Below are 230,686 nucleotides of genomic sequence, written 5' to 3'. Positions count from 1 at the left end.
GAACTAGACCGCGATTACATCACATCATTTCGGTTGCATCGAATCGATGTTGATATTGTTTCTGCAAGAACACTCAACAAAAATTTATCAGCTTTAAAAAACTTCCTGAACTATTGTCTGCGTAAGGAATATATACCTGAAAACTTCTTTTCTGACATTCGGGTTAAGTTCAAAAACCAAAGCTTACCGCGCCCGATCGCCGTGAATACGTTGAATGAGATACTTGATAACAAGACGCCATTAAATCCGAAATACAATAATCAAAAGTTAAGAGATCTAGCAGCTGCAGAAATTGCTTATTCTGGCGGTTTACGTATCTCTGAATTACATGCCATCAAACTAAGTGATATCAACCTCAGTGCTATGCAACTAAAGGTATTGGGTAAAGGAAATAATGAACGGATTGTTTTTTTAGGAAAAAAATCACTAGAGGCTATTTCTACTTGGCTTTTAGTTCGTAATCGTTGGATTTCAAAAGCTGGAGTAGAAGACTGCGGATATTTATTCATTGCACCATCTGGCAAACATATTGCGAAAAACCATTTAGGTGCATGCATTACAGCTCTGTTAAAGGCGCATGGTTCTGGAAATATTGGTAGTACTCATGCTTTGAGACATAGTTTTGCATCGCACTTGTATAACAAAACAAAAAATATTCGCGCCGTTCAGGAAATGCTAGGTCATAAATCACTATCTTCGACACAAGTATATATTCTTGTAGATCACGAAACGTTGATTAGTTCTTATAAAGATGCACATCCACGCGCTAGAGCGAACCAAGATTAATAATTTATTCGCTTCTTGTACTTCTAAAGATATATCGTAAACGATCGAAATAATTAACTTTTGATGGTGCCCGTAATGGCTAAGACTTTTGAACAAGTAAAAAAAGAATTTTTCAATACAAGGGTCATCACAAACAATCGACTACCTAAGCGTGATGAAAGCCACAAAATTGCTGTGAAACTTGGTTTAATAGACCAAAAACAATCAACATATGTGTGTTCGTATAATTAAGTTTGTATCAAATAATTAAGTTTAGATTTAATTATTTAAGTTTGGATATCAATGAAAAAATTGAAGAGTTTGATGTGGTTCCGTTAATTAGACCACTCAATCTAGTTTTATAAGTGATAAATCCGCTCTAAATATTTAAATTATGCTGCCATTACTTTTGGTAAATGTCGATCATAAAATTCATTTGGTGTTGCCTTATTCAAGCTTGAATGAGGACGTATCGTGTTATAAAAATCCAAATATTCAGCAATTGATTGTTTTGCTTGTTTAACCGTATCGTAAGCCTTCAAATAGACTTCCTCATGCTTCACACTGCGCCATAAACGCTCAATCATTACATTATCCATCCATCGTCCTTTCCCATCCATACTGATACGGATATTTCGCAATTTTAACTCATTCAAAAATGCCTCGCTTGTGAATTGACTGCCTTGGTCTGTATTAAACACCTCTGGACAACCATATTTCACAATTGCTTCTTGCAACGCATCTATGCAAAAGTCTGTTTCCATACTGATCGATACACGATGAGCCAGTACTTTACGACTATGCCAATCTATAATTGCACACAGATAGACAAAGCCTTTAGCCATAGGAATGTACGTGATATCTGTACACCAGACTTGATTAGAGTGATCGATGACCATGTTTTTCAACAGATATGGGAAAATACGGTGTGCAAGATTAGGCTTACTGGTATTGGGTTTTGGATACAAGGCATGTATTCCCATCAAGCGCATTAAACGTCGGACTTTACGCCGACCTATTTTATGTCCTTGACGCTGTAGCATATCTCGTATCATTCGACTGCCCATAAATGGGTAGTCGAGATGAATTTCATCGATTAGACGCATCAAACTCAAATCAGTTGATGAAATCTCTTTGGGCTTGTAATACAACGTACTGCGATTGATTTGAATCAATTGCGATTGTTGTCGTACCGAAAGTTGATGGGTCTTATCGATCATTTTTTGCCGCTCAGCTGCCCTATTTTTCTGAGCGCACCTTCTAAAAAATCAATTTGCAATGCCTGATGTCCTATCTTGGCATGTAGAGCTTTGAGGTCAATCTCAGGTTCTTGTTGTGCTGTTGGTCGTGAAAAAATATTGATTGATTGCTCAAGCAGTTGATTTTTCCAATCGATGATTTGGTTTTGATGTAAATCGAATTGAGTAGAAAGTTCAGCGAGTGTGTGGTCGCCTTTAATTGCTGCGAGAGCAACTTTAACTTTAAACTCTGCTGAATGATTACGACGTTTTCTTCGTGTCATGGTTGACTCCAAAAACAAGCATTTCCCATGCTTATTGGGGAGTAGATTATCACTTATAGGCGTGGTCTAAAATCCTAGAACCACATCAGTTGTAATTTCAGGACCAAAACTGAGCCGCGATTATAACACCAATTGGTATGCAAGCCGGGTAAATGGACGATTTGAAACATGTATGCAACGCGCAAAACATATAAAAATTTAGCCCTATTTGACTTTGATGGTACCTTATACCCAGGTGATAGCTTCACTGGTTTTATTTTTTATACGCGCAGTAAACGACATATTATTAAAAATGGCTTGAAAATATTACCTTGGATTCAAGCCTATTATTTAAAACTATATCCTGCTCGATCAATGCGACCAAAACTATTTTCAGCCATATTTAGTCAAACCACACTGAGTGAGTTAACACCGATTATTCCAGATTATGCCCAGTACCTCATTTCAAGACTAGATGAAAAAATGTACCAACAACTCTTAAAACACCAACAGCACGGTGACGATGTTGTGTTGGTATCAGCATCTATAGATCTTTACTTAGAAACTGTCTGTCAATTACTCAACATAGACCTGATTTGTAGTGAAACTGAGCGTATTGGACACACACTCACTGGAAAATATAACACTCCTGATTGTAGTGAAGCACAGAAATCTTTACGTATTCAAGAACGTTATTCTCTTGAAAAGTACCAATATATCTATGCTTATGGTAATAGCGAGGAAGACCGCGCCATGTTAGAGCTCGCTGATTTCCCCTATATGGTTGGCACTGATACACAGCTCCCTACAGTACAGTCCAAAATCAAAAGAGGTGCATGATCTATATCACACACCCCTTTCTTTCATCTCTAACTCATCAAATTCAATAATCACTTTTAGGATAAAGCTTTATTCATAGACAACGACTGATTTTTTATAAGTAAAAGCAAGATAACCATAATACCCATGATAATCACCAATACCTGAAAGACCGCTACCACCAAAAGGTAAATAAGGCGAAAATGCCTGTAGCATTACACCATTTACAATGACATCACCTGCAGGAATTTTAGATAAAACCTGACGTGCTTGATCTGTATTTTTACTAAAGACATAAGCAGCTAAAGGTTTTGGATGATTAAAATTAATCGCTTCTATTGCTAAATTGATATCACTAAAACTCAATACAGGTAAAATTGGCCCAAAGAGTTCTTGCTGCATTAAAGCATCATTCCAATCCACCTGATCCACTACCGTCGCTTGAAAATAACGTTGTTCAACATCATACGCCCCACCAAAAGCAACCTCACCACCTGTATGTTCTAGCATATCTGCAAGACGTTGAATTTGCTGACTACTAATGACCTTGCCATTAGAATCTACATCGGGAAAATCAGTTTTCAGTTTTGCTATTAATTTATCTAGTAAATCTTTCTTTATGCTCTCATGTACCATCAAATAATCTGGCGCTACACAAGTTTGACCACTATTCGCACATTTACCAAAAACCAATTGAGCAACAGTCTGATCTAAATCTGCATCAGGCATAACAATGAACGGACTTTTACCACCTAACTCTAAAATACAGGGTGTTAGGTTTTTAGCCGCCGCTTGCATGACGAGTTTTCCAACAGTTGTACTACCTGTAAAGAAAATTAAATCAAAATTGAGTGATAATAAAAATTCATTTTCTTCACGTGCCCCCTGCACAACGGCAACGTGTTCGGGAGCAAATGTGGCCGCAACAATCTCTGCAATTAAAATCGAAGTTGCTGGTGTATTTTCTGAGGGTTTAATAATCGCAGTATTTCCTGCGCAAATAGCTGCAACCAAAGGTGCAAAAGCCAAATTAACAGGATAGTTAAATGGACAAACGATATACGTAACACCATAAGCCTCATGTTCAACAAAACATTGAGCAGGCTCTAGCAACGCATAAGTCGGTACTTTCTCTGCTTGTACCCAGTGGTCGATATGATCTAAAGCAAAATCAACCTCTGTTACCACTTCACCAATTTCAGCCAAATCTACAAACGCCTTGCTTTTACCCAAATCCTGCGCTAAAGCAACATAGATTTGTTCCTTAAAAGACAAAACAGCATCTTTCAATTTGTGTAATTGTGCTTTCTTAAATGCCAAATCTTTTGTTGCACCACTCGCAAAAAAGGCTTTTTGCTGATTAAAAATAGACTGTATTGTTTTTTGATCTGTGAATTTCATTCTATCTACATCCTGTAAATTAAATATGATAATTTTTATCAACCACCAAAACTGGTTTAATGGTTTTGCCAGATAGTGAATCTGCTGAGGCCTGATTAATATCCTCAAAATCATATAACTGAATTAAACGATCAAAAGGGAACAGTCCATTTTTGTAATATTCAATCATTTTAGGAATACTCAGCTGAGGTACCGTTGCCCCCATTAATACACCAATCATTTTTTTGCTTGAGAGTGCTAAGTCTGTCAGGGTATTCAAAGTAATATTTTGATTAGTCACTGCAATTGGCGCAGCTACGCCACGAATTGCCAAAACATCCAGTGAAAGCTTCATTACCGACTCTACACCAGTGGTATCAACAGAATAGTTCACACCAACTTGATTGGTAATCTCTCGAATTTTCTCTAGCACATCTGTCGATTTACTATTAATAATATGTGTCGCACCAAGCTCTTTGGCCAAAGTTAAACGCGCATCATGTATATCCACTGCAATAATGGTTGTACAGCCACTAATTTTTGCAGCCATCATTGCAGCTAAGCCTACTGCACCTGTTCCAAAAATCACAATGCTCGAACCAGGTTTCACCGCTAATCCATTGACTACAGTTCCAACACCTGTCATTAACCCACAAGCTAAAGGTGCAACCAAACGCAGGTCAACATCTTTATCAACTTGAGTGATATTCGTTGCTTTTACATTGATGTGACTTGCAAATGAAGATTGATGAAAAAAGTTTCGTACAACTTCACCATTGTCACGGGTGAAAAATGGAGTGCCATCGGGATGAAGCTCTCCCCAATTTAGCGCAAGCCAATCTGTACAGGCAGCAGGAATTCCTTCTAGGCAATGATGACAATGACTACAATATGCATAAGCCAACACCACATGATCACCTTCTTGAACGTTGCTTACACCAGCACCAACTTTTTCTACAATACCAGCACCCTCATGCCCCAATACTCCAGGAAACTCATAAGCAGCATGTCCTAGACGCAAGGCATCATCTGAATGACAAATTCCTGTTGCCACAATTCGTACACGAACTTCATCGTCTTTTAACTCGGCAAGATTAAGGGTTTCAAAGGTATAAGGTTGATTTACACCATTTACTACAGCGGCTTTTACTTTCATTGTGCATATTCCATTTGCTTATATTTAAAAATTCGTAGTACACAACACACTGTAAACTCCAATGCTAAGCCATGGATTACATAAACATTGTGCTGTACTACAACTTCGATTTTAAACACAGCTAATTCACATCGGTTACCGAAAATAGGCAAACAATGTCAATATTCGGCAATAAAGCTGTCAATTCCTTTTAATGGTCGTTGAAGGTAACTCACCATATTTTTGTTTATATTGTTTAGCAAAGTCGCCTAAGTTTATATATCCGCATGCATAAGCAATATCCATTACATTACTTGCAGCATCCGCAGCCAATAATCTTGCTCGCACCTGCTCCAATCTAACTTTTCTCAACATTTGCCCAACAGTCATTTGTTGATGTCGTTTAAATGTTGATGAAAGTGTTCGAATACTCACACCTACAGCCTGTGCAATTTCTACAATGGTTGGACTATATTGGTAATTTGCATAGATATATTCTACTGCTCGCTTAATATGATGAGGTGCAACATCAATCGGCTGATTAAGGTCTATATTCTCTCGGCGTGCCCATGCATTAATAATATGTAGCCCCATCATTTGCTGTAAATGTTGACCTGCTTTTAGTGCCAAAGCCTGTTCAGGAATTTCTTTTAAACAATGATAAACATAGTGTAGTAAGGCCATCCAACTTGCTTGATCTCCATCAAAGCGGCTACGAGACTGCCATAGACTCAAAGGTGCATCATGCCCAAAATTGGCAATAGTAAGTTCCTGTAGAGCATGTTTTGGAATACTTAAATTAAGCTGGATATTATCTTCACTACATAAAAAAGCATAATCATCTGGATAACTCGAATCCATAATATAAGATTGGTTTAGACCTGTAATAATACTTCTCGTCTTATCAATCTTATGTCGTGCATGACCATGAATTGTCGTTAATAATAATACTCTCGAACAATTTTCAGAAAATTTTGATATTTCAACAGGTATGCCATAAGTAAATCGAGACAATATAAATTGACCAATATTAATACGTGACATATAGGCTGTAGGATCATAAATCTCACCTGTTGGCCTTACTTGAAATGGTAAATAAACTTGATCAGACCAATTTTGAATCAGCCCCCAATCTTGCTCAAAACTCATTTGTTTTTGGAAAAGACTATTTTCTACACCTTGATCTAAATAGTATTTAATCGACATCAAAAACACTCCATGTGATGTGGTTCCGTTAATTAGACCACTCAATCTAGTTTTATAAGTGATAAATCCGCTCTAAATATTTAAATTATGCTGCCATTACTTTTGGTAAATGTCGATCATAAAATTCATTTGGTGTTGCCTTATTCAAGCTTGAATGAGGACGTATCGTGTTATAAAAATCCAAATATTCAGCAATTGATTGTTTTGCTTGTTTAACCGTATCGTAAGCCTTCAAATAGACTTCCTCATGCTTCACACTGCGCCATAAACGCTCAATCATTACATTATCCATCCATCGTCCTTTCCCATCCATACTGATACGGATATTTCGCAATTTTAACTCATTCAAAAATGCCTCGCTTGTGAATTGACTGCCTTGGTCTGTATTAAACACCTCTGGACAACCATATTTCACAATTGCTTCTTGCAACGCATCTATGCAAAAGTCTGTTTCCATACTGATCGATACACGATGAGCCAGTACTTTACGACTATGCCAATCTATAATTGCACACAGATAGACAAAGCCTTTAGCCATAGGAATGTACGTGATATCTGTACACCAGACTTGATTAGAGTGATCGATGACCATGTTTTTCAACAGATATGGGAAAATACGGTGTGCAAGATTAGGCTTACTGGTATTGGGTTTTGGATACAAGGCATGTATTCCCATCAAGCGCATTAAACGTCGGACTTTACGCCGACCTATTTTATGTCCTTGACGCTGTAGCATATCTCGTATCATTCGACTGCCCATAAATGGGTAGTCGAGATGAATTTCATCGATTAGACGCATCAAACTCAAATCAGTTGATGAAATCTCTTTGGGCTTGTAATACAACGTACTGCGATTGATTTGAATCAATTGCGATTGTTGTCGTACCGAAAGTTGATGGGTCTTATCGATCATTTTTTGCCGCTCAGCTGCCCTATTTTTCTGAGCGCACCTTCTAAAAAATCAATTTGCAATGCCTGATGTCCTATCTTGGCATGTAGAGCTTTGAGGTCAATCTCAGGTTCTTGTTGTGCTGTTGGTCGTGAAAAAATATTGATTGATTGCTCAAGCAGTTGATTTTTCCAATCGATGATTTGGTTTTGATGTAAATCGAATTGAGTAGAAAGTTCAGCGAGTGTGTGGTCGCCTTTAATTGCTGCGAGAGCAACTTTAACTTTAAACTCTGCTGAATGATTACGACGTTTTCTTCGTGTCATGGTTGACTCCAAAAACAAGCATTTCCCATGCTTATTGGGGAGTAGATTATCACTTATAGGCGTGGTCTAAAATCCTAGAACCACATCAGTTTTCAGAGCTAAAAAACTATACTTCATTACATAAGGCATTAAGAATACTTGATGACGGCCACATGGCCCGTTGTGTTCGTATAATTAAGTTTGTATCAAATAATTAAGTTTAGATTTAATTATTTAAGTTTGGATATCAATGAAAAAATTGAAGAGTTTTCAGAGCTAAAAAACTATACTTCATTACATAAGGCATTAAGAATACTTGATGACGGCCACATGGCCCGTTTAGCAAAAAAATTAGAGGTTTCAGTCGATATGCTCAATGCGACATTGGCTGTGCTGAATAAAATATAAAAAACGGATTGAACCAACCCATGAATGCAAATGAGCTTTATGAAAAGTTACAGCAAATTGGTAAGCCACTGGTCCACGTAGAAAGCCTCGTATCTACAATGCAGTTGGAAATCCCTGTTGAAGAGATTGAAAAACACATTGAACTTTTCGGGGTTAATTTTTTACTGGTAGAAGTTGTTCGATATACCTTTGACGGTTTTCTATCTCCAGAGTACCAACACTATATAGACGAATTCATTGCAGAAAATGAACTGGATGAAGATGTCATTTTGAATATCAGAAATAAAACATCATCAGATATAGGCCTGGTTAATGTTGGCTTTAATCTAAATGGTTGCATCCTTGGCTTAACCCATACGGATGAATGGATGGAACATTTATTCCACTTGGTTAAGTTCATTACTGACAGTGAAAAACGCGAGAAAAGTAGGAACTTTTTGTCTGAACAAGACAAAATCAAGGAACAAAAAGTTTTAGAAAAACAAGCCAAAGAAAAAGAAAGGGAAGTGATGATTCAACAGGTAGAGGATCTCACCAATACCGATGATTTTAAATTATGCAAAACGAAGGGTGAAATATTGTTGTTTTGGGAAAAGAACATTCCTGACCTATACAAAACTCTATCCAGAACTTTTATGGAAACAATGTCTAAGAAATATATCTCTATATTGCGTGGCTCATGAAGTAATACGATATGAGGAAGAACAACGAGTAGTGCATAAATCAGTGTTCTTGAACAACGCAAACAACAATAAAAATTAGTACTCAGCATTCACCAAAGTTTTGTATTGAGAATATTTCGTCAAATTTACTGTGTCACGTACTTGGCCATATTGAATACTGCCTAGATCTGAGTAGGTAAGGTTTTTCTTTTGAGATACTGCAACCAATAATTCATAGTTATTTCTTTGATTGAGTTCAATTGCTGAAGCGATATTTTTGTCTTGGCTCACTTGAGAAATAATGCTTTGGATCTCCTTTCTATCTGAAGCAGATACATCCAATGTAGTTAAATAAAATCCGATCGATAGAAATATTGTGGCGGTTAAAGTGAATAGGGATGCACCAGTAAGATAAACGGCGCGTAGAGTTCTATACTTTGTATAAACCACAACTGAAGATATGCAGATTGCCAAACATAGCGCAAGAATAACGGCATGTTGGTCTAGATAATCTGAGAAAAGCATTGTAAAGCCTGAAGCACAAAAACATGTTATATCACTTAGCTACCAAGCCATTTGTAGTATTTGAGACTTATCGTATATATGAAATATAAATAGCAAACCTTTGGTATATACTGAATCGGTTTAAAGTGCTGAAACAATAGGCTTTAGAAATAAAATACTAGTCAAAATGTGAATAATCAGGGGGTACACATGGGGCAAGCTAAGCAAAGAGGTACAGCTCAAGAACGTGCTGAAAGTGCAATTCAAAGTACGATTGATGCAACCTTGGCAAAGATTAAGACCGTACTTGATGGATACTATCAAGACATGCCGAATAACTTCTCGCAAGCTGAAAATTACTTTACTGGATATGTCGCTGCATTTGATATTAAAGATGGGATGGAACTTGAAGGTAAAGAGTCTGAATGGGCTTATGATGGTTTACCTACGCCTACCGCTTTACTCAAACTCGTTGAAACTGAGTTAAACGAAGTGATACGTGAAGATAAAGAGTTTTTGGATGACTTTGATCCTGAAATGTATATTGAAGAACTAGGCGAAAACTTGATGTTCTTCCGCTATATAGGTGCTTCTAGTTTCGATACGCCAGATGATGTTTTGCATAATATTCAAACAGTGTCATTTTGGGCGCCACACTTGGTCATGATTAATGGCGTATGGCATAACACTTATGATGCTGGTGCGGTCAATGATGATGGTGAAACGGTCGGCATAAGATTCTAATTCTAGAGGGGTGCATATTGATTACTGCAGCATGCACCTTATTGGTTTAAACATTGCTGTATCGACTGAGCAATATTTTCAGATATTTTCCAGATTACTTTCTGATTAGATAAGCGATTTGCTTCTTCAGGATTGGCAATCACGCCGATCTCAATTAAAACCGCCGGCTTTTGTGATTTCTTCAGGACCACTAGATTGTCATATTGATATACGCCATTTGAGGTCAAAAGCTTTTTGTTTTCACCTGGTATATTCATGCCATGGTAAGTAGAAGGGCTTTCACCAATTGATTTTAGGTTCTGGCCAATGAGATTGGCGCATTTCAAACTTTTTCCGTATTCTGGATTTTTCTTTGATACAAAAATTGAAAAACCTTTGAGTTGATTCTTGTACTTGGTCAGCTCAGTAGGTATTGAGTCGTGGTGCACCGAAATAAAAAGATTAGCATTAGGGTATCTGGTCGCACGTTGAACCACTGAGACTTTATCTTCATTCACTGAAGATCTGAGCACTTGGACATGACGCGATTTAAGAAAGTATTCAATAGAATTGACCATGCTAAGGTTGTAAGTGTATTCAGGATAGCCGTTAGCTGCAGTAGATCCAGCTTGTTTTGGTGAATGGCCAACATCAAGTACTACTGAATTTTCAGCAAAGATAGATTGTGTAATGATTGACATTGCTAATATCGATATACATTTTAGCTTTAGCACAATTAAAACCCTTTAAGCTATTATTAGGGTTTTAAGTATATTTAATTTAAAGAAAATTAAAAGGTTTAAAAGGTTTTGTTAAAATGATTTTAAGATGGTTTTAAGATGGTTTTAAGATGGTTTTAAAGTACTTATCATGAGAGCTCTAAATACAATTTTGGATATAAAATTTATACATCTACTGTTCACTCAGTTTGTAGAACATCACCCACGACCATTGAGTGTTCACTTCCTGAAAGGCACCTATATAGATGAATTAGAGGGTTATAAGTCTAAATGGCTCGTTCGTTCTATTCAGCGTCTTATTAAAAATTGGGTCCAATTGGGGATGATAGAGGATCTAGGGCGTTCTACTTGTCGCTCATCTAAATATTATAGATTAAGTAAGTATGGTGAGCTGTTCCTTAAAATATATAGAACGAATGCTAATGTTAACTTTTATGACAATCCTAAGTTTAAGACATTAAAAAAAGATATTTCATATCGTTATTTTACCTTTACATATTTTGCAGTTTGCCAAAACAAATCCTTTAAATTGTCAGATCTGCAAAAACTTGGTGACTGCCTGAATTACCACATTCACGGACGTTCTTGGCAGCGTAATATTAATTTGTTCATTGAAGCTGGAATTATTTCATGTGAACGTCAATGTCCATCAGAAAGTTATAATTATCATGTAATCAAAGCATCCATCCATGCATTTGTGAAATCAGAACCCATTGAACGCATTGAGTTTGAAAAAAACTTGCTGAACTTAGGTATCGTGAACAATTATGAAAAATATATAGACTACAATAATTTGCTGTTTCACGTTTTGTTTAGCAAATGGATTAACAGTCCAGTTGACTTTGGATATTTTGTCGATCAAAACTTTTACGGTGCCAGCTAAGCTCACTCAAAACATCTACGGTGTAATACACCGTAAAAAGAATTGCACCTGGTACTTGCCACTAAAAAATGACAGTGAATGACATTTTGAGAGAAAAAAATTGTGGGGTAGTGCCTTTTCTACTCCTTTGAGAATTTTAATTATGACAATTCCGATACACCTAACAATAACTTCATATTTTTCTTTCTTGAACTAAGATTCAATAACTTAACTAATTTCTATTTCAATCATAAAATATGATATGTTGACCTTAAGAATAATTCATAAACTTTACTATGTTTGCTTTAAAAACAATTCATTTAGAAAAGAAAGTCTCAAACGAAAATCAAATTATTCTTTTATTTGATTTAGATTCATTCTGTCCATGTATGTACCCTATGCTGTACACCATGAAATTTCTTAGATTTCAAAGTATCTCTACGCAGCATGCAGATTTAATCGCAATAAAATTTTGGTATGAATTTTGGTTTGAAAAGTTTGCCACGTCCTTTTGTGAGTCGTTCTATTCGACATCCTATAATTTTGAGATCATTCAATGTGAAATTGATAATTTCATTGTTTACTTAGAAAATAATAAAAAACTTGAAAGTAATCTTATACGGCTAAGCAATTCAGAACATATTAATTACACAACAATTGGTCATAGAGTTAGATCCTTCTTAAAGTTTTACAACTTCTTGATTAATGAATACTTAAGCATGCAATCACAGCCACAACTTACGTTGAAGGAAATTCAAAAAATTAAAGAAAACTTGAATAAATATATGACAATAAAGAAAAAAATTATAAATAATTTTTCAAAAGCCAATAAGACAATTAAAAGTGAGATAAATCATAATTTTAAGAGCATGAATCAGGAAATGATTAAAGGATTGTATTCAGTCATTTCACCAAGTAACTCTAATAAATACAATGAATTAAATCCTTTTAGATCTAAAAATGTACAACTCAGAAACTTTCTGATCATACATCTCATGCTCAACTATGGTCTTAGAATTGGTGAGCTTATGCTACTAACAACCAACTCTATTAAAAAATCAATTCAGAATCATAGTTTTAGTTTAATTATTACAAATACAGATGATGAGTTCGATGATCGATCAAAAAAGCCAAAAATCAAAAATGAATATTCGTACCGAGTAATTAAACTGCAGGAACGAGACTACAGAATTCTTCAAATCTATATAAATGAAATCCGAAAAGAAATTCCTTCACATATCTTATTTACATCCTTAAAGCCTCCCTATTCTGCTTTAAGTTATGCCAGTGTTAAAAAGATATTTGATCAAGTAGATTCGTCATTAAAAGCATTATTACCTGAGTGTTTTGATACTTCAGCATATGATTCAATAGAACGTCTCACTCCGCACGTTTGTAGACATTCTTGGGCTTATATGATGTTAAGCTTTTCTTTTGAGAAGTATAAGAAAGAAAATGATAGTCACTCTGATCTCAGGCAAAGTGTAAATGATGCTCTGCTAGATGCACAGGATGATCTAAGAGCCTTAGGTGGTTGGTCACCTACAAGTAAAATGCCCATATATTATGGTAAACGCTTTATTGTAGAACGTGCTAATTTTATGAACTTGGCTCGGATAATTGATTCTAGTATTAAATTATGAATGATAAGAATATACCTCAACTTAGTCTAGATTTTGAAAAAAATGATGATAGTCCTAGTGACTTTATTATTTTCCATGATGCTGACCTTAGGCTCATAGAGTCTTTACACTTACCGGCAATCATCCGATTCTATAGAGCTGATAAATTTGATAGCAAGTTCGTTCAAACATCTAACGATGTTTGGAATTTTTCATATTCAGGGAAAAAACTTCACTTAAACTTCTCTAACTTCAGTACGTCAGAGAAAAAATTGGCTAAATTTTTTCTAGCTAATTACATTCAAATTAATACACCATCTGCACTTGAAGCTAAATTACAAGCTTACACTTTTGTAATAAAGTCGGGCTTTGTTGCACAAAGATTTGAAATGCAAAGCGCCCCTAATTGAGCCAAATTTAAGGCGTAACTTGGGTAAATGGTCGACCTAATTCAGTGAATTTATTGAGGACTGCCACACGTGTATGAATCTCATTGACTTGGCTTTGAAAGCTCCTTGCACTCAGTTTATCGCCCAATAATTTAATGCAATGCATCTTGGTTTCTACCAAACTTCGCCGATGATAGCCTGACCATTTTTTCCATAGTGTCCTGCCTAAACGTTTAACTGTTCGAAGTAATTCATTTCGTTCTAGCGAGCTACTCTTTGTATCTTTCCATGGTTTCGCATTTTTTCTAGGTGGAATCACCGCATGCGCTTGCCGATCTGCAATGACCTGACGGCATTGCTTGGTGTCATAAGCTCCATCGGTATAAACAGAGTCAATCCGCTCATCTTGTGGAATCTGATCAAGTAAATCACCAAGCACCTGTGAATCACTGACATTATTGGTTGTAAGCTGAACTGCTCGTATTTGCAGGGTTTTGGCATCTATACCAATATGTAGTTTACGCCATTGGCGACGATATTCAGGTCCATGTTTCTTGCGTTTCCATTCGCCCTCACCTAGAAACTTCATGCCTGTAGAGTCCATGAGTAGATGCAGCCCATCTCTACTTTTTTGGTAGCTGATTACAATATCAATATGCTTTTGTCTTCTACAAAGCGTGGTGTAATCTGGAGCTATCCAATTTAATCCGCAAAGTTTAATCAGACTTTGCACAAAGCCAGTAACCATACGTAAAGACAGACGAAATAAGGATTTAATCATTAAGCAGCATTGGATAGCTGCGTCGGAGTAGGTTTGATTTCGCCCTTGTTTGCCTTTTGATGGAGCATACCATTGCGTAGCAGGATCAAACCAAATGGCAATATTTCCGCGACTCATGAGTGCTCGGTTATATGCGGGCCAATTGGTTGTGCGGTAGATTTTGTGTGTAGGCTTCTTCATTTGAAAATTATATCGCTGAAAAAGCCTTTACAGATAGGTTTGTGCAACAAAGCCGTTGAAGGTTACATCGGTATAGGTTGATGGAGATCGACTTCCAGTTTCCTTAAAAATCTTATAAAAATTATCAACTTCATCAGTGCTTAAAGGGCGAATATTATCTTTGTTATTGTGAACAAATAATTTTCCGTCCTCACTAAACATAATAAATTTAGATTTTCTAGATTCAGTTTCTAAATTAACTGGTGTAGAAAAAAATTTAACGAGAGTTTCATATAGATTAATATTCATGTAACTTAACCCTTTGTTTTCATGTATATATTTTTTCGATAAGCTCTCAATACTCATAGAAATAGCTTCTCTGGCTAAAAATGATTTCGTTCTTTGACTCTTTTCAGCCAGTTGATCTAACTGTTTTTCTAATTCTACAGGTAATCGAAGCATCAACATTATAAACAACACAATCTAAATGTATATCAATTAGAGTATATCATTAAGATGGTGGTTTCAAATTTTTTGAACCGCTCTTTCTCTGATTTCAGGGGTATATTTTAATTTTGTCATCGGGATAGTCTCTCAGAATATTGACTCTCCGACAAACCCGGTACGGTTCATTTTATTCAATTGTTTGTGAATACTGTTCCGGATGATGTTAAGCCCTATCAATTAGTTTGAGGAATTTGAGCAACCTTTTATATTAATCTTTATGCAATTGACTTATACCTCTTAGCCCGTATGCTAATACATGCAAGGAACAGATAATAAATATCAGTTGTAGGAACACTCAAATGGCTCAAACGGTTCGTCTCAAGGATTGGGACAAGAGTTCACCAGGTATTTCCGAAATTTCATCGAGACTACGTTTCTCTTTTGAAACAGGACAGATTTGGTTAGATGAAGAACGCATGGTTTTAATGCATTCTTCAGCGTTGATGGCTTTAAGAAAAGAACTGATCAATACACTCGGTATCGAACGTACTCGAGGAGTCTTAACTCGAATTGGTTATACAGCTGGATTACGTGATGCAGAAATTGTAAAGGCCAGTTATCGGGATTTATCAGATCTAGAGCTTTTCCATAAAGGAACCTTATTACATGCATTAGAAGGCATGGTAAAAGTTGAATTAAAAGATATACAAATAGATATTCCAAATGGAAAATATTATATCGATGGTATTTGGAAAAACTCTCTTGACCATTATCTTCATAAAAAATTATTTGGTCCTAACCATTCTCCTGTAGCCTGGTGTGAACTAGGGTATGCAACTGGATATGTAAGCGGTATTATGAATCGCTTTATTCTACATAAGCAGATAGAAACTACACCTTTAGGCCCACATTTCATAGGCAAGCCACTTGAAGAATGGGATGATATAGCAGAAGACCTGAAATATTATCAATCAGACTCAATCGTAGAACAGCTTTTTATTTTACAAGATCAGGTCGAAGATTTAAGAAAATCATTGCCTCATCCTATTTTACCAGTCGATGTCATTGGAAATTCACCACGTTTTAAAGAAGCTTGGTCGCTAGCAAAAAAAGCATCTTCAAGTACTGTGACCGTACTTTTGTTAGGAGAAACAGGTGTAGGAAAAGATGTGTTTGCAAATGCCATTCATAACTCCAGCCCCCGGGCTAAACAACCCTTCGTGGCGGTAAATTGTGGTGCCCTACCCAATGACTTGATTGAATCTGAATTATTTGGCATTGAAAAAGGTGCTTATACGGGAGCACAAACGTCAAGAGAAGGGCGATTTGAACGCGCAGATGGTGGCACCTTGTTTTTAGATGAAGTAGGTGAGTTAAGCCTTAAAGCTCAAACCCGATTGCTTCGTGCACTACAGTCAGGTGACATTGATCGTCTAGGCAGTACCGAAACACGTAAAGTCAATGTCCGGGTTATTGCAGCCACCAATGTAGATTTAGCTGAAGCTGTCGCTCAAGGTACTTTCCGAAAAGACTTATATTACCGGTTGAATGTTTTCCCAGTATCCATTCCGCCATTAAAAGAGAGAAAGGAGGATATTTTAGCTTTGGCTGAGTGCTTTATTGATAAATTCTCTGCTCGAGAAGGCTTACGTATTAAAGGTTTAACAGATAAAGCTATACATGCACTCCAATCTCATGATTGGCCAGGGAATATTCGAGAATTAGAAAATGTCATTGAAAGAGGAATAATTCTAGCTTCGCAGGATAGCTTCATTGATGCCTCCATGCTATTCCCTCCTTCATATACAACTTTACTGGATGAGAATATAGCAGTATTGGATCTAGAGGGAAAAATCTCAGAAACGGTTAAACAACCAATGGAAGATTTTGTTACTGAGCTTCTAGATAAAAAAGTCCCTTTAGAAGAGTTAGAAAATCTAGTTGTGAAAGCCGCTATTGAGCGCTGTGAAGGAAATTTATGTGCGACAGCGCGTTTACTCGGCATTAGTCGAGCACAAATCGGTTATAAATATAAAAAAATATTCAGTGAAACCATACCGAAATAACCACCTTGCAAGTCACTCGCTCATGATAGAAGGGTTTCCCCCCGATGTACTCTTGGTATGGTTAGCTATTCAATAGCTTGCTGAATAAAAATTTGTCATTTCAGCAAGCGAAAGTTTAAGCCAAACCATTTTCAAACACGGTTTAAACTGACACTTTGTTTTCAATTGCACCGATGTTTTCAATTTCACACCTTACAATATCCCCCTCTTGCAAAAATATCTGAGGTTGCATCGCAACACCCACGCCTTCAGGTGTTCCTGTTGCAATTATATCGCTTGGTTCCAAAGTAAATGCTGTCGATAAGTAGATGAGTTGATTATGAATACTGTGAATCATTTCAGATGTATTATTCGATTGCCGAAGCTCTCCATTGACATAACAGCGTAACGCTAATGTTTGAGGATCTTTAATTTCATCTCGAGTCACAATCCATGGACCAATGGGACCATGGGTATCAAAAGATTTCCCCATCGTGAAAGTAGGTGTATGGAATTGCCAGTCTCGTGCAGAAACATCATTTACAACCAAGTAGCCAAAAATAGCATCATCAACATTTTCTATGGTGAGGTACTTTGATTTTTTCCCAATGACGACTCCTAGTTCGACCTCATAATCTAACTGTTGGGTCACCCCGGGATCAATCGTACCAAAGGGGTCATTGATGCAGCTTATCTGTTTATTAAACCACGTTTGATGGCTACTTTTGGCAACGCCTAAGCGATCTGCTTCATCCGCATGCTTTTTATAGTTCATCCCAATGGCTAAAAATTTACCAGGTCGAGGGATGGGCGCCAATAAAATCACTTCTGATAAAGCATAATGAGGAGAAGCTCCCTCACAATAGGCTTTAACCTTTTCCAAGGCATCTGCACCATGTTCAATGATGCTCTGTAAATCTTTATAGGGTAAGTCCGTTTGATTAAAATCAACAATCCCGTTATCGAGAACCAAGCCACATGAAATTTCATGACCAATTTTAAATCTAACTAACTTCATCTTTTTGACCCTTTTATTTTATTATATTTTCAGAATGCATCATTCCATTGATACTTTATTCTTCATGGCACTTTAATGATTCAAATGATCACCTCAAAGCTCGAGTGATAGAGACCCAAAGTCTTGAATCTCTATGTAAAATGTACCCACTTTAAATATGAGCTTATTGAGCTTGAAAATTGGCTTGTTGAGATTTCAGCATGTTCAGTGCTACATCAACAATCATGTCTTCTTGTCCACCGACCATTCTGCGTTTACCCAGCTCCACTAAAATATCGAAGGCGGAAAGCCCATATTTTTCTGCAGCGGTTTCAGTATGACGCAGGAAACTTGAATACACCCCTGCATAACCGAGTGCCAAGGTTTCACGATCCACACGTACCGGACGTTCCTGTAACGGGCGCACAATATCTTCAGCGGCATCAATCAAACGTTTAACATCACAGCCATGATTAAGTCCCATACGTTCAACTGCAGCAATGAACACTTCAAGCGGTGCATTACCTGCTCCTGCCCCCATCCCCGTCAAACTTGCATCAACACGGTTACAGCCATGCTCTAAAGCGACGATGCTATTTGCTACACCTAAACTTAAATTATGATGGGCATGCATACCGGTTTCAGTCTCGGGGTTGAGCACATCTTTCATGGCTTTAAAACGGTCTGCGATGTCATACATATTCATCGCGCCACCCGAATCCACCACATAGATGCACTGTGCACCGTAGCTTTCCATCAGCTTGCCCTGCTCGGCCAAACCTTGCGGTGTATTCATGTGACTCATCATCAGGAAGCCCACCGTATCCATACCGAGTGATCGAGCATATTCAATATGCTGTTTGGATACATCAGCTTCAGTACAGTGGGTGGCCACGCGTACCACACGTGCACCAGCATCATAAGCGGCTTTCAGGTCATGCACCGTACCAATACCGGGAAGCAGCAAAGTTGCGACTTTGGCATGTTTGACTTCGCTAGCAACTGCTTCAATCCACTCCAGATCGGTATGCGCACCAAAGCCATAGTTAAAGCTTGAGCCTTGCAAACCATCGCCATGGGCAACTTCAATACTGTCGACTCCAGCTTCATCCAGAGCACGGGCAATCTGACGCACCTGATCGAGTGAATATTGATGGCGAATGGCATGCATTCCATCACGCAAGGTCACATCTGACACATAGATTTTTCTTTCTTGATCAAACATTTCAATTCTCCTTACGCAATTTCTTCTTGTTGTGTATTGCTTAAATGGGTTTCGGCAAAGCGTTCTGCCGCAGCCAAAGCGGCACTGGTCATAATGTCCAGATTACCTGCATAGGCGGGTAGATAATGTGCAGCGCCTTCCACCTCAAGAAATACAGAGACTTTTAAGCCTGACAGTTTGCCTAGACCCGGAATATTCAGTGGTCGGTCTGCATTAAATTCTTCGAACTGGACTTCCTGTTTCAGACGATAGCCAGGTACATAAGCATGCACTGCATCCGCCATTTCTTTGACTGATTGGCGAATCGCGTCCTGATCGGCACCGGCTTCAGCCAGGCAATACACGGTGTCACGCATAATCAATGGCGGCTCGGCCGGATTCATGATAATGATGGCTTTGCCTTTTTCCGCCCCGCCGACTTCTTCAATGGCTTTCGAGGTGGTTTCGGTGAACTCATCAATATTGGCGCGTGTGCCCGGACCGGCAGACTTACTCGCAATCGATGCAATAATTTCTGCGTAATGCACTTTTGCCACTCTGGACACGGCACGTACCATGGGAATGGTCGCCTGACCACCACAAGTGACCATATTGATATTCGGGGCATCCAGATGCTCATCCAGATTCACCACCGGTACCACATAAGGACCAATGGCTGCAGGTGTCAGGTCAATGACTTGAATGCCATATTGCTGCAACACTTGATTGTGATGAGCATGTGCCCCTGCTGAAGTGGCATCAAACACGATTTTAATATCTTTAAATGAAGGCAGTTTTAACAAACCTTCAATACTTTCTGCAGTGGTCTCAAAACCAAAACGTGCAGCACGGGCCAAGCCATCTGAATTGGGATCTACACCCACCATCGCGCCCATTTCCAGAAATTTGGAATTACGCATGATTTTAATCATCAGGTCGGTACCGATATTGCCCGAGCCAATAATGGCACATTTAATTTTTGACATTGTTTTTGTTCCTTATTCTGTTGATGCGGAAAAAACTGCGGTGACGGGATCAAAACCGTCAATTTCCACCACAAACTCATCGCCTGCATGTACCCCCACCATGGGGCCAAGTGCGCCAGTTAAAATGATGTCACCCGCCAGTAATGGACGACCACGACGTACCATTTCATCTGCCAGCCAAACAGCTGCATTGAGGGGATTTTCCAAACAGGCTTTGCCTTGTCCTTCAGACACGATGTTGCCTTTATGGGTCATTTTCATCCGGCAATTGACCCAATCAATTTGATCTACCGAGACTTTTTGGTTACCCAAAACTAAAGCCGCACTCGATGCATTATCTGCCACCGTATCCAAAAGGGAGATTTTCCAGTTTTCAATTCGGCTATCCACCACCTCAATCGCAGCCACGGCATAATCTGTGGCAGCAATAATATTTTCTATCGAGTGCTGTTTTTGGTCTAAGTCATGTTTAAGTACTAAGGCAATTTCTGCTTCGACTTTGGGCTGAATGAAGCGTTGAAATGTAATACTCTCTCCATCCTGATAGCACATATCCTCAAACAACATGCCAAAATCAGGCGAGTCGACACCTAGTTGTTTCTGAACTGCGGCTGAGGTAAGACCAATTTTTCGGCCCACTAAACGACGACCCTGACTCACGGCTCTTTCGGTATTGAGATTTTGAATGGCGTAAGCTGTATCTACAGTCGACCCTCCCGGGAGTTGGTCGCGAATAGGCGCAATCGCTCGCTGGTTCTGTTCTGCTTGATAGAGCTGATCTGCCCATTTTGATAAACTGTGATCCATCGTTGTCAATCCTTATTTCCTTAAAATGACCAGACAAATTTAAGCCAGGTGGCATCACCTTTAGGGCGGTTCTCTACTTCAGTTTCTTTTAAGTACTTCGCTTCTAAAGCCCAGCCATCTTTTTGATAATGAATACCTGGCCCATAAGCGAGGGCTTGTCCACGGAAACCAATATCAATATCTTCAACTTGATCGGATTGGGTTTGTTTAAAAGCGTAGCCCTGCACAGCAAGGGTTAAATTCGGGTTGAGCTTATAGCCCACGCTATAGTCAGCAGCAAAATATTCACCCGAGTGATAGTTAGTGTCTTTATTTTCGGTGTTGAAGCTATATGACATTTTGGTTGAAATATCCCAACCTTGTGGCTGACTAAAGGTATAAGCAAGAATTGGTCTGAAGGTATAATAATTTTTGCCTAAATTGGCTAAATCATTTTGATCATAATCTCCGGTAGGAAAAATGGTTTCTACCGCAGCAACCCAATGATGATTGCCCTGATGCCAACCGAGCATCGGTGCAAAAATAAGATCACCTAATCCACTGTTATGATCGCGTTGCCCCGCCATTTTTAAACGCAAATCAACTAAAGGCTGGGCTGCATAAAAACCCAATTGCCCACCCAGTAACTGCTGTTCCGTCATCCAGACTAAACGTGGCACTACAGCCTTGGCATCAATATCAAAGTCTGGAATTAATGTATTACCATCAGAACCAACAAAGTTGGATGCCGTGTAATTTTGGTAATAGGTCAGTAAATATAAACCAGGTGGAGGAAGTGCACCTGCTAAAAGTCCTTCTGCACCTAAGGCAAAAGAGTCTGAACCGTTTTCAGTTGCATATATACTTGCGGAAAATACGCACGCAAGTGCCCCTGAAATTAAGCATAAGGTCTTAATTTTCATTTCAAATCCTTCTTAATATTTTTGCTAGCCTGTACGCAACCTTGCTACAGGCTTTTAGAATCCAGACTTATTCGTTGAAGAAATCTCTAAGTAATTTGGCAAAACGTGCACTATGTTCTATTTGTGCCCAGTGACCACTTTCTCCAAACACATGTAACTGAGCATGCTGGATGAGTTCAAATAATTTAGTCGATGTTTCTAAAGGAATCACCTTGTCTTCACGACCATGAATAATCAACGTGTCATGTGGCAATTGACGAATTTTTTCTTCTGGACTCACTAAAGCATCAACCCAACGCTGACGGGGTGCTGGGAACATCGCAGCAAAAGATTCCTGAAAACCAGGACGAATACTGGCTTGATAACGCAGTTCAGCCAGCTCATCATTGACCAGTTCTCTACTATAGGCAAAGGTATCCATCAACTTTCGCATATTTTCAAATGAAGGTTCATAACCCCAAACACTATCCAATCCAGGTGTGATCTCAAAAGGAACGCCCACACTCCCCATCAGAACCAGACGACGTACTCGTTCTGGATAAGCAATCGCAAAAGCTAATGAAATACTGCCACCAAAAGAGTTCCCTACCAGATCGGCCTGTTTTACATCCAGTGCATCAAATAAATCCTTGAGCTGTTGCACCCAATGTTCTTTGCTATACACCACACCTGCGGGACGCTCGGTATACCCAAAACCCAGCATATCTGGTGCAATTACACGACGGTCTTTTGCTAATTCCGGCATCACCAAACGCCAATTTGCCCATGCGGTAACACCTGGGCCTGACCCATGCACCATCACCACAGGAAAGCCTTCTCCTACATCATGATAATTGGTGAGGAAATTGCCGGTTTTAATTGAATTGACGATTTCTTGATTTACACTAATATTCATTTTTCATTCTCACATTTTGTATTATTTCTTTTGACAATCAGGTCATGACATTAAAGAAAGTTTCACTGAGTTTGCGTTCAGTAAAGAAAATCGCGCGCGGTAGTTCATCTGCAGTCCATGTTAAAGTCGGACGATCCGAATACCAGATATAGCCGCCACTAAACACTTCATTGCGATTACCAGATGGGTCAAAAAAGTACAATGTTTCTCCACGGGTAATACCATGTCGTGTTGGCCCAATTTCATGAGAAACATCATGATTGGCAATCGTGTCTGCAGCAGATAAAACTTGCGCCCAAGATTCCACAAAAAATGACATATGATGTAATTTTCCCTTATCTGGCGCAAAGATGAAGGCTACATCATGAGGTTTGTTACTACATGACATAAAAGCAGCCATCATGGTTTCGCCATCCAGCACTTGCTCGGCTAAGTCAAAACCTAAAATATCTTTAAATAGACGGTAACTTGCCTCGACTCCTTCACCCATTAACGCGCAATGATCGAAACGGCTCGGATGCACGCCTTTCAAATTCTTCGCTTGTACGCCTGGATTGGTAGTAGGCATGCCATTCCCATATAAATCTTTATGAGCATATAGTTCAAAAACATGACCAGTGGGTGCAGTAAAGCGTACACGCTCACCGGTGGCTAAGTTGGTTCCGGCGGCAATCCATTCAATACTAACCCCATAGTCTTCTAAGGCTTGAGCCAGACGTTTTAACTCGGATTCGCTAACGACTTTAAACGCCATACAATCCATACCAGGAGAGTCCGCTTCACGCAGTATTAGGCAATGATGGTCATGCTCATCCCAAGCTTTTAAATAGACTCGTCCCTGTTCATCTTGTCCAGTTTTAATCAAACCAATGACATTGACATAATGATTAATTGATTCATCTAGATCTAAAACTCTGAGCGCGACATGGCCCGGACGTGAAACTGGTTTATTATTCATCTCTACTTCATCCTTTAAGTTACATGCAATTTTTTTTTGCAGTTTTTTAATCCCAATACTTTTACTTCTAAATCACTTTCAGGGTACAAGCGGCAAGCTAAACCAATGCCTTGTGACTGCTCGCATTCACTCACATGTTCTCGGCTCATCTTCTTGCTATGATAATTACCACTTAAAACTTGAACTCGACATACGCCACAGCCACCGCCCCGACATCCAATTGGAATTCCTTTTCGTGCCAAGCGCTGCATGCCTTCAAGTAAGCTATTCCCACTATTGGTGTAAAACTGTTCATCACTATTTGTTAATCGAATCTGGTGCATAACCTCACCTCTCAAATATTTCTAAATAATGGGCTCCGTGTTGCCTGATTGGCTGCATCTGCTGCGCTTAAGAATTTTTCCATATGAATATCACGCTCATATAAGCGGCCACGCATTAATCCTCGAATAGCGGCTTCAATCATCGGAGGTGGTCCACATAAGTAGGCCTTGTGATTACGAAAATTATTGTCATAAATACGAATAGCGGCTTCATGTACAAACCCACGTTCGCCTTGCCAATCACTGGATTCACCTTCATCAGACAAGACTGGGAAATAACGAAATTGGGGATGTTTTTGCGCTAATTCTTCAAATAAGTTTTGATAGTACAATTCACTACGATTTCTTGCACCTTGGAACAAGGTAATTTGACGAGAATCGCCATTTTCAAGCAGCTCTAAAATCATAGATTTAGGGCTAGATAAACCTGATCCTCCGGCAATAAAAATCACTGGATTCGGATCAGAATGACGGGTATAGAAGCGTCCTAGAGGACCGCTGAATTTAAGTTTCTGGCCCACTTCCAGGTCATCATGTAACCAAGAAGTCCCTATTCCACCCGGCACTTTACGAATATTCAGTTCAATTAAGTGGGTTTCCGAAGGTGCACTTGCAATCGAAAAAGCACGTGGTTCAGGCAAGCCTGGAATATACAGATTGATATATTGCCCAGCTTGAAACTCTAAGCCCTCATCGACTTTCAAGAAAATGCCTTTAATTGTTGGTGTTAACTCAACAATTGAATCGACAGTCGCTTCGAAGTCACGTAGAGGAATAATTTTTGCGTCTGGATCCTCATCAATTTCTACTTCAATGGTCAGATCAGATTGAGGAATGGCACAGCAAGCTAATGCCTTACCTTCTGCACGCTCCATATCCATGAGTGCAAAAGGAGAAGCTTCACCCAAGTCCACTTCACCTTCGAGCACCTGAACTTTGCAAGTAGCACATAAACCATGACAACAGGCATGAGGTAACCAGATACCCGCACGAAGCGCAGCATCTAGAATATTTTGCCCTTCCTCAACATCGATCACTTGACCTAAAGGTTCAATTGTTACTTCATACGTCATCAGCGATCTCCTTACGAATTTAATAAAACTGGTGTGCGCAAAGAAATTAATGCTTTATGGCCTATTCCAGCACTTTCGAAAGTCGATTCCTCATTTAAATCAATACGATTTTGCTTAAAAATCCACTCAGCTTTACTCCAGTCAATCTCATTCCAATCTGCATGGCTAGCGAAAGAACTAGAACCCAAAACATCCTGAATAAAAGATTTAATCGTAATATTTTGATCAACCAAAAGTGCGATAGGTGAACAAAATCTCAGATGCTCCTGCCACTCTACAAATATGACTTTTTTTCCATTAAATTTGTCTGCGCTGTCACGAACTTCACCGCGGTAATTCTCATTCAAGGCTACGATAGGCATAATAAGCTCCTAAACGGTACTATTTCCTTTAGTACCGTTATTATTATAAAAATTTGAATTTACTAACTATTTAGATATAAAAGGTTATTTTAAGCCTTCCATGCCGTCCAATTTTTCGCATCCATGGAATCCTCATAACCACCAGTATCTGAGTCAGGATTAAAATGTGCCCACTTAACAACATCTTCAGGTGCAGGTCCGCCCCCTTCACCTTTCAATATTTTCTGAACAGGTATATTAGCTTGCACATATTTCTGGGGCTCATCATCAAAAATATCTTTACAGCCATCTGAACAAAATTGATAATTTTCACCTTCAAATTCAGATTCACGTAGTCGAAGTTTTGTTGGATTATCAATCTCAGTAAACATCATCGGTAACTGACAAGTCTGGCATAGACAAGGCAAACTAGTGTTATACCAACGCTTACCTTCTTTCTCTAATGCTCTCCATTCTTCAAATCGTGGTTTATAAATTTCATTAAAGCTTTCAGGATATTCTTTTTCTAACCACTCCATCTCTTCTAGTTTAGGTAACCACGTATGAAAACCAGCTGCCCAGCAATATTGATAAAGTGCTGCCCAAGTCTGATGGGTAATATGCTCTTTTTCTTTTACAGTATCTTCCCAGTATTTAGGCATACGAATACCATATCGCTCTAAATCGCTAAACAATGTTCCACCATTTTGTTCGAAGTAAATCTCCCAGCCTTCACGCCAAGACATAATTTTCTTCGGCAGCATGTAATCCATCATCGTACCAACCAAGGTCAGTAAGCGGTAACCGCGCCAGAACCATTTATCAATCCATTTTTGAACAATTGGGACATTATCTGGATCTTGTTCAAGAATAAACTTAATCGCCTCAAGACCCAGTGTCATATGACGTGCTTCATCCGACTGGGCAGAAAAACCAAAGGTTACTGTAGCCATATCACCGTTATAGGCTGCGCCAGACATAAATGGCATAAATAGCAAGTTAGTCAGCACATATTCAAATGAGAAGGAAATCGACACCAAGAACTCAAATGGTCCAGCAGACATTGCATCATTAGTAAATGATTTAGGAACAGCTAGATACCAAACTCTATCGTAATTTTGTGGCCATGAATGAAAACCATTAAAATATTTATTGTAATGGCTTAAAGTATGAACTTGAGTTTGACAATGACGTAATTCATCGATTGCTTGCATTTGACATGCAACTCGAGTACCGGCGCCTCTAAACTGACGTCCAAGCATGGCAAAACCACGGTGAGCACCATATTCAATTGGAGTAACTGCAGTTAAAAATAATTTAATTGCATTAATGTAGCGCCCATCAGATACATTTAAATGCCCATTATTTTGTGAAAACGCATCAATAATTGCATATAGTTTCTTTTCTTTTTCAGCTTGGTATTTCCAGTAAGAGTCCATAGTTAAGCGGAATGGATCTTCCCATTTATCCCAGTCATGAATTTTAATACCTTCAAACTGATCATAAGGATAAACTTTATCCATAGGTACATAGCTCGTATCCCATCCTAGATCTCGAGTCATTACCGCATATTTATCTTTCAAACTTAATTTTTTCTTTGCATCTGCATTAAACTTTATATTCATTTTTACTCTCCATGCGACCTTATCTATCAATAATCCATTGATTGAATTAATTATTGAAACCATCCGACTTTAAAATAATCTTCTGTCTCATCTATGCTTCCACCTAAACTAATTAAATTAATGTGAATTTCCTGAAGATCCCATTCCCTACCAATGATTTCTTCTACAGTTTCCTTTCTTATTTCTAGGCAACCCAAAGCATTGATTTTTACCAGTGCAGGCATATATTCAATCGATGCGTGGGGATTATCTTTTTCAATTGCCTCAACAATCGGGCGAGTATCGTCATTGGCTTGCAATGCAATAAAAACATGTTTTGACATATTAAATTGCTCCCTGATTTAAACCAATTTTGACCAAGCGCTGCTCAAAAAGCTCATCAAAAGTTTCGATTTCTAAACTTTCTAAATTCAATCCTTCAATCAAAGATTTCACGGAATCATGAGCTAATCCCTGCCATTTCTGAATCCAAGTCTTAAGCTGTTGCTGATTTTCTTCTGATTCATTAGCAATATTTTTTAAGACTGAATTTATCCACGGAGTTGTTTCATCAAACCAGTCAGACATAAATACCGTAATCATATCGAATGCTGTTGCACCATTCTCAAGCAGTTCATTTTCAATAAAATAGCGAACAAATGGATAGATATATCCATCAAAAACCAAATTTTGCGCAACAAATAATTCGGCCCAGTCTTCAAGGATGAACATCTCTTCTAAATTCTTACGTAGAGGTTGCCAGCAATCAGATACCAACCATTCTTGCTTAGCCAACTCGATTAAAGTTGTTTGATTATTATCGAGAAGTAAGCCTACACGCGTTAAGTACTGAGCCGTCCCAAGTCGATCCATTGTTGCGAACATGGTGGCATTGGTAAGCGTTGCTCCATAAGCATAACCAGTTATATAACTGTTGTTCATATTTGCTCCCCATTCGTAATGACGAAGTGGGAGTAGTAATTTCGTTACTTTGTTTAGAATTTCTTCAGAAATATTTCTTAATAAATCGTGTTTTTCAACAAGCGTAAAATTACTTTCTAAAATCTCTTGTTGTTTAGCTCGAGTTTGGGTATAAGCCCCATAATAAAATTGACGAGGATCTTTAAGCACGTACCAATCTTTCATTTGGATTACAGTACGGCCCTTATCGTAAAGATCAAATTCAGGCTGCCATAAAGGTTTGTAATGAAAATTAATTTCTTCCTGAATATCGTAGGTCGCTTCTTGATAACGTGAAGCTGGTTTATCACCAAATCTTTTTTCAATATAAGCATAAGTATTTCTTAAAGGCTTAACTGAAGATGTTTTAATATCAATTTGCATATAAATCTTCCTGATTTTTTAATAAAGACTAGAGTTTTTATTCTCTAATACCGGCCTGTCCAAATCGCCACTTCATGCGGTCATATTCAATCTTTGCAAAATCATCCGTACTTAGGTGCTGTACTTGATGGTGTGCGCAGAATTCTTCAAAAGCCTTGACTGGCATAATCATTTCTACAGCTAACTCTGGATCACCTATCGAAAATTCAAATTCGATATATTTGTCACGCTGAGTCCCTGTAACATGAATAAAGCAAGGAGGCTGTTCTACATTGAGTTGCTGCATACCAAAATCCTCATATTCTCCATAAGATTATTGCAACTTGCATGCCAATTTTATTTATTATTATTTTTCAAATATTTATGATTTTCTCTTTTTTATTTCATACAATGTTCTTTATCAAATTCTTAAGTCACAATGTATGACTTAAGAAAATTCTCAAGTGTTTTATATTTTCTCAGTTGTATAAGCACTTATAGATGATCAAAAAAAAAAGAAGCCAAAGCTTCTTTTTTTGATTTTCCAACTCGCATTGATAGCCCCTATAATTCAATCAACTGAACCGTACCGGGTTTGTCGGAGAGTTTTTTATTTAAGTTAGGCCACCTGACCTAACGGGTTAATCTTATCATAGTACATTGCTTCAAAATCAAAAGGTGATACATAACCTAGTGCACTATGTACACGCTCTTTATTGAACCAATCTACCCAATTTAGTGTCGCAAGTTGTACATCCGCTAAACCTTGCCAATCTGCTTTTAGATATTCAATCACCTCTGTTTTGTATAAGCCATTCACCGTTTCAGCCAAAGCATTATCGTATGAATCACCAGTCGTACCGACTGATGCTCGTAAATTTGCTGCTTCTAAACGATTGGTATAGCGAATGGAAAGATATTGCACACCTCTGTCGGAATGATGAATCACATTCTTTGGCATGCCTCGATCATGCAATGCTTGCTCCAATGCATCGAGCACCATATCTGTATTCATCCGTGTCGATACTTTCCATCCAACAATTGCTCGTGAGAACACATCAATAATAAATGCAGTATAAACCCAGCCTGAATTTGTTTGAATATACGTAAAGTCACTCACCCACAGTTGGTCAGGATGATCAGCAGTAAAATTACGTTTTACCAAGTCATCCGCTCGTTTTTGATCATCTCGGCTACGGGTGGTTTGTTTGTTCTTACCACGCCAAACACCTTTTATACCTAGCTTTTGCATTAATCGAGCAACAGTACAGCGCGCAATAATATAGCCTTCACGTTTCAGTTTTTGCCAGACTTTACGTACACCATACCGACCTGAACTTTCCTTCCAAATTCGTTTAATCTCCTCAGCATGATGCAAGTCATGTAAATCTCGCTTTGCTCGATGTTCTGGATTTTCACAGAGATCTAGAGTCCGGTAATAGGTTGAAGGTGCGATCGGTAAAATTCTACAAATCGCCTCGACTCCGTACAGCTCTTTATTATTATGGATAAAATCCACCATTATTTGTGTGGGCGGTCGAGCTCCGCCTGGGCGAAAAAAGCGGCTGCTTTACGTAGAATTTCATTGGCGCGTTGCAGTTCTTTATTTTCGCGTTCGAGTTGTTTGATACGTTCTTGGTCTGAAAGCTGCTGTACTTTAACTGGATTTTGTTTATCTAAATATTTTTGATACCAAACACGTAGTGTTTCAGGAGTACAACCCTTGCGCAGTATACTGCTCAGGGAGCAATAGCGGTGATCGCAGCCCAATTCGATGGATAATCTTTCTCGGATTCAATCAATAATTGAACCGCTCTTTCTCTGATTTCAGGGGTATATTTTACTTTTTTCATCGGGACATTCTCTCAGAAAGCTTGGTCTCCGACAAACCCGGTACGGTTCAAAAATCTTCCATTGATTTATTTATATCTGTTAAACCAGTCGCATTATGAAATGTAATATAAGTAGAAATTTCAGTATAAATGGTCATGATCTTTTCTAAATTTGAATATCTAAGCGTCTTCATTAATCAACCTTATTGATTATTAGTTTCTTCTTTTAAAGCTCTTTGTACTGTTGCTATCCCTACTTTAAACTTTTCTGCAACACCTCTAAATGTTGAATTTTCTTCAGCCATTGCTTTTCGTATTTCAACATAGTCAACCTTCCGCTTTCTTCCCTTATATAAGCCCTTCGCTTTGGCTTTTGCAATTCCTTCCTTTTGACGCTCACGGATCATGGAGCGTTCAAACTCTGCAAATGCAGCAAGCATCTGAAACGGCACTGTTGCAAATAGAGATTTGAGTCGATGAAGTTCCTTTTTAAAAGTGCTTAGAGACCGAAAACCCTGTTGATTAGACACACTTCACCTTGAGGCTGACCATAATAAAATGACGATGCTTGTCCTTTACGTAGTGCACGCATGACTTCAATACCTTTAATTGTGGCATAAGCCGTCTTCATAGATTTGAATCCTAATGTGGCCCTGATGATCCGCTTTAACTTACCATGATCACATTCAATGACATTATTTTTATACTTAATCTGCCTGTGCTCAATATCTACTGGACATTTTCCTTCTCGCTTTAACCGTGATAAAGCATGGCCATAGGTCGCTGCTTTATCTGTATTGATGACCCGTGGAATTTGCCATTTTTTCACCGTATTGAAGATCTTTCCTAAAAAACAATAGGCTGATTTACTGTTCCGTCTAGCGGAAAGGTAAAAGTCAATCGTATGACCACGTTGATCAACTGCACGATACAGGTAAGTCCATCGCCCCTTCACTTTGATATAAGTCTCATCCATATGCCATGAATGTAAATCTGTAGGATTACGCCAATACCAGCGTAAGCGTTTTTCCATTTCTGGAGCATAACGCTGAACCCAACGATAAATTGTGGTGTGGTCAACATTCACACCCCGTTCAGCGAGCATTTCTTGAAGTTCACGATAGCTGATGCCATATTTACAATACCAACGAACAGCCCAAAGAATGATTTCACCTTGAAAGTGCCGACCATGGAAGGGATTCATCTGCTGTATCTCGAAATAAATAAGATATTTAGCTTATCATGTCAGCCTATTTGCAACAGTGCCCGCGCAGGAAACGCAACCGTTCCAGTGTTTTGGCATCGAAAACGTTGTAGCCACCTTCGGTTCGCCAGGCGGGATGCAACAACCCGCGCATCAAGTAGTCGCGCACAACATGCACGCTTACGCCTGCATCTTCAGCAAGCTTCGAAATCGAGTAGGCATTCATGCCGTGTTTCGCTCGCTGTCTTCTAACAGCTTATGCGCGATCAGATGTCCGAGACCGAATGCATTCTCGACAGGCACGAGCTCTATCCCCGGGTGCGTCGAAGCCCATGCATTTGCAACAGAAGGCGATGCAAAAAAATGCACATGACAGCAAAAGGAACAGCGAATGTCGGGTGAAGCATCCGGCGTTAGCAGAGACACCATTGTTTCCGCCGGTTCAACCTGAAGCACTGCTTCTGGCGCAACTGTGAGCGTAATCGGCCTGCCGGTGGCAGCACAGCGCGACGTGACACGGGCTGTTTTGCCAATCAAAGCGGGAAACATCAAGGTGTCGAGCGCACACCAGGTGTATAAACGGCGGCCATCCACTTCAAAAACGTGAGGGGTTTCGCGTAGCGTCAGGCCCAGTCCAATGATATTGCCCTGCTCGTCATATTCGGTACCGGGCGCCGGCTCAAGTACAGTTGCAACCCTCTGCCCAGACCATCCGAGTGCGGTGCCGAGCGCTTCGCGTGACACAGGCCTTCCCATCACAAGCTGACGAAGCAGGGTGACGAAGAGGGTTGCGAACTCTTCTGGATGATTGCCAGATGAGAGGCTCTCGGCAATCTTTTTGGAATATATAGTCTTGTCCAATTTCCACCTCCAACATCCAAGCAGCGGTTACGCGGCATAAACCCACCCTTGGCGATTACATGCCGCGCTTTTCAAAGATCACGTCAGCGTGCGCTTTGCCGGCGTTTCCATTCCTGGACCAGCAATTGCGCTTGCTGCACCTGTTCGGGCTTCATTTGAGCCGCATAGTCGGCAATGACTTTTGCTGCCGTTGGTTCTCCTGACGCTGCTGCCAGACTCATCCACTTGTAGGCCTGAACCTGGTCGCGCGCGACCTCACCGAGCCCCTTCGCAAACAGTTGAGCCAGCCTGACTTGAGCCTGCGTGTGTCCCTGCTCGGCAGAGAGGCGGTACCACTTGAACGCCTGTGCATCGTCGGCAGGAGCCGCACGCCCTTTCTTATACATACCGTCGACTTCGCTTGCGTAGAGGCGCCCCAGGTTGAACTGCGCATCAGCTTCACCCTGCTCGGCCGCCCTGCGAAACCACTGGATCGATGCAGCATGGTCTTGTTTTACGCCCATACCGCATTTGTAGGCAAGACCCATGATGTTCTGCGCCATGGCATCGCCCGCCCTCGCTTTCTTTTCCCAGCCGTCGACGGTCTCCGGCGCCAATGTTTCGATCGCTGCTCCCAGCTTAGAAAAGTCGTAGGCCGCCAGCGCATTGTTTGACAAGCCAAACGCTGCAGTACCCGCCAACAGAATGGTTAAGCATGCACGGGTGCAACGTGCTGTTAGTCTAATATCGCAAAACATAAAAACTCCTCTGTCGCTCTTTTCGTGTCCTTGGTTTAGCCCGCACAGCACGATAGCTGTGTCACATCCTTCGAGAAAGTCTGTGCCACCAGTTTGAGACCTTCCACCATGGTGAGGTAGGTGAAAAGTTGGTTGGCAAGATCCTGGACGGTCATGCGAGCCCGGATGGCAATCGCGGCAGTCTGGATGATCTCGCCTGCTTCCGGTGTTACAGCCTGAACCCCAAGAATGCGTCCAGATTCAGCCTCAGCGACAAGCTTGATAAAGCCGCGCGTGTCGAAGTTGGCGAGTGCACGCGGCACATTGTCGAGCGTGAGAGTACGACTGTCGGTTTGCAGGCCGATGCGCTGGGCTTCTGCTTCACTGTAGCCAACCGTGGCAACTTGCGGATCAGTGAACACGACTGCCGGCATAGCGTCGAGATCGAGCGTTGCGTCGCCGCCTGTCATGTTGATACCGGCACGGGTGCCAGCGGCGGCTGCAACGTAGACGTACTGCGGTTGGTCGGTGCAATCGCCGGCTGCATAAATGTTCGGTGCGCTCGTTCGCATGCCTTTATCGATCACGATGCGATGTTGCGAGTCGAGCGCCACACCTGCTCGTTCAAGATCCAGGCTGGTGGTATTCGGTGCGCGGCCGGTAGCAACGAACAATTGATCCGCGCGCAACTCTCCCTGCGGGGTCGTGAGGATGAATTGGCGATCGGAATAGGTCACGGCACTTGCCTGTGTCTGTGTCAACACCGTGATGCCTTCCGCTCGGAAGGCAGCGGTCACGGCCTCGCCAATGGCAGGGTCCTCGCTCGCAAACAACGTGCGCCGCGCCAGGATCGTGACTTCGCTGCCCAGCCGTGCAAACGCCTGCGCCAGTTCCAGCGCTACTACTGAGGCACCGATTACTGCGAGCCGTTTCGGAATGGTCTCGCTAACCAGCGCTTCGGTGGAAGTCCAATAGGGGGTTTCTGCAAGACCAGGCAACGGCGGAATGGCTGCGCTCGCGCCGGTAGCAATGAGACAGCGGTCAAACGCCACTTCGTGCCAGTCCCCTTCTGCAGCTTCCACGATAAGCGTGTGGCCATCCTTGAAACGGGCGCTGCCTCGTACCAGATTGATTGACGGATTGCTTTCGAGGATGCTTTCATATTTGGCAATTCGCAGCTCGTCCACGCGCGCCTGTTGCTGGACAAGCAAACGGTCACGCGAGACAACAGGCGGCGTCGCAGTGAGCCCCACGTCAAAAGGACTTTCACGGCGCAGATGAGCGATATGGGCTGCCCGAATCATGATCTTGGAGGGAACGCAACCCACGTTGACGCAGGTGCCGCCGATAGTCCCGCGCTCGATCAGCGTGACCCGGGCACCGTTTTCCGCCGCTTTGAGCGCAGCCGCCACAGCGGCTCCGCCGCTACCGATAACCGCCACATGTAACTGACCGGCCAGCTCCTCCACCGCGCGGTCACCGCTCAGCCACTGGGCGGCTCTGCCAAGAAGTCCTGGCCGTTCAGCACTGCGCCTTTTGCTTTCCACTTCGTCTGCAGGCTTAGCACGATAACCAAGTGCCCCCACTGCCGTCACGAGTGCCGATACGTCAAGCCTATTGCCCGTGACCTGCGCCCTGTTCGCCGGATAATCGACAGACGCTCGTATCACGCCGGGAACCGCCAGCAGCGCGTCCTCAACGTGCTTTGTGCAACTTGGGCAAGTCATGCCCGCCACGCTCAGACCAACTTCGTTTAATTCTTGCATTTTGCTCTCTCTTTCATCCGTTATGCCCAAGCCGAGTCGTACAACGCCTCGGTAACTGGATCAGTTTTTCGCATCAGCGAACAGGCTCCGTACGTCATTTACAGGTTGTGCACGGAATGACTGACAGTAGAATCGCCAGAACAACATCTCTATCTGGCTCTGGCGACGCCGCCGTCATTTGATGCCTTATTTCTTCAGTTCAGAAGGGTAGCCCACGTCCGTCGTCGCCTTGTTCAATGCCTGGACGCTGGTTTTCGCATCGTCGAACGTCACAACAGCCAGCTTGGTTGCGTAGTCGACCTCGATCTTGCTAACGCCCTCTACCTTGCTCAGCGCCTTCTTCACGGTGATAGGGCAAGTCGCGCAGGACATTCCGGGAACGGACAACGTGACCGTCTGCGTGGCGGCCCAGGCAGGGACAGCGAAGGTAGCGGCAAGGGCAAGAGCGGTAAGCAGTTTTTTCATGATTTTTCCTCAATTAGTAGAACAGGGGCATTACATACGGGAACGTTAGTGCAACGACAACTAGCGCAGCCACAATCCAAAAGATGACTTTGTACGACGTCTTGGCTTGTGGGGCAGCGCATACATCGCCAGGCTCGCATGCTTGCGTAGTCCGGAAGATGCGGCGGTAGGCAAAGAACATTGCTATCAATGCCGCACCGAGAAAGATGGGGCGGTAAGGATCCAATGCCGCCAAGTTACTCATCCAAGCGCCGCTGAATCCCAACATGACCAACACCAACGGCCCCAGGCAGCAGGCCGACGCAAGAATGGCGGCCAGCCCACCAGCAAACAGGGCGCCGCGGCCTTTTTGCGGCTCAGACATAAATTCTCCTTTGCAAGATCCATCGAAAACATGATCGTACGTCCGGAGCTAAGTACGGAGTCAAGGACTTTGGAAAAACAGCGGCGGGTTCCGCCTGGCCCGTGGCGTGCACCCCTGGCGGCTACGGCCTGTTCGACGATGCTGCCTTGCAACGGCTGTGCTTCGTACGGGCGGCCTTCGAGGCGGGTATCGGCCTGGATGCGTTGGCGCAGCTGTGCCGGGCGCTGGATGCTGCGGACTCCGAGGAAGCGGCCGCGCAGCTTGCCGTGCTGCGCCAGCTCGTCGAGCGCCGCCGCCAAGCGCTGGCGAACCTGGAAGCCCAGTTGACTGAATTGGCGCATGGCGCGTCGGCGCTTCCTGTATGAATAGTCAGGAGCGCATTCCCCCCGACACACCCAAGCCGCTCAGCGGCTACCTTTGGGGCGCGCTTGCGGTGCTCACATGTCCCTGCCACCTGCCGGTGCTCGCCGTTGTACTCCCCGGCACAGGGGGCAGCTGGCTCCTCGGAAAGCATCGGGTCATCGCGGCAGTCGCCCTGACGGGGCTGTTCATCCTGTCCTTGGCACGAGGGATCCGCGCTTTCAGGCGAAGTGCCTGATCATCGCCGGGCAGGACCGAAGTGACTGCCTTGCAACGGTTACAGAGCCAGGTTGAGCGCTCCAAGCCAGGTATTGCAGCAGTGCTGCCTTCGATGGACCAGTCGGTGGCGGCAACTTTGCACGCTTTAGAAAGTCCGAGTGGTCGTGTGCTTCGCATCCTGGCGTTCCGCGGAACGCACCTATTTTATCGAATTAGGAGAGTGAATGATGAAACGATACAACCTTGTGATTATTGGCACCGGGACGGCAGCGATGGTCGCCGCGATGCGTGTGCGGGCTGCCGGATGGAGTGTTGCGGTGATTGATTTCCGCCCCTTTGGTGGCACGTGCGCACTGCGCGGGTGCGATCCCAAAAAAATGCTCGTAGGCGGCGCCACCGCGGCGGACCACGCCCGTCGCATGCATGGCAAAGGCATTGCCGGCGAGACCCGTATCGACTGGCCGGCCCTGATCGCCTTCAAGCGGACTTTTACCGATCCCATTCCAGAAAAGCACCGGCAGCGTTACGCCGACAAGGATATAGATACCTATCATGGGCTTGCCCGCTTCACCGGCCGCCAAACGCTTGATGTCGAAGGCGAGCCGCTGGAGGCCGAGTACATCCTGATCGCCTCGGGAGCGGAGCCGATGAAGCTCGGCATCGCGGGCGAGGAGCACCTGATCACCCACGAGGAATTTCTTGAATTGGAGACCCTGCCGCGCCGGATCATTCTCGTCGGCGGTGGCTTTATCGCCTTCGAGTTTGCGCATACCGCACGGCGCGCAGGCGCCGAAGTCACCGTACTCGAGCAGGCTTCGCGCGTGCTCGGGCCATTTGACCCAGACCTTGTCGGGTGGCTGGTGGAGAAGTCTCGCGATCTCGGCATTGACGTGCGCACCGGGACCGCCGTCGAGACCATAGACCGGGACGGTGGCAGCTTCACCGTCCGTGCCGCTGCACATGGGAACTTGGAGACGTTCCAGGCAGACCTCGTTGTGCATGGCGCCGGCCGCGTGCCCGCGCTCGACGCGCTCGACCTGGACGCCGCCGGGGTGGCGCACGAGCGGGGCCGGATCAAGCTCAACGAGTTCCTGCAGAGTGTCTCTAATCCGGCGGTGTATGCGGCCGGCGACGCCGCGCAAGTGGGCCCACCCCTGACGCCGGTGTCGAGCCACGATGGCAAGGTGGTTGCGTCGAATCTGCTGAACGGGAACCACCAAGAGCCGAACTACACTGGGGTGCCGAGCGTGGTCTTCACGATCCCGCCCCTTGCCGCCGTGGGACTAGGCGAAGCTGAGGCGCGCCGGCAAGGCTACAAGTTCCGCATGCAGAGCGAAAAGGCATCCGACTGGTTCACGGCGCGTCAGGCCGCAGAGCCTGCTTATGGATTCAAGGTGCTCATCGACGAGGAAACTGACCGGGTGCTCGGCGCACATCTACTGGGCCCGCATGTGGATGAGGTGATCAACATCTTTGCTCTCGCAATACGCCATGGCCTCACGGCGGAACAGCTCAAGACGACGATGTTCGCCTATCCCACCGGTGCGTCGGACATTGGATATATGTTGTAGTCCGGCCGTAAATCCGACACGGGCCAGGAGCGGCCGTGATATATCGGCCGATAGGCGTCAGATTGAGGCATACCCTAACCTGATGTCAGGATGCCCCGAATTGATCAGTCAGGATAGAGTCCGTTTCGTGATTTCTTGAAAGATGCCGCGAAGGGTCATAGAGTTTCCCTGACACTTTCGCCTCTTGGAGACTCATCTTGCACGGTCAACGCATGGGCTATATCAGGGTCAGCAGTTTCGACCAGAACCCAGAACGCCAACTCGACAACGTCCAGGTGGATAAGCAGTTCATCTACAAGGCTTCGGGGAAGGACACCCTGCGGCCGCAGCTCGATGCCATGCTGTCATTCGCGCGCGAGGGTGACACTGTGGTGGTGCACAGCATGGATCGCCTTGCCCGCAACCTAGACGACCTGCGCCGCCTGGTGCAGCAGCTCACCAAGCGCGGCATCCGCATTGAGTTCGTCAAGGAGTGCCTCAGCTTCACTGGCGAGGATTCGCCGATGGCGAACTTACTGCTGTCGGTAATGGGAGCGTTCGCTGAATTCGAGCGGGCGCTGATCCGCGAGCGGCAGAGAGAGGGGATCGCGCTGGCCAAGCAGCGCGGCACTTACCGTGGCCGTAAGATGGCGCTTGTGGACGACCAGGTTGTCGAGCTACGCCGCCGCGCCGGTGCCGGCGAGCAGAAAGCCACGCTTGCGCGCGAGTTCGGCATCAGTCGCGAGACGCTGTATCAATACCTGAAAGTGGCGCCAACGGCTTAACCCGGTTTTCCGTTCCACTGCACCTCAGACCCCAGGAAGACCGCGCGGCCTTCATCGCCGCGGTGGACAAGGCAAGCCACCATGTCGAACGTCAACCGACTAAAAGCGCTTCACCCTCAAACCAATCTCCTTGATTCAAACCCGACCGCCTTGGACACTTTTACTTCACGACTGCAAGCTCTGGACACTTTTGCTTCTTTAAATCGGACACTTTCACTTCAACGAACGAAAATGGCCGGAATCTCGGCCGATGATCGTTCTGCTTAGCGTACGTTTTTTTCCGAATTCTGCGACGCCCCCTTATACAAGAAATTTAACGGATAAAGAGCAAAATAATATTCAGGCAGGGATTCAGTATAAAACCATTCATTTAACCGATGAATACTTTTCCCCGTTAATTATCCGCAAGGCATTAATGTCAGCAGAAAACAATTTCTTTCGATTTAATCATCTGAAAAATCACATTGTTGGGATAAAAAGTATTGATGAATTGATCGAAAAGTATCTACCTTTATATGAAATTAAATATTCGTATTCAGAAGGTAAGGACATTAACCAACTTGAAGCGCATGAAAAACTGCAATTATTGGTCGGTGTGATTTTACCCGAAGTGCGTAAAGCCATAGATCGGCACATGCCACAGATAGAGGTGGTCCCACATGTTTGAACAACTAAAAGCTTATTTATAAGTGATACTCTGCTCTAGTTAAGCTACCTTATTTTGTTGTGGTAGCTGGTCATAGTAAAACTCATCTGGAGTCATTTTGTCCAGACTCGAATGAGGTCGTTTCAAATTATAAAATTCAAAATATGCGTTTAATTGCTTCTTCGCATCCAAAACATTGCTGTAGGCTTTGAGATACACCTCTTCATATTTAACGCTCCGCCATAATCGTTCAACCATCACATTATCAACCCATCGACCTTTACCATCCATACTGATTTGAATGCCATTTGATTTCAATACATCAATAAATGCATCACTGGTAAACTGACTGCCTTGGTCTGTATTAAATATTTCAGGTCGACCATATTTTTCAATAGCTTCATTTAATGTTTCTATGCAAAATGTAACCTCCATACTAATCGATACTCTATGCGCAAGTACCTTGCGGCTATGCCAATCAATCACAGCACATAAATAAACAAAGCCTTTTGCCATAGGGATATACGTTATATCCGTAGACCACACTTGATTACTGCGCTGAATAGCCAATCCTTTGAGCAGATATGGATATTTGCGGTGAGCTTGATTAGCCTGGCTTAAATTTGGTTTGCAATATAACGCATTAATGCCCATTTTCTTCATTAAAGTACGTGTATGACGTCGTCCTATATGATGTCCTTGACGATTCAACAAATCACGCATCATACGGCTACCTGCAAAAGGGTATTGCATATGTAACTCATCCATACACCGCATCAGCTTCAGATCTGATGCACTCACAGGTTTTGGGCGATAGTAATAACAACCACGGGAGACTTTCAGCAGCTGAGCTTGCTTAGATACTGAAATCTGAAGTGAGTCATCGATTAACTTTTGTGGTTGAAGCGGCCCAGTTTCTTCAACACACCTTCTAAAAAATCAATTTCTAATGCCTGCTCACCGATTTTTGCATGTAGTTTTTTTAGATCGATGGGTGGTTCTGTTGGAGCTTTTGATTGATCGAAAGCTTGCGAGGAAGCTGAAATCAGTTGATTTTTCCAGTCGATAATTTGGTTTTGATGAACATCAAATTCAGCACTCAATTCAGCAAGTGTTTTTTCTGCTTTAATCGCAGCAAGTGCTACCTTAGCTTTAAAATCATTTGAATGATTTCTTCTTGGTCTACGTGCCATAAAATACTCCATATATTGATGTTTATAACATCATTTGGGGAGCAAAATATCACTTATAGGTGTTGTTCAAATTTCCTGATCCACCTCTGATTACAGGAAGTCATATTTTTAGACCTAAATCACTATCCTCTATCTTTCAGCAAGAAAAGAACATCTACTTGGTTTCGTTCCCTATCCAAGATTCAGATGGTGAAACGAGTGATCATGCACCTGATGAACGTGCAAAACCACAGTCAAGCCATGACAACCCCGATCTACAGTTTGATGTTGAAACTGCCGATTGGTACGCCTACAGTGAAAACTATGGCACAAGTGAAGAAAAACGCTTTGTTAAGTTTGTTGCAACTCAAATTGACGAGCTTAAATCACGCTACAAGGGTGCAGAGATTTACCTGATACGGAATGAACTCGATTATTGGTTGTTTAGCCCTAAAGATGGTCGTAGATTCAGCCCTGACTACATGCTGATCATTAATGATGCTGAAAATAGTGAAATGTACTATCAATGCTTAATTGAGCCTAAAGGTGGTCATTTGCTTGAAAAGGATACTTGGAAAGAGGAAGTATTGATTAGTTTGGATGATGAAAGCCAAATTGTTTTTGATGCAGATCAAGATGATTCACAAAACTATGTTGAGTTCTTAAATGAAGTTAAAGAGCATGGTTATAAGGAAGTTAAATGTTTAGGCTTCAAATTCTACAATACCGAACCACGATCTGAATCAGATTTTGCTATTGATTTTCACAATAGGATGCCGAGTTAATCTAGGTTTCTCACTGTAACCTGCTGATTATTATCTTTTTGTGAAGTTGCTACATAATATTGTTTTTATTGCTTAAAATTATATTCCGATGCTTGGTCAAAACTGCAAGTATGCAGTCTTGACCAGGCATCTAGGGGTCGTCTCAGAATTCGGAAAATAAAGCACGCTAAGGCGTAGTCACCCCGTGACTCCCCCGCGCCGATGCAGCGAGCTTCGTTCCGTCTTGCAGTGACGCAATCAGCGGGCAGGAAACGTTCCCTTTCCGCGCATGGCAGGCGCACATCAGTTCAGACAGCACGGCCTCCATGCGTGCCAAGTCGGCCATCTTCTCGCGCACATCCTTGAGCTTGTGCTCGGCCAGACCGCTGGCTTCCTCGCAATGGGTGCCATCCTCCAGCCGCAGTAGCTCGGCGATTTCGTCCAGGCTAAAGCCCAGCCGCTGGGCCGATTTCACGAACCGCACTCGTGTTACATCCGCCTCGCCATAGCGGCGAATGCTGCCATAGGGCTTGTCTGGCTCCGGCAGCAGGCCCTTGCGCTGGTAGAACCGGATGGTCTCCACATTGACCCCGGCCGCCTTGGCAAAAACGCCAATGGTCAGATTCTCAAAATTAATTTGCATATCGCTTGACTCCGTACATAACTACGGAAGTAAGCTTAAGCTATCCAAACCAAATTTGAAAGGACAAGCGTATGTCTGAACCACTAAACGGGCGCGGCGCGCTCTTCGCCGGTGGGCTGGCCGCCATTCTTGCGTCGGCCTGCTGCCTGGGGCCGCTGGTTTTGATCGCCTTGGGGTTCAGCGGGGCATGGATCGGCAACCTGACGGTATTGGAGCCGTATCGGCCGATCTTCATCGGCGCGGCGCTGGTTGCACTGTTCTTTGCCTGGCGGCGCATCGTCCGACCGACCGCAGCCTGCAAGCCGGGCGAGGTGTGCGCGATTCCGCAAGTGCGCACCACCTACAAGCTCATTTTCTGGTTCGTCGCCGTGTTGGTCTTGGTCGCGCTTGGTTTTCCCTACGTCATGCCATTTTTCTACTAATCAGGAGTTCATCATGAAAAAGCTGTTTGCCTTCCTCGCTCTCGCCGCTTTCGTTGCCCCCGTGTTCGCCGCCACTCAGACCGTCACGCTGTCCGTGCCTGGCATGACCTGCGCCTCTTGCCCGATCACTGTCAAGCACGCGCTTTCCAAGGTTGAGGGCGTGAGCAAGACCGACGTAAGTTTCGACAAGCGCCAGGCCGTCGTCACCTTCGACGATGCCAAGACCAACGTCCAGAAGTTGACCAAGGCGACCGAGGACGCGGGCTATCCGTCCAGCCTCAAACGCTGATCCGTTAACCGAACTCGGGAGCGACACATGGGACTCATCACGCGCATCGCTGGCAAAACCGGCGCGCTCGGCAGCGTCGTTTCCGCGATGGGCTGCGCCGCCTGTTTTCCTGCCATCGCCAGCTTTGGCGCGGCCATCGGACTGGGCTTCTTGAGCCAGTACGAGGGGCTATTCATTGGCATCCTGCTGCCGATGTTCGCCGGCATCGCGTTACTCGCCAATGCTATCGCTTGGCTCAATCATCGACAGTGGCGACGCACGGCGCTCGGCACGATAGGCCCGATCTTGGTGCTGGCAGCGGTGTTTTTAATGCGGGCTTACGGCTGGCAGAGCGGTGGACTGCTCTATGTCGGCCTGGCCTTGATGGTTGGGGTGTCGGTCTGGGATTTCATCTCGCCAGCACATCGCCGCTGCGGGCCGGACAGCTGTGAATTGCCAGAACAACGTGGCTGACGGCAACAGCCGTAGCCACCACAGAAAAGGAAAAATACATGACCCATCTAAAAATCACCGGCATGACCTGCGACTCGTGCGCGGCGCACGTCAAGGAAGCGCTGGAAAAAGTACCCGGCGTCCAATCTGCCATAGTGTCCTATGCCAAGGGCGCGGCCCAGCTCGCCCTTGATCCAGGCACAGCGCCGGACGCACTGACCGCCGCCGTGGCTGGCCTGGGCTACAAAGCGATGCTCGCCGATGCCCCGCCGGCCGACAAGGGCAGCGGCGGCGAGCGCCCGTTGCAAGTCGCCGTGATCGGCAGCGGTGGAGCCGCGATGGCGGCAGCACTGAAGGCCGTCGAGCAAGGCGCGCAGGTCACGCTGATTGAGCGCGGCACCATCGGCGGCACCTGCGTCAACGTCGGTTGTGTGCCGTCCAAGATCATGATCCGCGCCGCCCACATCGCCCATCTGCGCCGGGAAAGCCCATTCGACGGCGGCATGCCACCCACACCGCCGACGATCTTGCGCGAGCGGCTGCTGGCCCAGCAGCAGGCCCGTGTCGAAGAACTCCGTCATGCCAAGTACGAAGGCATCCTGGACGGCAATTCAGCCATCACCGTTCTGCACGGTGAAGCGCGTTTCAAGGACGACCAGAGCCTTATCGTTAGTTTGAACGAGGGTGGTGAGCGCGTCGTGATGTTCGACCGCTGCCTGGTCGCCACGGGTGCCAGTCCGGCCATGCCGCCGATTCCGGGCCTGAAAGAGTCACCCTACTGGACTTCGACCGAGGCCTTGGTCAGCGACACCATTCCCGAACGCCTGGCCGTCATCGGCTCGTCGGTGGTGGCGCTGGAACTGGCGCAAGCCTTCGCCCGGCTGGGTAGCCAGGTCACGATCCTTGCGCGCAGCACGCTGTTCTTCCGCGAAGACCCTGCCATCGGCGAGGCCGTCACAGCCGCCTTCCGTGCCGAAGGAATCAAGGTACTGGAACATACGCAAGCCAGCCAAGTCGCCCATGTGGACGGCGAATTCGTGCTGACCACTGGACAGGGCGAAGTGCGCGCCGACAAGCTGCTGGTCGCCACCGGCCGGACACCGAACACGCGCAGCCTGGCATTGGAAGCGGCGGGGGTAGCCGTCAATGCGCAGGGGGCCATCGTCATCGACAAGGGCATGCGCACCAGTAGCCCGAACATCTACGCGGCCGGCGACTGCACCGACCAGCCGCAGTTCGTCTATGTGGCGGCAGCGGCCGGCACTCGTGCGGCCATTAACATGACCGGCGGCGACGCCGCCATCAATCTGACCGCGATGCCGGCCGTGGTGTTCACCGACCCGCAAGTGGCGACCGTGGGCTACAGCGAGGCGGAAGCGCACCACGATGGCATCGAAACCGACAGCCGCACGCTGACGCTCGACAACGTGCCGCGTGCGCTTGCCAACTTCGACACACGCGGCTTCATCAAGCTGGTCATTGAGGAAGGTAGCGGACGGCTCATCGGCGTGCAGGCGGTTGCCCCGGAAGCGGGCGAACTGATCCAGACGGCTGTTCTCGCCATTCGCAACCGCATGACGGTGCAGGAACTGGCCGACCAGTTGTTCCCTTACCTGACGATGGTCGAGGGGTTGAAGCTCGCGGCGCAGACCTTCAGCAAGGACGTGAAGCAGCTTTCCTGCTGCGCCGGGTAATCGGAATCAAATCACCAAACCCCAAGGAGCCAAACAACTATGGAAACATCAACCTTCGTCAAAGAAATCGCGGAGCGTTTCTCGGTTATCAACCGACTACATCCCACTGAACTCTTGCTTCCGCTTCTTCGCGAGATTGCCAAGGGAAGTCCCGTCTCGCGGAAAACGCTCGCGACCGTGCTCGACTGGCCGGCCGACAGAGTCGCGGCAGCACTCGATCAGGTCCCCAGCACCGAGTATGACGACGACGGCAATATTGTCGGCTATGGCCTTACGCTGCGCGAAACCCCGCATACCTTTGAGATTGACGGCCAACGTCTCTACACGTGGTGCGCCCTAGACGTATTAATATTCCCGGCTTTGCTCGGCAGGAGCGCGTACGTCTCCTCGCGCTGCCCTACAACGGGTGAAGAGGTATCGCTTACGGTGGCGCCAGATGGGCTGCACCGGCTCGAACCGGCGAGCGCAGTTGTGTCACTGGTGCGACCAAATGCGTCATCCGACATTCGCTGCTCCTTCTGCTGCCACGTCCACTTTTTTGCCAGCGCCGCTGCCGCTGACGATTGGGTCGCGCAGCATGAGGGTGCCGAAGTTGTGGGCGTCGAAGAGGCCTTTCGCCTTGGGCAAGAGCTTGCTCGACAGCTGTCATCGCCTAGCGGGACGTAACTGTCCTGTGCTGCGCAGGGTGAGGAAAAGGAGGTGTTCAGTGAGCGCTTATACAGTTTCCCGCTTAGCACATGACGCGGGCGTGAGTGTGCATATCGTGCGCGACTACCTGCTGCGTGGATTGCTGCGGCCGGTGGCGTGCACCCCAGGCGGCTACGGCCTGTTCAACGATGCCGCCTTGCAACGGCTACGCTTCGTGCGGGCCGCCTTCGAAGCGGGCATCGGCCTGGATGTGCTGGCGCGGCTGTGCCGGGCGCTGGATGCTGCGGACGGTGACGGTGCGTCTGCGCAGCTTGCCGTGTTGCGGCAACTCGTCGAGCGTCGGCGCGAGGCCCTGGCCAGCCTCGAAATGCAACTGGCCGCCATGCCAACCGAACCGGCACAGCACGCGGAGAGTCTGCCATGAACAGCCCAGAGCACTTGCCGTCTGAGACGCACAAACCGATCACCGGCTACTTGTGGGGCGCGCTGGCCGTGCTCACCTGTCCCTGCCATTTGCCGATTCTCGCCATTGTGCTAGCCGGCACGACGGCCGGCGCGTTCATCGGGGAGCACTGGGGTATTGCAGCCCTCACGCTGACCGGCTTGTTTGTCCTGTCTGTGACGCGGCTGCTGCGGGCCTTCAAGGGAAGATCATGACCGCTTCCCAGCCAGCCGAGAGTGGGCAGCTTTGAGCTTCGCTACCAATCTGGAGGAGTACCACCATGAACGCAAACGCCCCGAACACTGCCAGTTGCACCACCTGCTGCGTATGCTGCAAAGAAATTCCGCTCGATGCCGCCTTCACCCCGGAAGGCGCGGAATACGTCGAACATTTCTGCGGGCTGGATTGCTATGAACGCTTCCAGGCACGCGCCAAGGCCGCGACAGAATCTGACATTGCGCCTGTCCCTGGCGGTTCGCAGCCGTCAGATTGAGGCATTCTTCAAATTAACATAGGGACTGGCTTTGTTGCATAAAGGTTTGAAAGATAGAGCGATCCTAATTGAGCCAAATTCAAGTGACAACTTGGGTGTGAGGGCGCCCCAATTCTGTGAATTTGTTCAAGACGGCTACGCGTGCATGAATCTCATTCACCTGACTAGGAAAACTCCTTGCTGTTAATTTATCGCCTAATAATTTGATGCAATGCATCTTGGTTTCCACCAAACTTCGACGATGATAACCAGACCACTTTTTCCAAAGTGACCTTCCTAGCAGTTTGACTGTTTTCAATAACTCATTTCGTTCTATAGACCTGACTTGCTGATCTTTCCAAGGCTTTGCATTCTTCCTGGGTGGAATGACCGCATGTGCATCACGATTTAAAATGACTTGTCGGCAGTGCTTTGTGTCATAAGCACCATCTGTATAGACTGAATCAATTCGTTCATCCAAGGGAACTTGAGAAAGTAAATCTTCGAGCACTTGTGAATCGCTGACATTATTTGTCGTGAGTTGTACTGCACGTATTTGAAGGGTTTCAGCTTCTATAGCAATATGGAGCTTACGCCATTGGCGACGATATTCAGATCCATGTTTCTTGCATTTCCATTCACCTTCACCTAGAAACTTCAAGCCAGTAGAGTCCACGAGTAGATGCAGACCATCTCTACTTTTTTGGTAGCTAATTGTAATATCTGAATAGCCACTGATTTTGTAGGCACCTTTCAGTCCATCTAGTGACTAATTAATTTGTTTTAAATACCGATAGACAGCCTGTCTACTGATACCAAACGCTTTTGCCAGATCAACTTTTGATGAATACTTCCCTTCTTTCCAGGCTTGCAGTAATGCTTTAGCTTGATCTGGATTCAATTTATGGACACGACCTTTATATTTGCCCTGAGCTGCTGCGATCTTAATCCCTTCTTTCTGACGTTCTAAGATAATTTCCCGCTCGAATTGAGCAAAAGCACCCATCAGTTGCAGCATCAAATTATCCATCGGCGTGGATTGGGCAGTAAAAGTAATATTCTCTTTTACAAACTGGATGGCGATCCCTCTTTTGACCAGTTTATCTACTTCAGTGACCAAATCTTTTAGACTTCGTGCAAAACGATCCATGGAATGTACAATCACCCTATCCCCTTCCCGGACATAGTTCAACATTTCTTGAAATTTCGGTCGGTCGGTATTTTTAGGCACTGTTGCAAATAGAGATTTGAGTCGATGATGTTCCCTTTAAAAAGTGCTTAGAGACCGAAAACCCTGTTGATTAGACACACTTCACCCTGAGGCTGACCATAATAAAATGACGATGCTTGTCCTTTACGTAGTGCACGCATGACTTCAATACCTTTAATTGTGGCATAAGCAGTCTTCATAGATTTGAATCCTAATGTGGCCCTGATGATTCGCTTTAACTTACCATGATCACATTCAATGACATTATTTTTATACTTAATCTGCCTGTGCTCAATATCTACTGGACATTTTCCTTCTCGCTTTAATCGTGATAAAGCATGGCCATAGGTCGCTGCTTTATCTGTATTGATGACCCGTGGAATTTGCCATTTTTTCACCGTATTGAAGATCTTTCCTAGAAAACTATAGGCTGATTTACTGTTCCGTCTAGCGGAAAGGTAAAAGTCAATCGTATGACCCCGTTGATCAACTGCACGATACAGGTAAGTCCATCGCCCCTTCACTTTGATATAAGTCTCATCCATATGCCATGAATGTAAATCTGTAGGATTACGCCAATACCAGCGTAACCGTTTTTCCATTTCTGGAGCATAACGCTGAACCCAACGATAAATTGTACTGTGATCCACATTTATGCCTCGTTCAGCGAGCATTTCTTGAAGTTCACGATAGCTGATGCCATATTTACAATACCAACGAACAGCCCAAAGAATGATTTCACCTTGAAAGTGCCGACCGTGGAAGGGATTCATCTGCTGTATCTCGAAATAAATAAGATATTTAGCTTATCATGTCAGCCTATTTGCAACAGTGCCTCTCTAATTAGTAATATTGTAGTTTCAAGCTTGAGTACAACAGGTATTTTTTTGATAATAGATGTAGAAAAGTAGTGGAATTTTAAAGTTTTTAAACAATAGAAATTTAATAACATGAATTGATTATGGATTTACCAACTCTTAAATTTTTTAACTGATATTATTGTTATATAAGATATTTTGGTTCTTTAAGATTAATTACTAATAATTGTTAAAAAATTATCGATTTAAGGTTGTTAGGGTGCTTTATGGCTAGACCTCTAAGAAAGGTTAATAGGGAAGGTGTTTTATACACTCGGCGTAGTATTGTTGAATGTGAGATTGATGAACTAGAAAAAATCAGTCATGAGGAGATTGTTGCCAGAAGTATTATTTGGCCAAAATCAATTGAGGGTTTTATATCAAGTGAAACATTGCTCTATTTTATTCGAAATACTGATAATTCTTGGCTTCGTGAAAAGTTACTCCTAGCTCTCTTAGAAAGAATACATCGTAATCTTCCTAAACCTCATAGCCTAGATGGAAGAACTTCTTCCTTAAGTAATATGGAAATCCGCGATAAAGTTCGTGATGATTTTATCGATTTACTATTAGTGGATCAGGATAGTTATGAGGAGCGTCTTGATTATTTTGAAGTCAACTTTAACAGCGCATTAGCTAAAGACCGAGTTGATGCACAAAATAAAATTCAAAATAAAGATAATCTCACTCAAGGATTATATGGTGAAGATGAAAATATCTTACCAGAGGTTGAAAATGCGTTAGAACCCTATGATCCTTTTGATGCAAATGAACTTGACAAAGAATATTACCGACGAAGTCTACATGAGGCGATTAATGTTTTATCACCACTTCAGCAACGTATTGTCGTAATGTGGTGTCACGATATACCCATTATTTCGAAAGATCCCAATGAAATGACAATCACTAAAACGTTGAAGAAGTCAGATAAAACTATTCGCACGCACCGTGATTTTGCGCTTGCAATATTGCGTAAACAACTAGAAAATAAGGAGAAATTTTAATGAGAGATCAAAATATTTCTCGTGAGGATGTACTGAGAGACTTCTCAGTAGAATTTGATTCTAGTAAAGATATCTTACTAAAGTATCTCATAGAGTTTCCTGAATATTCTAATGAATTAGTCGATCTGTCACTCGAGCTGTCTCGTGAAATTGATGACTGTGTACCACTTACCCCAGATGATGAAATAAGTATTGAGTCTGCTTTGGATCGATTTCGTAGGGGGCTTACCCAGCAATCGGAACAAATAGATATACCTCCACAGCGTTTCTCAAATGCAGCAAAGTTATTAAATCTTCCCAAACAAGTTTTAATGGCTTTTGGAGTAAGAAGAGTTGAACTGTCATCTGTTCCATTACATTTTATTAATAGGCTTGCGATAGTTCTACAGGTAACGACTGCTCAGTTGAAGGCCTTTCTTGCACTACCACCACAAGCACAACATAGCCGAAGTTATAAATCTAATGTAAAACCAACTGCGCCAAGCAAGGTATCTTTCGAAAAGATTCTTCATGATGCACTTATTCCAGAAGAACGAATTCAAGAGATAATAAATAGAGACGAATGATATGGATGCTATCGAGATCGCTCGCCAGCGCGCTGACAAACTACATCATGAGGCTGTAGGCAGAGGGCTAGATCCTTGGAACTCTTATGCTTTTGCTGTTGCTGAAGCTGCGTTTCGAGATATTGACGTAGAGAAGTGTTTACAATGTTCCGATGAATTAAATGGCGCACGGGCGTTCTTTGATAGCACATATAGATTAATTACACATGAGGATTTTGGTTCATCTTTTGAACAGGCATTTCTTGTAGCGCATGAAATTGGTCATGTTGAGCTAGGAGATGATACACAAGATGAATATGTTATTAGTATTGACCCTAGCCGTACAGCAGAATCTGAACTATCAGGAATAAGTCGCGTTGTGGATTATAACCATCGACAACGACGTGAAGTTCAGATGGATCTTTTCGCCCGAGAATTCTTGCTTCCGCGTTCAGTTGTTAAAAAAATGCATCTTGAATGCCATATGACTTGTAGTGATATCGCTAGTAAGCTCGGAGCACCTTTTGAGGTTGTTGCACAGCAAATGCTTGATGCAATGCTGTTGCCTATGGTTGAAAATAAACCACAAGAAATTGATCCAGAGATGCCTCTCAATGAAAAGCAGAATGATGCAGTAAATCATAGAGGTTCTGCTTTTTTACTTCAGGCTGGTCCAGGTACAGGTAAGACTCGAACTCTCATAGCAAGAGTTGAAAGTTTGCTGAATGAAGAGGTTGATCCTCGACGGATATTGTTATTAACCTTCTCGAATAAAGCAGCTGCGGAAATATCAGAACGTATCGCACGAAAGCAGCCCCATGAGGCAGCGGCTCTTTGGATAGGGACTTTTCATGGGTTTGGCCTTGATCTGCTTCGTCGATTTCATGATTTATGTGATTTACCAGCGGAACCCCGCTTAATGGATCGTTCAGAGGCTGTAGAACTTCTGGAAGAGGAGTTCTTACGTCTTAATTTAAATCATTATCGTGATTTGTACGATCCTTCTCAAAATATTGTCGATATTTTGAATGCTATTTCCCGGGCAAAGGATGAGGTGATAGATGCATTACAGTACCGAATTCTTGCAGAGAATATGCTAGCAAAGGCCAGTAGTGCAGAAGAACGTGAAACTGCTGAACGAGCATTAGAAGTTGCTGTAGTATACGAAGCTTATGAAAAGATAAAGAAACAAGAAAATTGTTTAGATTTTGGTGATTTAGTGATGCTACCAGTACAACTGCTGGAGGCTAATGCAGAGTTACGTCAACAGTTGCAGCATGATTATCTGCATGTATTGGTGGATGAATATCAGGATGTTAATAGGAGCAGTATCAGGTTATTAAAGGCTCTCAAACCATATGGTGATAATCTTTGGGTCGTTGGTGATGCAAAGCAGTCAATTTATCGGTTTCGTGGAGCCTCGTCATTTAATATATCGCGTTTTTGCGTGGATGATTTTCCCGGGAGTGTAGGTCAATCACTGAAAATTAATTACCGCTCTGCTTCAGAGATCGTGACATCATTTTCAAGCTTTGCATCAGATATGAAAACAGGCGGTACACACAGTGCTCTTACTGCAAATCGCCCTGCATCAGGTTTTCTTCCGGAAATACGAACAGTAGAAAGTGGTGACCTGGTAAGTTCCGCTTTAGCTGAATCAATTAATAAAATGTGTGATCTTGGTTTTAAGTATCGAGATCAAGCAGTTTTGTGTCGGGGAAATGACAAGCTCTCAGAATTAGGGCGGGATCTGGAACGATTGGGAATTCCGGTATTATTTCTGGGTAGCTTATTTGAGCGACCAGAAATTAAAGACCTTATAGCATTGGTCTCTATTTTGACAGATAAACGCGCTTCCGGATTGATTCGTATTGCATGTTGTACAGAATTTAAGATGCCAATGGAAGATGTCACTCAAATTCTAGAGCATCTACGCACAAGCGAAAGAGAACTTTGTGACTGCGACATATCATTGTTAGCTTTATCCCCAGAGGGATTATCTTCACTTGAAAAATTAAAAAATGTACTACAGGGTTTTAGTAATCACTCACACCCTTGGAATGTTTTAGCGACTGTGCTTTTCGATCGCACACGAATGATAGCTGAAATTGCAACATCAGAGTCTGTTGGAGGGAAAGCTGAAGGAATTGCTATTTGGCAGTTTATGAATTTTGCTCGGCAACAACTTAAAGGTAGTGCCTTTCCCATAGTAAAAATGATAATGCGAATACGTCGTTTACTTAAGCTTAACGATGATCGTGATCTCAGTCAGCTTCCGACAGCGGCCCAAAATATTGATGCAGTCAAATTGATGACGATTCATAGTTCAAAAGGTCTTGAGTTTCCTGTTGTTCATTTAAGTGGGGTTAATAAAGATACACTACCTGGCTCATATAGACGGACAAAATGTCCACCACCTGAGGGTATGGTTGCTGGTGGTAAAGGTTCATCTAATGATGTAGCCAGAGAAGCTCACGACAATGAGCAAGAATGTCTTTTTTACGTAGCAATGTCACGTGCACGAGAAAGACTATTTTTTTATGGTGCAAGGACTAAAGGTCAGAAAAAAATCCAACGTCCACTTTCTGGTTTTTTGGAAAGGATTGGCCCTGTTTCGCACATAAAAACTCTCCCAGTATTACAATTACCAATAGCGCCGGAAAGTATCCCATTAGTAGTGGAATTTCAGGGAGATGTAAGTTTCAGTGCTAATGCTTTAGATTTATATGATAGGTGCCCTAGACGGTTTCTATATACTCATCTTTTATGCATTGGTGGTCGTAGACAAGAAACTGCATTCATGCAAATGCATGAAGCAGTACGCGATGTATTTCAAGCATTAATTGGCTTAGATAATGATCCTTCAATAAATTGGAAACCTATGTTGGAGGCTACTTTTGAAAAGTTTGGTTTACATGAGCATGGATACGTAAGTGATTATCGTAATATCGCTGAGATGATGCTCAATTTTTTTATCCAGTCCAGAAATGGAGCAATTGTTGAAGTTTTTGATAAATTAGTTTTGAATGTTGCAGGTGTAAAGATAACAATTCATGTTGATGAAATGCTGCTACGAGATGATGTGCGTACGTTACGCTGTATCTTTACTGGTCATGCACCTAGTTCAGACCCAAAAAATATAAAATATGCAGCATTTTCCCTTGCTGCAAAGAGTACTTTTCCTGATTCATCTGCAGAATTGGTCTATTTAGCCGATAATAAGGTTTACCCTCTCGACTTTAAACCAAAAGCCCTAAACAATTTTGAAGACAAATTACGAGAAATTTTCATTCGTATCCGTGGTGGTGATTTTAAAATAGCAGATTCAGCATTTAGCTGCCCTAATTGTCCTGCGCTATTTATTTGCGGTAGAGTCCCGACCGGTATCATAAAGAAAAATTTTTAAAATAAATTATAAAAAAATTACCGACGATGCTTTGTCGGTCCGATTAAAGAGATGTAGCCAGAAAATTCCTTCTGGTCAAAACTTTAAGAGGTGTTTATATGAATCCTATTCAGGATGATTTTGATGATGTTGGCGAAGCGGTTCGTGAGAACCGTCCGTTAAAAGCTGCAAATGGATATCGCATTAGTGTTGGAATAGACAATGTGAATTTCCAACAGGCTTTTGTTTCTGATCCAGTGCCTACAGGGCGGCAGATATTATCTGTAGTAGGGCTTGATGATCGGGATGAGGTAACTCTTTATGCGATATTACCATCTGGTGAATTTGAAGATATTCGATTAAATGAAACTTTTGACTTGCGTGGGCGAGAAGTTGAACGGTTTATTGCTTTTCGTACGGATCGGGAATTCAAACTAACACTTGATGGTCGTCAGCTTAAATGGGGCAGGTCAGCTATTGAGGCCAACAACTTGTATGTATTGTCAGGTATTAGTCCAGATCAAGCCGTATTTTTGGAGGTGCGAGGTGGTACTGATCGCCTTATTGAACCTGATGAATTGCTGGATCTTACAGCTCCTGGTATAGAGCATTTTATTACAGCTAAACGACCAGTTCAGGGTTACACCATCACTATTAATTCTCTTGATGAATCAGTACCTAATAAGCAAGTCACATTTGAACAGGTTGTCCAACTGGCATTTCCTAATGACCCAATCGGATCAAATATTATCTACTCTATGACTTATCGTCATGCAGCATCTAGACCAAATGCTGGTGAGCTTGCGGAGGGTGGGGTTATTGAAGTTAAACATCAGGGGACGATTTTCAATGTCACAAAAACTATTCAATCTTAATGATGATTTACGCCAGCTTCGTGAAGCTGGCTATCATGTGCAAATTATTGCCGGCTTCCTTGTTATGAAAGAGGTACCTTATGTAAATGCACAAAAATGCGTTCGCAAAGGTACCCTTGTAACATCATTGGATCTTGCCGGTGATAATACACGTAAACCTGGGTGTCATGTCATGCATTGGGATGGGGAATATCCTTGTAAAGCTAATGGAATGCCTATAGATGAAATTCGCCATGTAACTCAGCACATGGATTTTGGTCATGGTATTACTGCTGAACATAGCTTTTCAAGTAAACCAGGTCCAGAAGGATACCCAGATTACTTTGCTAAAATGTCTACCTACGCGACGATTTTGTCTGGTCCAGCAGCGGTATTACAGCCAGGTATGAGTCCAAAGATATTTCGTGCTCCTGATGAAACTGAAATTGAAAGCATTTTTAATTATATTGATACAGCTTCTGATCGTGCCGGGATAGGCAAACTTTCAGAAAAGCTAGAAAGCGAGGTTGTTTCAATAATTGGAACTGGGGGGACTGGAAGTTATATTATTGATTTAGTTTGCAAAACTCCCGCACATGAGATACGTCTGTTTGATGCGGATGAGTTTTTACAGCATAACGCTTTTCGTGCTCCTGGTGCTCCCTTATTACATGAGCTGCGAAATGCGCCACTGAAGGTCAATTATTTCAAAAATATTTACGACCGAATGCATCGTAATATTGTTGCGAATCCAGTTAGCTTGAACTCTACCAATCTTGAATTATTAAATGGAACTTCGTTTGCGTTTATTTGTATTGATGCTGGTGAAGATAAGAAAGCGATCATTCAGAAATTGGAGTTACTTGATATACCTTTTATTGATGTTGGAATGGGAATAGAGTTCGTAAATGGTAGTCTTGGTGGCATTTTGAGAGTGACAAGTAGTACTCCTGATAAACGCGAACATATCCATTCAGGACGTATTTCATTTGCTAGTGTTGGTGAGAATGATCTTTATGCATCTAATATACAAGTCGCTGATTTAAACTCATTAAATGCGGCTTTAGCTGTAATTAAATGGAAAAAATTGAGAGGCTTTTATAGAGATTTGGAGAATGAACATCACTCTACCTACACTACGGATGGAAATATGTTACTGAATGGGGATCTGACATGCTGAAAATTAAAAAGCTAACAAACCATTTTATCCGTAATATCCCACGTGAAATCGATACAGGCGTTTTATATATCTCAATGGAATATGCAACAGCAGTGCATAGCTGCTGTTGCGGCTGTGGAGAACGGGTTGTTACTCCATTATCACCAACCGACTGGAAAATGATTTTTGATGGCGAAAGTGTTTCACTGACGCCATCTGTTGGGAATTGGAATTCTGCATGTCGTTCACACTACATTATTAAACAAAATGTAGTAATTGAAGCTGGTAGTTGGAGCGAAGATCGAATCACAGCAGAAAGAAAGAGGGATAAATTAGCTAAGACTCATTATTATCAATCTATGGCTCAACCAGAGAGTGAAGTAAATAATAATGAAAAAGAAGCTACCTTTAGAAAACCGCCTGAGAATAAAGGTATTTGGGATAGTTTGCGTAGATGGTCACGAAAATTAATTAATAAAATTGATTAGTGAAATAGGGATAATCTCTCCATGAGTCAGACAAATCCGAAGTATAGTTTTTCATATTTTCCCTGTTTAAAGCAGGGAGAATATTAGCTAACTAAAACTAACATAATATACTCTATGCAAATCTTTTAAGATCAATAGCATAATACTTTATGAAAAGCCCACTTCTACTCGAATTGTCTTTTTTATGACAACTTATGTGTCCTTCAGGCACTGTTGCAAATAATATTAGAAATGAATTGGGTTAGAAATTAAAAAATAATTTTCAGCAAGACTTTTATTTATCATAGTCTTGCTGAATTATTAAGATTAATTTATATATTTATAGTAAGAAACACATAACAAATAATAACCTCAAAGAGGTATTTGGTTATCGAGTATTTCTTTCAGAATATATAAGACTACTATCCTATATAATTCAATATTTGAGTTTAAAGAAGCTTAAAAATATTTTGTAAAGTTTGGATAAACCAAGTTCGAGCTTCTAAATCATCTCGATGGTTATACCAATTAACACTGACGTTAAAGGGTTTTACGGCAAAGGGTAATTCAAAAACATTTACCTCACTGTTTCGTTCATACACTTTTGCAGCACGTGAGGGTAAAGTAACCAACAATTCAGAACTGCTCACTACATCTTGTAAGACACTAAAATGTGGTAGCTCTAGCATAATTTCTCTTTTTAAACCTAACTCTTTCAGTCTTTGATCAATTTCAATATGCCCTGTAGAAGATTTAATAGCAGCATGTTTCTCCCGTAAATATTGTTTTAAACTGGGCTGCTGTTGTATACGGGGATGTTGTTTATGCGCTATACACATATACCGCTCTTCAAATACATTACGTGATTCAATTCTAGGCATAACGGTATAGCTACTATTAAACACGGCAACATCTAAAGAACCATCAACAAGCCATTCTTCAACTTTACTTGATCTGATTTCTTCGATTTCAATCTTAATAAAAGGTGCTTCTTTTGAAAGATACTGAATTAAAGATGGTAGCAAACATATTTCTCCCAAATCCGATAAACCCAGTCGAAATATTCGAGTGGAAGTTTTAGGATTGAAATTTTGAGAGGCAGTAATTGCTACTTCAATTTCTTCTATTGATTTGCTAAAGCTAGGATATAAGCTTTGTGCTAGTTTAGTTGGCTTAACTCCAAACTTATCACGTTCAAATAAAGGATCATTTAGAAATTTACGTAAACGATTTAGATTATAGGTCACAGAGGGCTGACTTAAATTCAATCGCTCAGCAGCATGACTGATATTTTTAGTCTCATAAACAATAATAAAAACTTTAATAAGGCTTAGATCAATCAATTTGAATATCTCGATGATATTAGGGAGGATTCCCCTCCCTGATTCACTTTTAGACTTGTACTACAGTGCGTTTCAATCTTGTTTTCTTTAAGCGGAAGTGGATCATCGATACACTGATAACAGCAATGATACAAGGAATTGCAAGAGCAATAAAATTATATTTGATCGGTAAACTTAAACTCAGTAACCAGCCACATAAAATTGGCCCTAGGATAGCTCCTAAACGTCCAATTCCTAAGGCCATGCCTAAACCCGTTGCACGTATATTAGATGAATAAAATTGAGACATATAAGCCAGTAATAAAATTTGTCCACCAATTGAAGCCGCTCCCGCAATTGCAATACAAATATAAAGAACAAAAGTCGGTAGACTGTAACTGAGGAGAAATAAGGCAATAGCGCCACTCATAAAGAGTGTACATAACACTTTGGCTAGATTAAAACGGTCAGCGAAATAACCACCACCAATTGCACCTAACATCCCCCCAATATTTAGAGCAAAAAGGAAAAACAAGCTCGTCGATAAATCATAACCTGCTTCAACCATCAGTTTTGGCAACCAGTTTCCTAAGGCGTATACCAAAACTAAGGCCATAAATACACTTCCCCAGAATAAAAGAGTGATTGGACCACGATTTTCTGTAAATAGATCTTTTACTGGGGTTTTAGAGGAAGTTTGATTAGCTTGATGCAGGCTAATGCTCGTTTGGGTAGTATAAGTAATATTACTGTCAATTTGCTTGAGAATATGAATTGCTTGTTCAGTTTTTTTGCGGCGTACCAAATAATCAATCGATTCAGGGAGTAGTAACCAAATCATAGGTAATAATAGAAGTGGTAATCCTCCTAAAATAAACATGATTTTCCAACCATATTGTGGAACCAGCCACATACCTAACAAGGCAGAACACATGCCTCCTACTGCATAGCCACTAAACATTAAAGAGACTAACGTAGCACGTAATTTTTTAGGGGCATATTCAGTCATAAGTGCAATAACATTGGGCATTACTCCACCTAAACCAAGGCCAGCAATAAAGCGGAAAATTCCAAAACTTTGCGGATTCGAAGCATAGCCACATAAAAGTGTGAAACTACTAAATAAACAAACACATAAGATAATTAATTTTTTTCGGCTAAATCCGTAAGCTTCTAATTTATCGCTCAGACTACCAAAAATTATCGCACCAAACATCATTCCAAATAAGGCGATACTACCCAGGAATCCTGCAGTAATGGAATCAATTTGCCATTCCACCATGAGCTTTGGCAGCGCCACACCATAAATAACCAAATCATATCCATCGAAGATAATGATGAGTGCGCTCAGTAAAATCACTCGCCAATGAATTGCTTTTAATGGAGCATGATCCATGACTTCATTTGCATTAATACTTTGCATTACAGACCTCCCTGGTCATATAGATTGCAATATTTTATTTGACAGACTTTAATAATTCACTACGTAATAACTGAAGTGAGAACGAGTAGATATCTATGCTCACTGTATTTATTTTCTGTACTTTCGCAGATCCATAATTTCCTTATCGGTATATTGTTACGATTAACAAATCTTTTATGCTAATTCGGATTAATTCTAAGTTTGTCTTTACATGAAGTTTGTAAAACGTCTATAGGATGGAGAGGATCAACCTATCCATCCTAAAAAATTATGCGCTAGCCCGTCGACGTTCAACATCAGAAGATGGAGTACATTCATGTTCTTTCACCAACTCAACATTAAATTGAATATGTTTAAATGGTTTATCTACATTCCGGCGTTCTATTTCAGCTTTATTAGTTACATCCACCGCGGTTGCCACTAGACCTTCACGTGTTGCAAACGCGAAGTCATCCCATAAGTACTTATCACCCTCAATATTGAACTGAGTCGTGAGCTTTCGGTAACCTGGTGCTGAAACAAAGTAATGAACATGAGAAGGACGATTACCGTGACGGCCTAATTTGTTGAGTAAAGCCTGTGTAGTACCCTCGGGAGGACAGCCATAACCGACCGGCATAGTCGTTTGAGCAGTATAATGACCATCTTGATCGGTAAAAATAGTACGACGAAGATTAAAATCAGATTGTGATTTATCGAAAAAGGAGTAGTTACCCAAGCTATTGGCATGCCAGACTTCCACTTTGGCACCTTCAATAATATTACCATCTGTATCGGTTACAGTACCTTCAATAAAAAGTAAGTCGACCTTATCAGATTCTGAACCATCATCCATGCGAGCGAAGCCGACAGATTCTGGTGCACCAGCGACATACAGTGGTCCTTCAATGGTACGTGGTGTTCCTTTCGTAATACCTGCTTTAATATCAGCTTCATCCGCACGTAAGTCTAGAAAATGTTCAAGACCAAGACCTGCAGCCAATAATCCTAATTCATTAGCTTGTCCAGCATCGGTAAGATATTCAAGACCTTTCCATACTTCACTCTGGGTCAGGTCAAGATCTTCAATCGCCTGGAATAGATCAGATACTAAACGTACCACAACTTGTTGAACGCGATCATCCACTGGACCTATTGCAGTGTCCACATTCATTTTTTTAACTAAAGTGTCAATTTCCTGACGGTTCATACTATTGCTCCTTAAGTATGTTTATTTGTTGGTGAATCATGCTTCTCTCATCATGTGAGAAACTTAGCGTCCTTTGCTTTTTCGATTTGACTTCTAATTTCAACCTACCAGTTTTAAATGCTGCTGAATGTCCAGCTGTAATGCTGTGTTAGCATCTTCAATATCCTTTTCAAGCGAGTGTTGCCATAACCAATCAAATCGATGTGCTAAATGTGCGCCTACTTCTTCAAAGCTTGGATAATCGGGTGAATAAAGTTCATAAATTTCCCCCGACTCATGGGAGGTATGTTGAACTTTAACTGCGCGATCTAAACGGATATCTTCATAAATTTTTGATACCAATTTAATATTTTCTGCTGTGAGCTGTGGATTGGCCAATAAGTTAGCCAAGATCAGTGCGTCTTCCAAGCCCTGCCCTGCGCCGGCACCCTGATGCGGTAACATGGCATGTGCTGCATCACCAATCACAATGACATTTTGGGTTTTATTTTTATAGGTGGTTAAAGGTGGTGTTTCATGTAATGCCCAAATCGTCGGCTGTTCAATCAGATTCAATAATGCCTGACAACTCTCACTCCAATCCGCAAAGTCATCTAACATTTCTTGTTTAGAAACGGATTTAGTCCAAGGCGTATTTTCAGGTAATGTCGTTTGGGTACGGTCTGATTTAAAGGCAACAATATTAATTTCTTCGCCCTGACGAATTGGGAAGGTTAAAATATGTTTATCTTTACCTAACAACATTTGAGGCACTTCAGCTAGTTCTGGATCATTACTAAGCTCTTTAATGGCTTGTTTAAAGTCCTCAAATTTAATGATTCCACGATAAGCCCAAGTTCCAGAAAATTCCGGACTTACACGTTTCAGCTGGTGAGAATCAAGTACATGGTTACGAACTACAGAATGGATACCATCACATCCAATCAGATAATCACATTCAACACGCTGACCATCTATAAATTGAATCGAAACCTGATGATCTGTAGCCTTAATTTCTTGTACTCGTTTGTTAAAATGCACATTTTTATGCGGAACCAAAGGAATCAGCGTATCCAAAAAATCTGCGCGATGTACAGAAGATTGCCCCACATTCGGAGCTATAGAAGCTGATAAGTATTCATCGGTATAACCATTACGCCATTGAAACCAGATATCGGTAAAAGGGGCTTTTACTTTGTCTGCGATACTTTCATATTCGTTCGCCAAGCCTAATAAGTGAATTGCTTTTACAGCATTTGCACCAAAAGAAATTCCTGCACCAATTTCAGAAAATTGCGGGGCTGCTTCATAAAGATGCACATCTAAATTTTGATTTTTCACCAATTGTGTAGTAAGTGCTAATCCTGCAATCCCACCACCAATCACCGCAACTTTAATCTTTTTGTCCATTTTTAGCATTCCTTACTAAACTGCTTAGATTTCCATCATTAGCGATTTTTCAGAATTTATCCAATTTATATTTTTTAACTTGAACTATCTAAATTTTTGATACTTATTATTTATAAGGACATGATCTAATTAAAAGATATTAAATATCTGATTCATAAGGATGGTGATTTAACTGAATCAGAATTTTGGATTAATCAATTTCACAAAACACTATTTCTTAATATTAAAAATTTATTTTTAATAAAATCAATGAAATACTTGTATTTTAGCTGTGTAGAATTATTTTCTCGATAAACCATATATAAGTTTCTATGCAGTGGATTAAACTCTGTCAAACATTCAACTATTTTTCCTGATGATAAATCAGCTTGAATGTCCCAATTCAATTTATAAGCAATGCCCTGGCCTGCTAATACCCATTGATGAACTATTTCACTACTACTACTAGACAATTGAGGTGAGACTTTTACTATTGTATTTTTACCATTCTCCATAAACGGCCACTCACTAAATGTATGCCGATTTCTGATCAAACAGAGACAGTGATGATCCGCCAAACTATACGGATTATCGGGTATTCCAAACTTTTTAAAATATTCAGGAGATGCGCAATAAATTTTTTTACCTTGTATAAGCGGGACAGAACAGTAATCAATCTCTAGAGGGACTTCAATCTGAAAGGAGAAATCGAGTTCCTGTTCCATTAAATCTACTTTTGAATCAGACAATAATAATTCAATGTTTAAATGAGGATATTGTTTTGCAAACTCTGCAATCCAACCAGCTAAATGCTGTTTCCCGAATTGATTGAGTGAACCAATTCGTAATCGTCCAGTCAAAAAGTCCTGTTCACCTTGTAAGTTATTTTCCATTTTTTCAAGTAAGGACAAAATATGCTGGGTATTTTCTAAAAAATATTCCCCTTTTTCAGTTAACTTGAAACGTCGAGAATTTCGATCAATTAACTTAACGCCGAATCTCTGTTCGATTTGAGATAGACGACGGCTCATTGATGGCAATGAGCTTTCCAACAAGACTGCAGCACGTGTAAGTGAACCTGCCTCTACAATTTTTAAAAAAAATTCTAGATCATTCACTTTATCTCTAATTTTCATTCTTTCATTTTATGAAACTTAAACTCTCATTTTAGCCTATTTTTTCTTCTTAAATATAGTTCATATTATCTAAATTCAAAATAAAGGATGCATTATTTTGAATTTTCAAATACTGAGAATCTATTCTTACACTACAGAATGAATCTGGGTGCTTTCAAGGAGAAATACATGTCACTAGTTCACATTTCAGGATTTATAAATGGCGATTTTTTACCCATTGCCACCCAGACTCAGCCTGTATATGATCCAGGGAATTTTAGGTTCTTTGCACTTTAGCGTGAAGATTGTTACGATATGGACTCATCCATGAGATAACCCGCACATGAGCGCTACCAAGAAAGCAGACAAGTAAGCCGCAGCAACCTTCGTTTTCGGTTGTTGCGGCGTTCTCAAGAACCTAGTTGCTCTGCAAGAGCGCCGCCAAATTCTTAACTTAAGGAGATGGCTTCGTGCGCTCAAAAGATTTTTCTTGGCGGTATTCTCTTCCCGCCACGCTATTGCTGTTATCACCATTCGATTTGCTGGCGTCACTGGGCATGGATATGTACCTGCCCGTGGTGCCTTTCATGGCGGATGCACTTGGGTCCGGTGCAGGGACGATCCAGCTGACGTTGACGGCATACCTGGTTTTGCTTGGAGCCGGACAGCTTCTCTTCGGCCCACTGTCGGATCGGCTGGGTCGCCGCCCCGTTTTACTTGGTGGCGGGATTGCCTATATTGCGGCTTCATTCGGCCTCACCGTAGTTTCATCGCCAGAACTTTTTCTGAGCTTCCGCGTTCTTCAGGCCTGCGGCGCTTCGGCATGTCTCGTTTCCACTTTCGCGACGGTACGCGACATCTATTCGGGCCGTGAGGAAAGCAACGTCATCTATGGCTTGCTCGGCTCTATGCTTGCGATGGTTCCTGCGATAGGCCCACTGCTAGGAGCGCTGGTCGACGCGTGGCTCGGATGGCGCGCAATCTTCGGCTTGCTAGGGATGGCAATGATAGGCGCTGTTATCGCAGCCTGGCGACTCTGGCCAGAGACTCGGCGGCACCGGACGGCAGACCTACAGTGGTCGCAGCTATTGACTCCTGTGAAACACCTGAACTTCTGGCTGTACACGCTCTGTTACAGCGCGGGGATGGGCAGCTTTTTCGTCTTTTTCTCGACCGCCCCCTGGCTAATGATGGGGAGGCAAGGGTTATCGCAACTTAGCTTCAGCTTGCTATTTGCTACAGTGGCCATCGCTATGATGGCTACAGCGCGAATCATGGGACGACTGATTCCCCGGTGGGGAAGCCTGAAGACCTTACGAGTGGGAATGGGGTGTCTGATGGCGGGAGCGCTGTTGCTCGCTGTTGGCGAGACATTGGCACCGGTCTCGGTGCTTGGCTTCATCGCCCCGATGTGGCTCGTGGGTGTTGGTATCGCCACTGCGGTATCGGTGGCACCCAATGCCGCTCTTCGAGGTTTCGATCATATCGCTGGGACCGCTACAGCAGTCTACTTCTGTTTGGGTGGACTACTGTTAGGGATTATCGGGACACTCATTATTACGCTTTTATCGACTGGTACCACCTGGCCGATCATCGCTTATTGCCTCATCCTCGCAACAGCAGTGCTTTGTCTGTCCTGCATCAATCCCAACAGACGCCATCTCAGCCAAGAAGAACATGATGCCTTGGCGCTACAAGGCACCGATAGCGCGCAATCGGTCCATGATCATGACTAGCGCTGATGTTTGGAGCCTGTTCTGGAAGGGCTTTTCGCCAGCGTCTCATGGGCTTCTAGATGAACAGACTTTGCTGATCCGTCTTACACACGACGAGGAGCATACGCCAATTTGTAGCCGATGCGATTGCCCTTGTTTCCTGGTACATGACATCAATTGGCGCCGAGTTCGCGAGTCACCAATTATGCAGTATCGCGTCGAGTTGGATGTACCTGTGCGGCGGCTGCGTTGTCCACAATGCGGTCCAACCAGAGAGCGGATCGATTGGCTACCACCGCGCTCCCGTATTACGCAATCATTGCGCAACTGGATTGAGAAATTAGTACAGATGCTGCCCGTCAGTCATGTTGCCAATCTTTTGGGCTTGCATTGGCATACAGTCAAGACTATTGACATGGAGCGGCTCAAACGTGATTTGCACGAGCCAGATCGAAGTCGATTGCGCCGCCTGATGATGGACGAATTCGCCTTGCACAAGGGTCATCGCTACGCCACGGTGGTCGCCTGTGCCGACACCCAGCAAGTGGTGTGGATTGGCGAGGGCCGCTCGCGTGAGGCGATCCGGCCGTTCTTCGAGTGGTTAGGCGATGCCCGGAACCAGATCGAGGCAGTGGCCATGGACATGAACTCAGCCTTCGATCTTGAAGTGAAGGCCCAGTGCCCCAACGCGGTGGTGGTCTACGACCTGTTCCATGTGGTGGCTAAGTATGGCCGCGAAGTGATGGATAGAGTGCGAGTTGATCAGGCCAATCAACTGCGAGATGACAAGGTCGCCCGCAAGGTGATCAAAAGCAGCCGTTGGATACTGTTACGCAATGCTGACAACCTTGAGCCCGAGCAGGCGGTCAAGCTGGACGAACTCCTGGCCGCCAATGCGTTCTTGACTACGGTGTACGTGCTCAAGGACCAACTTAAGACGCTATGGTTTGCGGAAAGCGAGACGACGGCCAGAAGCGCCTGGCGGGAATGGGCCGGCATGGCCCTCGGTAGCGGAATTGATGCTTTGGTACGATTTGCCAAGAAGCTGGAGCCATATATGGAGGGTATCGTTTCCAGTGCCCTCCACCGGCTGAACACCAGCGTGCTGGAGGGCATGAACAACCGGATCAAAGTCATTAAGCGGATGGCCTATGGATACCGCGACACGGACTACTTCTTCCTCAAGATCCGTGCTGCATTTCCCGGCAAAGTGCGATGAACTGAATTTTACCCATCAAATTGGTTCTATTAGTAATACCAGTTTAAATGATGTCGAAAATGCTATTAATATTGCACATCAAGCTTTTCTTAGCTGGAAAGACAGTAGTATTGCTGAACGTCAAAACTGTTTAAAACAGGCTGCCGATCTCATTTTTCAAAAAAAAGATGAACTAAAAGAACTGCTTATTTCTGAACATGGTGGCATGCTTTGGGAAGCAGAAACTGATTTTTATTTGGGTTCAGGCGTAATGAGTATGTATGCTCAGGCTCCAGATGATCTTTTGATACCTAAAGAAATTTCAGAAGAAACAGGCTGGATACGAATTCATAAAAGACCTAAGGGTGTCATCTCTGCAATTGTGCCTTGGAATATGCCTATTGTATTAACAATGATGAAGTTAGGTCCTTTATTACTTGCAGGTAATACTGTGGTATTGAAGCCTTCTCCATTCTCAGCATTGGCTTTAACTCAATTGCTTGCCAAAATAGCAGCCGTATTTCCAAAAGGCGTGATTAACGTCGTACATGGCGATGCAGATGTAGGAAATATTTTAACGAGTCACCCTCTAGTTCGTAAAGTTGCATTTACTGGTGGCACAGCCACCGGTGCAGCCGTAATGGCAAGTGCAGCGCAAACAATTAAAGATGTCACTTTAGAATTAGGTGGAAATGATGCGGCAATTATTTTAGAAGATATCGATTTCCAATCTATCCTACCAAAATTATTAAAGGGTGTATTTACACGTAGTGGGCAAATTTGTTTTGCAGTTAAACGTATATATGTGCCGAAAGATAAGCTTGATCAATATTTCGATCTTTTCTGTGAAGAAGTGGATAAATATAAAGTTGGCCATGGCTTAAATTCAGCTGCCAATTTTGGCCCACTCAACAATAAAAAGCAGTGGGCTATCGTACAGAAATTTATTGAAAATGCTAAAGCCTCGGATCAATGTGAAGTACGTGAGTTAGGTCAAAAACTGAATCCAGAACAATGGGACAATGGATACTACGTTCTACCGCACGTCGTGAAAACCCTAGATAACTCATTAGAGATTGTTCAGCAGGAACAATTCGGACCCATTATTCCACTGATCGGTTATGAAACTGTAGAACAAGCGATTGAATATGCAAATGATAATGAGCAAGGTCTATGTTCATCTGTTTGGTCTGACAATATTGAGCTTGCCTATGATATTGCACAAAAGATAGAGGCGGGTAGTACATTTATTAATAGTCATAGTTTTGACTCTTTACAACTCGGCATGCCATTTGGTGGAATCAAGCAAAGTGGTATTGGTCGTGAATTAGACATCAATGAAACATTGAAATCATATCTAGAACCCCACTCTATTCGACTTATTAAATGAAGATCTAGACCATATTAATTTATAGGTTATCTAGCGAAAAGCTAGATAACACTTACATTTAAGGAAAAATGTATGAAAATCAAAGCTGCACTTGCGAAAGAAAAAAATTATCCATTAGTTATTGAAGAAATCGAAATTGAAGAACCTAAAGAAGATGAAGTTCTAATAAAAATAGTTGCATCTGGTATTTGTCATACTGATGCAGAATCAATAAAAGGAAATGGAACTCCTTTCCCAGCAGTATTAGGACACGAAGGCTCAGGAATTATTGAAAGAGTTGGTTCAAACGTTACTCATTTAAAAGTGGGTGATCATATCGTCCTATCTTATTCATACTGTAACTCTTGCTCCCAGTGTCTTACAGGGCACCACAATTTATGTATACGTACTGTTGAACTTAATTTTGGTGGAAAACTACAAGATCAAACCTATCGACTGCATAAGGATGGTCAAAATTACTCTACCTTTTTTGGACAGTCGTCTTTTGCCACCTATGCTGTAGCAAATATAAATAATATAGTCAAAGTGGATCATGATGTAGATCTGAGATTACTAGGTCCTTTAGGATGTGGTATTCAAACTGGTAGTGGTACGGTGATGAACAGCTTGAAACCCGAACCTGGAAGCTCTATTGCCATTTATGGAGCAGGTGCAGTTGGATTAAGTGCAGTGATGGCCGCTAATCTTTTAGGGCTAAAAAATATTATCGTTATTGATATACATGAAAATCGTCTTGAGTTAGCGAAAGAACTTGGAGCTACTCATGCTCTAAATAGTCAAAGTTTAAATGTAGTAGAAGAAGTGAAAAAAATTACAGATGGCGGTGTTCATTATGCAATTGAAACGACCGGTGTTCCTGTTGTCATTAAAAATGGAATAGATTCATTGAGAGTAGCAGGAAAAATCTCGATTGTCGGTATGGGAGGAGATGTAACTTTAAACTTTACAAATGATATTTTGATGGAAGGTAAAACGATTGTAGGTACGATACAAGGTGACTCTACTCCTCAAGTACATATTCCTAAAATCATTGAATATTATAAAGAAGGAAAATTTCCTTTCGACAAGCTTGTAAAATTTTATAATTTTAATGATATTAATCAAGCATTTGAAGATTCAAAAACTGGCATAACGATCAAGCCAGTAGTTATAATTGGCTCATAGCTTACTTATAGTTATAATTAAGCTAAAAAATATAACTCATTGTTAGTACAGTACTTCATTTATAAGTACTGTACTAATCAATATGATTATTCGTAATGAATTACTGTACGAATCGATTTACCTTCGTGCATGAGGTCAAAAGCTTCATTAATGTTGTCCAAGCCCATGGTATGGGTCACAAAAGGCTCAAGTTGAATTTCCCCCTTCATTGCATCTTCAACCATGTCCGGAAGTTGTGAACGACCTTTCACGGCACTGTTGCAAATAGCCATTGATGATAAGCTAAATAGTTTTTTAGCTAAAGGTTCAGTGTATGAATCCCTTCCATGGTCGGCATTTTCAGGGCGAAATCATTCTTTGGGCTGTACGCTGGTATTGTAAATATGGCATCAGCTATCGTGAACTTCAGGAAATGCTTTCCGAACCCGGTGTAAATGTTAATCACACTACTATTTACCGTTGGGTTCAACGTTATGCTCCTGAAATAGAAAAACGCTTACGCTGGTATTGGCGTAATCCTACACATCTCGGCACATGGCATATTGATGAAACTTATGTAAAAGTGAATGGAAGATGGTTTTATCTGTATCGTGCAGTCGATCAACGTGGCTTTACCATTGATTTTTACCTTTCTTCTAGACGTAATACCAAATCAGCATATTGTTTTCTTGGAAAAATTTTAAATAATGTGAAGAAGTGGCAAATTCCACAAGTGATCAATACGGATAAAGCACCCACATATGGAGGTGCTTTATCACGGTTAAAACGGGAAGGAAAATGTCCACCAGACCTTGAGCACAGGCAGGTTAAGTACAAAAATAACGTGATCGAATGTGATCATGGCAAGCTAAAGCGGATTATCAGGGCCACCTTAGGATTCAAATCTATGAAAACGGCTTATGCCACAATTAAAGGTATTGAAGTCATGCGTGCACTACGTAAAGGACAAGCTTCATCATTTTATTATGGTCAGCCTCAGGGTGAAGTGTATCTGGTGAATAGAGTTTTCGGTCTCTAAGCACTTTTTAAAGGGAACATCATCGACTCAGATCCCTATTTGCAACAGTGCCGTTATAACTTTAGGAATTTCTTTTAAGTTATTTCTATATTTTATGAAAAATAGTTTCTATTTAAGCTGTCCTAAAATTAGCCCAATGCAGCCTATATAAAATACATTTTATTTATATTTTAAAAATCAGCAACATAATACTTTGTAAAATCCCATTCAATTTCTAATAGGATTTTTTATTGATTTATCACGTTCTAAGGCTTTCATAATCTCAACTAAATATAGTCGCCAATTCAAATTGAGTTACTCACCTGCTTTTAAATACCGATATACCGCCTGGCGACTAATTCCAAATGCTTGGCCTAATGCCATTTTTGAAGAGTACTTCCCTTCCTTCCATGCTTGTCGTAAAGCTTCGGCCTGATCAGGTTTCAATTTGTGTACCCGGCCTTTATACTTCCCTTGAGCAGAGGCGAGTTTAATTCCTTCCTTTTGTCGCTCCAGAATAATCTCACGTTCAAACTGTGCAAAAGCCCCCATCAGTTGCAGCATCAAATTATCCATCGGGGTGGATTGGGCCGTAAAAGTAATATTTTCTTTTACAAACTGGATGGCGATCCCTCCTTTAACCAGTTTATCTACTTCGGTAACCAAATCTTTTAGGCTTCGTGCAAAACGATCCATGGAATGTACAACAACCCTGTCCCCTTCCCGGAGATAGTTCAACATTTCCTGAAATTTCGGCCGGTCGGTATTTTGGCACTGTTGCAAATAACCACGAATGGTAAGCTGAAGACTGTTTTAGCTAAAGGTGCAGCATATGAATCCTTTCCATGGTCGGCATTTTCAGGGCGAAATCATTCTTTGGGCTGTGCGCTGGTATTGTAAATATGGCATTAGCTATCGTGAACTGCAGGAAATGCTGGCCGAACGGGGTGTGAATGTTGATCACACGACTATTTACCGTTGGGTTCAACGTTATGCTCCTGAAATAGAAAAACGTTTACGCTGGTATTGGCGTAATCCTACAGATCTGAGCTCGTGGCATATTGATGAAACCTATGTAAAAGTGAATGGACGATGGTCTTATCTGTATCGTGCAGTCGATCAACGTGGCGATACCATTGATTTTTATCTTTCTTCTAGACGTAATACCAAATCAGCATATTGTTTTCTTGGAAAAATTTTAAATAATGTGAAGAAGTGGCAAATTCCACAAGTGATCAACACGGATAAAGCACCCACATATGGACGTGCTTTATCACGGTTAAAACGGGAAGGTAAATGTCCACCAGACCTTGAGCACAGGCAGATTAAGTATAAAAATAACGTGATTGAATGTGATCATGGCAAGCTAAAGCGGATCATCAGGGCCACATTAGGATTCAAATCTATGAAGACAGCTTATGCCACAATTAAAGGTATTGAAGTCATGCGTGCACTACGTAAAGGACAAGCATCGTCATTTTATTATGGTCAGCCTCAGGGTGAAGTGTGTCTAATCAACAGGGTTTTCGGTCTCTAAGTACTTTTTAAAGGGAACATCATCGACTCAAATCTCTATTTGCAACAGTGCCATAAATATTATATCTGTAACCACAGTAGAACATTGGGTATTGACGTTTGAAGATGAAGGTCCAGGTATTGATGAATCGCATCTTAAACACCTGTTCAAACCCTTCTATCGTCTGGAAGACTCTAGATCACGTCTAGATGGCGGTACTGGATTAGGCTTGGCAGTGATTGATGCAATTATTGAAGCACATCAAGGTCATATTTATTATTCTAAATCCAAAAACTTAGGTGGCAGCTGTTTTACTATTCAACTGAATCGTAAGACATCAACTCATTTATAATGTGTTAAGTTCAGATCAATAGGCTTCATTTAAGCGATAAATATAAGATAACTTGATGTCTGAACTTAACAATTCTGTTTGATGATCCTCAAATAAATTTCATCACAATGAATTCTCATCTCGATATTTAGCTAGCATAAAAAATACCACAATGGAGAGTATGCCGATGATAATACCTGCTGTTGATAATAAATTCACATGAGCTGAACTGAAGGCTATTTTACCTGCATTAATCAATGCAACTCCTTGCTCTGTAGGTAATTGGCTCGCTACTAAATAGGTATCACCAATCGATAGTCTGGCTTTTTCTGCTAAAACAGCAGTTAAATCTGACGGCACTTGAAGATGACTGCCAAATATATAGGCCATGAAAACACCAAATAAAGTAATACCTAGTCCTGTACCCAGTTCATAACCTGTACTTTCAAGTGAACCTGCCGCACCGCCCTTTTCTGCAGGTACTGAGCCCATGATCGCAATGGATGAAGCTGTTAAACCAATACTCAGTGTTAATCCAATCGAAGCTAAAATAAAGGGAACGATGATTCCCGGATGATGAAAATCTGAATAACTCAAACTGACCAACGCAATTGCTGCCAATATTAATGACATGGTCGCAACCAGACGGAGTCCAAATTTATTGGATAAAAAACCAGCAATAGGCCCGCCAATAGCGGCCGCAACCATAATCGGAACCATAAAAAGACCGGCTTGCAGCGGTGTTAAACGAATGACATATTGCAGCTCCATTGCCAAAGTTAACTCAACCCCTGCCAAAGCGCCTGCAGCAACCATTGCCATAATAATGCCGGCTAAAATAGCAGGACGTGAAAATAGCGAAAGATCTAGCATCGGCTGAGGAGAATTCAGCTGTTTGCGTACAAATATGGTTAATAAGCCGATAGATAAAACGACCAAAGGCAAGACAATCAACAACGACTGTTTACCGCCTAAGCCTGCTTTTAGTGCATATACAAACGAAATCAAACCGACAATCAGCAATAGCGCTTGACCAAATGCCCAATGTCCAGGGGTTATAGCTTCTTTTCGGGACAATAAGAAATAGCACATTGGTGCGACAACCAGCATGATTGGGACGTTAATCAGGAAAACTGAACCCCACCAGAAATATTCTAACAATCCCCCACCAATGAGCGGTCCAATGGCGGCACCGGCTGATCCGATTGTGCCCCAAATACCCAGCGCAATGGCACGTTCGCGACTGTCTTCGAAGGTTCTGCGAATAATACCCAATACACAGGGCATAATCATGGCACCGCCTAATGCTAATAAAGCACGTGCGGCAATCAGCATAGAAGCCGTTTGGGAAAATGCCGCAAGGACTGAGGCAATTCCAAATATAACCAAGCCAATCAGCAGAATCTTACGATTGCCGACACGATCAGCCAAAGTTCCCATCGGAACTAAAAGTCCAGCCATAAGTAATGGATAAATATCAATAATCCATAAGACTTGGTTGCTTGTGGCACTCAGCGATTGGGTTAATGAGGGAACCGCAACATGCAGTACAGTCATATCAATCACAATCGGCAGAAATGCAAGCACGACAGCGAGCAATATCCACCAGCGTTTCGGATCAAGATTGGAAGCTTTCATTATTAAACCTACATAGATGGTCTATTCACAATTATTTGATGCTAAACAGCCTTACCATCTTGAGTGATAATATGCTCTTTGGGTTTATTTATATCTGTTGCCAAGTTTTCCTGTAAAAACCTTGTCAACAGATGGCTGTTTTTTTATCTCGCAGATTCAAATCCCAAGTGCAACACATTTGTAGTCAGTTGAAAAAGTTAGGTGTATTCATAGAATCATTAGACTTTTTCAACTCGCAATTCCTCCACCTAACGACTTATAAAGTTCGATTTGATTATTTAGTTTTATTTGTTCGAGGATAAGTAGTCCTTGTTGTGCTGCATAAGAAGAGCGTTGCGAATCTAATACCGTTAAATAACTATCAATACCTGCTCTAAAACGAGCACTGGATAGTTTATATGTTGCATCTGTTGCAATGACCAAACGACGCTGGGCTGCTAAACGATCTTCGATATGTGCATGAGCGGCAAGTGCATCATTAACTTCACGAAAAGCTGACTGTATCGATTTCTCATAGTTAGCAAGTGCAATTTGCTGTTCTGTCTGAGAGATTTTAATATTAGCTTTACGGGTTCCCCAATCAAAAATAGGAAGGTCAATACTTGGACCAACTGACCAAGAAAAACCTCCAGATTTAAATAAATCATTTAACTCTGTTGAAGCATAACCTGCGGATCCAGACAAGCTAATTGTTGGGAATAGTCGTGCTTTTGCTGCACCGATATTTGCACCCGCTGCTCTAAGTTGAAATTCAGCTGCTTTTAAATCAGGACGATTATTAAGTAAATTACTGGGCAGGCCAGTTGTGAAAGCTGTTTCCTTTGTAATACTTTTAATTCTTTGATTTGGAAGTAAATCTTGTGGAATAGTTTGTCCAGCTAAAAGATTCAGTAAGTTGTGTGCTTGTACCATTTGAGTTTTATAGTTAGCCACATCATTTCGTGCTGTTTCGACAGAAATTTGAGCTTGTCGTAATGGAACCTCGCTATCAATACCTACATCAAAACGCTTTTTATTGAGATTGTACGAATCAATTTGTGCTTTTAATGTCTGCTCCGCAAGATTTAAATTATCTTTTGCAAAAGCATAATTTAACCATGCTTGGGTGACTTGGCTTATTAAACTAATTTGAGTAGCATCTCTAGCACTTTGTGTCGCAAAGTAATTATTTAAAGCGGCATCTTTTAAACTTTGGACTCGTCCCCAGAAATCTAATTCATAAGCGGTTACACCCAAGCCAACTTGAAAAGTCGAATATGGGTTATTAGGATTAATAGAGGATTCGACTTGTCGAACTGCACTACCAGTTGCTCCAATTGTGGGCAGCTGATCATTTTTGCTAATTTGATATTGTTGTTGGGCACGTTGAATATTTAAGGCGGCAGTACGTAAATCACGATTATTGTCGATTGAAATTTCAATTACTTGTAGTAACTTAGGATCAGAAAAGAAAGTTTTATAACCATTTTCCGCAATCGATGTTCCCGTAGATGTTTGTGAAAAATTTTGTGGAATATTCGACTTCTGTACAGGTTGTGATGCCTGCATATTGATACAAGCAGTTAATGCAATGGAAAGGGAAGAAACAAGTAATCCTCGTGTTAAATGAACTGGCATTTTAAGCATGATTTTCTCCAAATAGTAAAAGCAGTAATATCGAAGAAGAGCCAAAAGAAACATTTATGTTTCTTTTGGCTCTTTTAACTTAAGGGGTCGTTTTTTTCTTTGAAGAAATGAGTTTTTCAACTGCTCCCAGTACGAAGATGAAAAATACTGGAACAAAGAAAATTGCGAGAATTGTTGCTGAAATCATGCCGCCAAATACCCCAGTACCTAATGCATGTTGTGTTTCAGAGCTCGCTCCTGATGCGATGACTAAAGGAACAACACCACATGTAAAGGCAAGAGATGTCATGAGAATTGGACGTAAACGAAGTTTTGCAGCCTGAACGGTAGCTTCAACTAAAGTCATACCTTCTTCTTTAAGCATCTTGGCAAATTCAACAATCAAAATAGCGTTCTTGGCCGATAAACCAATGATTGTGATGAGTCCAATCTTGAAGAACACATCATTCATCATGCCTCTCGTCATAATTGCAATCACAGCACCAAAAATACCCAATGGAATAACTAAGATAACTGATAGTGGAATCGACCAACTTTCATAAAGGGCAGCGAGTACAAGAAAGATCACCAGCATAGATAGGCCCAATAAAAATGCCATCTGTGATTCTGATTGTTTTTCTTGTAGAGAGATACCAGTCCATTCATAGCCAATTCCTTTAGGAAGTTTGGCCATCATTTGCTCCATTTCACGCATGGCATCACCAGATGATGTCCCAAAGTTTGGAATACCGGCAATACTTAAAGATGGACGTCCGTTATAGCGATTATATTGTTGTGGTGCTTTATTCCATTGTGGTGTCACAACTTCTGATAACGAAACCAATTGGCCACTTGAACCTGTTACTTTGAGATTAAGAATATCTTCCAACTGCATACGTGATTTTGCATCGACTTGAACAATCACTTGTTGCATACGACCTTGGTTCGGGAAATCATTGATATACATTGACCCCATAGAGGTTGAAATAATGTCTGATACATCAGCAAAATTAACACCAAGAGCATTAAGCTTTTCACGATCGATTTTCAAGCTCACACGATTGCCTTCAGGTAAACCTTCAGCCCAAACCATATAGAGCTTTGGATTTTTAGAAGCCATTTCAATCAGCTGCTCTTTAGCTGCTATAAGAGCAGGCATACCTAAGTTGGCTTTGTCTTGTAACCGTAGACTAAAACCTGAATATGTACCCAACTCGTCAATTGGCGGAGGCAATATAGACATAACGCTACCTTCATTGCTTTTTGCCATAGCTGCGTTAAGTGAATTGACATATTCAGAGGCAGGCATTTTTCTTTCTTCAAAATCTTTTAGTGTTGAGAATGAAACCCCAACGTTTTGTCCAGAACCGCCAAAACCCCAGCCAAGAACGGAAATATTGTTTTGCACATCAGGTTTTTGATTTAGATGTCCTTCAAACTCTTTCACAATATTCTGGGTTCTTTCACGTGTTGCATCTGATGGAAGTTGGAATGTTGTTAAAAACCAACCTTGGTCTTCTTCTGGCATAAATGCTGTAGGCCAATATTTCATACCAGCAAAAGTAACAACCGTAATGACAACAAAGGCAATCATCATTGGAATAGTGTGTTTAACGATTTTGAGCAAAATGACTTCATATTTTTTAGTCACTTTATCAAAACTACGGTCAAACCATGCAAAGAACCCTTTCTTTTGATGATGACCATTGATCGGTTTTAAAATGGTGGCACAAAGTGCGGGAGTTAACACTAAAGCTAGCAAAGCGGAAAATAAAATGGATACAGACATCGTCACTGTAAATTGACGATAGATGATCCCTACAGAGCCGCTTGCAAATGCCATAGGTAAAAATACGGCTGCAAGTACTAGTGTTATCCCAATAATAGGACTAGTAATTTCTTTCATGGCTTTAGAGGTAGCCTCTTTAGGTGAGAGGCCTTCTGTTGCCATGATTCGTTCAACATTTTCTACGACGACAATGGCATCATCGACAATAATTCCGATGGCAAGCACCATACCAAACATAGTTAGTACGTTGATGGAATAGCCCATCAATAACATCACTGTAAATGTACCAAGTAAAGCAATAGGTGCTACAATCGCTGGAATTAATGTATATCGAACATTATGTAAAAATATATACATCACGATAAAAACCAGAACCATGGCTTCAAGTAATGTATGAATTACCTTTTCAATTGAGATTTTGACAAATGGAGCGGTGTCATAAGGTATATCTAGTTGCATACCTTCTGGTAAATTCTGTTTTAGTTCCTCAACCTTAGCTTTAACACCATCAGCGGTTTTTACTGCATTAGCACCAGGGCTGAGCTGGATTGCTGCTGCAGTAGCAGGTTTACCATTTTTCAAAATAGCAAAACTATAGGCTTGTGAACCCATTTCAACTTTAGCAACATCTGATAGTTTTATTGAACTACCACTTACTTTACTTTTTAAACTTATATTCTTGAACTCATCAATATTTTTAAGTTGGCCCTGTGCTGATAGGGGAATACTAATGAGTTGTCCTTTTTCAGCGGGTACATCACCTAATCGACCGGGTGCAATTTCAACATTATTACTACGTATAGCATTATTTACATCACTAATAGATAAGCCATAGGACACCAATTTATTTGGATCAACCCATATTCTCATAGCCTTTTCTGAACCAAACGATTGAACTTTACCTACGCCTTCAACACGTTTTAATTCTTCAACAGCATTCCTAACTAAATAATCACTTAAATCGACTTCAGAATGTTGTCCATTAGGTGAACTCAGACTGACCAACATTAAAAAGCCTGAAGAAGATGCTTCGACTAACAAACCTTGTTGGCGTACAGTCTGCGGCAGGCGGGCTTCAACAGTTTTAATCTTATTTTGTACATTTACCTGAGCCATATCTACATCTGTACCAGGCTTAAAGGTCGCAGTAATTTGTGCTAAACCTGATGTATCTGTTGTTGCACTATAATAAAGTAAGTTTTTTACGCCTGACATTTCCCGTTCAATTAACGTTACTACGCTATCGTTAATTGCTTTTGGCGTTGCACCAGGATAAACGGCTGTAATAACCACTTGTGGTGGAGCAACACTTGGAAAACGGGCAATAGGTAATTTAGGAATACTGAGTAATCCAAAGAGAATAATAAAAATCGCAATCACCCATGCAAATATAGGGCGGCGGATGAAGAATTGAGACATAATCATTCACCTCCTTTTGTTGTAGAGGCTTTGACTTCTGCGTTTGGAAACGTATTTTTAGGTCCTGATACTTTCCATGTAGTGATTTCAAGTTTTTGATTTGGCTGGATCCGGTCAATACCCTCGACAACAATACGGTCACCTGAATTTAAGCCTTGATTGACTGTGTAAAATTGATCATGTTGTTGACCTAATTCGATTTTGCGTAACTCAGCCATTCCTTTGCTATTCACAATATAAACTTGTGAATGTCCACTGTTGTCATATTGAATCGCTTGTTCTGGAATTAGTAAGGCATTAGGAACGGAAGAACGACTCATCTTCACTCGAACGTACATCCCTGGTAAAAGCTGACGATTTTTATTGTCAACTTCAATACGCATAGTTACGTCGCCAGTTTCAGGGTCAACATTAATATCTTCAAATAATAGTCTTGCGGTAACGTTATAAGGTTGATCTTGATTATTTAAAATTTGGACGTTGTGATCAGCATTTGCGGATAATTTACCTGCTTGTAAAGCAGCTTGTAGTTTTTCATAAGCTGTAATAGATTGTTTTACATCCACATATACTTTGTCAATTTGCTGAACCACTGCTAAAGCATTAGCATCTCCTTGCCCAACTAATGCACCTTCAGTGACAAAAGACTGACCAATACGTCCTGAAATAGGTGCTCTCACGGTTGCATATTGTAAATTAATATTTTGGCGTGTCAGGCTGGCTTTCATTTGTGAAACATCAGCTAGAGCTTGATGATATTGGGCCTGTGCATTACTAAATTCTTGTTTACTAATAGCATTACTAGGTAACAACTCTTGATAACGCTCAAGTTGGGTCTTTAATCGACTAACTTCTGATTCCGCTTTTTTCAATGCAGCTTGATTTGTTGCAACATCAGCTTGAAAGACTTCTGAATTAATCTTGTATAAGGGTTGCCCAGCTTTTACTTCACTGCCTTGTTTGAATAGTACTTTTTGAATTATTCCACCAACCTGAGGGCGAATTTCTGCTACTCGGAATGCATGTACACGAGCTGGAAGATTTTCACTGAAGTTTACTGTTTGTGGTTGAACATTTAATACACTTACTTTTGCCGAAGGTGTTTCAGTCTGAGCTGCTTCTTCAGAGCCACAGCCTTGTAAGATAAGGCCAATAGATAAAAAAAGTGGAAGTAACAGAGGCTTCTTCATATGGAAAAACTCATACAGTTTTAGATATTTACATTATTTTTAATATTTGTGTATTTATCGTTGATAAACTATGGAAAAAGTGTGGAGAATAAAAAAAATATCGATAAAATAAATAAGTTCTTAGTAAAGGATTATTTTATGTTTGATAGTTCATTCTCATTTGATTGCCGTGACAAACTAATTCTTGTTGTTGAGGATGAATATGATATTGGTGATATTATTGAACAGTATCTAAAAAAAGAAGGGATGCGTGTCATACGTGCTATGAACGGTAGACAAGCTATAGAGCTCCATTCGTCTCAACCTATTGATTTATTATTGTTAGATATTAAATTACCAGAAATAAATGGATGGGATGTTCTTAAAAAAATTCGACAAACTAATGATACCCCAGTCATCATGTTAACCGCACTTGATCAAGATATTGATAAAGTTATGGCACTCCGAATGGGCGCTGATGATTTTGTGGTAAAACCTTTTAATCCTAATGAAGTCGTAGCAAGAGTATATGCTGTATTAAGACGCAGCCAACAAAACCAGCAAGCAAAAAATAAGAATTTGCATTATAAAAATATTGAAATTCAAACGGATACTCATAGTGTATTTATTAATTTAAGTTCATCATCACCAAAGCTGAACTTAACTTTAACAGAGTATAAAATTTTAATGCTCATGATAGCACAACCACATAAGGTGTTTACTAGAGGAGAGTTGATGAGTTATTGCATGCCAGATGGTAATGCTTTAGAAAGAACTGTTGATAGTCATGTGAGTAAATTAAGAAAAAAACTTGAAGAACATGGCTTAAATCATATGCTTATTAATGTACGAGGCGTAGGCTATCGTTTGGATAATTTAAATGAAAAGTAAAAGTAAAATTAAAATTAAAATTAGTAAACAGCTAATTATTACATTCAGTATTTTGAATTTTAGTATTACTTTTTTTACTTTAACTTTTGGTTATTTAATTTATGCCATTGCCATTGAAGCGAAATTAGTTACATGGGAAAAACTTGGGCAGAACTGGCCTTATCTTCATTTATTAGACTTAGTTTGGTTACTAATAGTATTAATTATAGGATTTTTCTTATCTATTTTTTTAGGAATACGGCTTTCTCAACGATTTGTTAGACCAATTGAATCTATAGCCGTAGCAACTCAAAAAATTAGTCAAGGGGATTTAACAGCAAGAGTTGAAAACAATAAATATGTAAATGCTGAAATTTCAGAGCTTATAGATAATTTTAATGATATGGCCCATAAACTTGAAGTTTCAATAAAAAATGCTCATGTGTGGAATGCAGCGATAGCACATGAATTACGTACTCCAGTTACAATTCTTCAAGGCCGACTACAGGGTATTGTCGATAATGTATTTGAGCCTAGTCCCGCTCTAATGAAAAGTCTACTAAACCAGACTGAAGGGTTATCGTATTTGGTTGAGGATCTGAGAGTATTAAGTTTAATTGAGAATCAACAGCTTAAGTTAAATATAGAGCCAACCAATTTCCAAAAAAGCGTATCAAAAATTATTTTAATGTTTAGTGAGAAATTAGAGGAAGCTAAAATTACTATTCACTCTGAAGTATCAGATGACATAGTGTATTGTGATAGTCGCCGAATGGAACAGGTATTAATTGCTTTAGTAGATAATGCTATACGCTATGCCAATCCAGGCTTACTAAGTATTACATCATTTGTTCAACGACATATATGGACATTAATGATACAAGATGACGGGCCAGGTATTTCTATGGAATATCAAGAAGAACTATTTAAACCTTTTTTCAGGATAGAAGACTCAAGAAATAAAGCATTTGGCGGAACTGGTTTAGGGCTAGCTGTTGTTAATGCAATTATTAATGCTCATCATGGAACCATTCAGTATGAAAATAGGAATTCTAAAAGTGTATTTACTATTAGGATAAACTTCGAATAATAAAAGGCGGATTCAAGCGGCAAGTGCAACAGTATAAAAACCAGCCATAACTTCACTCGGTGTATACCAACCTAGTGTTTTTCTAGGACGATGGTTGAGTGCAAATTCTATCTGCTCTATTTGTTCGTTTGACACGTCATCAAACGATGATGATTTTGGCAGATATTGACGGATTAAACCATTCGTATTTTCATTCCTTGCTCGTTGAATAGACTTGTAAGGATCAGCAAAATACGTCTCTATGCCAACATCAGTAATTCTTTTGTGTTCGGAAAATTCTTTGCCATTATCAAATGTTACACTATAAGCATGGCTCATTTGTAAACGATCTAATGCACAAGTAATCGTTTGAGAGGATGCTCTCGTTGGCCCTAAATGAACAATATGTACATACAGGCTCTTTCGATCAACGAGAGTCAATAAAGCACCTTTATGATGTTTACCAATCACCGTGTCACCTTCGAAATCTCCTAAACGTTGTCGTTGATCAATGACCTGGTCTCGGCAGTGAATACTTGTTTTATCAATGATTTGACCCCTACGATCCGTGTTTTTGTAACCGCGTTTTCGATATTTCTTCTGATGCCTTAAGTGTAGATGAAGTTTACCGCCTTTTGATTTATCTTGATAAATGTACTGGTAAATCCACTCATGTGAAGGTACATCCAGCCAACCGCGTTGTGTTAAAGCACCTGAAATTTGTTCTGGTGACCAGTCCAAACCAATCAAATAATCAATATAAGCGAAGGCAAATGCTGTCATTGATGATGAAGGACGATACCGTCTTTGACTTGCAAATTTAGCTGCCTGTTGAGCTCTATATCCACGTTGTCCAGTATTTCTTTTTAATTCACGGTAGATGGTTGATCGTGAACGTCCTAACTCCCGAGCAAGGGAGGCGATTGAACTTTTACTTTTCAAAGTAGCATAAATTTCGTATCTTTCATCTTGAGAGAGTTGGGTGTATTTCTTCATTGTGTGCTTTCCAATTGCGAGTTGAAAAAGTCTAATGATTCTATGAATACACCTAACTTTTTCAACTGACTACAAATGTGTTGCACTTGGGATTTGAATCTGCGTGGTTCAAATCGGAACATTCCGCAAACAAGCAGTCTATCAAAAGACTATACCTGAATGATAGCGAGCCAAATCGCATACAATATCTATCATTAGACTTAATGCAATAATTAAATGATAGTATTATCATTAATCTAATAGAATTAAGATTAAATGATAGAAATGAATACACGTATTTATCTACGAGCTTCAACTAAAGATCAAGATGCAGAAAGGGCTTTGCAGATTCTTCAGGATCTAAACCAAAACTTGAATTTGGGTGAAACCATTGTGTACGTGGAAAACTATAGTGGTACGAAGTTAGACCGACCTGAATTGAATAAGCTACTGTCAGAAGCAAATCAAGGTGACACATTGTTAGTTGAAAGTATTGACCGCTTATCACGCCTAACCCAACGAGATTTTCAAGAGCTGAAGCGCAGGATCCAGGAGAAGGGACTTCGTTTAGTCGTAGCAGATCTTCCTACTACCTACCAAATGATTCAAACCAGTGACAGCATTACTCATTCAATCTTGGAACTCATCAACAATATGTTGATTGATCTTCTGGCAACAATGGCCCGCCTAGACAATGAGAAACGTATAGAACGTATTAAGCAGGGCCTGGCACGTTCGGGTTACAAACCAACAGGCAAGAAGGCAAATGAGGCTAAACATAAACGAATAAAAGAATTGCTAGTAGTTGGCAATATGACTAAGGAAGAAATTGCCAAAGCAGTGAATTGTGGAGTTGCAACTGTCTATCGAGTTGCTAAAGTTATCTAAAAGAGGCTTATCTCAACGCGCCCCCAATGGGGCACCGCTGCATTCAGGTTACTTCACATAAGAAATTTTATGTTAAATGATTGTTAGAAATGCCCCTTGATCGAGGCATTTTCTATAAAGAATACTAAAAACTAATTAAAGCCAACCAAGTTTCAAAACAAGGCAGTTCTCAGCAATCATATTTTTAAATTATATAACTCCCAACTGAGCTTTTGCTCCAACGATAAGGCTTTCATTTTGAGTTTCTAAGGCAAATAAACCATACATCAAAGGAGAGGCCGCTGCTCTTTCTAAAGTCTGTTCATATAGTTTATTCCAAACTTTACCCCCTAGTTTTTCATACTCGATGATTAGAGTTTTGAGGCTTTCTTCTCCAAACAAAGTTACATGCCCAGCAAAATCAATCGCTGGGTCATCTATATGGGCTGTTGACCAATCAATAACGCCTGAAACAGCTCCATCCTTTGAAGCTAGTACATGCCCAGCATATAAATCGCCATGTATAAATTGGGTGAAATCTGCCCATAGAACATCATTATCCAACCATTTTCTGTAGCGGGTTTCCAATTGCTCACTTATACCAATTTCAGATTTTACTAACTGCAAATTGTTTGCTATTTCAGGTCTTAAATCTGAAGGTTTCATAATTTTCAAATCATTTTCCCGAACTTCTTTTTCAGGAATACTATGGATTTCAAATAAGGTTTTTGCCAAAGATGTTATGTATTTCGGGCTATCTTTGTCCATATTCCAAATTATTTCATAGGTTTCAGCATCCAAATTTAAAACAGGATTATCTTTAAGTATGGGATAAGCCACTAATTCTGTAGATGAAATTCTCCAATCAGGAACCTCTACAGAAAGATGTTTTTTTACCAATTCTAAAATGCGTTTTTCTTTCTTGATTTGTTCCCTCATGCCATCACGACGAGGAATACGCAGCAACCATTGTTGCCCCTTTGTATCAAGAGCAAAAACGACCTTAAAATCAATGCCCATTTCATTGAAATTCATTTTGTCCGTAAGCAACAAGCCGTGTGCTTCAGCAAGTGATTGAATATCTTGAATTGTCATTTTTAATTTCCTTTAAAGAGTTCAATAATTAATGTTCGGATTAGATTGGCTATCATTAACAATCTCTCTCAAAAGTCTTGATGATTTTGTGGTCTTTGATCTCGTAGATAATGTCAGCAATATTATCGACCAATTGCTTGTCATGAGATACGAAGATAATAGTTCCTGCATAGGACTTCATCATTGTTTCTAATGCGGCAATACTTTTTAGGTCAAGATAGTTTCCTGGTTCATCCATAAGCAAAATATTATATTTTCCTAAAAGCATTTTGGATAAAAGCAGTTTGATGATTTCACCTCCCGATAAGTCGGATAAGTTTTTTTGAATATCATTCGCTCCGATCCCCATTGAAGCCAATACTGCACGAATTTCCGCAACTGTGTACTCGCACTCTTCCTGCATAAAGGAGAGCACAGATTTATGCGTGTTAAATTTATATCCTGTTTGTGTAAAGTAGCCAATTTCAGCTTTTGGAGATATGGTTAATCCATCAGCACGTTCTGATATCATTTTTAACAAGGACGTTTTCCCTGTTCCATTCGATCCAGTTATAGCGACTTTAGCGCCAAGCGGTATTATAAAGTTAGCGTCATCAAAGATAGTACGGCTACCAAATTTTAAGCTCAGACCATCTGCCGTAATCGGGAACTTATTGTGCAGTTCTAGGGCTGAACTTTGACGAAAACGAATAGAACGCAAATGCTCTGGTGCTTGAATATCTTCTAATGCAGCCAAACGCTTTTCCATACTCTTAGCTGCCTGATACAGTTTTCTTTGCTTGGTGCCAGTCATTTTTGCATGCCCAAGTCGTCCAGCACTTTCGGTAGAGTTTTTGGATTTTTCTCCTTTTTTCTTATTGTCTAATCGATTAGCTTGCTGGCGTTTTTCTTGCACAGCAGATTCTAATCGCTCCCGTTCCTTCATCATCAGCTCATATTCTACGGCTTGGTGTTGTCGCTCTTCTTCTTTTTGACGCAAGTAATCCGAGTAACCACCCCAATATTCCGTAATTTTACCGTCTTTTAACTCCCATATCTTGTCTACAACCATATCAAGAAAATATCGGTCATGACTGATAACAAGTAATGCTCCATCAAATGCTTTAAGTTGACCAATAAGTAGATCTATTCCATTGAGATCAAGGTGGCTGGTTGGTTCATCCGCTAGAATGCCATGTACTTGTTGGGAAAATGCGGCAGCAATTTTTGCACGAGTTTCCTCTCCGCCACTCATTGTGTCGTTTTGTACATTGGAAACACCAAGGCGAGATAACATTGCCCGGTCTTCGACCGTTTCTATTTCGATTCCGCCCAGTTGGCTGATATGTGCAAAATCACCAAAACGCTGTAATGTCGCTTCGGCTAAAACAATTTCGCCATTAAGTACTTTGAGTAAACTACTCTTTCCTGCTCCGTTATCACCCACAAGACCAATACGGTCATAAGAGTGAATTTCCAATTCATCAATATCCAAAACATCACGCCCAGCATAATCCAAGCGTATGTTTCTCGCTTTAATAATTAAACTCATTTTTATTTACTCCTGTTTAGCTCTTGAAATTTTTTATGCAGCAAACAGGATTTAGGTGAAAACAAAAGCTAGCATCACAGTGTCCTCCCAAAAAAAAAGCTATTCATCCACAGGGTGGACAAATAGCTAGTCAATTAAGTTATAACTGGAAACTATGCACTAAAAGCATACTTATAAATTAAGCATACTTTTACTTTATATATCCGCATATATTCTTAAAGACACAACAAAAGCCCACCATTATAAAATAGTGTCACTATGCAAATAGTTGTGTCTTAACGAATGCGGATAGAATGCATAAACTTACCTAAAAAATAAAATTCAGTTTTATGATAACTTTACTGTTAAAAGAAGTCTAGACAACCTTGTTTTATGCTTGGATATAAGGCTTATTTTAAAATAATAGTAGTGAAGATTTTCTAAAATTAACATAATACACCTTATACGAAATAAAAATGTAACTCCAAAATAGAAATGTCTGGTTTCTCCAAAGTAAAAATGTCCGCTTTTAGAATATGCACTTTTGCAATTTCGTTAGCGGACGGTTTGATATGTTGGTGTCTATGTCGGATAAAGAACTTAAACGATTGTCGGTCTTGCAGGAAATCTGCGATCAACGCATAACTCAATCCCAGGCTGCTCAGCTACTTCATATTTCAGAACGTCAGATCAGACGCTTACTGCAGAAATACAAAGCTCAAGGTCCCGCTGCATTAGCCCATGCCGGTCGTGGCCAAATCAGCAATTCCAAACTTCCTGAAGAACTCAGACTCAAGTGCCTCAATATTGTTTCTGACCAACTCCATGGTTTCGGACCCACTTTAGCGCATGAAAAGCTCACCACCGTACATGGATTCGATCTTTCAGTAGAAACCCTGCGTTCCTGGATGATTGCAGCTGACTTATGGATTCCTCGATCCAAGCGCCTGAAACGCCCGTATCAGCCTCGTTACAACCGGGATTGCTTTGGTGAACTGATCCAAATTGATGGCTCATATCATGACTGGTTTGAAGGACGCGCTGCTAAATGCTGTCTGCTGGTGTTTATCGATGATGCTACAGGAAAATTGCAGCATTTACGCTTCTGTGAATCAGAATCAGCCTTTGATTATATGATTTCAACACGCTTGTATGTTGAGCAGCATGGTAAGCCGTTGGCATTTTACAGCGACAAACATTCAGTCTTCAGGGTGAATCAAAGCAGCAAGAAAGACACCAAGATTACCCAGTTTGGACGCGTACTCAGTACCCTGAATATCGATATCATCTTCGCCAATTCACCACAGGCCAAAGGCCGTGTGGAACGTGCCAACAGAACCCTTCAGGACCGTCTGATCAAGGAGATGCGTCTGGAAGGTATCAGCTCGATTGAGCAAGCTAATGCCTGGCTACCCTGCTTCATTGAGCAGTTCAATCAGAAGTTCGCCAAGATGGCTTTTAATCCTAAGGATCTACATCGGCCTATCACTGAAACAGCCGAAGAATTAGATGATATTTTTACTTGGCGTGAACCCCGCAGAGTCACGAATAGCCTGACGATTACTTATGATAAATGCGTATATCTCCTGGAAAACACCGAAGAAAATCAAAGGTTGATCGGTAAGTATCTTGAGTTCCTGGAATACCCGGATGGTACTGTAGCCCTCATGCATGATGGCCGAAAGATCAATTACAGCCTCTTCGATAAATTAAGTCAGCTGAATCAGCGAGAGATTGTTGAGAATAAACGGTTGGGTGCTGTTCTGAATCATATCCAACAACAGCATGAAGAACTGAAACAACAAAACAAACGCAATCGTTCTCAAAAGATGCCAAGCAGACGTGCACAGAAAATAGCAATCAAAGAACGAAATCTAAATCCTGTGCTTGACTTGGAATTGTCCATATAGGACATTTCTATTTGGTTATTAGGTAGGACATTTCTACTTAGGAATAACAAAAAATGGGAGCCTTAAGCTCCCATTTTTTAAGTAATTTTTTCAAATAAGGCTTGGGTGAGCATCTAAAATTCGAATCAATGTAGCTGCTGGTCCAGTTGGATAGCGTCGTCCCTGTTCCCAATTTTGCAGGGTACGGGGGCTAATATGTAGACGTGCAGCAAATTCATTTTGGCTCAAGCCAGTTTTTTCACGTACTTCTTTAATATCAGGCAATTCGAGTTCTGTAACTCGGCTTGCTTTAACTTCTTTACGTTTGATAGCTCCAGCTTCTTTGATTGAAGCAACCAAGTCATCAAATAAGTTGTTATCCATGAAATTGCTCCTTCACGAGTTGGTGCAGAATGGCGGTTTCCTTATCTGTTAAATTATCTTTTACTGATTTTGGATAAGCCACTAAGAAAAAGATCTGATCATCCTCGGTGACCCAATAATAAATCACCCGTATCCCACCACTTTTCCCTTTGTTACCTTGAGCACAACGTACTTTGCGAATACCACCGCCATTCTTGATTAGGTCACCTCTATCAGGCTGTACCAAAAGATCTTGCTGAAGTTGACGATATTCCTCATCAGATACAAGGTCTTTAATTTGCTTGGTAAAGATGCTGGTTTCAATAAATAACATGGACTCTTTATACGTCAATGGCGTATTTGAATTTTAGCAGTTTCCATAACAAAAAACGAGAGCTGGTAGATCTCGTTTCGCATAACAGCCATTATGTTAAATTGTAGTAAGAACTTTAATGCGATAGAGCAGAATGTATATGCAAAATAAGCTTGATAACATTATTCAAGAATTAAAAGAACTATCTGGGAATAGTCGTCTAAACATAGAACTACCTGATGATATTTTCATATCTGCTTATGAACGAAAAATAGGTTTTATTTTTCCAAAAGATTATAAAAAAGTTTTGAAAGAGATTAGCAATATCTTTTATGGAACAATTGAATTAGCGTCTCTTACAGATGAGAAAGAATGCTATCGAGGGCTATCTCAGATATTAAATGATGCTAGGGAGCAAGGTCTGCCAGAAGATTGGCTACCTATTTGTGAAGATAATGGTAGTTATTATTGCCTATCTCCTAATCATAAAATTAGATATTGGACAGCAGATGGATATAGCGATGAGCAGTGGGAAGATTTAGCAGATTGGATCAAGCAAGTTTGGATAGATGGAAATTAAGAATTTCTAAAATTAACATAATACACCTTATACGAAATTAAAAAATGGAGCCTAAAGCTCCATTTTTTAATAACTTTTTTTAAATTGCTAAGCGTAAATTCAGTGCTTTTACAACTTTAATCACAGTATCAAAACTAGGGTTAACATCACCAGAAAGTGCTTTATAAAGACTTTCTCGGCCTAAGCCTGTATCTCGTGATAATTGAGCCATTCCTTTAGCTTTTGCAATGTTACCTAAAGCCTTTGCAATGAATGCGGCATCGCCATTAGATTCTTCAATACATGCTTGTAAGTAAGCCTGCATATCATCCTCTGTTTTAAGATGCTCAGCACTGTCCCATTTGCGAAGTTTAATAGCCATTTATAGCTCCTCCTCTAAATCTTGTGCCAATTGCAGGGCAAGTTTTATATCTTTACTTTGCGTAGACTTATCTCCGCCTGCTAAAAGAATAACAACCCTTTGCCCTTGCTTGCAGTAATAAATCCTATAGCCTGGCCCAAAGAAGAAACGTAATTCAGAAACACCTTCACCGACCGGCTCAGTATCTCCAAAGTTTCCATCTTCAACCCGATCAATTCGGACTTGTATGCGTCTTTTTGCCTGCTGGTCTTTTAACTTGGTGAACCAGTCATCAAAGACTTCAGTGGTATATATTGAGTACATAAGTAGAATGTATCCTATAGGATACATTTATGCAAGAAATAAACTTGATATTTGGGGCTCGAAACGGTGATGTTATTCCCAAGTAGAAATGTCCTACCTAATAACCAAATAGAAATGTCCTATATGGACATTTCCAAGTCAAGCACAGGATTTAGATTTCGTTGTTCAATCGCTGTTTTCTGTGCTTGTCTACGTGGCATCTTTTGAGAACGATTGCGTTTGTTTTGGTGTTCCAGTTGTTCATGCTGTTGTTGAATATGTGCCAGCACAGAACCCAAACGTTTATTCTCAACGATCTCTCGCTGGTTGAGCTGACTTAATTTATCAAAGATGCTGTAATTGATTTTTCTTCCCTGATATTCAATGGCTACAGTACCATCCGGATATTCCAGGAACTCAAGATACTTGCCGCCCAATCTTTGATTTTCTTCGCTGTTTTCCAAGATATATACGCATTTATCATAAGTAATCGTCAAGCTGTTCGTGACCCTGCGGGGTTCACGCCAGGTAAAAACATCATCTAATTCTTCGGCTGTTTCAGCGATAGGCCGATGTAGATCCTTGGAATTAAAAGCCATCTTGGCGAATTTACGATTAAATTGCTCAATAAAGCACGGCAGCCACTTATTGGCATCTGCAATTGAACTGATGCCTTCTAGACGCATCTCCTTAATCAGACGATCCTGAAGTGTTCTATTCGCTCGTTCTACACGACCTTTGGCTTGAGGGGAGTTAGCGAAAATGATATCGATATTGAGAGTGCTCAGAACACGTCCAAACTGGGTAATCTTGGTGTCTTTCTTGCTACTTTGATTCACCCTAAAAACTGAATGTTTGTCACTGTAAAATGCCAATGGCTTACCATGCTGTTCGATATATAAACGTGTCGAAATCATATAGTCAAAGGCTGACTCTGACGCACAGAAGCGTAAATGCTGCAATTTTCCTGTGGCATCATCGATGAATACTAGCAGACAGCATTTAGGTGCTCGACCTTCAAACCAATCATGGTGTGAGCCATCAATTTGGATCAATTCACCATAACAATCTCGGTTATAACGAGGCTGATATGGTCGTTTCAGGCGCTTGCAGCGAGGGATCCATAAATCGGCTGCAATCATCCAGGAACGCAGGGTTTCTACTGAAAGATCGAATCCATGCACGGTGGTGAGCTTTTCATGCGCTAAAGTGGGTCCGAAACCATAAAGTTGATCTGAAACAATATTGAGACACTTAAGTCTGAGTTCTTCAGGAAGTTTAGAATTGCTGATTTGGCCACGACCGGCATGGGCTAATGCAGCGGGACCTTGAGCTTTGTATTTCTGCAGTAAGCGTCTGATGTGACGTTCTGAGATATGAAGTAGCTGAGCAGCCTGGGATTGAGTTATACGTTGATCACAGATTTCTTGCAAGACCGACAATCGTTTAAGTTCTTTATCCGACATAGACACCAACATATCAAACCGTCCGCTAAGGAAATTGCAAAAGCGCATATTCTAAAAGCGGACATTTTTACTTTGGAGAAACCGGACATTTCTATTTTGGGCTCGAAACGGTGAATTTCGTATAACCGCCATTATGTTAAGTTAATCAAAATTCTTAATGCACCAAAACCTAAAAATTTAAATGGAGTAAAAATGACTTTAAAGGGGTTAGATATTCAAGAAGATTGTATCAAAGCTATTTCTAATGAATCTTTAATATTTGATATTAAGAATAAAGAGTTTTTAGAGGATATAGAAAATCTTTTATTACAGTATTTTCAAAATTTTAGTAATGATTTAAATGGAATTGAGTTTGATAATTTTTCTGTGGAGTTTTGGTTCGATGCAGGACAATTGATTATTTATCCTGAAAAAGATTTATTAGATCGTAAACCCTTTGAATCTGAATATGATTTAGATAGATTAGACCCTTATTTTTATCTAGTTTGTGAAGAATATAGGATATATTTTGATGACTTAATATCTCGAAAAGTAAGCGATCAAGTATCTGAAAAAGAAGCTATTTCTAAAACTAATGACGTAATTGATTGTGTAAGCAAAGCTATAAAAAATATAAATGATGAAAACAATCTTTTAAAGATGTTAGGCAGGCCTAAATTAGAAATAAGATATTTCGGTGTAACGAAAGAAGAACTTTTAGCAAAAGAAATTCTCGTGAAATGAAGTAGATATTTTTGTCGTATTAAGGAAAACTAAAATTAACATAATGGGCGTTATGCGAAGTCAAAAATGGGAGCTTAAGCTCCCATTTTTATTGATGATTTTTTAATTCTTTCAGCATAGCATCCCGTAAAATTTCATTCATTCGTGTTTGATAACCTTTGCCTTGTGCTTTGAACCAAGCAAGTACATCAGCATCTAACCGAATTGAAGTTTGTTGCTTCACTGGGCGGTAAAATTGATTTTGGCGTACAGCACTGCTCCAATCGGTAATTTCAGGAATATCTGATAGATCTAGCTGATCATCAGGAACCGTGCCTTTAGCAAGCAAGCGTTGAATTTCAGCATCTTGCTTCTCACCAAATTTCTCATTCAGCTCTTTGCGTGAGTATCTAACCATGCTCATATTTGTTTCGCTCCGCTTTAGTCACTTGCCTTGCACTAATGATTCGTATGATTTCACAGTCATCTTCATCAAAAATGGTGTGAGCCACCAATAACATTAGTACGCCTTTAACTCGTCCAATGGTTTGCCAACGTTCTTCACCATCGGTATGTCTGTCTTGGATTGAGATCCGTAATGGATCTTCAAAAACAAGGCTTGCAGTTTCGAAAGAGATATCATGCTTTTTCTGATTCTTTCGATTCTTAGCCTCATCCCATTCAAAATACTGTTCCATAAAAAACATTCAAATTTGTATATACAATAATGTATCACAAAATTGTATAACTCAAGTTGAGAAGCGTAATTTTTAGTCAAATTTATTGGCAAGAACTATCAAAACTGCTCATAAAAAAGCCGACTTGTTTCCAAGTCGGCTTTTGAACATCATCGAGCAAATAATTTATATCATAAGTTTTTGATTTTTATATTTTTCAATTTGTGCTGTTATTCCCAAGTAGAAATGTCCTACCTAATAACCAAATAGAAATGTCCTATATGGACATTTCCAAGTCAAGCACAGGATTTAGATTTCGTTGTTCAATCGCTGTTTTCTGTGCTTGTCTACGTGGCATCTTTTGAGAACGATTGCGTTTGTTTTGGTGTTCCAGTTGTTCATGCTGTTGTTGAATATGTGCCAGCACAGAACCCAAACGTTTATTCTCAACGATCTCTCGCTGGTTGAGCTGACTTAATTTATCAAAGATGCTGTAATTGATTTTTCTTCCCTGATATTCAATGGCTACAGTACCATCCGGATATTCCAGGAACTCAAGATACTTGCCGCCCAATCTTTGATTTTCTTCGCTGTTTTCCAAGATATATACGCATTTATCATAAGTAATCGTCAAGCTGTTCGTGACCCTGCGGGGTTCACGCCAGGTAAAAACATCATCTAATTCTTCGGCTGTTTCAGCGATAGGCCGATGTAGATCCTTGGAATTAAAAGCCATCTTGGCGAATTTACGATTAAATTGCTCAATAAAGCACGGCAGCCACTTATTGGCATCTGCAATTGAACTGATGCCTTCTAGACGCATCTCCTTAATCAGACGATCCTGAAGTGTTCTATTCGCTCGTTCTACACGACCTTTGGCTTGAGGGGAGTTAGCGAAAATGATATCGATATTGAGAGTGCTCAGAACACGTCCAAACTGGGTAATCTTGGTGTCTTTCTTGCTACTTTGATTCACCCTAAAAACTGAATGTTTGTCACTGTAAAATGCCAATGGCTTACCATGCTGTTCGATATATAAACGTGTCGAAATCATATAGTCAAAGGCTGACTCTGACGCACAGAAGCGTAAATGCTGCAATTTTCCTGTGGCATCATCGATGAATACTAGCAGACAGCATTTAGGTGCTCGACCTTCAAACCAATCATGGTGTGAGCCATCAATTTGGATCAATTCACCATAACAATCTCGGTTATAACGAGGCTGATATGGTCGTTTCAGGCGCTTGCAGCGAGGGATCCATAAATCGGCTGCAATCATCCAGGAACGCAGGGTTTCTACTGAAAGATCGAATCCATGCACGGTGGTGAGCTTTTCATGCGCTAAAGTGGGTCCGAAACCATAAAGTTGATCTGAAACAATATTGAGACACTTAAGTCTGAGTTCTTCAGGAAGTTTAGAATTGCTGATTTGGCCACGACCGGCATGGGCTAATGCAGCGGGACCTTGAGCTTTGTATTTCTGCAGTAAGCGTCTGATGTGACGTTCTGAGATATGAAGTAGCTGAGCAGCCTGGGATTGAGTTATACGTTGATCACAGATTTCTTGCAAGACCGACAATCGTTTAAGTTCTTTATCCGACATAGACACCAACATATCAAACCGTCCGCTAAGGAAATTGCAAAAGCGCATATTCTAAAAGCGGACATTTTTACTTTGGAGAAACCGGACATTTCTATTTTGGGCTTACATGTGCTTTTCGTATAACGCCCATTATGTTAAATAGCATGCAATATTGGATACCATACTGAAATAAGTAAAACAGTACCTAATACTCGATTAAAGAGCACCATATGATGAGCTGTAGAAAGTATTTTTTTTGTGATTTTTCCTAAATAAGCCCAAATAAATAAACAAGGTAGAGAAATCAGCATAAAGATGAATGAAAATAGAATGAGTGACTGATAGTAGTTAGCTAGTTGTGCTGTATAAACAGTAATAACAGCAATAGCCATCAACCAGCTTTTAGGGTTGATAAACTGTAAAAAGAAGCCTGTAAAAAAACCATTTTTCTTATTTTGATTTTGGATTTTAGATTCTAGATCAGGTCTATAATTAAAAATTTTCCATCCAATATAGCTTAACCAAATGCCGCCAGTGAAACTTAATATTAATTGAATCTTGGGGTATTCATTGAGTGTTGTACCAATTCCAAGTCCTGTAATTAAGACTAATGATGCAGCACCAATACTTCCACCGAAGATTAAGCCTAATGTTTTTTTAATACTAAATTGATGACTTGTACTAAGAATAAGGAAATTGGTTGGTCCAGGAGTAATTGATGCAACAAAAGAAAAGGCACAAAAAGCTAAAATCGTTTCCAAAATAAAATCCAAAAATTAATAAACTATTTGGCTAGTTTGATAAATATCTTCAAGATATATCTAGAACATTTGTGCACGCTTTTTGATATTGATTCAATGTTATGCCATAACAACGTTTAAACCATCGACCTAGATGACTTTGATCAGAAAAACAAAGATATGAAGCAACAGTTGTTGCTGATAATCCTTTTCTTAACAATTCTTTTGCCTTATTTAAACGGAGTTGGATCAGATATTGATGTGGAGAACAGTTAAAGTTTTTTTTAAATACACGGTTAATATAAAAACGATCTGTTTTCACCAATGTTGAGAGTGTTTGTAAGTCTAAATCATGAAAGAGACTTTCATGTAAAATTTCTTTTAGCTTTAATGCAATATTAGGTAATGTCTGGATAGACTTTTCACGTTTATATAAAATTTTTTTATTTACTAAGTTTTCTAATAAAAGATCTAAATACGTATCTTTCATCAATTGAGATTCATTGTTATTCAATATATTGTAGGTTGAAAGGAGTTATGGTCAAATCTGGTGTACGAGCATCAGGCGGTTTTCCTGTCTGATTGCTCCATTACTTGTTCGCCGTCTTGGAATTTAACGTTATTGACCACGAGGGTTAGCAGTTGAAATCCTTTCAGGCGGTTCCAGCGCTTCTGCGCTGATTGCAGCAATTTATAAACCATTGCTAGGGTTGTGTTTCTTGAACCGCAATTGCGGGTTTTGCTGGTTCTTAAACGTACTGTAGCGAAGGCAGATTCAATTGGGTTGGTGGTGCGTATACTCACCCAATGTTCTGCTGGAAAATCGTAGAAAGCCAACATGCTCTCACGGTCTTTAGCTAAGCATTCCATTGCGCGTGGGTACTTAGCAGTAAACCTTTCCAGCGCTATATCAAAGGCTTTATGAGCCTTCTCACGCGTCTCTGCCATCCAGATATCATGCAGTGCTTCTTTTACTTTGGGCTGTACTGCTTTGGGCAGTTTGTTGAGCACATTGGCCGTTTTATGCACCCAACAGCGTTGTTGTTTGGTCTGCGGATAGACCTTACTCAGGGCTTTCCAGAAGCCCAAGGCGCCGTCAGCTATTGCCAGCTTTGGGCAGGTCGTAAGCCCACGCGCAACCAGGCCATTCAGCAGCTCAAGCCAGCTGGCTTCAGACTCGCGATAGCCTTCCTCAACGGCAATCAGCTCCTTGCGACCATGCTCTGTCACGCCCATCACCACCAGCAAGCACAAACGGTCATCGAGGCGGACGTTGCTGTAAATACCGTCAACCCAAAGGTACGCGTAGCGCTTGTCACTCAAATCGCGCTGTCGCCACTCTCGGTGCTCATCAATCCAGCGTTCCTTGAGCCTGGAAATGGTGTTAGCTGACAGACCTTTGGCATTCTCACCCAGCAAGGCTGCAAGGGCTTCTTGGTAGTCTCCAGTGGAAATACCTTTGAGATACAGCCACGGTAATAACTCTTCAACGCTGCGGGCACGCTTGAGGTATGGCGGTAGCAGTGCGCTGGTAAAACGAATACCAGAGCCGCTACGATCACGCACTTTTGGCACCTTGATATCAACATCGCCAATGCCCGTTTGGATGCTGCGCTCAGGCAAATAGCCGTTACGCACCACAGCTTTGCGGCCATCGGGTAAACGCAGTTCTTCATGAGCTTGCAGCAGTTGCTGCAGCTCTACTTCAACTGCTTGCGCAATGAGCTGACGAGCACCATTACGCAATAAAGCAGTTAGCACATCAGTGCCAGTTTCATCTGGTTGTGAAAGAACATTCAGGGTAATATTTGTCATGGCGTATCGCTCTACTGTTAATTATTTCTTGGAGGAAACAATCAACAGGATACGCCACCCTCTTTTCCCCTCATACACCACAAATGACTATAGCTCGGTTGAAAGTATCAAATGTGAAAGTTGAGGATCAGAACGTAGGGTTGATTCGATAGCAAGTTCGATAGGCTCATTAAATATTCCTTCATAGCTTTTTTTTAACCATGCTGGATCTAAATGCATCATTTTATAAGTGAAGCCGAGAGGATCTGGTGCATTACCATCATGAACTTCTTCAGGTTCAAGCATGAAAGTTTGACCTTGATAGCTATCAATAATTTTTTTTCTACAATTGAATTGTTGATGTCCTAACTCTGTTACCCCTATAAGATAACTTGAGTGTAGATGAGGATCGTATGCAAAGCCTTTGAAGTGGGCATGAATTAGTTCTATACCTGTAGACTTATCCTGTGTGACATTGACCCAATTGCTCATATTTACTTAATTAGTCCTAATGGATTTAGCTTATCAAAAATTATCTAATGAAGAAATTCTAAAATTAACATAATACACCTTATACAAAATGCCCTTGTAAGCCCTTAATCAAGGGCATTTTTAGTCTCTACTTAACATAAAATTTTGGTGGTGCTTCAAAAAGTATGCTGCCTTTAAATGAAGCCATTATTGATGTAAAAGAAAAGAAGGCTAAATCAAAAGCTTTAAAATGGTTTTCAAGCTTTTTTGAAAAATTACAGCTTCTTCTGAAGCTACGCCTAATTCTATGCCTTATTTTGCAATTATTGCCTTCAATACCTACAGTAAAAAATTTACCAATACTTTGCTTACCATTTTTAAAAGCAGTGATGAAACTGTCCCAATGATCACTTGCAATTCGGGTGTAGTGAATATCTAATTGTTTAAGCTTTGTCTTCAATTGTTAGACTGTAGCTAAATCTCGTTTACCCCAAACATAAGCAACAATTTCACCTGTTTCTCGATGATAGGCGTAAATAAGCCATTGTTTATTCTTTTTATTTCCAACAAAATTCCAGAACTCATCTACTTCGAGAGATTCATAATGACTTTGCTGAGGCTGAATTTCATAGGTTGATTCAGTTAAAGTACGTAAAACTTTACCGATACTGATGCGCTCAACTTCAGCAATATCTCGTATACCGCTGCCTCTGACCATCAACTGTAATATTTTACGAGTAATACCTGACTTACATCCTAGATAGCTCAGTGCATGATCACCAATAAACTGACGTTTACAGTCTTTGCACTGATAGTTTTGTTTCCCATCTACTTTGATACCATTTTTCTTTATACTATCACTGAGGCAGGTTGGACATTTGATTGCTAGAGTTATTTGCATTTCTCTATTTTATCAAAATCCAATCGGCTTTTTCTTCAGCATACTTTTTGAAACACTACCAAAAATAGATTAACCTCAAACTTCTAATTCTTATAAATAATGAAAAACACCCAACTTATCTAGCACATCTAAAGACAATTGTTTACGTAGAGCAATATCATCACCAGCTTTCATTTGCATATTTAAAGCAAATGCCACCACTTGCCCATCTGCCTTTTCAACAAAACCCACATACCAACCCACTTGCGGGTCTACAGCCATTCCCCAGCCACTTTTAGCATATAGACGATTCTCCCCTCTGCGCTCTACATACAACATCTCTTTCACTTGTTGCTGAACTTCAGGTTTAAAAGGCAATTGCCCTTGGGCTAAATCATACACAAACTTTACTTCTTGTATAGGTGTAATTGTCAAAGGCCCTTTCAACCAAAATTGATCAACTTCCGTGCCTATTTGCATATTGCCATAACCAATACGTTGCAATTCACTTTGCATTAAGCTTGGACCAATACGACGTGCCAATTCTTGATATACAGGCACTGTAGATGCTTGCATGGCTTCGCCCAAAGTAAAATCTTTGTCCCATGCTTTAAAAAAACGTGGCTTTCCATCCCACTTAAATATTTCTGTAGATGTTGCTTTATGATTTTCTAAACCAATTAGTGCATTGGCAATTTTAAATGTAGATGCAGGAATATAAGCTGTTTTTGCTCGGTCTAAATGCGTGCCATATTTTTTAATATTTTGACCATCATATGTGACAAACACAGCATCAGCTGAGATTTCATTAAAAAGCGCTTGAACATTCTGATCGATGATTGAGTTATTCACTTGTGGAATTGTACTTGTTTTTGCTCGACTCATACTATGCTCAGCACAAGCCCCAATACTTATGCTTAAGCAAACTAAACTCAATATTTTTAATAATTTCATGATATACAACTTTAAAATTTGGTAGTGTTTCAAAAAGTATGCTGAAGAAAAAGCCGATTGGATTTTGATAAAATAGAGAAATGCAAATAACTCTAGCAATCAAATGTCCAACCTGCCTCAGTGATAGTATAAAGAAAAATGGTATCAAAGTAGATGGGAAACAAAACTATCAGTGCAAAGACTGTAAACGTCAGTTTATTGGTGATCATGCACTGAGCTATCTAGGATGTAAGTCAGGTATTACTCGTAAAATATTACAGTTGATGGTCAGAGGCAGCGGTATACGAGATATTGCTGAAGTTGAGCGCATCAGTATCGGTAAAGTTTTACGTACTTTAACTGAATCAACCTATGAAATTCAGCCTCAGCAAAGTCATTATGAATCTCTCGAAGTAGATGAGTTCTGGAATTTTGTTGGAAATAAAAAGAATAAACAATGGCTTATTTTTGTTCAAAAGTCATATTTTACCTCGGAGAAACCGGACATTTTTATTGGTGAGAATATAGACACTTTAAATGGGTTCTAACACTCTCTCTGTTATTCCTAAGTAGAAATGTCCTACCTAATAACCAAATAGAAATGTCCTATACAGACACTTCCAAGTCAAGCACAGGATTCAGATTTCGTTCTTTGATTACTGTTTTCTGTGCACGTCTGCTCGGCATCTTTTGAGAACGATTGCGTTTGTTTTGCTGTTCTAATTCTTCGTGCTGTTGTTGAATATGATTGAGAACAGCACCTAAACGTTTATTCTCAACAACCTCTCGCTGGTTGAGCTGACTTAATTTATCGAAGATGCTGTAATTGATTTTTCTTCCTTGATGTTCAATGGCTACCGTGCCATCCGGGTATTCCAGAAACTCAAGATACTTGCCGATCAACCTTTTATTTTCTTCGGTATTTTCCAGTAAATATACGCATTTATCATAAGTAATCGTCAGGCTGTTCGTGACTCTGCGGGGTTCACGCCAGGTAAAAACATCATCTAATTCTTCGGCTGTTTCAGTGACAGTCCGGTGTAGATCCTTGGGATTAAAGGCCATATTGGCAAATTTACGATTAAATTGCTCGATAAAGCAGGGCAGCCAGGCATTCGCTTGCTCAATCGAACAGATGCCTTCCAGGCGCATTTCTTTAATCAGACGGTCCTGAAGCGTTCTATTCGCCCGTTCTACACGGCCTTTGGCTTGTGGTGAATTGGCGAAGATGATATCGATATTGAGGGTACTGAGTACGCGTCCAAACTGGGTAATCTTGGTGTCTTTCTTGCTGCTTTGATTCACCCTGAAGACTGAATGTTTATCACTGTAAAACGCCAACGGCTTACCATGCTGCTCAACATACAAACGTGTTGAAATCATATAGTCAAATGCTGATTCCGACTCACAGAAACGTAAATGCTGTAATTTTCCTGTGGCATCATCGATAAATACCAGCAGACAGCACTTAGCAGCGCGTCCTTCAAACCAGTCATGGTGTGAGCCATCGATTTGAATCAGTTCACCATAACAATCTCGGTTATAACGAGGCTGATACGGGCGTTTCAGGCGCTTGGCGCGAGGAATCCACAGATCGGCTGCAATCATCCAGGAACGCAGTGTTTCCACTGAAATATCGAATCCATGAACAGTGGTGAGCTTTTCATGCGCTAAAGTGGGTCCGAAACCATGCAGTTGATCCGAAACAATATTGAGGCACTTGAGTCTGAGCTCTTCAGGAAGCCTGGAATTGCTGATTTGGCCACGTGCAGCATGTGCTAATGCAGCTGGGCCTTGAGCTTTGTATTTTTGCAATAAACGTCTGATCTGACGTTCTGAAATATGAAGTAGCTGAGCAGCTTGGGACTGGGTTATGCGTTGATCACAGATTTCTTGCAAGACCGACAATCGTTTAAGTTCTTTATCCGACATAGACACCAACATATCAAACCGTCCGCTAAGAAAATTGCAAAAGTGCATATTCTAAAAGCGGACATTTTTACTTTGGAGAAACCGGACATTTCTATTTTGGAGTTACACTCTCGTTTCGTATAACAGCCATTATGTTAAATAGCTGTTGGGCTAGATGATTTTTATATAAGAAGTTATTTAACAAAAATTAATACATATGTTATTTAGTATATGAGATTATATGTGCCATCTTTTTTAAAGAAATTTAACCTAATGTTTTTTAATCAAAAATATTTTTTTCAAGCAAGCTTCATTACGATGGTTATCGGTTTTGGTATGAATTTAAATGCAAGTGAAGTCAGTCAAAATGAGAAAAATATTGAAAAAGTTGTTACCCAATCATTTAAGCCACTTATAGATGAGTATGGTGTAGCTGGTATGGCTATAGGCGTAATTTACAACGGTAAAAGTTATGAAAAATATTATGGTGTCCGATCTAAAGATACAAATGAAAGCGTAAATAGTCAGACACTTTTTGAGTTAGGTTCTTTAAGTAAAACTTTTACTGCTATTTCAGGAACATATGCCAATAATCAAGGTAAAATATCGTTCAACGATCATCCTAGTAAATACGTCCCTGCTTTAAAAAATTCAGAAATTGATAAGGTAAATTTATTAGAGTTATTAACTTATACAAGTGGCAATTTGCCATTACAATTTCCAGATAATATCAAAACTGATAAGCAAATATTAGAGTATTTCAAAAATTGGAAAGTAAAGAATCCTCCTGGTACTTATCGTGAATACTCAAATCCAAGTATAGGACTTTTTGGGTATCTAACTGCAAAATCGATGAATGTTCCTTTCTCTTCATTATTAGAGAAGACTGTTTTTCCTCAACTTAATTTGAAACATACATACGTCAATGTTCCAGAAGCACAAAAAACGAACTATGCTTTTGGTTATGATGAAAATAATAAGCCAATTCGAGTTAATCCTGGTCCATTGTCGGATGAAGCATATGGCGTTAAATCAACACTCCCAGATATGCTTAAGTTTGTAAATTCGAATCTTAATGTAGATACAAATAGCCCTGCTATGAAAAAAGCTATACTGGATACACACAAAGGATATTTTAAAGTTTCTGATAGCGGTATGACACAAGCACTTGGATGGGAAATGTTTTCTTATCCCACTACTTCTGAAATTCTACAGGCTAGTAATTCAAAACAAATCTTATTGGGCTCAAATCCTGTTGTAAAAGAATTATCGCAACCAAAATCTAAAGTTTTTCATAAAACAGGTTCGACTAATGGCTTTGGGGCGTATGTTTTATTTATTCCAGAAGAAGGATTTGGATTGGTTATGTTAATGAATAAAAAGATACCAAATGTAGATCGTATTAAGGCTTCATATAATGTTTTTGAGACATTGAAAGATAATTAACTTTCTCTAAAATTAACATAATACACCTTATACGAAATGCGTTATAATTCCACTTAGAAATCAATGCTGTAGTTTCTAGTTGATAGCCCACCTTCCCCAAGGTGGGCTTTTTTTGTGATTTTTCACGTTCCACGCTTAAAATTCGAACAGTGTTTCATGATTTTTATAAGTTAAACTAAATTTAGTTGCTAATCCCAATAAGCTATTCACTAACTTGTAAATATCGGTATACCGGGCACTGTTGCAAATAGAGATTTGAGTCGATGAAGTTCCTTTTTAAAAGTGCTTAGAGACCGAAAACCCTGTTGATTAGACACACTTCACCTTGAGGCTGACCATAATAAAATGACGATGCTTGTCCTTTACGTAGTGCACGCATGACTTCAATACCTTTAATTGTGGCATAAGCCGTCTTCATAGATTTGAATCCTAATGTGGCCCTGATGATCCGCTTTAACTTACCATGATCACATTCAATGACATTATTTTTATACTTAATCTGCCTGTGCTCAATATCTACTGGACATTTTCCTTCTCGCTTTAACCGTGATAAAGCATGGCCATAGGTCGCTGCTTTATCTGTATTGATGACCCGTGGAATTTGCCATTTTTTCACCGTATTGAAGATCTTTCCTAAAAAACAATAGGCTGATTTACTGTTCCGTCTAGCGGAAAGGTAAAAGTCAATCGTATGACCACGTTGATCAACTGCACGATACAGGTAAGTCCATCGCCCCTTCACTTTGATATAAGTCTCATCCATATGCCATGAATGTAAATCTGTAGGATTACGCCAATACCAGCGTAAGCGTTTTTCCATTTCTGGAGCATAACGCTGAACCCAACGATAAATTGTGGTGTGGTCAACATTCACACCTCGTTCAGCGAGCATTTCTTGAAGTTCACGATAGCTGATGCCATATTTACAATACCAACGAACAGCCCAAAGAATGATTTCACCTTGAAAGTGCCGACCATGGAAGGGATTCATCTGCTGTATCTCGAAATAAATAAGATATTTAGCTTATCATGTCAGCCTATTTGCAACAGTGCCAAACTATTTTAGTTGGGAAGGAATGCTAAAAATTGGAGATTGATACATCTCATCGTTTGTTTAAATATTTTTTGATTAAATTTTCCCTTTAAAAATTCTATTTTTTTTAATGTCTTAACTTGTATTTAATATAGGAGATCCCCATAACAACAAAAGCACTACAGGAATACAACAATATGGCGAATCCACAAAAACACTATGCTAAGTTCCACACAAATATTCGATTAGGTCGTTATGACGAAGAAAGTACATTACGTGAAAAACGTGACCTTTTGATTAGCACCTTAAAAGATGAACTCAAAAAGGATCCAAATGGTCCTCAATTTGTTGAATACTTTAATCAAGGTAGTTATGCCTTGGGCACAGGGATTAAGCCTAAGAATGGAGATTATGATATTGATGTAGGAGTTTTATTAGATTGTGACAAAGAGGAATATGGCTCAGTAGAAATTAAAAAAATTGTTAGAGATGCTTTAACTCATTCAAATAGAACTGTAACGATCAAACGACCTTGCGTAACTGTCACTTATCTCAAAAATGGTAGTCCCGATTATCATGTAGATCTGCCCATCTACGCTGAAGACGACAAAGGCAATATGTATCTAGCTCGAGGTAAGGAATTCTCCTCTGAAGACCTTAAGACTTGGGATATTTCAAATCCTACTGAACTTACCGATACAATTTTGGGAAAATTTGAAGATGATTCAGATTTACGTCATCAGTTTAGACGATGTACTCGCTACTTGAAACAATGGCGAAATGAGAAAGGTCTAGATTTTTTTAAGAGTATTGCTATCACTACAGCTGTATATGAGCATATAACAGCTGAAGATTATGAGAATGATAATAAGGTATTACTTTCTATAGTAAATAATGTATTAGATCAATTCACTACCTTTAGCATTGATCCAGAAAATAACGAGTATTACTTCAGACTCGTAATTAATTTACCTGCACATCAAGGTGTAGACTTACTCGAAAAATTGACCCGAAAACAAATGGAGCACTTAAAATCAAAACTTGAAGATTTAAAATCATCTTTAGAAGCTGTAAATGAGGAAACTGATACAGTAGAAGCTTGCAAAATTTTAAATAAAACTTTTGGAAGACAATTCCCTATCCCTGAAATACAAGAAGTGTCCGAACCAGTAGTACAAACTTATTACACTCAAGAAGGAAAATCTGCTTAGGAAAACTCAATGTTTTTTGATAACCCAAAGTTAGACAATATTGAAAAGCTATTAAGTGAACATGGAGCTCAAAATATCCATGTCACTTCTATTACTAAGGATTGGGTTAATCTAAAATTTGATTTTCTCATTAATACACAACAGGTTTGCCTTGGTCTAATTTTTCAAAATAGAGCTAATTGGACGATACCTCCCATTTTTAGAATATTGACACGACCAATGTCTGCCTTAGATCATGTGAGTCAAAGTGGGGAAATTTGTACTACGGATCATCAAGGTGAAAACTTTGAAGGCTATAGACATAAAGAACTTATTACTGAATTCTTTGAAAGGGCTATAGATATACTCAAGCAATCTTTTATTAATTTTCAATTAAACAACCGAGTAAGCTTGTATAACGAACTAGAAGGATATTTAGGCAGCACTCAAAATATAAATGAGGATGTAATATTACATTGCGACCCTACTTCTACATTTAATTTATATGGTTGGTTAAGAAAATCATCAAAAGGGAATCATCAAATATTAGAGCATATTGATGATGGCGATAGTTCTTACATAAACCACAACCAGCTCACAAAAGTAAAAATTCATAAGATATTATTAGAAGATGCTTCTGTTTTCCCCATACCAGATATAGGAGATTATTTTAATGAGGACTATTTTCTAAAAATTGTTAATACCCTCTCTAATGAGAACAAACGATCTTTGTTAAAACAAGGCAATCATTATGCCCTAGTGGGAATTCCAAATGAACATGGATTTGCTTATGTGATTTTTTATTATGCCATTTGGTATTCTTTCAAAGAAAAAGTATCCTTCAAAGGCTTTAAAGTCTCTTTAACACAAAGAGCGTGGATAGATTATTTATTAAATAGAACGGGGCAAGAGAAAAAAACAAGACATATAGCGATTATCGGATGTGGGGCTTTAGGCTCAAAGATTGCAGAGATATTAGCTCAAACAGGCGTAAATAAATTTTCTTTCATAGATCCAGAGCTTTTAAAAACAGATAATATTTATCGTCATTCTTTAGGTTTGCAGTATGTTAATACCTATAAATCTACTTCTTTAGCTAATAAGTTTTTAATAGAAAGGCCCGGATTAACTATTTTTCCATTCGTAAGCCATGGTGAAAGCTGGATAAAATCAAAAATTACTGAAGATATTGATACTATCATCATAGCAATTGGCCATACTCCTACTGAGATTTCTCTCGTAAAAACTATTTATGAAATAAGTGCAAACATTCAAGTAATAATAGGCTGGTTAGAACCTTATGATTTAGGTGGACATTTTATTTCTTTCAATAATAAACATGTAGGATGTTTAAACTGCTTATATTTTGATGAAAAATCAAATAAAAGTCTTACCCCTATGTATAAATATGTACAATCTGGACAGCTAATTGCTAAAAATATTACAGGGTGTGCTGGTGCATTTACCCCCTTCTCTTCTTTAAATTGCATGAAGCTAGCAAGCTATATTTCTGAATATGTCCTGAATCAACAATTAGGATTTGTTTCTATTTCTGGCGACAATCAGAATGCAAATAAAAATGGAATAATTACTACCCCTTTTTATAATTCAGTAAATAATTCAAATGGAATTAATATATTGAATTTAAAAGAAATTTATAAAGAAGTATGCCCATGTTGCAATACATAACTCAAGGGAGGATTAAATGTGACACACCTACAGGCCAAGTCTTTATTATTCAAGCAAATGTTTTAAAGAGTTTAAAGCAATTTATACAATTAGAATCAGATTCTCCAGAATCGGGTGGCATTCTAATTGGAAGAACTGATGTGGTTCCGTTAATTAGACCACTCAATCTAGTTTTATAAGTGATAAATCCGCTCTAAATATTTAAATTATGCTGCCATTACTTTTGGTAAATGTCGATCATAAAATTCATTTGGTGTTGCCTTATTCAAGCTTGAATGAGGACGTATCGTGTTATAAAAATCCAAATATTCAGCAATTGATTGTTTTGCTTGTTTAACCGTATCGTAAGCCTTCAAATAGACTTCCTCATGCTTCACACTGCGCCATAAACGCTCAATCATTACATTATCCATCCATCGTCCTTTCCCATCCATACTGATACGGATATTTCGCAATTTTAACTCATTCAAAAATGCCTCGCTTGTGAATTGACTGCCTTGGTCTGTATTAAACACCTCTGGACAACCATATTTCACAATTGCTTCTTGCAACGCATCTATGCAAAAGTCTGTTTCCATACTGATCGATACACGATGAGCCAGTACTTTACGACTATGCCAATCTATAATTGCACACAGATAGACAAAGCCTTTAGCCATAGGAATGTACGTGATATCTGTACACCAGACTTGATTAGAGTGATCGATGACCATGTTTTTCAACAGATATGGGAAAATACGGTGTGCAAGATTAGGCTTACTGGTATTGGGTTTTGGATACAAGGCATGTATTCCCATCAAGCGCATTAAACGTCGGACTTTACGCCGACCTATTTTATGTCCTTGACGCTGTAGCATATCTCGTATCATTCGACTGCCCATAAATGGGTAGTCGAGATGAATTTCATCGATTAGACGCATCAAACTCAAATCAGTTGATGAAATCTCTTTGGGCTTGTAATACAACGTACTGCGATTGATTTGAATCAATTGCGATTGTTGTCGTACCGAAAGTTGATGGGTCTTATCGATCATTTTTTGCCGCTCAGCTGCCCTATTTTTCTGAGCGCACCTTCTAAAAAATCAATTTGCAATGCCTGATGTCCTATCTTGGCATGTAGAGCTTTGAGGTCAATCTCAGGTTCTTGTTGTGCTGTTGGTCGTGAAAAAATATTGATTGATTGCTCAAGCAGTTGATTTTTCCAATCGATGATTTGGTTTTGATGTAAATCGAATTGAGTAGAAAGTTCAGCGAGTGTGTGGTCGCCTTTAATTGCTGCGAGAGCAACTTTAACTTTAAACTCTGCTGAATGATTACGACGTTTTCTTCGTGTCATGGTTGACTCCAAAAACAAGCATTTCCCATGCTTATTGGGGAGTAGATTATCACTTATAGGCGTGGTCTAAAATCCTAGAACCACATCAGAACAGACATAGAAACTAAAGCTAAAATCATTGAAAGCTTTACCTCTCCTATGGAAGGAGACTGTCAAACACGTATGTCTTTCTTTAGGTCAAAGTCCCACCAATATGCTTTAATACAAGCTTGGAACGAATCTAAAAAATTCTATAATTTTCAAGGCCTATGGCATACACATCCTGAAGATGTACCAACACCCTCTCCAACCGATTTAAGGGATATAGATACTGTTCTAAATGGCATTACCAATCTTAATGACCCAGTTTTATATTTAATAATCGGAAGAGTAAAAACTGGAATCTGGATTGGTAGAAAAAATTTTAAAATCAAACTGTTAGGTTATATTGAGTTAAATTGAAAATGCAACTAGACCCATCCCTAAGTTTACAGACTTCTTTATCAGCAATAGATGATTTATCAAATGCAAATAAATATATAGAAGAAATTTTAAAGCATATTTGTATAGATTCATTAGGTGTATTAGTTGATGAAGAACGTAAAAATATAATTTTTGTCTTATTGAAAAATAAAAGCCCTGAAAGTTTTTTCCGTATAATTCTCAATTATGATGATACTTTAACTTTTGTCCGAAGATTGCTTGCCAAAAAAATTTCCATTTATGCACGCTTTCTTCAAGGTCACATAATTGATGCCCACACTCTACATGATTTTGAAAAGTTAAAAGAAACATGGAATTTAACCTCCTCTCAAGAGAGCGAAGTTAAAGATGTAGATTTTGTTCCTAGAAAGATTCCTAAACAAAAACCAAACCCTGTAAACCAATTAGAATATTTCATAAAAAGAATTTTTGATTTTGAGCATCTTACAGGTAGGGGTAACGATTTATCTGAAAAAGATAAAAACCAGATTTATCTCTCAAGTCATGGCCGATGTATGTTTAAAGGATGTGGTGCAAAATTAAACATAGATGAAATAACTGGATTTGAAGGTACATATGGCGTTTTAGCTCATAATGTTGCAGCATCAGAAAATTCTACTCGCGGTATCCCCTTCTTCTCATATCAACTATCAGATGATCCAACGAATATTTTATTATTATGTGAAAAACATCATAGGTTAATTGATAAAGTTGCTGGCGCAGAATATACAGCTTCAAGACTCTCGCAAATGAGAAGTAATTTCACAGCACAATGCGAAGATTTATTAGATTCTTTAAGCTTTACTCCTATGCCAGTGTATTTATTTTTCTGGCCCGTGAATCGCAATATTCCTCAGTCTCCTTCACGACGTGATATTGCAAGCTGCCTTCTCCCATTAAAATCTATTTTGCATAAAGATAAGACACTAATTCATGAACCATTACCAGCTCATTTAAGAGCTTCAGCTGATGAGTTCTATAAAAAGTATTTTTTAGAAGAATTTGAAGTTCAAACAGAACAATTACTTAGGGAAACTAAATTTGATGATAAGAGAGTAGCTATTTTTGGCTTCGGCCCTATGCCATGCCTAATAGCATTAGGAAGTAAATTAGGAAATAAAGGGAAATTTATACCTATGCTTATGTATAGGGATGGAAGTTGTTGGATGTGGCCTGATCTTATATGTACAACCAAAGCGTATGAAATTAATAATTTCAGTGAAATAGAAGATTGTACTGAAATTACTATTAGATTGAATCTCACTGCTGATCCAGAAACCTCTAAAAATAAGGCTGTTGAATTAGGACATCCGGTAATTAATATTACTGCTAAACCAGAATATATGGGGAATGGAGCAATAAGAAATCCTGAACGAGGACTAAGTTTCATGCAAGATATTCATGCGTTATTTCATAGTCTAACAGATAAAGGAATTACCAAAATTCATGTCTTACCATGTGCATCCAATGCTGCTTGTATATGGTTTGGACAAGCATTTGATCTGCATCATCCTGAAATGGTTATTTATGATTACTTAAATAATTCAATGGTTCCAAGACTTCAAATTCGAAATAATGGAAGCAAGAATGAAATCGCTGTAATTTAAACAGTATATTTGATAGTACTTTCATACCATTAGATTTAAATATGACATTAGTAAATGGAGTTTAGCTCTAATGGGGCTTTGTTGCATAAATATCTAAGACTATGATTTTGTTTAATTTATTTTTGGATTAAAATTTAAACAAATCCTTAAAAATCAGTATCTTGAAGAATGTTTATACAACAAAGCCGTTTTAAACTAAAAAATGTTTGTAATACTATTTTATTTAAATCACTCTGCGATCTAGGTATTAAATTTAAGACTTTCCATGGTTTTAAATAATCTTGCAGATTTTTTTGTGGTTCGAGAATATTTAAATCTTTATTAATATCAAAATTTGAGGGAATTCCATTTGTATTTTTTGCTAATAATTCCTTAACTAAATTTGTTGGAATAGCTCCATTTAAATGAACGTGTAAATCACCCTTAGGAAGATTCACTATCATATCTTCATTAATTTTTTGTAGTGCAGACATAAGTGTAGAAATTAATATAGCTGATTGAATTTTATCATAAAATCTATTTCCAAGTTATTTATTTTTAAATTTTTCTATTTCAATTCTGAATGGCTTTGTTGCACAAACCTATCTGTAAAGGGTTTTTCAGCGATATAATTTTCAAATGAAGAAGCCTACACACAAAATCTACCGCACAACCAATTGGCCCGCATATAACCGAGCACTCATGAGTCGAGGAAATATTGCCATTTGGTTTGATCCTGCTACGCAATGATATGCTCCATCAAAAGGCAAACAAGGGCGAAATCAAATCTACTCCGACGCAGCCATCCAATGCTGCTTAATGATTAAATCCTTATTCCGTCTGTCTTTACGTATGGTCACTGGCTTTGTGCAAAGTCTGATTAAACTTTGCGGATTAAATTGGATAGCTCCAGATTACACCACGCTTTGTAGAAGACAAAAGCATATTGATATTGTAATCAGTTACCAAAAAAGTAGCGATGGGCTGCATCTACTCATGGACTCTACAGGCATGAAGTTTCTAGGTGAGGGCGAATGGAAACGCAAGAAACATGGACCTGAATATCGTCGCCAATGGCGTAAACTTCATATTGGTATAGATGCTAAAACCCTACAAATACGAGCAGTTCAGCTTACAACCAATAATGTCAGTGATTCACAGGTGCTTGGTGATTTACTTAATCAGATTCCACAAGATGAGCGGATTGACTCTGTTTATACCGATGGGGCTTATGACACCAAGCAATGCCGTCAGGTCATTGCAGATCGGCAAGCGCATGCGGTGATTCCACCTAGAAAAAATGGAAAGATACAAAGAGTAGCTCGCTAGAGCGAAATGAATTACTTCGAACAATTAAACGTTTAGGCAGGACACTATGGAAAAAATGGTCAGGCTATCATCGGCGAAGTTTGGTTGAAACTAAGATGCATTGCATCAAATTATTAGGAGATAAACTCAGTGCAAGGAGTTTTGATAGCCAAGTGAATGAGATCCATGCACGTGTAGCAGTCCTTAACAGATTTACGGAATTAGGTCGACCACTTACCCAAGTTACGCCTTAAATTTGGCTCAATTAGGGGCGCTTTGCATTTCAAATCTTTGTGCAACAAAGCCACTTCAAAGTAGAAATGTCTGGTCTGGATTGTTGCCACTCTAATTTGAGTTTAAAAAAGCTAGCAAATCTGCTAGCTTTTTAAGATGATTATTCTATTTTTTAGAATTTAATAAACCAAAGAAGTTCTCTCCATCGTTCTCTAAGTCTTCAAAAAACTTATAAAACGATTGGGCAATAGCCTTATTTTTGACAATAATACCCACAGGCACTGTTGTTAAAATATTTGTGGATGAATCACTAACGTGAATAATCAAAACACAAAAAGAGTCTTTCATAACCAAAAGCTCAAAATTACCGTCAAAAACTACACTACTTTCCTTAAACGTTAGAAAGTGCTTGGCTCCTGCCTCAGCTGTGATTAGTTTTTTATAACTTGCGATTGATTGTTTATCATTTCTGTATGCCACTGGTAAGAAGCATTTAAAGTTTTTGGTAATTGTGGTTGTCGATAAACGATCAATAAAATCACTAAATCTATCTGACTTACCCCAAAATTCATCTGATGGAGCTAACCAATACAGCTGTTTATCATCATTATTCTGGTCTTGATATTGTTTGATTGTTTTGAAAAACAGGTCTGAATTTTCCTTAGAATATATTGGCCCGATAAAGTATTCATTGGATTTGTGTTCTAGCTTAAATAAGCGATCTAAATTAAGCTTATTCTCGCTAAAAATAGATTCAACTGAAAAAGTATCCTCCATATCTAATTCATGGAGTACCTTTAGAATATCCTCAATATTTTGTGGCTTCTTAGCTGATCTAAGAGCAGCGTAAAGAGAATCTTCGATTTTGTTAAGATTTTCCATGTGATTAAAATCACTAATCTCTGTAGGTGTATAATTCTCATCAAGCGTCAATGGTAATGTAAAACGACGAGAATGGTCTCGCAATTTTTCCACTTGGCTCATTTTATACAGTTGCAGCTTCTTTTCATCCACTGATGGATTCAACTTAACTAATCCTTGGCTGAAATAAAATCGAAAATTTTTCTGAAACTCCTTACTAACCAAAGACTCACCATTTGAAAGGTATTGGTTAGAAGCATCTAATTTAATTGAATTTGCCCCATTGTCAGATGCGTTGGGATTAACTGGCTCAGGATTCAAGCCAATCATCTCAAAACTCATCTTTTGAATATTGTCCTCAATCTTATTTACATAAGGAATTGCACAAACATCCGAGAATGCTTTCTCAAGTCGCTGAGTCAGAGCAAATCGATCATCTTCAAGATGTTTTATCTGCATTTGTTTTAATAATTTAGTTAATAGCACATCTGTTTCATGATTAGATAACCCTAAGAACCGCGCTATTTTTTCAGCAGAAAGTGGTGCAATTACCAATAGGCGCAATACCATAGAATCAATAAAATCTAAGGTATCTGTTGTGGTATAGCTAAATGCCACATTGAATAGTTGTGATGGCAATGTAACATCTACGTCATGATAGCTTCTTAGTGAATTTTCCATGAGTTATACCCCTGCCTTTCTATATTTTTTTGATCTATTTTTATTAATGTGCGGATTGTTTTGTACTATTTTGACAATGGCGCGTTTTGAAATATATCGATATTCTAAAGTCTGATTTTCACGGCACTTGATGTAATTTAATACGCGTCCTAAAGGTAAGTTACTGTTGACTCCTTGCCACATTTCTGACGCACCAAAGATTACAAGACGATCCATTGCGCGAGATAAAGCCACGTTCACACGATTTGGTGACTTCAAAAATGCAGGAAACTTAGTTGGATCATTTCGCGTAACTGAGAGAATGATGATCTTATTCTGTTTACCTTGATAACTATCCACCGTATCAATACGCACAATTGATCTCAATGCATCTGACACTTCACACAAAGAGAAGGCTTTTCTTAACCGGTTTTTTTGCTCAGCATAGGTACAAATTACACCAATAGCAGGCTCTTTAAGGGAATCAGGCTCTGGCACTAATTTATTTAACAAGAGTTTGTCTTGGTCAATCCGCTGAAGAAAATCGATAATTTCATTAATTTCATGTGGGTTATAAATACTACTACCTTTCTCCATTTTGAAATGCTCAGCATTCCCAGTATCCACCCAAGTAACTGTTGAATTCAATTCTATTACGATGTCGGATGCATAGTTATCAGGCACAATCCGCTTTAACTTAATTTCTTTCAGCTCTTCATCACTTAAACCACGAGAATCGACAACTTCAGTTTCAAGTTTTCCTTCATAAAAACAGTCTGAAACTAATTCGCCGATGCTCGGACTCATTCGGTACTGTGACAAGAGTTCTGAACTAGCCTTTAGTCCATAATGTGAATTAAAGATACGGCCAAAGTCGCTTTGTAATTTATCTTCCAAATCATCATCTGATATCTTAAGTTGCTTAGCTAAAGCCTTTATATGATCGCTCGAATATAGTGGAGGAAGTTGGTCTTGATCCCCAACTAATAAAATACGTGCACCTGACTGCATTGCAATTGCCAATTCTGAAGCGATTGAACGTGCTGCTTCATCAATAATCACCCAATCAAATACGTGATTGGCGATTCCAATACTTTGTTGGCCAACACCAACGCATGTGCCACAGACTAATTGCCTTGTTTTGACCAGAAAACTTTCATAATTAGCATTTTGGCTTTCAATTAATGGTTCATAATCTAGGGCAATATTGATCAAGGCTTTCGCTTTAAGTCCTTCCTCATTAGATACCCCGTAGTATTGATTAAGTGCTGCGAACGTAATCATGTCGATCTTATTTAACTGGTTTAATACTGTTATCTCTTTATCATTGATACAGTCTTCCAGTTGATCCCAAAAGTCTTGATTTCCGTCAAACATGCTCTTCAGCTTATGCATTGCTGATTTGAAAGCCTGGGTATACTCTTCTAATGAGAAACTAAACTTTTGATCAAGATCATCTTGGTCGATTGACTGATACGCAGATTTAAGACTATTTAAAATAGTGACTCTGATTTCATAAAGATCGCTCAAGTATTCAGCTTCAAGTGATAAATCTTTTGCAAGCTCAAGCACTCTTTCTTTAATATTAGACTTAAACAGCTCTATCTGGCTCGTAATAATTGAGCCTGTATAGACATCTTTTAATTCAGGAGACACAGCACTCTCTTTATTGCTTATTCGAGCAATACTTAATGGTGTGTCATACTCTGTGCATAGCTGACGTATACGCTCAACACTTGTATTTACAGCTTCGTGCGACTGACTAACAATTAAGATGTTAGATACATTTTGTTTATCATAGAGATAGTGAGCCAGTATAGAGATAAATTCAGTTTTGCCGGTTCCTGGTGGTCCCTTTAATAGTGATACAGGTCCATACTTAAGCACATTACGGAACGCTTTACGTTGTAATGGATTGAGGGCTTTAACCAATTCCCCATTTTTGTATTTGTTATAGTGATCTAGATCTTCATCAGGCACTTCAATCTCATAATCTTTTGCTTCAATCACTAATGATGGTTCAAAGTAATCTACGAGATTTTCAATGACAGCCTTATTACTCAGAATATTTGTCAGAGCATCTGCACGTTTCCGATTAGATGACTTATCTGCCTTGCTTTGTAGAAACAGTGTTGCTTCTTCAGGAACTTCATTTGTTTTTTTACAAAAATCGATCCACAATTCTCCGACTTTTGATTGCGCAATATTCACCGTACCTATGCAGAAAGTGTAATCACCTCCCGCCCCAGTTTCTTTAGTGCACATTACATCGACTTTATCGGTCTTTGAAAATTTAGCTGAAACATCTTCTGCAGAGTCATAGTATGCAATAGCACTCTTTGAATCTTTAAAATGTTTGCTCGAAACTATCTTTAACGGCTCAGACAGAGTGATTGTAGGATGTGCATGACGCTCAGTCGCCATGACTTTTTTCCACAACTCTTTCGTTTCAATATCAATTAAGTGGCTATGTGTAGGCAGATGACTCATTGGCTGTGCCATAAGCTCATCAGTAGCTATAACATCGCCTATCTCTTCTTGTAATGCTTTTTGTTCACGCAGAGCCCGTAATGTTTCCTCTTTCTCTTGAGTCCTTTTGAGCTGTGCTTGCTTAAACTGTTCAATAGCATCCTTAAAGTTTTGATCTTTTGCTAAGAAGTCATTTAACTCTACAATGTTGTCACGCTTACTCATCCCAGATATCGGGTGGACTTCAATGCTAACATCAATAGTCAGATCTGCATCCCTACTAGCCTTCCACCACAGGTCTTGTTTTTTGACAAAATCAAGGAAACTTAATTGATTTTCATGGGGCTTATAAAACCCTTTTAACATGCCATTGATTCCGCTAAGTGTAAATCGAAAATCCCCCTCACTTGCTGCCTCAAGTTGGATATAAACTTTGCCGTTTTCGGGATAAATCGTAAAGGGCGTCTCAACCTTACTTGTATAAATACTAATCTGAGGAGCTTCTTTTACAATAGCACCCTTACATTCAAATGCCTCTATAAAGCGAGAATTATCAATATAGCGTACACTTGGATCTTCCATTCCTTCTATGCTCAAGGCTGTATTTAGCCAGGATAAAGTAGGATCCATTGAAGCCACATCATCCACAGCCAAGTCTATATCGTATAGATCTGCGATTAATTTCAATGCAGTAAAGTTGTCACACTGAATGACTGTTGGATCTTCAATATCAGATGGGAAATAAGCATTAGAAGAATCAGGTTGTGGTACTTCAGGATGGAAGCAATCATTAAAACTAACTTTCAAGTTTGTTTTATCTACTAGAATCTTTTCATCATCCAAGTTTCCATGTTGAAAGCCATGCTCATGAAATTTTTTCAGAGAATGCAATAACTGAAGTGAAAGTTCATTTTTTTCATCCTCAGTTAAGCCCTCAATAACCGTTGACCAAGCTTCACCCTTTACCATTTCAGTTACTAGATACACACATGCTGTGCTAGTTGATAAACCAAAATCAATAATCTTAGGAAGGTATGGCAAATTGAGAGCCTGCGTCATTTTAAGTTCTTCAAAGAATCGCTTAAAACAACTCTTTTGATAAGTTGTCATTGCAGATGCAACTTTACCCATCCATGTTTTGACTAACATGTTGCCTGATGCATAGAGTGTAAAATTTTGGTTAGCATCAATAGGCGCGCCAAATATCGGGTAACTGATATAGGTATTTGTCTGATTTAAATATGGATTCAGTACATCTGCATCAAGTTCATAACTAACTTGTTCAGCAGGTTTTTGAGCTAAGAAATCTTGGAATACTGCACATGCATTATCATATTTCCCTGTCAAAGCTCGTGTTAAAATACGCTCTAACCAGTGGTTCTGATCTCGCTCCTCAAGACTAAATTTTTTCAATGAACGTGGGCTCAGTCGAGCATTCTTCCAAATATGAAGGATTAACTGCCCTAACCAATACACATCCTTTTGTGCAGCTGTCAGCGCAAGATTCGGAAGATGAGCTGTTGTATTCAAAAATGGGAGTTCGTTAGCCAGTTCAGGGTCAATTTTCGAGGGCTGTGTTTGATCATTTGCTGCCGAAAAATTGGATAGCAATATCTCCTTTTTATAAGAGATCCACACACTATGATCACCCACATCACCATGAGTAATTCCCATTTGATGTAGGTGATTAAATTTACCAAGCAAAATCTGGAATAAATCCAATTTCTCAGATTCAGACATTTTCTCAGCATAAGCGCCGATGAATTCGTTGACTCGATAGCTGTTCTCAGGCAACTCATACAACTCATTATATTTTGATGTCATGTCATCAAGACTTGGGTTTGTAATCGGGTGCAAACAACTTTGATAAAGATCAGGCTTTTCTGTTTTAATTTTTTGGAAAACCCGGCGCTCATTGCAGATCAAGTTGAATCGATGTTGAGGCTGACTCATTCTTGAGTTACTCAACTTGAATTCATTAAAATCCCAACAACGCATTAAAGATTTTTCACCAACGATGGTCAATGAATGCGCTTTATACTCGCTATAAATCTTTTTAGGATGCGGTAAGATCAAGTCACCTCGTTCATGATTATTAATAATCAAAGAGCGTGGTTGAATTTGGTCAGGCGCAAAAATTTCATCAATAATGGCGTGATATTCTTTTTTAATATCATATATGCGACCATCACGTTCCAGATGCTTGCGGAACATATTATTAAAATTCTTCTGTTGAGCTAATTGTATAAACTCATCTATCGAAAGAATGTGCTCTAAATCTTCTGGAGGCAGGCGCGAATAATCTGCTTTACCACACATGACAACAAAGTGAGAAACACTTTGGTAATGAAATGTAATGCCCTTAGCTTTCTTTTCTGAAACTTTATCCTTTAGTTTATTAACTATAATTTGCATTTTTTTTACATTTTTAGCTACAGGGCATGAATCTTGCTCTTTATTACCTACGTACCATTTTCCTGCAACTTTTGTAATTTCCTTACCGTTCCAGTCCTTGAATTCAATGACCAAAATGTTTGCATGAGTAATAATTAGGAGATCATATTCAAATTTCTCAGAACTACCTTTCGCTACTGCTTTTTTTCCATTTTTATGCATAAATTCAAAACCAGCATATGCTCGCCAGTTTTTAGTTTTTTCGCCACGATCAAAGACCTTTTTAATCTTATCAATTGCTTTGAGTTCGTGCTCGTATATACCTGTCTCTGGATATGTAACTTTCATATTAAAAGATTCTTTATTTAAAATGTCTTGCTTTTGCACATACAACAAATAAGCGTCAAAAATGATGCTAAATTTTTATTAACATAAAGTAATGCTATATGTACGGTGTCTTTTAGAAAAAATACTTAGCGTAAGAATTTAGTTTTTTCAGGTTGATGGTTAGTTTGGCCAAATAAGCCCTCCGAAGGTTTTTTATATTCAGTTTAGGATTGTATTTAAAATAAAGTCTGCCAAATATTTTGGTGTAAAACCTGAGTCTTCTAGCACGATCATCATTTAGATGATCTAACTCAATCATTCGTTTAAGCAAAACGTATTTCACTTAACGGTTCATAATGTGACTTATATTACATTTAATTTTTGAGTATTCAAAATTATTTTATTGAATTATAAGAAAAAAACTTAAGGAATTCCTTAAAATTTGATGACAATGGTCATATCTCTAATCACTAAAAAGACCAAAAATAGATATCTACCCATATCTCTCGGACAAATTAACTCTATTTTATAAAAGTATCAATAAATTCATTAGGTTCATGAACCAAAAATTTATAATTATTTTTTTATTTATATAAGTTATTGAAAATAATAAATAAAATTATTAAAAGTTTTATTAACTAGACTTCAGGTGAACATAAGTTAAAGTTCGAATTAAAATGAATAGGGTAGTCGCAATTTCCAAAAAATGACAGCTCATGTGTCGTTTAGATACTAACAATTTGTTTATTATAACAAATCTTAAGCATGTTAGCTGTCGTCATTCTTTGATACGGTCTACGTACTACCGTACAATCATCAGCTATATTCATGGTGTTACTTTGCATAATTTACATTTTCTGCATTCAAACCAATCAATCCAAAATTACGTGCACGTTCGAGACACATAAGCTGTCATTGACGACACATGTAATGTCACTGGTTGCGTTCGTGCGTCTATTTCCGTTGAACTATGCTATACCTTGAATAGCCAGCTACTCGGTTCACTGAAATACTGACCGACACGTTAGATTTCAGTTTTAAATCAAAATAGCGATCAATCGTCACAATTAGATGTTTTACATAATCAAAAACTACATATGTTAAATCCTTTAAATCATTGTTCTGGTGTGCAACTTCAATAAATTCTGAAAACAACGCTACACCTGTTTCGTTGGCCAGATTCGCTAACTGATTATCCAATCCGGCAATTGCCGTTAATTCTGATGCAATCACCACTTTATGCATTGCTGTTTCCGCTTCAATGCCTTTGTACTCAATCCCCTTGTATATATAGACATCGTTTTCTCGTTTGCCTTGGTTCCAAGGGTTATCCGTACCATCCAGTCTAGGCATGCTGTACGGTCGTTTTAGTTTTGCTGGAGGTGTTTGTTTAGCGGTGACTTCATAAAGGTTAAATACGCAATCTGTGTAGCGTTTAAGGCTATGGTATGTCAAAGCTTGCTGTTTGGCGGTCAACTCCCGTGGTGATACATGATTCACCAAGGTTTTGAACATTTCTAATGATTCTGGTGTGAACGATCCATCTTTTTTTGCATTGTCCATCAGGTCTTTTTTAGCCCATTTATGCTTTAGTTTTTCCGCTTCAGCATCAGATATTTTCTCTCCCCGATACACGTATCCACGCGCTGCGTTTGAATACTCAAAATCTGCTCGTTTTACTGCCTTGTAGACCATTGTTTTTGTCATTTGTTTTGCACCAGTTTTTCCCATAGTTGTGGCGACCGCTTGAGGGCTTAACACGTACCCATTCTTTTTCGCTTCGGTCGTAACACCAAAACTCGTACCCTAAACAACAACGTTTATTCACGACATAGCGGTAGGTGTTGCAGATCGTAAGCATATTCTCAGTGGCGTTAACTTCCCAAGGTTTAAACGCAATAAGCTCTGTTATTGCTTCCCTGTAAAGTCGTGTTGCTTTGGGATTATTGAATAAGATCCGTTCTTTTTTTGAGGTCTTAGTGATTGCATTCATTTCGTCCACGACCTCACTAATGCTTTTAGCCAATCATCCATCAAATCAACTAAAATTGCCCGTTCTCTGCCTGTTGGATATGCGCTTAACTTCATATTCCAACTATTTGCCGACTCTTCTGTGCCGTGCACCAAAAACCCATTTTGTTGATCATTTTCAGCCAGCTTATCCGTCACCCAACATTCAAACAGTCTGGCAAAGATTTCTGTTGGCTGTGACCAATACATTGACCGTGATTGATCTAGGTGCATGGCGTTATTCATAAAGCCCGTACCGCCTTGTCTTTCTTCGTAATCAAGGTATTTGGTTGACTTAAAAGTAAGATAATTAACCAGCTTGATAAACTTATCTGCAGTCTGGCCATCTTTAAGATGTTTGTATGCTGACTCTTGATGATTCTGTACTGAGTAACGCCCTTTACTGGTGTAAAGAAAGTATTCGCTAAAAAAGTTATTATTGAGTCCGTTTCGTTTTGCCAAAACACAATCAAATCCGTGCGCGAACTCATGGGCTAGTGCTCCAACACCTTGCGTCTTGGTCAAATGAATAAGCATATTACCTGGTTCAAAGTGAGCTGCTGCGCTATCAACGCCTGTGCCACGCGAACCGAATGCTATTCCTAGCTTACCGCCTAAAGATGCGAACGTAACGGGTAGACCTAGAAGTTCGACAAGATCCATTAGTGAGTCATACGTGCAATTCAGAAACCATGCACGTTCCTTTTGATTTACCCAATTACCGAACTCGACTCCAGAAAATTTGAAATAGTCCATAAGCAACTGGCTATCGATGTTTTCACCCTTTCGATGGTCCTTACCCTCGCGTACTTCAACTCTGTCGTAGCGCGGTCTTTTTGGGGGTTTTGCGCGTCCTTTTTTGGGTTCTATGACTCGTTCATCTAAAATTGGCTGAAAAAATGTTTTTACTTTTTCTAGTGCTGCATCGAATGTGTCGTATTCTGTCCAATTATCTAGTGTTTGAAAGCGCTTTGCTGAAATGGATTTAACGGCATACCACTTATATTGACCAGTCTCAGTGTTTAATAACTTTTTGGCACCATAATTATCTGCATCAAGTACACGATCGTCTGGCCATCCTAAAGGGATTAGATTATTTAAGCGTAACTGTGTGTCTGAACTAAATGATAGTGGGTGTTTAACTCTGCGATTGGTATGTCGTCCAGCTGAGTAGCGTTCTAAAATATCTTTTTCACTTCGTCCAGCACCAAACTTAACGGTCATGTACGCATTAAAGTCGTCTGTCAGTTGTTCTAAAAGTTCGTAGTGTGAGCTTTCATATTTGTTTTTTAAGAAGTGTAGTGTAGCAATGTAGGCATCATCCCATTGCTTTTGACCTATGCTAAACCAACCACCCCCTAAAGGCTTGTTGGTTAAGTTTGCATAGACCAAAGAAAATAATAGTGCATGTTTTACAGGTTTGTGGCCAGATTGGGCATCAGCTCTAAAATCAGGCTTTTGCCAATATTCCTTTTTAGTCACTAGGCTGTCAGACTTAATTCCATTCATGTTGCCTGAAAAGTCTGGTGATGGGTTGTCTTTACGTGCACCAGCAAACTTTTTACCTACATCCGTAATAGGACCATCTTTTTTTTCATTACTATTTATTTCTTCAGTCATAGCTAAACCACTTAATTGTTAGTTGCGTATATCGTCCAAGATCTCTGACAGATCAAACAGATTAATATCTTTGAGTTTCGCTTCAGCATTGATGCGCTCAAGTAATTTCATAAAGCCAACAAAAATAATGTGTGGTATTGGTCTATTGTTGATATGCACGGGTGTTGACCAAGTGCGTACACGCGTTTCGCATATTTCAAGCCCTTGTTCTTCAAAAAGCTTGATCAATGTCGGGATGTCTTTGTCTAGTTGAGTAAGGGCTAATAACGACCGAAATACATCATTTAAGCTAATAGAGTGGTGATGATGGTTCGGATTGTGCTGTTTTCTATTGTCGCCCTGTTGTTGATTAAAGTAATGATGGTTTTCGCGGTTTTGAGATGGTCTGTTTAAATATTTCATTTGTTATTAAGCTCCAAAAAGATAGCTGTAAATCAGGTACAAAATAAAAGTTATTGTTAATCCCGACACCAATAGAGAATTGATCGGGTAATTTTCTAAGTTAAAAGGTTTTCTGTGATAGCTCACTCCCCAATCTGAAACAGATCCTCGCTCTACGGCACTGTAAAAGTTAGTTTGTGAGGCGTTTAAACGGTTGTTGTCTACTGATATGAATTCCAGTTTGCACAGCAATTCGTCACTCAGGTAGTTAAAGAAAGTCGTTGGTGCACCATTTGATAGGATGTGTATAAAACCGACCTGTTTTTGGGTATAACCCATTCGCTCATACGCTTTTTGAAATTCGTGCGTTAAAGTCGCACTAAACTTATCCCCCTTATTTTTGCCAATCAGTTCAATTGGTGGCTCAGCTCCAGCCTGAATAAGCTTGGTGAATTTAGGACTACCACAACCCCAATTTTGAGAGATCCAAACACCGCGTTTTGTGTCGTGAATCAAACCATCAACAATGACCACGGCTGCATCACCGATGTCGCCGTTTTCTTTTTCTGTAAATTCGGTGTTATCAACGTCTTTTCTGAATTCTTCAGGCATTGGCCTTAAAACTTCTAAAAGATTGGTACTGTCACTTTGTACATGACCAGTAGCCAAAATCATCGACTCAATTTTTTTTAGGGCATGTTCAGGTACTATCAATACTGAATGTACACGCTGGTCATACGCATCAGATTGAATGTCTTGAGCTTCGGTATTCTTTTCAATAGTGCTTAATTCCATATTATTTCTCTGCCTGAGCTTTCTGGTATTCAACTGCAGTCTTCATTGAATATTCGGTATCATCTTCGTGCTCTGTACCAACCATGCTTTGCTGACCTTGGTATATACCTTTAACAGCATTGACGAATGCGTTATGCGCCGTAGCGTTGTAATACGTTAAGTTTCCAGCACTGGTCGAATCATTGAATGTCAAAGTATTAGGAACATGCCAAACTGCTGAATAAGCCTTGCCATCGATAACAACAATAGGTTCAAACTCGACCGCTTCACGGTGCTTGGTTTCATTCCATGGTGTATAGAAAACAGTATTGTTTTTGAGGTTGTAGACCTTGAATACGATCTGGCCAAGATTCCGCATTTTGGCCTCTTTGTTGTATGCCTCTAAAACCTTGTCTTTTTGGAAGTCTGTAATTTCAAGCTCAGGGTTCTTCGTAATCACCAGTGTTTCATCAGACGTTTTAATCTCAGATGGAACGTAGATTTTTGAACCTTTAGGGAAACGTCCTGATTTCTCCAATGCGGATCTAAACTTGTTATTTGCAGCCAAGAAGTTGCCAAACTCACTACTGAAGTAGCTGTAAAAATTTGATGCACTGGTGAACATGCCAAACTGATTCACCCGAACAATCTGCTCAGATACAGTGGATGCCAAACTTGCATATGGTTTGCCCGACACATCAATTTCGCGCCATTTGTAGTTACGTACACCTACTTCTTTGTCGCATGCATCATTAAACATAGATGTAGAAACAATATCGCCGTCCAAGCGCTTCACATAAGCAACCGGGTAACTGCGGATAGGTGCCATACGAACAGCTTTGTTTGAATTGGTGTAAAAGCCAGATGACGAAATGATATTTTGTTCAGATGATTTAATTTGATAACTTCGTAATGTATTTAGCTGTCGATCAAAGCTATCAATTTCAGATTCATATAAAACATCACCCTCAACAGATGTTGCGATTGAATAAGGGGCATACATCACATCGCCCTGAACTTTATCCATGATCTGCTCAGCTTCAATACGATATAACGGCTGTGAGAACATGCCATTTGATGCCAAAGCTGGTAGATCTCCCCCTACACCAAAATTACACGCTACTTTGTGGTTGGTGGTAGAAAGGCTTGATTGAGGTAATTTGTAGTTAGATGGATTGTAAGTGGTAACACGTTCATCATATTTGCGAACTTGTTCCTCAACTTTCTTTTCAATGGGATCTATTTGTTCTTCTTGAGATGCAGTATCAGTATTTGAAGGCTCTAACTTATCACAACCAAATAGTAAAACTGACAATATCGCTATGGTAAGGGTTTTCTTATTCACTACTTAATGACCTAACTTAAAACTACTAATACCCCACATTATAATTAAAAATAAGTATTAATGAAGTGGTATTTAATAGTTTAAGGACTTTTAAGCGAAAAAACCAATATCATTAATTAGTTTTAACGAACATTCTTTTAATGCAACTTCATAACCGCCGTTAATATTAAATGTAAAAGCAAATGGTAGCATTTTATCAATCGCAAATATCTTCTCTAATAAGTCGTTGTTTTCTGCAGATGGCTTATCCTTTAAGGCATATTGCATGGAAAACTTAGCATTTATACCCGTGCTTTTATATACAGCATTTATTTGTTCTTTAAGGCATTTTTCAACTTCTTGCACTGTATTGAAAATAAAATTCTGATTAACAGTGAATTTATCAGTTTTCAAAGATCCAAAGGTCCACGCCAGACTCTCCGAAACCACATACCCTAGAACAGTCTGCAATTCTTCATCTTCAAATTTGTGATAATGAACGTATGATTTAGTTTTACCGTTAAAATATAAAATAGAAATGGAGAACAACACCTCTTTGTGAGCATATTTAAAAGGTACTTCCACAAGACTATAAAAGTTTAATAGCTCAACGTTAGAGGCTTTAGACATATTTTTTAAAAAAAGTTTTAAAGACATTGAAGTGATTATACTAAAAATATCAAAGAAATGTTAAAGGGTTTAAAAATGGATACAGTTGTTCTAAAAAATAGTTTAATTGCTAGTTTAGTTTTTGTATGTGTGTTCCTGGTGTTCCAAAACATCGACCATAGAGTTTCTGAACGTATACAGCTTGAGTCAACCAGTGCAGCATTCGAGTCGCTTGATAAAGACTTTTCTGCGATCAATAGAAATGTGGATACTGAATTCAATAAGCTGCCTAAGTACGTGAAGCCCAGCAAAGAACAATCAATCAATGATGCATTGGAATTCATTAAATTCTCGAAACAGACCTTTACTGACACAATGGCCCAAAATAAAGAACTTTTAGCAGAAGTTAAGGGTTTTGAGAAAAAGGCAAATGATGTTTTAGAAAAATAATAGTTATTTTAAAAAGAAAAATGGGAAGCTATAAGCCTCCCATTCTTTTAATGTCGTAAGAAACATTTAAATTTTGTTCTTAAAAGTATTATAGTAAAACTAATAATTTATGCAAATACTTTTAACAGAAATAGCTAAAAGGTCTTTAACACTTAACGAATCCGAATAACTTAGACAATGTGAATAAATTGTTAAAGTAGTCGAGTGTATATGTAAAACATTGGTATACCCATTAGAGATATGCGAATTATTATATATGTAAAACCTAACATACTTTTTAGTCGTATCTTGCGTAAAACTTACCAGATAATCTTTTGTGTTTTCATTTATGTTATCTTCGTATTGCTCTGTTATGCTCAGGATCTCTTTGCTGTTCAGCCAATAACTGCCTGTTTTATCTTGTTTAATCTGTTCCAAAATCAAATTATTTAATGACTGGTACTCTTTCGTTATTGCTTTGGCATATCGTTTTGATGACTGATGTTCTTTCCAGTCAATTTTTGCTTTCTTAAACAATTTGAAGGCTGTAACCGCACACAATATAGCTGAGATGGTACATAATATTATTCTACTACTATCACCTATAATGCCAATAATTCCTAAATGCACATCTTTTGAAAATAAACCGTTCAAAGATAGGTATACGCCAAAGATACAAAAACTTAACGCAAAAACCACAACTAAGATTAAAGTTGCTCTAATTAAAAGCTCATTAAAAGTAATTTTTCTTAAGCTTTTGGTATAAAGCTTAATCTTATCTTTTTCAGATTTTAACATTTTAGCCAAGAACTTATGTTCTCTTTTTCCTCTGCTAAAAGGTGGTGTTACAGCATCTTTAAAAGTCATGTATAATCTAAAGTATTTTAACGTTCCATTAAATATACACTACACCTGGGCCTATTTAAAATGAAACATTATAGAATTATCGCTATTTTAATACCTTTAATATTTTCAGGTTGTGCAGCAAGCCACTCAGACAAAGAGCTTGTTGACTCTTATTACAATGACCAACAAAAAACAATAGAAAGCGATGTAGATCAACTCGTTAATTCCTACTCCGCTAAAGTCGTTACTCAGTACTACCCTGAACCATACTTCAATCCAACCAAGCCAATACCGCATTATTACGCTTTAAAGCTTGATGAAATGGGTATCCCTTACCCAAAAGAGCTTGTATACGACAATGCCGACTATAATTTTTATAAAGAGCAGGCTAAGTTTAATGCAAACAATAATGACGTAATTGATACAGATCACCACGATCACTAAAACTTTTTTATCGTAGGTGTTTTGTTGAGGGGCGTTTCTTGCCGAAACCTTTCTTAACCCCTTAGTGTATGAGGGTAAAAGATTCATACTATATTTTAGAAAATACACTTGATGGAGATAAAGACCAAAAAATCAAAGTGTTGAGAGTAAGCCAGTATGATACTTTTTATTACCCTCATACATTATCTTCTGAACTATCTTCACTCCTTTTTTGATTGGCTTCTTTGATAACATTTTCAATAAAACAGATAACTAAATTTAAAGCGATTAAAAATAATACGATATAGCCAATAGTTTTTAGAGTTAGTACAAAGTTATTGAATACATAAGTTGATGCTTTTCCTATTCCTATATAAACCACATAACATGCAAATATAACCAATGCTATTGCACTAATTGAAATTATTGCAAGTCCAGTATTTTTTAAAAATGAGCGCAATAAGTATTTATCGAATTTAGAATTATTCATAGCCATATACTATCCTTCATAAAAATTTCATTTTCTAACATTGAACGAAGCGCAACTATTGCTGCACCACCGCCAACAATAATTATGATAAAGCCGAATAAAAAATTGAGATTCATGTTTGCAGCTATGTTTAATTATTTAGATTTAAGCAACTTAATTAGTAGCATTACAATAGTTATTGTACGAGAGTACTTTACTCTAGAGGTGGTCCCACTTGTTTGAACAACTAAAAGCGTATTTATAAGTGATATTCCGCTCTAGTTAAGCCACCTTGTTTTGTTGGGGTAGCTGATCATAGTAAAACTCATTTGGTGTCATTTTGTCTAGACTCGAATGAGGTCGTTTCAAATTATAAAACTCAAAATATGCACTTAATTGCTTTTTCGCATCTGTGACACTGCTATAAGCTTTGAGATACACCTCTTCATATTTAACGCTCCGCCATAATCGTTCAACCATCACATTATCTACCCATCGACCTTTACCATCCATACTGATTTGAATGCCATTTGATTTCAATACATCAATAAATGCATCACTGGTAAACTGGCTGCCTTGGTCTGTATTAAATATTTCAGGTCGACCATATTTTTCAATTGCTTCATTTAAAGCCGAAATACAAAAATCCACCTCCATACTAATCGATACCCTATGCGCAAGTACCTTGCGGCTATGCCAATCAATCACAGCACATAAATAAACAAAGCCTTTTGCCATAGGGATATACGTTATATCCGTAGACCACACTTGATTACTGCGCTGAATAGCCAACCCTTTGAGCAGATATGGATATTTACGGTGAGCTTGATTAGCCTGGCTTAAATTTGGTTTGCAATATAACGCCTGAATACCCATTTTCTTCATTAAAGTACGTGTATGACGTCGTCCTATATGATGTCCTTGACGATTCAACAAATCACGCATCATACGACTGCCTGCAAAAGGATATTGCATATGTAATTCATCAATACATCGCATCAGCTTCAGATCTGATGCACTCACAGGTTTTGGGCGATAGTAATAACAACCACGGGAGACTTTCAGCAGCTTAGCTTGCTTAGATACTGAAATCTGAAGTGAGTCGTCGATTAACTTTTGTGGTTGAAGCGGCCCAGTTTCTTCAACACACCTTCTAAAAAATCAATTTCTAATGCCTGCTCACCGATTTTTGCATGTAGTTTTTTTAGATCGATGGGTGGTTCTGTTGGAGCTTTTGATTGATCGAAAGCTTGCGAGGAAGCTGAGATCAATTGATTTTTCCAGTCAATAATTTGGTTTTGATGAACATCAAACTCAGCACTCAATTCAGCAAGTGTTTTTTCTGCTTTAATCGCAGCAAGTGCTACCTTAGCTTTAAAATCATTTGAATGATTTCTTCTTGGTCTACGTGCCATAAAATACTCCATATATTGATGTTTATAACATCATTTGAGGAGCAGAATATCACTTATAGGAGTTGTTCAAATTTACGGATCCATCTCTCTCTCGTACACTTAGAAGATAAGCATCTGGATTCGTTTTTAATTCTTTATCTAACATTATTAGCTTATTCAACATATCTTGGTTTGTCGTCTTGGGAATGATCCAACCGCCAAAACTAATATTGTTTAATTTGATGTTAGGTAGTGGATCTTGTCTATTTTGTTCCAGTAACCAAAGATAGTTTTCACTACAAACAAATAAGACTTTTAATTCCTGATCAATGCGCCGTAAATCACAATATCTGAATAGGTTTACGTTACCTGGTGCTTCAGCATTGATAATTGGTTTTTTTCTTGTTTTTTCACCATGTAACTTAAAGTATTTAACACAACTTTCAATGTCACTTTTTAAATTGATTGGTGCAGTTTCTATTGGTGCCTCTGATAATTGTTCTTCAGCATATTCAAAATAGATCCAACATACATCTTGGTCTTTTAGCTTTTCAAAAAGCCAATCTGGAACGTCATGCAATTTTTGTTTTAGTACAAATGGTTTTCCTACATTCGTAATCTTGACGCTTCTTTTCTTGTACGTGTCCAGCTCCCCTATCTTCTTCACGCCACTTTTATATAAATAACGGTTTTTGAGAACTACTTTACTCTTTTTTACCTCTTTTTCAGGTTTAGGATCAGTACTGGATTTTTCAGGCTCAACATTCAAACAAAAGTAATCTATTCCTTTGGTAAACAATTGAAACTTCCCCTCCTTTTCAATTAAGGCAAAATTCCCTCTGATTTCAGCACCTACTATATCTTTAGATATTAGAAATCGATCATCAACGGTTTGTTCATTTAAGAGCAGTAAAGCCGATTTAAAATCTACTTTGTGTTCTGGTATTACAACATAACCGTGGTCAAACAACTTTTTGCTCACTCGGATAACTGTGTAAATATCCATAACCAGCTCCTTATATTATTTCCTGTAATTTTGGTTGATGTATTCTTGGATCGCTACAATTCTTTTTTCTGAAGTAGGATGCGTTGATAAGAAATCAATTTTAGTGCCCTGTTTTTCTTGGGCTACTACTTTATTCCAAAAGCTGACTGCGCCCTGTGGGTTGTAACCAGCACGAACCATAATATCAACACCTAGAAGATCCGCTTCACTTTCAAGTTTGCGCGAACCAGGTAAGTTAACCCCATAATCGCCTAGTAAACTTGTGCCAGATACAACCATGTCACCAAGACCAGCCGAACTAGCTGCAAGCACACCTAAACCAGTTAAAAGCTTTTTACTTACCTTTTCACGCCCATGATCACGTAAAGCATGTGCAATTTCGTGGCCGATCAGTGCAGCCAATTCATCATCAGTTGCATTAATTTTTGTGATAGAACCAGTCAACACACCGATCTTGCCTCCAGATAGACAAAACGCGTTGATTTCATTATCTCGGATTGTATTAACTTCCCAATTCCAATTTGCTGCGTCAGCTCGATAATGTGGAACTTGTGCGATAAGACGTTTTGCTACTCTATTTACTTGAGCGTTATTCACAATCAATCCACGCTGTTTAGCAGTCGTGATGATGTTGTTGTAAGACTGAGTACTTTGCTGAAGATATTCTTTTTCAGAATACAACATGATTTGTTTGCGTTTAGAACCCATTCCATCAATAGTACTAGATACGCAACCAGTTAAAAGAGATCCGGCAACAGCCAAAACACACAAAGATTTCATCTTAAAATCAAACATTTTGTTTTCCTTTATGTTTAAAAACATTTAACAAGTTAAAACTGCGCTTATTAAGCTTGTTTTTATCTTCCAAATCAGTAATACATTTAAACTCTTTTAAGATGTTTTTGTAATGCTCTTTTTGTTCATTTTCTGACTTATTAAAACCTTTCAAAGCTAACTGTTCAATAGTTTTAGGGCTGAATAATTTCAGAAGAACTATATTTAATATTAAAGTACCAGCCAGTAAGCCCAACGCATAAAGCTGAACAACTGAAGTACTGTATTTAGGTTCCATCGGACCAAGTGAACCAAAGCATATAAAGCTAAATACAGATAAAGTAACTGCAGCTATAAAACTAGATACCGTAACTCTAATCTTGAACTTATATCGTGCAATTAAAGCGACAATTAAAAAACCAAAAAGTATGGTACCAATTGCCGTAGCCATTATGACTAAAAAGAGCCCAGGGTTTGTGTTTGATGGATCTAACATTTCCATAGAATATCCTTAAATAAAACCCTTGCTTTCTAATAGGGTGAAACGATCTTTAAACAGTACAAAGAATGTTTTTTTAACGCTTTCGTACTGGTGTTTGATAATGTCTAAAGCACTATCATATGCACCTAGTTTCACGTAATTAACAAAATTGGCATGATCAAAACCTTTAAGTTTGTGACGTTTAATAAAGCCCTTAAAGTCTTGCTCTTTTTCTTTAAATTGATTCTCAAATTCAAAGAAAAGTTTGCCTAATTTCATGCTGTATAGTTTTAAATTGACAATAAATTCGACTAAAGGTGTTTCATTTCCTCTAATCGTAACCAGCATGTCTTTATCTTTTGTGATTTCGAGCGATGGTAAAAAATTAGAAAAATTAACCAGTAGATCACTTAATAAAACTTGTTTATTAAAGTATGTGACCAAAACAGGTGCGCTATCTGGCACATACGCTTTGATACGTTCAAATTTACTTAAAGCTTCTGGAGAAGCATGACCACTAAGGGCTAATTTCACTAACATATAATTCACTCGACATCTAATTCATTTTTTAAAACCAATTTGTATTTTGGATGAACCCCAAGTCTAAGTTGAAGTAATGTCCACGCTTGCTTTGTTATTAACTTTTCGCCACTTTCAAAGTTTGACCACTGTATATTGTTGTACAATCCTGTGTGACTAGACATTTTGGTTTTACTTAAACCACTCCAGACTCTTAGTTGTTTTCCTAAGACTGGTATTGGAACCAGCATTAAACCATTGTCCTCTTGTTCCTTTAAAATCTTTAAAGCTGCCTTTTTACCTACTAATTGACCGCCATCTTCACAAATATAAGTAATACGAGCTGTATATTGTTCAGAGTTTAAGCACTCTTCTAACAATGCTAGAACTTCATCCTGAGGATTCGTTAAACCCCCTCCAACCGTATCGCCTGTATCAGTTTTAATCACGAGTTATACCTTTTAAGATAGATATTCTTATAGTATATACGAAAAACATTTAAAAGATTTTTTTAAAAAAACAAAATGTTCATTTTTTGTATTTTAGCTAAAACCACTTATAATATGATTATTGGTATTAACCAAAGTTTAAAACATATTGAAAGGTGTTTAAAATGACTAACTCTAAAACTAACGCTAAAACCAAAGAGAACCGCTTAAACCAAAATGGCAGTTTAAGCAAAACCGACCAACGCAAGCTTAAACCTATTTCTTTTTGCTTATTAGATACAGAACAAGTGACAATGCTGGAGAAAATTGAAAAGTTTCAATATGGCAATTTCTTTAAAAACATTATAGCTTCTATGACTGATGAAGAAGTTGAACAGATCGCGAATAGCAACAAGAAAAGCGATCCAATCATTCCTCAAAAATTACTAGATCTAAACATCACAAAAGGTTTCTTATCTTGTCGTTCAATTGCAAAGGTGCTTTTTAAACACAATAAAGTTGAATCTATGCTGCATGAGCTACGTAACTTTATCTCTGACGAATTCATTTTAAAGTTAGCTGAAGACCGCAACTTAACACTATCTATAAGCGACTCAGAAGTCGATTCTAATACCTCTTCAGGTATGTTTGATGATCGCTATGCGATGGCTGATACTGGCTATAAGAGCCGTACAACACCTGTTTTCAATCAGCAAAATATTGAATCTATAAAATCCATTGTTCGTGAACATGAGAAGCTTCCAAAACATGTCGAATTAGACAATGATTTCATTGAACAGTTTATGAATGACAATCCTGAAGTATTCGCAAAATTATAAAAACACAAACAAAAAAAACCATCTAATTTTTAGATGGTTTTTTTATGTCTTAATTATTTCTAGAATCAGCTATAAAGCTTCGCTGGCTCGTCTGCAACTGGTATCACTGGCTGTACTTCTTGCATAAGAATTTTAGTCACTTCATCCAGTGGTGCAATGTTGGAAGGTAAAAACTCTATTGCTTCAGGAAATTGTGATTTAAGGTAAGCATCTATGGCTTTGTGAATAGCTCGGTACCATTCTCGCGATTCGCTCTCTAAATTAAACATGCTTGAAATTGAAGCTTCTAGATCCGCAATATATTTACTTGGTAGTAAAGCTTTACGCTCCATATAAGCTTGATGTGCCATAGCAAGCCAGATAAAGCGATTTAATTCCTTACTACTTCCCTCTACGCTATTATCTTTAAAGTTCAACGTTCTAAATTTGCAAATGTGAAAATGTTGCTCACTAAAATATTTAAAGAAATCTTCATACTCAATTACAGAAATGGATTTTTGTAGCACCAATGGTATATCTAATGCGAGATCCACTTCGACTTTACGTGTACCAATGCCATTTTTAATAACAAATTTCATATTCACCTCAAAATAAATTAAATTGTTTAAAGGTGTCTTTATCATTAAAAGTAACCAGGTGATGCGATTCAATTAACGATTTAAGGTCCTTAGCCTGAGCAACTGGCTGTATTTCAATGCTGGCGATTTGTGCAGCTTCATGAATTAACCCTATGATTTGAGCACGGCTTTCTAAATATGCAGATAGATCGCGAGTTTCTTTGAATGAAGAAATGACAAAGTTAATATTCTTTTCTAAATTCTCACTCAAACTGCTTAGTGTTTGGTTAATTGGTGCATACTTTTCTATATGCTCTAAGACTGTTGCATGATCTAGAAAAAAACTAACTTCCAGCAATAATGAATTGTAAAAATCAATAAAGTTCGTTTCTTTTTCAAAGATGAAAATTTCTTGGCCATCTTCGTCATTAGGTATCTCAATTGAACCTTTTGAGATCTCAAAACTTTCATCCCCCAACAATGTATGCAGAATTCGGCCTAAGTGTTCTGCATGTGGTTTGCTGTTAGTAAAGTTGATTTTCAAGTTTTCATTTGAATCAGCAATACGGACTAAAATATAGTTTGTTGTGTGAAATAATTCATCTGCATTGTCAGTAAAATTTAACATTGAAATCTGATTATCTGTTCCAGCATCAGAATCAAGTTGCTTATCCAAAAATTCATGGTTATCAATAAAAAGCTTAGCTACACCGTTTGTAATAATGCTTTCGTATTCACCAAAGTTTTGTGCAAGGTATTCGCTCATTAAATTTGGCAGAACTTCTAATAAACTTTTTTTAAGATCCGATAATTCAATAGCAGAATTGAATAACGAATCTGGCACAAGGTTCTCTACCTCTTCATCAAGTGCTTCATCGTTTGGTGACAACCCTTTTTGCTGTGCAATTGCATTACGGAAGGAAGCCATAATTGAGATTGTCAAAATTGAAAGTGTTACCGTTTTAACCCATTCACTTTTCACATCGTTAGGCACGTAAAAAGCGCAATTACTAACCCACTGGTGGTTATGATTAAGAATCCGCTTTAAAGGGGTTTTAGTGGCTGGAAAAATTTCAAAGACAGTATTTAAGATTGGGTTTTTACCCAATTTGATGCTTTTATTATTACCGTAAAAATAGATGCTGCGAATATCAGACATAATATACTTTCTTAAACTTAACGTTGGTTACATATTATCACTGATTTAGTTTTAAAAAATATTTTTTAAAACTATTAATTTTATTTTTTTGTGTTTTAATTCTGCCCTTGTTCACTGCTTTTAAAACCCAAAAAAACAGGTAACTTTTGCTTAGGCTACGGTGGGAACTTGGTATTACAGTGTTATTTGGTAGCTAAAAAATTAAACATTGATAAACTATTGATAGTAAAAGAGATAAGGAATAGATAGATTTCTTTGCGTGTAGGGATATACTTTTCATCAAACATTTTGTTTATCGCATACAGAAGTGAAGAAAAACATAAAATGAATATGATGATTTGCAATATATATGATGGAGTATTGAGGGTTTCTGGTAGATATTTAATCTTGTATATCGTTGTATTTAAAAACATTTCAAACACAAAGAATACAACTACAAAGATGTAGCAAATATTGAAAATGGCAACTAAGTTGTATGCCGATTTGAGTACCAGGCCTGTCATCGATTGTTCACTTGAATCAATCTCACCCGTTTTTGGAATTTTAAAAAGCACAACGCATTCCAGTTTTAAGAGTGTATCTATTATACTTTTAGAATACCTTTTATCAACTATAAAACTTTGTTATTAAAATAAAAAAATGGCCTTTTAAGACCATTTTAAAACACCCTACCCTCCTTTTAAGACTAGCCGTTGTGCTTATCTTTAGAATCACGGTAAGTAGAGATATGGTAGAAGAAAAAGCACGATAAAAGTGAGAAAAGCACCACCCCGAACGTGTTCCAAAATCTGCTATTTGATAGTTCAGAAATACGTTTATTGATTTCTGAGATAACACATGGATTCGCTTTTGCAACTTCAACATTTACATTGCAGACTTCAGCATATTGGAATAGGAATGTTTTATGGCCAATATCATACATTTCTTGGATCTGGTTAATATTGGTCGTATTCAGAAGAACCATAACAAGAGAGATCAGTGCTACAAATATAGAGATAACAAGAAAGCACTTCACAATGATTTCACGAGCCACATCATCAACACCACTTAAATATCTTTCGAGCAATATATTTAGCTTAGTTCGACCATCAAGGATAATGTTATAGTCATGTTTTACTTCATTATTTCCTGTATGGTTTTGATTTGTTGGTTCAACAGGAATGTCAGATAATTCGGCTGGTAAAGTGACTGCAATTACATCTTTTTGTTCTTCAGGTGCTAAACTTTTATTGCTGCTGTTTGATACAAAATCTTTTAATAAGGGTACTGGCTCACTTTTAAGGTGTTCTGTTTTTACAACCTCGTGAGCCGACTCATTTGCATCGAATAAGATCTTGTCTGTTCTTTCTGGATGCTTGAGATGTATATATTGATAAATAAAATAATTGATCTTTTGCTGTAAGACCGGGCTTTTATCAACTTCACTTTCCACATCTGCACCAAAAGTCTCAGTTATAGATGATTTTAATTCTTGTACTTCGGATTGATTCAGCAATCGATATAGTTCATATATTGTTTTAGAACTGATCATGATAAAACCCACATTAATATTCATTAAACTGTTAGTAGTATATAGAATGTGGTTTTAAAATAAATAGGTATGTTTTAAGAATAAAAAAAACCGCCTTTTAAGGACGGTTTTAAAAGGGGGTTTAATTAGTATAAACAGTTGCCGTTTGCACCAATAGAGCGTCCATTCTGGCTTAAATACCGTTGTACGGTGTTAGCAACATCTCTTGGGAGTTGATTATTCACTTTTTGTATAACATCGACTTTGTATTTATTCTGACAACTCACAATACCAGCCAACATGTTATTGATCAGTGATGTATTGTCTTTACCATCCAATTTACGTGTTTCTTCGTTTATCACTATGAATTGAACAATATTTAGATAGTTATTCGTGAGGTTGTCACCACTTTTTGATGACTTGTTTAGATTCTCAATGGTCGAATTCAAGTTATTCATTCGTGCTTCAAGGCCAGAATCACCAGTGACATTTGCATTATTGTTTTGGTAACGCGTAGCTGTGGTGTTCCGATTAGAATTATATTGTCTTTGCTGTATCGGCTGTTGCTGAACCTGAACTGGTGCTTGCTGTTGAATTTGACCAGGTGCTTGCTGTTGTTGAGCTGGCACTTGCTGAGTTGAATCTTCATTTGAAGTTGCTTTTTTATACCAATCACTAAAATCGGCATTTGCACTACTACTCAATATAGTAGCCGTAAAAATTGCACATAAATAAAGTTTATTATTCATTGTCTGAACTCTCTTTACCGTTGTAGTTCGCTGGACTAATAGCTTTTAAACTGAACTCATTTGCAAGTTTCCACAACCGCATAAATGTCTTTTGCTTTTCTTGTACCCAATAGTCCTTATCTTTTTTTAGAAGATTCTTTAATACATCTGAGTTCAAGTGGAAATTATCATCAAAAAAATGTTCAAACAGGAGTTCTGTTAAATAGTTTTGAGTTAACGTTTTTTTATTTTCATTACCCGTACCAAAGAATATTTGGCAAAGCTTTGTGCTTTCACACACGAGATCTATGTATTTTTTCTCGTCTGCATTTCGCTGGTGGCGCAAATGAGGATGTGTAATAAAAATAGAATTACGTATGAAAGCATAATCAATAATTACAGTAGCTTCCGTTTTCTTTGAAATGTACTCAGCGTTTGTAAGAATTTCACAAGTGGTAACATCAACTTTGTCGCGAATATTAATGAATTCGCTTGAGAAAGTAGATGCACTTTTGTTTTCGATCTCAACTTTCTTATCACGATTTCTCAGATAAAGTAAATTATCTGCTTGCTTCATATCGTTTAGGAATCTTTCAAAGAAGTGATTACTTTTATATAGATCTTCTAGAGCTCGCGTAACATAAGACGCAACCAAATTAAGATTTTTAGCTAAATATGATGGTCCATTCTTAGTTGTATAAGCAGCTAAACGATCCTTAACAAGTTCTATTACTTTTTCAGGTTCACCATTATTCAATCGAATTGCTGAAGTGAAGAGCGCATTACTGATTTTAAGCTCATTGCCCTGTTCATCCTGAACCTTTGCACACATTTCATTTAATGTATTAAGCGCTTTACGATAGTTGGACTTCAACTGAATCTGAAAACGATAATTGCAAAAATTGTCACGATCTGGTGTACGCTTATTGCATGGTTCATACTTAACAGAAATAAATAATTCAATAGATGGATTGTTATTCAGTCTTTCTAATGAAACAAGAAGTCGTTTACGGTAAAAATCACTTGCTTTGTATTTAAATTCTACTGAAAACTCGGTTAATGCTTTGAAGTCAATGTAAGGAATAACCACTTCGCCACGAAACTCATTGATCTTCATCAAGTTATACATATAAAGATCAAAACGGTCCTTAAATCCAAGAACCGTTAAAGTGTCGAGAACTGTGTAGCGCCCCTTTTTATCAAAATCTAATTCAGATAGATTGGCAATCAACGTTTCTTCAAGCTGATAGCAAATAAACGCATTGTTATCTAATTCAAAATAGCCCGTACTGGCAAACATTCTTTTATGAGTTACGCTGTCTACGTCATTTCTTGAAAATGGTTCGCTGTCCATTTGGCGTAAAGAGCTCATTGGTAGCATCACTTTACCAACACTATTTAGCGTATTCCATGCCAAAGATTTGATACGGCCATTGCTAAGGTAATTAGCTTTATTTTTGAATAAAAGAATTTGACGGATGTATTCAAAATTCAGAACAAAGTTGTTCGCTAGTTGTAATGCTTCAATTTGGGATAATTCAGGTTTTTCAGCGATAACGCGCTGCAGCTGATGTGCATACTTATTTTTGGCATTCACCAACATTAAGTAAAAAATGAATTGATCAACAACTGGAATATCTAGATAACATTCGACTATGAAATTACTGATTTTGTTGCCGTAACCCAAGAGATCCATGGTTTTTGTTTCGGCATTAATAATTGAGTCTTTGATTGACTGCGATAGTCCAAAAATTTCATCTTCTGAAATTCCTTTACTTATGCAGACTTGTGAAGAATCTTGCATAACTGCTCCACTTTAGACAACGTACAACGTACATTGCCTGAGATTGAATTAAAAAATAAAAATAAAAATATATTTGCAACCCAACTAACGTTGTAGTCTTTTCGCTTTAAAGCTGTGTATATACTAACTAAATTTTAGACAATAAAAAAGCCTCGTCAGAGGCTTAATTACGCAATTAACATTATTTGTTGACCGATCTGCGGTAACTCTAGTTTAGAAGTAGTGAACCTGTATGGTAGCTTCTCATATATGCTTTTAAAACTAAGAGAATTTCTAAAAAAATCAAAGCTTTTAGTGAGTTTAAAAGTAATATCGCCACTTGATAAGATTTGAATTTCGTCAATCATAGGTGCTGCAGCTTGCTTCGCATCTGTATCAATCATAAATGATAAATCACAAGCTTCACGCATGATCTGGTTGATAGTTTTCTTATTAAAATCTAGACCTGTAACGTGGTTAACTTTTTCAGCTGATACAACGTATCTACCGTCTTCTGCAGAATAAAATGCATTTAAATTATCAACTAGAATAAGCAATTCGGCAGATAAAACACCTTTTAGCAAAATATCAGACGAGCCAGAGCTAAACACATTGAAGTCAATGAGTATTTTTTGATGTCTAAGACTAAATGATTGATATTGCATATCTCGAATTCCCATAGGCATTCTGAGTAGACATTATAGCATCAATTCGTTAATTAGACTACGATTAAAAGCATTTTTAACAGTAATTTCTTAATAAATAAGACTATGAAAAACAGTGCCTTATATGAGTAATATTCACAATTACAATGTAAGTTAACCAATGTAATACTTGATCAAATAAATATGTGCTCAAGATAGGCACCCAGCGAAACTTTTTTATAAATGGTTTGTAAACTTTCTTCCGTCCTAATGACGTAAGTTATTGTTTTATAGTGGTGCCAAAATACGAGCGAAACTTTTTTATAAATGGGTTGTAAACTTTCTTCCGTCCTAATGATGTAAGTTGTTGATTTATAGTGCTGGCAAATTTCGAGCGAAACTTTTTTATAAATGGGTTGTAAACTTTCTTCCGTCCTAATGATGTAAGTTGTTGATTTATAGTGCTGGCAAATTTCGAGCGAAAGTTTTTTATAAATGGGTTGTAAACTTTCTTCCGTCCTAATGATGTAAGTTGTTGATTTATATTGCTGGCAAATTTCGAGCGAAAGTTTTTTATAAGTGGGTGTAAACTTTCTTCCGTCCTAATGATGTAAGTTGTTGATTTATAGTGGTGCCAAAATACGAGCGAAAGTTTTTTATAAATGGGTTGTAAACTTTCTTCCGTCCTAATAGCGTAAGTTATTGATTTTACTTTTTTGTCCAGATCCAATAGCTCAACTATCATAGATAGTATGTTTAGTATGTTTTAAGGTTAGGTTATAACTTTTTGGCTGTACCTAACTTCCAGCGAAAGTTTTTTATAAATGGGTTGTAAACTTTCTTCCGTCCTAATGACGTAAGTTATTGATTTATAGTTGTGTCAAAATACGAGCGAAAGTTTTTTATAAGTGGATGTAAACTTTCTTCCGTCCTAATGGCGTAACTCATTGATTTTCTGTTATAGTCTGAACTCAGCGAAAGTTTTTTATAAATGGGTTGTAAACTTTCTTCCGTCCTAATGGCGTAAGTTATTGATTTGTCGTAAAACAAGCTAAATAGCGATCGTTGGGTCATATATAAGGGCTATTCCTCATAAAATCTGAAAGTCTTTATTATCAAGGCTCTCAGGAAATTGGAGAAGTTATCCGCAACGTTTTGAATTTAATTTGCGCTCAAATGAATTTAATTTGCGCTGGAAGTATTTTTTATTCTATTTAATTTTATTATAAACAGCGACTTACAACACTTGCTAGTTTGCAAATTTCCAATATTGCAAAAAGCTAAAAAATGAACAATATTTTACTCATATTTTTAAATTCATTCTAATATACAAGAACTTAATTTGTGGATAGAATTTAATAGGAAAGTGGATAAAAACATCAAAAACCAGCTAAAAACGCCTTATTTTCTAAAAATTCAAATTCAATTTGCGCTCAAATGAATTTGATTTTCGCTCGTACCATTTGTGTTTTTCCGTACTAATCCTGTAATATCATGAAAAATAAGCATAAAAAATGTCCCTAATTAACTTCCCTTAATTAGAAAGATAATAAACAAAAAATTTCTTTTTAAAAATTTACTCTTAAACTTTTTAATATATTTTTTAATTTTTTATTTGCCTCCTTAGTATATACCAATGAGGTTTTGTAGTATTTTATAAATAGCTTGAGTCAATGACCAGCAATCAAAAATATAAAGCGTGGAATTTAAGAAATGAGTAAAAGTGATAATACGATTAAACGTATCGTCATGACTGTAGATCAATTTTACAAACATGATGAACAAGACGAGCTGTATGCATACGGCTTTGATATGTCTACCAATGAACCAGTTCGCATACGAATGAGTTCATCTGAAGAATTCACGAAGATCATTAATAAACTCAACAAGCATCATACTGAGAATGTTTCAGTAGATGAAGTCCACGCAAAATTTGATTCTGGACGTAACCAACGTACTTCATTAGACACACATAATCGCGGTGCTAACCGTGGTCGAATTATCTGTTTTGACAAATGTGTTGACTCACCCTACGAATCTCTTGACGGTTATAAAACTTATGTTGCTCAGTGGTGCAACGTAATGAGTAACAACCCGAATTCACAATTAATCAAAGCAGTCACTTCTATCAATGTGCATCAACAAAAAAACGGCGATTTCTTTGTTAAAGCTCAAATCATTGAAGATGCAGCACATATGCAAGTGCCCAATGTAAAAATTAATTCTCCAGCACTTCATAACGCTATTATTAAAAATAATTTACAGCTTCTTGTTAAATCTTTATCGAATAGTACTGACAACCAACCTGAGCGCATTCCATTTTCAAAAATTGTTGTGCGCTATGAGTCTGGTTCTGTATTAACTACAATCCCATTGATTCCAACCTATGACAGTGCTGATCGTGAAAGTGTTAAGCAATTCGCTAAGCCAGATCCGTTGATGCAACGTGGCGGTATTGATAAAACTAAAAAGTCTTATCGGGTTGCTAAAGATCCGATTGAAAGTATCAAAGATATTTTGAACGGCAATGACTTTCACACCGCAACTTTTGATCCAAATTTTGTACCATCCAACCAGCATGAAAAAGACCAGTTCGATAAACAGGCTCAGAACGTTTATGTTATGGACCAGGCCCGTATTGCCCTGTTTGCATTACTTGGCGATCGACAAATTAAAGTGTTCTACAATGAAGATGTAGACAAAGAAAAAAATCAAAATTTAAAACGTCTTTACGCTGGCTTGGTGAGTCAAAAATTACTGCCTGAGGTTTATCATGGCCAACAACTACAACTAGGTGCGCTTTACAAAGACACGTTCTTAAAGAAATTTTTCAACAATAAAACGCCTCACGCTGGTTTTCGCAAGGTAGATCCAGAAATAGATTTACGTACTGGTGAGGGTGTTCGTGGTGTTGGTGCACCTCCCCTAGTGAATCAATTTACCGATGACTACGGCAATCCAAAACCGCACGACTTAAATCCTCAATTTTTAAGTCAAGTTGATCGTCAGACCATGAATAAATTGACGCATGCAAAACAGCAATTTGCTGAAGCGTTTATTGTTATTCAACCACACCAACGGAACTCGAATAATTGTTTTGTCTCGTTTATCGAGCCTGTTGAACTTACTCAAACCCGTATGAATGCGTTGAACTTTTCAGAAATTACGGTAGAGCATGTACAGCAACATAAAGCTTCAATCGATAGTCCGTTATCTAAGAACTTCAACCACGATCTTTTACCTGATCCACAAGAGTTAATGATGAAAGTCAGACAGCCAGAAATGGATGTTAAGAAAAGCCAAGAAAAGGCTGCGACTTCTGATGTCTATAACGACATGACTTTTTAATCAAATAAAATAATTCTTCTTCAGGTTCGCTATGACTACTCATGATTTAAACGAAAAAATTAAATGGATCGACTTATCACAAGCTGGTGTATATCTCGATGTACGGCGTGTTGGCCAGACGGATAGCCAATTACTTTTATTGGACGTTCAAAAAAAACTATCTAAAGAAAATTTGAATAACATTGGTTTTACACCGATGAAGTTTGAGGCTTATCCTCACTTTGACGGTCACTTGTATCAATACAATTTGAATGAAACGATCAAACCAAGACTGTTTCATGAAGTTTTGGGTATTCCAAAAGAATTTATCCGTAGTGTGCTTGCGACTCGCCAAGAATTGCATGATTTATTCAATGCCCAAGCAAAAACATTGGTGCCACAACGATTGAACGTTGCGTTGAATAGTGCAACTCCACTCGGTTATAACTCTGATGGCAACAAAATCTATGCTTCAGCTCATAACCGTTTTTACGTGAATGCCCAAGGTACGCAAATACCTGAAGGTCCTAATGATCAGCCGTCTAGTCTGTACTTACGTGCGACCAAGCAAAAAGATTTAAAAGAATGCTTAAGAGGCTATATCTATCAATTAGAACATGAAACAAAGAGCCATAATCACCAGGACTTTTTAAAGTTTTTAGCTCTAATCACGCAAGCCAAAAATGCTGACGTTGATGTATCCAAGGTAACAGATAAACAGATCCATACTGCAGAAGAAGCGCTTGAAACAGTGATGGTCGAAAAGTTAGGTGAGCTTGATTTTACTGAGAGCTCATTTAAAACGAGTTTAGCGTTATACAATCGCATGCCGACTAAGACCATGCGAAACAATACGATTCGTATGTTACAGCAATATTCGACTCCAATCCCGATGTCACTTGTGGCTCAGCGCTTATTGATTGAGGGTGATAACCGAACAAAACAAAACTTTTCCGTGCTCGAGCCAACTGTGGGTAATGGATCTTTAATCGGTTTATTAACCCAAGAGCGTAATGCTTCTGTCTATGCGGTTGAGTTAGATCCCAAACGTGCTGAACGTACAAAAGCACTGACTCAAAATTATGAATGCACGGTTGTTACTGCAGATGCTACACAAATTGATTTTGAGCAAACGTTTAAGCAAAAAGTTGACTATGTGATTGCCAACCCTCCTTTTGGTGCTATGGATAAACTAGAACGTGTTGCACCAATTTTGGTTCAACAGCGTAACGGCGTAGATCCAAACCCATTATTGGTAGATCCATCAGAAAACGTCTGGTTCAGTACGGATAAATTGGACCATGCCATTCTGGTTAAATCACTAAACGCACGAAACGATCAAGGGCGTTCAGTTTTCATTATTGGCTCAGATAAACAGATTTCAGATGGTACGGTTGAGCGTAAATCAAAGAATTTACTTAATTATCTCTATAAGCATTATGAAGTTGAGGCGGTTGTAGAAATCCACGGCAATGCATATGCACGAAACGGCGCTAATCAAAATGTTCGTATGTTAGTGGTAGGCAATCGTAAAAACGAACAAGCGTTACTACAAACTTACCAATCTTCTGTGGTACCAGATAAGTTGAAAGTCATTACGGACTATGACGAACTTTGGGGATGGGCTAATAACGTAATCTATAATCGTTTGAATCCGAATAAGGATCTATACTTCAAGCCAACTACTCCGACTCCAGTTGAGCAACAAGCACAACAAGCACCAGTGGTTGAACCTGTTGTTGAGATTAAGCCTGTTGAAAAAGAAAATGACGATTTGTTTGCCAGTCTAGGTGATGAACAGCCTGTTTCGCCACTTGAAGATATTGCATCAAGTGTAACGCCTACGTCTGCAGTCACTATGTTTGATGAAGTCGTGGTCGCTAAAGAAGAAGAGATTAAGCAAGAGGAAGCTGTCAAACCAAAACCGATGTTTGGTCGTAAACCTAAATCAAAACCGAATAAAGTTTCTTTTGACTTTGGAACCGTTGAAGTTAGTACGCAAACAACCAGTTCAGATGATGATGTACCTACACCAACTGAAGCTACACCAACGTTTGAAAATGAAAATGACAATGATTTCGTGCCTGAGGTAAAGAATCCGCACGAGAACCAAAATCAGGATGAAGACCTTGACGATGACGTTAATCTTCAAGTAGGTGATACCACGGCGACCAATGAGGGTGAAACACCTGAACAAACACCAGCTGAAGAACCAGCGGTAGAGCAAGTAAAACAGGAACCGGGTTTAACTGCTGAAGAGATTGCTAAGTTAAATTCTGAATTAGCGATCGGTACTGAGCAAAAAGAAGAACCGACTGTTGAATCTGACCAATCAAATTTACAGCCGATTGTTCCTGTTCCTAATGCTGAAAACACAACAGAACCAACTCCGGAAAATATATACCAAGTTAAGTATATACCGATGTCTATGGCATCTGAGCCAATTGCTTTAGTGGCTAAAAACCAGATTAAAGCGATTAATCAGGCAAATGCTCAATTGACTACACACATCCAAAATGTATTAGGTTTTGGGGGTATCAATTTCCAAGCTGAAGTCGATAATGGTAACTACCCTACTCTTGTTGATGCCTATGTCGCTAAGAAATTGCAATATGACAATTTTGATGCACTAAAGTCCGCTTTTGCATGTGAACAGGTCGATGCGGTTGCCCATATCATTTTACGTTTTGACCAAAACTTACCTGTGCTTATTGGCGACCAGACGGGTTTAGGTAAAGGTCGTATTGCAGCTGCGTGTTTACGATATAGTGCGTTAAGAGGAAAGCCCCCTGTTTTCCTTACAGATACAACGCAACTCTTGAACGACATTTGGCGTGATATTGTTGCTACAGACAGTGACAAGTTCTTTAAAGATCCGTTTATCTTTAACTCGGATGCTGTGATTAACCGCTTTGGTACTGAAGAGGTTTTATTCACTGGCCAAGATCTGCCTAAGGAAATTGAAGATATTCCAGCGCAACATGACTTGGTATTGGCAACGTATAGCCAATTTAACCGACCAAACCGGAAACGTGCGTTATTGACTCGTTTTATTAATCAAGACACTGTTTTGGTGATGGATGAAACGCACCGTGCAGCATCCTTGAAATCAGCTACAAGTCAATTTTTCTTAGATGTTATTGATCAGACCAATCTAATTAATTTCCAGTCTGCATCGGCAATTAAGAAACCTGAAAATCTTGAATTCTTCCATAAATTGTTCCCTCGATCCGTATCTCGTAATGACTTACAAAAGGTTATCGAAAATGCAGATGGTCCAATTTTGGAGTTTATTTCTGAAGGTTTGGTAGACAGCTCTGCCATGATTCGTAGAGAGCAAGATCTCTCGCACATTACCATTCAAACCTTTGTGCCAACTGAAGAGGAAATTAAGAAATTTCACAATTACTCAGATGTTCTTTCTGACATCTTGACGGACATGGTGAAATTTTCTAAAGATATTCGCCTCGATGCGCTAGAAAACATTGCCAATGATGATGATGCTGTTGCCAATTTAGACTTTCATCAGGATTCAGACGATCCGAAAAACCGTTTAAGTTTGAGTGTGATGAACTTTGGATCTCGAATGTACCAGATCCAAAAGCAATTCCTATTGGCATTGAAAACTGACTCTACAAGTGATGCTGTGATTCAGGCATTACATGAGGGTAGAAAGCCCGTGATTGGTTTGGAAAATACGGGTGAGAGTCTATTCAACATTTTGATGCAAAGTCGCATGGAAGCGATTTTAAAAGCAGATACGGCGCAAGACGTTACCGCTGATTCGCCTGAAAAAGAAAAAGCGTTTAATAACTTCAAGTCGGTATCGTCAGAAATTGAATTTCTTGAAAATGAGCTTCAAAAACTCATGATCAAAGAAAACCGTGACGCTGGCGATGAAAAAGCAGCGAAAAATATTCAAAAGGAATTGACTAAGCTTGAAGATAAGCGCGGTAGCTATCTGCAAAGTCAAATTTCTGTTTTAGATGAACTCCCACAATTCCGTGACTTGCTTGAAGTGATGTTAGATCGCATCGATGTGGTGAAAGCTGAAGATAACTACGGTAACTCGTTCGTTAAGAAGCTCAGTACGGAAGTGACATTTAATGAAAACGGCGATCCAGTGGTAAGTCCGTATAAAATCATTTTGGATCGTATCAAAGAAAAGATTCAAAAGTTCCCTGATCTACCTTTGATGCCTTTGGACGTACTACGTAACAAGGTGACAAAAGCTGGCTTCAAGATTGATGAAATCTCTGGCCGTCAGATCCACTTAACGGAAACAAGAGACGGCAAATGGAAGGTTAATAAACAAGAGAACAATACGACACAAGGTAAGATTTTGGTTCAATCAAAATTCCAATCTGGTGAAATCGATGTTGTTATTGTGACTCGCTCTGGTTGTACGGGTATTTCTCTACATGCAGCCAAAAACCCTGATCCTACAATTCCATCGGATCACTTGCGCCAACGTGAGTTGTTTTTCTTGCAAAAACCTGAGAACTCTACCGATACGATTCAGATGATCGGTCGTGTGGGTCGCCGTGGTGAAGAATCACATCCGATTATGACGACAGTAGATTCGGGTATTCCAGCAGAAACACGTATGCACTTAATGATGATGCGTAAACTGTCTACCCTATCAGCGAACGTCTCTGCCAACTCAGAAACCAAGTTTAACGAAAACGATTATCCTGACATGCTCAACTACATTGGCAACCGGGTATCGTTGGACTATTTGAAAAATAACGTGAACTTGGCGAACACACTTGATATTGATATTTCGGATGATGAAAAAGGACCATCGTATCGCACGGCGCAAAACTATCATGTGAACCAGTTGCTATCTAAACTGATTTTGATGCCGATTAGTCAGCAAGAACAGGTTTATCAAGACTTGGTTGTTGACTATAACGATAAGATCCGTGAATTAGACTTGTTGGGTCGTAACCCACTCAAGACCAACTTTTTAGACTGGAAAGCTAAAAAAGTCCGTGAGTTTGAAGTGAAGGACAACTTCTTTACCGTGACTTCAGAAACAGAAGCAGCCAAGATCAATACCTTTGATCTACCTGTGCGTTTTGAAGGTCTGCAATACATTGAACATGTTGAGCCATTACGTGCTGACAATCTAAAACTCATGTTCAAAGAAAGTGATGATTATCTGGTGCGTCAATTTAAACGTATCAATGAAAACATCAATGAAACGGTACACGGACTACTACACTATGCCTATAACTTTGAGGCATTGATGTACCAAAAATATGAAGGCTTTGCTAAGCAAAAGTTATTTTTCAAAAGTGGGCAAATGCGTGGTGAAGTAATTCGTGATTATCGACACGAAGTATTTGATCATTTCGGTGTTGTTGAAGCCAATGTAAAACACATTGATGATATTCAATTTCGTAAACCTGATGATCACTCTGCAGATGCCTTTGAGAAAGTAGCTGAAGCGGTTTATCTAGCCAATGATCCTATTTTGACCTCTAACTTTGATCGCATGTATCGAATTGTTCAGGATCTAAAATTCTTGGCTCGTTCTATGGAAAGGAACGAAAAAGAAGGTCATTCAGCGCATGGGTTATTGTTCCTTATCTCAAAACCTAGTCTTTTTGATGATGAAGTGACGCCAGATCACAAAACAGGTGCTTTGCTACGTCTAGACCTACCGCCGTTACGTGGAGGTGCAATCACACCGAATGCGGTTAAGCTTGATTTGGTTTACCCTGGTGATAAGAAGTCGTTTAAAGTTCCACTGATCAATTACACCATGCAAAATGCCAAGCAAGACTTGGATTGGGTAGCTCCAGTGAGTGAAAAAGGACGTATTATCCTAAAACGCTTCAATCCTGAATTTTATTCTTATGCTGATGTGAATAGACGTCATGTTGAGGATCGTCAACCCTTGGTGAACTTATTTACTGAACAAAACAATTATTCCCGTTATACGCGTACCTATTTTGAGAAAGCGCCGTCTGGTGATGTCACACGACAAGCGATTACCTTAACGGGCAATATGTTCAAGGCACATAAGATTGTCAGCTCACTAGATCTACGACATTCAACCGTTATATTTACCGATGCTGATGGTATGCGTAACCGTGCGTTATTATTGCCATCAAATACACCAACTGACTTGTTTGAAAGCTCTCTTGAAAACCAAGTGACGTTTAAGCAAGTTAAAGAGATTGCGAACTTCTTTAATCAATTGCCTGTAAACATTGATTTCAACCGCAATAACTATGTGGGTACTAAGGTTAATTTCCCGTACAAGAAAGCAAGTATTGAGTTCTACTACAACGGTTCAGACTGCTTTAATGTGACGGTGAAATCTGTTGCAAAACAGTTCAATCGTTTTATGTCGAATACCAACGTATTCCATGATCCTAAAGGCGGTAAAACAGATGAATCGTTGAACATCCACTTTACTGAGCCAGGCCGTAATGAGTTTAGATTTGCGCTTGATCTCAAGGATGTTGAACGCTTTGTTGACGAGCTGGACAGTACAACCAAAATTGAAGCTGCCTTTTTGGATTTAAAATCTAAACTTCCTGATGGTAATGGTTACTTTTTAAATGAAATTAACCGTATGCTTAATCCTCCAGAAGAGCCAGCTTATAAGGCTGAGTTACATGAGGGTAAAACCCTAGATAACGATCAAGAAATCCAGCAATTATCTTTCTAAAACCCTCCCTTAAAAGGTATATACCAGACCATACGTGAATAACAATTACGTGTGGTCTAGTTCGTATATACCATGTATCATATCTGTGACGATCACATTGACGTTTTAAAAAACAAATACAGGTATTTTATGTGCAACTCTAATCCCTTAGAGGAATCTTCTAATAACTCAGATTTAGTGGATTTTGACAGTGAATTAGACATCACAACTGGTTTTAATTCTGACTTTAAAGAAGACTTTATTTGGAATGTTGATACAGATTCTAAAAAGGACTCTTAAAATCAGAAAGGCCACCTGTCATAAGGATCAAATATGGACCAAAGCCCTAAACAAGATAATTTTGACGAGCAAACACTTGATCAACTGCAAGACGGCCAATCATTAACTTTCAATGAGGGCCTGGAACAGTGGGATGATTTAAGTTTGGACGGCGTGGAATTTCAATCCATCCAGCCTACGCCACAACAAAACAATGTTGCACAAGATCAATCGCAACAATACCAGTCTGAACCACATCCCAAAGATCCCCTATCTGAACCTCCATTAATGGAAGAACCGCCAGTCATGCAAGATGATGGGTATCAATATGATCAGCCTATGGGCGGTAACTCTGTACCTCCTGGGCACCCAGATTATGATTACGCTCCCCCTCTTGAAGATACTCGGTTGAACGATGATGAACCGATGTTTTTTGACGAAGGTGATTATGAGCGTAGTAGCTACCCGATCTACGAGAATGAACAGTCCATCATTCCTGAAAACACGTTTGATCTTTCCGCTGTCACTGTCAATGATTTAGCTGAACTTGATCCTGTTCTGATTGGTAAAGTATTTGATGCACTTGAGCAAAGAGATCCAGCCAGTCAATTAGAATTCTTTGCAGACATCGGGCTTGATCTGCAGAATGATGATGATCTTAAGTTTATTGCGGATCTGAATAAAATCCAGACTAAAAACGCACTGGACCAAGGATTAGGCAATATTGCTGAAAATAACAGTTCATTGCCAGTTGAAGACCGTGTATATACAACTGCAGACTCTAAATTATTCCTATCAGACAATGATCCTGATTTCCTCCTTTCCAAAGAAGAGAATCCATTTGAAGCCGTTCAAGTGGCTGAAAAAACCCTCTTTAACTTTGAGACAAAATCTTTTGTCACTCAGCCCTACTATGGTTTAAGCCTGAAGGGTGCAACTAAAGAAAATGCCCTCAACTTCCTGAGTAATCGTCAATTCGCGATTGAAGGCTTGATTAACCAAAACCAAGTCGTGCGTGAAGCAAAGCAGCAGATCTACAACGAAGTTACGGGTGCACCGAATACCTATTTTTCAGGTGAATTAACCGATAAAAACCAAATTAACGCATTGATGCGCCAAGTGCGTGACTTTTGCTTAATTCGTGGGATTGAAGCTGAAGAACTTGGCTTAGTGCCAAAAACTATCGTCATGGATCAATGGCGTGTGAATAGCGACCATACAGCTGCTCGACTTGAACAACTTGAGATTCACTATCTTGAATTCAATACGGACACGTTAACCAAGGAAGTAATTCAGTTATTAGAAACCCGTGAACATAGCGACCAGTTGCAAGCTGCTCTACTTTTGAAAGAACATAAAGAAAATCAGAAGACTAAAGAGACAGTAAAGGAAGATGTTGAATCAGCTGATCCGAATGCACCAAAAGGTACACCAAAGAGCACATTAAACATTGCTGGTGGTCCACAAGACAAAGCAAGTTTGGCTGCAAGTAGCGTTGCCTCTAAAAGCTTTAAGGATATGCGAAATGAGGAAGGTAACGAACGTCCTCCTTTAGCGCGTGAAAATAGCCACGGCCATCCACGCACGGTCGCTGATGAACTCGCTGCGCTCAGTGCAAAAATGATTGCAGTCATGATTGAACTGGTTAAGAAAACAATCAAGTTGATCATTGCAGCGATTATGGCCATGTTCAACAAGAACAAAAGCCTTGATAACCTGAAAAATATTTGGGATAAAGCAATCAATCCTGATGTTACCGTTAAAAGTAACCATCCAGACGCACAACAACCCGAACAGCTTGCCAATACAGCCGATAAATCAAAATTGACTGAACCTGGTAAGAATGCCGATATTTTAAAACCGATCTCAAAAGAGCAAATGTTGCCTCTTTTAAACGATCCATATACCACTCAACTGAATAAAGACCGTGACGGCGTTACCTTAGAAGAATTCGATCTAAATGTCGCTAAAGTCTATGCCATTGACGGTGAACAATACATCGTGATTGATGTAGTCGGTAAGGATTCTGTCGAAGGTGTTGAATCCTCTACCCCATTTATCAAACTGGTTAAGGAAGCAGATTTACCGCCTCAAGTGGAAGGTAGCGATGCACCTACCCCGATTACGCCGTTCTATTTAGAAACGATTGAAGACAAAGTAACGTTTCTCTCAATTGAAGAACTGCACGAAGGCATTAAGTCTGAAAAGATCCATGAGTTTGAAGGTCGCTTTTTTGAACCCATTTGTTCTCAGTATTTAGAACAAGCACGTATGTTCCTTGGTGCCGAATATCCATTAGGGCAAGATCCAGAACAAATGACTGAAGAAGCCAAAGCTTCATACAAAGATCAGTTTATTCAACGTGCCTATCAATCAGGTCAAATGATTTCGGATCAAGTAAAGAAAGCCAAATCTAAACTTTCAAACCTTTTGGGTAAGTTTAAAGGCAATACTGCAGAACAGTCGGCAACTCAATCAGCACCGCAAAGCCAAGACCAAAACAATGACGGTAAACCAATGAACCCTTATGACAGTATTTATGTTGATCATGATTCTGACTTAGAAGCATTCTTTAAAGACCGTCACAACAATGTTTCTAATGCTGAAATTGAACAGTTTGTCGGTATGGTTTATGAAGATGAAACAACCCAAACCAATATGGTTGTTTTGGATATAGCTTCCGATAATCTGGATAAACGTGCGATCGTTGTGCCTCTTTCGGTGATTGAAGATCTCGAAAATATCACTGAAAAAGATGTGCTTTATCTTAAAGACATCGTGAATGAATCCTCTACCGTTCCACTGTATGAGCTGGAGTCTGTCGAGCCGATAGACGAGTTAAATACGCTTGGTAAATTTTCAAGCGAATACTTAGACAAGCTCAAAGCCGATACCATCAACAATACTGCAGAACAGACTAATACTTACGCCAGATCTGCCGAACGTGAACTTGAACTTTCAAAAATGATTTTGGAAGGCAAGCTCAGTGTTGTAGGTGCTATGGTGAAAACGGATTACGGTCAATTCGTGGTACTGACTTCAGATTCGGAAGGTCATAAATCAATTGCACCCGAATACAACGCCGTGGCCATTACCAACCTTGATCGTCAAATTACCACGGAAGATATTATTAATGCCGGTATTACAACGATACCGCGTAAAGATATTTTAGAGTGGAATACTGTCACGGCGCTCAATGAAGAATCTGCCAATCAGGTGACTTATTTAGATCCTGAAGTTTACCAAGCAGTAAGTAATGCAATTCATCAAAATCGCGAAAAAGAATTGATTCAAACCTTGAGTACGTTACAACCCTCTGCAGCACTCAATAGCATCGGTTCAAAAATCATTACGCAAGATGGCAATACATATATTGGTCTATGCGCCAAAGATGATGGCAAATCAGGCGAGTACTACGCCGTAAAAGCTCCAGATAATCAACTCTCCCCGATTGGTGCAAGCTATATCAATGATGTTGGTGTTGAAGTCATTAGCCGTAGCCAAATTGCTGAATTTCAGAATGCGGAAAATAATCAGCAACAACTAATCAGCCATGATGTGTTTGTTACATTGCTAAATGCAGTCAATAACAGCAATGAACAAGAAGTACTTCACCTCTTCTCTAACTTGGACCAGGTGAAACAACAAATTAAAGATTCGTTATTCAGCGAAAAGGAAAGTGAAAAAGTGATTGAACAAAATCAATTTATTGAACAACTGAAAAACAATAACCTTGTGAAAGCCGATCACATTAACGCGCTTAATCAAATTGCTGATCAGATTCAAAATACGCAACTGAAAAATGTTGTTAAAGGTATGGCCTCAACCGTTGTTGCGCCTGAAAACTCTCAAAACGAGATGTATGTTCAAAGCTTTCTACATCTCAACCAACGCCTAGACACGTTACAACAAGATTTAAAGCTTCAAGCAGCATCAAATCTTATGAATGCTGAATATAAGCAACTTTTTGAATGTATGGATGATCATCTAGTACTACCTACTGCGTATGGTGATGCCAAGTTTGTAAACCTTAATAGTGTTGAGCCTCGTATTGTTGAATTTAGAAACTCGGCTGAAACAGGTCAAATCTTTGACAGCTTCAACGCCGTGATTGCCGAAACAGGAAACGTGGAAATTGCGCTTCAGCACTTAAAGCAAGAGATCTTAACCGATCACTATATCGCTGCGATTCATGAGGATGTGAAGTTACACCGTCTAGAACAGCAAGACATGGAAAAAATCAAAGAAGTGAATCAGATCCTTGAAGCTGATTTTGATAAAACTGGCCTACGCTTAGAAGCGCTCCAAGATGGTTTGAATCTCAATACTAAAAACTACTTAGACCAAGTAAAGCTTGAGAAAAATACGACATCTCAATTTTTGAGTGACCTTGATAAGCATATAGATTTAGAAGTCGCACGTAGAAACGATCATGACAATGATCAAACATTGGGGCGTTAATCATGGATCTCTATAAAAACGTAACTGGCGACATCGATGCGATGATTACTTTTGATAAAATCTTAGGTGGTTTTGGTCAAAATACAGTGAATACCACGCGTGAGCGTGTTCAAATCAACTCTAAGCATGAAAAGGTAGAGCGTGAGATTGAAGGTGCCAGTCCGTACCTTAAAAGCGATTATGAGCTATTTGTCGAGCATCACAATATGTTGATGCAAGAGTATCGGGCAACTCAGCTACATTTACGCAATATCTTAGAAAAGAAAAATGAGGTTAAAAGCATTCAAAAGCTTGCGGATCTCTGCGAACGGCACCAGTGCTCCAACATCGCTCAATTATTCGTTGAAAAAAATGAAGATGAATATGTATTGCAATGCTTTCAAGACTTTCAGCAAGACTTAGAAAACAATAATGCTCTCCGAAAAGACTTTAATCACTTTTCAGACTCGTTTGAAGCCTACCGATACAATATGGAGATCTGTAATAAGCTTTCTGGTATCGATCAGCCGTTTACCCTTGAACGTCCGAATGACAGACAGTTGAATTTCGTTATCCATAGTCATGAAAACATCAATAAAACATTGTTGGACTATCAGGCGAAGATCATTGAGCAACAAACAACTGTAGACCAGCTCAAGCAAGATGCTTCCTATACTGCCCTATTTCCGATCGCAACCAATGATAAGAACATGTTCTCAATTGCAGCGACCGAAGTTTATGTAGAACAGTCACCAAAATATCAAGACTATCTTAAGGTCATTAAAAATGAGCTTAAGAACATAAACGAAACGGGTAAAAATACGTTTAGTCAGCATTACAAAGATACTATTACGCAAAGCAATCTTGAAAACGTTAAAACTAAAGAAAGCGCTTCAACTTATAGCAATGGGTTTTAATTAATTTTAAATAAAAACATTTAGGGTGTTTTAAGATAGAATCTAAATACCCTTTAATGGAGTTAAACATGATTCAAACTAAAATCACTGAACCGACAAGAACGCCGTTTAATCCTCATGGTTTTGCAGATGCAACGCCTTTACATGCGTTTTACTTGGAATTATTAGAAAAGGGATTAATCCATAAAGCTCTTGAAGAAGGTAATTTGGAATTTGAAAACCAAAACTTGTTCATGACGATCGATTGGGAATCAATAGACGTTCAAATGGATGCTTATACGTTTGATGTGAAATTAGATATTGTATGTGGCGTCATACTTGATGAACAAAAAGTCACGAATAGCATTCAAGTGTTTATTAATGAGCAAACTTTGTTTATAGCTTCAGCTAAAACCTTTAACCCTAAATCTGGTCTAACGCAAAGTCTTAACTTTGATATTCCTTTACGTGTTTTAAGTCAAATGGGCTATTACGCCCTACCTCTCAAAGAGGACTAAATCGTGGGAATGAGCATAGAAAGCCAAAACATAGCATTGTCTCAAGAGCCTACAACCTTTGTACCAGAAGCTTTTGTACACTCTATTAACTACTTTTGTCAGACCTTAGAGAACACTTTTCATTTTGATAAGCGTTCACTCAATTTCTTTGAACCAGGTACACCAAAAGAATACGGCTTGTATCTTACTGAACAGCATTGCCTTGTTTTTTTGAATGCTTGCAGTAGTGGCTATCTTGGCGAAACACGCAAAGTTACCAGCTTCACCGCTTTTGTGCTTTTAAATCAAAAAAATAATGAATCTGAAATGCTCGACATCACGTTAAACGATCCAAAACGTGTAGAGGAACATTTCAAAACTGCGTCTAAAGATCAGATCAATATTTACTTAAAGAACGTGCATGAATTAAGTAATTTTCTGAAAAATAAGTACTCGGATTCAGGTTTTTTAAAAGATATTGTGACTGAGGAAGGTTTTTCTAAAACCCTAAAGCCATCGGTTTTACAGGAATGCTTAAAAGAGGAAGTAGAGCTAATTAATACTTTAATGTGTTTGGTTAGTACTCAGTTTATATATATTACGACAGCTATTATTTTTAAGCGTCCTATTTTAAAAGAATTCATAAAACTATGTTTAACCAATGAGAAGTATATACTACAATATGGTGAAGAATGGTATTATGATTCTATATATAAGTTCGCTAAAAGGATATATGAGTTAAAACACCTTATAGCTACCTTATATTTAAGTAGTGAAGCTGTAGTAAAAGATGTTGTAGTGCTTTGCGAACTTGCTTCTAAAAAACATTAATCATAACTCTTTTAAAGGGCTAGATATGCGTAACAATCACAAGAAAGCTAAAAGGCTACAACAAGTTCGGGGCAAGACTTTAAGGACTAACCCTAATCTACAAAATGTTAAGCCAGCTTTTAAAACTAAAAGTGCTTTAAGCATTTTTGTTGCTACCGTTATTGGGTGTTCAAGTGCTATTGCAGTTCAACAAAGTTCCGTTGCTTCTGTTACCAGTAATACTCAAAACATGGGTAACTTAAACATCGCAACATCATCGACCATTGCAAGTAGCTCTGGTGGTGATACGCCTTTGTCGAATTCAAATAGCGGATATTATTCGTCTACCAGTTCTAATTCGTCATTCAACTCTACTGCTGCTGAAAACAACTTCATGGCGGTTAAAAAAGGTGAACAAGCAGCTGCTCAAAACATTCAAACCAATATTGAATCATGTGCAACTGATGGGATCGGTAAAGTCGTTAAAGACAACTTAGATCTACAAATGACGGTTTGGGGTCGTCCAATCGATATTAACAAAATGTTCAGTCCAGCTAGTCAAGGTGGCTGTTTTGCTGACATCGGTAAAATCATTGACCTTTCTGTGACTATTCCATCACTTGATACAATCATCAATGCAGCGCAACAAATGGTTGTCGATTACGCGACTAAAAAAGCGTGTGACGCAATGAAAACTGCAAGTACTGAACTTGTTGGCCCATTGAATGATGTTATAGGTGAAATCAACAAAGCTGGTCAATATACTGATGTATCGGGTGCGCTTGGTACTGCTGTGAATGGTCAACTTGGTAAACTTGATCCTGGTCTAGTTATGCCTAGCGGTGCTTTTGAGGGTGGAGATACTTATACAATCAATGGTAGTAGCTCGACTAGTCCAGTTTCTTATTCAACTGATCAAAAAGCCAGTACTAGCACACCGTCTAACGCAAAAACTTCAAGTTCAGAATCTACTTCTGTCACCCAATCAATTAAAGACTTTTTCTCTTAAGTTGGGGGTGGTATGAAAAATAGAAATAATCTGCGTAAAAGAAGAATTACTGTTAATCAGTTTTCACCTGTTAAAGCAATTGCGGTGGGTACTTTAACGGTTGGTCTATTATCCGTACCACTTTTTACCAATGCTTTTAGTCTTGGCACTATCCTTTCTGAGCTTGCAATACAAGCTCAGCAATTGATGGTACGTTCTGCTGTGCGTGTATCTACTCAACAAACAGCGGTCAGTGCAAATCAAATTGTTGATAACCAAACGCGTGATTCAGAAATGATCGTTGCTGGTATTCAAAGTGTCGATAAAAATATTGAGATCAAAAAAGCGATTTTAAATTCTGGTACGAATGCTGCCCTCCCTGATTCAGCTTTTTGTACGGCTCTTGAAGAACGTGAACAAACCGATCTCAATAGAAACTTAAAAGACTTTAACGTTTCTAAATACATGCAAGATGTTTCAGGGAAACTTTTCTCAAATTCAACAGATGAAGCAACCTCACCATATGCGTTTCACTTGGCGACCTCGTGTGGCGTAGAAGAAGCAAAAATGGGTGTCTGTAATTTGATTCCAAATGGTCTGCAGTATGGCGACATTGATACTGCTTTTGTTTTTTCTCGTTCTCGACTTTCTGAACAGCAAGCGACTGTTGCATTGAACTACTCGTCAATTGCATCTAACAACGTTGTTCCAGTCGGATTGATGGAATGCTCTTCATCAACTTGCGTTGATTTTCAAAATAAATACATGGCTGGAAGTACTCTTTCATCACTGGCTAACTATTCGGTGGCTAATAATGTGATGCAACGCACTACACCAAACTCCAATGCTTCAGCCAAATTCTTTGAGTAATGACTATGAGAAAGCGTAAAAATACTTTAAGACAGCCTAAAGGAAAATCAAAGTTTGTACCTGTCATTTTAGGTGCAACTTTGGTGATTAGTAGTCCTGTTTTTGCTGAATGGGCTACGGTTGGTTTGGGTACGATTATGAGCGAGATGTCTTCTCAGATTCCTAAGCATGCAAGCAACCAAGCAAATGATATTCAACAAGTATCTCAAAGTACCCGTAGAAAGTTAGATGATTCGACTGAAAACATCGTTGCAGCGCTTAAAGTTGCGGTGAAGCAAAAGGCGCAAGCTGCTAACCAAATTACCGATGCGACAACTAAAAACACCCAAACTATTGCCTCTGGTATTCAAGCGCTTTTACAGTCAGATACCATGAAAAAAGCACAATTTGCTTATGGCGCCAATACTGGTCAAGGCTTTAAGTCTTGTGAGGTTTTGGCTGAAAATACAAATATGTCGAGTGCATCTGGTCAAGTGATTGATCAAGCAGCTGATATGGCGACTCAAACTTCTCAAGTCGGCGGTAAATTAGTTGGCTCTCAACAGGAAGTGATTAATCAACGCCTAAACGTGCATAAAGCTGAATTCTGTACGGTTGCTGAAGCACAAGCTGGTCAATGTACGTTGTCTAAATTACCGGGTGGCGATACCAATGCTTCCCTACTGTTTAAGTCTGTTGCACCTGGCTCAAAAGAAGCTCTTGCAAGACATTACGTGCGTGAAAACATTTTAGGTACACCAGATAAATCATTGTCTAATGCAACGGCACGTACTCCAGCTGGTCGAGATTATTTGCAAGCAACCAACCAAAAAACAGCTTTACTTGCTATGCCAGCGTATAGCTTGGCGGTTATTGACGCGCAAAATACAAAATCATTCAAAGATATTGACGGCAAAATGGTGTCTGCCAACGATTTGATCGACCAAACAATCGCACGTTACTACGGTGGTCCTGAAGCTAAAAAATGGCAAATGGCGATGGCGATGCAAGATCCACGCGGTCTACTTAAAGAAGCCAATATCATTAACGGCGTTTCTGTTTATTTAGATCTTCAAACTTACAAGCAAAGTTTGCGTGAAGAAGGTTTATTGTCTGCATTACTTTTAGCGAAATCTCAGCCGATAAAAGATGATGTGAAAACGAAATACGGCCAGTCAGTGAAAGTTAAGCTTTCACAAACTATGCCTCAATTTTAAGGAGACTAAATAATGCGTACTCCGAAAAGAACATCACGTAAAGTTATGAAAGCGCCACAAGCGCACGGCTCTCGTTCAAAAATTAGTGCACTCGGTTTAACCCTCGCCATTATTAGCGGTTCTGCATCTGCTTATTACTGTGCTTCCGTGGGCAACCCGATGGCAGTAAATACCTTGAATATGCTTATTCAACAGGCTGATGCGGTGGAAAGCGCTGCGTTACGTGCGTTGGACACAAACTTATCTTTGGGCATTAAAAAGCAACAAGATGATGTGACGGCAGCGATTAAGATCCTGACGAAACAAGAGGCTGTATCTGCTCAAGGTATTTCAGATAACGCACATAAAAACGCACAAAGTCTTGTAACGGCGTACCAAGCTGTTAAACAAAGTGAGCAAATGAAAAAAGCTCAATTTGAGTTTGGTGCACATGGCCAAGCATTTAAAGCGTGTGAAGTTTTAGGCGATCGTGAACAAGCTCAACAAGACAATAAATCTGCTGATAGTTCAATTTTAAATAAAGTTGGCTCTGAAGTGGTTGCTGCGCCTGGTGTCTACATGAACCCTCACAAAGCACAAGAAGCTATGTTACAAGCTCATAATGAGTTTTGTACCACTTCTCAGGCTGCGTCTGGACTATGTGGTGCTGCTGGTGAAAATGCTGGTCTAAGTTTACAAGCTTCAACTTTATTCACGACTGCAGCGCCAGACACGGCGATGGCTCGTGCTCAAAATGCATTGATCAACAACATGGTTGGTCTACCTGATGCTCCAATTGACGGTAGAATTGAGAAAACATCTGCTGGTCAAGATTATGTGATGGCTAAACTGGCGAAAGATGCTTTAACTTCTCCAGCAATTACCTCTTTGAAAGCAATTCAAGCGCAATACTCCCCTGTTGCTGGTGGTGGTACCAATAGTCATGATTCAAGTACCAAACTTGCACCGATGCAACACTTGGAAAAAAGTGTCTCTCGTTATTTAGGTTCAGGGCAAGATTACAAAGACTTTGCTAAATCACAAGCGATTAAAGATGAACGTGGTTTGATGGTCGATGGTTTAATTCAAAGTACTGAACGCTTGAACTTGCAATATCAACAATACAAGTCAAATGAACGTAAAGAAGCGGTATTGGCTGCGCTAGTTTCTGCTGAAAGCAAATTAACTGACGGCTCAATTGAAGTGACTGATCGTTCTAAGTCTACGGGTAACATTCGTAGGATTGCACTTTCACAAGCAATGGCAAGTAAATAGCCTGATTTTTTCATTATCAGGCTGATAATGAAAAAAACTTAAAAAAAAGGGATGGTTTTAAGCCATCCCTTTCTTTGTTTAAAACCCTTTTAGATAGTTTCTTTATATAAATTCTCTTATAATCTTTAGTATATACCGTTCAAAAGTAACCGATGGTGCTTTGATATTTTAATTAAAAGATGCTTATACATATTGCCATGGAGTTTATATGTCAACTAAAAAGAAATGGTTGGATCTGAGTAGCTTTGGCGCTCAACTTGTAGTAACCCCTAAAACTGATTTAAGAAACCAAGCAGCCATTATTAAGATTAAAGATGTTGAGCTTTTAGAGAAAAAGTTGAACACATCCTTAAACAGCTTCTTAACAGGTTTAAAAAAGACTGGAAAGTTTGTTTATATCACCAATGAGCAAAATAACGACCTTAGTTTTATGTATAAGAGTTCGCAAGATAGTCTCTCTCTTGCTGACATAAAATCTGTTTTTCCTTACGACTCTAAAAATGACCTCATTGAAATGGATATGTCAGATATATATCTGCAAAACCCAATGAGTAGTGCTGAAAAAAACCAGTGGCAATCCCTATTTGAACTCAATAATCAAAAGTCCGTTGTGCTTTACCAAGCAAAACAGCAAAAACCGTTTGCCCCAAATACAACCATTATGGGTGCGGTTAAACAATTCAATAAAGCAGATTTAGGCTGGAATAAGCTACCGACATTACTGCAGTCCGTAGATCCATTGCCGTTGGCTGATTTAGACAATTACGGGTACCAAGCAGATAAAACACTGACTCGTTATTATGTTGATAAAGAAGCAGCGCTAAATGCTGGACTCATAGAAGATACGATAGAGCCTATTGAACTAAGCAAACAGCTAGTGATTTCGGTTAATTCAGGCGGTGAAGTACTTGCCCTAAAAGATATTACGCAAATTCCTGAGCTGACCAATTATAAAATATCTTCACATCCAGCATGGCCAGCGTATAACAGCTTACCGAAGCAATTTATTGATATTCGAGAGCTGAATAAGGGGCTGAATACGAGCATTGATCCAATTGTGAATGCGCTTAGATCGGATGATCATGCCGTTAATCACCAAGGATTGATCAAGCTTCAAACCTTAGTCACGAAAATCAATGACTGTTTGTATTCATACGAAGAAAACAGCATCCCGTCAGCATTGGCACCATTTGGTATAGAAACAACTGCGTTACAGCTGGTGGACAATGATTGGAAAGTTTGGGAATACAACAACCAAACTTTAGATGTAGAAGAATTCGACCTTGCCGATAAGATTAAGGACCTGATCCAAAGCGTTCAAAATAATATTAATAATTTAAGAACATTTGATCCCTACTCAATTGGTGATAGCAGTTTTGATCGTGAATTAATTTATGAAAGTTTGGATGACATCGGTACAAGTTTAGAAAGCTTGGATCTCAATCAAATTAAGCAAACCATACCGCCTGAACCTAAGGTTCCAGTAAAACGTTTGTTCAATCGAATTGATCACTTTTTTAGACACACCAAGTTTAAGCCGAACATTCCAGAACCAGTCATTAAGGACTCTTTGACTAAACTCGCTTTAATGCGAAAAATTAAGCAAGAATACCTACAAAAAATTGCAAAGCTCAAAGAAGAACGTCAAGCGATTGTTGAAGCGAAAGCAACACATACCATCAGTGAGCGTATTGAAAAAGCGGTTGCGATTCAAGTCGCTGTTGCTACTGAAAATGCGTATGTTTTGGATCAGCAAGCCTATGACGATCAAGCTTATGAAATGGAATTGGCATTAAGTCAGTTAAACATTGCTTCTACGCGTCTGAACAATCTTTATGATAGTTTTTTTGATTCAGTGATAGACCGTGAAGAATACGGCACGGATCTGGATAACTTCCTACAAAGCGTTGTCACCGATGATGAATTGCAAGATGAAATGCAACGTCTATTGGATGAGGCGAACGAGTTTGAAGCTACTCACACCTCAAATGACATTGACATTTATCATTTCAACGTTGATCTAGGTGAAGAACCTAACGGGCTTTGGAATGAAGCTGTTAACCAGTTTGATGTGGTTCATTATTATGATGAACAAGATCAAGAGTTATCTGCAGTCGAAAAGTTTGAATATTCTATTTTGGGATATTCACCATCTCAAGAATCTGCAATGCCAGATTTTAACGATATGGTGTTCTCGAATGCTGTATCAGTGCTGGATAACAGTATTGAGGACATGATTGCGACCAGTGCTGAAAATGTAGGTAAAAACTACTTTTCATTTCATCAGCAAATGCCTCGTATTCTTCAACAACTGCATAGTATTAATAGCCAATTTACGGCGCTTGGTGATGGTGATGCCCATAGCATTGCATCACAATATTTATCGGATGAAAGCTTAGAGCGATTCTATAACCTGTTAGAACAGGACGGTAACTACAAGGGTTTTAATAAGCGTATCGATGTGGCTCATGTGCTTTCTGAGCTGAGTAGCAATATTGGCAACAATCCTGACTCCCCTATCCTTAACCGATTACCTGATATTAGGTCGCAACTCAATCATGCGATAAATGAGGAATTACGTGTACGCACGAATCCTGGTAATGCACTGGCCAACGCGATTGTTTTTGCTGCGACCAATGAAGTTTTGTCTTTAAAAGAAACACTCGAAAAAGATGAAATCTATGTGGTAGACAGCTTTCAAAACTATCTGCCTAAGGTGATACATAAAGACCACTTCAACTCAAATACACAAGAACAGCTTTTTGCCTTAAATAAAAAGGTCGCGGTAAGTATGGCGTATAAGCGCTATCTACAAGACTTTTATCAAAATGCCGTGGGTGAAGAGTCTAAATCTGAAGCGGTTACTGCCATTATTAATAATGAGCACAAGCATATTTTGATGGCACTAGGTTATCTAACACCGACCTACAATGAAGTCACGGCGCCAAAAGACTCGAAAATTGAAAATGTCGTCACGTTGACTGAAGAAGCGGTAAAAACCTACCTAGCTGAAGGTAACGCTTTGATGGTTGAGCCTGAAGTTAGCGCACGTTCTTTGGCGGTGTATAGCAGTACGATAGCATCTGATCAGAACTTCATTCGCTTACTGCCGATGGATCTAGGTCAAAAGGTTAGTTCATTACAAAAGCAAAAAACCATTATGATTAATGGTGCTTCTTCGTTTGAACATATCCTGAGCTCTAATCCGATCAGCAAAAACAAGCTGACCTATGATGACCTTAAGAATGTAATTCTTAATCGTATTTTGACCAAGGAAGCGGTACCGAAATATGAAAAAGGCTTAAAGCTTGATATTGAAGTTAAGAATGTCTATGAGCATGCATCAAGTTTCTTGCCACTTGAAAAGACCGATGTTAACAGTGAAAATGACTTTGGCAATCTCTTTAAACATGGGCTTGTGCTTGAAGCATTACAATCGACTCCAGACTCACTCAAGAATGGATTTAACCTCAACCGTGATTTAATCAATTCTGCCCTACTGCAGTCATTTGAAAATCGTTCTATTGAAGAATGGACGGCACTAAAAAATAAATCTCTCGAGACAAAAACGGGATCTCTTTTAAGCATTATCACCAATCCAGAACGTATCAAAGAGTTTGAGTTTCCTGAGATAAATTTTTATCTCACGGTTTCACCAGCTGATGAACAAAAGCACGGTGCGATTAACTTATATTTCAGCGGTGAACAGATTCCGTCTACCGATCGCTTAATCGTTAAATCAAGTCTGAATGACTTAGCTGCAGACGATAAGGCGCTGTTTAAAGCTTTGACGCTTAGCAATGATTCAGTTTTAAGTACGCAAGAGCAAATGCAGTACTTGATCGACTCATTAGAAAAACGCTATCAGATCTTCCAGTCGATCGAAAACCTACACCTTAAAGAAAAGGTATTGTTTAACCCTGAGTTGGACGATTACAAGGCATTAACTTTGCGTGATGCCGATAATCAATACATCGATCCAACGGCGAAACAAGATCTAATCGATTTTGTGAAAAGCAATGATGTGATGACCAATGTTGATTTGATGAACGTCTTTACCGACTACATCCATCAAAAAGAAATGGATCAAGCGTTTGAAAACGGCTCCAAAATTATTGTGGCCAATGACGGTGCTGATTTAGTGATTTCTGTCATAGATAAAGACACACCAGTTTTACAGCATGATCAATTACGGGTTTTTGATAATGTTGAGCAGTTTGCTAAATTCAACGAGCGTGGTGGATTGTTTAAAGACTTCCAGTTAAACGGGATAAAAGCGCATCTTGTGGACCAAGTATTAAATGATCTTGGGTTACGTGAAAACATACTGCAGACAATCAAGGTGCCATTATCACCCGGTTTTGAAAATATTGATGTTAAAGGCCTTAATGAGATTGTGGCTGTTAATATTTCAACATTGGTCAATAAAATTGATTTTACCTTTGGTGAAAAGCTACTTGAATCTAAAGACCGGTTCGATCTCGCGATTAAAGTTGCCGATGATCAATCTCCGTTAAAACTGGCCATTGTGAATAATGCCGAACATCAGCAATTTGTTGATCAAGGCTATAAAATTCTTCCTACGCCAAAGCACCCGAACTCTAAGAACTTCTTAATTACTGATTTTGCAAAATCATTCAAAAAAGCAGAATTATTTAAGTCTCGCGATCAAGTATATAAACCTGAACATATGGTTCAAAGCGCACCTGTTGTAGAAGTTGCCCAAGAACCATTGGTTGAAGAACCGATCGTAACTGAACCTGAAGTTCAAAAGCCTACTGAACCAGAAGTACAGGAAGCAACGGTAGAAGTTGTAGAGCCGACTGAGCCAGTTGCTCCAGAGCAAACATCACTGTTTGAGTCTGAGGGTAAGCCTGAAGCTGAAGCACCAAAAGAGCCAAAAACAACCAAACCGAAAGCCACTGAGTCACGTTCTGAAGTTGGACTTATTGAAGATACGGGTATGAAAATGCCTGGTGCGAAAAAGGATCTGTATGGTCCACGTTTATCGCTCAGTCAGATTCAAGATATGTCGCTTTTGCAAGTCAAAAACCTAATTACGCGTGACAAAATTTGGAAAAAGGAATCGGTTTTACAAGCAAAAGAAGCTGGTCGAGATATTTACATTCACTTGCTGACTGACGCTGTACGCAAGATGACGAATGATCAGCCACGTTATCCGCTTGAAAATGCCACTGAAGAACAGTTTAAAAAAGTAGGTGCTGGATACTATGACGCTGTTTTAAGTATGCGTGATGCTTTAATGGAAGCAAAAACAGTTCGTGAATTTATTCCTAATGCATGTGATTTATACGTTCGTTTGAATGAAGACAAAGATCTGTTCACGGCGTTTAAATCATTAGATCGGTCATTATTTTCATTGGTAGAAAGCTATGCTGAATATGCTGCCACTGACATGATTATTAGTTCTGAATTGGCGAAAACCGATAGTAGTGAAGCACGTAAAACGCTCACTGAAGCACTTCATCATTTACGGAAAGAGTTACCGCCAGTTAAAGGCACCTACTCTATCTATAAAAAAATACGTAGTGCGATTGATGCCAAACCGTTCCAAGACAAAGTAAAAGCGACTGTTACTTTTAGAAGTGGCAACATTATAGATTCGAGTACGCTATTTAGCAGATCTGATGCTGGTCTATCTGAACAAGTAATGGATCTGTTAACTGCTAAAAAAACCAAAGACGCAACTGCAGAGAATGATGATACTCAAGAAGTCTCGTTATCTGAAAAGAATGTATCGAACATTGTAGATGACACGGCGAGTACCTTAGATGCCCTATTCAAAGAGTATGCTAAGCCTCGTACTATGCGTAAGGCATTCAAGCTCAGTGATGTGGTTGTGACGGAAAACATTGCTTCACGTAATGGCCAAGATGTTACAGCACATACCTTGCAAGCGACCTTTGGATTTAAAGCCGTAGAGTTTGGCGAGTACTTGAACCAGAGCGATCGTCAAATCGCATTAAATAACGCATATGACGGTTGTTTCGCTCTTGCTAAGGCACTTGATATAGATCCGAAATTTGTTGGCTTTAACGGTATGTTGGGTGTTGCTTTTGGTTCGCGTGGACGTTCCGCTGCGATGGCACATTACGAGCCATCTAACCGTGTGATTAACTTAACCAAGAATTCAGGTTTTGGCTCGTTTGGTCATGAATTTTTCCATGCCTATGACCATCTCATTTTTAGTGCGATGACACGCAATCAACCAAAAATGATGATGGAAAACGTACAGCCTTATCTAACTCGTTTTGCAGAATTGAATAACATTAAGTCTGAGAAGTATGCCAACATTAACCAAGATTTGTTGCAAGCTGCAGCCAAAGTAAATCAAGCGATGTATTACTTGCCAATGAAAAAGGATGACTCGATAGAAGTACTTCGCACGAATCTTGAGAATCAAGTCAAGTTTTATGAAACCAGCATCAAAACGATTTTGGATAAAACATTGGTAGATCAACCTGACATTGTTGATTTGTTTACGCCAGATAGAGACAGCATAAAAGAGAAAATTAATACGTTTATTGCGGAACGTGGCAAGTTGCATACTGAACTATCTTCATTGATTAACTTCGCTAATCGTCATGAAGATCCTGAACTTTTCCAAAAGGACGCCATACAGCATAGACGTTATATGCACGTTGCCCACGGCTTACAAAAGTTCTTGTCTGAAAATGAGTATCCAATCCCACGGACTGAGCTCAACAAATATATCACGCAATCTCGTTCTGAAATTGATCATGATCGTGTCTTTGCAGCGCAAGTACTTGGTGCAGCGAACAGTACAGTCTTTAGATCAGTTGTATTCCGTGATTATCGACAAATGTTGCGTAGTCAGTTTGCGATATGTGCACTCGACTTCATCAAAGAAAACAGCCCTAAACCATTGTCAGATGAACACTTAAAGTTAATTTCTTTAAGCTTACAGACGAACGATCGCTTAACATCAGCTAATCAATCTCAGCTAAAAACTGATTTCTACAAAAATGCGATGGTATTAGAGGGCTTAACAAGTGCTAAGAAGCCGTATTGGACGACCGCACATGAAATGTTTGCCCGTAGTGGTGAGCAGTACTTACAAGTGACCTTAGCAGAAATGAACTTGCGTAATGATTGGCTTGTTTACCCATGTCCTGAAGGTGGTTCATCTTCTGTAACTCAACCGCATGGTATAGAAAAAGATGCAATCATGAAGGAGATTCGCGAATTTACGGTGAAGGGCCTGGACTATATTCAGGAAAATATTGCTGAACTGCGTTTTGCTGATCATCAGCAGTATGTCAGAAATGCAATGCACTTCTTCCAACCGGGTACAGATCAACATGAGAACCTAGTTAAATGGAATGAAGTCATTAATGAGATGTCACAAGCTGAATACGATGAATATTGGACTAAGCTCATGACCAACATTGAAGTACAAGCAGATCCAGAATTAAGCAAACAAAAGAATAGCGATCCTGAATTGGCACTATAAGCAATTTTGAGATCTTAGATGCTATCCCCTGTGGGTGGCATCTTTTTTTTATTTAAACCTTATAAATGGAATCATGGGGCGCTATACGGTGGCATTTTTATTTATAAAAAAAGAAAGAATAGTGCACGGTTTTAGATTGCTATTTACTCGGTATATACTATTTTAAAGAATAACGCCTAAACCCTCCCTCAAAGTTAATTTTTTAGTTTAATATAAGCACATATAAGTACTCGTAAGAGTCGTTTTAAAGTCTTGGATCATGCTATGTGACCAAGTAGGAGACTATAAAGTGAATGAAGTTAAATGGCCTAATTTAACTGGTCTTGGTGCGCGTCTTGTAGTATCGCCAGCCAACAATTTTCGCCAAAAAACGGCGATGCTTGTTGTTAATGAATTTGAGCAATTCAAAAAATCTATTGAACAAAACAGTTCTAAGCAATTTGAACAAGTGTTAATGGATGCCCATTTTTATGAAGTGCAAAATGATGATGGTATTCATGCGTACTACTATAAAAACCCGGCAAAGTCTGGTATCGATCTAAACGATCTTCAGAAGGTCTTTCCAGCGTTTACCAACGATATGAAAGTACCGACTAAGCAAGAAGATATTTATCTCACCAATCTACCATTTAAGAAGAACATTCCGAACTGGAAAAGTTACTTCGCATCAGCAACCGAACGCCTTTCCGCTTTCCCTGAAGTGTATGTCAGTAAGCTAAACAATGGATCTAATATCCTTGATACGCTGAAAACCAGTCTTCAGGAATCGAACAAATCCTACTTGGCTCAATTTCAGTCTTCAAAAATTCCGTTTAATCGTCTTCAAGATTATGGCTATGAAAATATCTTCTCTAAAGTCTATCTAGATGAAGAATCAGCGATGGCCAGTGGCGAAAGTCCAGATAATCTAGCCAAAATTAAGTTGTCTCCATTTGCAGTACCCGTCAATTACGAAAAAGATGGTTCGTTACTGATTATTGATGACTTGCGCCATATTCCTGAAATCTTTGCTCATGATCCGTATGAAGCATTGGGGTTAAATGACAATATTAACCTGGTGCATTTTGCTCATGAATACGAGTCCACTTTTAATCAGCTGATTGAACATGGCCGTGGCAACAGAATGTTTAACATGAGCTTTAAAGATGTTGATGCTTATGTACAAAAATTAGCTTCTGATCTTGTTGTGATAGACCGTGTGTTTAATCAACAGCAATTGCCGTATCCAAAGCTATTAGAATCAGCTAATCAAGGTATTCCAGCTTTTTATAAAGATGAACACGGCACATGGATGGCGTCTAAACAAGGTATTGAAACACGCCTTGTAGATAAAATGGTGTATGACGCTGCCATGCTTCGCCATGATGTCTTACAACAAATGGTACGCCAGATGCCAACAGGTAAAGTTTACTTTGCCGATCTGAGCCAAGAGTTCTCTGAATTCTCTGTAAACATCGTTCCTAAGTTTAATGCGTTCTATGATCACCAATCTGCTGAAATCAAACAGCGTAAACTAGAAGAACAACTCAATGAATCAAATGTTAACGAGATCTTGAATGATCTTGATGTTAATTTTGAGGCAACTGAGAAGGCATCTATTACTGAGTCTGATCTACTCAACATTGCAAATGACCTCCCTACTCCAGAAATTGATGATGTTGCCGTACTGAAAGAGCTCTTAAAGTTTCCTGAAGAATTATTGGATGCAAGAGGCAATGACAAGGTGCGTGATTTCGCGCCGTCTATGCTTGAAATTAGACAGATCTTGGATGTCTATGTCATTCCTAAGGCTACTGAACAAGCTCAACAAATTGAGAAGCAATATAGTGATTATCTAAATCAGAAATATGCTGAAATTCAAGATGTCGTGCGCTCAGCTACACAAACAAAAAACTTCAGCGTAGATGATATTCAAGCGATCTCTGACGAAATCGACACACACAATGTTGAGATCTCAAAACAGTACAATGAAGTTAAAAAAGTCTTATGGCAAAGTGAAACTTTGGTATCTGGCATTACGTCTGCAACAAATACCTTTTTGTTTAATAAAAACAGCTTCTACTACGCTAAAGATGAAAACGGCAAATTTGTAGGTTTTGAATCTGAAGTAGAAAGCAATCAACATAAAGCGGATCTGTTCAAATTACTATCTAAGCAATTCGACAATCAATTGGTTTCAATTAACACGCCTGAGCTTCAGGAATTTGTGAATAATGAAACTGCAGTTGATATGTTGATGTCACGCACGAACAATTATGTTGAGCAAAATATCAATGATTTTGTTGCTGGTGATTTTTCTGCGCCTTTAGAGCTAGAGCAAGATGTACAGCGTTTAGAGTTAAGCGATCTGTGCACGGCTGATCTTGCTAATAACGATAAATTAGCTTCAGCGTATTTTGAAGAGTTTACTCGGCTTCTTGATGAATCAAACTTTGATGAAGCATTTTTAAAACAATCTCTATCACAAACTAAAAGTGCGTCATTCTTAAAGAACGGTGTAAATGAGATTTTATTCCGTAATTTATTGGTGCCAAATGCAAGTGAAAACTTCAATCGTAAGACTAAATCTGATTCTGTTCCTGAGGATATTCTTGCTAAAACTTCATCACATACAGATGGGTTTAGTCTGGACCGTCAGTTCAATCGCTTTGTTGAAGTTCAAAGCTTCCAAAAGGCATTAACAGCCAAATATCCGCAACAAGACTGGTCATTTATCACAAAGGATGACCGTGGCGAAAACATCAAGTCGATTGCTGAAGATATGCAGTCTGACATGGAAGAAGACCGTAAAGATGCAAAGGATCTGTTGTCGAGTATCGAACGTCAGTTTTATTCTAAAAATTCGACCTTATTTGTCTCGAACATGGATCTCGCTGCAGATGAAATCTATGTTCAGATTAAACCAACGGGTGACATTGACGATTTAAAAGTTAAAACCGTTAAATCAAATGAATTTGATGAAAACAAACATTTTTCATTGTCTACCGATGGCTACAAAGCAACAAATCAAGCGTATGCGAACATTGCCAAGTATTTTGTTGAAAAAACCCTATATCTAGAAGATGGCGATTATGACAAGGCACAAAAACTAGCTGCCTTAGTGATTGCTGGTGAAGATAAAGAGCTCAAACAAGAAACTAAGAAAGTCTTTGGTGTAGAGCTGACTGCAGATGACTTGAAGCAAGTCCAAAGCATGCAGTTAGAAGATGGTAAGCTCCAGTTAAACAAAACTGCCCTACCGAACCACAACTACAACAACATTCAGCTATTCAACTATCTGAACCTGATTGATATTAATCAGCGTACAGTTTTTGGCAAATTTGATGTTGAAGTACAAAAAGAATTTGAGGTGATTAAGGATCTTCTCAAACCTAATGTAGCTTTTCAGAATAACGTTAAATATTTTTCTCTAACAGCTGAAGAAGAGAACGTACAGTTCAATAGTGAATCTGAATACTTTAACACTCAGCTAGAAAATGCTGTAAAGCACTATGAAGATCACCACGGCGCAATCAAGATCCCTGATCATGATTTGTTTATCACTGTGTTTCAAAAGAATGATCTTCAGTATATACGCCTCTACAATCATAAAGACAAAAATGCGCCGTTTATTGGGCATTCAGTTTCCCTAGATGCCAATATACATAAGGCTACTGGCTTTAATGATAGAGATGCGGTTAAAACGTCTGCGAATGCTTTGTTTAAGTTATCGACTTCACGCAACAGCATGACGTTTATGCCTCCAGCTAAGTTCACTTTTGAAAAATATTACGAGTCAGATCTCAACTTCTTCAAAGCTAAAGATAGTCAGCAAACTTTAATCAATAAAGTGTTTACGTCTTTACCAAACAAGATGTTCCAGTACATTTCTGATCATCCATCTAATTTCAACTCTAAATTAGATTTCATCAGCAATCTTAATTCTGCAACATACGAAAAGTTTGAGGATCTTAGCTACGATAAAAAACCGAATGAAGTCACTGAGCTTCTGAGCAACATCTCTCCAGCGTACACCTATGTTATCGCTCATGTAGATGGCCAGACAGCAATCATGCCTAAAAACTTAACCAAAGTTTTTGATGTTCAGGCATTTGAAGAAGTTCATCCGTTTGATTTGGTGAACTCTAAACTTCAGAAAAGTGATCTTAAAGAACTTTTTAGCAATGGTATCAATGGTGAACCTGATCCGTTCATTAATAAGCTCAAATTTAGTGTTGTATTAAACCGTGTAGGTAATCCAGAACTTGAGGATATTCAGCCTAGATTTATGTTAGAGCAGATCGCCGTGAATGAGGCGTTTGCAGAAAAATATAAAACCTTAACCGCTTTAAATGAAGTCAATGCCGTCATGCTTGAGCATGTCAAAGCATTACAAGATACGATTAAACAGGCTTATGCTGAGCATTTTGTAGGTTCCAACCCTAAAGTTCACCAATACAAGTTGCTAAACAAATCATCTCAACAAGATGAAACACCGCAATTGTTTATGGTTGATACGGACTATGAGCCTCAATTAACTGCCGTGCTTCTTCGTATACCGTCTCATGACTATCAGTATCAATTGATTACTGGTTTTGATGATGTAGACCAGTTTAGTCACGAAATCTTAAATGCTATCGAATCTAAGGTTAATTTCGGTACCACTTTAGAGCAATTAGCACTATCTAACTTGCCTGAAATTCAGATTAAACACAAAACTGACTTTGAGAATAAACAGTTAGCAAGTTTGCATTTCCAAACTTTGATTACGAATACGCTTGGTGCTCTATACGATCAAACCGCACACATAAAGCCGTATATCAAAACTGAAAATCACAAATTGTTTTTGGCCATCAAGCCATCGACCGACAATGAATATGCATCGGTTAAACTTTTTGGTGATAAGTCCGATATTCACGGTGATTACAAGTCTCTGTGCGTTTTTCCTGTTAAAAGTATGCGCTCAGTTGAAGATGTCTTACAACTTCAAAACCGTGTGTTTACTGACTTCACGTTTATCGATCAATTGGTACCAAAAGACAAATATGTGCCTGTTGATGTAAAGGTAGAGCCAAGTGACTCCCCTGCTACGTACTTAGGTGATGTAGGTGCCAAGTTTGGCGGTGCACATAAAGATCGCTACGGTGAATACATTTCATTGGAATATATTTCAGCGACATCAGCCGATCAAACAGCTACGGACTATCGAAAAGCAAAAATCGTTGCAAATAAAGAATTCCAAGCTTGGTACACCAATACGCCACTCGGTATTGATGACAAAATATTCGTAAAGGCAATGTATGACTACTGCCCAACTAAACCGTTATTCTCTAAAAATGCGTTGATGCTTGATAGCCAACGAGCGACAGAATTACGTGCGTATGTGGCTGTTGTTTCTAACATCAGAAATTTGATGGTAGATACTCAAGAAGAGTTGATTCATGCGGTAAGAAACAATAAAAGCTTATCTGCTGAAAGTCTTGGTATGACTGATCGCCAACGTAAAGACTATATCGGGCTTTATAGTAAAGGTACCAAGAACAACTACAAAAACTACTTCGAATTGCTTAGCAATTTGAATGAGTACTACATTATGCCAGAACATACAGGCGGTATCAGTGTTCAGCTTGAGAAAATCATCGAAAAAACGATTGATAAAGAACTCAGTGAGATTCTATCAACAGGTAAGATCTTTGATTTTTACGGTAAGTCGAAAGTCACTAAAGATGTGAGCGATGCGATCAGCAACATGCAACGTACTGGCTTATATTCAACTGTGCTTGAACCATACGTTCTGAAAAGTGCGATTGAAAGTGGTTTAGTTAAAGCTGAATCTGCACCTATTTATGTTAAAGATCCTGTTGCACCAGTTATAGAAGCAACGACTGAAGCTGTGAATACACCTAAAGCACCACGTTTGCCGTCATTTACCAGTGAAGTGAAAAAACTTGAAAATGGCTTTGTGACTGAAAAAGTCCAATCAAGTATTTACGGATTGTTAAATTACTCTCGTACTGGTCCTGATCATCGCCAAGGTGCCGATGTGGATTCATTCAAGCTTAAAGATGACTTTTCTATCCGTGGTGTTGAAGTAGGCAATAAAGTTAGTCCTGTGGCTCAACAGTTGGTTAATGCCGTGTATGACTCATTGGCTGACTTAAAACAACTCATGGGCTTTAAATCAAACAATGGTTTATTGAACTTGGGTGTTGCTTTGGCTTCACGCGGAATTAAAGGATCTGCAGCGCATTTTGAACTGTCTAAGAACGTGGTTAACTTAACTCGTGATAGCGGATCTGGAAGTTTGGCTCATGAGTATGGCCATGCGCTAGATGCACACTTGGGAATGTTGGAAAAAGCGGAAGTATATAAAAATCACGCTCAAATGAATCGTTCTGTACTTCAGGACTATTATGAAGACATCCCTAATTTTGAGATACCAGGTGCACGACACTTCTTATCAAATATGTTGGATGCTGGATACTCCCCTGTTACTGAGTCCGGTCGTGCTTTTGAAAAGGTACATCGTGCGATGATGAATGAGCCAGTTCAGCCAATGAAAAATTACGGTCAAGTACTTCATGAGAATGCTGAGACTGCAATCAAGGCGTACCACACTGTTGCTGATTCAATGCATGATGAAGTGATTAAGAATAAAGAGAATTATCCTAATTCTACGCGCAAAACCTTAAACAGCTTCTTTGACTGGCACCAAAAGCACTATGAAGATCTCATTCGCCGTCAGTTTGAGAAAATTGAAGAGTACTTGAAGAAGTATGAGCGTGAATATAAAGCTGATACAAACCTATCTTTCTTCAGTACAGTTCAAGACAAGGTGGATGTCATTGTCTCTAAAATTAACACTGACATTAATGCTATAAGCTTTAAGTCGTTTGAGCGCTATCAGCAAAAACTTAATGATATGCGCCAGCCAGAACATCATTTACCTACAACCGGTTTGGAAGAAAAAATTACAGGTGTTGCGAACGCAGCGAATGTGGATTTAAAAACACTATCGCAAAACCTATCTGAATACTTGATAGAGTCATCTAAATACAAGTTCTATAACCTGGTAGAGAAGTACATGCCTGAGGGAGTTAAAAATCCTCATACTCAAATGCAAAACTTCTTTGATAAGTCGCAAGACGTTGAAGTTAACGTAGGTGATATTCGTTTTAGTGACAATCTATCGCGTTATAAAAAGGATTGTTTAAATATCGACAGTGCTGAAAATCGTGCAACGCCGTATTACGCGACCAGTACCGAAATGTTTGCTCGTTATTTTGAGACTTATTTGTACTCTAAAGTTTCAAATGAAAATGAAATGAAAAACTCATTTTTAATTGACGGCTACCCTACCGTACAACCTAAAGGTTTAGAGTTTGAGATCTGCAGAAACTTGACTGAACAATTAGTCGAAACTTGTGTGAATGAAATATTTGATCAAGATCTGCAAAACGAAAATACCCAAAAAATTATTGCTGAAGTTTCGATTGAAAAAGAAAATGAAGCTGACCAATTAAGACTTGAGATGTGAGATAACTAAATGCAATACGAAAATATTCATGAAGCAAAAACGCCACTTAAAAGCATGATTACTCGTAGTCATGCCTATATTCGCCTGTTGGTAGAAAAAAGTATGGCTGATGGTATTAAGTTTAAATATCACAACGGTAGACGTTTAACTCAAATTGATGATCCTGAGCGTGTTGTTTCTCAAATCTTCCCTTATTTTTTCCGTTTAGTTTTCTTGGAAATATCAACTTATTACGGTCAAACATTTGATGGTCTTAAGTTTCATTCTAAGAAACGTGCAACAGGAACATTGCAATTAGAGGTCAGTATTCTTGAAGACAAAATACCGAACCAATTAGAGTTTTTCACCTTTATTAGTTACGTTTTTAACTATGGGTTTTTAAAAAATCAATTCCATGAAGACTTAACCCTTTTAACCAAAGCAACAAAGTTTGCCAGTTAAAAGTTAGATCCATTTTAAATCTTAGATTTAGGTATATACTAAAAATAATTTTTAAATATTTAAACTTTCAATGTGGCTTTATAATCAAATAAAGCCATATTGATTTAGAAACAAGTTAGATATTTCTGAATTAAAAGTGTGGCGAAAGTATTAGTTTTATAAGTCAAACAGTCTGCAGTCTTTTAAGTAACTGTTGTAACGAAATAGTCATAACTGAGTCGCTGTACATTTGATGTGTATGCCCTTTTATTAATCCCATTGGAGATGATCGAATGCAAAAACCATTGCATGAAAATCTTGAAAACTTTCTGCCTTACTTGAAAAGTGAACTCGCTGCCAAAGGTATTTTAAGTGCGTCACTCAAAACCATCTTTTTGAACTACATTGATCAGATCACAAAAGAGAATAGATTCGTCAGCCATACCAATACGACTGATCGACAAATTGTATATATAGAACGTGGCGATGATGCATTGATGTTGCGCTTTAAATATTTTGTTGAAAATAATGAGTACTTAGAAGTTGAGTTAATCATCACGGATACTCATGTAAAGTTGGTTTATGCTGAATCACCAGAATTACACTTGCTTTATGATGATGAAACACCAATTTGCTTAGATGCTGGCCAGTTAATCAAGTGTACCAATGACTATGGAACATCACTTGCTACTTTAATTAGCGCCCTATTCCAATGTTTACTCAGTGATGATCCACAAAAAAATATCCAAGACGTACTTAATCAAACTAATCTTTTTGACAAAGTTTCAGATGAAAATGCCGAATTAAACAAGGGTTCACATGATTTCGATAACCGACAAAATCAAGCAAATATCTGGGTTTTCTGATTCAGATTCAGAAGTTGTTAAGGATAGTGTTTTATCCTTATCTACTGCTTTGTGGATCATGAATATACTCATGTCTACAAATTTTGTTATTGGTTTAACCAAGAGAGATCAGAAGCTTTTTGATAATGCCAAAGAAACACTGATTACTGAAATGAAGCGGTTAAATTACAATCTTAGCGATTATAAAGTACTCCCTGTTTCAAAAAAGAATGAACCGCTTTTGCTTCAAATTAAACTTGAACAAAAATCAGATCGGATCATAGATATAGTCAATGCCAATTTAAAGGATTTATCCAAAGACGAGTCCATGGTTATTGAAGTTCTTTATGCAAATTTAATGAATAGTAATAGTGGTGTTTGCATCACTATAAGCGATATTCATGATAAAACAGCGCTTCAAGTCAGTGAGATTCTTACTGACATTTCAAAAGAATTAAAGGTATCTACTTTATCCGATGTTCTTGATATTTATGCACGACCAATTGAACATAATAATGCCAAGGTGAGCTTTACCCTGGTGAACCCATGGGCATTATCAACCGATAGAAAAAAGACTCTTTGCATTGCTGCACCCATATTCAATGAATACAACAGTCCATTTAAATTAATTGCACTTCTTCAAAATATCATTTATCTAATTAATCAGAAGTGTACTAAAGAGACGGACCTTCTATTCGATTCCATTAACCTACCAAAATTTCAAAATAGACTTTTTGGCCAAAGCTTTTTTTATATTAATTAGGACTAACTATGAAAAACCAAACACGCCCATTTACTGTAGTGTTGTTGGCTCCTATTGCAGAACAACCTATTCATGCTTTAGTTGCGCCATCAGGTGATTCAATTCTGTTATCACAAGATACGAAAGTCTCTACTCTCGCAAATTGTCCAGATATGATCGAATCTGAGTTCGGTACATATGATGAATTTCTTATCGAACATCGCGATCAATTTATGCTGTTTAACCAAGTCGCATCTGATTTAGATCCTGATCTAATTTTTCCTAAAGTGCATTCAGACCTACTTGAAGATAGCTTATGTATTATTCGTTCTATTTTCGCTTTTGAACGTTTCAAATTAGAAGAAGAACAAAAGAATGCTACTCGTAAAGAGCCTAAAGAAATTAATCAAGAATATTTAATGAAACGTGCGATAGACCAGGCAATGACTTTAGAGCAAGATGTTTCTGACCTTTCATCAAATGTAGAGCGCTTACAAAGCCCCATGTCTTAAACTCCATTAAATATATTTAAAATTAACTTTAAACCCTCTCTTAAAACTTATATGCTTATTGGTAATAGTTTAAGGGTGTGGTTTAAAGTATTTTTAGATGGATACAAATTTAGTTTTTTTCGATGACTTTAACGCTACTTCTAACACCTCTTCTGGTGAAAATCACCGTTCTTTAAATAACGTACTATTCTTCTTTCTCAACTATCATAAAGGTACGTTTTTAGCTGATACGATATTTTTTGATACCCACTATCAAACAATTGACAACCGTAATATTGTCGGGGTTTTGCCTGTTCTTTTTAGTATCTGCCAGATTGACCGTTCAGAAGGTCACACCGGGCAAATAGTCGATATTCAACAGGATCTAAATAACGTAGATGAAGATGATTATGAACCTGTAATTGATATAGATGATACGCAAACATTTAACTTGTTCTACCACTTCCTTAAACCATCCAATGATGCACCTGTAAAACCACACCTTAATAAACTAAAAGTATTACCAGACAACTTAATCGATTCGATTAAACACCATGAGCTTTTAAATTACATTCTTGCTCTCATTGAGAATAAGATCTGGACCGATTCTGATGTATTTAAGTATGAGTACAAAAATAGGTTTTTGTTTTGCGTTTTTATCTATTTGTCCAAGACCGTAGATCTAAGTTTTAATAGCTCTCACGATTCTTTCACGAGCTGGCTTGAACTGCGTAACCTATCTTGGTTTGGTGCTAATGAAGTTGATACCAGTAACTTTGCAACATTAGAGCTTTATATACATGCCCTATCCTACACGCTTAAACTGGCAAACCATATTGTAAAAGCAATCATCAATAATAATGTGACGCCGTTTAAAGTTGCACCGCAAGAAGAATTGTTTTACTTTTTTGCTGAACGTACAGACGCACGTTCTCCTAATGAAGAGACTACACCGCCGTATACGCCAGCGGAAGATGATGAAACTTTTTCCACTGAACTTTCTAGTGCTCCAGTACCAGCACCGTCAAATAAGGAAACACCAAAAGTAACCGATGCTTATTTATTGGTTGGTGCGGATCTTGAGGATTCTGAGTCCACAACATCAGAAAAGAATGTGATTACTCAAGACTTCAACTACCAAGCACGTTTAAATGAATTATATGAGCTGTCAAAATTCATCAAAGATGAAATTATAGATGCTCCAATCATTTCTATTAATCAAGCGTGGAATATAGTGCAAGATAAATGGAAGTTTTATCTCGATACTTTTTCAAGTAGCTACTTCAATATGAATGATTTTGAGAAGACGGCTATTCTTAAACAATTGAAATCACTCAAAGCCAGTATTTTTATGAACTGGTTTGATATTAAGTCGGGTGCTGGCCAGCAAGTATTTATTGATCTAGTGTCATACGACACGTTTAAGATTGAGTTTCTTTCTTCTGAAGCTAAGATGATCCAAACTTACATGAAGAACCGTATTAAAAATCAGATGTATTTTGAAACTACGGCGCCACAACCAAAGTTTTTGAGAAATCTAAATAACTTATTTAATGAACGTGTCGATACGCAAAAAATTAAAGACATAGAAAACACTGAACTTTTGTTGAAGGTGAATGGCATTCTTGACGGTGTTACCAAAGATCTCATTGACAATATCAATCTGCATTTATCAAATGACATTTATCTTGTGAACTACTTTTCTAATGTAGATAAGGAACTGGAACCGCCCAAATATCACTTATTAGATATTTTGCTTCGTACTTCAGTGCTTAACCTTATCTATGTTTGTCCTACAGCATCACTCAATGCAACCAAGGATCTTCTAAATGCAATCACTGATCCTGAAATTGAGGTTTCAGCTTTTGACACATTCGACCGCAAACAATATCAAAATCAAATTGTAAAAGAACTCGCATGTTCATTCCGTCAGCGCATAGATCCATCTGAACTTTTGAAGCTAGATATTACGTAGATATAAAAAATGCCCATCATTCGGGCATTTTCTTTTTAATGGTTAGGCTTACCAAGTGATGTGGTTCCGTTAATTAGACCACTCAATCTAGTTTTATAAGTGATAAATCCGCTCTAAATATTTAAATTATGCTGCCATTACTTTTGGTAAATGTCGATCATAAAATTCATTTGGTGTTGCCTTATTCAAGCTTGAATGAGGACGTATCGTGTTATAAAAATCCAAATATTCAGCAATTGATTGTTTTGCTTGTTTAACCGTATCGTAAGCCTTCAAATAGACTTCCTCATGCTTCACACTGCGCCATAAACGCTCAATCATTACATTATCCATCCATCGTCCTTTCCCATCCATACTGATACGGATATTTCGCAATTTTAACTCATTCAAAAATGCCTCGCTTGTGAATTGACTGCCTTGGTCTGTATTAAACACCTCTGGACAACCATATTTCACAATTGCTTCTTGCAACGCATCTATGCAAAAGTCTGTTTCCATACTGATCGATACACGATGAGCCAGTACTTTACGACTATGCCAATCTATAATTGCACACAGATAGACAAAGCCTTTAGCCATAGGAATGTACGTGATATCTGTACACCAGACTTGATTAGAGTGATCGATGACCATGTTTTTCAACAGATATGGGAAAATACGGTGTGCAAGATTAGGCTTACTGGTATTGGGTTTTGGATACAAGGCATGTATTCCCATCAAGCGCATTAAACGTCGGACTTTACGCCGACCTATTTTATGTCCTTGACGCTGTAGCATATCTCGTATCATTCGACTGCCCATAAATGGGTAGTCGAGATGAATTTCATCGATTAGACGCATCAAACTCAAATCAGTTGATGAAATCTCTTTGGGCTTGTAATACAACGTACTGCGATTGATTTGAATCAATTGCGATTGTTGTCGTACCGAAAGTTGATGGGTCTTATCGATCATTTTTTGCCGCTCAGCTGCCCTATTTTTCTGAGCGCACCTTCTAAAAAATCAATTTGCAATGCCTGATGTCCTATCTTGGCATGTAGAGCTTTGAGGTCAATCTCAGGTTCTTGTTGTGCTGTTGGTCGTGAAAAAATATTGATTGATTGCTCAAGCAGTTGATTTTTCCAATCGATGATTTGGTTTTGATGTAAATCGAATTGAGTAGAAAGTTCAGCGAGTGTGTGGTCGCCTTTAATTGCTGCGAGAGCAACTTTAACTTTAAACTCTGCTGAATGATTACGACGTTTTCTTCGTGTCATGGTTGACTCCAAAAACAAGCATTTCCCATGCTTATTGGGGAGTAGATTATCACTTATAGGCGTGGTCTAAAATCCTAGAACCACATCAAAGGTCTAGGCTCTGGTGGGCGTGATGTGTATTCATTATCCATATTGTTTTCAGATTCATTGTCTTGGTCCAATTCTGGATCTGTTTGTTTGTAGCGGTTTTGGTAATCTTGCTGCTCAATTAAATCTTCTAGAGCCATTTCTTTAAAGTGACCAACAAGTAATGAACGTGTTTCTTCTTGGTATTCTGGTTCTTGCGCTAATTGACGTCCAATTTCATTCGGTAGTTTATTGTCGTAGATATATTTTAGGTTGGTTCGTTGTGTTTGTAGTGTAGGTTGTGGGTTAAACTCGTCAGTAAGGGAAACTACTTTAGCTTCACTAAAACTAGTGCCACAATTAAAAACGGCTCTGGTCGCGTCTTGAAGTATATCTTCTTCGTTCTGTATGTTTTCCATTTGGCTTAAACCCTTTATTAAAGTCAGAATCTTAAAATTAAGAGATGTATTAAGATACCCAATTATACTTCAATAAATTTTCAATTTGTACCTTTAACGCTTCTTGCTCTAATCTGTCTAAACCTATTGTTGCGATGTTCTCTAAAAACTTGTCTTTATACTCGTTGTAACTTTCTATATCGTCTTTTTTAATGGTTTTGTCTAGATTTAACGTAAGCATGAGGTTTAATACTTTTAATATTTTTAGGTTCTTCCGTTTTTTGAGAACTTCAATAGGATCTAATTCAAAAGTATTTATTTTATCTAGTTTTTCTTTATAAGTTATTGCCATTAAAGGATTTATGCTTTGGTTGAGTATGTAGGATAACTCTAAAACAGTTATATCTTTCCCCATATCTTTAGATACAGATTTCTTAATTTCCGACAGTAAAATTAAGTGAGATGTAAACTTTGCTTTATCCATAATAGTCTCTTGTATTTAAACTAAATCATTAAAACAATTAGCAAGTCATGTTTAAACTTTCTGTATATACCAATAACAGTTTTGTGGTACATTATTGCTAATTTAAAAACCATTGTTATTTGTAATAAAATGGTTTTAATGATTCTTTGGTTAAAAGGTATTAAGCCTTTTAGTTAAACGTCTAACTTGTAATTTATAACACTTTGCTTTTAGTCGTCTTAAGTAAGCGATGTATAAGAAGCATTAAGAAAAACGGTGAGTTAGCTATGAGTTTATTTTGTCAATCGACAAATCCGAATTGTGATGGCGACCAAGCCGTTACTCTTCTCTCATCTATCTTTGGACACGACTTCATCAATGCGTTTATCAATGCGTCTGGACCAGCCTCGACAGTACCATCATCAGGTTTACTCACTAATATATTATTAGGCGGTGTAGCTAGTGTGGCAATGTCGTTGGTTTTGGTTTTTGCGATCGGTATTGGTTTAACAGCACTTTTGAAAAGCGCCCAGGACGGTGAAGCTTTCGGGAAAGATTCAAAAGTCACTACGATGTTTTCCCGAATATTATATTCGATTATTTTACTTTTACCTACGGCGTCCGGCTACTGTTTCATTCAAGTAGTGGTGCTAGGTATGGTGCTATGGTCAAATAATGTATCCAATACAATTAATAATAGAACGTTAGGCGAATCCTTAATGGCTTCGGCTAGTTTGTCAGATACGCACGATCATCAGCGTGACATCTTTGGATTTAGGAAAAATGCGCCTGTTATGCTTCGCCAGTTGCATTGTATTAACGTTCTAAACCAAGAGTTTTATACTCTACCGCCAGCATTCGGGCGCTATTTTAGTGATGGTGCTTATGGGGCGAATGCTAATCCTGGTGTTAGCATGACTGCAGTAGAGAAAAAGCAAAACTACATTGATAAAACCGCTAAAACTGCAAGTAACTGGACATCTGTTACTTATAACTTCGCTTACGCTGACAGCCGTTTAGAAGTTGGGGGCAAAAAAGAGCCGATCTGTGGCGGTGCTTCAATGAACGTTGTTAATCCAGCTGCGGTTAATGCTGAGTTAATGGCCATTCCTGTTTATAAACTTCGTCAATCAGATCAAAACAAGATCAACGTTGCTTTGGCAAATGTTCAAGCTAAGTTACAACAAGAAAAGAACAATCTATATCGTCAATTCTTTATCGATTTAGAAAAGTGGTATATCGCATATCAAGTAAGCCCTAATGCCACTGAACAGGAAGGAACATTCCCGATTAGTAAAGCTGCTATGGATGCTTTCAATGCGCTAGTTGATAATTATGTGAATAAGAGTCATACCGTAACGAATAATGTTCTGACTTCTGAAAATGGCTATACTGCGGTTCAAACTGTTGTTAATACGCTAAATCAGCGCGGTTGGATGATGACGCCTGAAGCTCGTATTAAAGTAGGTCAATATCGCGCTATTGTTGAGAACTATATTACTGAACCTTTGTGGACGTTCAGCCCTCCTACACTGAATTCAGCAATCATGAGCAACTCAAAAGGTGAAGCAATTTATAACACCGTTTATGTTGCAATGGATAATGCTGTTGGTAGCATTACATCCAACAATAATTGGGTGGCAAACGGCGATATTGCCGACTCTACCAACTTAATATCAATGTCTACCGATGGTGGTGACTCAAACAAAGTATCCAACATCGATCAAAAGTTTTCGGCATATGGTTCTGCTTGGGCAACAAACATTACTAAATCATTGGTAATGGGTGTATTGGTCGGTGAAAAAGGCGATGCGGAATTATTAAATAATAATTCGTCAAGCTCAAATATCAGCCCTACTACATTGCACCGCAATACGAATGTTATCCGTAATATTCAAGATACTGGTGAAGCAATCTTAGTCTATAAAGCTGTGGCTCAAGGTACTGTTGTCGGCATGAAATTAGTCGTGCTTACTGCTCGTTCTGGTTCTGCTCTTGTTCAATGGGTACCAGGGCTTAAGGGCGTAACTGAAGAAGGCACCAACGCTTTAGAATATGCCGTTGAAAATATCTTTGCTCCTATCCTTGGTCAGCTAGTAACGTATTTGACGATTCTTGGTGTGTGGATGGCGGTTGTTATTCCATATATGCCAATGATCTTCTTTGGTCTAGCTTGTGTAGGTTGGATCATCCATATCCTATACGCTGTGTGTGGTTTGCCTTTATGGGCGCTAATGCACATGATCCCTGAGCGTACTTTTGTCGGTAGCCAAACACAAGGTTATGTCACGGTATTAACGTTGTTCATGCGACCAATATTTATCATTGTTGGTTTCTGGATGGCTGAAATTATTATCGGGCCAGCTCTTGTTACGCTTACTGATATGTTCTTTAGCTACCAAGGTGCAATGAGCATCGCTTATTCATCTAATACGTTTACAGTTATCTTTACTGAGCTGATTACGTTTATCTGGAAGTTCTTCTTATATCTATTCTTGATGACTTCAGCGATCTACCTGATTTACGGGTTGGTATTTAGTGTTGCTGACCAAGTACAACAATGGATTGGTTCTGGATTGAATGGCGGTCAGTGGGGTGAAACAAACTCAAAAGAAGCTATTCAAAAGTTTGGTGGCGCTGCAAGTACGTTGTCTGGTCCATCTCCAGCATCTCGCCGTCCTTTACCGCCTGGTAGACGTCCTGATGGTGGTAAGGGTGGTCCAAATAATCCGAAAGGTGGTGGTGGTGGCAATGGTGGTACAGGTGGTAATACATTAGGCGGTACTGGTAGTACGACTGCATATAGCCCTGTAAACATGCCAGCTAGATCCGCTTCTTTTGGCGCTGCAACTGGTGGTACAGGTGGTATTACTCCAAGTGGTGTCACTGGTGGTACGGGTGGTAGAACTGGTCTTGGTGCTAAACCAACATCACCTACCCCAAGCCAAGGTCAATCTACATTCGGTATGGGTGCTACAAGTGTAAGTGGTACAAATAATACGCCTACTACTGGGGGTGGTCTATATGGTGCAAATGCTTACGGAAAAACAGCTTCTACGTTTAATCGTGGTGTAGCTAAAGCATCAGCATCTAAGACTGGTTCTACTTTCGGTAGTGTGAATGTTGCAAGTGGTACTGGCTATACGTATGGTACTGGTTCGACTCCTAATGCACGTTTTGGTGCTAGTTCTAGTGCAACCAAGAAATCTAATATTTCTGGCCGTAGCACTATGACTAATCGTGTGCGTTCAGGTTTAAGTTCAACTCTGTCTAAGTTTAAAGGTAAACCTTAAAATCTAGACAATAAAAAATGGTGCTTTATAAGCACCATTTTTTTTATCAAAATATTCATAATTAAAAGTTGATTTTCTGAATGTTGTTTTTGTTTGTAGAGTTAAAAATAAATCTACGAACGCCGATATTAACAAGTTGCTGTTGATCTTTCTCTAGCTGACCAACTGCATGACTGTAAGCACGGTTCAAATTGTTATATGAACGGTTTTGCACAAGTAAGTCAAAGTTGTTGATACGCTCTTCTTCTAACTCAATTTGCTTGTTATTAAGCTCGATGTCTTTTGCTTTCATTTGGGCGCAAACATTGTTGTACTTGTTCGCCAGCTCATTGTGCTTGCTTGTAACGTCATCAATGTGTGCGTTCGCTTCAGCAACCAATTCGTTGTACTGATTTGTAATACCTTTGATTCTGTTTTCTAGCATTTCAATGTGAGCTAACAAGGCATTTTCATTCTTCATGTGTACTTTGTTTTGGATTAAAAAGTCTAATCCCATTGAAGCACGGTCAATCGCTTGGTCGAAAGTAGCGCTTAAAACGTGTGCGTGATTTAACATATTTAGATACCTCACTACTTTTATTAAATTAAAATATTAAAACCATGTAACCTTATTCTTAAACCTATCAATAAGATTAACGCTATATGTATATACTATCTTAAAACAAAACCTAAAAACTTTTTTTAAAGTATAAAATAAGTATTTAATCGTATATACTTAATCCGTCCACTTAGCTATTAGGGATATTTAATAAGAAGTTAATTTATTTTAAGAACTTCCTTTAAGCCTGGCGATTCACTTATGAAATTTAAACCCTCATTTCAATTAAAGCCCTTGAGCTGTGGCATTAAAGTCGCAATTTTAGTGACTTGTTCGGCTTTTATTTATACCGCTAACGCCGATCCTATTTCTGAAAACGTAACCGCTACAAATGCTAATACGGCAAAAGTTCCTAACAACGCTCAAAAAATGATTTTCCATAAATATTCGATCATGCCGAATGATGGGCGCCGTAGTGCTGGTCGTTTTGGTGAATTTCGTTTGCGAGGGGGCGCTGCTGGTAGTCATAACGGTATTGATATTAGTCGTGCGAATCCTAATGACCTTACACTTAAAGCAATTGGTTCAGGTTCTATTGTCTCTTATGACACACGTTCATCTGGTGCAAGCAACCAATCAACCACTAACCCACTAATTATGCAGATGGATACTGGCGATCGAATCATGTATCGCCATACTGATCCATCGTATCAAAAAAAATATAACGCTTACCCTGGTCAACGTATTCAAGCTGGTCAAAACATCGCACACATGTCAAATAAAGGCTGTGGTTCATGTGCCGTGCATTTGCACATTGAATATGGTGTAAAGGCAAAACGTGGGCTAGATGTTTGGCTGAATAAAAACTTAGATCAAGTTTTTAAAAATCCATCCATTGCACTTCAGCAACGCGTTAAAGGATCTGCGCCATATGTGGGTAGTTCTGAATATAAGTTAACAGATCCTACGCCATATTTACCTCAAGACGTTGTGATTAGTGTCTCGCCACAAGGACAAGCATTAGAAAACAAATACACACCGTACTTGGGTAACACCATTAGGACTCAATGGAATGCCTTATATTCATCATCAACAGGAATCACCCTCCCCGTTTCTTCATCGGTAGATGGCATTGCAGTAAAACAAGGCAAAAAGCTTCCAGCACTTGCATTTAGTGGCGATGTTTCGATGGATGCTTATGGATCTGCACAAGTGCAAGTCGCTCAAATGATTGCTGACGGTACTATCTCACCTGAAGCAGCTGCAAGCGGTACCATTTATGCAAATGATGTTGCTCAATATGCACCGCCTAGAACTATTTTTGGTGGTACGGCTGATGATGTGGGTTTTGATATTGGTGCACTTAATTCTACGCCAGCAGAATTAATTGAAAACATTGGTACTGGACGTTATGGCAACTCTAAATGGTTTAATGAATTAGCAACTATGTCGATGATGGGGCTTTTGATTGAAAAGCTAAACATTATCAATGCACAAAACTATTTGACTAAAGAGATCCATAAACAAAATGAACGCTTAGAGGCTCTTTTGGCAGCTTATACAGCGTCAGAAACTCAACGCTATTCTGGCCGTGTAGATGAACTTTATACGAAAGCTGAACAACCAACTGTTATTCCTGAAGTAGCAGTAGTTGAAATGAAACAGCTTTTTGAGGAAGGTGGAAACGGGCAAGTTTATTCAGATGCACAAATCTTAAAAGGTGGACAAGGTACTCCAGATCGTAAATGTGGTTGGGGTATACCAGGTGCTTTTGGTGCGGTTAAAGATGGTATTAAACGTGTTTCTTTAAAACATGGTTATAACCCTAATGACGTTGCAGCTATTCTTGGTTTTGAATCTGCCGGTTTTAATCTTAAAATTGACAACAACGCTGGTGCATATGGTTTAAGTCAATGGACTAAAATTGGTATAACAGATATTAATGCTTCAGATTTAACAGCGAGAGGAATACCAGCTTCAATTAAATCAAACCCTAAGCAAATCACTACACTGAGTGCTCAACAACAAGTCGAATTATTAGATTTATATCTTGCAGTAAAAGCACGACAACGTAAAAGCGACTATAATAATAAAACAATAGCTGGGTTTTATGCTCTAGTTTTAGGTGGACCATATAAAAGCCCTAGTCGTGAATATAATGCGAACAGAAACCTCGATAGAAACCCTCGAGATGGTGTTGTGACTTTAGCTGAAGCCGTTACATTTGAAGGTATTGTTATGCGTTTATGCCCTTACTATTCTGAATACCCTTAATAGAGCAATTAAAGGAAATATTATGAAAAACAGATTTTTGTCTTTATTGGGTTTTAGCCTTTTAGCATGTGCATCTTTTAATGCTAGTGCTAATACTAGCTCAGACTCTATTCGTGCTGAACTTGAAAAACTGCGCTTAGTAAACGTTAAATGTGCTGCGGTTTCTAACGATCCATTTGATGCAAAACACCTAAATTGCTATACAAATGTTTATAACCGCGCAAGCCAGCTTGGTAGCCTTGCTTCTAAATATATTAATAATGAAGAAGCTCCGCGTGTTCTAGCTGATCACAATCGAAACTTTACTCAGTTACTTGCTAACTGCGATCAGTTATACGCTGGCCAGACTGCAAAGTACAAAACACTAAGCATGCAATGTAAAGCGACCAATAAATTAGGTTGGGCAATGTTTATTCCGGCATTAATGAAGTAATAAAGGATCAGGTTATGAAAAAGTTTTTAAGTTTAGCTTTGTTATGTGCTGCTACCATTATTACGTCATCTGCCAACGCTGGTTATAAGACCAAAGCTGAAGCTATTCAAGCTTATAACAAGGTACAAGCTGAGTATCAAAAATGCGTGTTTAATTATAATGAAGCGCGTGATTCTGAGTACGGTTCACCAGAACTTAAGTGCAATACACCATACAACCAATCATTAACACGTTTCATCAAAGACGTTCGTGCGGAAAGTCAAAAGAATGCTGCAGCTTGGCAAGCAATCAATACACAACATATTAAATTTAGCCAAAACTGTGATAGTCAAACTATGGTGAGCTCATACAATCCATCGTTTTTTATTCGTCAATCTTTTATGTGTGAATCCTCTGCTTTTACATCTTTAGCACAAGTGGCAATCGACCTTTCTTATTAATTTCAAAACATAAAAAGGGCATCTATAAGATGCCCTTTTTTGTCGTTTGGTTTTAGACTTTTTCTATAATTGTTTCGGTATCTGGTGTTTCAACTTCAAACCCAAAGTGAAGATTACCGTATTCAATTGCTTCTTCTACCCAATGCAAGCCCATGTTTTGCTCATTTCCTACTTTGCTTGAATCATAAGCCTCAAGGGGCATCACCCTCTTAATATCATTTTCGATGAAAAAATATGTATAACAGTGAGGGTGCACATATATTCCATCAAAATAAAATGGAATTAAATATCTCCCCTTTAATTCCTTAAACTGCTCAATTGTATGTTTACTTGAAGCAATTCCACCGCCTGAATCTATGACAATGCTTCTAAAAGATCCTGAAGGAATATCAACGATAGCCAGGCCATCGAACGTTTCTACACCATTTAATATCTCTTTAGTTTTGAGATAAACACCTGGTTCAAAATGGCGTTGCTTGAAATTAAAATCTTCCGTGAAACTAAAGATTGACTTTGTTTCCTTTTCAATTAGATGAAACATTTCAAGAAGTGGTGTGATTATATCTGCGACCTGTGAGCCCTTTTTCTTAACAAGCTCCATGATATACGGTTCGTGATGAAACTCTCCGCGAATATAACTAGCATTGTGACATGCCTGAAACACTCTATTTTGCAGAACTTCAACTTGATTAGGCATTTGAAATCTCCGTATTTTTTGAATTTAAGTGTTCCAATAAATCATTAATGCCATCTGTAAATAATATGTTTTTGGCTCGTGTTACGGTCACATACAACAGCCGTTTTTCATCTGCAGAAATCATTAGCTTTTTATCGAGAATTTTATAGTTAAAGCCTTTTGCGATTAGGACATTATCCCACTCTAAACCTTTACTCTTGTGTGATGTGCTAATGACCAAAGTGTTTTTAGGGTCAGTTTCATCATCAGCCATACTATTTTCTAACGCCCACTCAATCACTTGCCATGAGTATTGGTTTGTTAGATCCAGAAAGGTTTTTAATTCTGTAGTTGCCCCCTCCACTTCTCCAAACACTTGTATATGGTCCACAAGCTCTTGGTAGGAAGAAAAGTTTTGAAGCTCTTTACACGTTGGCCGTTTATTTGCTCTCAGTTGAAAAATCCCACTGAAAATATCTTTACTGCGCTTTCCATCAACCTCAAGACGTATTTTCTTTTCGCCATTAAGGTAGCCATGAAACTTAAAAAAGTATTCAAAAGCCGTAGCATTTGTTCTACAAATAATCGCGTTCAATGAAGATGGTGCATAACTTGATGTACTGAAAGTGGTAACTTTTGACGTTTTACTTGGTAAACCTTTTAACTGTCTGGTTTCACCAAAAAGTTTATTGAGAAGTAGATTAGCTATATCTGCAACTGCATTACCAAACCGAAACGACTGTTCTAAGTACAATGCTTCAAGATCTAGGTTCTGTAAAATATCTTTCGCACCCCTAAAGCCATATATGCTTTGGTATGGATCTCCAACAAAAATAACTTTTGCTTTTTGACGTTTGAGTACGTCTAGTATTAATTGGTCACTATCTTGGCTTTCATCTACCATCACGTAATCAAAATCAAGTTGTGGTTTTTGCAGTACCCACCACTTGAGATAGTAATCGTGTGTAATACCATAATCACCGTTTGGATCAACTACATCATTCCAGATCATTTTCGCAATTGAAGTGATTTTATCTTCAAGAACGTCATTGCGCTTAATTGATGTTTGTTCTTTTAAAGCTATGTAAGCATGATCATTGGTAACAGTCTGATCCACTGTCATACAAAAATAACGTAATGTATTAAGGATAATCAGCGCTAATGTTAGATCGGTGAGTTGTCGGTTTTTCCCGTTGTACTGAAATCGAATGTTTTCAAGCTTAAACTTTTGAACAATATCTTTAGGAAGTAACGTAGGTTTGTTAATCTTATTTTTCAGCCAACCAGGTATATTTCTGTAAGCTAGAGAATGGAATGTAGAACATGTGACTGAATTCAGCCCATATTCAGCGAATTTTTGATTAGCTTCATCTGCCATCTTTTTATTAAATGATAGATATAGTCCAAGCTTACCTAGTTGTTGCAAAGCACTACTACAATGGATCAATGTCGTAGTCTTACCAGTACCAGCAAAAGCAATCAATTTAAAACTGGTTTTTAGTCGTGTTGCTTTATCAATTGCTCGTTGCTGTTCACTGGTAGGTTTTTGAGTAATTTTCTTCACAACCATTGCTTAATTTCGTGCTAAAAAAGAACTTGGTTTTTTGTTTTTCATTACAAGCACATCGCTTTCAACAATTTGCATCTGGCTTGCTAAAAAGTTAACTTGTTGCTTCAGTTCGTTTATATCGCTTTTTAGTTCAACTACTTGCACTTGCATCTCAAGGTTTGAATATTTGAGCTTGTTATTCTCAGTTTCTTTCTCTTTTAGTGCTGCCTGTAATCTTTTGATTTCCTGTTGGCTCTCTATGTTAGCCACATTAATATTGCTCTTGCTTTGAATATTTTGTGCTTGAGAAGATGTACTCTCAATTGCAACAGGTGTTGGCTTTGGTTGTACTGTGCCATTATATTTGGTTGTCTCTGAGATCTTATCCCATAGTGAATATGTGCGTAATGGCGCTGGTATATTTTGATTTGGTGTTGAAAAACTGGTGCGTAAAGCATTTGCACTGTCTTTAGATACAATGTCTCCAGAACTATTAATTTCAGTAAAGCCAGCATAAGCAAGTGAAACAACTGTTGAAACTGCTATTGCACCAATTACCTTAAAATAGTTTGATTTCTTCATTAGAATGCCCCTTTCAAGCGCTTATTTTTTGCCGTTTGATTTGATGATTTTCGAGTGATTGTGTTGTTTTCTAAATTGATAGAAACACCTACATTCATGACCTGATTTTTCTGTGGGTTGTATTGAATAAAGACCAGTTCTTTTGCATATTTCTTTGCGTGTGTTAAACGTTCAGCATGAATTTCATCAAGATTAAATCTGATTTGCATTCGCGATATATACAGCTTGAATAACTGATCATTTACTTCAGCTAAATTTAAAACTAAGCCTTTTTCATCTATAGAAGCAGACTCGAAAGTTAAATCATTTAAAAACCAATTTTCGGGTTGTATTAGTAAATAAAACTTTTCAACTTCGCTTGTGATTGCATATGAAAAACAAAACTCATTCACCTGATAGGTGCTTAAGCAAATGGTTTCATTGTTATAGCCACGTTTCATGTTTCGGTCATATGAGCTCAACCACCAAACTAAATAGTGTCGTGCTTCCAACTCTTTAACGGTTATTTGTGCTATTTCTGAGGCCTTTAGCTGTAATGCTTCAAGGTTTTCTATTCGTCTAGCTCTCATAGATATTTCACCTTATTTTTCTTGAAAGCATGAGTTATCAAAAGCCATTGAGTTAGGATCTAACCCCATGTTTTTAAGAGCCAAGGCTTTACCGTCAAGTTCAGGGTTATCAGATGTGCTTAGTTGTTGCGAACTTGTTTCTGAAGATGCATTTTTCTCATTAGTACCTGAACCTAAAAAGTAACCGCCTCCAGCAAAAACAACTACTGCAGCTACAATGCCCATAGCTGGCCAAGACGTTTTAAAACTAGAGAATCTATCTGCTAAAGATAAGCTGTATTTTTCTTCATTAGAACGTATAGGGCTGTCTGTAACATCAGCCTTATATTCATTTAGAGCTTGATGCCAAACTTCCTTTATGTAGCTCTGAAGTTCATATGTACTGAAACGAACCTTGCTTTTGTTTAAGTAATAGCATGGCTCACTTATAAGAATTTCTGTGTTTTCGTCAGACTTTAAGAAAACTTGTCCTCTAAACAAATTATTCTCGACCTGATCAAATCCTTTGATCGTTAATAGTAGATCCGTGGCCTTTGCATCTATATTGAAGATGCTCACCTGGCGATTTCTATCCGTATCTCCAGAAAGGTCAGAATCTAAAAACATAGACTCATTGTTTATCTTAGAGAAATAAGGTGAAAAGTTTCCGACAATCGATTGGAAAGCTTTCAATTGAGTTTTGTTCATCTCAATTCCCTCTTATTTGAAAATATAGTCAAGAGTGGCTGTTTCTGAAGTTCCTCTACGAGCTTCAACTTTTCCAGTCTTTTTATTTACAAAGATAGCAACTGGTACACCAGCAGTTAGTGGCTGTGGCTTTTGTCCAGCGCTACGAATTGCTTCTCGCTGTTCACGATCTTCTTTTGGCATTGCAACAATATCTTCGTGATAGAAGAAGATAGATTGAAGAGCGCCTAAGTGTTTATCCAACTCAGCAAGTTCCTGTGGTGTAGGAATCACTTTAATTGAGTTAATTTCTTCATCTGTTCCATTAAAGGTTTTATTAATAGTATCTTCAGATGGTTTACGAAGAATTCCAGCTGCTAATTGTTTTCCGTTTTCACTTTGGTTTAGAACTAAAGCTGGAATCCATTTAATAGTTGCACCGCTTTTAACGTATGAGCGAGAAAGGTTGAATGTTTCGTGACAATATTTACAGCGTGGATCGTAAATGATGTAAACAGTGTTGTTATCATTCGCTTTCCCCTCTTTAAACCCTGAAAGCGTTTTTACAGCTTTAAAGACTGGATGATTGTATGCACTGGCCAAATTCCCAACGGAAGCTGTTGGTTGTCGTGCTGGTGTATTCATTTTTTTTGCAGTTAATTTAAGAGGCTCAGATATATTTTTTTTAGTAGCAGAATCCCAAGCTGTACCATGTAAGATGACTTTTTCATCGGATGTTGTAAAAAACACCGCATTTTTCCCATTAGGTGCCTCAAGAATCCAAGAAGTTAAACCTCCACTAAAGGGTTTAACTTCTTTTACTTTGCCCATTTTTTGCATCTTAGAAGTAAGGTCCTGAGATGGTGCAGCGTAAGTAGAGATTGTAATAATACTAATAGCGCAACTTGCTACTATTTTAGTGAAATTATTTAAAAGCATTTTAGAGTATTACCTTTTAAGCCATGTTTTAGCAGTATAGTTAAAATATGGTTTTAAAAAAATAGTTAAATAAAAAAGACCGGTGTTTTAATACCGGTCAATTATAACTTATAAGTTTAAGACTAAAACCCTTTTTGCTTGTTTTTTTGTATTTCATCCTGTGGTATTTCTACGCTCACCATATCAAAAACATGATCGTCACTATACTTAAAATCATCTTTATCATTGTTTTTAGAGTTATAAGATCCGTTGTTTAATTCCTTGTCCGTAAACTCTACTACTCGAATAATACTGTTCACATCTTCAGCAGCTTTTTGTCTAGCTTCAGTCATGGCAAAACTCAATAATTCGTATTCAAAACCAACAAGGCCAATGTTAAAGTCTGGCTCTTCTAATGGCTTCCCTAATTTCACCTCAATTAGATAATGCGAGATTGGACCTAAACCCTCACTAAACAAAGACGGTCTACCAATATTCTGTATGAATGCGTATGCAGTTCGATTGTATAGTTTTAACCAGCGTATATCTGTTGGTGGCATTACACCTAGTTGTCTTGCTGTTAATACAACCTCACACAAAATAGTTCTTACATATGCATGGTTTTTAAAAATCTTAGTAGCAACGGGATGTTTAATGTATTTGTGAATTCTTTTTCTAAGGAAATCAAAATTAAACCCTACAAGCTTACGATCGCCCTCAACATACTGATTTTCAATTGCAAACAATGGGTTGTTAGGTATATTTTTTGTGCAAATATCCCAATAGTAATTAATTAATGTTGTTGAATCTTTTTTGATTTTACGGAACTCTTCATCATCCATAGATTCATCGGTTGCACATGCTACTGGTAAATACAAAGCTAGCAAAATTGTATCAACATCGGATAAATACGATAATTCATCGGGTGATGTTTCTTTTGAATTATCAAGGGTTATCCAAAGATCCCCTAGTTGTTCACGTAAGACATTTAAAAACTTCTCTTCATCTATGATAGGTACTGTTTCACTTTTATCATTATATTCTTTCGTTACTCCGTTGATTGTAATGTTCACAAGGCGCTCTTTAGTTCCTGTAATTAACTCATGCCTATTTGCAAACTCATAAGTTGAATCTAGCGCTTTAAAATGACCATTGTTCGTATCATATTTTGACAAGTCTAATGGACCAAAAACCTGTAAGTGTCTTTGGTTTGGAATTTGTTCCTCTATGAACTCTTCTAGGTTCATGCTTTTGATAAAGCCCCGTGCTGGATGCTCGCTGTTGAAGCGGTCATAAGCTTTCTTTATCCAAGGTGTTGCCAGCAAAAATATTAATAAATTCCATGCTTGACTGGCTTTTGAAATTTGAAAAATAGTGACTTCGCTAAACTTATTTTGACAAAATAATGGAAGCCAATTGTTTGTTGGTTTACATAGGTGTTCTGTTGAATACACCAACTCACTTAGTAGAGGCACGTAGTTAAGCCCGATAGCTTTGAATATGCTATGTATCCACCATAGAGGAATAATTAAAATACCTTTTGTGTATACTAAAAACCCTACAATTTGAGGTTTATAAGCAAACCATACAGCCAAAAAAGCCACTAAAACCATAACAACAGTAAATATATAAATATGATTCTCATGTACAAGCTTATCTTTTGGATCTGCCATTTTATAGCCTATTAATATGTGTATTGTTGGGTATTATATAGTTAATATTGGTTTTAATCTAATTCCCCTTAAACCTTTTAAGGATTTTAAGTCTGGTTTTAAGCTCTTGACTAAAGTGGCATTTAATACCTTTTAAAGCTTAAATCAGGTCAATCTCAACACTAAGCCAGTATTCTTGGTCAAATACTAAAAAGAATGAATAAGAAGCCCTCCCCTACTAGACATTTAAGTGGATTAACCGCCTATATAATAAATTTCTCTATAAATATTGTTGGTAGTCTTTTTATTGAATAGGGCACTCCCCTACTCAGCTAATATAGATCATTTTCAGTTGTGCATTTCACAACGTCTACTCATTTATTTAACTGTAAGTAGTAGTAAGCCCTCCCCTCTTCTTGGCAACTCCATTTTTATCAGTCTGATAATGAATAAATCAACGATTTAGAATCGAAAAACCGTTATCAGCCTAATAATGAAAAAACCACGCCAAGGGATCTAAAGCTGTTATCAGTCTGATAATGAAAAAAACCATGCCAAGGAATCTAAAGCTGTTATCAGTCTGATAATGAAAAAAACCACGCCAAGGGATCTAAAGCTGTTATCAGTCTGATAATGAAAAAAACCACGCCAAGGAATCTAAAGCTGTTATCAGTCTGATAATGAAAAAAACCACGCCAAGGGATCTAAAGCTGTTATCAGTCTGATAATGAAAAAAACCACGCCAAGGAATCTAAAGCTGTTATCAGTCTGATAATGAAAAAAACCACGCCAAGGGATCTAAAGCTGTTATCAGTCTGATAATGAAAAAAACCACGCCAAGGAATCTAAAGCTGTTATCAGTCTGATAATGAAAAAAAAAACCACGCCAAAGGGATCTAAAGCTGTTATCAGTCTGATAAAAAAAACCACGCCAAGGAATCTAAAGCTGTTATCAGTCTGATAATGAAAAAAACCACGCCAAGGGATCTAAAGCTGTTATCAGTCTGATAATGAAAAAATCCACGCCAAGGGATCTAAAGCTGTTATCAGTCTGATAATGAAAAAATCCACGCCAAGGGATCTAAAGCTGTTATCAGTCTGATAATGAAAAAATCCACGATTAAAAATCTAAAGCTGTTATCAGTCTGATAATGTAAAAAACCACGCCAAGGGATCTAAAGCTGTTATCAGTCTGATAATGAAAAAAGCCACGCCAAGGAATCTAAAGCTGTTATCAGTCTGATAATGAAAAACACATAAGATATGGACACATGTTAGGCATATAGATTGAAAAAGTTGAAATATATTAAAAATAAAGTGAAAAAGTATTTTAAATATTTTTCAAATATTGTATTGTTTGACTTTACTTGAAAGGTGATTGAAAAATGGAAAAGAACTCAGGAAAAACTTATATTTGTACAAGCATCCACTTTAAAGGTGGTGTGGGCAAAACAACATCTACGGTGAATTGTGCTGCTAAGCTTGGAAAATTAGGTTATACGGTTTTAGTAATCGACTTAGATAGCCAACGTAATGCAACAAAACATATTTCAAATGTTCCAGATATTAACGATATAGATGGCACTCTAAAAGATATTTTTGAAAACTATAAAACAATTAACATTCACGATGTTATACAAGGTCCAGATAAAACCAACTTTGAAAATGTGTCTTTGATTGCTTGTGCTAATAACATTCGTGATGTTGAAATCAATATTCAGCGTTCTAGTCCAGTTCCTAATGAAATTATTAGAAGTGTATTAAGAAAGATAAAAGGGGATTTCGACTTTATTTTGTTAGATTGTCCACCGCGAATGGAAACTCTAACTTTTAATGCTTTGTTAGCATCAAACAGTTTATTAATTCCATTACAGGGTGAATACAGTATTCAGGGTTTGGAAGATATACTTAACTCTATGGATGACTTAGAGACAAGCAATCCAGATTTAAAAATTCTATCGCCAGTACTAAACTTTTATAACAAGCGTAATACAGTGGATCTTACCTTGGCTGAAGATATTCGCAATGAATATGCTCAACCAAAATTGCAAGAAAAACTGGTAAATAAGGAATTAATCTGTATTCCAAATGCTACGGTTTTTAGTCAAGCATCATATGTTAAGTGTTCCGTATTTGATCTGGATGCTGGAAAAGAAACACCAGCAAAACAAGCAATTAATCAACTTGTAGATCTAATGGTTTCTGAATACAAAAAATTATAAGGTGCTGATATGAACTTTAAAGATAAAGTAAAAAGCATGAAAAAAACATCTGTTGCTAATGCAACAGGGAGTGATGCTCAAGTTACTGATGTAAAAGAAAATACAGCGACTCCAACCATAGAAGAGGGGAGTCTTAACCCACTAGCTAAGCGAGAAACAAAAAATATTGTTAGCGGATCTCATTTAGAATCAATCGACATTGATTTAATTGATCCATCACCTTATCAACCACGTATCATGAATAAACGTGTATATGAGAAGTTGCCAATTTTGGCTGCTGATATAGAAATTAATGGACAAATTAACCCGATTACAGTTCGACAGAAGGGTAATCGTTACGAGTTAATTGCTGGTGAGAGACGTTTTAGAGCAATTAAAGAGATTTTAAAGCTCAAGAGAATTACTGCTTTAGTTAAAACATCTATGAATGATGATAAAGCTGCTATAACAGCTTTATTGGATAATACTGCTAGACAAAATCTTTCAGATTTTGAAAGCATATTAAAAATCAAGCAATTATGTGAAGAGTTTGGTTATCCTTTTGAAAGTTATGAATTTGTTACTGAAAAATTTGCGATTGATAAGTCGAAGTATTTCCGTCTCAAATATATTCTAGACTTACCTGAGTTCATTTTGGACTCTTTGAACGAAGATCCTGAGCTAATTTCTGGATATATTGCTCAAGAAGTGAATACCGCAATAAATAAAGCTTTAGAAACTAAAACTGAAAAAGCAATTTTCGACTTGTTAAGACCAGAATGGGATAAATACGTTGAAGAATTTAAATCCACGGGCAAGCGTCATAAAGGATTTATAGCTATTTTGAGTGAAGAAGAAAAAGCAAATAAGGCGACTAAGCCTGAAAAAACTGAAGAAGCTACTACTGAAGAACAACCGAGTAAGATTAAATTCGATTTTAAGACAGATAAGGGCGTTAAATTTGGTTCTATGAGTTCTGAATGTGGTACCAAAGGTAAGAGTGTACTTAAGTTGCGAGTAGCCTTGGATGCAGATATTACAGAAGAGAAAGCTAGAAAAATTGAAGAGTTTTTTAAGAGCTTGAATGATTGAAGTTTCAAAACTTTGAATGAAAAAAACCGGCATTGCCGGTTTTTTTTATAATAGATCTGGATTAAAAGTCTGGTTAAGCCAATCCGAACTACTTGGATTGGTTACTGGTTTTGATTCAGATACGTTTTGACTTGGTTTAGCATTGTTAATTTCGGACGTTTCGGTATTTTGAGATGTTTCAACGGTAGGGGAGTGGTCCTGAATGTTTTTATGTTCAGTATGTTTAGCTTCCTTTATCTTAACTGCTTTTTGAACAGGAACCTCCTTGCTCTTGATAGAATTAGTTACGGGCTTTTTAGGTGATTGTTCAATTTGCTCCTTACTACTTTCTGGTATTTGTATGGATATATGATCAAGATACTTTTTTTCAAGATATTCAATATCGTACACATAGTAAGCAGTATTAAACTTGGTGTATGTTTCAACACAAGTACTTAAGCCAAACCTTAATAGGAAAGAATTGACAGAATATAGGCTTGCCATATCCTCATTAACTTCATACAACTTATAAAGGTATGAAAGCTCAATTAGAACCGCTATACCAGCATGTAAAACAGCAGTTATGTAATTTCTACGAAGCTTTCCTTGAGGATGTTTTTTAATTGAATTAAATAGTTTTTGATTTGCATTTTTATCTATTTTCATTCGTACAGGCTGTGCAAACGTCTCGTCTATTTCATTTTGCACTGGCGCATTTAGAAAAATCTTCTGCTTGTCAGTACAAAAGATAAATCCTAAATACAGCAGACTTAAACTAAAAGCGTTTAAGTCTAGACCTGGTAGATTTCTATTAACACTACTAATCACATCAAGATCTTCTCTTGTTAAGTGAATTAATTGATAGGATAGTTGTATGTAGTTTGAATCTGTCATTTGATTTCTGCGTACATTTTATACATGTATTTAGCTAACTTATATAAACCTTTAGCATTGGCGTACTCTGGTGATTCAGCGATTCTTACGTTCGGTAAGTCGTACTTTTCTTTAATCTCTTTTTCAAGAAAAGCTGCACCGCCTCCACAAAATAATACTAATGCTAAATCATCGCCTCCACCGATCTGTTTAGAGATAAAGTTATTTAATTCGATCATGAATTCGTTTTTAGCTTGCTGAATTAAACCTGTAATATCTTTGGCTTGAGATCCTATACCATAAGTTCCAGATTTTAGTGCGAAATCTAGCCAGTTAGCGTTAACTGTTTTATAGCCAGATTCAAGAATTAAGCTAGTGATTCGTTCATAGATGGTAAGAATACCAAGGTTACGTGATGTAGAACGATGGCCATCAAGCATGTTTCCTCCATCTAATGTGACTACAATATCAGTGGTTTTACCGCCAATATCGATTACAGCACATTCAGAACTTATTAAAAGATCACTATCTTCTGAACCGTTTCCGTGTACATCAATAATCTCATTAAAATAAGCTGTTTGAGCTTCACATTTAACAATATGTCTTTTAATGATATTAAGCGGTTTACCAGCTTTATGATCTTTTAAGTTGAAGCAAACATCACCATTGAGTAGAAAATTAGTTTTCATATCAATAAGTGGCATGTTTTTGGTTTTTTCAGGTGTGTAATAGCGACTAACAGGAAGTGAAGTAGCGATTGCAAACGCTCTACCATCATATGTTCCGATATGGTCAATATAGGCCTTAATTGCCTGGTGTATTAGTGCCTTGTTATATTCAGATGTCGGGTATTCGTCTGTTCTGGTATCCAGAGGAACACTACTATTGATCTTCTTACCAACTGTATAAAAGTTTTCATTAACTTTAACCACATAATAGTCAGTAGAATCCTCTTCGCCAGTGAGGACTTTTCCTGAATAAGCAATACTAGGAATAGTCAGTTTGATTTCATTTCCATCTTGATCTAGACCAGCATAAAGCTTTGTACCGCCATGTCCATCATCAATACCTAGAACAATATAACGTTCTTCAATCGCTGGTTTTTCATTTTGAGTATTTTTCATAAGTTTACCTTTCAATTTTTCAAGATTTACAACGAGTAACGTCTTCTACCGCGTCTAGTGTATTTATTGCCCCCAAAAACTAAGCGTCTAAGAGCAGAGGGGATATAGCTGTATTTGTATTTAAATACTTTTTCAATAACCAATGTTGCTACTATCAAGCCGATGAAAAGCATAAGTTTGAACAAGGAAAACTTAATAACAACAGCTAGAAAAGGTATAAACAAATATCCGTTTAAACCGCCCCATAGGATTAGATTTAATCTAAATTGCGACCAGTGTGCATATTGATCATCCATATTCGCCTCTTAATAAATCAGTTTGTAATAGTAGTCTTCATGCAAACGACCAGCTTTGAGTAGATCGTCAGCTTGTTTCCTGAAACTCTTACTGATGTTTGGATCTGAACCATCAGAATTAATCATTAACTCTCGAATAAACTTCTGTTGAGCATGAATATCATCAATTAAAAGCAATTCTTCTTTCAGTTGAGGTGATAAAATTAAGTGTTCCCTTACAGCAAATACCTTGCCGTTCACATCTTTAACAAGACGTTGAGCAATCAATGTATAAACTGAACCAATAATGTCAGCTGCAGCCTGAAGATGTTCTTCATGCTTAAAGCGCTTCAACATACGTGGAATAATTTTGTCTACGGTGGTTGCGTGAACCGTTGCAAAAACAGGGTGGCCAGTTAAAGAAAGTTCTAGAGCTGCAGAAATTGTTTCTTTATCTCGCAATTCACCGATTTCAACTGCAGCAGGACGTCTACGCATCGCCTCTCTATTTGCATCCGCAAAAGTCTCGAAGTTATTGGGGATTTCGCTTTGACTAACAATACTGTGTGTGCTTTCAATTGCGTCATACTCGTATTCGATAGGCTCGTTGTGAGTCAAAATATTTCCACGAATATGAGTATTATTTTCCAACACATAGCGAATATTTGAAGCTAGTGTTGTACTTTTACCAGAACCAGTGATTCCGCCAATGATGTAGCAACCATTGTGAGGTAGCGATCTTTTAATGAAATCTTCATCTAAACCCACTTTTGAAAAGTGAGGGGGAATGCCAGAAATTGTACGTAACGTTATCTGAAAAGAATCTCCAGATCCACGATACGAAGTTCGAGATACGTTCACACGAAAGTTATAACGAGTTTCCTTACCTGAAGCGTCTTTCTGCAGAATACGATATGCCTTATTAATAAACTTATTATTAATAAGGACTAAGTAGGCATTTTCATCAGCAATCGTTCTTAGGATGTGTAGAGCTTCATCACGATTGATAATACGGTGTGTTAACGAATATAACTCCAAGTCTTTCATCATTGTGATGGGGCGATCTGGACTAATGAAAATATCTGAAGCACCATGAGCTAATGCTTCATATAGAAGACTTTCAAATTCATCGCGACTTTTAAACCCTTGTTTCGGATCTTTGTATGTCGTTATGGCTGTTAATGTAGCCAAACCAAAACCACGGCTAGAATCGTAGTCTTTGCGAATGTCTTTGGTAGCTGTCAGAATCTTATTTTCAGATCCTTTAATCTTGTTAACATCAAATAATGCAGATTTTGCTTTTAATGTCGAAACCTTCATTTGCATTTAAAACTTCCAATTGAGTTAGCGAACTTAAGGTTCGCTAACAAGGTTAATTTTTGGAATTTGATAGCTAGGTGCAATTTGTTCAGGTTGGAGAATTGGTTTCCAAGTTTCAATATTTGAATTGAACTGCGGTAATTGTTGGATTTGAAGCAATTTCATATCAAGAGCAATAGTGTCTTGTGTAGAAGAAACAGCCAGTGATTGACTGCTAATTGCTGGCATTGATAACTTGCCCTCTAAAACAAACTTATGGAAAGTAACCATCCCCAAATAATCTCGTTTAAGACGATCTACTGCATCTTCAACAATATTTCGGCCCTCAACTAAACCCATTTCATAAGACTTAGCAGCAGTCTCTTTCCATATTTTTCGTTCTTGTTCGTTAGCTGGTAACATTTCTTTCGGAATGAAAGTCACGTAATCAACATTGCTATCAAGTGTAGGGAAAACAAGGTACTGACGCCAATCAGGTGCACGAGTACTGAAACGAGCTTGTTTCAAGATTTTATAAGTCTGCTTAGTCGTCTTGTACGACATGGCATTAGGTGTCTCAGTTACATCTTTTGATTCAATAATAACCGGGGGAACAACAACATCTTTGATCATGTAAGGTTTAAAGTTAAAGATTGTATCAAGGTTACGCTCTTGGCTTTTGATGACCTCACGAGCGTTGCTTAAATAAGTATTGATCCCTAACTTAATACCTTTTTGCTTAACTAATTCAAGCATGGCTTCATAACGAGCTTGCTGTTCAACATTACTAACATGAACTTCTAAAGAAGACTGGTTAGATGGGTTTAGTAGCTCTTGTAATGAAGCATTATTAGAGTAGTCCATAAAAACTCCAGATATGTATAAAAGGATTTAAAGGGTATTAGTTATAAGTCAATAAAATACTTTTATTTTGATGATCTAGAGTTATCGAAGCAGTATTTAAATATGCAGAAACATCGCGTAAAGCTTCTACACCAGTAAGACGCTTTTTATTAAAATTAACAATTGGAAGCTCATGAGTAGGACCAGCTTCTACAAAACGGTATCCGTATTGGCTAGAAATACTTTTAATTAAAGGTATTGGATCGCCTATGTAGTCGATATTTAAAAGGTCATGGTTGATGCTACCTTGTTTCTTCTGAACAGTTTGCATTTGAATTGCAGAAGAGTTCTTTAAGTTCTGTTGTGCAATTAAAGCCTCTTGAGATGCTTCAGATATAATAGATAAAGGGCTTGCTACGTTTAATTGCGTTACATCACGACTAGCACACCCAGACATCATTAAACCAATTACAAGAACGCTTAAAAGCTTTTTATTGTGCTTCATTTTTACTCCGGATTAAGTGGGTATAAAGACAAAATGATTTTAGTCTAAAAACTATTAAAATGCACTTTATTAATTATAAAAAATCCCTTAAAAGGTATAAAGCCGACTTTTAGGCACTCGCTTAAACCTAATTTATAAGCTTTAACGTATATCTAAGGGCGTTCTTCAGGCAGTCGTACCTGGCCTAAACAAGACAAATCTGTAAAAAATACTCTTTTTAAGTGCATTGTCTGTCCAAAACAATGCTTTTTTTTAGTAGTACCTATCTGAAATGGAAATACAACGTACTTTTTTCAATCAATTATAGAGAGTAAATGAGCTCTTATAGTTTGCTAGACGTCTTTTATATTCCTTTATAGTCTTATTCTTTCTTTTTATTATCTTTTCTATTCTTTTTTGTTCTTTTTTTAGAATATAATTTATACAGAAAATAACAAAGTACATTTATTCTTTTTTTAATTAAAATATTGTTAATGCTGTAATTTATATTTTACAGTATAGAAGTATATTAATAAAGATGTTAATATGCTTTTTTTAATTAATATTAAAAATATTATTGGTGATAATGCAATTTATTTATAAGCCAGCTTCTTTAATATTAAATAAATTGATAAAAACTGTTTGAAGAAAAAATGCATCTTGGTATATACCATTCCTAATTTAAAAGTTTAAAGACATTAAAGCTGCTACTTATAAAAACCTATCTTATGGTTTAGTGCTGTGCATCTTAAATATAAAGATTTGACACCTTAAACACCAATTAAACTGCAATAATGATAGGCTTAGAGTCGTATTTTTCCCTAAAAATTTAAGGCATCGCAACTGGCAAAAGACTATTGAAACTATGCATATCAAGCACTTCACTGTAAAAAAGGTCCACTGTGTTTTTATGATTTCTCAACTTCATTTTTTTGATTTTTCCACTGTACTAACAAGAGAGGAGTCAAAAAAGACATTCGCATTTATTGGGCTTAAAAGTGAAAAACATTTTGCTTAAAGTGAAAAACGTTTTAACGAGTACTTTTAGAAAGGTGTTTAACGTTGTAGTATGTGCTCATGTTTTGCATGTGGATAAAGGGTGGTAGTGGTGAGCAGTTTTGAGAATCCTAATAGCTATCCAAAGACATTAAAAGAATACACAAGTCGTATAGAAGATTTTCCGTATTCTACTAAGACCAAATATGATATTGAGCTTAAGCAAAAAATTGATAAACATTTAGATAGTTCAGAGCTAGATTTAAAAATGTTATATGAAAACATATATTCTGAATTTAAAACTAAATCTGAAAATGGTTATTACGCGGAATCTACATTTAGAACATATCGTGCATATTTAGTGTATGGAATCGGTCTAAAGCTTAATGAGCTAAATAATGGCTCTATTAATGATGAAGATATAGATGCTGGTTTTGATGAATATTTTTTAGAAGAATTATATTTAAGAATCATTAACACAAAATATACAGCTAATAAGGACAAACCTAAGCGTACTTCTGAGCTGAAAACAAAGTACTTTGAACGCACGTTTTACAACTACTTGGTAAGAGAATTCGAGCATAAGAACGAGAGTAACACCAGGGTTAGTGAGTTTGATCGGATGATGGTTGCTTTTGTTGATGCCAATCTTGTTGTTGGATTGCGTCCTGTTGAGTGGTTTTCCGTTTCATTCTGTTGTGCAGTAAAAGGACCAAAACTGATCATGATTGTGGAAAATGGCAAGGCTACACATGGTCGGGCTAATGGACTTAAAAGGTATTTAATACTTGATGACCTTAAACATGAAGATCAAGAAAAGATATACCTTTATTGGAACTTGCTAAATAGGTATGTGAGAAAGGTATCTAGTTTAAATAAAAGTAGTGGCTATACCTTTGGATGGGATGAAAAACAGACTTTTATTAAAATACTGCAAGAGCGTTTACGTTTAAGTTATATCAATTACTTTAAGCTTAGAGGCAAGGTTTTAACTAATGAAGATCAACGACCTACTTTATACAGTACAAGGCATCAATGTATTGCAAATGCTAAGGTAAAGGGTATTGATAAGTTTGTGATAGCTGGTGCTTTTGGACATGCTGGTAAAGATACTGCTTCTAACTTTTATGGGCGAAAGTGGAGAGGCCATAGTGGTTTTAGTATAAAGCCTACTTTAGATTCTATTGAAAACGTTAATGGTAGCCATGAATTTGTTAAAACACTTTTAGCTAATAACCTAGATACCTTTTATTATTTTGATCTTAATATAGCAAATGAGTTTAATACCGACTATTATAAGGACGAATTAAAGTCGGGTTTAGTGATTGACTAAATGGATAACTCTAAAACTAATTTGACTACTTCAACATGGGGTTCTCCTTACGCTGAAGTATCAATAATAGGTAAAAGAAAATACGCAAGGCTTTTAAGAGTGTTGGTTAGTACGTTTGCCTCATTGTGCATTTTAACCGTTTTAACAACGCTTAGTTTTGTAGCTTTTAAACTCACCACAACAGATTTTGAATCTTTGGTTTTTGATGACGGCACACCAGTTAAGTGTGTGCTTAGCTCTAAATCAGATCGTCCAATTCCATCTGTTATATATCAGCCAGCGAAATAGGAGTGCTGTTGTGTCTAAAGACAAATCTAATGAAAACGCTGAAATAGGTTCTTGTGATCCTAGTCTTTGGCTCAGAAAACAGGTGGATGAAAAAGATAAGGAGATTGCAAAGTTAAGACGATGGCTTGTTTTCGTGTTTTTCGCTTTTATCGTGAGTGCTGTTCTTGCGATGATTATTTTTGCTGCCTTTAATGCATACCCAAAAGTCAAAGCTGTTCAAACAGTAGATAACTCGGTTATCTGTCCAATCGAAGCATCAAAAAACCCTCGCGTTACTGACGTTGTTATTTCTGAATTCGGTAAGAGTGCAATTCTTTCTGTCTACAACTTTGATTTCTTGAACTGGCGTGACGTTATTAACAATGCTGGTTCAATGTATTTCACTGAGGGCGGTAAAGATTCATTGATGAAGCAAATCGCTCAATCACAAACAGTTGGCACAATCGTACAAAACAACCTAACGATGCGAACTACTGCTACTGATGTTCCACAAATCGAAAACCGTGATTTACATGCTGCAGAACCTAGTTGGACTGTTCGTGTTCCTATCACTACTCAATTCTTCTTAGGTGACAAACAACCTAAAGAGACTCACCGCTTCATTGCGACAGTTACTATTGTTGAGCATCCACGTTCTTATCTGAACTACAACGGTATTGCTGTTAAGACAATTACGTTAACTCCAGCGCGTTAATTGGATGATACTTATGAAATTGAAAAAATTATCTTTGGCTCTTTTTGCTTCTACTGCATTAACTACAATAGTTAATGCTGCTGATATGCCTCCGAATACTTTTGCGGATGCTCAATCTCCTTTGGTTGCACCTGAGGTAGTTGATACAGCATCGGAAATTGACAGACAGGTTCACAATCTTGTTGGTTTGCAGTTCACACCTGAGCAAACAAAAATAGTTAAAGGACTTTTGTTGCAACAAAAACGAAGCCTTTCTAGTCCTTATGTAAATACGCCACAAGCGAAAACCCGTAGTTTGGGTATTTCATTAAACCCTGGTGAGGAACCGCCAGTAATTCGTTTAAGCGCTGGCATGCTATCTACTATTGTCTTTACCGATTCTTCAGGAAATCCATGGAACATTGAAAAGATTTCTTTGGACCGTGGACGTTTCTCAGATGGCTTAGGTGAGCAAAACGAAAAAGAGCCAGACGAAATCCCTGAAACTAACATCCTTTCAATCGAACCATTAGATCCAGCTGCTTTCGGAAACGTAACGGTCACATTAAAGGGATTGGGTGCTCCAGTAATTTTGATGTTAGCTACTGGCCAACGTGATTTAGATGTTCGTGTAGACGCACGTATACCTGGTCGAAGCCCAACAGCCAAAGCTATGTATTCAACAGGCAATCAAACATCGATTATTCCAGATGGTGTGAGTTTGCAATTTATGGATGGCTTAGCGCCTGAGGGTGCTGTTGAAATGCGAACCGATAGTCCTAATGTCCGTGCTTGGAAGTTTGGTGGCTATATATATGTGCGTAGTAACTTTGGTGTTATTCAACCAGCCTTTTTGAGTTCTTTCCGCGCTAACAACGGTATGAAGATCTTCCGTTATGAAGATTCTGAAGATCTGAAGTACATCACATTTTCAACGACTGGCGGTACACCTAAAACTGTTTACCTCGAAGACGCATTTTAAGTCATTAAGTGAGAATTAAAAATGGATTCAACGAACCAACAAAATAACCCGAATGACATTGAAGAGAATTCTAGTCGTAGCACTGAAGTAGGTACTACCGATGAAACTATTATTTCTGCAAACCAAGTTCATTCAGAAGAAGACCAACCTAAAAAACTGAAAAATACAAGTATTAAAACTGCTAACAAAAAACGTGTTTTTGCAGATACGCGCTTTCGCGTTGTTGCAATTATTGGTTTGGTAGTAGTTGGTGGATTAGGCTTTTTTATGTTTAACCCAATGGGGAAAAGTGACCAACTAGCTTTAGATAATCAGGTTGCTATTGCTACACCAGAAATCCAAGGACAGGGTACAAATGTTATCCCTCCTGAATATGTAGAATATGAACGTCAAAAACAAGCTGAAGAAGCTGCTCGAGCTGGCAAAAATGGTGAAAGCTATTTGCCCGAATTTAAAACAGTTGCAACACAAGATCCAAACGGCGATCTGAACGATCAGAATTTTATTACAGGTCCAAATGGGCAACCTGTAAACGGTTCTGCAACAGGTGGTACACCAAATATTACGCTTGAACTTGACCAGATGGCCAGAGCTAATATGGCAAATCAAGGTGGTGCATTACCTCAACCAACTAGCGGTGGTCTACCACAACAACCACAAACACAAAACGGTGCTAATCAAAACGCACCGATTTATCAAACTAACTACGCGCAACAATATGAACATGCTTCATCTGCTGCTAATGATGTTGCTAGTGTATATAGCCAACAAGCAGCTGCTTATGCAGAACGTAATGCTGCAACGCGTGAATTAAGTCAAACTGCTTTTGTTGATCAACTTGCTGCGTTTTCTAATACAAAGAACAAGGTCAACGGATATTCAACATATAAATATTCACACAACACTAAAGCATCGGAAGGGCAACAAAACCTTGGAAGCTTGAACGTTGCGAATACGACTAGCGAATCTACTAAAGGACTAGCAATCATTAAAGCTGGTACAACAATGAAAGCGCGTTTAGATACAGGTGTGAATACTGATAAAGGTAAAAACCTATTTGCTACTGTTATTGGCGGTAAATTTAACGGCGCAAAACTTATTGGTACTGTTGGTCTGAATACTGCGGATATTGAATTTAACTTTACCCGTATGTTGTTTAAGGGCGAAGAGTATGCAATCCAAGTACGAGCTTTAACTCTTGGAACAAAACAATCGGGCATGGCTGATAAAGTCCAAAAACACACTTTGCAAAAGCTTGGCGGTATGGTTACTGCTGGAATCTTTGAGGGTTACGGACAAGCCTATCAAAACATTGGTACAACCCAAATCACAAATACTGGCAATGTTGTAAGCACGAAGGAAGAGCCAAACGATAAAGAAATTGCCGGGAACATCATTGGTAACGTTGGTACGGAAATGGCGAACATGGCACGTACATCAACAGTTCGACCAACTACGTATATCGTTAACAGCGGAAAAGTATTTGAAGTCTTTTTTGATGCTGACGTAACAACACCGAAAAATAAGGGGTAAGCGAAATGTCTGATAATCAAATGACTGCTGAACAGGCAAAGAAAAATCTAAAAGATGCTGAAGGCAAACCCCAAAAAGGCGAAGGTAGTGCGAAGGGTGGTATTCCTCCAAAACTTCTTATTGTTATTGGTGTTATTGCCTTAATTATGATTGGTACTTTCTTTTGGATACAAATGAGTAAACCAAAAGACGTCAGCACGGCAGTTGCTCCAGAACAAACACCAGAATCCATTGATACTGTTGGTCAAGGCATTCAACAAACACAAGCAACATACAACCAAAATCAACAACCTTTAAAGGACAATAGTATTGCTGATGATACGGCGTTCATTGTTGATGAAAATATTGTGTTTAAAGATCCTACCACTGGTCAATACATGATTATGTACAAATCCATGTCGTATCCGATTGATTCTGATCTAGGAATAGAGGCAGTTAACTTCTATCAAAGTCAGGGTACGAATGCACTTATTTTATTACAACGTTTGAAAGAAAAAGAGCAAGCGCATGGGCAAGTACAAAACGGCGAACAAACTGCAGTTGCTCAATCAGAAACCATAATCAAAAATGAACAACTGAAAGCTGAAAATGACGATCTTAAAAACCTTGTTGAATTGCAAGAACAGGCAATTAAGGAATTAAAGACTAGTTTAATCAAAATAGCTAAAGACCAGACTAAGCAAAAGGCTTTAAGTACATCGGGATCTAAAACCTTATCAATTCCAAAAGGTGCAAAACGCTTGGATGCTTTTGCGGTTGTAGGCGATCGCGCTTGGATGACAGATTCTCAAAACCATACATATACAGTCTATGTAGGTCAGAAGATGCCAGACAATCGCACGGTCTATGCTGTTGACGAAAACGAACAAGCCATTTGGGTGAAATAAGGAAAATAGCGTGGATGCATTAGATATAGTTAAAGCGATATTAAACATATACGGTCCACTACTAAGCTTTATACGCATTTGCTTTGTTGTAACGGGGTTGGTGATTACTGGCACGGCGCTTTTTGACTTAGTGCAAGCATCATCACCTCAACAAAAGTTCTTTGGTCATGGAATGAAAGAGCCTACCACTGGTGGGGCATTGTTGAAGATTCTTATCGGTGGTGCTTTTGCATCACTTGGATATGACGGATATATCATTGGTGCACTAGGTTCTTCATTGTTTGGTGGTAATGGCATAGAACTTGTAACGGTACAAAGTTACTTGCCTAATGCTGGTGCTAATGATTTAGGTGCATATATCGTTACGGCGGTTGTAGGTTTTACGCAACTGGTAGGGATTATAGCGGTAGCTCGTGGCTTATATGGTTTTGTAGAGAAAATTGATGCTCAAGGCAATGCGACATACCGCAAAGCATGGGTTTTAATTATAACAGGTGTATTATGCGTATACGTTCAGGACGTACACGATGTCTTTGTTAATACCTTTGGAACACAAATAGGAGGAACCTTTTTTACAATATTTTAAACAATCTTCTTAAAATAGGGTGAGAGTTTCTTAAAAACCTTGTATAAGATATTGAAGATATTTAACGAGAAGTTTAAAATTAAGCAACTTAAAGCAATAGGGTTTTAAGAATGTTTAATTACAGTGCGGAGATTAGCTCCCGTATATTAAATAAAAGGAAAATGACAATGGTATCATTAGTAAAACACTCAGTTCGCACTGTAAAAGCGACTGCATTCCGCGCAAAAGTAATGTTTTTAGCTTTTGTTTCTGCATTAATGGGTCAAGTTGCATATGCAAACACTGGCACATGGAACCCAGGTGGTACAGCTTACGGAAAACACGCTGCTGGTTCTGATGCGAATGAAATCTTAGGCCGTGGTGAAACATTAGGTCAAAACGTTTATAAATTCTTAATCGTAGTGTTCATGGTGCTTGGTTTAGGCTTAGTTGGTACTGGTTTGTATATGATGTATACATCAGAAGAAGATCAACAAAAGAAAAAGAAAACTGCTTGGATCTGTATTGGTGTGGGTGGTGCGTTATCAATCGTAGGCTTCATCATGTTCTCTGCTGCGAACACTATTACTGGTAAAGCGTAATACAATAATAAATAAGTTTAAAAGCGTGGCTTAGGCTGCGCTTTTTTTATTTTAAAAATAGTATATACATGTTTTAATTAGACCTTACTTAATAGTATTAAGGGGTTTAAGTGAAACATATAAACCGTAAGTTTGGTATTTTAAGACCTATTAACGGCGTAAACGACAAGCAAGAGATACGTCAAGATAAAACTATCCATGATGGTTTTAAAACCAATGAGACAATAAAGCAAATAATGTCTTCACAACCAGCTAAATGCTATTTTTGTGATTTCTATGACGAATACTTTTTAGAGCCACATCACTTAGACGGCGATCATAGCAACCATACGGCTGAGAACATTGTAGCGGTCTGTACGCTATGCCATGCACAAAACCACATCTTTGCACTATCACTGGAAAAGAAAGCTGAAATATGCGTATTGAGTACGAACATACCTCAAGAGATCTTTAATCAATATCAACGTGCATTACTGGTGTTATCGCATAAGTCTGACAACCAAGATCCTGAGCTTGCTAAGTTCGCACGGCGACATCGCCAAAGCTTGCTTGTAGAGCCGTTAAAGCGCCATCAACGCCCTAATCCTACAAAGATGTCTGAAGCAGAATACGCACGTAATATGTTTGAGGATATACAGGCGTTTAATGCGATTAAGACACGAACCCAAACAATTGATACCCAACTGTACTTCACGGACATTAAGTTCAACACAATGGCTGAATATGAAGAAGCCAAGCAAGAAGATATGTTGGTAGCGAACGTTGATTACGTAGACCAGCTCCGCAAGTACAAAGAGTGGTATTTGAATGCCATCAAAGAGAACAAAAACTTTTCTTTGTATCAACTCGCAAAAGCTTTGGAAAAGGTATCAGACGAAGCATACGAGAGCTTTAATCTGCCAAACCACTACATAGTATTTTCCCCGAATATCTTTACTGACGAGCAGTATGAGTACTACCAAACACTAGATGTATTTAAGGGTTTGGGTGATAAGTGAGTTCACATAAATGACAGAATGCTTAACAGATACCGAATACATAGATATGAGCTTAGAAGACGTTATATCGGGCATAGTGTTACAGCCATTTAAGCCTGACATAGTGAATGATATAGCGGTATTGGATAGCGTATTTGAGACGGACATATTGAATGATGATGAATACTCATTTATTGGTCCATACATCTACAAATATTGGGAACTTGGGATAGATGCACTACCAAAGGAAACGCACGATCAGCTATCGATATTTCGCTTATGCGTTATAGGTACTGAGGCTTTCAACTTCCTGAACGATTTGTATATACCAACGACACGCGACACTGGTCATACATCTAACACGCTAATGCTACTCCATGTTGTACATATAGCGATAGGGAATCAGACAACAACTGGTGAAGACTCAACGGGGCATTTTCAAGATCCACTGATTAAAGCGCTACTGTTGATGAATATCCCCGTTAACAGCGATTGTTTGCTGTTGGATGACACTTTGGTACACCTAAACAAAATAACGGCGCTGAGTGGCTTAGACGTTGAAATACAGGTTAAGCAAAGTGTGAGTGTGAAGCATAAGAAATTACTAAGCACCAACTTTGGATTTGACAATCCATTATCAATTATAAGCGTTTTGGAACAAAAGAAACTGTCTGAAGAACTGACACGCTACTTTCCGATGATACATCTACCAACGTCCGTAGAAGATGCGACAAACCAGATAGATACGGGCAACTTAAAAATGAGTTCGCTGCAATCTTTTTGTATATACCAAAACTTAAAGCTATCGGTGTCTAAAGTTTTCCACGAACAGGGCTTATACCAGAACAAAGAGATCTACATAGAGCTTGATAAGGTTCACTTCCAACTTAAAAATACAGGTTCCTTAAACTTCAAGGTGGGTACTTTAGGTGAAAGCCAAGAGGTTTTAGAAACGGCGTTTTGGCAACTGCTTAATAAGGGTTTAGTGTTTGACCTAAATAGTTTTAAGAAGTATGTCGAATTAAAAGAGGACGAAACCGTTAAAACTGATGTATTTACTAATTCAAAAAATGATAATATCCCTTTTAACAGTACCTACTATGAGCTTTTATTAAGGTTGGTTTTAGATACAAGCTTAAAACCCTCTGTAAAAAGTCTTGAGGTCGCAATTCAAAATAAGGATTTCGACAGTGCGATTAACGTTTTAAGAGAATTACCGTTTTTTAGTGCTTAATGCTTAAAGGCATGTCTAATCAAAGATAGACGTAGAAAGGTGAATAAAGGTGTTTAAATGAGTAAGAAGAAAGCTGAGAAGTCTGGTTATAAAAAGACTGGTTACTCCAAGATTGAAATTATATTGATGTTATTCCTACAAAGCATGAAAGCTGACGTAGAGGATTATTGCGATTTAGAAACAGTATCGGACGAACATACGTTTGTCACAAAAACTGGTGCAATGATTACGATCATCGAATACAAGGGGATTAAGAGTTTAATTAGTGGTGATGCATTCAGCCGTCAAATTGGTTTGATGACGAGCAACATGCGTAACTACTTCAAAGACCGTGGACATACGATTCATCTAGCGTTCAAAGTAGACCATGAGACGCCATACGCGATTCATGACTTGAATGCCATGCAAAAGGCGACCACGGCGCGTTGTGCGATGAATCTAGACATCATCATTGATGAAATGACAGAAACCATTTCAGGCGGTGTATTTAACGAAAGCTGTTATATCGCTTTAATCTCTGAGCCAACCTTACTATCGCCAATCGATAAGGCTCAAGACTCAAAAAACCGTAAAAAGCTACTGTCGCAAATTACAATGCCAAGTACGGTCAATGCTCAAGACATGCTTAAATCATCGGACAGCTTATACGTACACCATGAGTCTTTTGTCTCACAATTCTTAAACTCACTCTCAACTGAAGAATTTCCAGCAATCTATGAAGTATTGAATGTTGTTGAAGCTGGTCTAGCGATTAAAAAACAAATTGCCTCACATTCAACTTCAGATGACTTCACCTTGTCTGTGCCGATGCTGAATACACGCTTACCGATGCGTTGGAAAGAAATACCATCAGAACATGATGCGTCACACGTTTTGTATCAACCGATCTCAGAACAACTCATGACGAATGCGATCTTACCTGGTACAAGTCAAGGTTCATTCTATCCAGTGGGAAGTGTTATCACTGACGGCGTTGTATATGCGCCATTGATGGTAGATATATATCCAGCGAAGACGAATACGTTTGAAACGCTATTCCGCTTATTACACCAGGCCAAAACGCACGACACTAGCGGTAACATCCGTTCTATCCCATATGCGGTGAGTTACTGTATTACTGGTGATGGTATGGCTGGAACCATGATGAAACGCACGTTATCAAGCGTTATTCACTTTATGACGGCACAAAACAAAGCCATTCGTAATGCTGGTAACATTTTGATGGCCACTAAAAATGACCTAGATCAAGTAGACACTGTTGCTGGTCTGCAAATGACCATGATGACATGGGCACCGAATACCGAAGATGGTGTAAACATTCTTGTAGGACGGCGCCAAAAGCTTTGGAAGAGTTTTGAAGCGTGGGGCGGTGCAAAAGTCATGGAACAGGCTGGCGATCCTATTTTGACTTGGGCATCACATATACCGGGCTTGATGGTACGTAATCACGCACCTATTTCACCAGCGCCGTTGTTTGATGTGTTCTACATGTTACCGCTGACACGTATTAACTCACCATTCCATAAAGGGCATCAGCTCAACAAAACCTTGGACGGTAAACTGATTATTCTTGATTCGTTCTCAAATGAAGTGACTGTATGGACGACTATTAACATTGGTAAACCGGGTACGGGTAAATCGGTCACAATGAACAAAGGCATGCTTGAGGACATCATGATGCCTGGTAACGAACGTATCCCGTTGACCTATATTGTCGATGTGGGTGAGTCAAGCCGTGGGTTAGTAGAAACAGTGCAAGATTCATTGCCTGAAGAGCTACGTCACTATGCCATCTATAAGCGTATTAAAAACTCAAAAGAAGAAGCGATTAATCCGCTTGAATTCAGTATGGGCTTACGCTACCCGTTGAACTACGAAATGCGTCAAATGACAGCGTTTTTAAGTTCATTGGTAACACCGCCTGAATTGAAAGGGCAACCAGCCAAAAACACTTCTGACGTTATTGGTGCGGTCCTACGCCGTACATTCTATTTTGCTGATGATACGAATGCTGATCATAAAGCACGTAAGTACATGCGCTTTGCAGATCCAGAACTAGATCGCATCATGGAAAAACACGGACTGATTGAGCCACATTCTGAACAAGGTAAGGATATTTCTTATTACGCTCTACGTGATCTTTTCCATTCATTGAATGAGATCCGTGGACGCACGTTGGCTCACCGTTACGCAATGCCGACTATTGGCGATATGATTGAAACACTTTCTGATTCATCAATTTTAGATGTTTGGAGTGATGTTCATATTGATAATGAACGAGCACTGGACTTTTTGGCGCATCAGATTATGGCTGCACAAAATACCTATCCAGCATTCTTCTATCACACCAACTTTGACATTGGTAACGCTCGTGTAGCTTCTATCGACTTAAACGAAGTTGCGACATCATCAGATCCTAAAACTACATCGCTATTCTTCCAGATTGTACGGATGTTCATTAAACGTAAGTTCGCCGTGAGCCGTGACGATATTCCAAAATTCCCACAAGCTTATCGTGAATATGCAACCCAACTGATTAATGAGCTTCTTGAAGACCGCAAAATTATGTCTTATGACGAATTGCACGTTGCGAAAGGCGATCCAATCCTATTAGAAGAATTGGCTGAAGACGCACGTACATTGCGTAAATGGGGTGCTCGTCTTAACTTGGCATCACACAAAGTAGAAGACTTTAAAGACTTGGTTGGCTTTGCTACGGCGTATGTGATTGTCGATCCTGGTACACGCGAATCTCGTGAAGCTATTCGTGACAGTATCGGTCTAACTCAACTAGAAATGGATGCTCTTGGTTCAGGTAACGTAGGTTTCTCAGATCAAGGCTTAACGTACTTCAGTAAAATTAAACTCGAAAAAATGGAATGTTCGGGCTTATATACCGTTTCACTTGGTCCAATCCTTTTATGGTCACTCAGTACACATCCCGATGAACGTGCGCTCCGTAACTACACGTATGACCTTATCGGTGAACGTGGTAAGGCGTTGAAGGTCCTTGCACAATTTTACCCAAAAGGTGCGAAGAACCAGATTAAGACACGGCGTACCATGATTGAGAAAAATGCCAAAAATAAAGGCACGGACTTTGACGAAAACAAAGCAACTGCTTCAGTGATTTCTACCATGGCACAAGAGATGGTTGTTGAATATCAACGCTATGAACTTGAGCAAAACATGAAGAAAAAATTACTGAACCAACGTAAGTCTGAAGCTGTTTCTTCTTAACTCCAATCAGCTATATAGATTTGCGTTAATTGGTATATACATTGAAGTGCTTGGAAATGGGTAAGGTCGTTAAACAACGACTTTGCCTATTATCCTGAAGATAAAAGAGTAGGTCGCAAAGCATGGCTTCTACACAAAAATACGGCACACAAACAAAGTTCAGGCCAAGTTCGCTTAAGCGTGATACACGATCAGGCTTAGAGAAAATCCATTTAAAACTTACAGCGCCAGACGGCGCTAATTATTTGGTTGGCGTTCTTGGTGCTATTGCAGTTATTTTGTTTGTTGTTCCGTTTGGCGGTGAGATATTTATAGGGATCGCGTATTACCTATTAAAACGCTACACACATCCGAATGATTACTTTTTTGAGTGGCCATTCCGTGCGCCGTTGCATTCAAACTCACTGGATGCGTCAACTGACATTACATCACGCGTAAAAGATGACGTACTGGACAATCCAAAAGCCTTTTTGGAATACGCACGTACCAATCGCGATAAGCTACAAGGTGAGGGTGTGACTTACCTTGGTCGTTGCCGTGAAACTGGTCTACCTGTTTATGCATCTAACTCCGATGACCGTACACATCAAATTGTGTTAGGTACTACGGGTTCGGGTAAAACAGAATACATGCTAGGTAACTGTGCCAACCAGTACGTACAAAACTCAGGTTATATCTTTGTAGACGCAAAAGGTGATACCAAGGCTCAACAAGACCACTATCGTTTATGTAACCGCTTTGGGCGTAATGAGGATCTATTAACGATCAACTTCATTACCTCAGGTCGTAACATGCTACGTGCACAAACCGACAAGATGACCAACTCAATGAACCAAATGAGCAACACCAGCTCAGGGATGTTGATTGAATTCTTGATCAACTTGCTTGATGACTCAGGCGGTGGCGGTGGTGACATGTGGAAAGGTCGTGCGATGGCCTTTATCGCCGCACTTACACGAGTTTTGGTCTATCTACGTGACAATGGCTTCATTCAGCTTTCACCAAAAGTATTCACGCAATACATGGAACTTGAAGCACTTGAAGAATTGGTATTTTGTCATAACGATAAATACGGGATTGACTTTGAACGTGTGGCTGAACAACTTCAAGGCTACCTCGTTTCATTACCTGGTTATTCAAGCAACCCTAAAAAGTTAAAGAAACAAGAAACCAAAACCCGTGAGCAACACGGTTATATCACCATGCAGTTAACCAAAGCGATTAACGACTTGACGTTTAACTACGGTCACATCTTTGGTGTAGAGCATGGCGGTGATATTGATATTTTTGACGTTGTACTTAACCGCCGTATCTTAACTGTGCCATTACCAGCTCTTGAGCGTTCACCAGACTCACTCAAAATGCTCGGAAAATTAATCATTGGCTCAATTAAACAAATGATGGCTGGTTCCCTTGGTAACAAAATGGAAGGTTTACGCCGTGCCATTATTGACGCACGACCAACCAACGCCACTACTTCATTTAAGCTATTTTTGGACGAATGGGGCTACATCGTTATTGTCGGTGCTTCGGTTTTACCAGCTCAGGCACGTTCGCTTAACTTCTCTATTACGTTCGGTGCTCAAACATTTGAAGATATTGAACGTGGATCTAAAGAGGAAGCAGCTGCTACATGGGGTAACACGACCGTTAAAGCCATTGGACGTACTACTTCGGGTGCTGAAAGTACAACATACAAATTGGTTGATGGTTTTGCTGGTGAAGAGTGGCAAGGTAAAGTTAACTCAATCAATATGTATCAAGGTCTAGTATTCAACCGTTCGGTACCACAAACAGAAGTCCAGTTCGCCAAAGAAAAACGTGTGACAATTGAACAAATTGCCGGACAGCACAACGGCGAATTTACCTTGCTCATATCAACTAAAGGGGAAGGTGGTAAAACTTCAGACGTTAAAATCGTATCAATGTTGGCGTTCTATGTGGCTGGTGATCAACCCAAGTACTTACGCTTAAATGACCTTTGCCCAATCTTCAATATCCAAAAATCTGAAATCTACGATCCTACTTTAAAAATTGAAGACTTCATTCATGAGATTGAGGAAAAACACACGCTACTGACAGACAACAATTCATCTGCCAATGTCACGGCGCTTGGTGATTTTGAGATCTGCAGAAAGCTCAATAACACCTTGTACGAAAACAACAACACGGTAAAAGACTTTACTCAAGATTTTGTACATCAGATTCTTGAAGCAAGACGTCTTGAATCCATCACACCTGAAGGGATGGCACCTGGTCAAAGAACAGTAATGTCTTCGTCCACGGCGAAAGGTGAAATCTCCAAAGAACAAAAACACCGTGAAAGTATTGTTTCAGCACAAAAAGAAGCAAACATTAAAGACCAGATTATTGAGAAGCGAAAACAGTTCCAGTACTTCGGTAAAGATTCTGACATTTCACCTCAAGTACAAGCTGGTGCTTACAACAATGCGGATCTTGATGCTGAATTTAATATCTATGGTGAACGTATAAGCGAACCTGAACAGGCTCAACAGGAAAGTGATGTTGAAACTGTGACTCGCGCCGTTATCACACCAATGAACCTAGACAGCTACTATGATGAATTGAAAGAGATCCTAACAGGATATGACTTAACCGTTGCGCCAATTACTGAATATCAGCTTGTTCAGATACCACGCCATGTAAAACCTGAAGATCAGACACAATACATTGCGGAAAACAAAGCCAGTCTTGATCAAGCCATCTCACATAGCACTAAAAATGAAATGGAATTCGTAGAACAACAGTATGCAGCTAAGTTTGAAAAAGCTTTGATGAAAAACCCGTTCTCGCACGAATGCGTTACTTTTGAAAAATTGTTGGTGATACTTGGTTCAAAAGGTTCTTCAGCTTCATTACGATCAGGCATTACAATCAAAAAAAAGGATGACTAAACGCATCCATGTAGAAGACATAAGGCTGGTTATCCAGCCTTTAGTTTTTTTGGGTGAGCTGTTTGTACTTAATACGCCTTAATTCATCACTCGGCATGTATTGGGCTATTTCATATTCGCTCTTATACGGCGTTTCATTGAATATGGCCAATAACAACAACTGCGACAGCGGAATGGCTTCAGGCACCATCATTTCGATTAAGCGAAACTTTTCAGACGCATTCACATCAAATGCAACCAATAGCGCCGTATATGGAATGTGGCGATCTGCAAGTGATAAATCGGGGTAAATAGGTTGGTCCTAGTGCTAACGTTTGAAAGTCATACATATTCAAGCAAGAGATAGCTTTAGGTACATTGGATAGGTTCACGGCGTAAGATTCAATGTTTGAACACATATTGGCATCCAGTTTGGTTTTAACCCTAGTTTAGATGCATTTTAATATAATAACTTAGTTTTAACGTGCGTATTCTTAAACATAACTAAACCACTTCTTAAAACCTTGTTTTGTTTTAGGCTTAATCGGTATATACCATTTCATAAAAAGTTGGTGGTGTATCAAAAAGTATGCTAAAAAAAAGCAGGTTGAATTTTGATAAAATAGAGAAATGCAAATAACTCTAGAAATCAAATGTCCAACCTGCCTCAGTGACAGTATAAAGAAAAATGGCATCAAAGTAGATGGGAAACAAAACTACCAATGCAAAGACTGCAAACGTCAGTTTATTGGTGACCATGCTCTGAGCTATCTAGGATGTAATTCTGGCATTACTCGTAAAATATTACAGTTAATGGTCAGAGGCAGCGGTATACGAGATATCGCTGAAGTTGAGCGCATTAGTATCGGTAAAGTCTTACGGACTTTAACTGAATCGGCCTATCAAATTCAGCCTAAACAAAGTCATTATGAATCTCTCGAAGTAGATGAATTCTGGACTTTTGTTGGAAATAAAAATAATAAACAATGGCTTATTTACGCCTACCATCGAGAAACAGGTGAGATTGTTGCTTATGTTTGGGGTAAGAGAGATTTAGCTACAGTCCAAAGGTTGAAGACAAAGCTTAAACAATTAGGTATTCACTACACCCGAATTGCAAGTGATCATTGGGACAGTTTCATCACTGCTTTTAAAAACTGCAAGCAAAGTATTGGTAAGTTGTTTACTGTAGGAATTGAAGGTAATAATTGCAAAATAAGGCATCGAATAAGGCGTGGTTTTAGAAGAAGTTGCAATTTCTCCAAAAAGCTTGAAAACCATTTTAAAGCCTTCGACTTAACCTTCTTTTACATCAATAATGGCTTCATTTAATGTCAGCATACTTTTTAAAACACCACCAAAAAGTTTAATGAACTGTGTTTTACCCTTTACAATCCTTAATACATCAATTAAATTGCCCTTAAATCACATCCAATATACAGGATATAGGCAATGACTAAAGAACAGCTAGACGACTTACAAACACTTGGAATGACTGACTATAAAACACGTTTACACGTTAAAGGTGTGCGAATTGTTGAAGTGCAACAGTACTCAAAGTCTGTCGATAACAACGCCGTACAACCACTTGCAACTAATACCACTCAACCGCAATTCTTAAATTAATTTTCCAAAAAAATACTTATAAGCACTTTCTGTATTAATATATCTTTATTAGTTTTAATAAAGCATTAATCAATGGAGTGCTTAAAATGTTAGACACTTTACTTTCGGTATTTTCAGCAAAACATAAGCTTTATAAGAATCTCAAGTTAAAACCCTTTATTGATACCCGTTTAGTCAATTCTGACAGCATCGCCATGACCGATGTTTTCCCTTTTCATCAAATCAAAGATTCTCTTTGTATGACTGGTATATCTCCTACTAATTTTGTACCAGGCAAAAACATTGTTTTGAATCCACATGCCAAAGATAACGATTCCATCAGCTACCTTGGTCAAGATACGCAAAATCATAAGCCGTTCTACATCTCTACCTTTGCTGAAGAATTGGCTGAAGTATTTAATCCGATTTTTGCAGAAATCATTCATCTTGAAACACCATGCTTACTTGACCTATCTGAAATTGGAGGCTTCTCAAATTCCAAGTCGGATTTAAGCCAGTACCGTAGCATTGATGATTTTGTAAAAAACGCATGCCCTGATTACATTAGTGATGTGAGTATGGAAAATTTAGATCGAATGTTGTTATGGCCAGAAATCCGTTTATTGAACTCTCCAGATACAACCACTGATCAATTTTTTATCTATGGCTGGAGTCCTAAGATTTTTGTTCAAAATGCTGGTGGATCACATCACATGGCTGCTGCACATTACTTGGCTAAGAAACTGAGCCAATGTGTGCCGATTCAAGGCAAAGTAAGTTTGAATCTAATCTCAAGTAAAGCACTTCAAAACTTTGATTCAAAATACGCTGCGTTCGCCGTGCCAGATGATGCATTGATTGATATGGGGAATGATTTATCAGAATCAGGGCTTGAATATCAGCTGGTGTTTTTCCGTGAACGTGAAGTTAATTTTATCTTCTTCAAAAAGAATGATCAGAATGCCCGTGTTATTTCGCTATTCAACAATCTGCATGCTTCATTGAATGGTGCATTAAAGTCGGCGGTTCAAGCGCAATTCAAAAATGAAGCACTACTCACAGTCATGAGTGCTAACCTCTCTGATACATCAGAAGATCAATTCTTTAGCACACGACCTCACTTGGCTGAGATCTACAATCACGTTCAAAACGAAATTTGTTTGAGTGGTCCTAAACCGACTAGCCCGACAATCTAAGGGGTAGGGAATATGGATCACCAATCATCAACTACACCACATGCACTCATTCTCGGTCTGACACTTGAACAGGCCATTTCTGTTTTAGCAAAGAAACCCGTTGATGCTACCCACTACAACTATCTTGAAGATGACGAGTACAACACCTACGTCATGATGAAACCTGAGTGGACTAGCCTCAACAAACATGCCTACCTACATGTAGATGGCTTAACCCATGAGCGTAAATGGATGTTTATGCCGAATGCTTTAGGTGAGTACAACTTGATAGAGGGCTGTATTGACCTGTTTGAACTTAACCAGGCCATCGAACAGCAATATCTTGTGTTTGAACAATTCCTGAATAGCCACGGCACACCGTTCCGCAAAGTTGGTGAGAAGTTTTCTTTTGTCACACAACTGCTCTTTGATGCATGGGTGATAGATCCAGAACGTGCGATTCAAAAACTTCATGAGATGAAGGAAACAAAAATCTCATTACAAGTGCCTTTGCTTCATGGGGATAGTCAGCATGATTGATACGCATTGCTCTAGATCAACCGCATCACCACTCGCCATTTGTACGTGGACCTAATCAATCCGCACGGTTCCACTTTTTACGGATGCATCGCATATGCCAAGCGTACCATCCGTTTAGCCACTTCAACTGAAATTGAATTACGGACGGTGAATAACAATGAACATGAATGAAAACATTGCTTCAGAAATTGAAGCTCGTAGCGCTTTTGAAAATAAATACGGCGTGGTCGGTAGTCTGTTGGCCAGTGGCAATTATTCTTCTTGGGTGCATCAGGCGAAATGGGAAGCTTTTCGTGATGGTTGGATGCAAAGTGAAGTAGAAACTAAAAAGTCTATCTATCAAATGCAAACACCAGCCATCAGCGATGACCAATTGGAAGTAGAAAAATTACTGCAGCTGCTTGATGACTTTTGGAATAAGAAATGGGGCGATTGGAAATCATCTGCAGATATGGTGGCGCAAGGTGAGGCAAATGCCTATGAACATGCGAGAGGATTGCTTGAAACGGCGATAAAACAAGATGAAGCCACATGCCAGTGGTTACGCAATCAATTGGCAACGATTCAAACTGAATTGGATGCTTTTATCACATTCGTTAATGAACACCTTGCTTACCATGAAAGTGATGGTCCAGATTTAATGTCGAAGATCCAGAAGCTCAAACATTTGATAAAGGTTAAACCATGATTACGGTTCAAATAGAGATGTGTGGCTTTGGGATTAAACGGCGTTGGGAGTTTGGAGATCCGCGCCGTGCGCCAATTACAGTTTTAGAAATGGGCTTCATTAAGGTTTGTAAAATGCGTGGTGATAGCAAACTGGTTGAGTTCATGAGGGGTTATGCAGACGACAAAGAATTCAACTGGCATCCCAAAGTTCGCATTGCACGTAGAAAAGCAGAACGTAAAGCCTATTCGTACTATGACAACCACTACAAACAGCAGATTAGAGAACTTTTCGATCGCCAAAATGTAGACCGCCAAAAACAATATGAATTGGAACGCCAAAACAAAGCGTTATTGGCTGTTATTGAACTTAAAAAAGAACAATCGTAGGTATATACCATGACGGGAATTGAATATTTTCAGAAGTATGGCTGGAGTCACGCCGTCCAGTCCGTTAGTCGAATTCCAAGTGAATACAACGAATATTCACCAGACCTCAAAACTGTTGTTGTAAACGGCAACTTTCGTTATGCGATGGCTGCGGAAATCAGCAAAAAGAAAACTGAAGTCTATGTTACTGAGCTCAAACAAATCATTGAGAGTGAAAAGCTACTAGAAGACTTCTTTAACTTGAATCTGGTTGGTATAGAAAAAGGCTTAAGTAATGCTAAGCGTGAAATGCAAGACATGGAAGAACAGGGGATTGTTGAATTCAACCATCGTTTTGATGACGACCTGACTTGCACCACGGAACGCATGAAACTTGCCATCGCTCAAATAGACCATCTTTATCAAAACAACATTACAAAAAGTGAGTAATGCCCATGTTAGAAATGTTCCAAAATCAAACCATGCGATATATCTCTATTGCCATTGGCGTGATTAGTATCTTTATATTCCTATACCTACTTAAACTCGGTGAGGGGCTTGTCATTAGCCTTATAGTTGCTGTGTTCATATGTGGTTTGAGTTTATTCAAACTGAAAAACTACTATGAAAAAAATAACCCATACATCAATGCAGAACACCTTGCTTGGCTGTATGGTGAATTGCAAGAATATGACCAGGATCTATTCACAACTGTCAGCAATCTGACCAAGAGTACTGGACGTTTAGAATTGAGCCAGCTTAAATCAATCCGTAACCGCTATGCTTCTTCCATGAACGAAACTCAACTACAAGCATTGGCCAGTGAACATACTGAAGAAAGCAAATATCGCTTAGACCAGTACAACTACTCAATTTATGTGATGGATGAAGTCATTAATCAATATTAATGGCTGTATGCAATCTCTATTAACATCGCCGTGTTATATATCTGCTATACGCGGTATCAAATGTATAAAGAGATATAAAACTATTGAAAGGTTTATAAAATGAACACAACTCTACCTATTCTTATTCATAGCGTTATTGGTGGTATTGGTGAACATCCAGATGCTAAAAAACGAAGCTTAGGATACGGCGCTATCATGCTGTATATACCGATTGAACATATGGTCGGTTCAGGTGTACTTAAGCTGATGATTGATGTGAATACACTGTCGATCTATGCGTCTGAAAATCCTAATTACCTAAAACAACCACATACCATCAATGAAGCTTCTCACTTGTGGAATGCATTGCGCTTTGACAGTGCTTCTAAAGCCAGCCGGAAGGTCATTCATGATAATGGGTATGTTGAGTGTTTGTTTTCCATTCCTATGAAGGTTCTTGAGCCATTTATGGATGCTGAATTGATTCAAAACGAATTAGGACTTCCATACATGGCCATCGATCAAACTGACAAGTCGAAATGCATGCCGATTTGGTATGATGATGTCAGTAAATCTACCAATCAATTTATTGATGGCAACTACAACGATTATCCTGGTGTGCAGGCATCTTAAATTTTTAAGAAAAGTTTTTAGCTTTGATGGTTTATTAATATATTTATATCGACCACATTGGCGATGATGAAGAGAACAGACTCAATATGGCCCGTTTAATGGGCCACATTTATTTTTATAGATTAGGGATGCCAACGGCGTGAAAACAAAAATCATTTTAAACATCATTTTGTGGACCTTAACCGTCCTAACTTGTTTTGCGTGGATTGCCTTTACGTTTATTCAACCAGTTGGCTACACCATGACTTTTCTTGTTATTTTAATCTTGATGACAGTAGTGCTCAGCTGGTGCTTGGCAACACCTTATATTAAGACCAAAGACCGAACCAAGCGACTAGACGAAAACTTTATGCTACTTATGCTCTCTGTTGCTGTTGTTCCATTCCTAATGTTTCTACTGTCATATGGTTTTATATGGTGTTTCAAAACGCTAGAAAAGAAACAGTTCAACCATGACCATATTGCTGCGATGGTACCGGGTAGTAACTTCAATCAACTACAAAAGTTTGCCAAGGAAAACTACAACGCGCCACTTGTGTTAGGTGACTTTAACGAAAGTTGGGCTTTAACTTCCTTAGATATACCGCAAGCTTCTCCAGCTTCATTAAGATCTAGTACAGGATATTGCCTGGTGAATATGTCTAAAACCAGCATGAACACCATGTATAAAGAAGCAAAAACCGATGTAAGCTACAACGATTGGGAAATGCTGATATTAGCGCACGAGTTATCTCACTGTTTAGATCGTGCGACCGATGTGCCTGGTGAACTTGGCCAGCCACTTAAAGCATTAAATTCAATTGCGCCGTCTGATCGGTCCAAAGTAAAGATGGATGATGTATCTACCTTTGTAACCGCTGAAAGTAGCGGTAAAACGCAACTATGGCGAGAATCTTATGCGGATCTGTTTGCGGTAGGTTTTATGTCACTTGATCCAAAATACGATACTGCAGCGTTAAGAGAAAGCCTGATTAAATTACGTGAAAAACGTAAGGCACAAGATCCAACCCATAATTCGGTGTGTTGGTTGCAGTATTCTAAGAGTCAGCCTTTCCCACAAAAAGGTTCGGATGTTTTTTCTTGGGCAAATAACATCAGAATTAAAGCGCCGTGCGAGTTGAAATAACTTGTCTTCAGACAAATTAAAAGCCCGAATTTCGGGCTACTTTTATACCAGCTAATTAACAATAAAAGCCAGGGCTTATAGTTGGTGCAGACATATCATCATAGACGCAATCTATACTGACTGCAGGTTTATCAATGTGGCTAAATAAGCTTGGATTGACCAATTGATTTGTTAGCTTAGATTTTTCTATACTAAAGCCAACCAGTTCAACTTCACAATCACACACGTAATGGAATTTTGCCTTACCGTGCAACACAAATACATTAGGTGACTTCTCATACATCTTGAAGTACTCGGCTTGAGTTTGTGACAATGGAACCTCCAGCACCACAAAGCCATTTGGTACGACAAAAACTGCAGATCCATCATTTACTGAGTAAACGATGGCTTGAACATCAGAAGCACGTTCAAAACCCACACTTTTTTTTATCATTTAGATTACCTTTTTATATTGTAGCGAATGAACGTTGTAAAACAGATTGTAGATCTGCTTCATTTGTAATATTCGCCTCGAGCGCAGCGTTTCGTACATCAGCTAGGTTTAACCAATGGCGGTGCTCAGCTTTAGTTTTTTCAATTTTGTGTGGTGTTCTTGGGTATTCCCAACTCCAGTAATGCTTTTTATAAATCTCCTTATCTTTCACAAGATACGCCTGTATAGATTGACTATCCTCATTAGTTGCATAGCCAACGCCAAAGTAAATATCTAAACCTTGCTTTAGTGCAGTTTGATAATCGGCTTCAAATTGAATAACAAGGGATTCAATCCTAGCTTCATGAGAAAAGATACTAGATAGTTTTAATATCACACGGCTCCAAGTTTAAGGCAATATGCCTCGAGATAAAACCATTATAACGGTCAAAATCCACTAAATTAGTTTATTTAAAAAAAATTTCATTAAAGTTAAACCATTGAAGATTAAAACATACGGCGAAAAACTTAGGTTTTTTATTCAATATTAATCAGACTTACTCAAATTTAGTCTAGATGAACTGGTATTTTTAAAATTAAGGCTGCTTCGCGTTCCCATTTGTGAACAGATTCTCATTTTTGAGAATGAATTATATTTCATTTTTTGACTGACACTGGAACAATTAGCCATAGACGAGTAGGGGGTGGGTAAAGCCATATACCACATTTAAGAAATAACGCCGTAGTGGTGTTAATTCATTGTTAATTGAATATGGTTTGAATTAAGGCTTGATGGAAATGCATTAGTAGAATTATGGGTGCTGAATTATCAAAATTAAGTTTTGGATTATTTTAATCAACTAAAAAAACATCGTTTGCGTTTATAAAGCCAGCAGTTGATCAATTAGCTGATCAACGCAAGGGTATTAACCTTTTTTATGGTTTAAATACTTTTGAGTACGTTCTAATAATTTCGGGATGGTTTTTTCTGCTTCTTCTTGGGTGAGATGCAAACCATAAAATTTATTAGTTGTTCCGTAGCTTTCATTAAGTACTGAATGGGAGTGACGGGCACTGGCTGGCAATGTCTAGCAACGGCAGGCATTTCGGCTGAGGGTAAAAGAACTTTCCGCTAAGCGATAGACTGTATGTAAACACAGTATTGCAAGGACGCGGAACATGCCTCATGTGGCGGCCAGGACGGCCAGCCGGGATCGGGATACTGGTCGTTACCAGAGCCACCGACCCGAGCAAACCCTTCTCTATCAGATCGTTGACGAGTATTACCCGGCATTCGCTGCGCTTATGGCAGAGCAGGGAAAGGAATTGCCGGGCTATGTGCAACGGGAATTTGAAGAATTTCTCCAATGCGGGCGGCTGGAGCATGGCTTTCTACGGGTTCGCTGCGAGTCTTGCCACGCCGAGCACCTGGTCGCTTTCAGCTGTAAGCGTCGCGGTTTCTGCCCGAGCTGTGGGGCGCGGCGGATGGCCGAAAGTGCCGCCTTGCTGGTTGATGAAGTACTGCCTGAACAACCCATGCGTCAGTGGGTGTTGAGCTTCCCGTTTCAGCTGCGTTTCCTGTTTGCCAGCCGGCCCGAGATCATGGGGTGGGTGCTGGGCATCGTTTACCGCGTCATTGCCACGCACCTGGTCAAGAAAGCGGGCCATACCCACCAAGTGGCCAAGACGGGCGCGGTCACCCTGATCCAGCGTTTTGGATCGGCGCTCAATCTGAATGTTCACTTCCACATGCTGTTTCTCGACGGTGTGTATGTCGAGCAATCCCACGGCTCAGCGCGTTTCCGCTGGGTCAAGGCGCCGACCAGCCCAGAGCTCACCCAGCTGACGCACACCATCGCCCACCGGGTGGGTCGCTATCTGGAACGGCAAGGCCTGCTGGAACGGGATGTCGAAAACAGCTATCTGGCCTCGGATGCGGTGGATGACGACCCGATGACACCCCTGCTGGGGCACTCGATCACTTACCGTATCGCTGTCGGTTCACAGGCGGGGCGAAAGGTGTTCACTTTGCAAACTCTGCCGACCAGTGGTGATCCGTTCGGTGACGGGATTGGCAAGGTAGCCGGGTCCAGCCTGCACGCCGGCGTGGCGGCCAGGGCCGATGAACGCAAGAAGCTCGAACGGCTGTGCCGGTACATCAGCCGCCCGGCGGTATCCGAGAAGCGGCTGTCGTTAACACGAGGCGGCAACGTGCGCTACCAGCTCAAGACGCCGTACCGGGACGGCACCACGCACGTCATTTTCGAACCATTGGATTTCATTGCAAGGCTGGCCGCCCTGGTACCGAAGCCCAGAGTCAACCTAACCCGCTTCCACGGGGTGTTCGCACCCAACAGTCGGCACCGGGCGTTGGTCACGCCGGCAAAACGGGGCAGGGGCAACAAGGTCAGGGTGGCTGATGAACCGGCAACACCAGCACAACGGCGAGCGTCGATGACATGGGCGCAACGGCTCAAGCGTGTTTTCAATATCGACATCGAGACCTGCAGCGGCTGCGGCGGCGCCATGAAAGTCATCGCCTGCATTGAAGACCCTATAGTGATCAAGCAGATCCTTGATCACCTGAAGCACAAAGCCGAAACCAGCGGGACCAGGGCGTTACCCGAAAGCCGGGCGCCACCGGCTGAGCTGCTCCTGGGTCTGTTTGACTGACGAGCCTGAAGGCCAACGATACCAATCAAAATGCTGCGTTCACAGCGCCGCGGCAGGGATCCGCCGTGCTGGTTGTCGGAAAAGGAGCCGCTAGTGGGAAAGAGGAGGGTAAATTTTCAGCGTTGCTGGCTCCCCGTCAGCCGGATTGGGTTGCATCGCAGGGGTGTCGAAAGAGTCAACTGCGGTCCAAAGCTGTTGGACTTGGGTGAAAAGGGCGTTTATTCTTCCTATACGTTGTCGGCAGCGGGCCAAAAAGGAATACGTCCATGCCCATCGAGGTGAAACCGGCTGTGAGCGCGGGTTCAAGCATATAGCCCGACAGGCGCGTATCCTTGCCGATCACGACACGATGGCGGTGGTCACCGCGACGAAAGACACGGCCAGCCGCCATGCCGACGCGCAAGGCGGTTTCCGCCGTCATCGCGCCTTCGTTGGCTTTGCCACGAATACCGTCTGTGCCGAAATATTTGCGCACCATAAGGTCGATTATCCTGTCGTCGGGTCGCCCTCAAAGGGGACATGCCTGCTGAACCGCGAATATAGAGAAATATCCCGAATGTGCAGTTAACGAATTCTTGCGGTTTCTTTCAGCGCCGCCAATACCGCCAGCCCGTCGCGCAAGGGGCGCGGCTCGTGTGTGCGGATGAAGTCAGCTCCACCTGCGGCGGCGGCAAGCTCTGCAGCGAGTGTCGCGGCCCCGACATCCCCCGGACCACGGCCTGTGAGCGCGCGCAGAAAGGATTTGCGCGAAACAGACAGAAGCACCGGCAAATCGAAGCGCAGCCGCAATTCATCGAACCGCGCCAGCACCGAGAGCGAGGTTTCGGGAGCAGCCCCCAGAAAAAACCCCATGCCGGGATCAAGGACAAGGCGGTTGCGTTTGATACCGGCACCCGTCAGCGCCGCGATGCGCGCGTCAAAGAACGCCGCAATGTGATCCATGATGTCGCCAGCGGGTGCCTCGCGCCGATCTGCCTGCCCGTCTTGCACCGAATGCATAACGACGAGTTTGGCAGATGATTTCGCCAATTGCGGATAGAACGCAGCGTCTGGAAAACCGCGAATATCATTGAGATAGGCCACACCACGCGACAAGGCATAGGCTTGCGTCGCGGGTTGATAACTGTCGAGCGAGACGGGAATGCCATCTGCCTTGAGCGCGTCCAGCACCGGCGCGATACGCGCGATTTCTGTGTCGGACGAAACAGGCGCGGCGTCGGGATTGCTGGATGCCGGACCGAGGTCGATCACATCTGCCCCCTCGGCCATCAGCTTACGCGCCTGCGCAATGGCTGCGTCTGGCGCCAGATACCGGCCTCCATCGGAGAAACTGTCCGAGGTTATGTTGACGATGCCGAAAATGATGAGCGATTTATTCATGGGGGCTTCTATAATAATAATAATCGAGCATGAGTCTCATACGGATGCTCGGGTCGAAAGGGAATCCCCAGGCGAGTAACCTGTTTGCGGTGATCCATTAGCTGCAGGAGCAGAAGAGCATACATCTGGAAGCAAAGCCAGGAAAGCGGCCTATGGAGCTGTGCGGCAGCGCTCAGTAGGCAATTTTTCAAAATATTGTTAAGCCTTTTCTGAGCATGGTATTTTTCATGGTATTACCAATTAGCAGGAAAATAAGCCATTGAATATAAAAGATAAAAATGTCTTGTTTACAATAGAGTGGGGAATATATAAGGTGTACATGTCTTGTTCTACTGAGTACAACGTGATGAAGTCAGTCGTATATGAAAACTTGCCATTTTCGCTCTCTAGCTTGATTTGTTGGTGTTTAACGAGCTTGAGTGGTGAAATGCAGTCACCGCCATAGATCGCAACTGTGCCACGCTCTTTGTACAGCTTAATGAGTTTTTTGGTGCATTTTAACGGCTTGCCGTGTTTGTCCAATTTTGGTTGGTTGCGAACAAAGATGTTATAGCGAAGATTCGAGTCACCAAGCATCCCGCTTGTTGTTTCACTGATGGTCAATTGGCGTTTAGACTTCTTATAAAACTCTAATAAGCGTTGCTGTAAATTGAACCGTGAAACACCGCATTCGATGTCAAAATCTAGACCTTTAAAAGCGTTTTTATTACTGTTGTTTCCAAAGTAACAAACTGCATCGTTAAACATTTGCGTTAAGTTTGCAAAAATTAAGAGAAAGTCGTTTTGTGGGTACGGACGTTTTTGATACATGCACCCAAACTCACTGTCTGACAACTTATAAAAATAGGTGCGAACGCCAGTATAACTGCAAAGTGAATCATAAATGCGTGTGCCTTTAATTTGAATCTGAGTAACATAGCTAGATGAAAATTCAGGGGTAGCCCAAAGCATAGGGCTGAACAGGATGTCCTTCACTAATCCATTGTCGTATGCACGGTCGCCAACG

Annotated in this window: 199 protein-coding genes, 15 pseudogenes and 1 other annotated feature (2 of these 215 cut by a window edge); of the genes and pseudogenes, 100 read left to right on the top strand and 114 right to left on the bottom strand. The window is 39.1% G+C overall.

Going from position 1 to position 230,686, the window contains the following annotated elements; all coding sequences use genetic code 11:
- Together DJ533_RS02430 and DJ533_RS18605 are read left to right on the top strand one after the other, a co-directional pair.
- Nucleotides 1-786, top strand: the 3' portion of a protein-coding gene (locus DJ533_RS02430; protein ID WP_227541429.1) for a tyrosine-type recombinase/integrase. It extends 165 nt beyond the left edge of the window; 786 of the gene's 951 nt are visible here — the last part of the coding sequence; its start codon lies beyond the left edge, outside the window; it ends in the stop codon at nucleotides 784-786.
- A 75-nt stretch (nucleotides 787-861) separates the two neighbouring features.
- Nucleotides 862-1,017 carry a helix-turn-helix domain-containing protein gene (locus DJ533_RS18605; RefSeq protein WP_171488523.1) on the top strand — a complete coding sequence of 52 codons (156 nt, stop codon included), beginning with the start codon at nucleotides 862-864 and terminating at the stop codon, nucleotides 1,015-1,017.
- 140 nt (nucleotides 1,018-1,157) lie between these two features.
- Here DJ533_RS18605 and DJ533_RS02425 read toward each other — a convergent pair.
- Nucleotides 1,158-2,287 (bottom strand): IS3 family transposase gene (locus tag DJ533_RS02425; RefSeq protein WP_089024817.1). Its coding sequence is split into 2 segments (ribosomal slippage): nucleotides 1,158-2,035 and nucleotides 2,035-2,287, totalling 1,131 coding nucleotides; the frame shifts between segments, so codons are not numbered across the junction.
- An 88-nt stretch (nucleotides 2,288-2,375) separates the two neighbouring features.
- Here DJ533_RS02425 and DJ533_RS02420 point away from each other — a divergent pair.
- Nucleotides 2,376-2,489 (top strand): annotated as a pseudogene (locus DJ533_RS02420) (DUF1615 family protein); the annotation flags it as partial.
- Complete coding sequence (locus DJ533_RS02415; protein ID WP_065995596.1) at nucleotides 2,456-3,106, top strand: HAD-IB family phosphatase; 651 nt, start codon at nucleotides 2,456-2,458, stop codon at nucleotides 3,104-3,106. The pseudogene DJ533_RS02420 and the gene DJ533_RS02415, both read left to right, overlap by 34 nt.
- Nucleotides 3,107-3,175: 69 nt before the next feature.
- On the opposite strand, the gene mdlD is transcribed toward DJ533_RS02415, so the two are convergent.
- From mdlD to DJ533_RS02395, 4 genes are all read right to left on the bottom strand, one after another.
- Nucleotides 3,176-4,486 carry an NAD(P)-dependent benzaldehyde dehydrogenase MdlD gene (gene mdlD / locus DJ533_RS02410; protein WP_065995597.1) on the bottom strand — a complete coding sequence of 437 codons (1,311 nt, stop codon included), beginning with the start codon at nucleotides 4,484-4,486 and terminating at the stop codon, nucleotides 3,176-3,178.
- 19 nt (nucleotides 4,487-4,505) lie between these two features.
- Nucleotides 4,506-5,621 (bottom strand): NAD(P)-dependent alcohol dehydrogenase, encoded by a 1,116-nt coding sequence (locus DJ533_RS02405; protein ID WP_065995598.1) that lies wholly within the window; start codon nucleotides 5,619-5,621, stop codon nucleotides 4,506-4,508.
- Nucleotides 5,622-5,801: 180 nt separating this feature from the next.
- Entirely contained in the window at nucleotides 5,802-6,806 is a 1,005-nt protein-coding gene (locus DJ533_RS02400) for an AraC family transcriptional regulator (RefSeq protein ID WP_065995599.1), read from the bottom strand.
- A gap of 85 nt (nucleotides 6,807-6,891) precedes the next feature.
- Nucleotides 6,892-8,021 (bottom strand): IS3 family transposase gene (locus DJ533_RS02395; protein ID WP_089024817.1). Its coding sequence is split into 2 segments (ribosomal slippage): nucleotides 6,892-7,769 and nucleotides 7,769-8,021, totalling 1,131 coding nucleotides; the frame shifts between segments, so codons are not numbered across the junction.
- 219 nt (nucleotides 8,022-8,240) lie between these two features.
- Here DJ533_RS02395 and DJ533_RS18600 point away from each other — a divergent pair.
- Nucleotides 8,241-8,408, top strand: coding sequence for a hypothetical protein (locus tag DJ533_RS18600; RefSeq protein ID WP_171488522.1), 168 nt, complete (start codon nucleotides 8,241-8,243; stop codon nucleotides 8,406-8,408).
- 20 nt (nucleotides 8,409-8,428) lie between these two features.
- Nucleotides 8,429-9,091, top strand: a complete 663-nt coding sequence (locus DJ533_RS18850) for a hypothetical protein (RefSeq protein WP_227553516.1) — start codon at nucleotides 8,429-8,431, stop codon at nucleotides 9,089-9,091.
- 75 nt (nucleotides 9,092-9,166) lie between these two features.
- Here DJ533_RS18850 and DJ533_RS02385 read toward each other — a convergent pair whose 3' ends face one another.
- Nucleotides 9,167-9,595, bottom strand: coding sequence for a hypothetical protein (locus DJ533_RS02385; RefSeq protein ID WP_005006263.1), 429 nt, complete (start codon nucleotides 9,593-9,595; stop codon nucleotides 9,167-9,169).
- 189 nt (nucleotides 9,596-9,784) lie between these two features.
- Here DJ533_RS02385 and DJ533_RS02380 point away from each other — a divergent pair, with 189 nt between their 5' ends.
- Nucleotides 9,785-10,318, top strand: a complete 534-nt coding sequence (locus DJ533_RS02380) for a hypothetical protein (protein ID WP_043041555.1) — start codon at nucleotides 9,785-9,787, stop codon at nucleotides 10,316-10,318.
- A gap of 38 nt (nucleotides 10,319-10,356) precedes the next feature.
- Here DJ533_RS02380 and DJ533_RS02375 read toward each other — a convergent pair whose 3' ends face one another.
- On the bottom strand, nucleotides 10,357-10,998 hold the full coding sequence (locus tag DJ533_RS02375; RefSeq protein ID WP_065995584.1) for an N-acetylmuramoyl-L-alanine amidase family protein: 642 nt from the start codon (nucleotides 10,996-10,998) through the stop codon (nucleotides 10,357-10,359).
- A 169-nt stretch (nucleotides 10,999-11,167) separates the two neighbouring features.
- On the opposite strand from DJ533_RS02375, the gene DJ533_RS02370 reads away from it, so the two are divergent.
- The 3 genes and pseudogenes from DJ533_RS02370 to DJ533_RS02360 form a co-directional block, all read left to right on the top strand.
- Nucleotides 11,168-11,920 (top strand): hypothetical protein, encoded by a 753-nt coding sequence (locus DJ533_RS02370; RefSeq protein WP_043041556.1) that lies wholly within the window; start codon nucleotides 11,168-11,170, stop codon nucleotides 11,918-11,920.
- Between the two features lie 275 nt (nucleotides 11,921-12,195).
- Nucleotides 12,196-13,542 carry a site-specific integrase gene (locus tag DJ533_RS02365; protein WP_047472183.1) on the top strand — a complete coding sequence of 449 codons (1,347 nt, stop codon included), beginning with the start codon at nucleotides 12,196-12,198 and terminating at the stop codon, nucleotides 13,540-13,542.
- Nucleotides 13,543-13,553: 11 nt separating this feature from the next.
- A pseudogene (locus DJ533_RS02360) lies at nucleotides 13,554-13,886 on the top strand (site-specific integrase); the annotation flags it as partial.
- Nucleotides 13,887-13,938: 52 nt separating this feature from the next.
- Here the strand turns inward: DJ533_RS02360 and DJ533_RS02355 are convergent.
- The gene (locus DJ533_RS02355) at nucleotides 13,939-14,871 is read right to left on the bottom strand and encodes an IS5 family transposase (protein WP_047472181.1); all 933 of its coding nucleotides are present in this window, start codon (nucleotides 14,869-14,871) and stop codon (nucleotides 13,939-13,941) included.
- A 27-nt stretch (nucleotides 14,872-14,898) separates the two neighbouring features.
- Complete coding sequence (locus DJ533_RS02350; RefSeq protein ID WP_228716449.1) at nucleotides 14,899-15,318, bottom strand: hypothetical protein; 420 nt, start codon at nucleotides 15,316-15,318, stop codon at nucleotides 14,899-14,901.
- Between the two features lie 338 nt (nucleotides 15,319-15,656).
- Here DJ533_RS02350 and DJ533_RS02345 point away from each other — a divergent pair, with 338 nt between their 5' ends.
- The gene (locus DJ533_RS02345; protein ID WP_042892674.1) at nucleotides 15,657-17,363 is read left to right on the top strand and encodes a sigma 54-interacting transcriptional regulator; all 1,707 of its coding nucleotides are present in this window, start codon (nucleotides 15,657-15,659) and stop codon (nucleotides 17,361-17,363) included.
- Between the two features lie 142 nt (nucleotides 17,364-17,505).
- Here the strand turns inward: DJ533_RS02345 and DJ533_RS02340 are convergent, their stop codons facing one another.
- The 23 genes and pseudogenes from DJ533_RS02340 to merT (DJ533_RS02225) all read right to left on the bottom strand — a co-directional run bounded on the left by DJ533_RS02340 (nucleotide 17,506) and on the right by merT (DJ533_RS02225) (nucleotide 35,963).
- Nucleotides 17,506-18,360 (bottom strand): fumarylacetoacetate hydrolase family protein, encoded by an 855-nt coding sequence (locus tag DJ533_RS02340; protein WP_033917428.1) that lies wholly within the window; start codon nucleotides 18,358-18,360, stop codon nucleotides 17,506-17,508.
- Between the two features lie 163 nt (nucleotides 18,361-18,523).
- Nucleotides 18,524-19,564, bottom strand: coding sequence for a 4-hydroxy-2-oxovalerate aldolase (gene dmpG, locus DJ533_RS02335; protein ID WP_033917429.1), 1,041 nt, complete (start codon nucleotides 19,562-19,564; stop codon nucleotides 18,524-18,526).
- 11 nt (nucleotides 19,565-19,575) lie between these two features.
- Nucleotides 19,576-20,529, bottom strand: coding sequence for an acetaldehyde dehydrogenase (acetylating) (locus DJ533_RS02330; protein ID WP_033917430.1), 954 nt, complete (start codon nucleotides 20,527-20,529; stop codon nucleotides 19,576-19,578).
- Nucleotides 20,530-20,541: 12 nt separating this feature from the next.
- Nucleotides 20,542-21,336 carry a 2-keto-4-pentenoate hydratase gene (locus DJ533_RS02325; RefSeq protein ID WP_033917431.1) on the bottom strand — a complete coding sequence of 265 codons (795 nt, stop codon included), beginning with the start codon at nucleotides 21,334-21,336 and terminating at the stop codon, nucleotides 20,542-20,544.
- Between the two features lie 20 nt (nucleotides 21,337-21,356).
- Nucleotides 21,357-22,238 (bottom strand): SphA family protein, encoded by an 882-nt coding sequence (locus DJ533_RS02320; RefSeq protein ID WP_033917432.1) that lies wholly within the window; start codon nucleotides 22,236-22,238, stop codon nucleotides 21,357-21,359.
- Nucleotides 22,239-22,305: 67 nt separating this feature from the next.
- A complete protein-coding gene (locus DJ533_RS02315; RefSeq protein WP_033917433.1) occupies nucleotides 22,306-23,133 on the bottom strand; it encodes an alpha/beta fold hydrolase in 828 nt (275 codons plus the stop codon).
- A 37-nt stretch (nucleotides 23,134-23,170) separates the two neighbouring features.
- Nucleotides 23,171-24,091 carry a catechol 2,3-dioxygenase gene (locus DJ533_RS02310; RefSeq protein ID WP_033917434.1) on the bottom strand — a complete coding sequence of 307 codons (921 nt, stop codon included), beginning with the start codon at nucleotides 24,089-24,091 and terminating at the stop codon, nucleotides 23,171-23,173.
- Between the two features lie 14 nt (nucleotides 24,092-24,105).
- Entirely contained in the window at nucleotides 24,106-24,414 is a 309-nt protein-coding gene (locus DJ533_RS02305; RefSeq protein WP_033917435.1) for a 2Fe-2S iron-sulfur cluster-binding protein, read from the bottom strand.
- Nucleotides 24,415-24,425: 11 nt separating this feature from the next.
- The gene (locus tag DJ533_RS02300; RefSeq protein ID WP_033917436.1) at nucleotides 24,426-25,487 is read right to left on the bottom strand and encodes an NADH:ubiquinone reductase (Na(+)-transporting) subunit F; all 1,062 of its coding nucleotides are present in this window, start codon (nucleotides 25,485-25,487) and stop codon (nucleotides 24,426-24,428) included.
- Nucleotides 25,488-25,498: 11 nt separating this feature from the next.
- Nucleotides 25,499-25,849 carry a phenol hydroxylase subunit P4 gene (locus DJ533_RS02295; protein WP_033917437.1) on the bottom strand — a complete coding sequence of 117 codons (351 nt, stop codon included), beginning with the start codon at nucleotides 25,847-25,849 and terminating at the stop codon, nucleotides 25,499-25,501.
- An 89-nt stretch (nucleotides 25,850-25,938) separates the two neighbouring features.
- Nucleotides 25,939-27,453 (bottom strand): aromatic/alkene/methane monooxygenase hydroxylase/oxygenase subunit alpha, encoded by a 1,515-nt coding sequence (locus DJ533_RS02290; protein WP_033917438.1) that lies wholly within the window; start codon nucleotides 27,451-27,453, stop codon nucleotides 25,939-25,941.
- A 50-nt stretch (nucleotides 27,454-27,503) separates the two neighbouring features.
- The gene (locus tag DJ533_RS02285; protein WP_033917439.1) at nucleotides 27,504-27,776 is read right to left on the bottom strand and encodes an MmoB/DmpM family protein; all 273 of its coding nucleotides are present in this window, start codon (nucleotides 27,774-27,776) and stop codon (nucleotides 27,504-27,506) included.
- A gap of 1 nt (nucleotide 27,777) precedes the next feature.
- A complete protein-coding gene (locus DJ533_RS02280; protein WP_033917440.1) occupies nucleotides 27,778-28,776 on the bottom strand; it encodes an aromatic/alkene monooxygenase hydroxylase subunit beta in 999 nt (332 codons plus the stop codon).
- Between the two features lie 37 nt (nucleotides 28,777-28,813).
- Nucleotides 28,814-29,062 (bottom strand): phenol hydroxylase subunit, encoded by a 249-nt coding sequence (locus tag DJ533_RS02275; protein WP_006581702.1) that lies wholly within the window; start codon nucleotides 29,060-29,062, stop codon nucleotides 28,814-28,816.
- A 312-nt stretch (nucleotides 29,063-29,374) separates the two neighbouring features.
- Nucleotides 29,375-30,608: pseudogene (locus DJ533_RS02270) on the bottom strand (IS3 family transposase).
- Nucleotides 30,203-30,319 (bottom strand) — a sequence feature (AL1L pseudoknot). (Overlaps the previous pseudogene by 117 nt.)
- 182 nt (nucleotides 30,609-30,790) lie before the next feature.
- Nucleotides 30,791-31,117, bottom strand: a complete 327-nt coding sequence (locus DJ533_RS02260; protein WP_167541269.1) for a recombinase family protein — start codon at nucleotides 31,115-31,117, stop codon at nucleotides 30,791-30,793.
- Nucleotides 31,087-31,791, bottom strand: a complete 705-nt coding sequence (locus DJ533_RS02255; protein ID WP_001067790.1) for an IS6-like element IS1008 family transposase — start codon at nucleotides 31,789-31,791, stop codon at nucleotides 31,087-31,089. The genes DJ533_RS02260 and DJ533_RS02255 overlap by 31 nt, the downstream gene beginning before the upstream one ends.
- A 64-nt stretch (nucleotides 31,792-31,855) precedes the next feature.
- Nucleotides 31,856-32,017: pseudogene (locus DJ533_RS02250) on the bottom strand (MerR family transcriptional regulator); the annotation flags it as partial.
- Nucleotides 32,014-32,652, bottom strand: coding sequence for an organomercurial lyase MerB (merB, locus tag DJ533_RS02245; protein ID WP_033917449.1), 639 nt, complete (start codon nucleotides 32,650-32,652; stop codon nucleotides 32,014-32,016). The gene merB (DJ533_RS02245) and the pseudogene DJ533_RS02250, both read right to left, overlap by 4 nt.
- An 83-nt stretch (nucleotides 32,653-32,735) precedes the next feature.
- A complete protein-coding gene (gene merG / locus DJ533_RS02240) occupies nucleotides 32,736-33,389 on the bottom strand; it encodes a phenylmercury resistance protein MerG (RefSeq protein ID WP_033869423.1) in 654 nt (217 codons plus the stop codon).
- Between the two features lie 35 nt (nucleotides 33,390-33,424).
- A complete protein-coding gene (merA, locus tag DJ533_RS02235) occupies nucleotides 33,425-35,134 on the bottom strand; it encodes a mercury(II) reductase (protein WP_033917451.1) in 1,710 nt (569 codons plus the stop codon).
- A gap of 186 nt (nucleotides 35,135-35,320) precedes the next feature.
- Nucleotides 35,321-35,599 carry a mercury resistance system periplasmic binding protein MerP gene (gene merP, locus DJ533_RS02230; protein WP_005028432.1) on the bottom strand — a complete coding sequence of 93 codons (279 nt, stop codon included), beginning with the start codon at nucleotides 35,597-35,599 and terminating at the stop codon, nucleotides 35,321-35,323.
- Between the two features lie 13 nt (nucleotides 35,600-35,612).
- Complete coding sequence (gene merT / locus DJ533_RS02225) at nucleotides 35,613-35,963, bottom strand: mercuric ion transporter MerT (RefSeq protein WP_005028429.1); 351 nt, start codon at nucleotides 35,961-35,963, stop codon at nucleotides 35,613-35,615.
- A 98-nt stretch (nucleotides 35,964-36,061) separates the two neighbouring features.
- On the opposite strand from merT (DJ533_RS02225), the pseudogene merD (DJ533_RS02220) reads away from it, so the two are divergent.
- The 5 genes and pseudogenes from merD (DJ533_RS02220) to DJ533_RS02200 form a co-directional block, all read left to right on the top strand.
- A pseudogene (gene merD / locus DJ533_RS02220) lies at nucleotides 36,062-36,328 on the top strand (mercuric resistance transcriptional repressor MerD); the annotation flags it as partial.
- Nucleotides 36,325-36,561: a broad-spectrum mercury transporter MerE gene (gene merE, locus DJ533_RS02215; RefSeq protein WP_010591735.1), complete on the top strand. Its 237-nt coding sequence runs from the start codon at nucleotides 36,325-36,327 to the stop codon at nucleotides 36,559-36,561. The pseudogene merD (DJ533_RS02220) and the gene merE (DJ533_RS02215), both read left to right, overlap by 4 nt.
- Nucleotides 36,562-36,766: 205 nt before the next feature.
- Nucleotides 36,767-38,113 carry a dihydrolipoyl dehydrogenase family protein gene (locus DJ533_RS02210; RefSeq protein ID WP_033917452.1) on the top strand — a complete coding sequence of 449 codons (1,347 nt, stop codon included), beginning with the start codon at nucleotides 36,767-36,769 and terminating at the stop codon, nucleotides 38,111-38,113.
- A 197-nt stretch (nucleotides 38,114-38,310) separates the two neighbouring features.
- A complete protein-coding gene (locus tag DJ533_RS02205; RefSeq protein ID WP_033917453.1) occupies nucleotides 38,311-38,877 on the top strand; it encodes a recombinase family protein in 567 nt (188 codons plus the stop codon).
- Between the two features lie 250 nt (nucleotides 38,878-39,127).
- Nucleotides 39,128-39,544 (top strand): hypothetical protein, encoded by a 417-nt coding sequence (locus DJ533_RS02200; protein WP_065995564.1) that lies wholly within the window; start codon nucleotides 39,128-39,130, stop codon nucleotides 39,542-39,544.
- Between the two features lie 39 nt (nucleotides 39,545-39,583).
- Here the strand turns inward: DJ533_RS02200 and DJ533_RS02195 are convergent.
- A protein-coding gene (locus tag DJ533_RS02195) for an IS3 family transposase (protein ID WP_223235881.1) occupies nucleotides 39,584-40,716 on the bottom strand; the annotation gives its coding sequence in 2 pieces (ribosomal slippage) (nucleotides 39,584-40,464 and nucleotides 40,464-40,716; 1,134 coding nt in all).
- A gap of 59 nt (nucleotides 40,717-40,775) precedes the next feature.
- Between DJ533_RS02195 and DJ533_RS18595 the strand changes: the two genes are divergently transcribed.
- Nucleotides 40,776-41,480, top strand: a complete 705-nt coding sequence (locus DJ533_RS18595; protein ID WP_228716448.1) for a hypothetical protein — start codon at nucleotides 40,776-40,778, stop codon at nucleotides 41,478-41,480.
- Between the two features lie 166 nt (nucleotides 41,481-41,646).
- Here DJ533_RS18595 and merR read toward each other — a convergent pair whose 3' ends face one another.
- The gene (gene merR, locus DJ533_RS02185) at nucleotides 41,647-42,102 is read right to left on the bottom strand and encodes an Hg(II)-responsive transcriptional regulator (RefSeq protein WP_001166626.1); all 456 of its coding nucleotides are present in this window, start codon (nucleotides 42,100-42,102) and stop codon (nucleotides 41,647-41,649) included.
- Nucleotides 42,103-42,173: 71 nt separating this feature from the next.
- Between merR and merT (DJ533_RS02180) the strand changes: the two genes are divergently transcribed.
- The 8 genes and pseudogenes from merT (DJ533_RS02180) to DJ533_RS02140 form a co-directional block, all read left to right on the top strand.
- The gene (gene merT, locus DJ533_RS02180; RefSeq protein ID WP_065995582.1) at nucleotides 42,174-42,524 is read left to right on the top strand and encodes a mercuric ion transporter MerT; all 351 of its coding nucleotides are present in this window, start codon (nucleotides 42,174-42,176) and stop codon (nucleotides 42,522-42,524) included.
- Nucleotides 42,525-42,537: 13 nt separating this feature from the next.
- Entirely contained in the window at nucleotides 42,538-42,813 is a 276-nt protein-coding gene (merP, locus tag DJ533_RS02175; protein WP_032490691.1) for a mercury resistance system periplasmic binding protein MerP, read from the top strand.
- Nucleotides 42,814-42,840: 27 nt separating this feature from the next.
- Nucleotides 42,841-43,266, top strand: coding sequence for an organomercurial transporter MerC (merC, locus tag DJ533_RS02170; protein WP_000522996.1), 426 nt, complete (start codon nucleotides 42,841-42,843; stop codon nucleotides 43,264-43,266).
- 38 nt (nucleotides 43,267-43,304) lie between these two features.
- Nucleotides 43,305-44,939: a mercury(II) reductase gene (gene merA, locus DJ533_RS02165; protein WP_033917455.1), complete on the top strand. Its 1,635-nt coding sequence runs from the start codon at nucleotides 43,305-43,307 to the stop codon at nucleotides 44,937-44,939.
- 39 nt (nucleotides 44,940-44,978) lie between these two features.
- Complete coding sequence (gene merB / locus DJ533_RS02160) at nucleotides 44,979-45,605, top strand: organomercurial lyase MerB (protein WP_033917456.1); 627 nt, start codon at nucleotides 44,979-44,981, stop codon at nucleotides 45,603-45,605.
- Nucleotides 45,606-45,645: 40 nt separating this feature from the next.
- Complete coding sequence (merD, locus tag DJ533_RS02155; RefSeq protein ID WP_033917457.1) at nucleotides 45,646-46,011, top strand: mercury resistance co-regulator MerD; 366 nt, start codon at nucleotides 45,646-45,648, stop codon at nucleotides 46,009-46,011.
- Nucleotides 46,008-46,244: a broad-spectrum mercury transporter MerE gene (gene merE, locus DJ533_RS02150; RefSeq protein WP_001087807.1), complete on the top strand. Its 237-nt coding sequence runs from the start codon at nucleotides 46,008-46,010 to the stop codon at nucleotides 46,242-46,244. Before merD (DJ533_RS02155) ends, merE (DJ533_RS02150) begins: the two co-directional genes overlap by 4 nt.
- Nucleotides 46,245-46,294: 50 nt before the next feature.
- Nucleotides 46,295-46,522, top strand: a pseudogene (locus tag DJ533_RS02140) (DUF3330 domain-containing protein); the annotation flags it as partial.
- Between the two features lie 79 nt (nucleotides 46,523-46,601).
- Here the strand turns inward: DJ533_RS02140 and DJ533_RS02135 are convergent.
- From DJ533_RS02135 to DJ533_RS02125, 3 genes and pseudogenes are all read right to left on the bottom strand, one after another.
- Nucleotides 46,602-47,225, bottom strand: a pseudogene (locus DJ533_RS02135) (IS5 family transposase); the annotation flags it as partial.
- 45 nt (nucleotides 47,226-47,270) lie between these two features.
- Nucleotides 47,271-47,726 (bottom strand): annotated as a pseudogene (locus DJ533_RS02130) (recombinase family protein); the annotation flags it as partial.
- A 53-nt stretch (nucleotides 47,727-47,779) separates the two neighbouring features.
- Entirely contained in the window at nucleotides 47,780-48,484 is a 705-nt protein-coding gene (locus tag DJ533_RS02125; protein ID WP_001067783.1) for an IS6-like element IS1008 family transposase, read from the bottom strand.
- A 311-nt stretch (nucleotides 48,485-48,795) separates the two neighbouring features.
- Between DJ533_RS02125 and DJ533_RS02120 the strand changes: the two genes are divergently transcribed.
- The 6 genes from DJ533_RS02120 to DJ533_RS02095 all read left to right on the top strand — a co-directional run bounded on the left by DJ533_RS02120 (nucleotide 48,796) and on the right by DJ533_RS02095 (nucleotide 56,003).
- Entirely contained in the window at nucleotides 48,796-49,572 is a 777-nt protein-coding gene (locus DJ533_RS02120; protein ID WP_005093369.1) for an RNA polymerase sigma factor, read from the top strand.
- Nucleotides 49,572-50,138, top strand: coding sequence for a hypothetical protein (locus DJ533_RS02115; protein ID WP_033917445.1), 567 nt, complete (start codon nucleotides 49,572-49,574; stop codon nucleotides 50,136-50,138). Before DJ533_RS02120 ends, DJ533_RS02115 begins: the two co-directional genes overlap by 1 nt.
- Nucleotide 50,139: 1 nt before the next feature.
- Nucleotides 50,140-53,523, top strand: coding sequence for a UvrD-helicase domain-containing protein (locus DJ533_RS02110; RefSeq protein ID WP_033917444.1), 3,384 nt, complete (start codon nucleotides 50,140-50,142; stop codon nucleotides 53,521-53,523).
- 98 nt (nucleotides 53,524-53,621) lie between these two features.
- Nucleotides 53,622-54,377 (top strand): multiubiquitin domain-containing protein, encoded by a 756-nt coding sequence (locus DJ533_RS02105; protein WP_005093363.1) that lies wholly within the window; start codon nucleotides 53,622-53,624, stop codon nucleotides 54,375-54,377.
- Nucleotides 54,352-55,536: a ThiF family adenylyltransferase gene (locus tag DJ533_RS02100; protein ID WP_005093361.1), complete on the top strand. Its 1,185-nt coding sequence runs from the start codon at nucleotides 54,352-54,354 to the stop codon at nucleotides 55,534-55,536. Before DJ533_RS02105 ends, DJ533_RS02100 begins: the two co-directional genes overlap by 26 nt.
- Nucleotides 55,530-56,003 (top strand): DUF6527 family protein, encoded by a 474-nt coding sequence (locus DJ533_RS02095; protein WP_005093359.1) that lies wholly within the window; start codon nucleotides 55,530-55,532, stop codon nucleotides 56,001-56,003. The genes DJ533_RS02100 and DJ533_RS02095 overlap by 7 nt, the downstream gene beginning before the upstream one ends.
- A gap of 428 nt (nucleotides 56,004-56,431) precedes the next feature.
- On the opposite strand, the gene DJ533_RS02090 is transcribed toward DJ533_RS02095, so the two are convergent.
- The 5 genes from DJ533_RS02090 to DJ533_RS02070 form a co-directional block, all read right to left on the bottom strand.
- Nucleotides 56,432-57,322 (bottom strand): LysR family transcriptional regulator, encoded by an 891-nt coding sequence (locus DJ533_RS02090; RefSeq protein ID WP_026438256.1) that lies wholly within the window; start codon nucleotides 57,320-57,322, stop codon nucleotides 56,432-56,434.
- A 52-nt stretch (nucleotides 57,323-57,374) separates the two neighbouring features.
- Complete coding sequence (locus tag DJ533_RS02085; protein ID WP_019838314.1) at nucleotides 57,375-58,727, bottom strand: MFS transporter; 1,353 nt, start codon at nucleotides 58,725-58,727, stop codon at nucleotides 57,375-57,377.
- 268 nt (nucleotides 58,728-58,995) lie between these two features.
- On the bottom strand, nucleotides 58,996-59,916 hold the full coding sequence (catA, locus tag DJ533_RS02080) for a catechol 1,2-dioxygenase (protein WP_033917443.1): 921 nt from the start codon (nucleotides 59,914-59,916) through the stop codon (nucleotides 58,996-58,998).
- A gap of 99 nt (nucleotides 59,917-60,015) precedes the next feature.
- Complete coding sequence (gene salA / locus DJ533_RS02075; RefSeq protein WP_065995367.1) at nucleotides 60,016-61,305, bottom strand: salicylate 1-monooxygenase; 1,290 nt, start codon at nucleotides 61,303-61,305, stop codon at nucleotides 60,016-60,018.
- A gap of 200 nt (nucleotides 61,306-61,505) precedes the next feature.
- A complete protein-coding gene (locus tag DJ533_RS02070; protein WP_158660397.1) occupies nucleotides 61,506-62,402 on the bottom strand; it encodes a LysR family transcriptional regulator in 897 nt (298 codons plus the stop codon).
- Between the two features lie 467 nt (nucleotides 62,403-62,869).
- On the opposite strand from DJ533_RS02070, the gene cml reads away from it, so the two are divergent.
- The 4 genes from cml (at nucleotide 62,870) to DJ533_RS02050 (ending at nucleotide 67,866) form a co-directional block, all read left to right on the top strand.
- Nucleotides 62,870-64,135: a CmlA/FloR family chloramphenicol efflux MFS transporter gene (gene cml, locus DJ533_RS02065; RefSeq protein WP_020753574.1), complete on the top strand. Its 1,266-nt coding sequence runs from the start codon at nucleotides 62,870-62,872 to the stop codon at nucleotides 64,133-64,135.
- A complete protein-coding gene (locus tag DJ533_RS02060; RefSeq protein WP_020753573.1) occupies nucleotides 64,128-65,333 on the top strand; it encodes an ISL3 family transposase in 1,206 nt (401 codons plus the stop codon). The genes cml and DJ533_RS02060 overlap by 8 nt, the downstream gene beginning before the upstream one ends.
- Nucleotides 65,266-66,702, top strand: coding sequence for an aldehyde dehydrogenase family protein (locus DJ533_RS02055; protein WP_081316864.1), 1,437 nt, complete (start codon nucleotides 65,266-65,268; stop codon nucleotides 66,700-66,702). Before DJ533_RS02060 ends, DJ533_RS02055 begins: the two co-directional genes overlap by 68 nt.
- A 72-nt stretch (nucleotides 66,703-66,774) precedes the next feature.
- On the top strand, nucleotides 66,775-67,866 hold the full coding sequence (locus DJ533_RS02050) for an NAD(P)-dependent alcohol dehydrogenase (protein ID WP_019838318.1): 1,092 nt from the start codon (nucleotides 66,775-66,777) through the stop codon (nucleotides 67,864-67,866).
- An 86-nt stretch (nucleotides 67,867-67,952) separates the two neighbouring features.
- Here the strand turns inward: DJ533_RS02050 and DJ533_RS02045 are convergent.
- Nucleotides 67,953-68,117, bottom strand: a pseudogene (locus DJ533_RS02045) (S-(hydroxymethyl)glutathione dehydrogenase); the annotation flags it as partial.
- Nucleotides 68,118-68,179: 62 nt separating this feature from the next.
- Between DJ533_RS02045 and DJ533_RS02040 the strand changes: the two are divergent.
- On the top strand, nucleotides 68,180-68,884 hold the full coding sequence (locus DJ533_RS02040; RefSeq protein ID WP_058952605.1) for an IS6 family transposase: 705 nt from the start codon (nucleotides 68,180-68,182) through the stop codon (nucleotides 68,882-68,884).
- 294 nt (nucleotides 68,885-69,178) lie between these two features.
- Here the strand turns inward: DJ533_RS02040 and DJ533_RS02035 are convergent.
- Nucleotides 69,179-69,634: pseudogene (locus DJ533_RS02035) on the bottom strand (recombinase family protein); the annotation flags it as partial.
- 61 nt (nucleotides 69,635-69,695) lie between these two features.
- Here DJ533_RS02035 and DJ533_RS02030 point away from each other — a divergent pair.
- Entirely contained in the window at nucleotides 69,696-70,400 is a 705-nt protein-coding gene (locus DJ533_RS02030; RefSeq protein ID WP_001067784.1) for an IS6-like element IS1006 family transposase, read from the top strand.
- Nucleotides 70,401-70,431: 31 nt separating this feature from the next.
- The gene (locus DJ533_RS02025; protein WP_306306510.1) at nucleotides 70,432-70,731 is read left to right on the top strand and encodes an ATP-binding protein; all 300 of its coding nucleotides are present in this window, start codon (nucleotides 70,432-70,434) and stop codon (nucleotides 70,729-70,731) included.
- A 102-nt stretch (nucleotides 70,732-70,833) separates the two neighbouring features.
- On the opposite strand, the gene aadT is transcribed toward DJ533_RS02025, so the two are convergent.
- The 4 genes from aadT to DJ533_RS02005 all read right to left on the bottom strand — a co-directional run bounded on the left by aadT (nucleotide 70,834) and on the right by DJ533_RS02005 (nucleotide 78,351).
- Nucleotides 70,834-72,348: a multidrug efflux MFS transporter AadT gene (gene aadT / locus DJ533_RS02020; protein ID WP_033917554.1), complete on the bottom strand. Its 1,515-nt coding sequence runs from the start codon at nucleotides 72,346-72,348 to the stop codon at nucleotides 70,834-70,836.
- A gap of 228 nt (nucleotides 72,349-72,576) precedes the next feature.
- Entirely contained in the window at nucleotides 72,577-73,965 is a 1,389-nt protein-coding gene (adeC, locus tag DJ533_RS02015) for an AdeC/AdeK/OprM family multidrug efflux complex outer membrane factor (protein WP_370538948.1), read from the bottom strand.
- Between the two features lie 88 nt (nucleotides 73,966-74,053).
- Nucleotides 74,054-77,164, bottom strand: coding sequence for an efflux RND transporter permease subunit (locus DJ533_RS02010; RefSeq protein ID WP_033917518.1), 3,111 nt, complete (start codon nucleotides 77,162-77,164; stop codon nucleotides 74,054-74,056).
- On the bottom strand, nucleotides 77,164-78,351 hold the full coding sequence (locus tag DJ533_RS02005; RefSeq protein WP_033917516.1) for an efflux RND transporter periplasmic adaptor subunit: 1,188 nt from the start codon (nucleotides 78,349-78,351) through the stop codon (nucleotides 77,164-77,166). Before DJ533_RS02005 ends, DJ533_RS02010 begins: the two co-directional genes overlap by 1 nt.
- A 138-nt stretch (nucleotides 78,352-78,489) precedes the next feature.
- Between DJ533_RS02005 and adeR the strand changes: the two genes are divergently transcribed.
- Together adeR and adeS are read left to right on the top strand one after the other, a co-directional pair.
- Nucleotides 78,490-79,221 (top strand): efflux system response regulator transcription factor AdeR, encoded by a 732-nt coding sequence (adeR, locus tag DJ533_RS02000; RefSeq protein WP_033917517.1) that lies wholly within the window; start codon nucleotides 78,490-78,492, stop codon nucleotides 79,219-79,221.
- Nucleotides 79,211-80,290 carry a two-component sensor histidine kinase AdeS gene (adeS, locus tag DJ533_RS01995; protein ID WP_043041662.1) on the top strand — a complete coding sequence of 360 codons (1,080 nt, stop codon included), beginning with the start codon at nucleotides 79,211-79,213 and terminating at the stop codon, nucleotides 80,288-80,290. The genes adeR and adeS overlap by 11 nt, the downstream gene beginning before the upstream one ends.
- Before the next feature lie 12 nt (nucleotides 80,291-80,302).
- Here the strand turns inward: adeS and DJ533_RS01990 are convergent, their stop codons facing one another.
- Nucleotides 80,303-81,265, bottom strand: coding sequence for an IS30-like element IS18 family transposase (locus DJ533_RS01990; RefSeq protein WP_033917576.1), 963 nt, complete (start codon nucleotides 81,263-81,265; stop codon nucleotides 80,303-80,305).
- Nucleotides 81,266-81,520: 255 nt separating this feature from the next.
- Here DJ533_RS01990 and DJ533_RS01985 point away from each other — a divergent pair, with 255 nt between their 5' ends.
- The gene (locus tag DJ533_RS01985; RefSeq protein ID WP_015060246.1) at nucleotides 81,521-82,132 is read left to right on the top strand and encodes a recombinase family protein; all 612 of its coding nucleotides are present in this window, start codon (nucleotides 81,521-81,523) and stop codon (nucleotides 82,130-82,132) included.
- 189 nt (nucleotides 82,133-82,321) lie between these two features.
- On the opposite strand, the gene DJ533_RS01980 is transcribed toward DJ533_RS01985, so the two are convergent.
- Nucleotides 82,322-83,206: an Mph(E) family macrolide 2'-phosphotransferase gene (locus DJ533_RS01980; RefSeq protein WP_000155092.1), complete on the bottom strand. Its 885-nt coding sequence runs from the start codon at nucleotides 83,204-83,206 to the stop codon at nucleotides 82,322-82,324.
- A gap of 55 nt (nucleotides 83,207-83,261) precedes the next feature.
- Complete coding sequence (gene msr(E), locus DJ533_RS01975) at nucleotides 83,262-84,737, bottom strand: ABC-F type ribosomal protection protein Msr(E) (RefSeq protein WP_000052512.1); 1,476 nt, start codon at nucleotides 84,735-84,737, stop codon at nucleotides 83,262-83,264.
- Between the two features lie 563 nt (nucleotides 84,738-85,300).
- Here msr(E) and DJ533_RS01965 point away from each other — a divergent pair.
- On the top strand, nucleotides 85,301-86,626 hold the full coding sequence (locus tag DJ533_RS01965; RefSeq protein ID WP_081406156.1) for an ISNCY family transposase: 1,326 nt from the start codon (nucleotides 85,301-85,303) through the stop codon (nucleotides 86,624-86,626).
- A 90-nt stretch (nucleotides 86,627-86,716) separates the two neighbouring features.
- Here the strand turns inward: DJ533_RS01965 and nadS are convergent, their stop codons facing one another.
- Both nadS and DJ533_RS01955 read right to left on the bottom strand, forming a co-directional pair.
- A complete protein-coding gene (gene nadS / locus DJ533_RS01960) occupies nucleotides 86,717-86,989 on the bottom strand; it encodes a NadS family protein (RefSeq protein ID WP_000369781.1) in 273 nt (90 codons plus the stop codon).
- A complete protein-coding gene (locus DJ533_RS01955; RefSeq protein ID WP_000897307.1) occupies nucleotides 86,982-87,302 on the bottom strand; it encodes a type II toxin-antitoxin system RelE/ParE family toxin in 321 nt (106 codons plus the stop codon). The genes nadS and DJ533_RS01955 overlap by 8 nt, the downstream gene beginning before the upstream one ends.
- A gap of 139 nt (nucleotides 87,303-87,441) precedes the next feature.
- Between DJ533_RS01955 and DJ533_RS01950 the strand changes: the two genes are divergently transcribed.
- Entirely contained in the window at nucleotides 87,442-87,861 is a 420-nt protein-coding gene (locus DJ533_RS01950; RefSeq protein ID WP_001180106.1) for an SMI1/KNR4 family protein, read from the top strand.
- 79 nt (nucleotides 87,862-87,940) lie between these two features.
- Here the strand turns inward: DJ533_RS01950 and DJ533_RS01945 are convergent, their stop codons facing one another.
- From DJ533_RS01945 to DJ533_RS01930, 3 genes are all read right to left on the bottom strand, one after another.
- Nucleotides 87,941-88,222 carry an addiction module antidote protein gene (locus tag DJ533_RS01945; RefSeq protein ID WP_000985609.1) on the bottom strand — a complete coding sequence of 94 codons (282 nt, stop codon included), beginning with the start codon at nucleotides 88,220-88,222 and terminating at the stop codon, nucleotides 87,941-87,943.
- Nucleotides 88,223-88,525 (bottom strand): type II toxin-antitoxin system RelE/ParE family toxin, encoded by a 303-nt coding sequence (locus tag DJ533_RS01940; protein ID WP_000286964.1) that lies wholly within the window; start codon nucleotides 88,523-88,525, stop codon nucleotides 88,223-88,225.
- A gap of 119 nt (nucleotides 88,526-88,644) precedes the next feature.
- Nucleotides 88,645-89,970, bottom strand: coding sequence for an ISNCY family transposase (locus DJ533_RS01930; RefSeq protein ID WP_008942541.1), 1,326 nt, complete (start codon nucleotides 89,968-89,970; stop codon nucleotides 88,645-88,647).
- Nucleotides 89,971-90,162: 192 nt separating this feature from the next.
- Here DJ533_RS01930 and DJ533_RS01920 point away from each other — a divergent pair, with 192 nt between their 5' ends.
- Nucleotides 90,163-90,693, top strand: a complete 531-nt coding sequence (locus DJ533_RS01920; RefSeq protein ID WP_000172759.1) for a hypothetical protein — start codon at nucleotides 90,163-90,165, stop codon at nucleotides 90,691-90,693.
- Between the two features lie 88 nt (nucleotides 90,694-90,781).
- On the opposite strand, the gene DJ533_RS01915 is transcribed toward DJ533_RS01920, so the two are convergent.
- The 9 genes and pseudogenes from DJ533_RS01915 to DJ533_RS01865 all read right to left on the bottom strand — a co-directional run bounded on the left by DJ533_RS01915 (nucleotide 90,782) and on the right by DJ533_RS01865 (nucleotide 97,770).
- Nucleotides 90,782-91,096: a BrnA antitoxin family protein gene (locus DJ533_RS01915; protein ID WP_004728120.1), complete on the bottom strand. Its 315-nt coding sequence runs from the start codon at nucleotides 91,094-91,096 to the stop codon at nucleotides 90,782-90,784.
- Nucleotides 91,083-91,370: a BrnT family toxin gene (locus tag DJ533_RS01910; RefSeq protein ID WP_000438825.1), complete on the bottom strand. Its 288-nt coding sequence runs from the start codon at nucleotides 91,368-91,370 to the stop codon at nucleotides 91,083-91,085. The genes DJ533_RS01915 and DJ533_RS01910 overlap by 14 nt, the downstream gene beginning before the upstream one ends.
- 256 nt (nucleotides 91,371-91,626) lie before the next feature.
- The gene (locus DJ533_RS01900) at nucleotides 91,627-92,952 is read right to left on the bottom strand and encodes an ISNCY family transposase (protein WP_008942541.1); all 1,326 of its coding nucleotides are present in this window, start codon (nucleotides 92,950-92,952) and stop codon (nucleotides 91,627-91,629) included.
- A 134-nt stretch (nucleotides 92,953-93,086) separates the two neighbouring features.
- The gene (locus DJ533_RS01890; RefSeq protein WP_000447788.1) at nucleotides 93,087-93,692 is read right to left on the bottom strand and encodes a LysE family translocator; all 606 of its coding nucleotides are present in this window, start codon (nucleotides 93,690-93,692) and stop codon (nucleotides 93,087-93,089) included.
- 49 nt (nucleotides 93,693-93,741) lie between these two features.
- Entirely contained in the window at nucleotides 93,742-94,161 is a 420-nt protein-coding gene (locus DJ533_RS01885; protein WP_228716447.1) for a helix-turn-helix domain-containing protein, read from the bottom strand.
- Between the two features lie 71 nt (nucleotides 94,162-94,232).
- A complete protein-coding gene (locus DJ533_RS01880) occupies nucleotides 94,233-95,486 on the bottom strand; it encodes an IS256 family transposase (protein ID WP_000182043.1) in 1,254 nt (417 codons plus the stop codon).
- Nucleotides 95,487-95,600: 114 nt separating this feature from the next.
- Nucleotides 95,601-95,957 (bottom strand): annotated as a pseudogene (locus tag DJ533_RS01875) (AraC family ligand binding domain-containing protein); the annotation flags it as partial.
- Between the two features lie 173 nt (nucleotides 95,958-96,130).
- Nucleotides 96,131-96,837, bottom strand: a pseudogene (locus DJ533_RS01870) (IS1 family transposase).
- A gap of 90 nt (nucleotides 96,838-96,927) precedes the next feature.
- The gene (locus DJ533_RS01865; RefSeq protein WP_002002480.1) at nucleotides 96,928-97,770 is read right to left on the bottom strand and encodes a carbapenem-hydrolyzing class D beta-lactamase OXA-58; all 843 of its coding nucleotides are present in this window, start codon (nucleotides 97,768-97,770) and stop codon (nucleotides 96,928-96,930) included.
- 80 nt (nucleotides 97,771-97,850) lie between these two features.
- On the opposite strand from DJ533_RS01865, the pseudogene DJ533_RS01860 reads away from it, so the two are divergent.
- Nucleotides 97,851-98,219, top strand: a pseudogene (locus DJ533_RS01860) (IS1-like element ISAba3 family transposase); the annotation flags it as partial.
- 136 nt (nucleotides 98,220-98,355) lie between these two features.
- Here DJ533_RS01860 and DJ533_RS01855 read toward each other — a convergent pair.
- Complete coding sequence (locus tag DJ533_RS01855) at nucleotides 98,356-99,681, bottom strand: ISNCY family transposase (protein WP_020846983.1); 1,326 nt, start codon at nucleotides 99,679-99,681, stop codon at nucleotides 98,356-98,358.
- Between the two features lie 252 nt (nucleotides 99,682-99,933).
- On the opposite strand from DJ533_RS01855, the gene blaMCA reads away from it, so the two are divergent.
- On the top strand, nucleotides 99,934-101,106 hold the full coding sequence (gene blaMCA / locus DJ533_RS01845; protein WP_079863305.1) for an MCA family class C beta-lactamase: 1,173 nt from the start codon (nucleotides 99,934-99,936) through the stop codon (nucleotides 101,104-101,106).
- 286 nt (nucleotides 101,107-101,392) lie between these two features.
- Here blaMCA and DJ533_RS01835 read toward each other — a convergent pair whose 3' ends face one another.
- Nucleotides 101,393-102,097, bottom strand: a complete 705-nt coding sequence (locus DJ533_RS01835) for an IS6-like element IS1008 family transposase (RefSeq protein WP_001067790.1) — start codon at nucleotides 102,095-102,097, stop codon at nucleotides 101,393-101,395.
- Nucleotides 102,098-102,336: 239 nt separating this feature from the next.
- On the opposite strand from DJ533_RS01835, the gene DJ533_RS01830 reads away from it, so the two are divergent.
- Nucleotides 102,337-103,350, top strand: coding sequence for a nucleotidyltransferase domain-containing protein (locus tag DJ533_RS01830; RefSeq protein ID WP_005006358.1), 1,014 nt, complete (start codon nucleotides 102,337-102,339; stop codon nucleotides 103,348-103,350).
- 9 nt (nucleotides 103,351-103,359) lie between these two features.
- Nucleotides 103,360-105,018 (top strand): ThiF family adenylyltransferase, encoded by a 1,659-nt coding sequence (locus DJ533_RS01825; protein WP_005006360.1) that lies wholly within the window; start codon nucleotides 103,360-103,362, stop codon nucleotides 105,016-105,018.
- Nucleotides 105,019-105,224: 206 nt separating this feature from the next.
- Here the strand turns inward: DJ533_RS01825 and DJ533_RS01815 are convergent.
- Nucleotides 105,225-106,354, bottom strand: a protein-coding gene (locus DJ533_RS01815) for an IS3 family transposase (RefSeq protein ID WP_089024817.1) whose coding sequence is annotated in 2 segments (ribosomal slippage) — nucleotides 105,225-106,102 and nucleotides 106,102-106,354 — 1,131 coding nt in all. Because the reading frame shifts where the segments join, the coding sequence is not laid out codon by codon here.
- 138 nt (nucleotides 106,355-106,492) lie between these two features.
- Here DJ533_RS01815 and DJ533_RS01810 point away from each other — a divergent pair.
- Nucleotides 106,493-106,795, top strand: a complete 303-nt coding sequence (locus DJ533_RS01810) for a Mov34/MPN/PAD-1 family protein (protein ID WP_323809360.1) — start codon at nucleotides 106,493-106,495, stop codon at nucleotides 106,793-106,795.
- 2 nt (nucleotides 106,796-106,797) lie between these two features.
- Nucleotides 106,798-108,423 carry an SAVED domain-containing protein gene (locus DJ533_RS01805; protein WP_005006366.1) on the top strand — a complete coding sequence of 542 codons (1,626 nt, stop codon included), beginning with the start codon at nucleotides 106,798-106,800 and terminating at the stop codon, nucleotides 108,421-108,423.
- A 146-nt stretch (nucleotides 108,424-108,569) separates the two neighbouring features.
- Here DJ533_RS01805 and DJ533_RS01800 read toward each other — a convergent pair whose 3' ends face one another.
- Nucleotides 108,570-108,896 carry a hypothetical protein gene (locus DJ533_RS01800; RefSeq protein ID WP_005028412.1) on the bottom strand — a complete coding sequence of 109 codons (327 nt, stop codon included), beginning with the start codon at nucleotides 108,894-108,896 and terminating at the stop codon, nucleotides 108,570-108,572.
- Nucleotides 108,897-109,041: 145 nt separating this feature from the next.
- Here DJ533_RS01800 and DJ533_RS01795 point away from each other — a divergent pair.
- Nucleotides 109,042-109,964: pseudogene (locus DJ533_RS01795) on the top strand (IS5 family transposase).
- A 145-nt stretch (nucleotides 109,965-110,109) separates the two neighbouring features.
- Here DJ533_RS01795 and DJ533_RS01790 read toward each other — a convergent pair.
- From DJ533_RS01790 to DJ533_RS01755, 8 genes are all read right to left on the bottom strand, one after another.
- Nucleotides 110,110-111,486 (bottom strand): hypothetical protein, encoded by a 1,377-nt coding sequence (locus tag DJ533_RS01790; protein WP_005005738.1) that lies wholly within the window; start codon nucleotides 111,484-111,486, stop codon nucleotides 110,110-110,112.
- Nucleotides 111,487-111,489: 3 nt separating this feature from the next.
- Nucleotides 111,490-116,715 carry an AAA domain-containing protein gene (locus tag DJ533_RS01785; RefSeq protein ID WP_005005740.1) on the bottom strand — a complete coding sequence of 1,742 codons (5,226 nt, stop codon included), beginning with the start codon at nucleotides 116,713-116,715 and terminating at the stop codon, nucleotides 111,490-111,492.
- Nucleotides 116,716-117,609: 894 nt separating this feature from the next.
- Nucleotides 117,610-118,416, bottom strand: coding sequence for a hypothetical protein (locus DJ533_RS01780; RefSeq protein WP_010591556.1), 807 nt, complete (start codon nucleotides 118,414-118,416; stop codon nucleotides 117,610-117,612).
- Between the two features lie 228 nt (nucleotides 118,417-118,644).
- Nucleotides 118,645-120,285 carry an LPD1 domain-containing protein gene (locus DJ533_RS01775; RefSeq protein ID WP_065995525.1) on the bottom strand — a complete coding sequence of 547 codons (1,641 nt, stop codon included), beginning with the start codon at nucleotides 120,283-120,285 and terminating at the stop codon, nucleotides 118,645-118,647.
- An 18-nt stretch (nucleotides 120,286-120,303) separates the two neighbouring features.
- Nucleotides 120,304-120,687 (bottom strand): hypothetical protein, encoded by a 384-nt coding sequence (locus tag DJ533_RS01770; protein WP_042892771.1) that lies wholly within the window; start codon nucleotides 120,685-120,687, stop codon nucleotides 120,304-120,306.
- A gap of 6 nt (nucleotides 120,688-120,693) precedes the next feature.
- Nucleotides 120,694-121,461: a hypothetical protein gene (locus tag DJ533_RS01765; RefSeq protein WP_043041614.1), complete on the bottom strand. Its 768-nt coding sequence runs from the start codon at nucleotides 121,459-121,461 to the stop codon at nucleotides 120,694-120,696.
- 1 nt (nucleotide 121,462) lies between these two features.
- Nucleotides 121,463-122,785 (bottom strand): hypothetical protein, encoded by a 1,323-nt coding sequence (locus tag DJ533_RS01760; protein WP_043041615.1) that lies wholly within the window; start codon nucleotides 122,783-122,785, stop codon nucleotides 121,463-121,465.
- Between the two features lie 90 nt (nucleotides 122,786-122,875).
- Nucleotides 122,876-123,421, bottom strand: coding sequence for a hypothetical protein (locus DJ533_RS01755; RefSeq protein ID WP_223213854.1), 546 nt, complete (start codon nucleotides 123,419-123,421; stop codon nucleotides 122,876-122,878).
- Nucleotides 123,422-123,469: 48 nt separating this feature from the next.
- Between DJ533_RS01755 and DJ533_RS01750 the strand changes: the two genes are divergently transcribed.
- The gene (locus tag DJ533_RS01750) at nucleotides 123,470-123,823 is read left to right on the top strand and encodes a hypothetical protein (protein WP_044432035.1); all 354 of its coding nucleotides are present in this window, start codon (nucleotides 123,470-123,472) and stop codon (nucleotides 123,821-123,823) included.
- Nucleotides 123,824-123,922: 99 nt separating this feature from the next.
- Here the strand turns inward: DJ533_RS01750 and DJ533_RS01745 are convergent, their stop codons facing one another.
- Nucleotides 123,923-124,669, bottom strand: coding sequence for a hypothetical protein (locus DJ533_RS01745; protein ID WP_044432037.1), 747 nt, complete (start codon nucleotides 124,667-124,669; stop codon nucleotides 123,923-123,925).
- 60 nt (nucleotides 124,670-124,729) lie between these two features.
- Here DJ533_RS01745 and DJ533_RS01740 point away from each other — a divergent pair, with 60 nt between their 5' ends.
- Nucleotides 124,730-125,092 (top strand): hypothetical protein, encoded by a 363-nt coding sequence (locus DJ533_RS01740; protein ID WP_005005750.1) that lies wholly within the window; start codon nucleotides 124,730-124,732, stop codon nucleotides 125,090-125,092.
- 175 nt (nucleotides 125,093-125,267) lie between these two features.
- On the opposite strand, the gene DJ533_RS01735 is transcribed toward DJ533_RS01740, so the two are convergent.
- The 7 genes from DJ533_RS01735 to DJ533_RS01705 form a co-directional block, all read right to left on the bottom strand.
- Complete coding sequence (locus DJ533_RS01735) at nucleotides 125,268-125,567, bottom strand: hypothetical protein (RefSeq protein ID WP_005005752.1); 300 nt, start codon at nucleotides 125,565-125,567, stop codon at nucleotides 125,268-125,270.
- A gap of 255 nt (nucleotides 125,568-125,822) precedes the next feature.
- Nucleotides 125,823-126,955, bottom strand: a protein-coding gene (locus tag DJ533_RS01730) for an IS3-like element ISAba14 family transposase (RefSeq protein WP_223155595.1) whose coding sequence is annotated in 2 segments (ribosomal slippage) — nucleotides 125,823-126,703 and nucleotides 126,703-126,955 — 1,134 coding nt in all. Because the reading frame shifts where the segments join, the coding sequence is not laid out codon by codon here.
- Between the two features lie 49 nt (nucleotides 126,956-127,004).
- Nucleotides 127,005-127,940: a hypothetical protein gene (locus DJ533_RS01725; protein ID WP_005028393.1), complete on the bottom strand. Its 936-nt coding sequence runs from the start codon at nucleotides 127,938-127,940 to the stop codon at nucleotides 127,005-127,007.
- A gap of 15 nt (nucleotides 127,941-127,955) precedes the next feature.
- Nucleotides 127,956-128,735, bottom strand: coding sequence for a M48 family metallopeptidase (locus tag DJ533_RS01720; RefSeq protein WP_005005756.1), 780 nt, complete (start codon nucleotides 128,733-128,735; stop codon nucleotides 127,956-127,958).
- Nucleotides 128,728-129,216, bottom strand: coding sequence for a hypothetical protein (locus DJ533_RS01715; RefSeq protein WP_005005757.1), 489 nt, complete (start codon nucleotides 129,214-129,216; stop codon nucleotides 128,728-128,730). Before DJ533_RS01715 ends, DJ533_RS01720 begins: the two co-directional genes overlap by 8 nt.
- A gap of 9 nt (nucleotides 129,217-129,225) precedes the next feature.
- Nucleotides 129,226-129,735: a hypothetical protein gene (locus tag DJ533_RS01710; RefSeq protein WP_005005759.1), complete on the bottom strand. Its 510-nt coding sequence runs from the start codon at nucleotides 129,733-129,735 to the stop codon at nucleotides 129,226-129,228.
- Nucleotides 129,736-129,740: 5 nt separating this feature from the next.
- Nucleotides 129,741-130,163 (bottom strand): hypothetical protein, encoded by a 423-nt coding sequence (locus DJ533_RS01705; RefSeq protein ID WP_065995271.1) that lies wholly within the window; start codon nucleotides 130,161-130,163, stop codon nucleotides 129,741-129,743.
- A 164-nt stretch (nucleotides 130,164-130,327) separates the two neighbouring features.
- On the opposite strand from DJ533_RS01705, the gene DJ533_RS01700 reads away from it, so the two are divergent.
- Nucleotides 130,328-130,981, top strand: coding sequence for a hypothetical protein (locus tag DJ533_RS01700; RefSeq protein WP_005005764.1), 654 nt, complete (start codon nucleotides 130,328-130,330; stop codon nucleotides 130,979-130,981).
- Between the two features lie 65 nt (nucleotides 130,982-131,046).
- Here DJ533_RS01700 and DJ533_RS01695 read toward each other — a convergent pair whose 3' ends face one another.
- From DJ533_RS01695 to DJ533_RS01665, 6 genes are all read right to left on the bottom strand, one after another.
- Complete coding sequence (locus tag DJ533_RS01695; protein ID WP_005005767.1) at nucleotides 131,047-131,559, bottom strand: hypothetical protein; 513 nt, start codon at nucleotides 131,557-131,559, stop codon at nucleotides 131,047-131,049.
- A gap of 7 nt (nucleotides 131,560-131,566) precedes the next feature.
- Complete coding sequence (locus tag DJ533_RS01690; protein WP_005005771.1) at nucleotides 131,567-132,697, bottom strand: hypothetical protein; 1,131 nt, start codon at nucleotides 132,695-132,697, stop codon at nucleotides 131,567-131,569.
- A 685-nt stretch (nucleotides 132,698-133,382) separates the two neighbouring features.
- Entirely contained in the window at nucleotides 133,383-134,228 is an 846-nt protein-coding gene (locus DJ533_RS01680) for a hypothetical protein (RefSeq protein ID WP_228716446.1), read from the bottom strand.
- Nucleotides 134,229-134,353: 125 nt separating this feature from the next.
- Nucleotides 134,354-134,956 (bottom strand): hypothetical protein, encoded by a 603-nt coding sequence (locus DJ533_RS01675; RefSeq protein ID WP_005005776.1) that lies wholly within the window; start codon nucleotides 134,954-134,956, stop codon nucleotides 134,354-134,356.
- Entirely contained in the window at nucleotides 134,949-136,739 is a 1,791-nt protein-coding gene (locus DJ533_RS01670; RefSeq protein WP_005005779.1) for a hypothetical protein, read from the bottom strand. The genes DJ533_RS01675 and DJ533_RS01670 overlap by 8 nt, the downstream gene beginning before the upstream one ends.
- 167 nt (nucleotides 136,740-136,906) lie before the next feature.
- Nucleotides 136,907-137,383, bottom strand: a complete 477-nt coding sequence (locus tag DJ533_RS01665; protein WP_005005780.1) for a hypothetical protein — start codon at nucleotides 137,381-137,383, stop codon at nucleotides 136,907-136,909.
- 1,692 nt (nucleotides 137,384-139,075) lie between these two features.
- Here DJ533_RS01665 and DJ533_RS01660 point away from each other — a divergent pair.
- The 17 genes from DJ533_RS01660 to DJ533_RS01580 all read left to right on the top strand — a co-directional run bounded on the left by DJ533_RS01660 (nucleotide 139,076) and on the right by DJ533_RS01580 (nucleotide 178,067).
- Nucleotides 139,076-140,710, top strand: a complete 1,635-nt coding sequence (locus tag DJ533_RS01660; protein WP_005005782.1) for a hypothetical protein — start codon at nucleotides 139,076-139,078, stop codon at nucleotides 140,708-140,710.
- Between the two features lie 31 nt (nucleotides 140,711-140,741).
- Nucleotides 140,742-147,374 (top strand): strawberry notch C-terminal domain-containing protein, encoded by a 6,633-nt coding sequence (locus DJ533_RS01655; protein ID WP_058952558.1) that lies wholly within the window; start codon nucleotides 140,742-140,744, stop codon nucleotides 147,372-147,374.
- 312 nt (nucleotides 147,375-147,686) lie between these two features.
- Nucleotides 147,687-152,093, top strand: coding sequence for a hypothetical protein (locus DJ533_RS01650; RefSeq protein ID WP_065995269.1), 4,407 nt, complete (start codon nucleotides 147,687-147,689; stop codon nucleotides 152,091-152,093).
- A gap of 2 nt (nucleotides 152,094-152,095) precedes the next feature.
- Complete coding sequence (locus DJ533_RS01645) at nucleotides 152,096-152,989, top strand: hypothetical protein (RefSeq protein WP_005028694.1); 894 nt, start codon at nucleotides 152,096-152,098, stop codon at nucleotides 152,987-152,989.
- A 68-nt stretch (nucleotides 152,990-153,057) separates the two neighbouring features.
- Nucleotides 153,058-153,486: a hypothetical protein gene (locus tag DJ533_RS01640; RefSeq protein WP_005028693.1), complete on the top strand. Its 429-nt coding sequence runs from the start codon at nucleotides 153,058-153,060 to the stop codon at nucleotides 153,484-153,486.
- A gap of 9 nt (nucleotides 153,487-153,495) precedes the next feature.
- Nucleotides 153,496-154,296, top strand: coding sequence for a hypothetical protein (locus DJ533_RS01635; RefSeq protein ID WP_024160804.1), 801 nt, complete (start codon nucleotides 153,496-153,498; stop codon nucleotides 154,294-154,296).
- 25 nt (nucleotides 154,297-154,321) lie between these two features.
- The gene (locus tag DJ533_RS01630; RefSeq protein ID WP_005028689.1) at nucleotides 154,322-155,284 is read left to right on the top strand and encodes a hypothetical protein; all 963 of its coding nucleotides are present in this window, start codon (nucleotides 154,322-154,324) and stop codon (nucleotides 155,282-155,284) included.
- A 12-nt stretch (nucleotides 155,285-155,296) separates the two neighbouring features.
- Complete coding sequence (locus tag DJ533_RS01625) at nucleotides 155,297-156,133, top strand: hypothetical protein (RefSeq protein WP_005028686.1); 837 nt, start codon at nucleotides 155,297-155,299, stop codon at nucleotides 156,131-156,133.
- Between the two features lie 5 nt (nucleotides 156,134-156,138).
- The gene (locus tag DJ533_RS01620) at nucleotides 156,139-157,329 is read left to right on the top strand and encodes a hypothetical protein (RefSeq protein ID WP_005028684.1); all 1,191 of its coding nucleotides are present in this window, start codon (nucleotides 156,139-156,141) and stop codon (nucleotides 157,327-157,329) included.
- A 12-nt stretch (nucleotides 157,330-157,341) separates the two neighbouring features.
- A complete protein-coding gene (locus DJ533_RS01615; RefSeq protein WP_065995268.1) occupies nucleotides 157,342-158,583 on the top strand; it encodes a hypothetical protein in 1,242 nt (413 codons plus the stop codon).
- Between the two features lie 208 nt (nucleotides 158,584-158,791).
- Nucleotides 158,792-166,078, top strand: a complete 7,287-nt coding sequence (locus DJ533_RS01610) for an LPD1 domain-containing protein (protein ID WP_065995267.1) — start codon at nucleotides 158,792-158,794, stop codon at nucleotides 166,076-166,078.
- Between the two features lie 289 nt (nucleotides 166,079-166,367).
- On the top strand, nucleotides 166,368-173,594 hold the full coding sequence (locus DJ533_RS01605; protein ID WP_228267127.1) for an LPD1 domain-containing protein: 7,227 nt from the start codon (nucleotides 166,368-166,370) through the stop codon (nucleotides 173,592-173,594).
- A gap of 9 nt (nucleotides 173,595-173,603) precedes the next feature.
- Nucleotides 173,604-174,035, top strand: coding sequence for a hypothetical protein (locus DJ533_RS01600; protein ID WP_005005806.1), 432 nt, complete (start codon nucleotides 173,604-173,606; stop codon nucleotides 174,033-174,035).
- Nucleotides 174,036-174,307: 272 nt separating this feature from the next.
- The gene (locus DJ533_RS01595; RefSeq protein WP_005028673.1) at nucleotides 174,308-174,880 is read left to right on the top strand and encodes a hypothetical protein; all 573 of its coding nucleotides are present in this window, start codon (nucleotides 174,308-174,310) and stop codon (nucleotides 174,878-174,880) included.
- Nucleotides 174,834-175,622, top strand: a complete 789-nt coding sequence (locus tag DJ533_RS01590; RefSeq protein ID WP_047471802.1) for a hypothetical protein — start codon at nucleotides 174,834-174,836, stop codon at nucleotides 175,620-175,622. Before DJ533_RS01595 ends, DJ533_RS01590 begins: the two co-directional genes overlap by 47 nt.
- Before the next feature lie 8 nt (nucleotides 175,623-175,630).
- On the top strand, nucleotides 175,631-176,113 hold the full coding sequence (locus DJ533_RS01585; RefSeq protein ID WP_005028671.1) for a hypothetical protein: 483 nt from the start codon (nucleotides 175,631-175,633) through the stop codon (nucleotides 176,111-176,113).
- A 97-nt stretch (nucleotides 176,114-176,210) separates the two neighbouring features.
- Nucleotides 176,211-178,067: a phosphohexomutase domain-containing protein gene (locus DJ533_RS01580; protein WP_047471805.1), complete on the top strand. Its 1,857-nt coding sequence runs from the start codon at nucleotides 176,211-176,213 to the stop codon at nucleotides 178,065-178,067.
- A gap of 126 nt (nucleotides 178,068-178,193) precedes the next feature.
- Here DJ533_RS01580 and DJ533_RS01575 read toward each other — a convergent pair.
- The 3 genes from DJ533_RS01575 to DJ533_RS01565 all read right to left on the bottom strand — a co-directional run bounded on the left by DJ533_RS01575 (nucleotide 178,194) and on the right by DJ533_RS01565 (nucleotide 180,271).
- A protein-coding gene (locus tag DJ533_RS01575) for an IS3 family transposase (RefSeq protein WP_089024817.1) occupies nucleotides 178,194-179,323 on the bottom strand; the annotation gives its coding sequence in 2 pieces (ribosomal slippage) (nucleotides 178,194-179,071 and nucleotides 179,071-179,323; 1,131 coding nt in all).
- Nucleotides 179,324-179,397: 74 nt separating this feature from the next.
- The gene (locus DJ533_RS01570; RefSeq protein WP_065995115.1) at nucleotides 179,398-179,808 is read right to left on the bottom strand and encodes a hypothetical protein; all 411 of its coding nucleotides are present in this window, start codon (nucleotides 179,806-179,808) and stop codon (nucleotides 179,398-179,400) included.
- Nucleotides 179,809-179,857: 49 nt separating this feature from the next.
- On the bottom strand, nucleotides 179,858-180,271 hold the full coding sequence (locus tag DJ533_RS01565; protein ID WP_005028668.1) for a hypothetical protein: 414 nt from the start codon (nucleotides 180,269-180,271) through the stop codon (nucleotides 179,858-179,860).
- Between the two features lie 266 nt (nucleotides 180,272-180,537).
- On the opposite strand from DJ533_RS01565, the gene DJ533_RS01560 reads away from it, so the two are divergent.
- Nucleotides 180,538-183,543: a DotA/TraY family protein gene (locus DJ533_RS01560; protein ID WP_047471810.1), complete on the top strand. Its 3,006-nt coding sequence runs from the start codon at nucleotides 180,538-180,540 to the stop codon at nucleotides 183,541-183,543.
- A gap of 61 nt (nucleotides 183,544-183,604) precedes the next feature.
- Here DJ533_RS01560 and DJ533_RS01555 read toward each other — a convergent pair whose 3' ends face one another.
- On the bottom strand, nucleotides 183,605-184,099 hold the full coding sequence (locus DJ533_RS01555; RefSeq protein WP_042893415.1) for a hypothetical protein: 495 nt from the start codon (nucleotides 184,097-184,099) through the stop codon (nucleotides 183,605-183,607).
- Between the two features lie 243 nt (nucleotides 184,100-184,342).
- On the opposite strand from DJ533_RS01555, the gene DJ533_RS01550 reads away from it, so the two are divergent.
- From DJ533_RS01550 to DJ533_RS01540, 3 genes are read left to right on the top strand one after another with little or no spacing between them, the layout of a single operon-like run.
- On the top strand, nucleotides 184,343-186,355 hold the full coding sequence (locus tag DJ533_RS01550; protein ID WP_005028664.1) for a peptidoglycan DD-metalloendopeptidase family protein: 2,013 nt from the start codon (nucleotides 184,343-184,345) through the stop codon (nucleotides 186,353-186,355).
- A gap of 22 nt (nucleotides 186,356-186,377) precedes the next feature.
- Entirely contained in the window at nucleotides 186,378-186,788 is a 411-nt protein-coding gene (locus tag DJ533_RS01545; RefSeq protein ID WP_005005820.1) for a hypothetical protein, read from the top strand.
- Between the two features lie 14 nt (nucleotides 186,789-186,802).
- Nucleotides 186,803-187,228, top strand: a complete 426-nt coding sequence (locus tag DJ533_RS01540; RefSeq protein WP_005028662.1) for a hypothetical protein — start codon at nucleotides 186,803-186,805, stop codon at nucleotides 187,226-187,228.
- Nucleotides 187,229-187,280: 52 nt separating this feature from the next.
- Here DJ533_RS01540 and DJ533_RS01535 read toward each other — a convergent pair whose 3' ends face one another.
- From DJ533_RS01535 to DJ533_RS18845, 7 genes are all read right to left on the bottom strand, one after another.
- Complete coding sequence (locus DJ533_RS01535; protein WP_005028658.1) at nucleotides 187,281-187,925, bottom strand: hypothetical protein; 645 nt, start codon at nucleotides 187,923-187,925, stop codon at nucleotides 187,281-187,283.
- On the bottom strand, nucleotides 187,918-189,474 hold the full coding sequence (locus DJ533_RS01530; RefSeq protein ID WP_005028656.1) for a UvrD-helicase domain-containing protein: 1,557 nt from the start codon (nucleotides 189,472-189,474) through the stop codon (nucleotides 187,918-187,920). Before DJ533_RS01530 ends, DJ533_RS01535 begins: the two co-directional genes overlap by 8 nt.
- A 3-nt stretch (nucleotides 189,475-189,477) precedes the next feature.
- Nucleotides 189,478-190,035, bottom strand: coding sequence for a hypothetical protein (locus tag DJ533_RS01525; protein WP_005028652.1), 558 nt, complete (start codon nucleotides 190,033-190,035; stop codon nucleotides 189,478-189,480).
- Complete coding sequence (locus DJ533_RS01520; protein WP_005028650.1) at nucleotides 190,035-190,604, bottom strand: hypothetical protein; 570 nt, start codon at nucleotides 190,602-190,604, stop codon at nucleotides 190,035-190,037. The genes DJ533_RS01525 and DJ533_RS01520 overlap by 1 nt, the downstream gene beginning before the upstream one ends.
- A gap of 12 nt (nucleotides 190,605-190,616) precedes the next feature.
- Nucleotides 190,617-191,291, bottom strand: coding sequence for a hypothetical protein (locus DJ533_RS01515; RefSeq protein ID WP_005028648.1), 675 nt, complete (start codon nucleotides 191,289-191,291; stop codon nucleotides 190,617-190,619).
- Nucleotides 191,292-191,303: 12 nt separating this feature from the next.
- Nucleotides 191,304-192,209 (bottom strand): hypothetical protein, encoded by a 906-nt coding sequence (locus DJ533_RS01510; protein WP_005028646.1) that lies wholly within the window; start codon nucleotides 192,207-192,209, stop codon nucleotides 191,304-191,306.
- 122 nt (nucleotides 192,210-192,331) lie between these two features.
- Nucleotides 192,332-193,861 carry a secretion/conjugation apparatus DotM-related subunit gene (locus DJ533_RS18845; protein ID WP_024160802.1) on the bottom strand — a complete coding sequence of 510 codons (1,530 nt, stop codon included), beginning with the start codon at nucleotides 193,859-193,861 and terminating at the stop codon, nucleotides 192,332-192,334.
- 1,364 nt (nucleotides 193,862-195,225) lie between these two features.
- Here DJ533_RS18845 and DJ533_RS01495 point away from each other — a divergent pair.
- Complete coding sequence (locus DJ533_RS01495) at nucleotides 195,226-196,062, top strand: ParA family protein (RefSeq protein WP_005028640.1); 837 nt, start codon at nucleotides 195,226-195,228, stop codon at nucleotides 196,060-196,062.
- 9 nt (nucleotides 196,063-196,071) lie between these two features.
- Nucleotides 196,072-197,133: a ParB/RepB/Spo0J family partition protein gene (locus DJ533_RS01490; protein ID WP_043974992.1), complete on the top strand. Its 1,062-nt coding sequence runs from the start codon at nucleotides 196,072-196,074 to the stop codon at nucleotides 197,131-197,133.
- Between the two features lie 45 nt (nucleotides 197,134-197,178).
- Here DJ533_RS01490 and DJ533_RS01485 read toward each other — a convergent pair whose 3' ends face one another.
- The 5 genes from DJ533_RS01485 to DJ533_RS01460 form a co-directional block, all read right to left on the bottom strand.
- On the bottom strand, nucleotides 197,179-198,006 hold the full coding sequence (locus DJ533_RS01485) for a hypothetical protein (protein WP_044110986.1): 828 nt from the start codon (nucleotides 198,004-198,006) through the stop codon (nucleotides 197,179-197,181).
- Nucleotides 198,003-199,109, bottom strand: coding sequence for a ParM/StbA family protein (locus DJ533_RS01480; protein ID WP_024160787.1), 1,107 nt, complete (start codon nucleotides 199,107-199,109; stop codon nucleotides 198,003-198,005). The genes DJ533_RS01485 and DJ533_RS01480 overlap by 4 nt, the downstream gene beginning before the upstream one ends.
- Before the next feature lie 305 nt (nucleotides 199,110-199,414).
- Entirely contained in the window at nucleotides 199,415-200,710 is a 1,296-nt protein-coding gene (locus tag DJ533_RS01470; protein ID WP_024160788.1) for an ATPase, T2SS/T4P/T4SS family, read from the bottom strand.
- Nucleotides 200,711-200,737: 27 nt separating this feature from the next.
- Nucleotides 200,738-201,547, bottom strand: coding sequence for a type IV secretory system conjugative DNA transfer family protein (locus DJ533_RS01465; RefSeq protein WP_024160789.1), 810 nt, complete (start codon nucleotides 201,545-201,547; stop codon nucleotides 200,738-200,740).
- 37 nt (nucleotides 201,548-201,584) lie between these two features.
- The gene (locus DJ533_RS01460; RefSeq protein WP_024160790.1) at nucleotides 201,585-202,031 is read right to left on the bottom strand and encodes a DotD/TraH family lipoprotein; all 447 of its coding nucleotides are present in this window, start codon (nucleotides 202,029-202,031) and stop codon (nucleotides 201,585-201,587) included.
- A 1,087-nt stretch (nucleotides 202,032-203,118) separates the two neighbouring features.
- On the opposite strand from DJ533_RS01460, the gene DJ533_RS01455 reads away from it, so the two are divergent.
- The 12 genes from DJ533_RS01455 (at nucleotide 203,119) to DJ533_RS01400 (ending at nucleotide 218,235) form a co-directional block, all read left to right on the top strand.
- A complete protein-coding gene (locus tag DJ533_RS01455; protein WP_227518656.1) occupies nucleotides 203,119-204,339 on the top strand; it encodes a hypothetical protein in 1,221 nt (406 codons plus the stop codon).
- Entirely contained in the window at nucleotides 204,340-204,627 is a 288-nt protein-coding gene (locus tag DJ533_RS01450) for a hypothetical protein (protein WP_024160792.1), read from the top strand.
- A gap of 133 nt (nucleotides 204,628-204,760) precedes the next feature.
- Complete coding sequence (locus DJ533_RS01445; protein WP_228134816.1) at nucleotides 204,761-205,321, top strand: DotI/IcmL family type IV secretion protein; 561 nt, start codon at nucleotides 204,761-204,763, stop codon at nucleotides 205,319-205,321.
- A gap of 85 nt (nucleotides 205,322-205,406) precedes the next feature.
- Nucleotides 205,407-206,282, top strand: a complete 876-nt coding sequence (locus tag DJ533_RS01440) for a DotH/IcmK family type IV secretion protein (RefSeq protein WP_227518657.1) — start codon at nucleotides 205,407-205,409, stop codon at nucleotides 206,280-206,282.
- Between the two features lie 21 nt (nucleotides 206,283-206,303).
- The gene (locus DJ533_RS01435; protein ID WP_024160793.1) at nucleotides 206,304-207,815 is read left to right on the top strand and encodes a DotG/IcmE/VirB10 family protein; all 1,512 of its coding nucleotides are present in this window, start codon (nucleotides 206,304-206,306) and stop codon (nucleotides 207,813-207,815) included.
- Between the two features lie 5 nt (nucleotides 207,816-207,820).
- A complete protein-coding gene (locus DJ533_RS01430; protein ID WP_024160794.1) occupies nucleotides 207,821-208,702 on the top strand; it encodes a hypothetical protein in 882 nt (293 codons plus the stop codon).
- Between the two features lie 10 nt (nucleotides 208,703-208,712).
- Complete coding sequence (locus DJ533_RS01425; RefSeq protein ID WP_024160795.1) at nucleotides 208,713-209,288, top strand: hypothetical protein; 576 nt, start codon at nucleotides 208,713-208,715, stop codon at nucleotides 209,286-209,288.
- A gap of 167 nt (nucleotides 209,289-209,455) precedes the next feature.
- The gene (locus tag DJ533_RS01420) at nucleotides 209,456-209,869 is read left to right on the top strand and encodes a hypothetical protein (RefSeq protein WP_024160796.1); all 414 of its coding nucleotides are present in this window, start codon (nucleotides 209,456-209,458) and stop codon (nucleotides 209,867-209,869) included.
- Nucleotides 209,870-209,979: 110 nt separating this feature from the next.
- Nucleotides 209,980-210,867 carry an HNH endonuclease signature motif containing protein gene (locus tag DJ533_RS01415; protein ID WP_024160797.1) on the top strand — a complete coding sequence of 296 codons (888 nt, stop codon included), beginning with the start codon at nucleotides 209,980-209,982 and terminating at the stop codon, nucleotides 210,865-210,867.
- A 10-nt stretch (nucleotides 210,868-210,877) separates the two neighbouring features.
- Nucleotides 210,878-212,080, top strand: coding sequence for a hypothetical protein (locus tag DJ533_RS01410; protein ID WP_024160951.1), 1,203 nt, complete (start codon nucleotides 210,878-210,880; stop codon nucleotides 212,078-212,080).
- Nucleotides 212,081-212,137: 57 nt separating this feature from the next.
- A complete protein-coding gene (locus tag DJ533_RS01405; RefSeq protein WP_033917407.1) occupies nucleotides 212,138-215,320 on the top strand; it encodes a hypothetical protein in 3,183 nt (1,060 codons plus the stop codon).
- A 122-nt stretch (nucleotides 215,321-215,442) separates the two neighbouring features.
- On the top strand, nucleotides 215,443-218,235 hold the full coding sequence (locus DJ533_RS01400) for a type IV secretion protein DotL (protein ID WP_042892356.1): 2,793 nt from the start codon (nucleotides 215,443-215,445) through the stop codon (nucleotides 218,233-218,235).
- 40 nt (nucleotides 218,236-218,275) lie between these two features.
- Here the strand turns inward: DJ533_RS01400 and DJ533_RS01395 are convergent, their stop codons facing one another.
- Nucleotides 218,276-218,461, bottom strand: coding sequence for a hypothetical protein (locus DJ533_RS01395; protein ID WP_058952567.1), 186 nt, complete (start codon nucleotides 218,459-218,461; stop codon nucleotides 218,276-218,278).
- Nucleotides 218,462-218,844: 383 nt separating this feature from the next.
- Here DJ533_RS01395 and DJ533_RS01385 point away from each other — a divergent pair, with 383 nt between their 5' ends.
- From DJ533_RS01385 to DJ533_RS01345, 10 genes are all read left to right on the top strand, one after another.
- The gene (locus DJ533_RS01385; RefSeq protein ID WP_005005861.1) at nucleotides 218,845-219,546 is read left to right on the top strand and encodes an IS1 family transposase; all 702 of its coding nucleotides are present in this window, start codon (nucleotides 218,845-218,847) and stop codon (nucleotides 219,544-219,546) included.
- A 120-nt stretch (nucleotides 219,547-219,666) separates the two neighbouring features.
- Nucleotides 219,667-219,840: a hypothetical protein gene (locus DJ533_RS18590; RefSeq protein ID WP_162900306.1), complete on the top strand. Its 174-nt coding sequence runs from the start codon at nucleotides 219,667-219,669 to the stop codon at nucleotides 219,838-219,840.
- 86 nt (nucleotides 219,841-219,926) lie between these two features.
- Complete coding sequence (locus DJ533_RS01380; RefSeq protein ID WP_065995116.1) at nucleotides 219,927-221,015, top strand: DUF6685 family protein; 1,089 nt, start codon at nucleotides 219,927-219,929, stop codon at nucleotides 221,013-221,015.
- Nucleotides 221,016-221,027: 12 nt separating this feature from the next.
- Nucleotides 221,028-221,534 carry a hypothetical protein gene (locus DJ533_RS01375; RefSeq protein WP_033917403.1) on the top strand — a complete coding sequence of 169 codons (507 nt, stop codon included), beginning with the start codon at nucleotides 221,028-221,030 and terminating at the stop codon, nucleotides 221,532-221,534.
- Between the two features lie 157 nt (nucleotides 221,535-221,691).
- Entirely contained in the window at nucleotides 221,692-222,222 is a 531-nt protein-coding gene (locus DJ533_RS01370; RefSeq protein WP_033917402.1) for a hypothetical protein, read from the top strand.
- Entirely contained in the window at nucleotides 222,219-222,590 is a 372-nt protein-coding gene (locus tag DJ533_RS01365; RefSeq protein ID WP_005005929.1) for a hypothetical protein, read from the top strand. The genes DJ533_RS01370 and DJ533_RS01365 overlap by 4 nt, the downstream gene beginning before the upstream one ends.
- A gap of 9 nt (nucleotides 222,591-222,599) precedes the next feature.
- Nucleotides 222,600-223,019 carry a hypothetical protein gene (locus DJ533_RS01360; protein WP_000145713.1) on the top strand — a complete coding sequence of 140 codons (420 nt, stop codon included), beginning with the start codon at nucleotides 222,600-222,602 and terminating at the stop codon, nucleotides 223,017-223,019.
- A 5-nt stretch (nucleotides 223,020-223,024) separates the two neighbouring features.
- The gene (locus DJ533_RS01355; RefSeq protein WP_033917408.1) at nucleotides 223,025-223,477 is read left to right on the top strand and encodes a hypothetical protein; all 453 of its coding nucleotides are present in this window, start codon (nucleotides 223,025-223,027) and stop codon (nucleotides 223,475-223,477) included.
- A gap of 195 nt (nucleotides 223,478-223,672) precedes the next feature.
- Nucleotides 223,673-224,089, top strand: a complete 417-nt coding sequence (locus tag DJ533_RS01350; protein ID WP_228716464.1) for a hypothetical protein — start codon at nucleotides 223,673-223,675, stop codon at nucleotides 224,087-224,089.
- Between the two features lie 241 nt (nucleotides 224,090-224,330).
- On the top strand, nucleotides 224,331-225,215 hold the full coding sequence (locus DJ533_RS01345; protein ID WP_228716462.1) for a hypothetical protein: 885 nt from the start codon (nucleotides 224,331-224,333) through the stop codon (nucleotides 225,213-225,215).
- A gap of 55 nt (nucleotides 225,216-225,270) precedes the next feature.
- Here DJ533_RS01345 and DJ533_RS01340 read toward each other — a convergent pair whose 3' ends face one another.
- The 3 genes from DJ533_RS01340 to DJ533_RS18585 form a co-directional block, all read right to left on the bottom strand.
- On the bottom strand, nucleotides 225,271-225,648 hold the full coding sequence (locus DJ533_RS01340) for a hypothetical protein (protein WP_057694184.1): 378 nt from the start codon (nucleotides 225,646-225,648) through the stop codon (nucleotides 225,271-225,273).
- A gap of 13 nt (nucleotides 225,649-225,661) precedes the next feature.
- Nucleotides 225,662-226,024: a hypothetical protein gene (locus DJ533_RS01335; RefSeq protein ID WP_227520106.1), complete on the bottom strand. Its 363-nt coding sequence runs from the start codon at nucleotides 226,022-226,024 to the stop codon at nucleotides 225,662-225,664.
- 529 nt (nucleotides 226,025-226,553) lie between these two features.
- The gene (locus DJ533_RS18585) at nucleotides 226,554-226,712 is read right to left on the bottom strand and encodes a hypothetical protein (protein ID WP_159123815.1); all 159 of its coding nucleotides are present in this window, start codon (nucleotides 226,710-226,712) and stop codon (nucleotides 226,554-226,556) included.
- A 94-nt stretch (nucleotides 226,713-226,806) separates the two neighbouring features.
- Here DJ533_RS18585 and DJ533_RS01330 point away from each other — a divergent pair, with 94 nt between their 5' ends.
- Entirely contained in the window at nucleotides 226,807-228,300 is a 1,494-nt protein-coding gene (locus DJ533_RS01330; RefSeq protein WP_001120888.1) for an IS91-like element ISCR2 family transposase, read from the top strand.
- Between the two features lie 235 nt (nucleotides 228,301-228,535).
- On the opposite strand, the pseudogene glmM reads toward DJ533_RS01330, so the two are convergent.
- The 3 genes and pseudogenes from glmM to DJ533_RS01305 all read right to left on the bottom strand — a co-directional run.
- Nucleotides 228,536-228,778, bottom strand: a pseudogene (gene glmM, locus DJ533_RS01320) (phosphoglucosamine mutase); the annotation flags it as partial.
- Between the two features lie 86 nt (nucleotides 228,779-228,864).
- The gene (gene sul2 / locus DJ533_RS01315; protein ID WP_001043260.1) at nucleotides 228,865-229,680 is read right to left on the bottom strand and encodes a sulfonamide-resistant dihydropteroate synthase Sul2; all 816 of its coding nucleotides are present in this window, start codon (nucleotides 229,678-229,680) and stop codon (nucleotides 228,865-228,867) included.
- Nucleotides 229,681-229,920: 240 nt separating this feature from the next.
- A protein-coding gene (locus DJ533_RS01305) for a hypothetical protein (protein WP_081406141.1) crosses the window boundary here: on the bottom strand, nucleotides 229,921-230,686 show its 3' portion. It continues 110 nt past the right edge of the window; the window shows 766 of its 876 coding nt (coding positions 111-876); its start codon lies beyond the right edge, outside the window; it ends in the stop codon at nucleotides 229,921-229,923.

The sequence above is a fragment of the Acinetobacter defluvii genome (assembly GCF_001704615.3).
GTDB classification, from domain to species: domain Bacteria; phylum Pseudomonadota; class Gammaproteobacteria; order Pseudomonadales; family Moraxellaceae; genus Acinetobacter; species Acinetobacter defluvii.
This window is presented reverse-complemented; position numbering and strand designations above follow the sequence as displayed.

Bases quoted from the DNA above. Each gene is read 5' to 3' on its own strand.
- DJ533_RS01615 (WP_065995268.1), top strand. From the start codon at position 157,342: ATGCGTACTCCGAAAAGAACATCACGTAAAGTTATGAAAGCGCCACAA.
- DJ533_RS02030 (WP_001067784.1), top strand. From the start codon at position 69,696: ATGAATCCTTTCCATGGTCGGCATTTTCAGGGCGAAATCATTCTTTGG.
- DJ533_RS02085 (WP_019838314.1), bottom strand. From the start codon at position 58,727: ATGCAAAGTATTAATGCAAATGAAGTCATGGATCATGCTCCATTAAAA.
- DJ533_RS01725 (WP_005028393.1), bottom strand. From the start codon at position 127,940: ATGGATATTTACACAGTTATCCGAGTGAGCAAAAAGTTGTTTGACCAC.
- DJ533_RS02310 (WP_033917434.1), bottom strand. From the start codon at position 24,091: ATGAATAATAAACCAGTTTCACGTCCGGGCCATGTCGCGCTCAGAGTT.
- DJ533_RS01940 (WP_000286964.1), bottom strand. From the start codon at position 88,525: ATGTACTCAATATATACCACTGAAGTCTTTGATGACTGGTTCACCAAG.
- DJ533_RS02120 (WP_005093369.1), top strand. From the start codon at position 48,796: ATGGCTAGACCTCTAAGAAAGGTTAATAGGGAAGGTGTTTTATACACT.
- DJ533_RS01750 (WP_044432035.1), top strand. From the start codon at position 123,470: ATGGATACAGTTGTTCTAAAAAATAGTTTAATTGCTAGTTTAGTTTTT.
- DJ533_RS02055 (WP_081316864.1), top strand. From the start codon at position 65,266: ATGGATACCGCGACACGGACTACTTCTTCCTCAAGATCCGTGCTGCAT.
- dmpG (WP_033917429.1), bottom strand. From the start codon at position 19,564: ATGTTTGATCAAGAAAGAAAAATCTATGTGTCAGATGTGACCTTGCGT.
- DJ533_RS01915 (WP_004728120.1), bottom strand. From the start codon at position 91,096: ATGAGCATGGTTAGATACTCACGCAAAGAGCTGAATGAGAAATTTGGT.
- DJ533_RS02110 (WP_033917444.1), top strand. From the start codon at position 50,140: ATGGATGCTATCGAGATCGCTCGCCAGCGCGCTGACAAACTACATCAT.
- DJ533_RS01530 (WP_005028656.1), bottom strand. From the start codon at position 189,474: ATGGTTGTGAAGAAAATTACTCAAAAACCTACCAGTGAACAGCAACGA.
- DJ533_RS01540 (WP_005028662.1), top strand. From the start codon at position 186,803: ATGAAAAAGTTTTTAAGTTTAGCTTTGTTATGTGCTGCTACCATTATT.
- DJ533_RS01470 (WP_024160788.1), bottom strand. From the start codon at position 200,710: ATGCAAATGAAGGTTTCGACATTAAAAGCAAAATCTGCATTATTTGAT.
- DJ533_RS01735 (WP_005005752.1), bottom strand. From the start codon at position 125,567: ATGGCTATGAATAATTCTAAATTCGATAAATACTTATTGCGCTCATTT.
- DJ533_RS02210 (WP_033917452.1), top strand. From the start codon at position 36,767: ATGATGAAACGATACAACCTTGTGATTATTGGCACCGGGACGGCAGCG.
- DJ533_RS02005 (WP_033917516.1), bottom strand. From the start codon at position 78,351: ATGAAGAAGCCTCTGTTACTTCCACTTTTTTTATCTATTGGCCTTATC.
- DJ533_RS01430 (WP_024160794.1), top strand. From the start codon at position 207,821: ATGTCTGATAATCAAATGACTGCTGAACAGGCAAAGAAAAATCTAAAA.
- DJ533_RS01545 (WP_005005820.1), top strand. From the start codon at position 186,378: ATGAAAAACAGATTTTTGTCTTTATTGGGTTTTAGCCTTTTAGCATGT.
- catA (WP_033917443.1), bottom strand. From the start codon at position 59,916: ATGAACCGTCAGGAAATTGACACTTTAGTTAAAAAAATGAATGTGGAC.
- DJ533_RS02370 (WP_043041556.1), top strand. From the start codon at position 11,168: ATGAGAGCTCTAAATACAATTTTGGATATAAAATTTATACATCTACTG.
- DJ533_RS01565 (WP_005028668.1), bottom strand. From the start codon at position 180,271: ATGGATAAAGCAAAGTTTACATCTCACTTAATTTTACTGTCGGAAATT.
- DJ533_RS01555 (WP_042893415.1), bottom strand. From the start codon at position 184,099: ATGTTAAATCACGCACACGTTTTAAGCGCTACTTTCGACCAAGCGATT.
- merP (WP_032490691.1), top strand. From the start codon at position 42,538: ATGAAAAAGCTGTTTGCCTTCCTCGCTCTCGCCGCTTTCGTTGCCCCC.
- DJ533_RS01670 (WP_005005779.1), bottom strand. From the start codon at position 136,739: ATGCAAGATTCTTCACAAGTCTGCATAAGTAAAGGAATTTCAGAAGAT.
- DJ533_RS01330 (WP_001120888.1), top strand. From the start codon at position 226,807: ATGCCTCATGTGGCGGCCAGGACGGCCAGCCGGGATCGGGATACTGGT.
- DJ533_RS02365 (WP_047472183.1), top strand. From the start codon at position 12,196: ATGTTTGCTTTAAAAACAATTCATTTAGAAAAGAAAGTCTCAAACGAA.
- DJ533_RS01880 (WP_000182043.1), bottom strand. From the start codon at position 95,486: ATGACAAATATTACCCTGAATGTTCTTTCACAACCAGATGAAACTGGC.
- DJ533_RS01740 (WP_005005750.1), top strand. From the start codon at position 124,730: ATGAAACATTATAGAATTATCGCTATTTTAATACCTTTAATATTTTCA.
- DJ533_RS01535 (WP_005028658.1), bottom strand. From the start codon at position 187,925: ATGCCTAATCAAGTTGAAGTTCTGCAAAATAGAGTGTTTCAGGCATGT.
- DJ533_RS01640 (WP_005028693.1), top strand. From the start codon at position 153,058: ATGATTCAAACTAAAATCACTGAACCGACAAGAACGCCGTTTAATCCT.
- DJ533_RS01835 (WP_001067790.1), bottom strand. From the start codon at position 102,097: ATGAATCCCTTCCATGGTCGGCACTTTCAAGGTGAAATCATTCTTTGG.
- DJ533_RS01610 (WP_065995267.1), top strand. From the start codon at position 158,792: ATGTCAACTAAAAAGAAATGGTTGGATCTGAGTAGCTTTGGCGCTCAA.
- DJ533_RS01550 (WP_005028664.1), top strand. From the start codon at position 184,343: ATGAAATTTAAACCCTCATTTCAATTAAAGCCCTTGAGCTGTGGCATT.
- DJ533_RS01630 (WP_005028689.1), top strand. From the start codon at position 154,322: ATGCGTAACAATCACAAGAAAGCTAAAAGGCTACAACAAGTTCGGGGC.
- DJ533_RS02325 (WP_033917431.1), bottom strand. From the start codon at position 21,336: ATGGATCACAGTTTATCAAAATGGGCAGATCAGCTCTATCAAGCAGAA.
- DJ533_RS01355 (WP_033917408.1), top strand. From the start codon at position 223,025: ATGTTAGAAATGTTCCAAAATCAAACCATGCGATATATCTCTATTGCC.
- DJ533_RS01660 (WP_005005782.1), top strand. From the start codon at position 139,076: ATGAGTAAAAGTGATAATACGATTAAACGTATCGTCATGACTGTAGAT.
- DJ533_RS01620 (WP_005028684.1), top strand. From the start codon at position 156,139: ATGAGAAAGCGTAAAAATACTTTAAGACAGCCTAAAGGAAAATCAAAG.
- merE (WP_001087807.1), top strand. From the start codon at position 46,008: ATGAACAGCCCAGAGCACTTGCCGTCTGAGACGCACAAACCGATCACC.
- adeS (WP_043041662.1), top strand. From the start codon at position 79,211: ATGAAAAGTAAAAGTAAAATTAAAATTAAAATTAGTAAACAGCTAATT.
- DJ533_RS01745 (WP_044432037.1), bottom strand. From the start codon at position 124,669: ATGACTTTTAAAGATGCTGTAACACCACCTTTTAGCAGAGGAAAAAGA.
- DJ533_RS01465 (WP_024160789.1), bottom strand. From the start codon at position 201,547: ATGGACTACTCTAATAATGCTTCATTACAAGAGCTACTAAACCCATCT.
- DJ533_RS01400 (WP_042892356.1), top strand. From the start codon at position 215,443: ATGGCTTCTACACAAAAATACGGCACACAAACAAAGTTCAGGCCAAGT.
- DJ533_RS01590 (WP_047471802.1), top strand. From the start codon at position 174,834: ATGATTTCGATAACCGACAAAATCAAGCAAATATCTGGGTTTTCTGAT.
- DJ533_RS01800 (WP_005028412.1), bottom strand. From the start codon at position 108,896: ATGTCTGCACTACAAAAAATTAATGAAGATATGATAGTGAATCTTCCT.
- merP (WP_005028432.1), bottom strand. From the start codon at position 35,599: ATGAAAAAACTGCTTACCGCTCTTGCCCTTGCCGCTACCTTCGCTGTC.
- DJ533_RS01930 (WP_008942541.1), bottom strand. From the start codon at position 89,970: ATGTCGGATAAAGAACTTAAACGATTGTCGGTCTTGCAAGAAATCTGT.
- merT (WP_065995582.1), top strand. From the start codon at position 42,174: ATGTCTGAACCACTAAACGGGCGCGGCGCGCTCTTCGCCGGTGGGCTG.
- DJ533_RS02415 (WP_065995596.1), top strand. From the start codon at position 2,456: ATGTATGCAACGCGCAAAACATATAAAAATTTAGCCCTATTTGACTTT.
- DJ533_RS02350 (WP_228716449.1), bottom strand. From the start codon at position 15,318: ATGTTGATGCTTCGATTACCTGTAGAATTAGAAAAACAGTTAGATCAA.
- DJ533_RS02400 (WP_065995599.1), bottom strand. From the start codon at position 6,806: ATGTCGATTAAATACTATTTAGATCAAGGTGTAGAAAATAGTCTTTTC.
- DJ533_RS02320 (WP_033917432.1), bottom strand. From the start codon at position 22,238: ATGAAAATTAAGACCTTATGCTTAATTTCAGGGGCACTTGCGTGCGTA.
- DJ533_RS01650 (WP_065995269.1), top strand. From the start codon at position 147,687: ATGGACCAAAGCCCTAAACAAGATAATTTTGACGAGCAAACACTTGAT.
- DJ533_RS01360 (WP_000145713.1), top strand. From the start codon at position 222,600: ATGACGGGAATTGAATATTTTCAGAAGTATGGCTGGAGTCACGCCGTC.
- DJ533_RS01645 (WP_005028694.1), top strand. From the start codon at position 152,096: ATGGATCTCTATAAAAACGTAACTGGCGACATCGATGCGATGATTACT.
- DJ533_RS01755 (WP_223213854.1), bottom strand. From the start codon at position 123,421: ATGTCTTTAAAACTTTTTTTAAAAAATATGTCTAAAGCCTCTAACGTT.
- DJ533_RS01805 (WP_005006366.1), top strand. From the start codon at position 106,798: ATGCAACTAGACCCATCCCTAAGTTTACAGACTTCTTTATCAGCAATA.
- DJ533_RS02105 (WP_005093363.1), top strand. From the start codon at position 53,622: ATGAATCCTATTCAGGATGATTTTGATGATGTTGGCGAAGCGGTTCGT.
- DJ533_RS01435 (WP_024160793.1), top strand. From the start codon at position 206,304: ATGGATTCAACGAACCAACAAAATAACCCGAATGACATTGAAGAGAAT.
- DJ533_RS01910 (WP_000438825.1), bottom strand. From the start codon at position 91,370: ATGGAACAGTATTTTGAATGGGATGAGGCTAAGAATCGAAAGAATCAG.
- mdlD (WP_065995597.1), bottom strand. From the start codon at position 4,486: ATGAAATTCACAGATCAAAAAACAATACAGTCTATTTTTAATCAGCAA.
- DJ533_RS02285 (WP_033917439.1), bottom strand. From the start codon at position 27,776: ATGTCAAAACATGTTTTTATTGCATTGCAAGCCAATGACGATACTCGC.
- DJ533_RS02290 (WP_033917438.1), bottom strand. From the start codon at position 27,453: ATGAATATAAAGTTTAATGCAGATGCAAAGAAAAAATTAAGTTTGAAA.
- DJ533_RS02330 (WP_033917430.1), bottom strand. From the start codon at position 20,529: ATGTCAAAAATTAAATGTGCCATTATTGGCTCGGGCAATATCGGTACC.
- DJ533_RS01690 (WP_005005771.1), bottom strand. From the start codon at position 132,697: ATGTCTGATATTCGCAGCATCTATTTTTACGGTAATAATAAAAGCATC.
- DJ533_RS01775 (WP_065995525.1), bottom strand. From the start codon at position 120,285: ATGACTGAAGAAATAAATAGTAATGAAAAAAAAGATGGTCCTATTACG.
- DJ533_RS01460 (WP_024160790.1), bottom strand. From the start codon at position 202,031: ATGAAGCACAATAAAAAGCTTTTAAGCGTTCTTGTAATTGGTTTAATG.
- DJ533_RS18590 (WP_162900306.1), top strand. From the start codon at position 219,667: ATGACTAAAGAACAGCTAGACGACTTACAAACACTTGGAATGACTGAC.
- DJ533_RS01580 (WP_047471805.1), top strand. From the start codon at position 176,211: ATGGATACAAATTTAGTTTTTTTCGATGACTTTAACGCTACTTCTAAC.
- DJ533_RS01810 (WP_323809360.1), top strand. From the start codon at position 106,493: ATGGAAGGAGACTGTCAAACACGTATGTCTTTCTTTAGGTCAAAGTCC.
- DJ533_RS18845 (WP_024160802.1), bottom strand. From the start codon at position 193,861: ATGGCAGATCCAAAAGATAAGCTTGTACATGAGAATCATATTTATATA.
- DJ533_RS01980 (WP_000155092.1), bottom strand. From the start codon at position 83,206: ATGACAATTCAAGATATTCAATCACTTGCTGAAGCACACGGCTTGTTG.
- DJ533_RS01665 (WP_005005780.1), bottom strand. From the start codon at position 137,383: ATGCAATATCAATCATTTAGTCTTAGACATCAAAAAATACTCATTGAC.
- DJ533_RS01885 (WP_228716447.1), bottom strand. From the start codon at position 94,161: ATGAAAGATACGTATTTAGATCTTTTATTAGAAAACTTAGTAAATAAA.
- DJ533_RS01985 (WP_015060246.1), top strand. From the start codon at position 81,521: ATGATAGAAATGAATACACGTATTTATCTACGAGCTTCAACTAAAGAT.
- DJ533_RS01375 (WP_033917403.1), top strand. From the start codon at position 221,028: ATGGATCACCAATCATCAACTACACCACATGCACTCATTCTCGGTCTG.
- DJ533_RS01440 (WP_227518657.1), top strand. From the start codon at position 205,407: ATGCCTCCGAATACTTTTGCGGATGCTCAATCTCCTTTGGTTGCACCT.
- DJ533_RS02305 (WP_033917435.1), bottom strand. From the start codon at position 24,414: ATGCACCAGATTCGATTAACAAATAGTGATGAACAGTTTTACACCAAT.
- DJ533_RS01855 (WP_020846983.1), bottom strand. From the start codon at position 99,681: ATGTCGGATAAAGAACTTAAACGATTGTCGGTCTTGCAAGAAATCTGT.
- DJ533_RS01830 (WP_005006358.1), top strand. From the start codon at position 102,337: ATGGCGAATCCACAAAAACACTATGCTAAGTTCCACACAAATATTCGA.
- DJ533_RS02405 (WP_065995598.1), bottom strand. From the start codon at position 5,621: ATGAAAGTAAAAGCCGCTGTAGTAAATGGTGTAAATCAACCTTATACC.
- DJ533_RS02355 (WP_047472181.1), bottom strand. From the start codon at position 14,871: ATGAAGAAGCCTACACACAAAATCTACCGCACAACCAATTGGCCCGCA.
- DJ533_RS18850 (WP_227553516.1), top strand. From the start codon at position 8,429: ATGAATGCAAATGAGCTTTATGAAAAGTTACAGCAAATTGGTAAGCCA.
- DJ533_RS01920 (WP_000172759.1), top strand. From the start codon at position 90,163: ATGACTTTAAAGGGGTTAGATATTCAAGAAGATTGTATCAAAGCTATT.
- DJ533_RS01520 (WP_005028650.1), bottom strand. From the start codon at position 190,604: ATGAGAGCTAGACGAATAGAAAACCTTGAAGCATTACAGCTAAAGGCC.
- DJ533_RS01680 (WP_228716446.1), bottom strand. From the start codon at position 134,228: ATGATCAGTTCTAAAACAATATATGAACTATATCGATTGCTGAATCAA.
- DJ533_RS02340 (WP_033917428.1), bottom strand. From the start codon at position 18,360: ATGAAGTTAGTTAGATTTAAAATTGGTCATGAAATTTCATGTGGCTTG.
- DJ533_RS01515 (WP_005028648.1), bottom strand. From the start codon at position 191,291: ATGAACAAAACTCAATTGAAAGCTTTCCAATCGATTGTCGGAAACTTT.
- DJ533_RS01700 (WP_005005764.1), top strand. From the start codon at position 130,328: ATGACTAACTCTAAAACTAACGCTAAAACCAAAGAGAACCGCTTAAAC.
- DJ533_RS01410 (WP_024160951.1), top strand. From the start codon at position 210,878: ATGACAGAATGCTTAACAGATACCGAATACATAGATATGAGCTTAGAA.
- DJ533_RS01715 (WP_005005757.1), bottom strand. From the start codon at position 129,216: ATGGAAATGTTAGATCCATCAAACACAAACCCTGGGCTCTTTTTAGTC.
- DJ533_RS01675 (WP_005005776.1), bottom strand. From the start codon at position 134,956: ATGAATAATAAACTTTATTTATGTGCAATTTTTACGGCTACTATATTG.
- DJ533_RS01380 (WP_065995116.1), top strand. From the start codon at position 219,927: ATGTTAGACACTTTACTTTCGGTATTTTCAGCAAAACATAAGCTTTAT.
- DJ533_RS01490 (WP_043974992.1), top strand. From the start codon at position 196,072: ATGAACTTTAAAGATAAAGTAAAAAGCATGAAAAAAACATCTGTTGCT.
- DJ533_RS18605 (WP_171488523.1), top strand. From the start codon at position 862: ATGGCTAAGACTTTTGAACAAGTAAAAAAAGAATTTTTCAATACAAGG.
- DJ533_RS02100 (WP_005093361.1), top strand. From the start codon at position 54,352: ATGTCACAAAAACTATTCAATCTTAATGATGATTTACGCCAGCTTCGT.
- merA (WP_033917455.1), top strand. From the start codon at position 43,305: ATGACCCATCTAAAAATCACCGGCATGACCTGCGACTCGTGCGCGGCG.
- DJ533_RS01510 (WP_005028646.1), bottom strand. From the start codon at position 192,209: ATGCTTTTAAATAATTTCACTAAAATAGTAGCAAGTTGCGCTATTAGT.
- DJ533_RS01765 (WP_043041614.1), bottom strand. From the start codon at position 121,461: ATGGAATTAAGCACTATTGAAAAGAATACCGAAGCTCAAGACATTCAA.
- DJ533_RS02275 (WP_006581702.1), bottom strand. From the start codon at position 29,062: ATGCAGCAACTCAATGTAGAACAGCCTCCTTGCTTTATTCATGTTACA.
- sul2 (WP_001043260.1), bottom strand. From the start codon at position 229,680: ATGAATAAATCGCTCATCATTTTCGGCATCGTCAACATAACCTCGGAC.
- DJ533_RS01585 (WP_005028671.1), top strand. From the start codon at position 175,631: ATGAAAAACCAAACACGCCCATTTACTGTAGTGTTGTTGGCTCCTATT.
- DJ533_RS01950 (WP_001180106.1), top strand. From the start codon at position 87,442: ATGCAAAATAAGCTTGATAACATTATTCAAGAATTAAAAGAACTATCT.
- DJ533_RS01485 (WP_044110986.1), bottom strand. From the start codon at position 198,006: ATGACAGATTCAAACTACATACAACTATCCTATCAATTAATTCACTTA.
- DJ533_RS02375 (WP_065995584.1), bottom strand. From the start codon at position 10,998: ATGTCAATCATTACACAATCTATCTTTGCTGAAAATTCAGTAGTACTT.
- DJ533_RS02300 (WP_033917436.1), bottom strand. From the start codon at position 25,487: ATGACGTATGAAGTAACAATTGAACCTTTAGGTCAAGTGATCGATGTT.
- merG (WP_033869423.1), bottom strand. From the start codon at position 33,389: ATGTTTTGCGATATTAGACTAACAGCACGTTGCACCCGTGCATGCTTA.
- merE (WP_010591735.1), top strand. From the start codon at position 36,325: ATGAATAGTCAGGAGCGCATTCCCCCCGACACACCCAAGCCGCTCAGC.
- DJ533_RS01825 (WP_005006360.1), top strand. From the start codon at position 103,360: ATGTTTTTTGATAACCCAAAGTTAGACAATATTGAAAAGCTATTAAGT.
- DJ533_RS01635 (WP_024160804.1), top strand. From the start codon at position 153,496: ATGAGCATAGAAAGCCAAAACATAGCATTGTCTCAAGAGCCTACAACC.
- DJ533_RS01595 (WP_005028673.1), top strand. From the start codon at position 174,308: ATGCAAAAACCATTGCATGAAAATCTTGAAAACTTTCTGCCTTACTTG.
- adeC (WP_370538948.1), bottom strand. From the start codon at position 73,965: ATGCCAGTTCATTTAACACGAGGATTACTTGTTTCTTCCCTTTCCATT.
- merR (WP_001166626.1), bottom strand. From the start codon at position 42,102: ATGCAAATTAATTTTGAGAATCTGACCATTGGCGTTTTTGCCAAGGCG.
- DJ533_RS01370 (WP_033917402.1), top strand. From the start codon at position 221,692: ATGAACATGAATGAAAACATTGCTTCAGAAATTGAAGCTCGTAGCGCT.
- aadT (WP_033917554.1), bottom strand. From the start codon at position 72,348: ATGAAAGCTTCCAATCTTGATCCGAAACGCTGGTGGATATTGCTCGCT.
- DJ533_RS01570 (WP_065995115.1), bottom strand. From the start codon at position 179,808: ATGGAAAACATACAGAACGAAGAAGATATACTTCAAGACGCGACCAGA.
- DJ533_RS01720 (WP_005005756.1), bottom strand. From the start codon at position 128,735: ATGTTTGATTTTAAGATGAAATCTTTGTGTGTTTTGGCTGTTGCCGGA.
- DJ533_RS01495 (WP_005028640.1), top strand. From the start codon at position 195,226: ATGGAAAAGAACTCAGGAAAAACTTATATTTGTACAAGCATCCACTTT.
- DJ533_RS01560 (WP_047471810.1), top strand. From the start codon at position 180,538: ATGAGTTTATTTTGTCAATCGACAAATCCGAATTGTGATGGCGACCAA.
- DJ533_RS02050 (WP_019838318.1), top strand. From the start codon at position 66,775: ATGAAAATCAAAGCTGCACTTGCGAAAGAAAAAAATTATCCATTAGTT.
- DJ533_RS01625 (WP_005028686.1), top strand. From the start codon at position 155,297: ATGAAAAATAGAAATAATCTGCGTAAAAGAAGAATTACTGTTAATCAG.
- DJ533_RS02200 (WP_065995564.1), top strand. From the start codon at position 39,128: ATGATCGTTCTGCTTAGCGTACGTTTTTTTCCGAATTCTGCGACGCCC.
- DJ533_RS01385 (WP_005005861.1), top strand. From the start codon at position 218,845: ATGCAAATAACTCTAGAAATCAAATGTCCAACCTGCCTCAGTGACAGT.
- DJ533_RS01365 (WP_005005929.1), top strand. From the start codon at position 222,219: ATGATTACGGTTCAAATAGAGATGTGTGGCTTTGGGATTAAACGGCGT.
- DJ533_RS01450 (WP_024160792.1), top strand. From the start codon at position 204,340: ATGGATAACTCTAAAACTAATTTGACTACTTCAACATGGGGTTCTCCT.
- DJ533_RS02385 (WP_005006263.1), bottom strand. From the start codon at position 9,595: ATGCTTTTCTCAGATTATCTAGACCAACATGCCGTTATTCTTGCGCTA.
- blaMCA (WP_079863305.1), top strand. From the start codon at position 99,934: ATGTTTTTTAATCAAAAATATTTTTTTCAAGCAAGCTTCATTACGATG.
- DJ533_RS02115 (WP_033917445.1), top strand. From the start codon at position 49,572: ATGAGAGATCAAAATATTTCTCGTGAGGATGTACTGAGAGACTTCTCA.
- DJ533_RS01420 (WP_024160796.1), top strand. From the start codon at position 209,456: ATGGTATCATTAGTAAAACACTCAGTTCGCACTGTAAAAGCGACTGCA.
- merC (WP_000522996.1), top strand. From the start codon at position 42,841: ATGGGACTCATCACGCGCATCGCTGGCAAAACCGGCGCGCTCGGCAGC.
- DJ533_RS01965 (WP_081406156.1), top strand. From the start codon at position 85,301: ATGTCGGATAAAGAACTTAAACGATTGTCGGTCTTGCAGGAAATCTGC.
- adeR (WP_033917517.1), top strand. From the start codon at position 78,490: ATGTTTGATAGTTCATTCTCATTTGATTGCCGTGACAAACTAATTCTT.
- salA (WP_065995367.1), bottom strand. From the start codon at position 61,305: ATGGACAAAAAGATTAAAGTTGCGGTGATTGGTGGTGGGATTGCAGGA.
- DJ533_RS01710 (WP_005005759.1), bottom strand. From the start codon at position 129,735: ATGTTAGTGAAATTAGCCCTTAGTGGTCATGCTTCTCCAGAAGCTTTA.
- DJ533_RS02040 (WP_058952605.1), top strand. From the start codon at position 68,180: ATGAATCCCTTCCATGGTCGGCATTTTCAGGGCGAAATCATTCTTTGG.
- DJ533_RS01655 (WP_058952558.1), top strand. From the start codon at position 140,742: ATGACTACTCATGATTTAAACGAAAAAATTAAATGGATCGACTTATCA.
- DJ533_RS01480 (WP_024160787.1), bottom strand. From the start codon at position 199,109: ATGAAAAATACTCAAAATGAAAAACCAGCGATTGAAGAACGTTATATT.
- DJ533_RS01525 (WP_005028652.1), bottom strand. From the start codon at position 190,035: ATGAAGAAATCAAACTATTTTAAGGTAATTGGTGCAATAGCAGTTTCA.
- DJ533_RS02380 (WP_043041555.1), top strand. From the start codon at position 9,785: ATGGGGCAAGCTAAGCAAAGAGGTACAGCTCAAGAACGTGCTGAAAGT.
- DJ533_RS01695 (WP_005005767.1), bottom strand. From the start codon at position 131,559: ATGAAATTTGTTATTAAAAATGGCATTGGTACACGTAAAGTCGAAGTG.
- DJ533_RS01955 (WP_000897307.1), bottom strand. From the start codon at position 87,302: ATGTTATTTATTGAAACCAGCATCTTTACCAAGCAAATTAAAGACCTT.
- DJ533_RS02125 (WP_001067783.1), bottom strand. From the start codon at position 48,484: ATGAATCCCTTCCACGGTCGGCACTTTCAAGGTGAAATCATTCTTTGG.
- DJ533_RS01990 (WP_033917576.1), bottom strand. From the start codon at position 81,265: ATGAAGAAATACACCCAACTCTCTCAAGATGAAAGATACGAAATTTAT.
- DJ533_RS01865 (WP_002002480.1), bottom strand. From the start codon at position 97,770: ATGAAATTATTAAAAATATTGAGTTTAGTTTGCTTAAGCATAAGTATT.
- DJ533_RS01790 (WP_005005738.1), bottom strand. From the start codon at position 111,486: ATGGAAAATTCACTAAGAAGCTATCATGACGTAGATGTTACATTGCCA.
- DJ533_RS02345 (WP_042892674.1), top strand. From the start codon at position 15,657: ATGGCTCAAACGGTTCGTCTCAAGGATTGGGACAAGAGTTCACCAGGT.
- merB (WP_033917456.1), top strand. From the start codon at position 44,979: ATGGAAACATCAACCTTCGTCAAAGAAATCGCGGAGCGTTTCTCGGTT.
- DJ533_RS01350 (WP_228716464.1), top strand. From the start codon at position 223,673: ATGCTGTATATACCGATTGAACATATGGTCGGTTCAGGTGTACTTAAG.
- merT (WP_005028429.1), bottom strand. From the start codon at position 35,963: ATGTCTGAGCCGCAAAAAGGCCGCGGCGCCCTGTTTGCTGGTGGGCTG.
- DJ533_RS02315 (WP_033917433.1), bottom strand. From the start codon at position 23,133: ATGAATATTAGTGTAAATCAAGAAATCGTCAATTCAATTAAAACCGGC.
- DJ533_RS01405 (WP_033917407.1), top strand. From the start codon at position 212,138: ATGAGTAAGAAGAAAGCTGAGAAGTCTGGTTATAAAAAGACTGGTTAC.
- DJ533_RS01900 (WP_008942541.1), bottom strand. From the start codon at position 92,952: ATGTCGGATAAAGAACTTAAACGATTGTCGGTCTTGCAAGAAATCTGT.
- merA (WP_033917451.1), bottom strand. From the start codon at position 35,134: ATGCAAGAATTAAACGAAGTTGGTCTGAGCGTGGCGGGCATGACTTGC.
- DJ533_RS01340 (WP_057694184.1), bottom strand. From the start codon at position 225,648: ATGATAAAAAAAAGTGTGGGTTTTGAACGTGCTTCTGATGTTCAAGCC.
- DJ533_RS02255 (WP_001067790.1), bottom strand. From the start codon at position 31,791: ATGAATCCCTTCCATGGTCGGCACTTTCAAGGTGAAATCATTCTTTGG.
- DJ533_RS02280 (WP_033917440.1), bottom strand. From the start codon at position 28,776: ATGCAAATTGATATTAAAACATCTTCAGTTAAGCCTTTAAGAAATACT.
- DJ533_RS01945 (WP_000985609.1), bottom strand. From the start codon at position 88,222: ATGGCTATTAAACTTCGCAAATGGGACAGTGCTGAGCATCTTAAAACA.
- DJ533_RS01345 (WP_228716462.1), top strand. From the start codon at position 224,331: ATGACTTTTCTTGTTATTTTAATCTTGATGACAGTAGTGCTCAGCTGG.
- DJ533_RS02095 (WP_005093359.1), top strand. From the start codon at position 55,530: ATGCTGAAAATTAAAAAGCTAACAAACCATTTTATCCGTAATATCCCA.
- DJ533_RS02295 (WP_033917437.1), bottom strand. From the start codon at position 25,849: ATGCCTATCGTAGCCTTGAATGAGAATTACCGCGGTGAAGTTCGTGAC.
- nadS (WP_000369781.1), bottom strand. From the start codon at position 86,989: ATGGATAACAACTTATTTGATGACTTGGTTGCTTCAATCAAAGAAGCT.
- DJ533_RS01770 (WP_042892771.1), bottom strand. From the start codon at position 120,687: ATGAAATATTTAAACAGACCATCTCAAAACCGCGAAAACCATCATTAC.
- DJ533_RS02060 (WP_020753573.1), top strand. From the start codon at position 64,128: ATGACTAGCGCTGATGTTTGGAGCCTGTTCTGGAAGGGCTTTTCGCCA.
- DJ533_RS01600 (WP_005005806.1), top strand. From the start codon at position 173,604: ATGCAATACGAAAATATTCATGAAGCAAAAACGCCACTTAAAAGCATG.